This window comes from Mycobacterium sp. IS-1556 (assembly GCF_001499985.1).
Classification (GTDB): Bacteria; Actinomycetota; Actinomycetes; order Mycobacteriales; family Mycobacteriaceae; genus Mycobacterium.
The window spans coordinates 111,534-342,219 of sequence record NZ_LQIM01000001.1 but is presented as its reverse complement, the minus strand read 5'-3'; the positions used below and the strand labels follow the sequence as shown (position 1 = coordinate 342,219).

The 230,686-nt window shown below is 67.7% G+C and carries 216 protein-coding genes, 2 tRNA genes and 1 pseudogene (1 of these 219 running past the window's edge); 123 read left to right on the top strand and 96 right to left on the bottom strand.

Going from position 1 to position 230,686, the window contains the following annotated elements:
• Positions 1-106: 106 nt before the first annotated feature.
• Positions 107-370 (bottom strand): cell division protein CrgA, encoded by a 264-nt coding sequence (gene crgA / locus AU187_RS01665; RefSeq protein ID WP_059100533.1) that lies wholly within the window; start codon positions 368-370, stop codon positions 107-109.
• 89 nt (positions 371-459) lie between these two features.
• Here crgA and AU187_RS01660 point away from each other — a divergent pair, with 89 nt between their 5' ends.
• Complete coding sequence (locus AU187_RS01660) at positions 460-1,242, top strand: DUF881 domain-containing protein (RefSeq protein ID WP_082683682.1); 783 nt, start codon at positions 460-462, stop codon at positions 1,240-1,242.
• Positions 1,243-1,309: 67 nt separating this feature from the next.
• The gene (locus AU187_RS01655) at positions 1,310-1,990 is read left to right on the top strand and encodes an aminodeoxychorismate/anthranilate synthase component II (protein ID WP_059100535.1); all 681 of its coding nucleotides are present in this window, start codon (positions 1,310-1,312) and stop codon (positions 1,988-1,990) included.
• Here AU187_RS01655 and pknB read toward each other — a convergent pair.
• The 7 genes from pknB to AU187_RS01620 all read right to left on the bottom strand — a co-directional run bounded on the left by pknB (position 1,968) and on the right by AU187_RS01620 (position 11,754).
• The gene (gene pknB, locus AU187_RS01650; protein WP_059100536.1) at positions 1,968-3,845 is read right to left on the bottom strand and encodes a Stk1 family PASTA domain-containing Ser/Thr kinase; all 1,878 of its coding nucleotides are present in this window, start codon (positions 3,843-3,845) and stop codon (positions 1,968-1,970) included. The two genes, AU187_RS01655 and pknB, sit on opposite strands and share 23 nt — an antisense overlap.
• A complete protein-coding gene (locus AU187_RS01645; RefSeq protein ID WP_059100537.1) occupies positions 3,842-5,185 on the bottom strand; it encodes a protein kinase domain-containing protein in 1,344 nt (447 codons plus the stop codon). Before AU187_RS01645 ends, pknB begins: the two co-directional genes overlap by 4 nt.
• Before the next feature lie 61 nt (positions 5,186-5,246).
• Entirely contained in the window at positions 5,247-6,722 is a 1,476-nt protein-coding gene (gene pbpA / locus AU187_RS01640) for a D,D-transpeptidase PbpA (protein ID WP_059100538.1), read from the bottom strand.
• Positions 6,719-8,131 carry an FtsW/RodA/SpoVE family cell cycle protein gene (locus tag AU187_RS01635; protein WP_059100539.1) on the bottom strand — a complete coding sequence of 471 codons (1,413 nt, stop codon included), beginning with the start codon at positions 8,129-8,131 and terminating at the stop codon, positions 6,719-6,721. Before AU187_RS01635 ends, pbpA begins: the two co-directional genes overlap by 4 nt.
• On the bottom strand, positions 8,128-9,693 hold the full coding sequence (locus AU187_RS01630) for a PP2C family protein-serine/threonine phosphatase (RefSeq protein ID WP_059100540.1): 1,566 nt from the start codon (positions 9,691-9,693) through the stop codon (positions 8,128-8,130). Before AU187_RS01630 ends, AU187_RS01635 begins: the two co-directional genes overlap by 4 nt.
• Positions 9,690-10,157, bottom strand: a complete 468-nt coding sequence (locus AU187_RS01625; RefSeq protein WP_059100541.1) for an FHA domain-containing protein FhaB/FipA — start codon at positions 10,155-10,157, stop codon at positions 9,690-9,692. The genes AU187_RS01630 and AU187_RS01625 overlap by 4 nt, the downstream gene beginning before the upstream one ends.
• 142 nt (positions 10,158-10,299) lie before the next feature.
• Complete coding sequence (locus tag AU187_RS01620; RefSeq protein WP_059100542.1) at positions 10,300-11,754, bottom strand: FhaA domain-containing protein; 1,455 nt, start codon at positions 11,752-11,754, stop codon at positions 10,300-10,302.
• A gap of 259 nt (positions 11,755-12,013) precedes the next feature.
• Between AU187_RS01620 and AU187_RS01615 the strand changes: the two genes are divergently transcribed.
• The 5 genes from AU187_RS01615 (at position 12,014) to AU187_RS01595 (ending at position 15,544) form a co-directional block, all read left to right on the top strand.
• A tRNA-Leu gene (locus AU187_RS01615) sits at positions 12,014-12,096 on the top strand.
• Positions 12,097-12,236: 140 nt separating this feature from the next.
• Positions 12,237-13,424 carry a DUF7373 family lipoprotein gene (locus AU187_RS01610; protein ID WP_059100558.1) on the top strand — a complete coding sequence of 396 codons (1,188 nt, stop codon included), beginning with the start codon at positions 12,237-12,239 and terminating at the stop codon, positions 13,422-13,424.
• A 52-nt stretch (positions 13,425-13,476) separates the two neighbouring features.
• Positions 13,477-13,977 carry a pyridoxamine 5'-phosphate oxidase family protein gene (locus tag AU187_RS01605; protein ID WP_059100559.1) on the top strand — a complete coding sequence of 167 codons (501 nt, stop codon included), beginning with the start codon at positions 13,477-13,479 and terminating at the stop codon, positions 13,975-13,977.
• A gap of 4 nt (positions 13,978-13,981) precedes the next feature.
• A complete protein-coding gene (locus AU187_RS01600) occupies positions 13,982-14,461 on the top strand; it encodes a nitroreductase family deazaflavin-dependent oxidoreductase (RefSeq protein ID WP_059100560.1) in 480 nt (159 codons plus the stop codon).
• A 120-nt stretch (positions 14,462-14,581) separates the two neighbouring features.
• On the top strand, positions 14,582-15,544 hold the full coding sequence (locus tag AU187_RS01595; protein WP_059100561.1) for a hypothetical protein: 963 nt from the start codon (positions 14,582-14,584) through the stop codon (positions 15,542-15,544).
• An 88-nt stretch (positions 15,545-15,632) separates the two neighbouring features.
• Here AU187_RS01595 and AU187_RS01590 read toward each other — a convergent pair whose 3' ends face one another.
• From AU187_RS01590 to AU187_RS01580, 3 genes are read right to left on the bottom strand one after another with little or no spacing between them, the layout of a single operon-like run.
• A complete protein-coding gene (locus AU187_RS01590) occupies positions 15,633-15,965 on the bottom strand; it encodes a GNAT family N-acetyltransferase (RefSeq protein WP_059100562.1) in 333 nt (110 codons plus the stop codon).
• Positions 15,966-15,972: 7 nt separating this feature from the next.
• Positions 15,973-16,950, bottom strand: coding sequence for a pirin family protein (locus AU187_RS01585; RefSeq protein WP_059100563.1), 978 nt, complete (start codon positions 16,948-16,950; stop codon positions 15,973-15,975).
• A 16-nt stretch (positions 16,951-16,966) separates the two neighbouring features.
• Positions 16,967-17,386, bottom strand: a complete 420-nt coding sequence (locus tag AU187_RS01580) for an EVE domain-containing protein (protein WP_059100564.1) — start codon at positions 17,384-17,386, stop codon at positions 16,967-16,969.
• A 93-nt stretch (positions 17,387-17,479) separates the two neighbouring features.
• Here AU187_RS01580 and AU187_RS01575 point away from each other — a divergent pair, with 93 nt between their 5' ends.
• On the top strand, positions 17,480-19,048 hold the full coding sequence (locus AU187_RS01575) for an acyl-CoA carboxylase subunit beta (protein ID WP_059100565.1): 1,569 nt from the start codon (positions 17,480-17,482) through the stop codon (positions 19,046-19,048).
• A gap of 210 nt (positions 19,049-19,258) precedes the next feature.
• Here AU187_RS01575 and AU187_RS01570 read toward each other — a convergent pair whose 3' ends face one another.
• Positions 19,259-19,549 (bottom strand): WhiB family transcriptional regulator, encoded by a 291-nt coding sequence (locus tag AU187_RS01570; protein ID WP_059100566.1) that lies wholly within the window; start codon positions 19,547-19,549, stop codon positions 19,259-19,261.
• 312 nt (positions 19,550-19,861) lie between these two features.
• Between AU187_RS01570 and AU187_RS01565 the strand changes: the two genes are divergently transcribed.
• On the top strand, positions 19,862-20,593 hold the full coding sequence (locus tag AU187_RS01565; protein ID WP_059100567.1) for a hypothetical protein: 732 nt from the start codon (positions 19,862-19,864) through the stop codon (positions 20,591-20,593).
• A gap of 10 nt (positions 20,594-20,603) precedes the next feature.
• Here the strand turns inward: AU187_RS01565 and AU187_RS01560 are convergent, their stop codons facing one another.
• On the bottom strand, positions 20,604-22,040 hold the full coding sequence (locus AU187_RS01560) for a MinD/ParA family ATP-binding protein (protein ID WP_059100568.1): 1,437 nt from the start codon (positions 22,038-22,040) through the stop codon (positions 20,604-20,606).
• Between the two features lie 737 nt (positions 22,041-22,777).
• Between AU187_RS01560 and AU187_RS01555 the strand changes: the two genes are divergently transcribed.
• From AU187_RS01555 to AU187_RS01495, 13 genes are all read left to right on the top strand, one after another.
• Entirely contained in the window at positions 22,778-23,554 is a 777-nt protein-coding gene (locus tag AU187_RS01555) for an ESX secretion-associated protein EspG (RefSeq protein WP_172800139.1), read from the top strand.
• On the top strand, positions 23,544-23,999 hold the full coding sequence (locus AU187_RS01550; protein WP_082683686.1) for a secretion protein EspD: 456 nt from the start codon (positions 23,544-23,546) through the stop codon (positions 23,997-23,999). Before AU187_RS01555 ends, AU187_RS01550 begins: the two co-directional genes overlap by 11 nt.
• On the top strand, positions 23,992-25,713 hold the full coding sequence (eccA, locus tag AU187_RS01545) for a type VII secretion AAA-ATPase EccA (RefSeq protein WP_059100778.1): 1,722 nt from the start codon (positions 23,992-23,994) through the stop codon (positions 25,711-25,713). The genes AU187_RS01550 and eccA overlap by 8 nt, the downstream gene beginning before the upstream one ends.
• Positions 25,714-25,715: 2 nt before the next feature.
• Positions 25,716-27,197 carry a type VII secretion protein EccB gene (eccB, locus tag AU187_RS01540; RefSeq protein WP_059100570.1) on the top strand — a complete coding sequence of 494 codons (1,482 nt, stop codon included), beginning with the start codon at positions 25,716-25,718 and terminating at the stop codon, positions 27,195-27,197.
• On the top strand, positions 27,194-29,428 hold the full coding sequence (eccCa, locus tag AU187_RS01535; RefSeq protein ID WP_059100571.1) for a type VII secretion protein EccCa: 2,235 nt from the start codon (positions 27,194-27,196) through the stop codon (positions 29,426-29,428). The genes eccB and eccCa overlap by 4 nt, the downstream gene beginning before the upstream one ends.
• Positions 29,425-31,206: a type VII secretion protein EccCb gene (gene eccCb / locus AU187_RS01530; protein WP_059100572.1), complete on the top strand. Its 1,782-nt coding sequence runs from the start codon at positions 29,425-29,427 to the stop codon at positions 31,204-31,206. The genes eccCa and eccCb overlap by 4 nt, the downstream gene beginning before the upstream one ends.
• Before the next feature lie 145 nt (positions 31,207-31,351).
• The gene (locus AU187_RS01525) at positions 31,352-31,645 is read left to right on the top strand and encodes a PE family protein (protein ID WP_059100573.1); all 294 of its coding nucleotides are present in this window, start codon (positions 31,352-31,354) and stop codon (positions 31,643-31,645) included.
• A 41-nt stretch (positions 31,646-31,686) separates the two neighbouring features.
• A complete protein-coding gene (locus AU187_RS01520; RefSeq protein ID WP_286131838.1) occupies positions 31,687-32,988 on the top strand; it encodes a PPE family protein in 1,302 nt (433 codons plus the stop codon).
• A gap of 85 nt (positions 32,989-33,073) precedes the next feature.
• On the top strand, positions 33,074-33,403 hold the full coding sequence (locus AU187_RS01515) for a WXG100 family type VII secretion target (protein WP_231740367.1): 330 nt from the start codon (positions 33,074-33,076) through the stop codon (positions 33,401-33,403).
• A gap of 39 nt (positions 33,404-33,442) precedes the next feature.
• A complete protein-coding gene (locus AU187_RS01510) occupies positions 33,443-33,736 on the top strand; it encodes a WXG100 family type VII secretion target (protein ID WP_059100576.1) in 294 nt (97 codons plus the stop codon).
• 102 nt (positions 33,737-33,838) lie between these two features.
• The gene (locus tag AU187_RS01505; RefSeq protein ID WP_059100577.1) at positions 33,839-35,266 is read left to right on the top strand and encodes a MinD/ParA family ATP-binding protein; all 1,428 of its coding nucleotides are present in this window, start codon (positions 33,839-33,841) and stop codon (positions 35,264-35,266) included.
• The gene (eccD, locus tag AU187_RS01500; protein WP_059100578.1) at positions 35,263-36,789 is read left to right on the top strand and encodes a type VII secretion integral membrane protein EccD; all 1,527 of its coding nucleotides are present in this window, start codon (positions 35,263-35,265) and stop codon (positions 36,787-36,789) included. Before AU187_RS01505 ends, eccD begins: the two co-directional genes overlap by 4 nt.
• A gap of 7 nt (positions 36,790-36,796) precedes the next feature.
• Entirely contained in the window at positions 36,797-37,507 is a 711-nt protein-coding gene (locus AU187_RS01495; RefSeq protein WP_059100579.1) for a sensor domain-containing protein, read from the top strand.
• A gap of 44 nt (positions 37,508-37,551) precedes the next feature.
• On the opposite strand, the gene AU187_RS01490 is transcribed toward AU187_RS01495, so the two are convergent.
• The 5 genes from AU187_RS01490 to AU187_RS25320 form a co-directional block, all read right to left on the bottom strand.
• Positions 37,552-39,579, bottom strand: a complete 2,028-nt coding sequence (locus tag AU187_RS01490) for a serine/threonine-protein kinase (RefSeq protein ID WP_059166188.1) — start codon at positions 39,577-39,579, stop codon at positions 37,552-37,554.
• A gap of 78 nt (positions 39,580-39,657) precedes the next feature.
• The gene (locus tag AU187_RS01485) at positions 39,658-40,875 is read right to left on the bottom strand and encodes a DUF7373 family lipoprotein (protein WP_059100581.1); all 1,218 of its coding nucleotides are present in this window, start codon (positions 40,873-40,875) and stop codon (positions 39,658-39,660) included.
• Positions 40,876-40,988: 113 nt separating this feature from the next.
• Positions 40,989-41,732, bottom strand: a complete 744-nt coding sequence (locus AU187_RS24805) for a sensor domain-containing protein (RefSeq protein ID WP_172800124.1) — start codon at positions 41,730-41,732, stop codon at positions 40,989-40,991.
• A 94-nt stretch (positions 41,733-41,826) separates the two neighbouring features.
• Positions 41,827-42,396 carry a sensor domain-containing protein gene (locus AU187_RS01475; RefSeq protein ID WP_059166187.1) on the bottom strand — a complete coding sequence of 190 codons (570 nt, stop codon included), beginning with the start codon at positions 42,394-42,396 and terminating at the stop codon, positions 41,827-41,829.
• 27 nt (positions 42,397-42,423) lie between these two features.
• Positions 42,424-42,981, bottom strand: coding sequence for a hypothetical protein (locus AU187_RS25320; protein WP_156442309.1), 558 nt, complete (start codon positions 42,979-42,981; stop codon positions 42,424-42,426).
• Between the two features lie 199 nt (positions 42,982-43,180).
• Between AU187_RS25320 and AU187_RS01470 the strand changes: the two genes are divergently transcribed.
• Together AU187_RS01470 and AU187_RS01465 are read left to right on the top strand one after the other, a co-directional pair.
• Positions 43,181-44,098 carry an FHA domain-containing protein gene (locus AU187_RS01470; RefSeq protein ID WP_059100584.1) on the top strand — a complete coding sequence of 306 codons (918 nt, stop codon included), beginning with the start codon at positions 43,181-43,183 and terminating at the stop codon, positions 44,096-44,098.
• A gap of 86 nt (positions 44,099-44,184) precedes the next feature.
• Entirely contained in the window at positions 44,185-45,669 is a 1,485-nt protein-coding gene (locus AU187_RS01465; protein ID WP_059166186.1) for a neutral zinc metallopeptidase, read from the top strand.
• A gap of 15 nt (positions 45,670-45,684) precedes the next feature.
• Here AU187_RS01465 and AU187_RS01460 read toward each other — a convergent pair whose 3' ends face one another.
• The 3 genes from AU187_RS01460 to AU187_RS01450 all read right to left on the bottom strand — a co-directional run bounded on the left by AU187_RS01460 (position 45,685) and on the right by AU187_RS01450 (position 48,304).
• On the bottom strand, positions 45,685-46,497 hold the full coding sequence (locus AU187_RS01460; protein ID WP_059166185.1) for a DUF427 domain-containing protein: 813 nt from the start codon (positions 46,495-46,497) through the stop codon (positions 45,685-45,687).
• Between the two features lie 22 nt (positions 46,498-46,519).
• Positions 46,520-47,902, bottom strand: a complete 1,383-nt coding sequence (locus AU187_RS01455) for an acyl-CoA dehydrogenase family protein (RefSeq protein ID WP_059166184.1) — start codon at positions 47,900-47,902, stop codon at positions 46,520-46,522.
• Between the two features lie 102 nt (positions 47,903-48,004).
• Entirely contained in the window at positions 48,005-48,304 is a 300-nt protein-coding gene (locus AU187_RS01450; protein ID WP_059100588.1) for a hypothetical protein, read from the bottom strand.
• Positions 48,305-48,530: 226 nt separating this feature from the next.
• On the opposite strand from AU187_RS01450, the gene AU187_RS01445 reads away from it, so the two are divergent.
• The gene (locus AU187_RS01445) at positions 48,531-48,839 is read left to right on the top strand and encodes a hypothetical protein (RefSeq protein WP_059166183.1); all 309 of its coding nucleotides are present in this window, start codon (positions 48,531-48,533) and stop codon (positions 48,837-48,839) included.
• Between the two features lie 3 nt (positions 48,840-48,842).
• Here the strand turns inward: AU187_RS01445 and AU187_RS01440 are convergent, their stop codons facing one another.
• The gene (locus AU187_RS01440) at positions 48,843-49,112 is read right to left on the bottom strand and encodes a hypothetical protein (RefSeq protein WP_059166182.1); all 270 of its coding nucleotides are present in this window, start codon (positions 49,110-49,112) and stop codon (positions 48,843-48,845) included.
• Positions 49,113-49,204: 92 nt separating this feature from the next.
• Between AU187_RS01440 and AU187_RS01435 the strand changes: the two genes are divergently transcribed.
• Complete coding sequence (locus AU187_RS01435; protein WP_059166181.1) at positions 49,205-50,173, top strand: pirin family protein; 969 nt, start codon at positions 49,205-49,207, stop codon at positions 50,171-50,173.
• Here AU187_RS01435 and AU187_RS01430 read toward each other — a convergent pair.
• Complete coding sequence (locus AU187_RS01430; RefSeq protein ID WP_059166180.1) at positions 50,154-52,322, bottom strand: FUSC family protein; 2,169 nt, start codon at positions 52,320-52,322, stop codon at positions 50,154-50,156. The two genes, AU187_RS01435 and AU187_RS01430, sit on opposite strands and share 20 nt — an antisense overlap.
• A 15-nt stretch (positions 52,323-52,337) precedes the next feature.
• Complete coding sequence (locus AU187_RS01425) at positions 52,338-52,904, bottom strand: TetR/AcrR family transcriptional regulator (RefSeq protein ID WP_059166179.1); 567 nt, start codon at positions 52,902-52,904, stop codon at positions 52,338-52,340.
• Between the two features lie 131 nt (positions 52,905-53,035).
• On the opposite strand from AU187_RS01425, the gene AU187_RS01420 reads away from it, so the two are divergent.
• From AU187_RS01420 to AU187_RS01380, 9 genes are all read left to right on the top strand, one after another.
• Positions 53,036-53,671 (top strand): TetR/AcrR family transcriptional regulator, encoded by a 636-nt coding sequence (locus AU187_RS01420; protein ID WP_082691742.1) that lies wholly within the window; start codon positions 53,036-53,038, stop codon positions 53,669-53,671.
• Positions 53,672-53,737: 66 nt separating this feature from the next.
• Entirely contained in the window at positions 53,738-54,673 is a 936-nt protein-coding gene (locus AU187_RS01415) for a class I SAM-dependent methyltransferase (protein WP_059166178.1), read from the top strand.
• A 113-nt stretch (positions 54,674-54,786) separates the two neighbouring features.
• A complete protein-coding gene (locus tag AU187_RS01410; RefSeq protein ID WP_059166177.1) occupies positions 54,787-56,187 on the top strand; it encodes an aldehyde dehydrogenase family protein in 1,401 nt (466 codons plus the stop codon).
• A gap of 72 nt (positions 56,188-56,259) precedes the next feature.
• Positions 56,260-57,123: an SDR family oxidoreductase gene (locus AU187_RS01405; protein WP_059100596.1), complete on the top strand. Its 864-nt coding sequence runs from the start codon at positions 56,260-56,262 to the stop codon at positions 57,121-57,123.
• Positions 57,124-57,133: 10 nt separating this feature from the next.
• On the top strand, positions 57,134-58,099 hold the full coding sequence (locus tag AU187_RS01400) for an NADPH:quinone oxidoreductase family protein (RefSeq protein ID WP_059166176.1): 966 nt from the start codon (positions 57,134-57,136) through the stop codon (positions 58,097-58,099).
• Entirely contained in the window at positions 58,100-58,804 is a 705-nt protein-coding gene (locus AU187_RS01395; RefSeq protein ID WP_059166175.1) for a haloacid dehalogenase type II, read from the top strand.
• Positions 58,805-58,829: 25 nt separating this feature from the next.
• Positions 58,830-59,579 carry a methyltransferase domain-containing protein gene (locus tag AU187_RS01390; RefSeq protein ID WP_059166174.1) on the top strand — a complete coding sequence of 250 codons (750 nt, stop codon included), beginning with the start codon at positions 58,830-58,832 and terminating at the stop codon, positions 59,577-59,579.
• 10 nt (positions 59,580-59,589) lie between these two features.
• Positions 59,590-60,075 (top strand): DUF456 domain-containing protein, encoded by a 486-nt coding sequence (locus tag AU187_RS01385; RefSeq protein ID WP_059166173.1) that lies wholly within the window; start codon positions 59,590-59,592, stop codon positions 60,073-60,075.
• Positions 60,076-60,084: 9 nt separating this feature from the next.
• On the top strand, positions 60,085-61,248 hold the full coding sequence (locus tag AU187_RS01380; protein WP_059166172.1) for an LLM class flavin-dependent oxidoreductase: 1,164 nt from the start codon (positions 60,085-60,087) through the stop codon (positions 61,246-61,248).
• Between the two features lie 83 nt (positions 61,249-61,331).
• On the opposite strand, the gene AU187_RS01375 is transcribed toward AU187_RS01380, so the two are convergent.
• The 3 genes from AU187_RS01375 to AU187_RS01365 are packed head-to-tail and all read right to left on the bottom strand — an operon-like array spanning position 61,332 to position 63,705.
• Positions 61,332-62,129, bottom strand: coding sequence for a tyrosine-protein phosphatase (locus tag AU187_RS01375; RefSeq protein WP_059166171.1), 798 nt, complete (start codon positions 62,127-62,129; stop codon positions 61,332-61,334).
• Positions 62,126-63,415 (bottom strand): acyl-CoA dehydrogenase family protein, encoded by a 1,290-nt coding sequence (locus tag AU187_RS01370; protein ID WP_286131852.1) that lies wholly within the window; start codon positions 63,413-63,415, stop codon positions 62,126-62,128. The genes AU187_RS01375 and AU187_RS01370 overlap by 4 nt, the downstream gene beginning before the upstream one ends.
• Positions 63,416-63,450: 35 nt before the next feature.
• Positions 63,451-63,705: a hypothetical protein gene (locus AU187_RS01365; RefSeq protein WP_059100604.1), complete on the bottom strand. Its 255-nt coding sequence runs from the start codon at positions 63,703-63,705 to the stop codon at positions 63,451-63,453.
• 224 nt (positions 63,706-63,929) lie between these two features.
• On the opposite strand from AU187_RS01365, the gene AU187_RS01360 reads away from it, so the two are divergent.
• Together AU187_RS01360 and ahpD are read left to right on the top strand one after the other, a co-directional pair.
• Entirely contained in the window at positions 63,930-64,517 is a 588-nt protein-coding gene (locus AU187_RS01360; RefSeq protein WP_059100605.1) for a peroxiredoxin, read from the top strand.
• A gap of 2 nt (positions 64,518-64,519) precedes the next feature.
• Positions 64,520-65,050, top strand: coding sequence for an alkyl hydroperoxide reductase AhpD (ahpD, locus tag AU187_RS01355; RefSeq protein ID WP_059100780.1), 531 nt, complete (start codon positions 64,520-64,522; stop codon positions 65,048-65,050).
• 55 nt (positions 65,051-65,105) lie between these two features.
• On the opposite strand, the gene AU187_RS01350 is transcribed toward ahpD, so the two are convergent.
• Positions 65,106-65,348: a hypothetical protein gene (locus AU187_RS01350; protein WP_059166169.1), complete on the bottom strand. Its 243-nt coding sequence runs from the start codon at positions 65,346-65,348 to the stop codon at positions 65,106-65,108.
• Positions 65,349-65,525: 177 nt separating this feature from the next.
• Between AU187_RS01350 and AU187_RS01345 the strand changes: the two genes are divergently transcribed.
• The gene (locus tag AU187_RS01345; RefSeq protein ID WP_286131837.1) at positions 65,526-66,176 is read left to right on the top strand and encodes a response regulator; all 651 of its coding nucleotides are present in this window, start codon (positions 65,526-65,528) and stop codon (positions 66,174-66,176) included.
• Between the two features lie 6 nt (positions 66,177-66,182).
• Positions 66,183-67,361, top strand: coding sequence for a sensor histidine kinase (locus AU187_RS01340; RefSeq protein ID WP_059166168.1), 1,179 nt, complete (start codon positions 66,183-66,185; stop codon positions 67,359-67,361).
• Here the strand turns inward: AU187_RS01340 and AU187_RS01335 are convergent.
• The 3 genes from AU187_RS01335 to AU187_RS01325 all read right to left on the bottom strand — a co-directional run bounded on the left by AU187_RS01335 (position 67,358) and on the right by AU187_RS01325 (position 70,858).
• Positions 67,358-68,707: a cytochrome P450 gene (locus tag AU187_RS01335; protein ID WP_082691732.1), complete on the bottom strand. Its 1,350-nt coding sequence runs from the start codon at positions 68,705-68,707 to the stop codon at positions 67,358-67,360. The two genes, AU187_RS01340 and AU187_RS01335, sit on opposite strands and share 4 nt — an antisense overlap.
• 63 nt (positions 68,708-68,770) lie before the next feature.
• Positions 68,771-69,913, bottom strand: a complete 1,143-nt coding sequence (locus AU187_RS01330; protein WP_059166167.1) for an acyl-CoA dehydrogenase family protein — start codon at positions 69,911-69,913, stop codon at positions 68,771-68,773.
• Between the two features lie 48 nt (positions 69,914-69,961).
• A complete protein-coding gene (locus AU187_RS01325) occupies positions 69,962-70,858 on the bottom strand; it encodes a DUF4436 domain-containing protein (RefSeq protein ID WP_172800123.1) in 897 nt (298 codons plus the stop codon).
• Between the two features lie 113 nt (positions 70,859-70,971).
• Between AU187_RS01325 and AU187_RS01320 the strand changes: the two genes are divergently transcribed.
• From AU187_RS01320 to AU187_RS01310, 3 genes are read left to right on the top strand one after another with little or no spacing between them, the layout of a single operon-like run.
• Positions 70,972-72,099: a Re/Si-specific NAD(P)(+) transhydrogenase subunit alpha gene (locus tag AU187_RS01320; RefSeq protein ID WP_059166165.1), complete on the top strand. Its 1,128-nt coding sequence runs from the start codon at positions 70,972-70,974 to the stop codon at positions 72,097-72,099.
• Between the two features lie 9 nt (positions 72,100-72,108).
• Positions 72,109-72,435 carry an NAD(P) transhydrogenase subunit alpha part 2 gene (locus AU187_RS01315; protein ID WP_059100611.1) on the top strand — a complete coding sequence of 109 codons (327 nt, stop codon included), beginning with the start codon at positions 72,109-72,111 and terminating at the stop codon, positions 72,433-72,435.
• The gene (locus AU187_RS01310) at positions 72,432-73,865 is read left to right on the top strand and encodes an NAD(P)(+) transhydrogenase (Re/Si-specific) subunit beta (RefSeq protein ID WP_059166164.1); all 1,434 of its coding nucleotides are present in this window, start codon (positions 72,432-72,434) and stop codon (positions 73,863-73,865) included. Before AU187_RS01315 ends, AU187_RS01310 begins: the two co-directional genes overlap by 4 nt.
• An 8-nt stretch (positions 73,866-73,873) precedes the next feature.
• Here the strand turns inward: AU187_RS01310 and AU187_RS25815 are convergent.
• Positions 73,874-73,984, bottom strand: a pseudogene (locus AU187_RS25815) (CAP domain-containing protein); the annotation flags it as partial.
• A gap of 137 nt (positions 73,985-74,121) precedes the next feature.
• Here AU187_RS25815 and AU187_RS01305 point away from each other — a divergent pair.
• Genes AU187_RS01305 through AU187_RS01295 form a run of 3 tightly spaced genes read left to right on the top strand, consistent with a single transcriptional unit; the run spans position 74,122 to position 77,549 of the window.
• Positions 74,122-74,805, top strand: a complete 684-nt coding sequence (locus AU187_RS01305) for a TetR/AcrR family transcriptional regulator (protein ID WP_059100613.1) — start codon at positions 74,122-74,124, stop codon at positions 74,803-74,805.
• Complete coding sequence (locus AU187_RS01300; RefSeq protein ID WP_059166163.1) at positions 74,802-76,610, top strand: acyl-CoA dehydrogenase; 1,809 nt, start codon at positions 74,802-74,804, stop codon at positions 76,608-76,610. Before AU187_RS01305 ends, AU187_RS01300 begins: the two co-directional genes overlap by 4 nt.
• A gap of 48 nt (positions 76,611-76,658) precedes the next feature.
• A complete protein-coding gene (locus tag AU187_RS01295; RefSeq protein ID WP_059100615.1) occupies positions 76,659-77,549 on the top strand; it encodes a mechanosensitive ion channel family protein in 891 nt (296 codons plus the stop codon).
• On the opposite strand, the gene AU187_RS01290 is transcribed toward AU187_RS01295, so the two are convergent.
• Positions 77,533-78,639: an alcohol dehydrogenase catalytic domain-containing protein gene (locus AU187_RS01290; protein WP_059100616.1), complete on the bottom strand. Its 1,107-nt coding sequence runs from the start codon at positions 78,637-78,639 to the stop codon at positions 77,533-77,535. The two genes, AU187_RS01295 and AU187_RS01290, sit on opposite strands and share 17 nt — an antisense overlap.
• 30 nt (positions 78,640-78,669) lie before the next feature.
• On the opposite strand from AU187_RS01290, the gene AU187_RS01285 reads away from it, so the two are divergent.
• Positions 78,670-79,107: an acyl-CoA thioesterase gene (locus AU187_RS01285; protein ID WP_059100617.1), complete on the top strand. Its 438-nt coding sequence runs from the start codon at positions 78,670-78,672 to the stop codon at positions 79,105-79,107.
• Positions 79,108-79,123: 16 nt separating this feature from the next.
• Entirely contained in the window at positions 79,124-79,564 is a 441-nt protein-coding gene (locus AU187_RS01280; protein WP_059100618.1) for an SRPBCC family protein, read from the top strand.
• A gap of 79 nt (positions 79,565-79,643) precedes the next feature.
• Here the strand turns inward: AU187_RS01280 and AU187_RS01275 are convergent, their stop codons facing one another.
• Positions 79,644-80,336, bottom strand: a complete 693-nt coding sequence (locus tag AU187_RS01275) for a GntR family transcriptional regulator (RefSeq protein WP_231740369.1) — start codon at positions 80,334-80,336, stop codon at positions 79,644-79,646.
• Between the two features lie 134 nt (positions 80,337-80,470).
• Here AU187_RS01275 and fadD5 point away from each other — a divergent pair, with 134 nt between their 5' ends.
• From fadD5 to AU187_RS01205, 14 genes are all read left to right on the top strand, one after another.
• Entirely contained in the window at positions 80,471-82,144 is a 1,674-nt protein-coding gene (gene fadD5 / locus AU187_RS01270; RefSeq protein WP_059100620.1) for a fatty-acid--CoA ligase FadD5, read from the top strand.
• Positions 82,145-82,355: 211 nt separating this feature from the next.
• The gene (locus tag AU187_RS01265) at positions 82,356-83,150 is read left to right on the top strand and encodes an MlaE family ABC transporter permease (RefSeq protein WP_059100621.1); all 795 of its coding nucleotides are present in this window, start codon (positions 82,356-82,358) and stop codon (positions 83,148-83,150) included.
• 1 nt (position 83,151) lies between these two features.
• Positions 83,152-84,021: an MlaE family ABC transporter permease gene (locus AU187_RS01260; RefSeq protein WP_059100622.1), complete on the top strand. Its 870-nt coding sequence runs from the start codon at positions 83,152-83,154 to the stop codon at positions 84,019-84,021.
• A gap of 4 nt (positions 84,022-84,025) precedes the next feature.
• Positions 84,026-85,237: an MCE family protein gene (locus tag AU187_RS01255; protein WP_059100623.1), complete on the top strand. Its 1,212-nt coding sequence runs from the start codon at positions 84,026-84,028 to the stop codon at positions 85,235-85,237.
• On the top strand, positions 85,234-86,265 hold the full coding sequence (locus tag AU187_RS01250; RefSeq protein WP_059100624.1) for a virulence factor Mce family protein: 1,032 nt from the start codon (positions 85,234-85,236) through the stop codon (positions 86,263-86,265). Before AU187_RS01255 ends, AU187_RS01250 begins: the two co-directional genes overlap by 4 nt.
• Positions 86,262-87,836, top strand: coding sequence for an MCE family protein (locus tag AU187_RS01245; RefSeq protein WP_059100625.1), 1,575 nt, complete (start codon positions 86,262-86,264; stop codon positions 87,834-87,836). Before AU187_RS01250 ends, AU187_RS01245 begins: the two co-directional genes overlap by 4 nt.
• Before the next feature lie 3 nt (positions 87,837-87,839).
• Complete coding sequence (locus AU187_RS01240; protein WP_059100626.1) at positions 87,840-89,492, top strand: virulence factor Mce family protein; 1,653 nt, start codon at positions 87,840-87,842, stop codon at positions 89,490-89,492.
• 62 nt (positions 89,493-89,554) lie between these two features.
• The gene (locus AU187_RS01235) at positions 89,555-90,709 is read left to right on the top strand and encodes an MCE family protein (protein ID WP_059100627.1); all 1,155 of its coding nucleotides are present in this window, start codon (positions 89,555-89,557) and stop codon (positions 90,707-90,709) included.
• Positions 90,710-90,712: 3 nt separating this feature from the next.
• Positions 90,713-92,278: an MCE family protein gene (locus tag AU187_RS01230; protein ID WP_059100628.1), complete on the top strand. Its 1,566-nt coding sequence runs from the start codon at positions 90,713-90,715 to the stop codon at positions 92,276-92,278.
• Entirely contained in the window at positions 92,248-92,892 is a 645-nt protein-coding gene (locus AU187_RS01225; RefSeq protein WP_059100629.1) for an Rv1363c family protein, read from the top strand. Before AU187_RS01230 ends, AU187_RS01225 begins: the two co-directional genes overlap by 31 nt.
• Complete coding sequence (locus AU187_RS01220) at positions 92,889-93,872, top strand: RDD family protein (RefSeq protein WP_082683693.1); 984 nt, start codon at positions 92,889-92,891, stop codon at positions 93,870-93,872. The genes AU187_RS01225 and AU187_RS01220 overlap by 4 nt, the downstream gene beginning before the upstream one ends.
• Positions 93,869-94,420, top strand: a complete 552-nt coding sequence (locus AU187_RS01215; RefSeq protein WP_059100630.1) for an Rv1363c family protein — start codon at positions 93,869-93,871, stop codon at positions 94,418-94,420. The genes AU187_RS01220 and AU187_RS01215 overlap by 4 nt, the downstream gene beginning before the upstream one ends.
• A complete protein-coding gene (locus AU187_RS01210) occupies positions 94,387-95,349 on the top strand; it encodes a prolipoprotein diacylglyceryl transferase (RefSeq protein WP_059100631.1) in 963 nt (320 codons plus the stop codon). The genes AU187_RS01215 and AU187_RS01210 overlap by 34 nt, the downstream gene beginning before the upstream one ends.
• Before the next feature lie 7 nt (positions 95,350-95,356).
• On the top strand, positions 95,357-96,046 hold the full coding sequence (locus tag AU187_RS01205) for a YoaK family protein (protein ID WP_059100632.1): 690 nt from the start codon (positions 95,357-95,359) through the stop codon (positions 96,044-96,046).
• Here AU187_RS01205 and AU187_RS01200 read toward each other — a convergent pair.
• The gene (locus AU187_RS01200) at positions 96,043-97,149 is read right to left on the bottom strand and encodes a phosphodiester glycosidase family protein (RefSeq protein ID WP_059100633.1); all 1,107 of its coding nucleotides are present in this window, start codon (positions 97,147-97,149) and stop codon (positions 96,043-96,045) included. The genes AU187_RS01205 and AU187_RS01200 overlap by 4 nt on opposite strands.
• 162 nt (positions 97,150-97,311) lie before the next feature.
• On the opposite strand from AU187_RS01200, the gene AU187_RS01195 reads away from it, so the two are divergent.
• Entirely contained in the window at positions 97,312-97,599 is a 288-nt protein-coding gene (locus AU187_RS01195) for a GlsB/YeaQ/YmgE family stress response membrane protein (RefSeq protein ID WP_059100634.1), read from the top strand.
• Here AU187_RS01195 and AU187_RS01190 read toward each other — a convergent pair.
• The 4 genes from AU187_RS01190 to AU187_RS01175 form a co-directional block, all read right to left on the bottom strand.
• Positions 97,596-98,900, bottom strand: coding sequence for a PQQ-dependent sugar dehydrogenase (locus AU187_RS01190; protein WP_059166162.1), 1,305 nt, complete (start codon positions 98,898-98,900; stop codon positions 97,596-97,598). The genes AU187_RS01195 and AU187_RS01190 overlap by 4 nt on opposite strands.
• Positions 98,878-99,642, bottom strand: coding sequence for a pirin family protein (locus AU187_RS01185; protein WP_059166161.1), 765 nt, complete (start codon positions 99,640-99,642; stop codon positions 98,878-98,880). The genes AU187_RS01190 and AU187_RS01185 overlap by 23 nt, the downstream gene beginning before the upstream one ends.
• Positions 99,643-99,660: 18 nt before the next feature.
• The gene (locus tag AU187_RS01180; protein ID WP_059166160.1) at positions 99,661-100,785 is read right to left on the bottom strand and encodes an NDMA-dependent alcohol dehydrogenase; all 1,125 of its coding nucleotides are present in this window, start codon (positions 100,783-100,785) and stop codon (positions 99,661-99,663) included.
• Between the two features lie 141 nt (positions 100,786-100,926).
• Positions 100,927-101,910, bottom strand: a complete 984-nt coding sequence (locus AU187_RS01175; protein ID WP_502687722.1) for a sigma-70 family RNA polymerase sigma factor — start codon at positions 101,908-101,910, stop codon at positions 100,927-100,929.
• A 47-nt stretch (positions 101,911-101,957) separates the two neighbouring features.
• On the opposite strand from AU187_RS01175, the gene AU187_RS01170 reads away from it, so the two are divergent.
• The 4 genes from AU187_RS01170 to AU187_RS01155 all read left to right on the top strand — a co-directional run bounded on the left by AU187_RS01170 (position 101,958) and on the right by AU187_RS01155 (position 105,167).
• The gene (locus AU187_RS01170; protein WP_059166158.1) at positions 101,958-102,797 is read left to right on the top strand and encodes an alpha/beta hydrolase; all 840 of its coding nucleotides are present in this window, start codon (positions 101,958-101,960) and stop codon (positions 102,795-102,797) included.
• On the top strand, positions 102,794-103,780 hold the full coding sequence (locus tag AU187_RS01165; protein WP_059100640.1) for an alpha/beta hydrolase family protein: 987 nt from the start codon (positions 102,794-102,796) through the stop codon (positions 103,778-103,780). Before AU187_RS01170 ends, AU187_RS01165 begins: the two co-directional genes overlap by 4 nt.
• Before the next feature lie 116 nt (positions 103,781-103,896).
• Positions 103,897-104,676 (top strand): DUF2786 domain-containing protein, encoded by a 780-nt coding sequence (locus tag AU187_RS01160; RefSeq protein ID WP_059100641.1) that lies wholly within the window; start codon positions 103,897-103,899, stop codon positions 104,674-104,676.
• Positions 104,673-105,167: a TIGR04338 family metallohydrolase gene (locus AU187_RS01155; protein WP_059100642.1), complete on the top strand. Its 495-nt coding sequence runs from the start codon at positions 104,673-104,675 to the stop codon at positions 105,165-105,167. The genes AU187_RS01160 and AU187_RS01155 overlap by 4 nt, the downstream gene beginning before the upstream one ends.
• Here AU187_RS01155 and AU187_RS01150 read toward each other — a convergent pair.
• The 5 genes from AU187_RS01150 to AU187_RS01130 all read right to left on the bottom strand — a co-directional run bounded on the left by AU187_RS01150 (position 105,164) and on the right by AU187_RS01130 (position 110,450).
• Positions 105,164-105,505, bottom strand: coding sequence for a YbaB/EbfC family nucleoid-associated protein (locus AU187_RS01150; protein ID WP_059100643.1), 342 nt, complete (start codon positions 105,503-105,505; stop codon positions 105,164-105,166). The genes AU187_RS01155 and AU187_RS01150 overlap by 4 nt on opposite strands.
• Entirely contained in the window at positions 105,502-107,046 is a 1,545-nt protein-coding gene (locus AU187_RS01145) for a PPE domain-containing protein (protein WP_059100644.1), read from the bottom strand. Before AU187_RS01145 ends, AU187_RS01150 begins: the two co-directional genes overlap by 4 nt.
• Positions 107,047-107,073: 27 nt before the next feature.
• On the bottom strand, positions 107,074-108,471 hold the full coding sequence (gene eccE, locus AU187_RS01140) for a type VII secretion protein EccE (RefSeq protein WP_059100645.1): 1,398 nt from the start codon (positions 108,469-108,471) through the stop codon (positions 107,074-107,076).
• Positions 108,468-109,826 carry a type VII secretion-associated serine protease mycosin gene (gene mycP / locus AU187_RS01135; protein ID WP_502687721.1) on the bottom strand — a complete coding sequence of 453 codons (1,359 nt, stop codon included), beginning with the start codon at positions 109,824-109,826 and terminating at the stop codon, positions 108,468-108,470. Before mycP ends, eccE begins: the two co-directional genes overlap by 4 nt.
• 222 nt (positions 109,827-110,048) lie before the next feature.
• Positions 110,049-110,450 (bottom strand): DUF3224 domain-containing protein, encoded by a 402-nt coding sequence (locus tag AU187_RS01130; RefSeq protein ID WP_059100646.1) that lies wholly within the window; start codon positions 110,448-110,450, stop codon positions 110,049-110,051.
• Between the two features lie 223 nt (positions 110,451-110,673).
• Between AU187_RS01130 and manT the strand changes: the two genes are divergently transcribed.
• From manT to mmpH, 3 genes are read left to right on the top strand one after another with little or no spacing between them, the layout of a single operon-like run.
• Positions 110,674-111,909: an MMP alpha-(1->4)-mannosyltransferase gene (gene manT / locus AU187_RS01125; protein ID WP_059100784.1), complete on the top strand. Its 1,236-nt coding sequence runs from the start codon at positions 110,674-110,676 to the stop codon at positions 111,907-111,909.
• Positions 111,903-112,634 (top strand): class I SAM-dependent methyltransferase, encoded by a 732-nt coding sequence (locus AU187_RS01120; RefSeq protein ID WP_059100785.1) that lies wholly within the window; start codon positions 111,903-111,905, stop codon positions 112,632-112,634. The genes manT and AU187_RS01120 overlap by 7 nt, the downstream gene beginning before the upstream one ends.
• Entirely contained in the window at positions 112,621-113,700 is a 1,080-nt protein-coding gene (mmpH, locus tag AU187_RS01115) for an MMP endo-(1,4)-3-O-methyl-alpha-D-mannosidase (RefSeq protein WP_059100647.1), read from the top strand. Before AU187_RS01120 ends, mmpH begins: the two co-directional genes overlap by 14 nt.
• On the opposite strand, the gene AU187_RS01110 is transcribed toward mmpH, so the two are convergent.
• On the bottom strand, positions 113,701-114,348 hold the full coding sequence (locus tag AU187_RS01110; RefSeq protein WP_082683694.1) for a class I SAM-dependent methyltransferase: 648 nt from the start codon (positions 114,346-114,348) through the stop codon (positions 113,701-113,703).
• 73 nt (positions 114,349-114,421) lie between these two features.
• On the opposite strand from AU187_RS01110, the gene AU187_RS01105 reads away from it, so the two are divergent.
• Complete coding sequence (locus AU187_RS01105; protein ID WP_059100649.1) at positions 114,422-114,991, top strand: TetR/AcrR family transcriptional regulator; 570 nt, start codon at positions 114,422-114,424, stop codon at positions 114,989-114,991.
• Positions 114,992-114,994: 3 nt separating this feature from the next.
• Here the strand turns inward: AU187_RS01105 and AU187_RS01100 are convergent, their stop codons facing one another.
• Positions 114,995-115,597, bottom strand: coding sequence for a TetR/AcrR family transcriptional regulator (locus AU187_RS01100; protein ID WP_059100786.1), 603 nt, complete (start codon positions 115,595-115,597; stop codon positions 114,995-114,997).
• A 95-nt stretch (positions 115,598-115,692) separates the two neighbouring features.
• Between AU187_RS01100 and AU187_RS01095 the strand changes: the two genes are divergently transcribed.
• Positions 115,693-117,057, top strand: coding sequence for a cytochrome P450 (locus AU187_RS01095; protein WP_059100650.1), 1,365 nt, complete (start codon positions 115,693-115,695; stop codon positions 117,055-117,057).
• A 9-nt stretch (positions 117,058-117,066) separates the two neighbouring features.
• Positions 117,067-118,398 (top strand): cytochrome P450, encoded by a 1,332-nt coding sequence (locus tag AU187_RS01090; protein ID WP_059100651.1) that lies wholly within the window; start codon positions 117,067-117,069, stop codon positions 118,396-118,398.
• A 30-nt stretch (positions 118,399-118,428) separates the two neighbouring features.
• Here AU187_RS01090 and msrA read toward each other — a convergent pair whose 3' ends face one another.
• Positions 118,429-118,944, bottom strand: a complete 516-nt coding sequence (gene msrA / locus AU187_RS01085) for a peptide-methionine (S)-S-oxide reductase MsrA (RefSeq protein WP_059100652.1) — start codon at positions 118,942-118,944, stop codon at positions 118,429-118,431.
• Positions 118,945-119,024: 80 nt separating this feature from the next.
• Here msrA and AU187_RS01080 point away from each other — a divergent pair, with 80 nt between their 5' ends.
• The 4 genes from AU187_RS01080 to AU187_RS01065 all read left to right on the top strand — a co-directional run bounded on the left by AU187_RS01080 (position 119,025) and on the right by AU187_RS01065 (position 121,857).
• Positions 119,025-119,426, top strand: coding sequence for a hypothetical protein (locus AU187_RS01080; RefSeq protein WP_059100787.1), 402 nt, complete (start codon positions 119,025-119,027; stop codon positions 119,424-119,426).
• 40 nt (positions 119,427-119,466) lie between these two features.
• Complete coding sequence (locus tag AU187_RS01075) at positions 119,467-119,973, top strand: nuclear transport factor 2 family protein (RefSeq protein WP_059100653.1); 507 nt, start codon at positions 119,467-119,469, stop codon at positions 119,971-119,973.
• Positions 119,970-120,974, top strand: a complete 1,005-nt coding sequence (locus tag AU187_RS01070) for an NAD-dependent epimerase/dehydratase family protein (protein ID WP_059100654.1) — start codon at positions 119,970-119,972, stop codon at positions 120,972-120,974. The genes AU187_RS01075 and AU187_RS01070 overlap by 4 nt, the downstream gene beginning before the upstream one ends.
• Before the next feature lie 64 nt (positions 120,975-121,038).
• Positions 121,039-121,857 (top strand): class I SAM-dependent methyltransferase, encoded by an 819-nt coding sequence (locus AU187_RS01065; protein WP_059100655.1) that lies wholly within the window; start codon positions 121,039-121,041, stop codon positions 121,855-121,857.
• 55 nt (positions 121,858-121,912) lie between these two features.
• Here AU187_RS01065 and AU187_RS01060 read toward each other — a convergent pair whose 3' ends face one another.
• Positions 121,913-122,569 (bottom strand): enoyl-CoA hydratase-related protein, encoded by a 657-nt coding sequence (locus tag AU187_RS01060; protein WP_059166157.1) that lies wholly within the window; start codon positions 122,567-122,569, stop codon positions 121,913-121,915.
• Positions 122,570-122,572: 3 nt separating this feature from the next.
• Positions 122,573-123,046 (bottom strand): SRPBCC family protein, encoded by a 474-nt coding sequence (locus AU187_RS01055; protein ID WP_059100657.1) that lies wholly within the window; start codon positions 123,044-123,046, stop codon positions 122,573-122,575.
• Positions 123,047-123,128: 82 nt separating this feature from the next.
• On the opposite strand from AU187_RS01055, the gene AU187_RS01050 reads away from it, so the two are divergent.
• The 3 genes from AU187_RS01050 to AU187_RS01040 all read left to right on the top strand — a co-directional run bounded on the left by AU187_RS01050 (position 123,129) and on the right by AU187_RS01040 (position 125,056).
• Positions 123,129-123,497 (top strand): DUF427 domain-containing protein, encoded by a 369-nt coding sequence (locus AU187_RS01050; RefSeq protein WP_059100658.1) that lies wholly within the window; start codon positions 123,129-123,131, stop codon positions 123,495-123,497.
• 9 nt (positions 123,498-123,506) lie between these two features.
• Positions 123,507-124,418: a DNA-3-methyladenine glycosylase family protein gene (locus tag AU187_RS01045; RefSeq protein ID WP_059100659.1), complete on the top strand. Its 912-nt coding sequence runs from the start codon at positions 123,507-123,509 to the stop codon at positions 124,416-124,418.
• A gap of 80 nt (positions 124,419-124,498) precedes the next feature.
• Positions 124,499-125,056: a Dps family protein gene (locus AU187_RS01040; RefSeq protein WP_059100788.1), complete on the top strand. Its 558-nt coding sequence runs from the start codon at positions 124,499-124,501 to the stop codon at positions 125,054-125,056.
• Here the strand turns inward: AU187_RS01040 and aqpZ are convergent.
• The 3 genes from aqpZ to AU187_RS01025 all read right to left on the bottom strand — a co-directional run bounded on the left by aqpZ (position 125,049) and on the right by AU187_RS01025 (position 128,160).
• Positions 125,049-125,837: an aquaporin Z gene (gene aqpZ / locus AU187_RS01035; RefSeq protein ID WP_059100660.1), complete on the bottom strand. Its 789-nt coding sequence runs from the start codon at positions 125,835-125,837 to the stop codon at positions 125,049-125,051. The two genes, AU187_RS01040 and aqpZ, sit on opposite strands and share 8 nt — an antisense overlap.
• Before the next feature lie 103 nt (positions 125,838-125,940).
• Positions 125,941-127,332 carry a chloride channel protein gene (locus AU187_RS01030; RefSeq protein ID WP_059100661.1) on the bottom strand — a complete coding sequence of 464 codons (1,392 nt, stop codon included), beginning with the start codon at positions 127,330-127,332 and terminating at the stop codon, positions 125,941-125,943.
• Positions 127,333-127,344: 12 nt separating this feature from the next.
• Entirely contained in the window at positions 127,345-128,160 is an 816-nt protein-coding gene (locus AU187_RS01025; protein ID WP_059100662.1) for a PaaI family thioesterase, read from the bottom strand.
• Positions 128,161-128,221: 61 nt separating this feature from the next.
• On the opposite strand from AU187_RS01025, the gene AU187_RS01020 reads away from it, so the two are divergent.
• The 4 genes from AU187_RS01020 (at position 128,222) to AU187_RS01005 (ending at position 137,644) form a co-directional block, all read left to right on the top strand.
• Positions 128,222-130,300 carry a heavy metal translocating P-type ATPase gene (locus tag AU187_RS01020; RefSeq protein ID WP_059100663.1) on the top strand — a complete coding sequence of 693 codons (2,079 nt, stop codon included), beginning with the start codon at positions 128,222-128,224 and terminating at the stop codon, positions 130,298-130,300.
• 412 nt (positions 130,301-130,712) lie between these two features.
• Positions 130,713-135,296 (top strand): glutamate synthase large subunit, encoded by a 4,584-nt coding sequence (gene gltB, locus AU187_RS01015; RefSeq protein ID WP_059156938.1) that lies wholly within the window; start codon positions 130,713-130,715, stop codon positions 135,294-135,296.
• Positions 135,289-136,755 (top strand): glutamate synthase subunit beta, encoded by a 1,467-nt coding sequence (locus AU187_RS01010; RefSeq protein WP_059100665.1) that lies wholly within the window; start codon positions 135,289-135,291, stop codon positions 136,753-136,755. Before gltB ends, AU187_RS01010 begins: the two co-directional genes overlap by 8 nt.
• A gap of 64 nt (positions 136,756-136,819) precedes the next feature.
• Positions 136,820-137,644, top strand: a complete 825-nt coding sequence (locus AU187_RS01005) for a polysaccharide deacetylase family protein (RefSeq protein WP_082683695.1) — start codon at positions 136,820-136,822, stop codon at positions 137,642-137,644.
• A gap of 555 nt (positions 137,645-138,199) precedes the next feature.
• Here AU187_RS01005 and AU187_RS01000 read toward each other — a convergent pair.
• Positions 138,200-139,048 (bottom strand): LLM class F420-dependent oxidoreductase, encoded by an 849-nt coding sequence (locus AU187_RS01000; protein WP_059100666.1) that lies wholly within the window; start codon positions 139,046-139,048, stop codon positions 138,200-138,202.
• Between the two features lie 25 nt (positions 139,049-139,073).
• On the bottom strand, positions 139,074-140,570 hold the full coding sequence (locus AU187_RS00995; protein WP_059100667.1) for a potassium/proton antiporter: 1,497 nt from the start codon (positions 140,568-140,570) through the stop codon (positions 139,074-139,076).
• Between the two features lie 182 nt (positions 140,571-140,752).
• Between AU187_RS00995 and AU187_RS00990 the strand changes: the two genes are divergently transcribed.
• The 6 genes from AU187_RS00990 to AU187_RS00965 all read left to right on the top strand — a co-directional run bounded on the left by AU187_RS00990 (position 140,753) and on the right by AU187_RS00965 (position 146,513).
• Positions 140,753-141,433, top strand: coding sequence for a potassium channel family protein (locus AU187_RS00990; RefSeq protein ID WP_059100790.1), 681 nt, complete (start codon positions 140,753-140,755; stop codon positions 141,431-141,433).
• 30 nt (positions 141,434-141,463) lie between these two features.
• The gene (locus tag AU187_RS00985) at positions 141,464-142,042 is read left to right on the top strand and encodes a TIGR03086 family metal-binding protein (RefSeq protein WP_059100791.1); all 579 of its coding nucleotides are present in this window, start codon (positions 141,464-141,466) and stop codon (positions 142,040-142,042) included.
• A gap of 109 nt (positions 142,043-142,151) precedes the next feature.
• Entirely contained in the window at positions 142,152-142,790 is a 639-nt protein-coding gene (locus AU187_RS00980) for a sensor domain-containing protein (RefSeq protein WP_156425360.1), read from the top strand.
• Between the two features lie 19 nt (positions 142,791-142,809).
• Positions 142,810-143,814: a PHP domain-containing protein gene (locus tag AU187_RS00975; protein ID WP_059100669.1), complete on the top strand. Its 1,005-nt coding sequence runs from the start codon at positions 142,810-142,812 to the stop codon at positions 143,812-143,814.
• Between the two features lie 102 nt (positions 143,815-143,916).
• Positions 143,917-145,245: an L-fucose:H+ symporter permease gene (fucP, locus tag AU187_RS00970; RefSeq protein WP_059100670.1), complete on the top strand. Its 1,329-nt coding sequence runs from the start codon at positions 143,917-143,919 to the stop codon at positions 145,243-145,245.
• Complete coding sequence (locus tag AU187_RS00965) at positions 145,242-146,513, top strand: ABC transporter substrate-binding protein (protein ID WP_059100671.1); 1,272 nt, start codon at positions 145,242-145,244, stop codon at positions 146,511-146,513. Before fucP ends, AU187_RS00965 begins: the two co-directional genes overlap by 4 nt.
• Before the next feature lie 19 nt (positions 146,514-146,532).
• Here the strand turns inward: AU187_RS00965 and dinB are convergent, their stop codons facing one another.
• Positions 146,533-147,756, bottom strand: coding sequence for a DNA polymerase IV (gene dinB / locus AU187_RS00960; protein ID WP_059100672.1), 1,224 nt, complete (start codon positions 147,754-147,756; stop codon positions 146,533-146,535).
• A gap of 20 nt (positions 147,757-147,776) precedes the next feature.
• A complete protein-coding gene (locus AU187_RS00955; RefSeq protein WP_059100673.1) occupies positions 147,777-148,424 on the bottom strand; it encodes a TetR/AcrR family transcriptional regulator in 648 nt (215 codons plus the stop codon).
• Positions 148,425-148,503: 79 nt separating this feature from the next.
• Here AU187_RS00955 and AU187_RS00950 point away from each other — a divergent pair, with 79 nt between their 5' ends.
• Positions 148,504-149,979, top strand: a complete 1,476-nt coding sequence (locus tag AU187_RS00950; RefSeq protein ID WP_059100674.1) for a flavin-containing monooxygenase — start codon at positions 148,504-148,506, stop codon at positions 149,977-149,979.
• Between the two features lie 7 nt (positions 149,980-149,986).
• On the opposite strand, the gene AU187_RS00945 is transcribed toward AU187_RS00950, so the two are convergent.
• The 7 genes from AU187_RS00945 to AU187_RS00915 form a co-directional block, all read right to left on the bottom strand.
• Positions 149,987-151,366, bottom strand: coding sequence for a 13E12 repeat family protein (locus tag AU187_RS00945; RefSeq protein WP_059100675.1), 1,380 nt, complete (start codon positions 151,364-151,366; stop codon positions 149,987-149,989).
• A 281-nt stretch (positions 151,367-151,647) separates the two neighbouring features.
• Entirely contained in the window at positions 151,648-152,127 is a 480-nt protein-coding gene (gene rraA / locus AU187_RS00940) for a ribonuclease E activity regulator RraA (RefSeq protein ID WP_059100676.1), read from the bottom strand.
• Between the two features lie 9 nt (positions 152,128-152,136).
• Positions 152,137-152,889 carry a MerR family transcriptional regulator gene (locus tag AU187_RS00935; protein ID WP_059100677.1) on the bottom strand — a complete coding sequence of 251 codons (753 nt, stop codon included), beginning with the start codon at positions 152,887-152,889 and terminating at the stop codon, positions 152,137-152,139.
• A gap of 45 nt (positions 152,890-152,934) precedes the next feature.
• A complete protein-coding gene (locus AU187_RS00930; RefSeq protein WP_059100792.1) occupies positions 152,935-153,435 on the bottom strand; it encodes a hypothetical protein in 501 nt (166 codons plus the stop codon).
• A 95-nt stretch (positions 153,436-153,530) separates the two neighbouring features.
• Positions 153,531-154,454: a CopD family protein gene (locus tag AU187_RS00925; RefSeq protein ID WP_059100793.1), complete on the bottom strand. Its 924-nt coding sequence runs from the start codon at positions 154,452-154,454 to the stop codon at positions 153,531-153,533.
• Positions 154,451-154,996 (bottom strand): copper resistance CopC family protein, encoded by a 546-nt coding sequence (locus AU187_RS00920; protein ID WP_059100794.1) that lies wholly within the window; start codon positions 154,994-154,996, stop codon positions 154,451-154,453. Before AU187_RS00920 ends, AU187_RS00925 begins: the two co-directional genes overlap by 4 nt.
• Positions 154,997-155,012: 16 nt before the next feature.
• Positions 155,013-155,669, bottom strand: a complete 657-nt coding sequence (locus AU187_RS00915; protein WP_059100678.1) for a DUF6474 family protein — start codon at positions 155,667-155,669, stop codon at positions 155,013-155,015.
• 184 nt (positions 155,670-155,853) lie between these two features.
• Between AU187_RS00915 and AU187_RS00910 the strand changes: the two genes are divergently transcribed.
• Both AU187_RS00910 and AU187_RS00905 read left to right on the top strand, forming a co-directional pair.
• Positions 155,854-156,345 (top strand): hypothetical protein, encoded by a 492-nt coding sequence (locus AU187_RS00910; RefSeq protein ID WP_059100679.1) that lies wholly within the window; start codon positions 155,854-155,856, stop codon positions 156,343-156,345.
• The gene (locus AU187_RS00905) at positions 156,342-157,505 is read left to right on the top strand and encodes a hypothetical protein (RefSeq protein WP_059100680.1); all 1,164 of its coding nucleotides are present in this window, start codon (positions 156,342-156,344) and stop codon (positions 157,503-157,505) included. The genes AU187_RS00910 and AU187_RS00905 overlap by 4 nt, the downstream gene beginning before the upstream one ends.
• 51 nt (positions 157,506-157,556) lie before the next feature.
• On the opposite strand, the gene AU187_RS00900 is transcribed toward AU187_RS00905, so the two are convergent.
• From AU187_RS00900 to AU187_RS00885, 4 genes are all read right to left on the bottom strand, one after another.
• Positions 157,557-157,952: a helix-turn-helix domain-containing protein gene (locus tag AU187_RS00900; protein WP_059100681.1), complete on the bottom strand. Its 396-nt coding sequence runs from the start codon at positions 157,950-157,952 to the stop codon at positions 157,557-157,559.
• 362 nt (positions 157,953-158,314) lie between these two features.
• Positions 158,315-159,004, bottom strand: coding sequence for a TMEM165/GDT1 family protein (locus AU187_RS00895; RefSeq protein ID WP_059100682.1), 690 nt, complete (start codon positions 159,002-159,004; stop codon positions 158,315-158,317).
• A 263-nt stretch (positions 159,005-159,267) separates the two neighbouring features.
• On the bottom strand, positions 159,268-159,801 hold the full coding sequence (locus AU187_RS00890) for a hypothetical protein (protein ID WP_059100683.1): 534 nt from the start codon (positions 159,799-159,801) through the stop codon (positions 159,268-159,270).
• An 82-nt stretch (positions 159,802-159,883) separates the two neighbouring features.
• Positions 159,884-160,162, bottom strand: a complete 279-nt coding sequence (locus AU187_RS00885) for a S24/S26 family peptidase (protein ID WP_231740382.1) — start codon at positions 160,160-160,162, stop codon at positions 159,884-159,886.
• Positions 160,163-160,248: 86 nt separating this feature from the next.
• On the opposite strand from AU187_RS00885, the gene sodN reads away from it, so the two are divergent.
• Complete coding sequence (gene sodN, locus AU187_RS00880; RefSeq protein WP_059100684.1) at positions 160,249-160,671, top strand: superoxide dismutase, Ni; 423 nt, start codon at positions 160,249-160,251, stop codon at positions 160,669-160,671.
• A 78-nt stretch (positions 160,672-160,749) separates the two neighbouring features.
• Here the strand turns inward: sodN and AU187_RS25305 are convergent, their stop codons facing one another.
• Complete coding sequence (locus AU187_RS25305) at positions 160,750-160,905, bottom strand: hypothetical protein (RefSeq protein ID WP_156425361.1); 156 nt, start codon at positions 160,903-160,905, stop codon at positions 160,750-160,752.
• Positions 160,906-161,344: 439 nt separating this feature from the next.
• On the opposite strand from AU187_RS25305, the gene AU187_RS00875 reads away from it, so the two are divergent.
• Together AU187_RS00875 and AU187_RS00870 are read left to right on the top strand one after the other, a co-directional pair.
• Entirely contained in the window at positions 161,345-162,343 is a 999-nt protein-coding gene (locus tag AU187_RS00875; protein ID WP_059100685.1) for a DUF4328 domain-containing protein, read from the top strand.
• A gap of 5 nt (positions 162,344-162,348) precedes the next feature.
• Positions 162,349-163,200 carry a glycerophosphodiester phosphodiesterase gene (locus AU187_RS00870; protein ID WP_059100686.1) on the top strand — a complete coding sequence of 284 codons (852 nt, stop codon included), beginning with the start codon at positions 162,349-162,351 and terminating at the stop codon, positions 163,198-163,200.
• An 18-nt stretch (positions 163,201-163,218) separates the two neighbouring features.
• Here the strand turns inward: AU187_RS00870 and AU187_RS00865 are convergent, their stop codons facing one another.
• From AU187_RS00865 to AU187_RS00850, 3 genes are read right to left on the bottom strand one after another with little or no spacing between them, the layout of a single operon-like run.
• Positions 163,219-164,493, bottom strand: a complete 1,275-nt coding sequence (locus tag AU187_RS00865; protein WP_082683697.1) for an LCP family protein — start codon at positions 164,491-164,493, stop codon at positions 163,219-163,221.
• A 30-nt stretch (positions 164,494-164,523) separates the two neighbouring features.
• Positions 164,524-165,291: a CPBP family intramembrane glutamic endopeptidase gene (locus AU187_RS00855; RefSeq protein WP_059100688.1), complete on the bottom strand. Its 768-nt coding sequence runs from the start codon at positions 165,289-165,291 to the stop codon at positions 164,524-164,526.
• Positions 165,292-165,310: 19 nt separating this feature from the next.
• Positions 165,311-166,099 (bottom strand): DUF2470 domain-containing protein, encoded by a 789-nt coding sequence (locus tag AU187_RS00850; RefSeq protein WP_059100689.1) that lies wholly within the window; start codon positions 166,097-166,099, stop codon positions 165,311-165,313.
• Between the two features lie 108 nt (positions 166,100-166,207).
• Here AU187_RS00850 and pheA point away from each other — a divergent pair, with 108 nt between their 5' ends.
• A complete protein-coding gene (gene pheA, locus AU187_RS00845) occupies positions 166,208-167,134 on the top strand; it encodes a prephenate dehydratase (protein ID WP_059100690.1) in 927 nt (308 codons plus the stop codon).
• On the top strand, positions 167,131-167,817 hold the full coding sequence (locus AU187_RS00840) for a histidine phosphatase family protein (protein ID WP_059100691.1): 687 nt from the start codon (positions 167,131-167,133) through the stop codon (positions 167,815-167,817). The genes pheA and AU187_RS00840 overlap by 4 nt, the downstream gene beginning before the upstream one ends.
• Here the strand turns inward: AU187_RS00840 and AU187_RS00835 are convergent.
• The 3 genes from AU187_RS00835 to AU187_RS00825 form a co-directional block, all read right to left on the bottom strand.
• Positions 167,797-167,988 (bottom strand): hypothetical protein, encoded by a 192-nt coding sequence (locus AU187_RS00835; RefSeq protein ID WP_059100692.1) that lies wholly within the window; start codon positions 167,986-167,988, stop codon positions 167,797-167,799. The genes AU187_RS00840 and AU187_RS00835 overlap by 21 nt on opposite strands.
• Before the next feature lie 87 nt (positions 167,989-168,075).
• Positions 168,076-168,426 (bottom strand): metallopeptidase family protein, encoded by a 351-nt coding sequence (locus AU187_RS00830; protein ID WP_059100693.1) that lies wholly within the window; start codon positions 168,424-168,426, stop codon positions 168,076-168,078.
• 4 nt (positions 168,427-168,430) lie between these two features.
• Positions 168,431-169,906 carry a septum formation family protein gene (locus AU187_RS00825; RefSeq protein WP_059100694.1) on the bottom strand — a complete coding sequence of 492 codons (1,476 nt, stop codon included), beginning with the start codon at positions 169,904-169,906 and terminating at the stop codon, positions 168,431-168,433.
• Between the two features lie 93 nt (positions 169,907-169,999).
• Here AU187_RS00825 and serS point away from each other — a divergent pair, with 93 nt between their 5' ends.
• A complete protein-coding gene (serS, locus tag AU187_RS00820; protein WP_059100695.1) occupies positions 170,000-171,259 on the top strand; it encodes a serine--tRNA ligase in 1,260 nt (419 codons plus the stop codon).
• Between the two features lie 25 nt (positions 171,260-171,284).
• On the opposite strand, the gene AU187_RS00815 is transcribed toward serS, so the two are convergent.
• From AU187_RS00815 to AU187_RS00805, 3 genes are read right to left on the bottom strand one after another with little or no spacing between them, the layout of a single operon-like run.
• Entirely contained in the window at positions 171,285-171,620 is a 336-nt protein-coding gene (locus tag AU187_RS00815; RefSeq protein ID WP_059100696.1) for a hypothetical protein, read from the bottom strand.
• Positions 171,621-171,627: 7 nt separating this feature from the next.
• Positions 171,628-173,178, bottom strand: coding sequence for an MBL fold metallo-hydrolase (locus tag AU187_RS00810; protein WP_059100697.1), 1,551 nt, complete (start codon positions 173,176-173,178; stop codon positions 171,628-171,630).
• Between the two features lie 38 nt (positions 173,179-173,216).
• Positions 173,217-173,927, bottom strand: coding sequence for an aminoglycoside 3'-phosphotransferase (locus tag AU187_RS00805; RefSeq protein WP_059100698.1), 711 nt, complete (start codon positions 173,925-173,927; stop codon positions 173,217-173,219).
• 18 nt (positions 173,928-173,945) lie between these two features.
• Between AU187_RS00805 and AU187_RS00800 the strand changes: the two genes are divergently transcribed.
• The 3 genes from AU187_RS00800 to AU187_RS00790 are packed head-to-tail and all read left to right on the top strand — an operon-like array spanning position 173,946 to position 176,348.
• A complete protein-coding gene (locus AU187_RS00800; protein WP_059100699.1) occupies positions 173,946-174,722 on the top strand; it encodes a lysophospholipid acyltransferase family protein in 777 nt (258 codons plus the stop codon).
• Positions 174,723-174,727: 5 nt separating this feature from the next.
• A complete protein-coding gene (locus AU187_RS00795) occupies positions 174,728-175,501 on the top strand; it encodes a lysophospholipid acyltransferase family protein (protein ID WP_059100700.1) in 774 nt (257 codons plus the stop codon).
• 31 nt (positions 175,502-175,532) lie between these two features.
• Complete coding sequence (locus tag AU187_RS00790; RefSeq protein WP_059100701.1) at positions 175,533-176,348, top strand: Cof-type HAD-IIB family hydrolase; 816 nt, start codon at positions 175,533-175,535, stop codon at positions 176,346-176,348.
• A gap of 8 nt (positions 176,349-176,356) precedes the next feature.
• Here AU187_RS00790 and AU187_RS00785 read toward each other — a convergent pair whose 3' ends face one another.
• Together AU187_RS00785 and AU187_RS00780 are read right to left on the bottom strand one after the other, a co-directional pair.
• Entirely contained in the window at positions 176,357-177,979 is a 1,623-nt protein-coding gene (locus AU187_RS00785) for an N-acetylmuramoyl-L-alanine amidase (RefSeq protein WP_059100702.1), read from the bottom strand.
• Positions 177,980-178,109: 130 nt separating this feature from the next.
• Positions 178,110-179,039: a hypothetical protein gene (locus tag AU187_RS00780; RefSeq protein WP_059100703.1), complete on the bottom strand. Its 930-nt coding sequence runs from the start codon at positions 179,037-179,039 to the stop codon at positions 178,110-178,112.
• Between the two features lie 232 nt (positions 179,040-179,271).
• On the opposite strand from AU187_RS00780, the gene glf reads away from it, so the two are divergent.
• From glf to AU187_RS00720, 12 genes are all read left to right on the top strand, one after another.
• Complete coding sequence (glf, locus tag AU187_RS00775; protein ID WP_059100797.1) at positions 179,272-180,480, top strand: UDP-galactopyranose mutase; 1,209 nt, start codon at positions 179,272-179,274, stop codon at positions 180,478-180,480.
• Positions 180,477-182,414, top strand: coding sequence for a glycosyltransferase (locus tag AU187_RS00770; RefSeq protein ID WP_059166156.1), 1,938 nt, complete (start codon positions 180,477-180,479; stop codon positions 182,412-182,414). The genes glf and AU187_RS00770 overlap by 4 nt, the downstream gene beginning before the upstream one ends.
• Positions 182,407-182,955, top strand: coding sequence for a phosphatase PAP2 family protein (locus AU187_RS00765; RefSeq protein ID WP_059100705.1), 549 nt, complete (start codon positions 182,407-182,409; stop codon positions 182,953-182,955). Before AU187_RS00770 ends, AU187_RS00765 begins: the two co-directional genes overlap by 8 nt.
• 41 nt (positions 182,956-182,996) lie before the next feature.
• Positions 182,997-183,911: a decaprenyl-phosphate phosphoribosyltransferase gene (locus tag AU187_RS00760; RefSeq protein WP_059100706.1), complete on the top strand. Its 915-nt coding sequence runs from the start codon at positions 182,997-182,999 to the stop codon at positions 183,909-183,911.
• The gene (gene aftB / locus AU187_RS00755) at positions 183,889-185,976 is read left to right on the top strand and encodes a terminal beta-(1->2)-arabinofuranosyltransferase (protein WP_059100707.1); all 2,088 of its coding nucleotides are present in this window, start codon (positions 183,889-183,891) and stop codon (positions 185,974-185,976) included. The genes AU187_RS00760 and aftB overlap by 23 nt, the downstream gene beginning before the upstream one ends.
• 173 nt (positions 185,977-186,149) lie before the next feature.
• Positions 186,150-187,199 (top strand): esterase family protein, encoded by a 1,050-nt coding sequence (locus AU187_RS00750; protein WP_059100708.1) that lies wholly within the window; start codon positions 186,150-186,152, stop codon positions 187,197-187,199.
• Between the two features lie 141 nt (positions 187,200-187,340).
• Positions 187,341-188,228 carry an alpha/beta hydrolase-fold protein gene (locus tag AU187_RS00745; protein WP_059100798.1) on the top strand — a complete coding sequence of 296 codons (888 nt, stop codon included), beginning with the start codon at positions 187,341-187,343 and terminating at the stop codon, positions 188,226-188,228.
• Positions 188,229-188,285: 57 nt separating this feature from the next.
• Positions 188,286-188,753 carry a hypothetical protein gene (locus tag AU187_RS00740; protein ID WP_059100709.1) on the top strand — a complete coding sequence of 156 codons (468 nt, stop codon included), beginning with the start codon at positions 188,286-188,288 and terminating at the stop codon, positions 188,751-188,753.
• 18 nt (positions 188,754-188,771) lie between these two features.
• A complete protein-coding gene (gene culp6 / locus AU187_RS00735; protein WP_059100710.1) occupies positions 188,772-189,779 on the top strand; it encodes a carboxylesterase Culp6 in 1,008 nt (335 codons plus the stop codon).
• Positions 189,780-189,955: 176 nt separating this feature from the next.
• Complete coding sequence (gene fadD32 / locus AU187_RS00730) at positions 189,956-191,845, top strand: long-chain-fatty-acid--AMP ligase FadD32 (protein ID WP_059100711.1); 1,890 nt, start codon at positions 189,956-189,958, stop codon at positions 191,843-191,845.
• Positions 191,846-191,979: 134 nt separating this feature from the next.
• Complete coding sequence (gene pks13, locus AU187_RS00725; RefSeq protein WP_231740383.1) at positions 191,980-197,319, top strand: polyketide synthase Pks13; 5,340 nt, start codon at positions 191,980-191,982, stop codon at positions 197,317-197,319.
• Positions 197,316-198,866, top strand: a complete 1,551-nt coding sequence (locus AU187_RS00720; protein ID WP_059100713.1) for an acyl-CoA carboxylase subunit beta — start codon at positions 197,316-197,318, stop codon at positions 198,864-198,866. Before pks13 ends, AU187_RS00720 begins: the two co-directional genes overlap by 4 nt.
• A 93-nt stretch (positions 198,867-198,959) precedes the next feature.
• Here AU187_RS00720 and AU187_RS00715 read toward each other — a convergent pair whose 3' ends face one another.
• The 8 genes from AU187_RS00715 to dprE1 all read right to left on the bottom strand — a co-directional run bounded on the left by AU187_RS00715 (position 198,960) and on the right by dprE1 (position 215,282).
• A complete protein-coding gene (locus tag AU187_RS00715; protein WP_286131835.1) occupies positions 198,960-199,985 on the bottom strand; it encodes a transporter substrate-binding domain-containing protein in 1,026 nt (341 codons plus the stop codon).
• A gap of 217 nt (positions 199,986-200,202) precedes the next feature.
• Positions 200,203-201,111: an MBL fold metallo-hydrolase gene (locus AU187_RS00710; protein WP_059100715.1), complete on the bottom strand. Its 909-nt coding sequence runs from the start codon at positions 201,109-201,111 to the stop codon at positions 200,203-200,205.
• Between the two features lie 107 nt (positions 201,112-201,218).
• Complete coding sequence (locus AU187_RS00705; RefSeq protein ID WP_059100799.1) at positions 201,219-204,413, bottom strand: arabinosyltransferase domain-containing protein; 3,195 nt, start codon at positions 204,411-204,413, stop codon at positions 201,219-201,221.
• 86 nt (positions 204,414-204,499) lie between these two features.
• Positions 204,500-207,805 carry an arabinosyltransferase domain-containing protein gene (locus AU187_RS00700; RefSeq protein WP_059100716.1) on the bottom strand — a complete coding sequence of 1,102 codons (3,306 nt, stop codon included), beginning with the start codon at positions 207,803-207,805 and terminating at the stop codon, positions 204,500-204,502.
• Positions 207,806-207,953: 148 nt separating this feature from the next.
• Positions 207,954-211,178 (bottom strand): arabinosyltransferase domain-containing protein, encoded by a 3,225-nt coding sequence (locus AU187_RS00695; protein ID WP_059100717.1) that lies wholly within the window; start codon positions 211,176-211,178, stop codon positions 207,954-207,956.
• Positions 211,179-211,189: 11 nt separating this feature from the next.
• Entirely contained in the window at positions 211,190-213,100 is a 1,911-nt protein-coding gene (locus AU187_RS00690) for a galactan 5-O-arabinofuranosyltransferase (RefSeq protein ID WP_059100718.1), read from the bottom strand.
• Complete coding sequence (dprE2, locus tag AU187_RS00685) at positions 213,100-213,882, bottom strand: decaprenylphospho-beta-D-erythro-pentofuranosid-2-ulose 2-reductase (RefSeq protein WP_059100719.1); 783 nt, start codon at positions 213,880-213,882, stop codon at positions 213,100-213,102. Before dprE2 ends, AU187_RS00690 begins: the two co-directional genes overlap by 1 nt.
• Positions 213,882-215,282, bottom strand: coding sequence for a decaprenylphosphoryl-beta-D-ribose oxidase (gene dprE1, locus AU187_RS00680; RefSeq protein WP_059100720.1), 1,401 nt, complete (start codon positions 215,280-215,282; stop codon positions 213,882-213,884). Before dprE1 ends, dprE2 begins: the two co-directional genes overlap by 1 nt.
• Positions 215,283-215,394: 112 nt before the next feature.
• Between dprE1 and AU187_RS00675 the strand changes: the two genes are divergently transcribed.
• The 3 genes from AU187_RS00675 to AU187_RS00665 are packed head-to-tail and all read left to right on the top strand — an operon-like array spanning position 215,395 to position 218,098.
• Positions 215,395-217,224, top strand: coding sequence for an alpha/beta hydrolase (locus AU187_RS00675; RefSeq protein WP_059100721.1), 1,830 nt, complete (start codon positions 215,395-215,397; stop codon positions 217,222-217,224).
• Positions 217,221-217,790 (top strand): LppA family lipoprotein, encoded by a 570-nt coding sequence (locus AU187_RS00670; protein ID WP_059100722.1) that lies wholly within the window; start codon positions 217,221-217,223, stop codon positions 217,788-217,790. The genes AU187_RS00675 and AU187_RS00670 overlap by 4 nt, the downstream gene beginning before the upstream one ends.
• The gene (locus AU187_RS00665; protein WP_059100723.1) at positions 217,787-218,098 is read left to right on the top strand and encodes an ESX-1 secretion-associated protein; all 312 of its coding nucleotides are present in this window, start codon (positions 217,787-217,789) and stop codon (positions 218,096-218,098) included. Before AU187_RS00670 ends, AU187_RS00665 begins: the two co-directional genes overlap by 4 nt.
• Positions 218,099-218,107: 9 nt before the next feature.
• On the opposite strand, the gene AU187_RS00660 is transcribed toward AU187_RS00665, so the two are convergent.
• Entirely contained in the window at positions 218,108-218,506 is a 399-nt protein-coding gene (locus AU187_RS00660; RefSeq protein ID WP_059100800.1) for a GtrA family protein, read from the bottom strand.
• Between the two features lie 50 nt (positions 218,507-218,556).
• Positions 218,557-219,978, bottom strand: a complete 1,422-nt coding sequence (pdxR, locus tag AU187_RS00655) for a MocR-like pyridoxine biosynthesis transcription factor PdxR (protein WP_059100724.1) — start codon at positions 219,976-219,978, stop codon at positions 218,557-218,559.
• A gap of 49 nt (positions 219,979-220,027) precedes the next feature.
• On the opposite strand from pdxR (AU187_RS00655), the gene AU187_RS00650 reads away from it, so the two are divergent.
• Both AU187_RS00650 and AU187_RS00645 read left to right on the top strand, forming a co-directional pair.
• The gene (locus AU187_RS00650) at positions 220,028-220,510 is read left to right on the top strand and encodes a carboxymuconolactone decarboxylase family protein (RefSeq protein WP_059100725.1); all 483 of its coding nucleotides are present in this window, start codon (positions 220,028-220,030) and stop codon (positions 220,508-220,510) included.
• Between the two features lie 27 nt (positions 220,511-220,537).
• Complete coding sequence (locus AU187_RS00645; RefSeq protein ID WP_059100726.1) at positions 220,538-221,296, top strand: phosphotransferase family protein; 759 nt, start codon at positions 220,538-220,540, stop codon at positions 221,294-221,296.
• Positions 221,297-221,301: 5 nt separating this feature from the next.
• Here AU187_RS00645 and AU187_RS00640 read toward each other — a convergent pair whose 3' ends face one another.
• The 5 genes from AU187_RS00640 to AU187_RS00620 are packed head-to-tail and all read right to left on the bottom strand — an operon-like array spanning position 221,302 to position 224,879.
• A complete protein-coding gene (locus AU187_RS00640) occupies positions 221,302-221,619 on the bottom strand; it encodes a TFIIB-type zinc ribbon-containing protein (protein WP_059100727.1) in 318 nt (105 codons plus the stop codon).
• 58 nt (positions 221,620-221,677) lie between these two features.
• Positions 221,678-222,508, bottom strand: coding sequence for a galactan export ABC transporter permease subunit Wzm/RfbD (gene wzm / locus AU187_RS00635; protein ID WP_059100728.1), 831 nt, complete (start codon positions 222,506-222,508; stop codon positions 221,678-221,680).
• Entirely contained in the window at positions 222,505-223,539 is a 1,035-nt protein-coding gene (glfT1, locus tag AU187_RS00630; protein WP_082683699.1) for a galactofuranosyltransferase GlfT1, read from the bottom strand. Before glfT1 ends, wzm begins: the two co-directional genes overlap by 4 nt.
• A complete protein-coding gene (wzt, locus tag AU187_RS00625) occupies positions 223,536-224,330 on the bottom strand; it encodes a galactan export ABC transporter ATP-binding subunit Wzt/RfbE (RefSeq protein WP_059100729.1) in 795 nt (264 codons plus the stop codon). The genes glfT1 and wzt overlap by 4 nt, the downstream gene beginning before the upstream one ends.
• Before the next feature lie 18 nt (positions 224,331-224,348).
• A complete protein-coding gene (locus tag AU187_RS00620; RefSeq protein WP_172800121.1) occupies positions 224,349-224,879 on the bottom strand; it encodes a bacterial proteasome activator family protein in 531 nt (176 codons plus the stop codon).
• A gap of 293 nt (positions 224,880-225,172) precedes the next feature.
• On the opposite strand from AU187_RS00620, the gene AU187_RS00615 reads away from it, so the two are divergent.
• The gene (locus AU187_RS00615) at positions 225,173-226,369 is read left to right on the top strand and encodes a cysteine desulfurase-like protein (RefSeq protein WP_059100731.1); all 1,197 of its coding nucleotides are present in this window, start codon (positions 225,173-225,175) and stop codon (positions 226,367-226,369) included.
• Positions 226,370-226,376: 7 nt separating this feature from the next.
• Here the strand turns inward: AU187_RS00615 and AU187_RS00610 are convergent, their stop codons facing one another.
• Positions 226,377-227,351 carry an NAD(P)H-quinone oxidoreductase gene (locus AU187_RS00610; RefSeq protein WP_059100732.1) on the bottom strand — a complete coding sequence of 325 codons (975 nt, stop codon included), beginning with the start codon at positions 227,349-227,351 and terminating at the stop codon, positions 226,377-226,379.
• A 77-nt stretch (positions 227,352-227,428) separates the two neighbouring features.
• On the opposite strand from AU187_RS00610, the gene AU187_RS00605 reads away from it, so the two are divergent.
• Both AU187_RS00605 and AU187_RS00600 read left to right on the top strand, forming a co-directional pair.
• The gene (locus AU187_RS00605; RefSeq protein WP_059100733.1) at positions 227,429-227,941 is read left to right on the top strand and encodes a MarR family winged helix-turn-helix transcriptional regulator; all 513 of its coding nucleotides are present in this window, start codon (positions 227,429-227,431) and stop codon (positions 227,939-227,941) included.
• A 48-nt stretch (positions 227,942-227,989) separates the two neighbouring features.
• Positions 227,990-228,076: transfer RNA gene (locus tag AU187_RS00600), tRNA-Ser, on the top strand.
• Here the strand turns inward: AU187_RS00600 and pdxR (AU187_RS00595) are convergent.
• Complete coding sequence (gene pdxR / locus AU187_RS00595; protein ID WP_059100802.1) at positions 228,058-229,464, bottom strand: MocR-like pyridoxine biosynthesis transcription factor PdxR; 1,407 nt, start codon at positions 229,462-229,464, stop codon at positions 228,058-228,060. The genes AU187_RS00600 and pdxR (AU187_RS00595) overlap by 19 nt on opposite strands.
• Before the next feature lie 46 nt (positions 229,465-229,510).
• On the opposite strand from pdxR (AU187_RS00595), the gene AU187_RS00590 reads away from it, so the two are divergent.
• Entirely contained in the window at positions 229,511-229,924 is a 414-nt protein-coding gene (locus AU187_RS00590; protein WP_059100734.1) for a hypothetical protein, read from the top strand.
• Positions 229,924-230,686, top strand: the 5' portion of a protein-coding gene (locus AU187_RS00585) for an NAD-dependent epimerase/dehydratase family protein (RefSeq protein WP_059100735.1). 149 nt of this gene lie beyond the right edge of the window; 763 of the gene's 912 nt are visible here — the first part of the coding sequence; the start codon lies at positions 229,924-229,926; the stop codon falls past the right edge of the window. The genes AU187_RS00590 and AU187_RS00585 overlap by 1 nt, the downstream gene beginning before the upstream one ends.

Here is a 230,686-nt window from a genome sequence, read left to right as displayed (position 1 = left end):
TATCCCCAATGGGGATGAATCACATCGGTGTGATCCGATTACTCGGAGGTTGCTGGAAGGATAACGATCAGCGACCAGAATGAATTCATGCCGTCGGATCGATGGTTCAGCGCCACCGCATGGTGAGCAACAGCCCGGTAATCATGAAAGCAAACGCGATCGCGTAGTTCCACGGACCCAGTTCGGCAAGGAACGGGATCGCCGACGACGCCAACTGGAACACCAGAAGCCAGACCAGACCGATCAGCATCAAGCCGACGAACAACACCACGAACCAGGTACTGGACGGCCCGGCTTTGACCTTGACGGGCGTCCGGCTCACCGGGTTGCTGGTGAAGTCGTTCTTCTTGCGGACCTTGGACTTGGGCATGGGTACCTTCGGGACAACTGGTGCGACGATGTAGATACGAGCCTAACGTAGGTCCGCCACAGCAGAGTCAGGGAAGCCGGGTAGCGGGGATGCAACGGTCGGTGCGTGGTCGCGGGACGCGAGGGCCCACGCCTCGCGCGGGCCTGTGGCGGTACGGCGTGCCGGTGATCTGTCTGCTGGCGGGACTTCTGCTCGCAACCACCCACGGAGTCTCCGGTGGCGACGACATTCGGCGCAGTGACGCCCCGCGGCTGGTCGACCTCGTCCGGGAGACCCAGCAGTCGGTGGACCGACTCGGCGCCGAACGGGACTCCCTCGCGACGGCGATGGAGAGCCACCACGGAGGCAGCCCCCGCGCCGACGCGGCCCTGACCGCCATCACCGCGCGCGCTTCGCGGTTGGCGACCGTCGCCGGGCTGGACCCGATGCGCGGGCCCGGCCTCGTCGTCACCCTCAACGACGCCCAGCGCGACGCCGAGGGCCGGTTCCCCCGCGACGCCTCCCCCGACGACCTGGTGGTGCACCAGCAGGACATCGACGCGGTACTCAACGCGCTGTGGAGCGCCGGCGCGGAGGGCATCCAGATGCAGGACCAGCGGATCATCGGCACGTCCGCGCCACGGTGCGTCGGTAACACCCTGCTGCTCAACGGGCGCACCTACAGCCCGCCCTACGTGATCACCGCGATCGGCGATGCGGCTGCCATGCAGGCGGCGTTGGCGGCCGCTCCCCTGGTCAAGCTCTATCGGCAGTACGTGGTGCGCTTCGGGTTGGGGTACTCCGAAGAGCCGCGCGCCGAGGTCGAACTCGTCGGGTACACCGAACCCGTCCGGATGAAGTTCGCGAAGCCGGCGGGGCCGATCGGATGGTGACTTCGGTGTCGTAGGTGGCGCGAGCCGCGACGAAGTACACCGAAATCGCACCCAGTAACCTGGGCTGATGCAGGTCCTGGTGGTCGACAACTACGACAGCTTCGTGTTCAACCTGGTGCAGTACCTGGGTCAGCTCGGAGTGCACGCGCAGGTCTGGCGCAACGACGACGACCGCCTGGGCACCGGCGCCGACATCGCGACGGCCGCCGACGAGTTCGACGGGGTGCTGCTCAGCCCCGGTCCGGGTACGCCGGAGCGGGCCGGCGCGTCCATCCCCCTCGTCAAGGCGTGCGCGGCGGCCGAGACCCCGCTGCTGGGCGTGTGCCTCGGCCACCAGGCGATCGGGGTGGCCTTCGGCGGCACGGTCGACCGCGCTCCCGAACTGCTACACGGTAAGACCAGCGTCGTTCATCACACCAATTCCGGTGTGCTGCAAGGACTTCCGGATCCGTTCACCGCGACCAGGTACCACTCGCTGACGATTCTGCCCGACACGGTGCCCGCCGAATTGGAGGTGACCGCTCGCACCGAAGGGGGCGTCATCATGGGCGTGCGGCACGTCGCGTTGCCGATCCACGGTGTGCAGTTCCATCCCGAGTCGATCCTCACCGAGGGTGGGCACCGCATGCTGGCCAACTGGCTCGGCTACTGCGGCGCGGCGCCCGCCGAGTCGCTGGTCCGGCGGTTGGAGGACGAGGTCTCGAGCGCCGTGCAGCGCGCGGCCGCTACGACGCGAAACTCAGCGTGATCGTCGCGCCGAAGTCCACGCTGGCGCCCGGCGCCGGACTCTGAGTGACGACCGCGTTGGCCCGCTGGCCGCTGTTCGGCACGTCGGCGCCCTTGTCCAAGGAACCCGTCCACCCCAGCGCCCGCAGCCGCGGTTCGGCATCCACCCAGAACATTCCGCGCAGGTCGGGCATCAGGAACTGATTGCAGGCGGACTGCTGCAACTGAACCGGGGCGTCCACCGGGGAATCCTGTCCGGCGGGCGGCAGGGTGCCGATGACCTGTCCGCAGGGTTCGGGGCTGTCGACCTGGACCGGCACCACGTTGGTGAACCCGGCTGCGGTCAGAATCTGCCGCGCGGAGGCCTCTGACTGGTTCGCGACGTTGGGCACCGTGCGGCTTTCGGGTCCCGAGCCCACGATGATGGTGATCTCGTTGGTGATCGCCGAGGTCTGATTCGCGGGCGGATTCGTGCCGAGGACCCGGTCCTTGAGCTCCGGCGTCGACGGCGACGACGACGGCTTGAACTTCTCGAAACCCGCCTCGGTCAGCTTCTGCGCCGCCTCGGCGTACGTCAGGTTCTTGACGTCGGGTATCTCCCGCTGCTGCGGACCGGTGGAGACGTTGATGGTGATTTCTTCACCGGCCTCGACCGACGTGTCGGCGCTGGGATCGGTGCTGATGACGTGGTCGGGCGGCACCGTGGAGTCGGGCCGCTGCTGGGTGCGCGTCTTGAAGCCACGGTTCTGCAGTTCGGCGATCGCATCCGCCGACGGCTGGCCGCTCACGTCGGGCACTTCGACGGCGCGGGTGTCGCCGCCGAACATGTTGATCGCGACCGTCACCACCACGGTGAGCACGGCCAGTACCGCGACCGCGGCCAGCCACCGCCCGACGGAGCCGCGCCGCTCCCGCTCGGCGTACTCGCGCGGCTGCGGCATCGGGGCCGGCTCGATCGGCTCGGTGCGCTCATGACTGGGCGGCGCCGACAACAGCGAGTTGCGGTCGGCGTCGGTGAACACCTTCGGGGCGTCCGGTTGCTCGCCGCTATGCACCCGGACCAGATCGGCGCGCATCTCCGCGGCTGTCTGGTACCGGTTGTCGGGGTTCTTCGCCAGCGACTTGAGCACCACGGCGTCCAGTTCCGGGGTGATGTCATTGTGCCGTTGCGACGGCGGAATGGGGTCCTCGCGGACGTGTTGGTAGGCCACCGCGACGGGGGAGTCACCGATGAAAGGTGGCTCCCCGGTGAGGATTTCGTAGAGCACACAGCCCAGCGAGTAGACGTCGGAACGCGCGTCGACCTTTTCGCCGCGGGCCTGCTCGGGCGACAGGTACTGCGCGGTGCCGATCACCGCGGCGGTCTGCGTGACGCTGTTGGCGTCGGCCAGTGCGCGGGCGATCCCGAAGTCCATCACCTTCACCGCGCCGGTCTTGCTGATCATGATGTTGGCCGGCTTGACGTCGCGGTGGATGATCCCGTGCTGGTGGCTGAAGTTCAGCGCCTGGCAGGCGTCGGCGATCACCTCGATGGCCCGCCGCGGTTCCATCGGACCGTCGCTGTGCACGATGTCGCGCAGCGTCACCCCGTCGACGTACTCCATCACGATGTAGGGCAGCGGACCGCTCGGCGTCTCGGCCTCGCCGGTGTCGTAGACCGCGACGATCGCAGGGTGGTTCAAGGCGGCCGCGTTCTGCGCTTCGCGGCGGAAACGCAGATAGAAGCTCGGATCGCGGGCGAGGTCGGCGCGCAGCACCTTGATTGCGACGTCGCGATGCAGGCGCGTGTCGCGTGCGAGATGGACTTCGGACATGCCACCGAAGCCGAGGATCTCGCCGAGCTCGTAGCGGTCGGACAGGTGTTGCGGGGTCGTCATTGCGATGTCTGTTCTGGAGCCGAAAGTCGCAGGTCCAGCTCCTGTGCCGGGGTCGACGGCAGCACCAGCGCCCGTGCCGGTGGCGCCATCGCCTGCGGTGTGGTTACCCCTGATTCTTCCTCACCATCAACTTCGCCCCCGCGCCCGGTCCGATCCGGTAGCGCCGCCGGCGACTCGTACGGGGTGGTCTCGGTGATGGTGTTGGTGATCGTCGGTGGCGGCGTCTGCTTGTCCTGGCGGTCCTGAGCGTTGAGCACGATGAGGATCGCGATGATGATCGCGAGCGCCCCCAGCACCCCCGCGGCCCACAACAGCGCGCGCTGGCCCGACGAGAACGTGCGCCGCGGCGGCGGCGGGCGGTGGCTACCGGTTGCCGGGCGTGGGCGCGCGGCGGTGGCCGGGGCGCGACCGGTCATGTCGGCGGCGGCGCGGGCCTGAGTGGCCGACGGCACGGCGGTGGGCGCGGCCCGGCCGATCGACGGCGCGGCGTTCGGTCGCGGTGGGCGCCGTCCGGACCGCACCGCGGCGACCGCGTCGGCGAATGCCCCGCCGGAGCGATACCGCATACCGGGGTTCTTGACCAGGGTGATCTCGATCAGTTCGCGCACATTGGGCGGCAGATCGGCGGGCAGCGGCGGCGGCGTCTCCTTGATGTGCTTCATCGCCACCGTCAGCGCACCGTCGCCGGTGAACGGACGCTTGCCCGAAACCGACTCGTAGCCAACAACTCCCAGCGCATACACGTCGCTGGCGGCGGTGGCGTCATGACCCAGCGCCTGCTCGGGCGCGATGTACTGCGCGGTGCCCATCACCATGCCGGTCTGCGTCACCGGCGCGGCGTCGACGGCCTTGGCGATGCCGAAGTCGGTGAGCTTGACCTGACCGGTCGGGGTGATCAGGATGTTGCCCGGCTTCACGTCGCGGTGCACCAGGCCCGCGGTGTGGGCGACCTGCAGCGCGCGTCCCGTCTGCTCGAGCATGTCGAGCGCATGGCGCAGCGACAGCCGGCCGGTCCGTTTGAGCACCGAGTTCAGCGGTTCGCCGTTGACCAGTTCCATCACCAGGTAGGCGGTGCGACCCTCGCCGTCCATGTCGGTCTCGCCGTAGTCGTACACGCTGGCGATGCCGGGATGGTTGAGCATGGCGACCGTGCGGGCCTCCGCGCGGAACCGCTCGACGAACTCGGGGTCGGTGGAGTACTCGGCCTTGAGCACCTTCACCGCGACCCGCCGGCCCAGCCGGGAGTCCACCGCCTCCCACACCTGGCCCATGCCGCCGGTGGCGATCAACCGCTGCAACCGGTAGCGCCCGGACAACGTCACTCCGACGCGGGGGCTCATGCGACCCCCTCGCTGGCTCGGTCGCCGCATGCTGCGCCCATGATTGGCTCGCGAGCGTCGCTCATGAGCCCTCCCGCAGGGCGGCGGCTATCGTGGCCCGGCCGATCGGCGCGGCGAGCGCCCCGCCCGTCGCCGACAGCCGGTTACCGCCGTTTTCGACCAGCACCGCGACCGCGACCTTGGGGGCCTGTGCCGGGGCGAAGGCGATGTACCAGGCATGCGGAGGGGTGTTACGCGGGTCGGTGCCGTGCTCCGCTGTGCCGGTCTTGGATGCGATCTGCACGCCGGCGATGGCTCCCTTCTGCTGCGTCACCTGCTCGGCGGCGACCATCAAGTCCGTAAGTGTATCGGCGACCTGCTGCGACACCGCCCGGCGCTCTTCCTGCGGAGCCGTCGTAGCGATGTTCGAGAGGTCGGGTCCCTTCAGGCTATCCACGAGATAGGGCCGCATCGCCACCCCACCGTTGGCGATGGTCGCGGCGACCTGGGCGTTCTGCAGCGGAGTGAGCGCGACGTCTTTCTGGCCGATACTCGACATGCCGAGCGCGGCGGCGTCGGCGATCGGGCCGACGCTCGACTCGACCACCTGAAGCGGGATCATCGGCGCGGGCGCGTCGAGGCCGAACCCGCGGGCCGTCGACCGCAGCGCGTCGGCGCCGGTGTCGATGCCCAACTGGACGAACGCGGTGTTGCACGACCTGGCGAAGGCCTCCCGAAGCGACGCGGTGGGGCCCCCGCCGCAGGACGCGCCGCCGAAGTTCTCCAACGTTGCGGTGCTGTCCGGCAACGGGATTCGCGGTTCGGCGGTGAGCTGGGTGTCCACCGTGGCGCCCCGCTGCAGGGCCGCCGCGGTGGTGATCACCTTGAAGGTCGACCCCGGCGGGTACGTCTCGGAGATCGCGCGGTTCAGCAGCGGAGACTCGGGGTCGTCGCGCAGCCGCTGCCAGGCTTCCGTCTGGGCGGCCATGTTGTGGGTGGCCAGCAGGTTCGGGTCGTAGGACGGCGCCGAGACCATCGCCAGGATCTTGCCCGTCGAGGGCTCGATGGCCACCACCGAACCATGGCACCCCCCGTCGCAACCGTCCTCCATCGCCTCCCAGGCCGCGCGCTGCACCTGCGGATTGATCGTGGTGTCGACGTTTCCGCCGCGCGGGTCGCGGCCGGTGAAGAAGTCGGCGAGCCGCCGGCCGAACAACCGTTCGTCGGAGCCGTTGAGGATGGAGTCCTCGGCGCGCTCCAGGCCGGTGCTCGAGTACTGCAGCGAGTAGAAGCCCGTCACCGGCGCGTAGGCCTGGGGATTGGGATACACCCGCAGGAACCGGAACCGACCGTTGGTCGACACCGAGTAGGCCAGCAACTGGCCACCCGCGGAGATCTGCCCGCGCTGCCGGGAGTACTCGTCGAGCAGCACGCGCTGGTTGCGCGGATCGGAGCGCAACCCGTCAGCGGTGAACACCTGCGTGAGGGTGGCGTTGGCGAGCAGCAGCACGATCAGGGCCATAACCGAGACGGCGATGCGGCGCAGCGAGGTGTTCATACCTTCTCGATCACCTCGGTGCCGGCCGCCGCGATCGGGGTCGGGGTCTGCGGTGCGGTGACAATGGGGCGCCGGGCCGAATGCGAGATGCGCACCAGGATGGCGAGCAGCAGGTAGTTCGCCAGCAGCGAAGACCCTCCGTAGGACATCCAGGGCGTCGTCAGGCCGGTCAGCGGAATCAGGTTGGTGACACCGCCGCCGACGATGAACAACTGCAGCGCCAGCGTCGAGGCCAGGCCCGCGGCGAGCAACTTCCCGAAGCTGTCACGCACGGCGATCGCGGTGCGCAGGCCCCGGATGATGACGATCGTGTAGAGCATCAGCACCGCGGCCAGGCCCACCAGGCCGAGTTCCTCGCCGATGGCCGCGATGATGAAATCGGTTGATGCGGCGGGCACAGTGGCGGGTTGACCATTGCCAAGACCGGTGCCGAAGATCCCTCCGGTCGCAAAACTGAACAGCGACTGCACCATCTGGTAACCCGCGCCGTCGGGGTCGGCGAACGGGTCCAGCCAGGTCTGCACGCGGACCTGGACGTGATCGAAAAGGTGGTATGCGGCAATGCTTCCCGCTGCGAACAGGGCGAGGCCGATGACGACCCAGCTGAGCCGGTCAGTGGCGGCGTAGACCAGCACCAGAAACGACGCGTACAGCAGCAGCGAGGTGCCGAGGTCCTTCTCGAAGATCATCACCCCGACCGAGGCGATCCAGGCGGCGAGAAGCGGCGCGAGGTCGCGGGGCCGGGGGAGATCCATGCCGAGAACGTGCTTGCCCGCACTGGTGAAGACGTTGCGCTTGGACACCAGCACCGCAGCGAAGAAGATCAGCAGCAGGATCTTCGAGAACTCGGCGGGCTGAATCGAGAAGCCCGGGAACTCAATCCAGATCTTGGCACCGTTCTGCTCCGACACCGAGCGGGGCAGCACTGCCGGAATGGCCAACAGAATCAGGCCGCTTAGCCCACACAGATAGCCGTAGCGGGACAGCAGCCGGTGGTCGCGCAGGAAGATCACGATCAGCGAGAACCCGATGACCCCGAGCAGGGTCCACAGCATCTGTTGGTTGGCGGTGCCGCCCAAGCCGTCCTGCCTCAGCTCGCCGGATCCGAGGTCGAGGCGGTGAATCATCACCAGTCCCAACCCGTTCAGCAGCGCGACCACCGGCAAAAGAAGGGGATCGGCGTACGGGGCGAAACGTCGCACCGCGAGGTGCGCACCGCTGAACAACGCCAGATACGCGACGGTGTACTGCGCGAGATCCCAGTGCAGCCCCTTCTCCTGGTTGGCCTCGACGAGCAGCAGCGCGAGAGTGGTGATGACGGCCGCGAAGCCGAGCAGGAGCAGTTCGGCGTTGCGCCGGTTGGGAAGTGGCGGCGTAACGGCGACGGCGGACTGCGGCTGGGTGGTCATGCCACTTCCCGGCAGTTGGTGCCCGGTTCCGGCGGCGGCGGGGGCAACGCGGTGACCGTCGGTGCCGGTGGCGGCTTGGGCGACGACGCGGGCGGTGACGGGTCGCCCGGCTGTGACGGTGCACCTGGTTCCGGTTGCGGAGCAGGCGACCTCGGTTCCGGCGGGGGTGGCGTCACCGTTCGCGGCGTCTCGGGCGCCGGGGCGCCGGTTTCACCGCGGGTCGGCGGATTGTTCGGTACGCCAGGCGAATTCGTCGGTGCTGGGCTGTGCGGCGTCTCACTGGTGCGAGGCGGCGGCGGAGGCGGCGCGCAGATCGGAAGCAGCGAATCGCGTGCCAGCTGGTTGATCTGGCTGATGGCCTGGTCTTCGGATCCGGTCGGCAGCCCGGCGATGACCTGCCGTTGTTCGGACTGCTTCAGATCGCTGACCCGAAAGATCTGGCAGTCGCGCGGCTGCTGTCCGGGGCTGATGAGGTTCAGGCCGTTGCGTTCGGTCAAGCAGCCCTGTCGGTACGGCTCCTGCAACGAATAGCCGAGGATCGATCCGGGCACCCCTCGCATGATCGACACGGTGCCGTTGTGGGCGGCGACGTAGAAGTTGTTGCGGATGATCTCCCGGCCGACAGCCAACCCGGCCAGTACCGCCAACACCAGCAGAACGGCGGCGATGAACATTCGCCGCCGCGACTTGGGCGGCCGCGGCGGTTCCTCCGGTTCCGGTTGAACGCGTTTGGCTTCGTTGCGGCGCGGGTTGAACGCCGACGCTCGACCAGCTGCGGTATTGGGCGGGGGCTGGTCGTCGTCGCCGGACACCGCACCGGCCAGGATCGGCTGGGTCTGCCCGTAGTCGTAGTCGACGACGTCGGCCACCACGACGGTGACGTTGTCGGGTCCGCCGCCGCGCAGCGCCAATTCGATGAGCCGGTCGGCGCTTTCGGCCACATCGGGAATCTGCAGTGCCTCGAGGATGGTGTCGTGGCTGACCGGATCGGAGAGCCCGTCGGAGCACAGCAGATAGCGGTCGCCGGCGCGCGCCTCACGCATGATCAGCGTGGGCTCCACCTCATGACCGGTCAGCGCGCGCATGATCAGCGACCGCTGCGGATGGCTGTGCGCCTCTTCCGCGGTGATGCGGCCCTCGTCGACGAGAGTCTGGACGAAAGTGTCGTCCTTGGTGATCTGGGTCAGCTCACCGTCGCGCAGGAGATAGCCCCGGGAGTCGCCGATGTGCACCAACCCAAGCCGGTTGCCCGCGAACAGGATTGCGGTCAACGTGGTGCCCATGCCCTCGAGCTCGGGGTCGGCCTCGACGTGCGCGGCGATCGCCGAATTGCCTTCGCGGACCGCGGCGTCGAGCTTGGACAACAGGTCGCCGCCGGGCTCGTCGTCATCGAGGTGGGCCAGCGCGGCGATCACCAACTGGGAGGCGACCTCGCCGGCGGCGTGGCCGCCCATCCCGTCGGCAAGTGCGAGCAGTCGCGCACCGGCGTAGACGGAGTCCTCGTTGTTCGCCCGGACCAGGCCGCGGTCGCTGCGCGCGGCATAGCGAAGCACCAGTGTCACGGGCGCAGCTCGATTACCGTCTTGCCGATCCGAACCGGCGTGCCCATCGGAACGCGTACCGCCGTCGTCACCTTCGCCCTGTCGAGGTATGTGCCGTTGGTCGATCCTAGGTCCTCGACGTACCACTCCGAACCTCGAGGCGACAGGCGGGCGTGCCGGGTCGAGGCGTAGTCGTCGGTGAGTACCAGGGTCGAATCGTCGGCGCGCCCGATCAACACCGGCTGGCTGCCCAGCGTGATGCGGGTCCCGGCCAGCGCGCCCTCGGTGACCACCAGATGCCGCGCCACGTTACGACGGCCCCGGTTGGGCAGCAGCGAGGCCCGCAGCGGCAGCCCACGGCGCACCATGACGGCACCGGTGGGCGCGTAGAGATCTGTGCGCAGAATTCTGAGCACTGACCAGATGAACAGCCATAGCAGCAACAGGAATCCGACGCGCGTCAGTTGCAGTACCAACCCCTGCATCTGACGTCCTCTCCGTCCCCGTCCCGTTCTCGTTGCGTCGGCACCGCGCAGCCGGCCTCGGCACCGTCACGATACTTGGACGGTCACCGACATGAGCGGGAAGCGACGAGCTTCGCGCCCCGGCCGCGGCCGGCCTCGGTGCTCAGTGCACGCGGACGATGATCTCGGAGTGGCCCAGCCGGATCACGTCGCCGTCTGCGAGCTGCCACTCCTGCACCGGCGCGTTGTTCACGGTGGTGCCGTTCGTGGAGTTCAGATCGGACAGCAGCGCGACCTGTCCGTCCCAGCGGATCTCCAGGTGGCGTCGCGACACCCCGGTGTCGGGCAGCCGGAACTGGGCGTCCTGGCCGCGGCCGATCACGTTCGTGCCCTCGCGTAGCTGGTAGGTCCGGCCGCTGCCGTCGTCGAGCTGCAGCGTGACGGTGGCGCCGCCGGCGGCGTAGTCGGACTGGCCGTAGCCGGCGCCGTAGCCGCCCTGCTGGCCGTAGTCGTAGCCACCCGCGGGCTCGTAGCCACCCGCGGGCTCGGCGTAACCGGCGGCCGGCGCGTCGCCGTAGCGGCCGTAGTCCGGCGGGGCGCCGTAACCCTGGTCTTGGCGGCCGTACGGCTGACCGCCGTAGCCGCCCTGGTCGGGATAGCCGCCTTGGTCGGGATAGCCACCCTGGTCGGGGTAGCCGCCCTGATCCGGATACGTGGGCCGTGGCTCGGGCCGGCCATAACCACCCTCTTCGTGACGGCCCGGCGCCGGCGAGCGGCCGTAGTCGTAGTCACCGGCGGGAGGACCGCCATAGCCCGGCTGCCCACCTTGTGGCGGACCGTAGCCGCCGGGTGCCTGGCGATAGCCCTGATCCGGGTAACCGCCCTGCGGCGGGCCGTACCCGCCGCCGGGAGGCCGTTGTTCGTACGACGGCGGTGGATAGCCTTGGTCGGAATAGCCGCCCTGTTCCGGGTAGCCGCCCTGCTGCTCTGGATAGCCGCCCTGGTCGGGGTAGCCGCCCTGACGCGGCGGGTAGGGGTCACCCTGGGGCGGGTAGCCGCCTTGCTCCTGCGGGGGATACTGACCGCGGTCGTCCGGACGGCCGTACCGCTCGTCGTAATACTCGTCGGCTGGCCGGCCCGGCCCCTGGCCGCCGCGGTAGGTCGGATTGTCGCTCATCGGTGGTACTCCTGATTCTGCGCTGGACACACGTACTCGAGGTGGTGGGGCGGGTTCGCCAGTGGTCGAGTCGGGATTGACCGCTCCACGCGCGCGAAACTGTCCGGTGTGCAGGGTGGATGATTCTTCGAACCTGACGACAACATCACCATACGTTTGCCATCCCTGCTCACGGATGTATCCCTCCAAGTGCTTGGCAAAAGTCGCTGATGTGAGGTCTGGGTCGGCGCTCACCTTCTGATAGTCAGGCACACTGAGGGTAATGACGTAGGCGTTCGGGGCCAAAACCTGGCCGCCGAGCACTTCCCGCGCACCGGTGTCGGCTTCCCGGCGGAGCATCGCCTCGACTTCCTGCGGAACTATCGAACCGCCGAACACCCGGGCGAAAGCGTCACCGACCGTCGACTCGAGCTTGCGCTCGATGCGGTCGACTAGACCCATGTCACCGCCCGCCTCACTCGGTCGTTTCGTTCGTCCTGCTCATCGGCACGGATGCCCAGCGTGTCGCCTGGCCACAATGCTCATGTGCATGGTATCGGCCCAGCGCCGCGCTGCGGGACCAACAGAATTCTGAGAATCGGATCAATCCAGCTCAGACCGTATGAATCACGATCGGTCCAGGCGCGTGACCAAGCTCTGCGGTGCCGCCGGTACGGTTGGGGAGCGGGGCGCCGTGCGTGATAGGCTCCCCCGGTTGTTGGGGCGAGTGGCGGAATGGCAGACGCGCTGGCTTCAGGTGCCAGTGTCCTTCGGGACGTGGGGGTTCAAGTCCCCCTTCGCCCACAAAACGAACTGCAGGGGCTGAAGGTCGCGAACTCGAAAGAGGTCGTGGCCTTTGGTGTTTGGGCGCCGAACGCAAGTACCTCGACACCCACCGGCATGCCTGAACCGCGGTTTCTGCCGGGGCGGGTAATTTCGCCTGAATGCGGCACGCAATTCTCGCCCTTGTTTTCGTAGTCGCGCTGCTCGCAACGGCGTGTACGTCCACCGTCGAGGGGGCGGCGATCAAAGCCACCGGCGGACCGTCGGGGCCCACGCTGGATTTCGATCGGCTGGACCCGGGTCGGTTCCCGACGACACCGAGGCAACCGCTGGGCGTCGCCGGTGACCCGATGCTGGGTGCGGTGCTCGAGGGCCAGCGGCTCGCCGATTATGTCGTCGGACCGTGGGAAGTCGATTCCGCATTGAAGGACGGATTCGGCTTCGGCGCGGTGGTGCTGCCGCGCGCGGAGGCTCTCGCGCTGATCGGCCCGATGAACCTCGCCGGGGCGGCGGCCCGGCACGACTTCGTCACCGGCTTCGCCACGGTGCGCACCGAGAAGAAGCGCCGGGTGTTGCTCAATGCGGTGCTGCGCTTCGCCGACGACGACGCTGCGGCAGCCGCGGCCACCGACCTGGGCGAGGCGGCGGCGCAGCAGCAAGGTGCCGACGGACCGGCGACACTGGAGATCCCGGGACATCCGGAGGCGCGGGCGACCAGTTACACCGCGAGTGATCGGACGATCGGGTCGTTCGGCGCGGTGCGCTCGTTCACCGCGCACGGCCCGTACGTCTTGATGCAGCAGGCGCAGGCAACCGCCGGCGTCGACGCCGCGGCCAAGCTGGTGGCGAAAAGCATCGAGCTGCAAACGCCGGCGATCGACGACTTCCGCGCCACGGACTTGAGCGAGCTCGCCGACATCTCGATCGATCCCACCGGGCTGCTGGCCCGGACGATCCCGCTCGACGGCCGGGATCTGACGTTCACCAAGAACACGACTTACGAACGGCGCGGCGCCCTGCACTTCCAATCCGACCCCGTGCGCTCGGCGAAGCTGTTCTCCGACACCGGAGTTGACCTCGTCGCGATGGCCGGCTCCAGCGTCTACCGGGCCGAGGACGCCGACGGCGCCGAGGGCGTCGTCGATGAGTTCTTCGCTGAGGTGTCACCGATCGCACAGCCCGCCAACCCGGTGCCGAACATGCCCGGCAGCCGCTGCCTGCGGATGACCGACGAGACCTTCTACTGCCTGGCGACGGCCGACCGGTACGCGATCGAGACGAGCGCTCCGACCCTGCTGGCCACGCAGCAGATGACCGCCGCGCAGTACATCATGTTGATGAGTAGCTGATACGGCATCCCCGTGACGGTGGCCGCTCCCGCGACCTGACAGTATTTCGATCGTGGGCAAGAACGAGCGCGCGAAGATCGTCATGTCCGACGACGAGATCGGCGAATTCATCGAACGCAGCCGCACCGCCACGATGGCGACCGTGCTGCCCGACGGGCGGCCGCACCTGGTCGCGATGTGGTACGCCGTGCTCGACGGCGAGATCTGGTTCGAGACGAAGGCCAAGTCGCAGAAGGCGGTGAACCTGCGTCGCAACCCGACGGTGACCGTGATGATCGAGGACGGCCACACCTACGACACCCTGCGCGGCGTCTCGATCGACGGCCGGGCCGAGATCGTCGATGACCCGGAAACCGCACTGCGCGTTGGCATCAGCGTCTGGGAGCGCTACACCGGACCGTACTCCGATGAGATGCGCCCGTTCGTCGACCAGATGATGAACAACCGGATCTGTGTACGGGTGGCACCGATCCGGACCCGCAGCTGGGACCATCGCAAGCTCGGGATGCCGGCCATGCCGCTGGGCGGCAGCACGGCGCAGTATCTAGGTTGAGCGCATGGACCCGAACAACAAGCCCAAGCAGCTGAACTCGCCCGTCGTCTCCAAGATCATGAAGTACGCGGGCAAGGCGCATGTTTGGGTGTATCGCCGCTCCGGAGGAAAGATCGGCGCGAACTGGCGCGTGGGGGCCGGGTTCAAGAAGCCGGTGCCGACCCTGCTGCTCGAGCACATCGGCCGTAAGTCCGGCAAGCGGCTGGTGTCCCCGCTGGTGTACATCCACGATGGAGATGACGTGATCGTCGTCGCCTCGCAGGGTGGCCGCGACACGGACCCGCAGTGGTACCGCAACCTCGTGGCCAACCCGGAGGCCCACATCGAGATCGGCTCGGAGCGGCGACCGGTGCGCGCGCTGACCGCCACCCCTGAGCAGCGGGCCCGGCTGTGGCCGAAGCTGGTCGAGGCGTACGCCGATTTCGACACCTACCAGTCCTGGGCCGCTCGCGAGATCCCGGTGATCATCCTGCAGCCGCGCTGACGCGATTGCGATCCATCTCACATCGGAGACGTGTTCGTCTGCCCCCACACGCCGGGTAGCCAACGGACCAGGTGCAGCCCAGCGCCGACCCAATCCGTCAACGCTTGAGGGGCTATATCAATGACCACCACCACTGAAACCACACTGCTGACGCAGTTGCGCACGATTCTCGACCTCACCCACACCGAGATCCAGGTCGCCGAAACCCGGATCGCGCAGGCCAGGACTGAGGCGGTCCGGCGCGAGCTGACCGAGAACGCCGAGAACGGACGCATCCGCGCCGAGGCGATCGAGAAGGCGATCCGCGATCTCGGCGGCTTTCCCGACACGATCGGCCCGTTCCTGGGCCGCGCCGCCGCGGCCGTGAAGGCGCTGACCGAGCAGGCGCAACCGTTCGACGAGGCACTGCTGGGGGATCTGGCGCTGGAGGATCAGCTGCTGGACCGCGCCCGCTACATCAAGGCCCTGGCCGTCGCGGCCAAGAAGCCGGATGTTCAAGAGCTGGCCGACCGGCTGATCACCGCGCACTCGGCGACGGTCAACTGGCTGACCACCGTGCTGGCCGAGGACGCGCTCGGTGGTCCGGCGGCGCTGCAGCGCACCCCGCTGCAGGCCGCCGCGGGCACCGCGGTGAGGATCGTCAACCTGCCCGGGCAGTGGTCGGCGCAGTCGGTCGAGCGCATCGCCGAGCTGCTGCGCTCGGCGGGTCCGGCCGTCGACGACCTCCGTCAACGTGCCCAGCGCGCCAGCGAGATCACGCTCAAGGCGCTCGGCGCCTCGCGTGACGGGGCACTGAAGCGAGCCGAGGAGGTCGTCCGCCGTGAGGGCGCCAATGAGGCGGCCGACGCGCTGCACAAGGCACGCGCGGAAGGCGGCGTCGTCGACGCCGAAGAGCTTCCGATCGCCGGGTATGAGGACCTCAACCTCAACGATGCCGTGGCCGCGGTCAAGGACCTCGACGATCCGAGCGACATCCGCACGATCATCGCCTATGAGGAGATGCACAAGAACCGGCAGCGGCTGGTGTCGGCGGCGCAGACGCGCCTGGCCGACATTGCCCAGGAGGTCGTCGGCCTCAGCTGACCGTTGAACCGCACGGAAACACCCCGCGAAGGTCTCGCGGGGTGTTTTCTTGTCTCGCTTGAGTTTTGGCGCTTCGCGGCTGGCGGCTTCAGCGATTCGCCAGCCAGCGCTTGACGTCCCGCGTCACCGGATCGACGATGTCGGCGAACTCCTGGTGCTTGTCGAGGTAGGCGGCCACCATCGGGCACACCGCGACGATGCGTTGCCCGGCGTCGCGGGTGTCTTGCAGCGCCTCGCCGATCAGGATGGTGGCCAAGCCGCGTCCCTCGAACTCGCCGTCCACCTCGGTGTGGGGGAAGATGCGCTGGCCATCGTGGTCGATGAACTCGGTCAGACCCACCCTCTTGCCCTCGACGGAGATGGTGTATCGGTCGGATTCGGCGGTGACTGCGGTGGGCGCGCCGGTCTTGTCGGTCGTCATGGTTCTTCTATACCCCCGGGTTGGGCCGCGGACGCAACGTCACGTTGGGCAGGGGAGGAGCGGGTAGGCGCGCGACCGTCCCGCGGTAACCGTGCACCGCGCCGAACCGGTCATCGCCCGCCTCCCATTGCCTGCGGTATGTCGCGATGTCGTCGTGGTTGCGACCGACGAAGTTCCACCACATCACCAGCTCTTCGGGAAACGGTGGACCACCCAGCAGCAGGAACCGGGCCGGACCCGATCCGGCATTGGCCACGCTCAACCGGTCGTTGCCGGCGCCCTGGAAAGCGAGGTCGGCGACGTTGAGCGCCGCACCGGCGACCGATATCGCGCCGTGGTCGAGCAGCACACCGTGTTCGAAGTCCGGGTTCACCGCCAGCGTCAGGTTCGCGCCGGGGTCCAGGTCGACCTGCGCACCGAGCAGCGGCGTGAATGTGTGCACGGGCGAGTGCTGGCCCGCGAGCTCGCCGAGGAAGACCCGCAGCGTTGCACCGCCGAGCGTGTGGGGCGTCGGCACGAAGTGCGCGAAATCGCGAGCGGTGTCGCGCGCCTCGTCGGGCAGCGCCACCCACAACTGCACACCGTGCAACAGCGTGGCGGCCGACCGGGTGGAGGAGACCGACACCTCGGAGTGAGCGATGCCGGCGCCGGCCGTCATCAGGTTGAGCTCACCGGGCCGCACCATCGCGTGCACGCCCGCGCTGTCGCGATGCTCGACCTCCCCGCTGAACAACCAGCTGACTGTTTGCAGTCCGGTGTGCGGGTGCGGTGGAACGTCCATCCCTCCGCCGGTGCGCACATCGTGCGGACCGTAATGGTCGACGAAGCACCACGCCCCGATCAGCGATCGCTCCCGCTGCGGCAGCGTCCGTCGCACCCTGATGGCCCGCGGCCCGCCCAACGGCACTTCCCGCGGATGCAGGACGCCGGCGAACGGCGATGCCGCGCAGGCGACTTCGGCCGGTGCAGGCTCGGTGTTGCTCACCTGGACACAGTAGGCCTCAACCCCGGCCGATCATCGCCGAACGGATTACCTCCAGGTCATCGTCGTCGATCCTGAACACCCCGAACCGAAACTTGTATCCCCAGTGGGTCTTGTCCTCGATGAACTTCAGCTGCTCGATGAGCGGGCGGATCGGCGTTTCGGCGCAGTCGAGGAAATCGACGTTGCGCCGCCACGGTTCGAAGTCGGGCGACACCCGATCCTGGTAGGGCTCGTCGTCGGCGATCTGTCCGATTGCGGTGAACGCCTGCAGTGGCGGACCGTCGGGATACACCGTGCGCGGGGAATAGAAGACGATCCAGTCCCCGCGCGTCATCTTTCGCAACATGGTCGGCTTGCCGTGGTTTGCCTGCGTGAAGCGGCCACGGACGCCGAGTTCGACGTGGTCGCGGCTCACTGTGTTTATCCAGTTCGTCATGCCCGCACGCTAAGCGCGGCGGCCGACAGTCCGGGCGTGCGAGCGCACGGCCTGTGGATAACTCCCGGGTGGTGGTGATTAGCATCGGACGCCGTGAGTGACGACTCGCTGCGCGACGACCACGCCGAACTGTTGCGGCGCCGCGAGCTCACCGAGGACACGGCCCGGCCCGAGGCCGTCGAGCGCAGGCATGCGGCGAACGCCCGCACCGCGCGGGAGAACATCGCCGACCTCGTCGACGAAGGGTCGTTCGTCGAATACGGCCGCTTCACCATCGCTGCGCAGCGGCATCGCCGCGACCTCGACGACCTGATCGCGCGCACGCCGGCCGACGGCCTGGTCGCAGGCACCGCACGAATCAACGGGCACCTCTTCGGAAATGACCGCAGCGCCTGCGCGGTGCTGTCCTACGACTACACCGTGCTGGCCGGGACGCAGGGCGCGCTGGGCCATCGCAAGAAGGACCGGCTCTTCGAGCTGATCGAGCGGATGCGCCTGCCGACGGTGTTCTTCGCCGAGGGCGGCGGCGGGCGCCCGGGCGACACCGACATCCCGGTCGTCTCGGCGCTCGACGCGCGCGCGTTCAAGCTGTGGGCGGCACTGTCGGGTGTGGTGCCGCGGATCGCTGTCGTCAACGGCCGCTGCTTCGCGGGCAACGCCGTCATCGCCGGGTGCTCGGACCTGATCGTGGCGACGGAGGGCACGTCGATCGGCATGGGCGGTCCGGCGATGATCGCCGGCGGGGGACTCGGCGACGTGCCGCCCGACGAAGTCGGACCGATCAGCATGCAGGCGCCCAACGGCGTGGTCGACGTCGTCGTCGCGGACGAGGCCGAGGCGGTCGCGGTGACCAAACGGTTGCTCGGATATTTCCAGGGCACCACCGGGCCCGCCCAGGCCGCCGACCAAAGTCGTTTGCGCTCAATGGTTCCCGAGCGTGCCCGCCGGGCATATCAGGTAGCGCCGGTGATCGAGACGCTGGCCGACCAGGGGTCGGTGACGTTCCTGCGCACCCGATTCGCTCCGGAAATGGTGACGGCGTTGGCGCGTCTCGACGGTCGCGCGGTCGGCATCATCGCCAACAACACCATCGTGATGGCCGGTGCGATCACCGCCGCGGCGGCCGACAAGGCGGCCCGCTTCCTGCAACTGTGCGACGCGTTCGGGCTGCCGGTCGTCTCGCTGGTCGACTGTCCGGGGTACATGGTGGGACCGGCGGCCGAATCCGAGGCGCTGGTGCGCCGCGCGTCCCGGATGCTCGTGGCGGGCGCCGCGCTGGAGGTTCCGCTGATAGCGGTGATACTGCGCCGCGGATATGGCCTGGGTGCCCAGGCGATGACCGGTGGGAGCCTGCACGAGCCCGTCCTCACGGTGGCCTGGCCGGGTGCTCATCTGGGACCGATGGGGCTGGAGGGCGCGGTCCGGTTGGGCATGCGCAAGGAGCTCGACGCGATCGCCGACGACGCCGAACGCGAGGAACGCGTCCGCCAGGCGACGGCGGTAGCGCAGGAGAATGCCAAGGCGCTCAACGCCGCTCAGCTGTTCGAGATCGACGATGTGATCGATCCGGCGGAAACGCGCGACGTCATCATCAACACGCTGACCGCGGCCACCGCGCACGCACATCGTCGCGCCGGCCGACGGTTTGTCGACACCTGGTAGCCAGACCTGACGGCTGGCGAAGTAGGGGGACGGTGCCGCCTGCGCCTCTCGGCGAGTGGTCGCTCGCAGCGACAGATGTGATTGGGGCCCGGGGCATGCCCGGCACCGTCGCATGAGTCAACCACCCGCTGCGGCGCCTTATTCCGGTACGACAGCGGGTGTCGGCCGCCCGCCGCCGAGCCCCCGATCCGGCGGCGGACGAGCCGACGGTCAGGCAGACTCTGCGTACGCTCGACGCTCACGCACCGGATAACCGTTGCGTTCCGCCAACGACTTCAGCTGCCGTAGAGCAAACGTCCGGCCGCGTCCGGCCTCGGGCACGAAGATTCCCGCCCAGAGGCCCTCGGCGCGCGGCAGTTCGCAGGCTTCGCGGGCGCAGAGCCAACGCCGCGGGCAAGCGCGGCAGATCGCCTTGGCCTCCTCGTCGGCCGACGTGGTCCACCGCTCCGGATCCCGGGTGCAAGCCCCGACGGGGATTTCGTCCCATTCCGAAGTGTTCATCAGTCTCGCTCCTTGTGCGGTGTCGGCGGCGAACCTGCCGCGGTGGTGAAAACGTAGCGCACAAACCGTAGCGATGCAACAGTTCATCCCAATCCAACGGCACTTGTGATGCGCCTAGCAATCGTTAACGCAGGTAGAGTGGAATTCGCTTTGATCGAAAACGTAGCGTTGATGAGGTTTCTGCGACTGCAGAACCACAGCGTCGAGACGTCTTTGCTTCGCCACGCCAAGCCCAAGCCGTAGCACCGGGTGTAACGATGGCTACGATTACGGGGCCGTTCCGCCCCGCCCGCCCATGAGGATCGCCGCGCCATGACCCACCCGGAGTCGATCGACCAATCGATCGAGGCGCCCGATCCCGGCATGGCCCGGGCAGGTGCGGCGGCCGCGGCGCGGCGTCGCGAACTCAACATCAGCCAGCGCAGCCTCGCCGCCGACGGCATCATCAACGCCGGCGCGCTGATCGCGTTCGAGAAGGGCAGGAGTTGGCCGCGGGAGCGCACCCGAGCAAAGCTCGAGGAGGTGCTTCAGTGGCCGCCGGGCGCGATCGCGCGAATCCGCCAAGGCGAACCGGTCGACGGCGACGACCGTACGCCGCCGCCCCCGCCCGCCGACGAGGTGCCGCTGATAGCGCAAGCGGTGATCACGGCCGTGAGCACCTTCGACTCGGCGATCGCGGCGCTGCCCGCGCAGGACGATTTGGAGTTCGGACCGAAGGTGACGAAGATCCTGGCCGACCTGCGCCAGCTGGAGGCCGTCGCCGCACGGGCGACACGAATCAGCAAGGTCACCCCGCCGCTGATCAAGGCGTTGAGCGCGGTCCGGACGCGGTACGACACGCTGATGTTGCGGGCGGCGCGGGGTCCGCAACCGACGCTCGGCCAGCGGCTCTACGCCGCCCGTCGCGGTGCGAACCTGACGATCTCCGAAACCGCGCAAGCCGCTGGGGTGTCCGACGACGACGTGATCCACGTCGAAGCCGAACAGGCGGTGTCCGCGGCGGCCGCCGAGGCGATCGAGGTGCTCGTCCGCGAACTCGCCTGAGAGGGCGACGTCAGTACCGCTCCCGACTGCGGTCGTCGCTGGCCGGAAAGTGCTCGGCCAGCGCGGCGGCGATCTCGAGGAACCGACGCCGCGTCGCCGCGGTCATCTCTGATGTCCCGTTGATGACGCCACCGGGTCGCAGGTGCCCGTCGAACGGCACCTCGATCACCTTCTGGCCCTGCCCCGAAAACTGTTGCGCCAGAATCGAACGCGTTCGCTTGTCGGCGTGCCCGTCCGAGTCGTTGAGGACGATGACCGTGCGCTCGAGCAGCCGCGTCAGCCCCCGCGCGGCCAACCAGTCCAACGTCTGGCCCGCCGCCGCGGCGCCGTCAACCCACGGCGAAGACACCACGATCAATGCGTCCAGGTCGCGGAGGGCCTCCTGGGTGACCGGCGCGTCCATCGTCGAACTGCAGTCGATGATCGAGATCGTGAAGTGGCGGTCCAACCGGGAGGTGGCTTCCCGGTAGATGGCCGGATCGAGCACGCGGCGGCGGGCGGGGGTGGCCTCTCCGGCGAGTACGAACAAGCCGGCGGCGTTGTTGCCCACCCGGCTGCGGACGTCGGCGAAGGTCTCCAGATGCTGGTCGGACGCGAGCTCCCAGTACGAGCCCTGCGCCTTGGGATCGACTCGGCTGCCGAGCTTGCCGAATGCGGTGTCGGCGTCGATGGCGACCACCCGGTCGTCCTGGCGCAGTTCGGCGAACACCGAGCCGATGCTGGCCGAGACCGTCGTCTTGCCGACCCCACCCTTGCCCATCACACCGATCTTGAAGTGGCCCCGCAGCGGCCCCCGGATCGTGGCTTCCATCTCGGCCTGCCGGATCTCGTCCGGACCCGGCCCGAGGTTCACCAGTCCGAAAGTGGCCCGGTACAGAACGAACCGCCAACCCCGGCTGGGCGGAACCCGGCGCGGGGGAACCAGTTCGTCGGCCCTGATCCGCTCGGCATACGAGCCGGTCGTCGGCGGAGTCGTCGGCCGACCGTCCGGACCGTATCCGCCACCCGGCCACTGGCCGGATAACGGCGCCTGCTGCTGCGGCGGCGGGGGAGCCGGCCGCTGAGGTGGGCGAGGCGGCGTCGGCCTGGTGGCCGGCGGCTGACCCCAGGCGGCTGGATCGGGACGGCCGCCGGTGGGCACGGGCCCGGTGTCGCGCGGAGACCCTGGCGGCGGCCCGAACCGGGAGGGCGACTGACGGAAGCTGACACCAGACCGTTCCGGCGCTTGGAATCCCGGTGGAGGTTCCGGCGACGGCGCAGCGCGGGGGAGATCGTCGTCACGGGTTTCATGCGGCTCGGGAGCGGGATAGTCGACGGGCGGCCGCGGCGCCACCGGCGAATGCGGGGGAGTCACCGGATCGGGGTCGGGGTCCGAGGGCTCGTAGTCGGTCTTTTCGGGGCCCGTCCAGCCGAGTTCTTTCCGCAATGCGTCATCGCGGTCGGTCACTGCGATCTCCTCCGGATGTCGGTGCGTCGGCCCCCTCCACAAGTATCAACTACCCAGCCAGGCGGCCTCTCGAGCGTGCCGCATGCTGCCGTGGCCAGGTAACAGCAAACACAGTCGCGGTGGTTGCGGCGACGGTCGAAGCGCTCTTCGAGCCACGGCACCAACAGCGAGAAAGCTCGGAAGCGGCCCCCGGAGAGCCCCACAGCCGCACGTGATGTCGTTGCACGGCCAACGTCGGCCAGACCGACGACAATTTTTGCTGTATCCGGTGTCTATCCTCTCTGACGATGATTTGACGTTCGCCATCAGCGCATCATGGCGGACCTCGGTGCCCTCCGGCGGAGGGCAAAATTGGTGACATGGGCGGCCCTGAAGCGCTGGTACGCTGACGTGCGGCAAAGGGGTTTGCGGACACGAATCACTGCGATGCGGGCGTGAACCGCGGCAAAGAAGCGGCGGACAACGCGTGGTGGATCCGGCCGACGAGCCTCGCGGCGATGGGTTCGCGCACCGAAATCGGTGAAGCGCGGCCCTCCGTTGGCGGTTAGGTTGGTGCGGGTATTCACCCGGGCCGCCGGCCGGGCTGCCAACGACGAGAAGTAAAGGAGCGATGGATCCATGTCCGGCGAAGACCTGTGCGCCACCACCGCCCACCTTTGCGTTCTGGCGGATCGGCCGTGAGCCCCGACGCTACGCACATCGACGACGTCGTCGGCGTCGAGGTCACGATCGACGGCATGCTGGTGATCGCAGACCGGCTCGGGCTGACGGAGTTTCCGACCGCGCTGGGAATCCGGCTCAACATTCCGCAGCCCGATCTGCGTGACCGGGTGTGGGAGCAGGTGGCCCGGGACCTGACCGAGCAGGCTGTGCTCGACGTTTTCGGCCAACCGCACCCCGAGGTGGCGGCCATGGTCGACACCCTGAGTAGGGCCGACCGGACGCTGGAAGCCCGATGGTGGCGGCGCGACGTGGGCGGGAAGATGGTGCGTTTCGTCGTCTGCCGCAAGGGCGATCGGCATGTCGTCGCGGCTCGTGACGGTGACATGTTGGTGCTGCAGCGGATCGCCCCGCAGGTCGGGCTCGCGGGCATGGTGACGACGGTGCTGGGCCCTGCGACGGCGGCCGACGTGGAACCCCTGACGGGCGTCGCCAGCAAATTGGCCGAATGCCGGGAAGCAAACCAGCTCGCGGCCTATGGGCTCGCGCCGACCTCCGCGCGCGCGTATGCCGACATCATCGCCGAGCCCGAGAGCTGGGTGGAGATCACCGCGATCGAACGCCATCCCGGCGGCACCTTCACCCAGGCCGATGTCGCGGCCGGGGTGCTCGATTCGAAGCACGGGCGGATCGTGTCGATTCCGCGACGGGTCAGTGGCGAACTGTACGGAAGCTTCCTGCCGGGGACTACCGAGAATCTGCAGCGGGCGCTCGACGGGCTGATCGAATTCCTGCCCTCGGGCACCTGGTTCGAGCAGACCGCGGACAGTGAGGAAGGCGTCCATGGCGAGTGAGACGCCTCCGGAAGGGTTCGACTCCTTCATTCGCGGCGAGGATCCGACGGACTCGGTCCTTGACGCATTGGCGATCTACTCGCCGGGCGAACCCGTCGAAACCGAAACCACGGACCCCGTCTTCACCGTGACCAACCCGCCGGGCACGGTCGCCGTCAGCACGTTCCTCGACGGCCGGGTCAGCCAGATCGAACTGTCGCCGAAGGCCGCCGAGCTGACTGAAGCCGACCTCGCTGCCGAAGTCGTGGTCATCGCCGGCCTGGCGACCCGAGAGGCGAAGTCGGCCCAGCACGCGATGATGCTCGAGGGAATGCGGGAACAGGGCCACGACGACGCGGCGACCCGCGACTTCCTGACCCGCGATCTTGATCTGCCCAGCCCGGAACAGGCCCGGGCCGAACGCGCACGGGTGTTCGCGACAAGATATGCGGGTGACGATGACTGAGCACCTCGCCAGCCTGTTCGGAAGCGCGGTCGGCATGCTGCCCAGCGCGCCCGCGCGCTCGTTCGAGATCTTCACCGAGATCACCACTCTGGACGAATCCGCCTGCGACGCCTGGGTGGGTCGCATCCGCTGCGGAGACACCGACCGGGTCACCCTTTTTCGGGCCTGGTATTCCCGCGCCAACTTCGGCCAACTCGCCGGCTCCGCCGAAATCTCGATGAACAGCGTGAACGCGCGGGTCCCGATCGGGGGGCAGTTCGGGGACATCACCTACCCGGTCAACTCCCCGTTGGCCATCGCGATGGGTTTCGCGGTGAACGAGGCGTCGGTCGGCAATTACGCCGACGCGATGGAGGCACTCGAGGACCTGCCGTCCGCCGGAGCCGAGCACCTGGTCGCCTGGGTCAAGGCCGTTGTCTACGGTGCGGCCGGGCGCTGGACCGATGTGATCGAGCAGGTTCGCGGGGCAGCGGGCTGGCCCGACAAGTTCCTCGCGGCCGCGGCAGGTGTGGCGCACGGCGTCGCCGCGGCCAACCTCGGGCTGTTCACGGAGGCCGAGCGGCGCCTGACCGAGTCGAACTCCTCGCCCGCAGGAGAAGCATGCGCACCCGCGATCGCGTGGTTTCTGGCGATGACCCGGCGCAGCCAGGGCAACGAAGAGGCCGCGGTGGCGCTGCTGGAATGGCTGCAGGCCACCCATCCGGAGCCGAAAGTCACTGAAGCGCTACGTGATCCGTCGTACCGGCTGACCACGACCACCGCGGAGAAGATCGCCGCTCGCAAAGACCCTTGGGACCCGACGAGCGTGGAGGCCGACACCGCCGGTCGTGACCGGCTACTGGCCGAGGCGCAGGCCGAATTGGAGCGCCAGATCGGGCTGACCCGGGTCAAGGAGCAGATCGAGGCGTACCGCGCCGCAACACAGATGGCCAAGATCCGCGCGGCGCGAGGCATGAAGGTTGCGCAGGCGTCGAAGCACATGATCTTCGCCGGACCGCCCGGCACCGGGAAGACGACGATCGCCCGCGTGGTGGCCAGCATCCTCGCCGGCCTCGGGGTGATCAGCGAGCCGAAACTCGTCGAGTCCTCGCGCAAAGACTTTGTCGCGGAGTACGAAGGGCAGTCGGCGGTCAAGACGAGCCGGACCATCGACCGCGCGATCGGCGGCGTGCTGTTCATCGACGAGGCCTACACCTTGGTGCAGGAACGCGACGGCCGCGCCGACCCGTTCGGCACCGAGGCGCTGGACACGCTGCTGGCCCGGATGGAGAACGACCGCGACCGCCTGGTGGTCATCATCGCCGGCTACAGCGCCGACATCGACCGCCTACTGGAGTCCAACGACGGCCTTCGGTCGCGTTTCGCGACCCGCATCGAGTTCGACTCCTACACCCCCGACGAGATCGTCGAAATCGGCAAAGTCATTGCAAAGGCGAATGATTCGGCGCTGGACGAGGAGGCGGCGAAGCGGGTCCTGGAAGCCGCCACGCTGCTGAGCCAGCGGACGCTGAACGGCAAACCCGCCCTCGACATCGCCGGCAACGGCCGTTACGCCCGCCAGCTCGTCGAGGCGGGTGAACAGAACCGGGACATGCGGCTGGCCCGTTCGCTCGACGTCGACAGCCTCGACGTCGAACAGCTCAGCGAGATCAACGGTGAGGACATGGCCGCCGCCATCGCCGCGGTCCACGGACGTCTGAGCATCGGCGAGTAGGCATGGCGGGTTTCCGGCTCACCACCAAGGTGCAGGTCAGCGGGTGGCGCTTCCTGCTGCGGCGCGTGGAGCACGCGATCGTGCGACGGGACACCCGGATGTTCGACGACCCGCTGCAGTTCTACAGCCGCGCCGTGTCCGCCGGCGTCGTCATCGCGGTACTGATCTGTCTGGGCGCCGCGCTGTTGGCGTACTTCAAGCCGCTCGGAAAGCGCAGCGGCGACACCCTTCTCGTCGACCGCAGCACCAACCAGCTCTATGTCGTGCTCCCGGACAGCGGCCAGTTGCGCCCGGTGTACAACCTGACTTCCGCGCGGCTCGTTCTCGGGAACTCGGGAACACCGTCGGCGGTGAAATCCGATGAGCTCAACCGGATGCCGAAGGGTCAGCCCGTCGGAATACCCGGAGCCCCTTACGCAACACCGGTCGGCAGCGCGAGCTCGATGTGGACGCTGTGTGACACGGTGACCAAACCGGAGAGCGTGGCCCCGATCGTAGAGACCTCGGCCATCGTGCGACCCCTGGTGACCGACGCCTCGGTGGGGCCGATGCGTGCCATGGAGGGCATCTTGGTGACCTACGAGAACGAAAGCTGGTTGGTCACCGAAAGCGGCAGGCACGACATCGATCTCGCCGATCGCGCGATAACGTCGGCGGTCGGGATTCCGGTCACCGCCAAGGCGACGCCGATCTCCGAGGGACTGTTCAACGCGTTGCCCAACGCAGGTCCGTGGCGGCTGCCCGTGATCCCCTCCTCGGGCGCGCCGAATTCGCTTGGCTTACCGCCGAATCTCGTGATCGGCTCGGTGTTCAAGGCGCTCACAGAGGATGGCAACCAACATTTCGTGGTACTCCCCGACGGCGTCGCCCGGATCAACGACACCACCGCCGCGGCTATCCGTGCCACCAACTCGTTCGGTCTCGTCACACCGCCTGCGGTGGAGGCGAGCGTGGTCGCGAGAATCCCCGAGCACGTGTTCGCCTCACCGTTGCCCGCCGAGCCGCTGAACATTCTGTTGCGTGGGGACGCCCCCACGCTGTGCTGGTCCTGGCGGCGCGAACCGGGTGATCAGGCGCCGAAGACGACGGTGATCGCCGGCCGCCACCTGCCGATCCCGGCGTCGGCGATGAACACCGGGATCAAGCAGATCGGCGGCGACGCAACGGTTTACATCGAGGGTGGGCAGTACATCCGGTTGCAGTCGCCCGATCCGCGGTACGGCGAGAGCCTGTATTACGTCGACCCGCAGGGCGTGCGCTACGGGCTACCCAACGAGGACACCGGGAACGTGCTCGGGCTCAGCGGGCCGGTGACCGCACCGTGGCAGGTGGTCGGCCTTCTCGTTGACGGACCGGTGCTGTCGAGGGAGGCGGCCCTCGTCGAACACGACACCCTGCCGCCAGACCCCAACCCGCGCAAGGTCGGCGACGGCACCGCAGGTGCGGCGCAGCCGGCCACGTCCCAGACCGGAGGCGGCGGATGACGACAAAGAAATTCACCCCGATCATCAAGCGGGGACCGCGGCTGACGCCGGGTGAAGTCAACGTCGCGCCGCCCGACGACCTCGGTGTCGAGATCCCGCCGTCGGGCATTCAGAAGGCGCTGCCCTGGGTGATGGGCGGCGGCATGCTCGGAATGATCGCGATCATGATCTTCACCGGCATTCGGCAGCTTTCGCCATACATGCTGATGATGCCGCTGATGATGATCATGGCCACGGTCGGGTTCATGGCGGGTGGTGGGCCCGGCGGCAAGCGGGTGCCCGAAATCAACGCCGACCGTAAGGAGTACCTGCGCTATCTGTCCGGGCTGCGTACCCGGGTCACGTCGTCGGCAGCGGCGCAGGTGACGTTCTTCAACTATCACGCGCCACACCCGGCGGACCTGTTGTCGATCATCGGCACGAACCGGCAGTGGTCCCGGCAGACCAACGCCGACTTCTACACCGCCACCCGGGTGGGGCTGGGCGCCGAACCCGCGGTCGACCGGCTGCTCAAGCCGGCCGTCGGTGGCGAGCTGGCGGGCCCGCAGGGAGCGCCGCAGCCGCACCTGGAGCCGGTGAGTCACATGTGGGTGACGAAGTTCCTTCGCACGCACGGACTGATCCACGATTGCCCGAAGCTGTTGCAGCTACGGACTTTTCCCACCATTGCCGTCGGCGGCGATCCCGCGGGCGCCGCGGGCTTGCTGACCGCCATGATCTGCCACCTCGCGGTCTTCCATCCGCCAGACCTGCTGCAGATGCGGGTGCTCACCGACAACCCCGAGGACCCGAACTGGGCGTGGCTCAAGTGGTTGCCGCATGTGCAGCATCAGACCGACACCGACGCGGCGGGTCCGACCCGGATGATCTTCACCCGTCCCGACGGTCTGAGCGACCTCACCGCCCGCGGTCCCCACACCGCGGACGCGGCGCCGAGCGGACCCTACGTCGTCGTCTTCGACCTCACCGGCGGCAAGGCCGGTTTCCCGGTCGACGGTCGGGCCGGCGTCACGGTGATCACGCTCGGCAACCATCGCGGCTCGGCGTACCGGATCCGGGTCGCCACTGACGGCACCGCCGACGATCGGCTGCCCAACCAGACGTTCAGGCTGATCACCTCCGCGGTCGACCACATGACACCCGGACAGGCCGGTCGCGTCGCGCGGAAACTGGCCGGCTGGTCGATCACCGGCACGATCATCGACAAGAGCGTGCGGGTGCAGAAGAAGGTCGCCACCGAATGGCATCAACTGGTCGGGGCGCAGACGATCGAGGAAGTCACCCCGGCGCGGTGGCGGATGTTCAGCGACACCGACCGCGACCGGTTGCGGATCCCGTTCGGTCACGAGCTCAAGACCGGCGACATCATGCACCTGGACATCAAGGAGGGCGCGGAGTTCGGTGCCGGTCCGCACGGGATGTTGATCGGCACAACGGGTTCCGGTAAATCCGAGTTTCTCCGGACGTTGATCCTGTCGCTGGCCGCCACGCACCATCCGGATCAGGTCAACCTCCTGCTCACCGACTTCAAGGGCGGCTCGACGTTCCTCGGCATGGAGAAACTGCCGCACACCGCGGCGGTGGTCACCAACATGGAGGAGGAGGCAGAACTGGTCAGCCGCATGGGCGAGGTGCTGTCCGGCGAACTGGACCGACGGCAGTCGATCCTGCGGCAGGCGGGAATGCAGGTCGGCGCGGCCGGTGCGCTGTCCGGTGTGGCCGAGTACGAGAAGCACCGGGAACGCGGGGCCGACCTCCCGCCGCTGCCAACACTTTTCGTGGTGGTCGACGAATTCGCCGAGCTGTTGCAGAACCACCCGGACTTCATCGGTTTGTTCGACCGCATCTGCCGCGTCGGCCGGTCGCTGCGCGTACACCTGCTGCTCGCGACGCAGTCGCTGAACACCGGCGGGGTGCGTATCGACAAGCTCGAGCCCAACCTCACCTACCGGATCGCATTGCGCACCACCAGTTCCGCCGAATCCAAGGCGGTGATCGGAACACCGGAGGCGCAGTACATCACCAACAAGGAAAGCGGCGTCGGGTTCCTGCGCGTCGGCATGGAGGACCCGGTCAAGTTCCAGGCCGTCTACACCGGTGTGCCCTATGCGCCGACGGCTGCACAACACGACGACGGCGAATCCAAGCCGCGGACCAACGGTCAGAGGCGCCCGCAGATCCGTCCGTTCACCGCGGCGCCGATCCTCGACGCGACGGCGGTGACATCGTGAGCGTCCAATCCGAGCAGCGCGTGCTACGCGAGGTGGTCCTCGACCAGCTGACCACCGGCGAGACCCGGGCCTATCGAATGTGGTTGCCGCCGTTGGCCGATCCCACTCCGGTCAACGAGTTGATCGCGAACGACCACCAGCGCCAGCCGCTGCGCTTCGGGCTCGGCATCATGGACGAGCCGCGCCGGCACCGCCAGGAGGTGTGGGGCATCGACGTGTCGGCGGCCGGCGGCAACATCGCCGTCGGCGGGGCGCCGCAGACCGGTAAGTCCACCTTCCTACAGACGCTCGTGCTTTCGGCTTCCGCATCGCACACCCCGCGACAGGTCCAGTTCTACTGCATCGACCTCGGCGGCGGCGGCCTGTTGTACCTAGAGGACCTGCCGCACGTCGGTGGCGTCGCGACCCGGTCGGAGCCCGACCGCGTCAACCGCGTCGTCGCCGAGATGAAAGCCGTTCTGCGCCAGCGGGAAGCGCTGTTCAAGCAGTACCGTGTCGGCTCGATGGCCGCGTACCGCGAGCTGCGTGAGGACGTCAATCATCCGCTGGCGGCCGATCCATTCGGCGACGTGTTTCTCGTGATCGACGGCTGGCCGGCCTTCGTGGCGGAATTTCCCGATCTCGAGTCGGTCGTGCAGGACCTCGCCGGGCAGGGCCTGCAATTCGGTGTGCACACCGTGATCTCGACGCCGCGGTGGACCGAGCTCAAGTCACGCGTGCGCGACTACCTCGGCACCAAGGTCGAGTTCCGGCTCGGCGACGTGAACGAGACCCAGATCGACCGCATCACAAGGGAGATCCCGGCCAACCGGCCCGGTCGGGCGGTCTCGATGGAGAAACATCATCTGATGATGGGCGTACCACGGCTCGACGGCGTGCACAGCGCGGACAACCTTGTCGCCGCGATGTCGGAGGCGGTCGCGGCGATCACCGCCCGTCACACCGATCAGGCGCCGAAGGTTCGTGTCCTGCCCGACCGCATCTACCTGCACGACCTTGATCCGAACCCGCCCGGCCCGGACGCCGACTACCGGACCCGGTGGACGATCCCGCTCGGCCTTCGCGAATCCGACATGGGCGTCGCCTACAACCACATGTACCTGACCCCGCACCAGTTGATCTTCGGGGCGCCCAAGTCGGGCAAGACGCGCATCGCGCACGCGGTGGCGCAGGCCATCTGTGCGCGCAACAGCCCGGATCAGGTGCGGTTCATGCTTGCCGACTACCGATCCGGTCTGCTCGACGCGGTGCCGCAAAGCCATCTGCTCAAGGCGGGCGCGGTCAACCGGAACCAGTCGACGCTGGAGGTATCGATCCAGGCGTTGGCCGGCAACCTGCGGAAGCGGCTGCCGCCGCCGGACCTCACCACCGCGCAATTACGGTCCCGGTCTTGGTGGAGTGGGCCCGACATCGTGCTGTTGGTGGACGACTGGCACATGATCGTCGCCGCGGCAGGCTTGGCGCCGCCGATGGCCCCGTTGTTCCCGCTGTTGCCTGCGGCCGCCGACATCGGTCTGCACCTCATCGTGACGTGTCAGATAAGTCAGGCGCACCGCGCCACCATGGACAAGTTTGTCGGTGCCGCATACGGGGCGGGGACGCCCACCATGTTCTTGTCCGGTGAGAAGAACGATTTTCCGTCACGGGAGATCATCGTTAAGAAGCGGCCTCCTGGCCAGGCGTTTCTCGTCACTCCCGACGGCAAAGAGGTGATCCAGGCGGCCTACGTGGATCAACCGGAAGAAGAAGTGTCGGCAGCACCCCTCAGACCCGGTTAGGATATACCGAGACGCCACAGCAAACATCGAGGTTAGGCGCCAGCAAACGGGACCGGGGGAAGATTCCTCAGCCGTCGGCAATCGCTGTTTGCTCTTGTACAAATCAATATCTAGTGCATTCAAAACACACCAGGAGATACCGCAAATGCAACCCATGACGCATAACCCCGCGGCCGTCGCAATCGGTGCCCAGGTAGTTGCAAATGGCACCCGCGGTTTGGCCGCCGGCACGACGGCTTCGGCAGCGGTGACCGCCCTAGTTCCCGCGGGAGCCGAGGAAGTCTCCGCCCTGGCAGCGGCGGCGTTCGCCAGCGAAGGTGTCGAAACGCTGTTGCAGAACACGTTCGCCCAGGAAGAGTTGGCCCGGGCTGGCGCTGCGTACATCGAGGCCGCGGGCACATATGCCGCGGTCGACGGCGCCAACGCTGCCACCTTCTGACCAAATCGTCCGTTCAAGGACAGGTCGAGGAAGCCAAGAAGATGTACTCGTGGCATGGAATGCCGCCAGAGATCAACACCGCGCGGCTGATGGCGGGCGCCGGTCCGGCGCCGATGCTGCAGGCTGCCGCTGGGTGGGAGGCTTTCGCGATTTCGCTGGAAACACAGGCCGACGAATTGGCTGCAAGCCTGGCCAACCTGGCGTCAATGTGGACGGGTGCAGCAAGCGAGCGTGCCGTTGCTGCAACCATGCCGATGATTGTCTGGCTAAGGACAGTGAGTGCTCAGGCGCAAAAGCGGGCGTTGCAGGCGACGGCACAGGCGAACTCTTACAGCCTCGCGATGGCCACCACGCCTCCTCTCATGGAGATCGTGGCGAACCACGTCACCCGCGCCGTCCTGCATGCCACGAACTTCCTGGGAGTCAATACCGTCCCGATCGGAATCAACGAGTTCGACTACTTCGTCCGGATGTGGAATCAGGCGGCCGGGGCAATGGACGTCTACCAGGCAGAGACGGCGCTGAACATCATGTTCGAGCCGATCATGCCGATGAAACCGATCGTCATCCCGGGCGTAGGTGAGGCGGGCGCCGCCAGCGCGATCGGGCAGGTGGCAGGCAGGGCCGTCGCGGGTGCTGCACGCAACGCGGTGATCGCCAAGGTCAGCGCGTGGGGCAAGGTCGAGACGGCGCGCCTGTCGGCCGGGAGCGCGGTTGCAAACGCCGACTCGGCCGCTCAGCGTGCGCAGGGTCAGGTCCAGAAGACGGAGAACGCCGCCCAACAGGCGGGCCGGCAACAGACGATGCAGCAGGGCATGCAACAAGGCATGCAGATGGGCATGCAGATGGCGTCGCAATTGGGCTCGACCCTTGGTCAGCTCCCGCAGCAGGGCATGCAGATGGTCAGTCAGCCCATGCAGCAGCTGACGCAGCCGTTGCAGCAGGTGACTTCAATGTTCAGTCAGCTGGGCAGCGTAGGAAGCGACAAGGCACAGATCGGCCTGATCGGAGCCAGCCCCTTCTCCAACCACCCGTTGGCGGGCGGATCCGGCGCGGCCTCGGGGGCGGGCCTGGTGCGCGCGGCTTCTCTCCCCGGCGCGGGCGGCATCGGAGCCCAGACACCACTGATGGCGAATCTGATCGGCGAGACGAAGCCTGTCGCGGTGGCACCGGGCGCTGCAGCGGGCGGAAGCGCAGCGGGGTTGGCACCCGTCGGCGCGGGCGGCATGGGCCCGATGGGAGCGATGGGCCAGCGCGGCACCAGTGGCGGTAGCAAGCAGGGTCTCAACGCGCCGCGCGTGTTGCCGCAAGACCTCGGTGAAGACGAGGGCGACGACTGGTAACCAAAAGACTTCCTGGCCACTCGGTCAGGAGCGACACTCGCCATTCTCGTGGTGAGGACACAAGAAGAAGAGAAGGAAGCAAATCATGTCAAATCCAGCAGGAATGGAAACAGACGCTGCTGTCCTCGCCCAAGAGGCCGGCAACTTTGAGCGAATCGCGGCTGAGCTCAAGACCGTGATGGGCCAGGTCGAAGCCACCGCGGGTGCCCTCAAAGCGAACCTCGACTCACCGGAGGCAGGTGTTGCCGCCCAGGCCGCGCTGACGCGGTACCACGAGGCGCAGAACCAGCAAACGACTCTGTTGGACGAGATCAGCATAAACATCCACCAGTCAGGCGTCGAGTACACCTCGACTGACTCGGACCAGGCCGCCAACCTCCAGAGCACCATGGCCAACATGGACATCAACCACTAGGCCCCTCAACCACAGCAACTACCAGGAAAGGAAATAACGATGAGCGGACCAATGAGATACAACTTCGGTGGAATCGAAGGCGACGCAGGCGAACTCGCGGGGGCTGTCGCTCAGGTGCAAGGACTGCTCGCTGAGGGCAAGGGGTCGCTCACGGCGCTTCAGTCCGTGTGGGGCGGCAGCGGTTCCGACGCTTACCAGCAGTTGCAGATGCGCTGGGACGCCTCTTCTGAGGAGTTGAATGACGCGCTCAAGAATCTGGGCCTGGCTGTTAGTGAGGCCGGACATACGATGGCTCACGCGGACTCCACCATCGCTGGCCGTTTCGGCGGCTAGCAGGGCGACCACGTAGACGGGCGAATGGGCCCTCAGCTAGGCGATCGGCCTATTCGCCCGTCTCGTGCACAATTACCCAAATCGATTGTTCGAGAGGTACCCATGTCGGCCGACTATGACCGGCTCTTCCATTCCGCGGATGCCGCGACCACGACCGAAGAGGACACCGTGACGGTGGACCGCGAGATCGTCGCGGCCGCCGACGGCAAGCCCACGCCCAGCGGGCCGGCGCACGCCGAGGCGCTACCGCCCATGCCCACCGGCCAGGGCCACAGCGAGCTGACATCGCCCACGATGCCTGTCGGCCAAACCAAGGCTGCGCCGGCGCCCCCGCCCGGGCAGACCGAGGTCACCACGCAGATGCCGCCCGCGCGTTCAACAGCGCCGCCGCTTCCGGCGAACGGGATGATGCGCACGCCGCAGGCCCACAACATGCCCGCCGGTGCTCGATACGAACAGCCCCGGCCGTCGCCGGCGCCGGCACCGCGGCACGCGCCTTCCCCCGCCCCGAGCCAGCACTTCGCCGAAGTGCAGGCCGACAAGAACGGCGCCTTCGGCAGCGCCGCGCCGGCACAGACATCGGCGGCCACGATCGGCAATCACCGCGCGATCGACGCCCTGTCCCACGTCGGGGTCAAGTCCGCGGTGAAGATGCCGTCGCAGCGGGGCTGGCGGCATCTGCTGTACGTGCTGACCCGGATCAACCTCGGGCTGTCGCCCGATGAGCTCTACGAGATGGAGCTGCACACCCGGATCCGCCGCAACGCCCGCGACTCCTACCAGATCGGCATCTTCGGCCTCAAGGGCGGCGTCGGCAAGACCGCCGTCACCGTGGCACTCGGATCAGCGCTGAGCAAGGTGCGCGGCGATCGGATCCTGGCCATCGACGCCGATCCCGACGGCGGCAATCTCGGCGACCGGGCGGGACGCCAGTCCGCCGCCACCGTCGCCGATCTGCTTGCCGACAAGGAACTGGCCCGCTACAACGACATTCGCGCATACACGAGCATGAACGCCGCCAACCTCGAAGTGCTCTCGAGCGAGGACTACAGCGGGGCACGCCGCGAATTCAACGACGAGGACTGGAAGGGCGTGACGGGCATCGTGTCGCGCTACTACAACCTCGTGCTCGCCGACTGCGGGGCCGGACTGTTCCAGCCCGCGGCCCGTGGTGTCCTGTCCACGGTGTCGGGTCTGGTCATTGTCGCCAGTGCGTCAATCGACGGTGCACGACAAGCGGCGATGACCATGGATTGGTTGCGCCAGAACGGATATCAGGATCTGCTCGGCCGTTCGTGCGTGGTGATCAACCACGTCGTCCCGGGCAAGCCGAACATCGACGTCGAAGATCTGGTCGCGCAGTTCGAGCGCCATGTCCCGCCGGGCCGGGTCATCGTCCTGCCGTTCGACAAGCACATCGCTGCGGGCACCGAGATCCAACTCGACCTGTTGGGCAAGACGTTCCGGCGCCGGGTCGTCGAGTTGGCTGCCGCGCTGTCCGACGACTTCGACAGGCTCGAACGGCGTTGACCTCCACCGCCGCAGCAGCATCCACGTCGAGCGTCACGCCCGGCCGGCCGTCGACCACGCGGGTCACGATCCTCACCGGCAGGCGGATGACCGATTTGGTGCTGCCCGCGGCGGCGCCGATCGAGACCTACATCGATGAGACGGTCTCGGTGCTGGCCGAACTTCTCGAAGACACACCGAAAGACGTACTGGCCGGGTTTGATTTCTCGGCGCAGGGCGTGTGGGCGTTCGCCAGGCCCGGTGCCCCGCCGCTGAAATTCAACGAGTCCTTGGACGACGCAGGGGTCGTCGACGGGTCGCTGCTGACCCTGGTCTCGGTGAGCCGCACCGAGCGGTACCGCCCCCTTGTCGAGGATGTCATCGACGCCATCGCAGTGCTCGACGAGTCGCCGGAGTTCGACCGGACCGCGCTGAATCGCTTTGTCGGCGTTGCTATCCCGCTGGTGGCGCTCGTCGTGACGGTGATGGCGCTGGTGGCGTGGACGCGGGCAGGCCACGACTGGTGGTGGTCCGCGGCCCTTGGCGTGCTGGGTTTGGGTCTGCTCGTCGGCAGCGCGCTGGCTACCAACCGCTACCAGAACCTCGACATGTCGGAATGCCTGCTGGCGGCGTCGATACCGACGCTCGCCGGTGCGGTTGCGCTGGCCGTACCGTTACCCCGCGGGGTCGATTCGCTTGGGGCACCGCAGATCGCGGGAGCGGCCGCCGTTGTGCTGCTGTTGACGTTGGCAACGCGCGGCGGACCTCGCCGGCGAGCGGAGTTCGCCTCCTTCACTGCGGTCACAGCGGTCGCGGCGACGGCCGCGGCGATCGCCTACGGCTACGGATGGCAGTACTGGGTGCCGACGGGTGCGATCGCGTTCGGCCTCATCGTCGTCACCAACGCGGCGAAGCTCACGGTCGCTGTGGCCCGGATCGCGCTGCCGCCCATTCCGGCGCCGGGCGAGACGGTTTCCAACGACGAACTGCTGGATCCGGTGACAACCTCTGGGACGGATGAGGAGTCACCGACCTGGCAAGCCATCATCGCCTCCGTACCGGATTCCGCGGCGCGCCTGCACGAGCGCAGCCAGTTGGCCAAGCGCCTGCTGATCGGGTTCGTCACGGCCGGAGTGCTAGTGTTGTCCGTCGGCGCCATCGCCGTTGTGGTGCAGGGACATTTCTTCGTGCACAGCATGATCGTGGCGGGTCTCGTCACCGCGATCTGCGCCTTCCGTTCTCGGCTTTACGCCGAGCGTTGGTGTGCGTGGGCGCTCCTGGGCTCGGTCGTCCTCATTCCGACCGGCGTGATGATCCGGCTCTGTCTCTGGTACCCGGACTCGGCGTGGCTGGTGCTGGCGGGCTACGTCGCCGCCGCGATCATCGCGCTGATCGTCGTCGGGGCAACCGCGGGGGTGCGCCGGGTCTCACCGGTGACCAAGCGCATCCTCGAACTGCTCGACGGTGCCGCCATCGCCGCCGTGATCCCGATGCTGCTGTGGATCGCCAGCGTCTACGACCTCTTGCGCAACTTGCGCTTCTAGGTTTCTCGTGCGTCTCGTGTTCGGTTGCCTGGTCGCATGTTTGGTGTGCTCGGCGTGCGGAAATGTCGTCGACGGCAGTGCCCATCCGGCCGCCGACCTGGGCACCTCAACAGCGACCACCACGTCAGCTGGGCCTGTGGTGATACCTGCGACGGGGGTTGAAGCCAATCTGCTCAAGCGCAGCGAGCTGGAAGCCATCGTGGGCGACACCGACATGACTGAGGTCGAGTCCTACACCGGTCCCGACACCACGACCCAAGGGTTCGAGCCTCGCGAATGTCTGAACCGCGCGGGGGTCGCCACCGCCCTGGGATACGTCGGCGAAGAGGACCAGGCGATTGTCGGCAACACGAACCAGGGCGCCAACGGGCGAATCGCCGCACAGGTCATCAGTGTGTGGGAGAACCACCACGAGCCTCGCAACCTCCTCGCCTCGACTGCACGGGGATGGGCACTTTGCCGCGACGGTCAGCCATTCACCGTTGTGGCCCCATACGGCGAGCGCGGCCAGTACTGGGTGGCCGGACAGATCAGCACCATGGGTGAATCCCGGGTCAGCACAGTCATTGAGCGTCAGGAGCCACCAGGTTGGACTTGTCACCACCTCGTCGCGATTCAGGCCAACATCGCAGTGGAGACTGCGGCCTGCGGTGAGGGTGATACCGCGGCACAGGCCAGTGAGATCGCCGACCGCATCCTGGCGCGGTTTCCGCGCTGATCGAGTCGTACCCCGAGTCGCCAAGAACCTCGACCGGACGGGGCCTATCGCACCTCGCGGGCCAGCTTCGGCGCGAAATTGGCGTCGAGATACCGGCTTGCGAGATAACCCCCCGGGCCAGTCAATGCGGCGATAGTGTCCGCATCGTCCACGATGACCATCGTTCCTTGATAGCCGATAAAAGGCCTTGGCAGGCCGTCGAACCCGCCGCCGCCGGCGTTGCTGTCGGTGCGGACGACGACGAGAACGTCGGTTTCAATGCGGTAGACAGCGCTCGCGTCGGGCATGGGACGGATGTCACCTGTGTCGGTAGCAGCACGGGCGAGATCTTGGCTGTAGCGCAGTCCAAGCGCTTCGAGGTAGTTGGCGGCTGTGGACGGTGTGAGTATCTCCGACACACCCGTATCTGCATTGATCAGAGCCTCAACGGATTTCCCGACCCACGAAGCATTCTGGTTCTTCAGATCGTCCTGCTGCGAACGCACTTCGCTGATGAGGTCCTTGGCCTTTGCTTCGTAGCCGAGGATCTCGCCGATCCAGGTCAGCCGGTTCTGCCATGTCCATTGTTCCGCGGCTTGGTCACTGGGCCTTGTCAGCGTCGGTGCAATGGCGGCGAGTTTGTCATAGGTGGCTTGGTCGATCGGGCCGGTGGCGATGATGACGTCGGGGCGGGCGTCGGCGACCGCGGCGGTGTTGGTGAATCCGCTCAGTACGGTCGGATCGCCGGTGACGGCAGACTGTTCCCAGCTGGGCAGCGCACTGCTGGATGAGCCGATCACGACAGGTTGGACACCCAGGGACAGCACGGCATCGCCGTCACCGGGACCGATCGCTGCCACCCGTTGGGGCCGGGCGGTGAGCTCGGTGGCGCCGTATTCGTGGGTGAACGTCTGCGCCTGGTAGGCCGGTTCGTCCGGCCCTCGATTCCACAGCATCACTGCGCCGGCAACGACCGCGACAACGACGACAGCGATACCGGCAGCGATGAGTGTGCGCCTACGGCGGCGGTTGAGTCCGCCGACTCCGGCCGGGCCTGGCTGTGCAGCCTGCGTCGGGGACTGGTGCTGAGCGGCGCCCCACCCACTCGGATAAGTGATGGCGTCCGCGGCGTGCAGGGGTCCGGGGGGCCCCAGGTACGCCGGCGGCGGACCGCTGGGCTGGCCCCCGGTAGGTACCGATGGCGTCCACTCGGTGGGCAGGCGCGGCGCAGTGGGTGTGGTCCTCAATTGCACCGTGGTGTCATCGAGAGCCGCGGCCGCTGCTGCGGCAAGGTCACTGGCGGTTTGGAAGCGATGGTTCGGGTCCTTGGCCATCGCTTTGGCGATGACGGCGTCGATTGCCGTGGGCGCGTGGGGTATCCGCTCGGTGACCTTTGGCGGTGGCGACGACAAATGACCGGCTATCGTCGCCCCCACATCGGCGCCGGGGCGTGCGAACGGGGTCTGACCGGTGAGCATCGTGTACAGGCTGCACCCCAGAGCGTAGATATCAGCGCGGTGGTCGGCGGGTTCGCCGGTGAGTGTTTCGGGTGCGGCGTAGGCGATAGAGGCCATCACCATTCCGGTCTGCGTCAGCCCGGCTGCATCGTCGCTTCGCTTGGCGATTCCGAAGTCCGCCAGGAAAATCCGCTGATCGTTGGCCGCCAGCAGGAAGTTAGCGGGCTTGACGTCGCGGTGAAGTAGACCGCGCTGATGGGCGTAGTCGAGGGCATCGGCGACCGCTGCGGTGATGCGCAGCGCGCGCACCGGGGTCATGCGTCCTGCCTTCAGCTCGCGGTGCGCGTCGCTACCAGCGACATACTGCATGGCGATCCAGAGGTGTCCATCGGGGGTTTCACCCCGGTTGTAGACCGACACGATATGGGGGTGATCCAGCGTTGCGGCCAAGTCGGCCTCGCGAAGGAACCGGTCACGGAAATGCTTGTCGAGAGACAAGTCTGATGACAACACCTTGAGGGCGTCCGAGCGTGGCAACGTCGGATGGGCGGCGCGGTAGACGGTGCCCATGCCACCCCTGCCAAGCACCGCTTCTATGCGGTAGCCGGCCACCACCGATCCCACGTCGAGCGCCATCTGTGTTTGAACCTCGCTATGTTCCGTTCAGCGTGACTGCGGTCGGGCAGACGAATCCCGGCCAGGAGGCGGGCCGGTTCATGGCGCCATCAGCATGGTGTATTGCGCGGCGGTCAGCTGGTGGACATCGGTCAGCTGTGCCGAGGTCGATTCGATGAAGTACCGGTCGGCGACGGCGAGGCACGTGAGGTAGGAACCTGACGGCTCATCGCGTTGGATACAGCGCGAACCGGGCATGTTCGGCACCGCCGCGGCCGGACGGCCCTCAGCGCCTGTCAACTCGGCCGCGAACTGCTCGAGCAACTTCGCTGCGGCCCCTTCATCCCGAACCCGATACACCGAGGCTTTCCCCCTGGACCACACATCCATGCCCGTCTCGGCGAACAGCTTCGTCGAATCCAGCGGCAGCGACTGGAAGTGCAGAGCGGCGTGCGGCCCGTATACCTGGTTCAGACCGACAGGCGAATTGTCGGCGGTCTCGGGGACAGTGCGGGCCAGGAGCCCGCTCTCGTCGACAGCAAGATTGGCAAGCTCCGGTACTGCGGTGGGCACGAACGAGTCGATCGCCGGGATCTGTTGATCCAGCGTCCTGGCGACCATGTCGGCGGTCGGGCCGACCCCGTCAAAGGTGTCCGCGGACTGGACGAGCACGAACGGTCCGCGCGCCGTGTAGGCATTGACGCTGGTTTCCGGGGTGCTCGAGCCTGGCGGAGTTGTTGCGTACGTGGAGGCGCGGGTCTGGGGATGATTGCGGACAGCTACCGGCTGCGCTTGAGGCAGGTACTCCGCGAGGCCGGGCTGCAGTGCGAGGTCGCCGAATTCAGCCGCCGCTGCGGCCGCTGACTCGGGATTCGGGAAGCGCAGTACTGCGTTGACCAGACTCACACGATCGGGCTCGGTGCGCCGGGCTGAGGAGAATCCGGTGACGAAGTTGTGCTTGCCTGCGGCTGCGGCGAACTGCTTGAGCAGAAGCATCTGAAGCGCCGCGGCGTCCTTGAAGATGACGGTCGGCATGACCCAGTGCGTGAGTGAGGGGTCGACCTCCCACGGCCCGACGACGTGCTCGGCCATCCGCGCAGCCTCGATCAGCCCACCCTGGTATTGGGTACCAGCGGTGCCGGTGGCAGGCGCGGGCTTGGTGGGGTAATTGCCGGTGTCGAGAAGCGCCACGTCAACTCCCGTCGGCGGGGGCTCGCCGTGTGGCCGCTGCGCCGTTCCATCCACCACCGAGGTGCACGCCGTGGCGGTCAGGATCGCGACTGCGCCTGCCAACATGCCGCGCGGGAAGAACCTCATATGCCCGTACATTAGCGGTACGCGGGCCGGACGATGCGCCCGATCGGGTCGCCGAAACCCCAAGCCGCGGTACTCCCTTGTGAGGAGCCGCACCGAGAGACTGGTAACGGCGGCTATCCGGGCAGTTTGGCCAGAATGCGATCGGTGAGCGTGTTGGCGGGGGCCTTGCTGTCCCCATCGGTGCAGACCACGACGTCGACCAGCACGTTGGCCCGGTGCGCGACCACGTGGTGGCAGTTGCGGGGCAGCCCGTCGCGCTGGAAGGTCGTGCCTATCCGGTCAGGCCCCTTGGTGATCGGATAGGGCACCCACCGCTGATTGTTGGTGGGATCGAGCTCGATGAAAAAGATGTCGCCGTCAGGGCAGTTGCCCCACTCGTGCTCGATCGTCCACATCGCCCCGCCCTGACCGGCGATACCGGTGATATCGGCAGGATCCTCAAAGACGGCGACCATCTGGGTGACAGCCTGTCCGTGGGCACCGCGATTGGCATTGCCCACCAAGGCCGGCTTCTTCGCCCACACTCCGGTTTCGCCGGCCAACGCACGGGATCTGCACGCCCACGGCTCGATCGTCACGTTCGACCGCTGCGGTCGGTTGTAGGCCTGCGTTTCGACGAGATCGGTGTCACCGATGATGTCGCCGAGTTCGCTGCGTTTGAGCAGCAAGTCGGCGCCCGCGGTCGTCGGCACCAGTGTCGGCGCCGGCCCTCCGGCGGTCGAGGTGACTGGAGGCGGCGCTGATGAAGTTGTCGTCCCGGAACCTTCGTCCGGGCCGGCATCACCCTCGACGGTCGACGAGCACCCGGCCAGCGCCACCAAAGCACACACCGTCACGCCCACTTGGATTGACCGCATTGCGGTGATCTCCTTCCAATGACTCGGGCCTCTATCCGGGTGCCGACCTCCGCTCACCGGATCGGAACGCCGGGATCCGGACAACGCTGCCCGGCTACGGTGCCGGCGCGATCTTGTCGGCGATGGCGGTCGCAATCGACAACCCCGCGCTGCCCACGGTCGGCGAGCAAGCGCGCACATCGACAATCACGTTGCCGCGCACTGTCATATCGCGTTCACACTGCTGACCGGCGGTTGGCGAGTTCGTGGGGAAGAGCATTACGGTCATCACTCCCGCGGTGGTCGCGGGCACGCCGACGTCGAGTTCGGTGGAATTGCCGCCGAACTCCCACCTGACGTGGCTGGATTTGCAGGCATTCCAATCGGCGACCTGCTTGTCGTAGAACGCCTTCGCCCGCCCGGCGTCGGGGAATGAGATGACGGCCTGGGCCACCTTGTGCGACGGCTCCCGGTGGACGCCTTGAATGGCCAGCCCGGTATAGCCCGAGCCGTCGTAGGTCGCCTGGTACGCCGGAGCCCACACACCGGTGCAGTGGGGCGGAGTGACGGTTCCGGCCAGCGGCGCATGCTCCGTCGGCAACGCAGTCATCCCGGTCGTGTTCAGGCGCTGGTTTATCTGCTCGGCCGGCAGCAGCAGGCCGGGCAGGGCATCGGGCGCGACCATCGGTGCCGGGGGCGGGGGTGGCGGCTGTCACGGCGGCGGGGCCGTCGGGGAGGCGGGCAGGCTCGTCGTGGGACGGGCGGGCACCTGCGCCGGGCTGGTCGGCGGCCCGGCTTCGGAGGAGCCGTCGTCGCCGCTGCTGATCACGATCAGCGCAATGACCAGGACGACAGCGAGGGCCGCGGCGGCGCCGATCACCCACTTGCGGTGTTCGGCGAGCCGGCTCGCCAGGCTGGGCTGTGGGCGCGGGACGACGTTTGACGGCTGCTGATACCCAGGGGGCCAGGAACCGGGCTGTTGGTACGGCGGCGGATTACCGCCCGGCCCGGGCTGAGATGGCTGCTGAGGCCCTGCGGGCTGACCTGGCCACCCCTGGGACGGTGGTGGTGATGCCGGCGGAGGCTGCTGTGAGCGAAGAAATTGTCCGGCGTCGAGAGTGTTTTCCTCGTGGAGGCTGCGCGGGGTGGCGGGCGCCGGAACGGTGGTCTCCGGGTCTTGGGGCTGCGCGCCCGTCGGTGGCTGTTGACCGGCTGGCCAGTCCGCCGTCTCCTCGCCGCGAGGACCTTCTGCCGGGTCGTTCGGGTTCACGCTCAGTCCCCTCACCACTGTTGTCTCATGCGTCGAGTACGCCGGCCGTGCGGCCACGCAAATCATCGCACGAACGAGCGCACCCTCAGTGCAGGAATTTTGGCACGGCGACGGTTGGGGCGAAACGGTAGCGGGCCAGCGGAATTGCTAGCATGAGCGCTCGCCGTTGGTCAGCGTCGCGGGCGCACCGGGAGGTCTCATGCACGAGGGACGGTCCGCCGGAGCCGAAGCGCGACAAGGCGAGGTGGCGACGCTGACGGTGCACGTCGCCGGCGTCGACTACACCGCACATCCCGACGGGGGCGCTGTCACGATCGGCCGCGAGTTGCCTGCGCAGATCCGCATCGACGAGCCACGCATCTCACGCATGCATGTCCGCCTCGAACCGGCCGGTGACCACTGGGTCTTGACCGATACCGGAAGCCGGAACGGCACCTACTTCGACAGGCGGCGCGTCGATTCCCTTGCGATCGACCGCGAACTCGACGTCTATTTGGGCAACCCTGACGGCGTTTGTCTGCGGCTGCGTCCCTCGGTCGGTGCAGACACCGACGCCGTGGCGGCGCCCGCGTCAACGGACACGTTCTCCCCGGATGTGACGGCGACGGACACCGACGACGCCGAGCCCGAGCCCGAGGAAGAGTCCACCGAGGCGATCACGCCGACCGTGCAGGTGGCGGTCGCCATCGACGCGGCCGACATCGCGCTGCGCGGTCTCTACGCGCGCGTGGCCATGCTGCCCATGAGCGACGACCCGCAGTTCGCCCCCGAAGCCGCCGCGTTGCTGTCCGAGCTGCGCCGCCTCAAGACGTCGCTCACCAACGCCGCGCGCAGCGCTACCGGGCGGCCCGAACTGGCGATCGCCCTCGGCGAGGTCCGGCAGGCATACACCGATCTGATGCGCCGCGCCGCACGCGCCCCCGCAGCGACCCTGGGTCAGCGTCTCTACGAAGCGCGCCACCGCTGCCAATTGACGGTGCAGGAAACCGCCAACGCCGCCGGCGTCACCGTCGATGACGTCATCAACACTGAATCCGACCTCGCGGTGCCGGGCCCCGCCGCGGCCACCCTGCAGCGGTTCGTCGACATCCTCGAGCACGGCTGGGAACGGCGATGAAGCTCCGGCGGGCCAAATTGGTGTCGGGGTAGGGGTCGTGGCGCCGTTAGCATCAGAGCGCAACGCCAGAGCGGAAAGTAGGGGCCATGAGGCTTATCGGGCAGGTGTCGCGCCGTAGCGGTGGGTGGCTGTCGCCGGCCTTGGTGTCGGCTGCGGTCAGCGCCGTCGTGCTCACCGGCTGCTCCACCGTCGAAGGCCAGGCGGTGTCCAGTCTGTACAACCCCAACAGCGTGGGCGGTCTGCCGGTTGTCGACGGCCCGAGCGGCCTTCGCCCCGATGCTGCCGAACCCACCGGAGAAGTCCGCTTCACCGACGACGGGCCCGTCGACCGGATGGCGCTGTCGGCGGTCAACGATCTCGTGCAGTACTGGGAGGAGCACTACAGCGAGGCGCTGGACGGAAGGTTCGAGCCGGTTGAGAACCTTGCGTCCTACGATTCCGAAGACCCGCTCGGCCCGCCGTTGTGCGGCCAGATTCTCTACCAGGAACCCAATGCCTTCTTTTGTCCCAGAAGCGACCTGATCGCCTGGGACAGAGGCGTTCTGGTACCCACCGGTCAGAAGTTCTTCGGTGACATGTCGGTCGCGGCGCTGATCGCACATGAGTACGGCCACGCGGTGCAGAACATGGCCGATCTGGTCGACCGGACCACCCCGACGATCGTGCGCGAGCAGCAAGCCGACTGCTTCGCGGGCAGCTACACCCGCTGGGTCGCCGAGGGGTCGTCACCGCGCTTCGAGATGAGCACCGGCGATGGGCTGAACAAGGTGCTCGCCGGGGTCATCACCATCCGGGACCCGATCCTCACACCCGAGGACGCCGAGATGGTCGAGGGTGGCCACGGCACCGCGCTGGATCGCGTCAGCGCGTTCCAATCAGGATTCACGGACGGGCTTTCAGCTTGCGCGGCAATCGATCTCGACTCTGTCGAGCAGAGTCGAGCGGATCTGCCGATCATGCTCGACGTCGATGACAGCGGCGCCTTGCAGACCGGCGAGACGGCGCTCGATGAGGCACTGGTCAAGACCGTGATCGAGGCCCTCAATTTGCAGTTCAAGCCCGCGCAGCCGCCGACGCTGTCGATGCAGCCCGGACAGTCATGCGGCGATGCCAAGGTGACCGAGCCGACGTCGTACTGCCCTGAGAACAACACGATTTCGGTCGATCTGCCGGGGCTGCAGGCTCTGGGCACCCAGGCGGGAACCGAGGAGGGTGTGCTCGTGCAGGGGGACAACACCGCGATCTCGGTGCTCACGTCGCGTTACATGCTTGCGCTGCAACATCAACGGCAAGCAGAGCTCGATTCGGCTGCGGCGGCACTGCGCACCGCCTGCCTGACTGGGGTCGGTCAACGCGGCATGGTCTCGGAGGTGAAGTTGCCGTCGGGCAACTCCATCGTGTTGACCGCCGGTGACCTCGATGAGGCCGTTGCCGGCCTGCTCAACAACGGCCTGGCGGCCAGTGACGTCAACGGCAACACCGTCGCGGCCGGCTTCACCCGCATCATGGCGTTTCGTTCGGGTTTGGTGAATCCCGACACCGACGCGTGCTTCACTCGCTTCCCTGAGTAGACCGCGTCTGCGGCGCTAACTCCACTGCGTCTTCGGGCGTTCGCGGCGGACGCCGTCGACGGTGACGTCGACTCGTTCGTCGAAGAAGCAGATCCGGTCACGCACCCGCGCACCGTCCGGCAGCGGATCGGGGTAGGTCCACGCCACATCGCGAGGCCCGTCGGGCACCGAAAAGTAGGACGCCCGACCCTTATACGCGCAGTAGCTGACCGTGTCGCTGTCGGTGAGGTCGGCGAGTACGTCATCGCGCGGCAGGTAGAACCGCACCGGGAGGTGGGTTTCGAACAGCAGCAGCGGGCGGTTCGACTCGGCAAGCAGGTGTCCATCGGATTCGATGCGGACGTGCCGTCCGCTGGCCAGCACGTCGATGCGGTGGAACGGATCATGCGGATGGCCGACGATCGGCTCATCCTCTTCCAGCCATTCGAAGGCGCCGAACTCCAGAACCACATAGTCGGCCAGGTCGGCGTCGTCAGGCTGGAACGCCGCCGCCGGCGCCGTCTCCTCGCCGGCGATCACATCGAACTCGGCGCCGGGACACGTGTGTGCGCCGAACGGCACTGTCGGATCCAGCACCGCGCGGTCGGACCCGGGGCGATCCGCGTCGTCGTCGCCGGACTCGGCACCCGCGGGCGCCAGTCGCTCGATCAGGTCGGACACCGGAACCGCGTAGGTCGGCACGATTCGGCGCGGCTCCCACACGAGCAGGGCGGAACCGGTGTCGACGAGCGGTTCACCGGCCAGGCTGACGCGGATCCGCTTGGGTGTCGGTTCGTATCGCAGGGTGTCGAGGCTCCCGTGCAGCAGTTCGGCCATACTGACGCCCATTTCGGGACACCCCCTGTCCGAATCACTTTCGAGGCGGGCGCAACACGTTCATCGCCAACCGCATTATCGGCGCAGGCACCCGATCCTTGGCGGCGAGTGCGGCGTCGGCGGCGCGTCCGCGTAGCGGCGTGCCACGGCCGAAGACGCGATTGATCGGCCCGCCGGTGGGTTCGAGGTCGAAATGCAGCGGCGGCTTGCCGTCGGCGGCACCGAGCGCATTGGATATCACGATGCGTTGAATCTCGCTGGTGCCCTCGAAGATGGTGTACAACTTGGCGTCTCGATACCACTTCTCGACGGGATGGTCAGTGATGTACCCCCAGCCGCCCATCGTCTGGATGGCGCGTTCGGTGGCGCGGACCGCGACCTCGCTGGCGGCCAGCTTGCACATCGACCCCTCGCCGCGTTCGAACGGCACGCCGCTCGCGGCCATCCACGATGCGCGCCAGGTCAGCAGGCGGGCGGCGTCGAGCCCCGTCGCCAGTTCGGCGAGCGGAAACGCGATGCCCTGGTTGTCGATGATGGGCGCACCGAACGCTTCCCGCCGGTTTGCATACTCCGTCGCGTATTCCAGTGCAGCCCTGGCAATCCCGAGCGCTTGCGCGGCGACCATCGGACGCGTCTGCTCGAAGGTGCCCAGCGTCGCCGAACCGGAGTGCTGCCCACCTTCGACGGCCTCGCGCGCCTTGGCGAGTTTGTGGTCGAGCTTCTCCTGACCGCCGAGCAGGTTGGCGGCCGGCACCCGGACGCCGTTGAACTTCAACTCCGCGGTATGCGACGCGCGGCAGCCGAGCTTGTCGAGCTTGCGGACCAGCTCCAGACCGGGCGTTCCGCCGGGCACGATGAACAGCGCCTGTCCCTTGTGCCCGAGTTCTTCGTCGACGACTGCGTTGACCACGTGCACGTCGGCGATGCCGCCGTTGCCGATCCACATCTTGTGGCCGTCGATGATCCAATCGTCACCGTCGCGGTGCGCGCGGGTCCGCAGGTTGCGAACGTCGCTGCCGCCCTCGGGTTCGGATATCGCCAACGCGGCCAGCTTCAGGTCCCCTGGTGTGCCGAAGCATTCGGGCGCCCACTCCAGCATCTGTTCCGGAGACGCGGCCTGCCCGATCGCGGACAGCGCGAGCGCGGGCATCACCACCGCCAGCCCGATCCCGGCGCATCCCCAGAACAGCTCCTCCATGAACATCGGCAGCGACAGCCCGGTCGGATCCCCGATGAGGTCCCGATAGAACAGCGGGCTGTAGAACCCCCGGACAGCCGCTTCTTCCAAGACCGGCCACGGGAACTCCTGACGCTGGTCGTACTCGAGGGCAACCGGACGGATGCACTGCTCGGCGAACTCGTGTGTCCGTTGCGCGAGGTCGTGCTGGGCGGCGGTGGGCGTGAGGTCGAAGGCCACGTCAGTCTGTTAGCCAGCCGAGGGCGTTGCGAAACACTTGTTCGCCAACATGACAAAGCCCCCGGATGCGGTGGCATCACGGGGGCCTGTCTGGCGGGCGAGCTACTTGATGTCTACATAGACGGTCTTGGTGGTCACCCGGGTGGTGCGGTCACCACCGACGCCGAGGCTGTTTGTCTCGGTGTAGGTCTGACCGGGGCGCACCGCCACGACGGACGCCTTGTCCAGCGGGGCGTTGCCGATCCGGTTCACGATCACGTTGTAGCCCTGCGATTGGAGCTCGCTGATGGTCTGCTGCGCGTTTCCCGGTCCGGACGGAGCAGCCTGGACAGGCGCTGCCAGTCCGATCAGAGCGGCGGCCAAGGCGCTGGCGGCGACGGTGGCGATCCCAAACTTCTTCATTTCGGACCCTTCTTCCCTCGTGCGTTTGGTATCCGAGCCGTGGCGTGTGTCGCGGTTCGTAGCTGCAGCTGATCTTGGAAACCACGAGGTCAACGGTTTTAATTCCGATGGCAGAAATTGGTTGCCGGATGGCAGCAATTCGCCTGCGGGACAGCCGATCGCCGATGTTCGGACGGCCGAATACGGTCATGGCCCGCGGTCGGCTGGTCGAACGTATGATCGAACCGTGGGTGGGTTGAAGGGCATCGGGTACAACGGCCAGCCCGTTGCGCACGCCTTCCGCCGCGTCGACCCGCCGGTCACCGTCCTCATAGATCTTGCCGCGGTGTTCCCGCGCGAACCGCATGCAGTCGGCGGTTACAACCCGGCGGGGCTGCAGATGCACGCCGTCGTCGACGGGCGACTCACGTGCTGGGGCTTGTGCGAGCAGGGCCACTGGTGGGGCCTGGTCACCTACGAGATCGCCTACGGCACGCGCCGTAAGGCGGTGACGCACTGGATCCCCGCATGGACCCTCAAGCCCAAAACCGAGTGATGGCTAGCAGGCCGCCTGGCCCAGGCGCCGCTGCGCCTCTCCCTGGGAAATCCGCAGTCGTCTGGCGACATCCTTGGCCGACGAACCGCCGACGGCGAGGAGCCGTCCCAACAGCCGCCGGTCGAGTGCCGCGCGTTGGTGGTCCAGTCGGTCCAGTCGCTCGATCAGCGCGTAGAGATCGGTGCGCGACAAATCGTCCAACCGCAGGGCCGCTACCTGCTTGTAGGCGGACTCGAGCGCGGTGAGCACGTCGGTAACCTGTTTCGAACGCATGTACGAATGGTAACTCCGCGCGGTGACGCCGGCAGAAAGTCGGCTACGGGCCCCGCGGGAATGTATCGGACCGCAGTCCGGTTATCTCAGGCATGCCTGCAATCACAGCCGATACCCTCACCCTTTCGCGCATCACCGCCGCCGCCCCGGCCGACACCGAACGCCCCGTGCGCTCGATCACCACCGGGCCGCGGGGCTTTGAAGGCGAAGGTTTCCCGGTGGTGCGCGCCTTCGCCGGCGTTGCCGCTGCCGATCTCGACCCGTTCGTGCATATGGACCAGATGGGCGAAGTCGAGTACGAACCCGGAGAACCGCGCGGCACCGACTGGCATCCGCACCGCGGGTTCGAGACCGTCACCTACATGATCGACGGTCGCTTCGCTCACCAGGACTCCCACGGCGGCGGCGGCCTGATCACCGACGGCGCCACCCAGTGGATGACCGCCGGTTCGGGCATCCTGCACATCGAAACTCCGCCCGCCGAGCTCGTCGAGCGTGGCGGCGTATTCCACGGCATCCAGCTGTGGGTGAACTTGCCCCGCACCGACAAGTTCGCCACCCCGAGGTACCAGGCCATCGAGGGTAACGAGGTGCAGCTGTTGTCATCGGACGACGGCGGGGCGCTGCTTCGCATCATCGCCGGCGACGTCGACGGTCACGTCGGCCCCGGAGCCACGCATACCCCGATCACGTTGGCGCATGCGACTATTCAGCCCGGCGCGCGACTCGATATGCCCTGGAACCGCGAATTCAACGCGCTCGTATACATCCTGTCCGGGCAGGGGTCGTTGGGGCCGGTGGCCCATCCCATCCGTCAGGGACAGCTCGCAGTGCTCGGTCCCGGCGACCGGATCACCGTTGCGGCACAGCCGAAACAGGACGCCCACCGGCCCGCGCTCGAGGCGCTGATCCTCGGCGGCAGGCCGATTCGCGAACCGGTGTACCAATACGGACCGTTCGTGATGAACAGCAAGGCCGAGCTTGTCCAGGCGCTGGAGGACTACCAGGCCGGCAAGTTCGGCACGATACCGCCGAACGCCCTTATGCCGCACCGCCCTTAGTCGCATCGGCCGAGGCGGCCTTCGGGTACAGCAACTCCAATTCGCCGAGATGAGCCGCTACGGTCACCAGCGGCAGCGCCGCAGCGACCGCGAGGTCGTCACCGGTCGCCTCGGCGCGCAGCGTCCTCACGAAGTCGTCGCTGATCGCTGGTGGTGAATCGGCTTTGCCGCCGGTGACTCTCGCGCAGATCGCCTCCGCGTGTGCCTCCAGCACCGTGCGGGTACCGGAGTAGACGCCGTACGGCGGAGGCGCGACGTCGGCGATCTGTTCCGCGGCGGCCCGCAGTCTGATCGCGCGGTTGGCCGACCGGACCGCCGGCCCGCGGATGTCGGTGGGGCCGCTGCTCTCCGAAAGGAACTGCCGAACCGCATCGTCCACGGTCCGCGACGCCTCGAGGGCATCGTGGCTCAGCGTGATCACCCGGTTGGCGGCATCTTCGGATGCACCGCGCGTCACCCGCAGCACCGCGGCATTGAGGAACGTCGCGCCGACGGCGAACGCGTCGTCGATGGCCCGCGACAGCCGCGCACGTGTGCCGCGCGGCCACAACAGAATCGACACCATCACGCCCACGGCGGCGCCGACCGCGACATCCTCAACGCGGACCAACCCGACGCTCCAACCCGTCGGTGCGATGAGGTTGAAGATGATCAGCACCATCATCGTGAACGCGGCCTGACCGGCGATGAACGACGCCACCTCCGGCACGAACGCCGAACCGAACGCGACCACCGGCAGAAGCCCCCACATGACCACCGGGTCGACGCCGACCAGTTCGATGAGCCCGACACCCAACAAGAATCCGATCGCGGTGCCGGCCACCGCGCGCACCACCCGGGTGCCGGTGGTCAGCGCGCTGCTGCGTAACACCGACATCGCGCCCAGCACCACCCAGAAGCCATGCTCGAGGGGAAACAGGTGGGTGACGGCGACCGCCATCGCCAAGCCGAGACCGGTGCGAAGGCTGTTGCGTAACACCACAGCTCGAGTGGCGAGAAACCCGCGAGTGATTGCGGCGACGGCCGTCGTCTCGGGCATCACCCAGTCCGCGGTGCCCGTCTTCGGAAGCCGACGACCCAGGACCCGCGCCCACACCGGACGTGCGTCGGCCTCGGCCGCGTTGCGAATGACGCGTCCGGTCACCCCGACTGTGGCCGAGAACGTGCGACGCCCCAACAACTCTCGGCCGACGGCGACGGCGGCTGCGTCGTCCGGGGAAGCGAGGATCTCGAGGATGTCCTCACGGTAGCGGCCCTGCGCGATGGTGCGCAGTGCGGCCAGCGCCTCGTTGAGATCGGCGCTCCGGGCGCTGCGTCCGGCGGCGTCGGAAATCCGCAGCACCGCAGCGCAATCCCGCAGCACCCGGACCAGTGGGTCTTTCATGTCGCCGAGCAGCCGACCGGTGTCGTCGGTGATCCGGTCGGCGAGCCAGCCGAGGTCGTCGACCACCCGAACGAGTGCACGGCTGCCTGCTGTCAGGGCGACCGGACGAAAGTCGGCGCTGAGGAACGTTTCCCACAGCTGGTTCATCGCACGGGTCGCCTCCCTGGCCGGCACGGCGCCCGCCAGAGAGTCGGCCAGCCGGTTGCACACCCTGGCCGCGTCACCACGCAACTCGTCGTGGTGGCGTGGCGGCAGCAGGAACAGCGCAGCCGGCACGCAGACCGCCAGCGCGATGAGCCAGCCCAGCAGCCGGTCCGGAATGGGCCCAACGGGCGTACAGGCGGGCAGCACGAAGGTCAGCAGCGTCGCACGCTGCCCGGCGGCGATGATCTCGCTGAGCACACCGGAGAACGTCACCACCACCCCCAGAACGAACATCGCCGCGACGCTCAGCCACGGATACGGGGAGACCAACGTGCCCAGCGTGATCAGGATCGCGCCGTTGAAGGCCAGCCCGCAGTACGCCAGTGCGCGGGCCGGTCGGTTGCCGGGAAAGTCCACCAGGATCAGCAGCGCGACCGAACCGAAGATGGTGAACATCGGGGTCTGCGAGCCGCCGCCGACCGCGAAGCTCACCGCCGCGGCGATCGGCAACACGATGGCCGCCCGCGTCGCGCGCCGCAGCGCGTCGAATTCGGGGTCGCGCCGTCGGATCCGGTTCACCACACGGCGTCGCACGGGGGCGACGACGTCGGTGAGCGACACCCCGTTACCCCCGCGCTACTCGGCGCCGGGAACCGACTCGAAGCGCCCCGAGTCGAGGGCATCGATCAGCTGATCGGCGATCCATCGCAGCACCGAGGCGTCGCGCGGCAGTGTCGCCTGCTCATAGCCGACCAACAGGTACACCGCCCAGGCCGCGAACGCCTGCGCCTGCCGCTTGTGCTGCAGAACCTCGAACGCCGCCTCGTACAGGACGTCGAAGCGTTGTTGATCGACTGCGACCTGCACCGCATACACATGCGGATCCAGCGCACTCCACACCCGGATGGCGGCCTCTGCGCCGTGGGGCAATTCGCGGCCGGTCTGGATCAGCGCGTCGATGCGGCGTCGCGGATCTGGTTCGGCACGCACTGCTTCGATCACCTGCACGGTGCGGACCTGCATCCAGTGCGAGAGCAGTTCCTTGGTGTAGGCGGGCCAGTTCGGGAAGTAGTGGTAGAACGACCCGGTGGTGACGCCCAGGCGCTGACAGACCTCGGCCAGCTTCAAGCCGCCGTACCCGAGATTGGAGAGGATGTCGAGGCCGGTCTCGAAGTAGCCCTCCCGCGATACCACGCCCGCCATGGGACGCGACACTAGTTCTTCGCCAGCCGAATTCTCTACGGCCGACTCTGCGGTGGATCGCTGGCATGCCCGCCGGCAACCCCCGACAGGCAGTGTCGGAGGACGCAAGTGACGTGTGGCACAATTTGACCGTGCCGCATACGGCGAGTAGAGGTCCGGGCCGCCCCCCCGCAGCGAAGGCGGCCGAGACGCGGGAGCGCATCATACAAGCCGCTCGCGAGGTCTTCAGCGAACTCGGATACGACGCTGCGACGTTTCAGGCGATCGCCGTCCGCGCGGATTTGACGCGTCCCGCGATCAATCACTACTTCGCGAGCAAGCAGGTGTTGTGGCGCCAAGTCGTCGAGCAGACCAACGCCGTGATCGTCAACGCCGGCAGGGCTCGTGCCGAAGGTGAGACGAACCTGCTCAACCGATTGTCCGCATACTTCACCGCAGCGATGCAGACCGACTCCGAAGATCGTTCAGCGGCAGCGTTTTTGGTGACTTCGGTGCTGGAAGCTCAGCGCCATCCCGAACTCAGCGACGACGAGCACGACTCGCTCAAGCACTCGCGCGAGTTCGTGGCGTGGGCGGTCAACGATGCGATCAAGCGCGGCGAGCTCACCACCGACACCGAAGTCGACTCGCTCGTCGAGATGCTGGTCGCGGTGATGTGGGGGATGGGTTTCTACGCGGGCTTCGTCGGCACCCACGACGAGCTCAAGGCGGTGGTGCAGCAGTTCGAGCTGCTGATGGCAAACAACCTCTGGCGGCTCAAGGGCTGAGCGGCGCGTGTGACCGGCGGAACCTTCGTATAGCTGTCCTAAGTTGTTGCGGTACGATGGCGGCCGATGAGTTCGTTGCGCACTGAAGACGACACCTGGGACATCGCGACCAGCGTGGGTTCGACGGCCGTGATGGTGGCCGCCGCCCGCGCCGCCGAGACCGCGCGGGACGACGCGCTGATCCGCGACCCGTTCGCCGAAGTGCTGGTCGCGAAGGCCGGCGGCGGGGTGTGGGACATCATGCTCGACCCCGAGGTCGGCGCGAAGGTAGCCGAGACGGACCCCGAGGTCGGTGCGATCTTCGAGCACATGGGCAATTACCAGGCCGTGCGCACGCACTTTTTCGACGAGTACTTCACCGAAGCCGCCGCGGCGGGCATCCGGCAGGTCGTCATTCTCGCGTCTGGTCTCGACTCGCGCGCGTATCGCCTGGAGTGGCCCACGGGCACGGTGGTGTACGAAATCGATCAGCCCAAGGTGCTCGAGTTCAAGGCCGCCCGGTTGGCCGAGCACGGTGCGCTGCCGACCGCCCAACGCGTCGCGGTGGCCGTCGACCTGCGCCATCATTGGCCGAAAGCGTTGCAGGAGGCCGGTTTCGACCCCAACTCGCCGACGGCGTGGCTGGCCGAAGGGCTGCTGATGTATCTCCCCGCCGATGCCCAGGACCGGCTCTTCGAGCAGATCACCGCGCTCAGTGCTGCGGGCAGCCGCGTGTCCGTAGAGACCGTCGGGGTGCAGGCCGATGAGCGGCGCGAGCAGATGCGGGAGCGTTTCGCGCGGATCCGCGCGCAGTTCGGGATGGAGGATTCCGTCGACGTCGCGGAGTTGATGTACAACGACCCGGACCGTGCCGACGTCGCCGAGTGGCTCGACGCGCACGGGTGGCGGTCGAGCGCGGTCACCTCGCAGCAGGAGATGCGCCGATTGGGGCGCTGGGTGCTGCCCGCCGAGTTGTCGGAGGACGACGGGTTCTCGGAGTTCGTCATCGCCGCGAAGGGCTGAATTCTCGCTGGGGTGGACCGTCGCGGGGGTGTCACCTGCCCAACCAGTTGGTTAGGATCGGGTGCGCGTGAGGAGCGGAGATCCTCGTGCTCGGGTCGGGAAGGACACCCATCATGACCACTGAAATCGCTGCGTCGGCGCAAGCCACTGAGGACATTCCGAACGTCGTCCGTCGGCTGCGCGACACCTTCAAGACCGGACGCACGAAGAGCATCGATTGGCGCAGAGAGCAGCTCAAAGCGATGGAGCGGCTCGTCCTCGAAAACGAGCAGGCGATCGCGGCCGCGCTCGAACAGGACCTCGGCCGCAAACCGTTCGAGGCGTGGCTCGCCGACATCGCCAGCGTCGCCGGCGAAGCCAAGGACGCCGCGAAGAACGTCCGCAAATGGGCCAAGCGCAAGTACCGGATACTGGAGATGAACCAGCTGCCCGGCCGCGGCTGGGTCGAGTACGAGCCGTTCGGCACGGTGCTGATCATCGGCGCGTGGAACTTCCCGTTCGCGTTGACGCTGGGACCCGCGGTCGGTGCGATCGCTGCGGGCAACACCGTCGTGCTCAAGCCGTCCGAGGTGGCGCCGGCGTCGTCGGCGCTGATGGCCGAGCTGGTGCCCAAGTACCTCGACAATGACGCGATCGCGGTGATCGAGGGCGACGGCCGGGTCAGCCAGGAACTCATCGCGCAGGGCTTCGACTACCTGCTCTACACCGGCGGCACCGAGATCGGCCGCAAGGTCTACGAGGGTGCGGCGCCGCACCTGACTCCTGTCACCCTCGAACTCGGCGGCAAGAGCCCGGTGATCGTGTCCGCCGACGCCGACCTCGACGTCGCGGCCAAGCGCATCGCGTGGACCAAGCTGATCAACTCCGGCCAGATCTGCATCGCGCCCGACTACGTCTTGGCCGACGCCAAGATCCGCGACCCGCTGGTCGACAAGATCAAGGCCGCGGTGCAGACCTTCGAGTCCGAGAACCCCGAAGGCAAGCGCATCGTCAACGAGCGCCACTTCGACCGGCTGACCGCCGCGCTGGCCGCCACCAAGGGCGACGTCGTGATCGGCGGCGGATCGGACGCCGCGAAGGTCAGCATCCAGCCCACCGTCGTCGTCGACCCCGACCCGGCGGAGCCGCTGATGACCGACGAGATCTTCGGCCCGATCCTGCCGATCATGACGGTCCAATCACTCGACGATGCAATCACTTTCGTGAACTCCCGGCCCAAGCCGCTGGCGGCCTACCTGTTCACCAAGACCAAGAGCATCCGCGAACGCGTGGTCAAGGAAATCTCCGCGGGCGGCATGGTGGTCAACCATCTGCTGTTCCACTTCGCCACCCACAAGCTGCCGTTCGGTGGCGTCGGACCGTCGGGCATGGGCGCCTACCACGGCAAGTTCGGCTTCGAGACGTTCAGCCACAAGAAGACCGTGATGACCAAGCCGACCCGACCCGACGTCGGCGCCTTCATCTACCCCCCGTATACAGAAAAGGCTTGGAAGCTCGCCAGACGGCTGTTTTAGCGATTTCGGTGTGATCGGACGCGCTCAGCGCCACCAACGACACCGAAATCGCAGACTCTAGAAAGGAACCCCATGCCAGGAGTGCAGGATCGCGTCATCGTCGTCACCGGGGCCGGAGGCGGACTCGGGCGCGAGTACGCGCTGACCCTCGCCCGGGAGGGCGCCAGCGTCGTCGTCAACGACCTCGGCGGTTCACGCGACGGCACCGGTGCCGGACACAACATGGCCGACCAGGTCGTCAAGGAGATCAAGGACGCGGGCGGACGCGCCGTCGCAAACTACGACAGTGTCGCCGAGCCCGAGGGCGCCGAGAACATCATCAAGACCGCGCTCGACGAGTTCGGCAAGGTCGACGGCGTCGTCTCCAACGCGGGCATCCTGCGCGACGGCACTTTCCACAAGATGGAGTTCGCCAACTGGGACGCGGTGCTCAAGGTTCACCTGTACGGCGGTTACAACGTGATCCGCGCGGCGTGGCCGCACTTCCGGGAGAACAGCTTCGGCCGCGTGGTCGTCGCCACCTCCACCAGTGGGCTGTTCGGCAACTTCGGCCAGGCCAACTACGGGGCCGCCAAACTCGGTCTGGTCGGCCTGATCAACACGCTGGCGCAGGAAGGCGCGAAGTACAACATCAAGGCCAACGCGGTCGCCCCGATCGCAGCGACCCGGATGACGCAGGACATCCTGCCGCCGGAGGTCTTCGAGAAGCTGACGCCCGAGTACGTGGCCCCAGTCGTGGCCTACCTGATGACCGAGGAGTTGCCCGAGACCGCATCGGTGTTCATCGTCGGCGGCGGCAAGGTTCAGCGCACCGCGCTGTTCCAGAACGAGGGCATCACGTTCTCCGAGGTTCCCTCGGTCGACGACATCGCCGCGAAGTGGGGCGAGATCACCGACCTGTCGGCGGCGCAGCGGGCCACCTTCAGCCTCGGCTGAGCCTCCCTGCATGAAAGCGCTTGTCGCGCAGGAGCTCACCGGACCCAGCGGGCTTTGCCTAACCGATGTCGACGACGTTGCCGGCGGCGACGACGTGGTGGTCGTCGACGTCGGTGCGGCCGGGGTAAGCTTTCCCGACCTGCTGCTGTTGCGCGGCGAATACCAGCTGCGGCTGGAGCCGCCGTTCATTCCCGGTATGGAGGTCGCCGGGGTGGTGCGGTCGGCACCGTACGAGTCGGAGTTCAAACCGGGTCAGCGGGTGACCGCGCTCTCGATGCTCGGGGCGTGGGCTGAGCAGGTGGCGGTGCAGTCCGCCAACCTCATGCGCACCCCGGACGACCTGGACGACGCAGAATCCGTTGCGCTGCTGGGCAATTACCAGACGATGTACTTCGCACTGGCCAAACGGGGAGCGCTGCGGCCGGGCGAGACCGTGCTGGTGCTGGGATCGGCGGGCGGCGTCGGCACTGCAGCCGTGCAGATTGCAAAGGCGTTGGGCGCCACGGTGATCGCGATGGTGCACCGACCGCACGCGGCCGATTTCGTCGAATCGCTGGGAGCCGATGTGGTGTTGCCGCTCGCGGAGGGTTGGCTGGAGGCGGTCAAAGATGCGACCGACGGCCGAGGCGTCGACCTGGTGGTGGACCCGATCGGCGGCGACGCCTTCGACGACGCGATCCGCGCGCTCGCTGTCGAGGGCCGACTGCTGGTGATCGGCTTTGCGGCAGGCGGAATTCCGACGGTGAAGGTGAACCGGTTGCTGCTGCGCAATGTCGCGGTGATCGGTGTCGGCTACGGCGAGTACGTCAACCGCAAGCCGGGCTCGCAGTCCGTGTTCGAGTTCGGGGTGGCGGAGTTGGTCAAAGCCGGGCTGCGGCCGCCGCCGCCGGTGCGCTTCCCGCTGTCCAAGGGCGCCGAAGCGCTGCAGGCGCTGGCCGACGGCGGGGTGCTGGGTAAGCTCGTGCTGGAGCCCTAGATGGCGCCGCGGGCGTTGGCGTTCGACGTGTTCGGCACGGTTGTCGACTGGCGCTCGAGCATCATCCGCGAGCTCGAGGACTTCGGCAAAGCCCAAGGTGTGCAACGGGATTGGGCTGCCTTCGCCGACGATTGGCGAGCCGGCTACCCGCCGGCGATGGACCGGGTGCGCCGCGGCGAGCTGCCGTGGACCAAGATCGACGGCCTGCACCGAATGATCCTCGTCGACCTGCTAGCCAAGGCCGACATCACCGCCGACGGCGATGCTGTCGACCACCTCAATCGCGGCTGGCATCGCCTCGACCCGTGGCCCGACACGGTCGCTGGGCTCACGCGACTCAAGCGCAAGTTCGTGATCACGACGCTGTCGAACGGCAACGTCTCGCTGCTGACCAACATGGCCAAGCGCGCCGCGCTGCCGTGGGACTGCGTGATCTCGGCCGAATTGTTCCGCCACTACAAGCCCGACCCCGAGGCCTACCTCGGCTGCGCCGAACTGCTCGACGTGGCACCCGGTGAGCTGATGCTGGTGGCCGCGCACGCCAGCGATCTGCGCGGGGCGAAACGCGCAGGGCTGATGACGGCATGGGTGGACAGGCCGCTGGAATACGGTGCGGGAAGGCGCCGCCCGTCGAGAATCGGCGATGGTGAATTCGACGTGATGGCAACGGATTTCCTTGACCTCGCGACGAAGCTGGGCGCGTGACATCGCGAACGGCTAGCGTGGAGGAGTGACCGATCAGTCGACAACCACGCTCCCGCCCGCGTTGCGCAGGGCGGTCGAACTCTTCACCGACCCGCCATCGTCTGTTGACGTCAGCAAGGGCTACCTGGACCTGCTCAGCGATCGGACGTCGACCGACCATGCACCGCCGAAGAACACCGGCTTCATCCAGGCCGCCTGGGCATCGGGCCTTGGCTCCATGCTCTACGACAACGCGCAGGCGTTCGCGCGCAGATTCGTCGGCGCGTGGCAGCTGCCCATCGACTCGCTGAACATCCCCCGGGGCGGCATCGCACTCGACGTCGGAAGCGGCCCCGGCAACGTGACCGCATCGCTGGCGCGTGTCGCCGGTCCGGACGGTCTGGCCCTCGGCGTCGACATCTCCGAACCGATGCTGGCTCGGGCGGTGCGCGCACAGGCCGGCTCGAACGTCGGGTTCCTGCGCGCCGACGCCCAGCGGTTGCCGTTTCGGGAAGCGAGCATCGACGCGGTGAGCTCCCTCGCGGTGCTGCAGCTGATTCCCGAGCCCTCGGCGGCAGTCGCGGAGATGTACCGGGTGCTGCGGCCCGGCGGCCGGATCGCGATCATGGTCCCCACGGTGGGCCACGTGCCTGCGCCGCTTCGGCTGTTGTCGAGCGGCGGGGCGCACTTCTTCGGCGAGGACGAACTCGGCGACCTGTTCGAGCAACAGGGGTTCATCAGCGTGCGGACCAAATCCCTCGCCAACATCCAATGGGTGCGGGCGCACCGTCCGTGAGGCGCGAGCCATGAGCGCCGGCGGCATCGTGCTTGTGGCGCTGGCCATCGCGGTCGGCATCGTCGGCATCGTGGTTCCGCTGCTGCCCGGAACGCTGTTGGTGTTCGGCGCGATCGCGGTGTGGGCCGTCGTCGAGAATGAACCCACCGCATGGGTGACGTTCGGCGCGGCGACGGTGCTCCTCGGCGCAGCCATGCTGATCAAGTACACCTGGCCGATGCGGCGGATGCGCGACGCCGATGTGCGGACTTGGAGCCTGGTCGCCGGCGGCACGCTCGGCATCATCGGCTTCTTCGTGATCCCGGTTCTCGGCCTGCCGATCGGCTTCGTGCTGGGCATCTACCTCGCTGAACTGGCCAATCGGCACGACCAACGCGTCGCCTGGACATCGACAAAGCATGCGCTGAAAGGCGTCGCCCTGTCGGTCGGGGTGGAACTGGCCGGCGCGCTACTCGCCACCGTCATTTGGGTCATCGGGGTGTACTTGACGCAGTAGCTTGCTGAAATGGCCAAGCTGCGCTTCGGATACTTCATCGCACCGTTTCACCGCGCCGGGACGAATCCGACGCTTGCCCTGCAACGCGACCTCGAACTCGTCGAGCACCTCGACGCGGTCGGATACGACGAGGCGTGGATCGGCGAGCACCACTCGGCGGGCAGCGAGATCATCAGCTCGCCCGAGGTGTTCATCGCCGCGGCGGCCCAGCGCGCCAAACGCATCCGGTTCGGCACGGGCGTGATCTCGCTGGCGTACCACAACCCGCTGTGGACGGCCGACCGGCTGATGCTGCTCGACCACCTCACCCACGGCCGCATCATCGGCGGTATGGGACCGGGTTCGCTGCCCACCGACGCCGCGATGATCGGCCTGACGCCCACCGACACCCGCGAGCTGCTGGAGACCAACCTCGACATCGTGGTCCGGCTACTCAACGGCGAGACCGTCTCGGCGAAGACCCCGACGCACGAACTGTTCGACGCGCGACTGCAACTGGCGCCCTACTCGGAGGACGGCATCCCGCTGGCCGTTGCCGCGGTGGCGTCCCCGACCGGCGCGCGGCTGGCGGGCAAGCACGGCATCGGCCTGCTGTCGATCGGCGCGACGCTGGTCGTGGAGGGGTTCGACGCACTCGCCCATCACTGGGGCATCGTCGAGGAGCGCGCCGCCGCGTTCGGCACCACAGTCGACCGCCGCAACTGGTCGCTGGTCGGGCCGTTCCACATCGCCGAGACCGATGAGCAGGCCCGTGCCGACGTCCGGTTCGGTATCGAGCCATGGTTCAACTACTTCCAGAAAATCGCGGCGTTCCCGCAGATGACGATTCCGGGCGACCGCATCGACGACATGATCGACATCATCAACGAGGCCGGCGCCGGGGTGATCGGCACGCCGGAGCGGGCCCGGGCTCAGGTGCAGCGGTTGTGGGATCAGTCCGGTGGGTTCGGGTGCCTGCTGCAGATGGGCCACGAGTGGGCCAACCCGGCGGCCACCAAACGTTCGGCGGAATTGTTCGCCGCCGAGGTGTTCCCGCAATTCCAGGGTCAGGCGCAGCCGACGCTGGACGCCGCGGCGCGGGCTGGCCAAGTACGCGAGGAATTCGCCCAGTCGCAGCTCAGCGCGATCGACCACATGACCAAGAAGTACGAGGCGGAAAAGGGCGGCAAGTAGCCGCTAGCAGCCGGCCGAGCGTGGGCTCATGTCACACCAAAACCGCAAACAGCGTGCGGGTAACCCACGTTCTTGGGCGAAGATCAGCCCAGCAGCGCGGCGCGTAGCCGGGTGACCTTTTCGTCTGGCACGCCCGCCGCCTCGAGATAGCCGCGCAACGAACCGTAGTTCTGGTCGATCGAACGGCGCGCGGCGGCGAGATACTCCTCGCGCACGCCGAGCACCGCGTCGGTCAGTCGCGCCTCTACGAACGTGACTTCCTCGTCGGTCTCGGTCCGCTCGCGCACCGACCTCATGATCTGCTCCCGAAGTTGCGGCACCGCGTCGTTGCTGCGCAGAAAATCCGCCATGATCACGTCGCGGTCGACGCCCACCGCGCCGAGGGCGGTGGCCACCGCGAAGCCGGTGCGGTCCTTGCCGGCGAAGCAGTGCGCGATGACGGGACGGCCCGCCGCCAGTAGTGAAATGACCTGCCGCACAGCGCGTTGCGCGCCGGGCAACGTCGGGAACCGCTGGTACTCCTCGGTCATGAACCGCAGGGCGGCCACGCTGACGTCCTCGTCGTCGGGCTTGTCGGTCATCATCTTCTGGAAGGCCGACTCGTGCGGTGCCTCGGCGGACACCGCGGTGACCTCGTGGAAGTGGAGGTGGTGCACTTCCACGCCCGAGGGCACCGCCCCCGTGCCGTGACGCTCCACCTCGCGCGCCGAGCGCAGATCGGCCACATCGGTGATGCCCAATTCGACGAGGCGGCGACGGCCGGTGTCGTCCAGACCACTCAGCTCGCTGGACCGGAAGAACCGGCCCGGGCGCACGCCCGTCTCGGCCGCGACGTCACGGAAGTTCCATGCGCCCGAGAGCTCGCCGAGTCCGATCGTCACCGGCCGGTCACCGCCGTGTTGGATTGATGGCTCGCCGCCGGGTTGGATTGGCGGCTCGCCGCCGTGTCCGATTGGCGGCTCGCCGCCGATACGAAAGCGCTTTTCTCCCTACCGAGTTCAGCCCGGGCGATGGTGCGCATGTGCACCTCATCGGGCCCGTCGAACAGTCGCATCGCGCGGTGCCAGCTGTACAGCCGGGCCAGCGGGAAGTCGTCGCTGACCCCGGCGGCGCCGTGCACCTGGATGGCGCGGTCGATCACGTCGCATGCCACTTGGGGCGCGACCGACTTGATCTGGCTCACCAACACGTGAGCTTCCTTGTTGCCGCGCTGGTCGATGGTCCACGCGGCCTTCTCGCACAACAGCCGCGCCTGATCGATTTCGTTGCGCGACTTGGCGATCGCCTCACGCACCACGCCTTGCTCGGACAGCGGCTTGCCGAAGGCGACCCGCTTCTGCACCCGGTCGACCATCAACGCCAAAGCCCGCTCGGCCGCGCCCAGCGCCCGCATGCAGTGGTGGATACGGCCGGGACCCAGCCGGGCCTGGGCGATCGCGAACCCGCTGCCCTCCTCGTGCAGCAGGTTCTCGACCGGCACCCGGACGTTGTCGAAGACGATCTCGCAGTGTCCGTGCTGGTCCTGCCAGCCGAATACCGGAAGCGAGCGCTGGATGTCGACGCCGGGTGTGTCGACCGGAACCAGGATCATCGACTGTTGCTGATGGCTGGCCGCGTCGGGGTTGGTGCGGCCCATCACGATCAGGATCTTGCAGCGCGGATCGGCGGCCCCGGTGATCCACCACTTGCGGCCGTTGATGACGTAGTCGTCCCCGTCGCGCAGCATCGTCGTCTCGATGTTGCGGGCATCGCTGGAGGCCACCGCCGGTTCCGTCATCGCGAAGGCGCTGCGGATCTCGCCACCCAGCAGCGGATCAAGCCATTGCCGGCGCTGCTCCTCGGTGGCGAACAGGTGCAGCGTCTCCATGTTGCCGGTGTCCGGCGCGGCGCAGTTGAGCACCTCGGGCGCGATCTCCAGGCTCCACCCCGAAAGCTCGGCCAGCGGCGCGTACTCCAGGTTGGTCAGCCCCGAGACCGACGGCAGGAAGAGATTCCACAGCCCGCGCTCCCTGGCGAGGACTTTCAACTCCTCGACGATCGGCGGAACGGTGTGGTCCTTGGGTCCCGCCTCTTCGCGGTAGCGGTGGTATTCGGCCTCGGCGGGGAAGACGAATTCCGTCATGAACTCGGTCAGGCGTTTGTGGTAGTCCTGTGCCTTGGCCGACATCGCGAAGTCCATGCCAGCCACGATATGACACCCGGTCAGAGCGGCTTGTGCTGCGTCGGGCTTTGTTCGGACTCCCATTTCGCCTCGAGCGAGCGGGTGACGCGCGTCCCGGCGGCGTACTCCACTTGGAACGTTCCACCGTCGTCGACCTCGTAGGTGACCACGCACGTGCCGTCGGTTTCGTCCTTGTGGACCACTTTGCACGGGACGGGGCCGGCGCCGCGGTCGACGAGCACCAGGTCGCCCGGCGTGACGTCCTCGATGCGGTCGTTTTCAGAGATGTTCGACATCCCCCCGACGGTAGCAACGACGGCCTGTCTGCGGTCTCGCGCGGCCGGCGAGGCGGCGCGGCCGCTCTCAGTCCCCCGAAATCTGCTGAAACGGAACCAATTTCATGGCGCCGGTGTGGCCACAATCACGTCCGGCGACCTTGTCTTTGTAGTGCCGACCACGCAGAATCGGATAGGTAATCTGGACTGAATCCAAACTAAGCAATAAGGATGGTGTGCGAGCGATGGCATTGTTGACGATCGGTGACCAGTTTCCCCGCTACGACATGGCGGCGGTGGTCGGCGGTGACCTCTCCGAGGTCGATGCCAAGCAGCCCGACGACTATTTCATCCGCGTGACCAGCGACGACCACGAGGGCAAGTGGCGGATCGTCTTCTTCTGGCCGAAGGACTTCACCTTCGTGTGCCCGACGGAGATCGCCGCGTTCGGCAAGCTCAACGACGATTTCGAGGACCGCGACGCGAAGGTCATCGGAGTGTCCGTCGACAACGAGTTCGTCCACTTCCAGTGGCGGGCCCAGCACGAGGACCTCAAGAAGCTGCCGTTCCCGATGGCTTCCGACCTCAAGCGGGAACTGGCGCTGGCCACCGGAGTGCTCAACGCCGACGGTGTCGCCGACCGGGCGACGTTCATCATCGACCCGAACAATGAGATCCAGTTCGTGTCGGTCACGGCCGGCTCCGTGGGCCGCAACGTCGACGAGGTGCTGCGGGTTCTCGACGCCCTGCAGTCCGACGAGCTGTGCGCCTGCAACTGGAAGAAGGGCGATCCCACGATCAAGCCGGCCGAGCTGTTGGCAGAGGCGGTGTGACCGTGAGCATCGACAACATCAAGGACGCGCTGCCCGAGTACGCCAAGGACCTGAAGCTCAACCTCGGCAGCATCGTCAAGACCACCGAGCTGTCCGAACAGCAGCTGTGGGGCGCGTTGGTGGCGACCGCCGCCGCGACCAAGTCGGAGCGGCTGCTGCGCGAGATCGCCGAGGACGCACTGGACGTCCTCAGCCAGGAGGCCTACAACGCCGCGCTGGGCGCGGCCGCGATCATGGGCATGAACAACGTGTTCTACCGGACGAGGGGCCAGCTCGAGGGCTACGACGAGCTGCGGGCCGGCCTGCGGATGAACATCATCGGCAATCCCGGTGTCCCGAAAGAGGATTTCGAGCTGTGGTCGCTGGCGGTCTCGGCGATCAACGGGTGCCCACACTGCGTGACCGCGCACGAGAAGACCCTCCGTGACGCGGATGTGGCGCGGCCGGTGATCTTCGAGGCGATCAGGCTGGCGTCGATCGTCTCTGGCGTCGCCCAGGCGCTGCAGACGGCCGACGTACTCGCCGGCGTCTAGTCCTGAACCGCGAAGGCGGGGACATCCGATGGTGTCCCCGCCTTTTGCGTGCGTCTCAGCGGTGGTAGTCGGGCTGAACGTACGTCAGATGCGGGATGCCGTGGTGCGGATGGGCGCCCGGCGCCGGGTGCGCGGTGACGGGCGCAGGAGCGGTCGTGGTGGGGTGCGGCGTCATGTCCTGCGAGTAGGCGCCCGCGCCGGCCGCACCGGCGAGGGCCACTGCGCCCGCGACGATTCCGGCGAAGACGGCTGACAGCGCGAAGAGCCGGGCGAAGCGGCGAGTTGCGGTGGTGTCCATCGTAATCCTCTGTGTGCGTGTGATTTTCGGGCCTGCCACCGGGTTGTTCCGGCGATGGCTCAAGGATGCTGCAACGCGCAGCCGCGGTCTGTCGGCCGACCGGAGGACGGTGCGGATGAATCGTGTGTCCGCCAATCGGAGGAAGCGGGCGCGCTGCTGTGCCAAGCTGACTGCGTGGTGAGCGGCACGACCGGTGAGAAGGTCCGGGTGGTGGTGGGCGATGACCACCCGATGTTCCGCGACGGCGTGGTCCGCGCGCTGATCTCCAGCGGTCAGATCGAGGTGGTGGCCGAGGCCGACGACGGAACAGCCGCCCTCGAGGCGATTCGATCGCATACGCCGCAGGTGGCGCTGCTGGACTACCGAATGCCCGGTATGGACGGCGCCGAGGTGGCCGCCGCCGTCCTGCGCGACGAACTGCCCACCCGGGTGCTGCTGATCTCCGCGCACGACGAGTCCGCGATCGTCTACCAGGCGCTGCAGAACGGCGCGGCGGGATTCTTGCCCAAGGAGTCCACCCGTTCGGAACTCGTCGCCGCGGTGCTCGACTGCGCCAAGGGCAGAGACGTCGTCGCACCGAGTCTGGCCGGGGGATTGGCCGGCGAGATCCGCAAGCGCGCCGAGCCCGAAGGCCCGGTGCTCAGCCCGCGCGAACGCGAGGTGCTCCGCCTGATCGCGTCGGGCACCAGCATCCCCGCGATGGCCAAGCAGCTGTTCCTCGCGCCGTCGACGGTGAAGACCCATGTGCAGCGGCTCTACGAGAAGCTCGGGGTCAACGACCGCGGTGCCGCGGTCGCCGAGGCGATGCGCCGCAAGCTGCTGGACTGACGCGTCGTGCTGGACCGGATCGCGAACTTCTTCACCGCCGAACCCGTGCGCGTCACCGCGGTTCTGCGGCTGCCACTGATCGCGCTGGTCGCGGTGCTGGTGTGGATCTGGGAGGTCGACCACTGGCTGCCCGGTGTCTACGCCGTGGTCCTCGGGGTGTGGGCGGCCGCGGCCGTGCTGTGGCTGGTCGTGATCCTGCGCGGCCCGGTGCCCCGGTGGGCGAACTGGGCGTCCACCGGTGTCGACGTGCTCGTCGTCGTGGTGTTGTGCCTGGTGTCCGGAGGGGCCACCGCGGCGCTGCTTCCGGTGTTCTTCCTGCTACCGATCGCGGTCGCGTTCCAGGACCGCCCGACACTGACCGCGCTGCTCGGAATCGGCACCGCGCTGGGCTATCTGGCGGTGTGGATCGTGTATTCCAGGCGCGACGACTCGGTCGGCCTGCCGGATGTCGTCTACACGCAGTTCGGTTTCCTGCTGTGGTCCGCAGCGGCGACGACCGCGCTGTGCGTGGTGCTGGTGCGCCGCCAGGCCCGCGTGATCAACCTGCAGGATGTGCGGCGCCAACTGGTGTCCGAGGCGATGCAGGCCGACGAGCGGCACAACCGGGAGGTCGCCGAGCACCTGCACGACGGACCGCTGCAGACGCTGCTCGCCGCTCGCCTCGACCTCGACGAGGTCCGGGAACGCGCCGGCGACCCCGCGCTCGACACGGTGCACAGCGCACTGCAGCAGACCGCCGCGGCGCTGCGCTCGACCGTGACCGAACTGCACCCGCAGGTGCTCGCCCAGCTCGGTCTGACGCCCGCGATACGGGACCTGTTGCGCCAGTTCGAGTCTCGTGGCGACTACGTGGTCGAGGCGGATCTCGATGATGTCGGCAAGCCGGAGTCGCAGCAGTTGCTGTACCGGGCGGCGCGGGAACTGCTCGCCAACATCCACAAGCACGCCGGCGCGACTCTGGTGCGGGTCGGGCTGTTGCGCGAAGGCGACCGGATCGTGTTGACCGTCGCCGATGACGGCAAGGGGTTCGACCCTGCGAGCGTCGAGCAGTACGTGGCCGACGGCCATATCGGCTTGGGTTCGCTGCTGGCGCGGTTCGACGCGATGGGCGGGTCGATGCGGATCAATTCCGTGCCCGGCCATGGCACTCAGGTCACGGTCACCTCGCCGCCCGAGACTCTTTAACCGGCCGCGACGCGCACCCGCGCTCCCCGGGACGGCACCAAGGTGATGTGGTGCATGCGGCGCGATTCATCTCGCGGCCGGTCGGCGCGTAAATCAATGCGCCGCAGCACGGTTCGCAGTACAGCGTCTATTTCGGTAAGGGCGAACGTCGCGCCCAGACAGCGTCGGGCGCCGCCGCCGAACGGAATCCACGCATAGGTGGGGGGATCGTCGGCCAGCCAGCGCTCGGGCCGGAACTCGGCGGCGTTCGGGCCCCAGATCTTCGGATCGGTGTGAATCCCGATGATCGACGGGATCAGCAAGGTGCCGGCGGGCATGACGCAGCCGGCCAGTTCGACCGGTCGGGTGAGCCGGCGCGCGTTGTTCAAGATCACCGGACGTAGGCGCAACGCTTCCTTGGCCACCGCGGCCCGGTACGGATCGCGGGGATCGTCCAGTCCGGCGCGTACCTTGGCCAGCGCGCCGGGGTGGCGAAGCAGTCGTTCGAAGGTCCACGACAAGGCCACCGCCGTCGTCTCATGCCCGGCGACCAGCAGGGTGACCAGTTCGTCCCGCACCAACTCGGGATCGGGGTCACCGTCCAGCAGCATCGACAGCACGTCGGGGCGGCCAGCGCGGCCGGGATCCGCGCGGCGACGCTCGATCTCGGCGTAGAGGAGTTCGTCTGCGCGGTCCATGTCGCGCACGACCTTCGTCCATGGCCGCAGGCGTTGCAGTCCGGGCCAAAGCCACAGCAGCATGTTGCGTAGGCGGATCGTCAGCACGCGGCGCAGTGCCGCACCGACGGCCTGCGCGCGGTCGTCCTCGTCCACACCCAGGACCACTCGCACGATGATGTTCAGCGTGAGTTCCTGCATGCGTGGCAAGAGCTCGAAGTCACGATCGACTGGCCATCGTGCGACCTCACGCTCCGTCTCTTCCACCATGAGTTCGATGGCTTGGGCGATGCGTTCGCCGTGAAACGGCGGCAGCATGCGCCTGCGTTCGACGACGTGTTCCGGGGCGTCCATCGTCAGCACGGAGCGTCTGCCGACAATCGGCGCCAGTAGTGCGTTGCCTTCGCCGGCGTGGAAGACGTCCGGATCACCACGAAATATCGTCCGCAGATCGGCTGGATCACGCAGTACGACACCGTATCCGGTTGGCTCGGCGTTGATGGTGAAGGTGTCGCCGTAACGGCGGTGCATCGCGGGGACGAACCACTGGCGTTGCGTCCAGATCAGCACCGATTGGAGTGCGCGGGGCATCCGTGGGCCGGGTGGAAGTCCTTCGGCGGACGTCACCTTCGCCGCTGTGGCGGTGCGCTGCCACGACGAAATCCGATTGCCGGTCGTCTCGATCGCCATGACCTGGTTATACGCCCGTCTAATACGGCTGTCTACGGCGTGAACCGCTGGTGAGCAACGCGCTCAGGAAGTGAGGCCGCGGGCGATGACCATGCGCTGAATCTGGTTGGTGCCTTCGAAGATCTGGGTGATCTTGGCTTCGCGCATGTACCGCTCGACGCGGTAGTCGCGGGTGTAGCCCGCACCGCCGAACACCTGGACCGCGTCGGTGGTGACCTTCATCGCGGCGTCGGTCGCGACCAGCTTGGCCACGCTGGCCTCTTGCGAGTAGGCCCGCCCGGCATCGCGCCGACGGGCGGCGCCCAGGTACGTCGCGCGCGCACTGGCCACCGCGGCGGCCATGTCGGCCAGCAGAAAACCAAGCCCCTGATGGTCGATGATCTTGCGGCCGAACGTGGTTCGTTCGTTGGCGTAGGCGACGGCCTCGTCCAGCGCGGCCTGCGCCAGGCCGGTGGCGACCGCGGCGATGCCCAACCGCCCCGAATCCAGTGCGGAGAAAGCGATCTGCAGACCCTGGCCCTCGGCGCCGATCAGCCGTTGCACCTCCAGGTGGGCATCCTCGTAGAACGCCGACGTGGTCGGGATCGCGTGCAGGCCCATCTTCTCCTCGGGCTTGCCGAAACTCAGCCCCCGAAGATCGCCGGGCACCAGGAAGCACGAAATCCCGCGGGAGCCTTCGCCCGTCCGCGCGAACAGCGTGTAGAAGTCGGCGCGCCCGCCATGGGTGATCCAGGACTTGGAGCCGTTGAGCACATAACCGCCGCCCTCGGCCTTGGTCGCCGCGCACCGCAGCGCCGCGGCGTCCGACCCCGCCTGCGGTTCGGACAGGCTGTAGGCACCGATCTGCTCGCCCGACAGCATTCCCGGCAGCCACCGCTGCTTCTGCTCGTCAGTGCCGAACACCAGCAGCGGATGCGACGACAGGCTGTGCACGCTGACCGCGACCGCGACCGCCGCCCAGCGCGCGGCCAGTTCCTCGAGCACCTGCAGATAAACCTCGAACGGTTGGCCGCCGCCGCCCCACTCCTCGGGGTGCGGCAGGCTCAGCAATCCGGCCGCGCCCAACTGCGCCATCACACCTTCGGGATAACGCTCGGCCTTCTCGTGGTCGTCGACGATCGGGTCGAGCACCTTGTCGGCGACGTCTCGGGTGAGCGCGATCAGGTCTTCGGCGTCCCGGGTGGGCATCAGCCGGTCGACAGCCATCCGATGGCCTCCCGTGTTGTGCTGGTCAACTAACCATCAAAGTAATGGTCAGTCGCTGCGCCTCCACCAGGCGGTGAAGTACAAGACCATCGCCCCGGTCAACGCGAGCAGCACCCACAACACGAGTATCTGGTCGATCCATGCGCCGGGCGGCGGTGCGCCGGGCATGAAGTTCCGGATCGGGATGATCGCGAACAAACTCGCGGCATACCAGGTACCGAACGGCGGAAGGAAGTTCTTGCGGCCGCGCAGCATCTCGATCGAGACGAACAGCGCCAGCGCGGGCAGGGTGATGAGCACCAGGCACAGGCCGACATCGAAAGCGAGCGGGCCCCGCGCCCGAGTCAACGTCACCGTCTCGTAGTCGCCGTCGCCGGCCGACTGGGTGGCCGGGCCGCTGCGCGTGCTGGTGATGTCCCAGCCGTCGAGGCCGCCCGTCACCACCACCCGGGCGGGTTCGAACTGGCGGTCGTCACCGGTCCCGACGATCAGGTCGGCGCCGAGCGCCCCGACCGTGTACGAGTCGAACGGCCACTTGTCCGGGTCACCGGTGGCGGTGATCGTCGTGCTGACCTGGGCAGGCAACTGACCCTTCGGCGTCTTCAGGTCATCGATGCCGAGATTGACCTCGTTCATGAACAGCCGCACCGCGATATCGGTGTTGACCACATTGAGGTCGGTGTTCATGTGGTCCTCGGAGGGGAAGACGACGACTTTGACGTCCAACTCGTTACCGACGGTGCGTAGCGCCCCCAGGGTCACCTGCACGATCGTGTCGCTGTCCTCGCCGAGGTCCGGTGACCCCAACGACCGGGCCGAACCTGAGACGTAGTGATAACCGACCAGCGACCCGGCGTAGACGACGAGGATGATCAGCACTGTGCCGATACTGGCCAGCCGGCCACGCGTGCTACCGCGAGTTTTCGGCGGCTCGTCTTGTGGCACGGACCGGATGCTAGTTCGACCAGGGGTTCAACCGCCGCGGCTTGCCGATAGAAATCCGCGACGGTCCGTACCGATTTAGCTGTGACCAGCGGTTGCGGTTAAGGTGTTCCGTCATGACGCAGACGACGGATGCGGACGTCGCCGGTCGGGCGGCTCCGACGGTCGGGGTGGTGCGCGAATCCGGCTCCGACGAGCGCCGCGTCGCGCTGGTGCCGAAGGCGGTCGCGTCGCTGGTGAACAGCGGTGTGGCCGTCGTCGTGGAATCCGGCGCGGGCGAGCGGGCCCTTCTCCCCGACGACCTCTACACCGACGCGGGCGCGACGATCGGCGACGCCTGGGCGGCGGACGTGGTGGTGAAGGTGGCGCCTCCGACCGCCGACGAGGTCGGCAAGCTCAACTCCGGCCAGACGCTGATCGGGTTCTTGGCGCCGCGCAACGCCGACAACCAGATCGCCGCGCTGAAGACCGCCGGCGTGCAGGCGTTCGCCGTCGAGGCGATTCCGCGCATCTCCCGCGCCCAGGTGATGGATGCGCTGTCCTCGCAAGCCAACGTCGCCGGCTACAAGGCGGTGCTGCTTGCGGCGTCGGAGTCGACGCGCTTCTTCCCGATGCTGACCACGGCCGCGGGCACGGTGAAGCCGGCGACCGTGCTGGTGCTGGGCGTCGGGGTGGCGGGGCTGCAGGCGTTGGCCACCGCCAAGCGACTCGGGGCGCGCACCACCGGCTACGACGTGCGCCCGGAGGTGGCCGATCAGGTCCGTTCGGTCGGCGCGCAGTGGCTCGAGCTGGGCATCGAGGCCGCCGGCGAGGGTGGCTACGCCCGGGAGTTGTCCGAGGAGGAACGCGCCCAGCAGCAGAAGGAGCTGGAGCGGGCGATCACCGGGTTCGACGTCGTGATCACCACCGCGCTGGTGCCCGGACGCCCCGCGCCGCGGTTGGTGACGGCCGCCGCGGTCGAGGGCATGAAGCCGGGCAGCGTGGTCGTCGACCTCGCGGGGGAGACCGGCGGCAACTGTGAGCTCACCGAGCCCGGTCAGACGGTCGTCCGCCACGGCGTCACCATCGCCTCGCCGCTGAACCTGCCGGCGACCATGCCCGAGCACGCCAGCGAGCTGTACTCGAAGAACTTGACCTCGCTGCTGGAACTGTTGATCACCGATGGTGCGTTGGCACCCGATTTCGATGACGAGGTCGTGGCGGCCTCCTGCGTCACCCGCACCGCGAGCGGTGCAGAGAGCTAGAGGGCATAGATGTACGACCACTTGCTGGCCAACCTCGCGATCCTGGTGCTCGCCGGGTTCGTCGGGTTCGCCGTGATCTCCAAGGTGCCCAACACCTTGCACACCCCGCTGATGTCGGGCACCAACGCCATCCACGGCATCGTGGTGCTCGGCGCGCTGATCGTGCTGGGCGACCTGCCCGCCGACGCCCACTGGGGGGTGCGGATCATCGCGTTCGTCGCGCTGATCTTCGGCACCCTCAACGTCATCGGCGGCTTCCTGGTGACGGACCGGATGCTCGGGATGTTCAAGTCCCGCAGGCCGGAACCCAAAGCTGTTGAGGCGGCAGACAAGTGAACTACCTCGTCACCGTCCTCTACATCCTGGCGTTCTCGCTGTTCATCCTCGGGTTGTCCGGGCTGACCGGACCGAAGACCGCGGTGCGCGGCAACTGGATCGCGGCCACCGGTATGGCCATCGCCGTGGTCGCGACGCTGATCAAGGTGCGCGACACCGCGTCGATCAACTGGATCCTCATCGTCGCCGGACTGGCGCTGGGCGTGATTCTCGGTGCGCCGCCGGCCAAGAAGACCAAGATGACCGCGATGCCGCAGTTGGTCGCGCTGTTCAACGGTGTCGGCGGCGGCACCGTCGCTTTGATCGCGTGGTCGGAGTTCATCGAGACAGACGGCTTCGCACACTTCACGCCCGATCAGCACCCGACGGTCGCGTTGGTGGCCGGTTCACTGTTCGCCGCGATCATCGGTTCGGTGTCGTTCTGGGGCTCGCTGGTGGCGTTCCTCAAACTGCAGGAGTCGATTCCGAAGAACGTCGAGAAGCGACTTGTCGCCTCCGCCAAGCTGTTCCAGGCCGCCAACGTGCTGCTGCTGCTCGGCGCGACCGCCGCCGCCGTCTACATCGGGCTCAACGCCGGTGCCGGCAGCCCGGGTTGGACGATCATGGCGGTGCTCGCGCTGGCCGGCCTGATGGGCCTGTTCGTGGTGTTCCCGATCGGTGGCGCCGACATGCCGGTGGTCATCTCACTGCTCAACGCGTTGACCGGATTGTCGGCCGCGGCAGCGGGTTTGGCGTTGAACAACACCGCGATGATCGTCGCGGGCATGATCGTCGGCGCGTCCGGTTCGATCCTGACCAACCTGATGGCCGTGGCGATGAACCGCTCCATCCCGGCGATCGTGTTCGGCTCCTTCGGCGGTGGCAGCGCCGCAGTGGCCGGCCCGGACGGCGACCAGGGGACCGTCAAATCCACCTCCGCCGCGGACGCCGCGATTCAGATGGCCTACGCCAACCAGGTGATCGTGGTCCCCGGCTACGGGCTGGCCGTCGCGCAGGCCCAGCACACCGTCAAGGAGATGGCCGACCTGCTGGAATCCAAAGGCGTGGAAGTGAAGTACGCCATCCATCCGGTCGCGGGCCGCATGCCGGGGCACATGAACGTGCTACTGGCCGAGGCCGACGTCGAGTACGACGCGATGAAGGAGATGGACGATGTCAACGGCGAGTTCGGCCGCACCGACGTCACGCTCGTCATCGGCGCCAACGACGTCACCAACCCGGCGGCGCGCAACGACCCGAGCTCCCCGATTCACGGCATGCCGATCCTCAACGTCGACGAGTCGCGGTCTGTCATCGTCCTCAAGCGGTCGATGAACGCCGGTTATGCGGGCATCGAGAATCCGCTGTTCTTCCTCGACCAGACCTCGATGCTGTTCGGCGACGCCAAGAAGTCCGTCACCTCGGTGATCGAGGAACTCAAAGCGCTGTAGTCGGCGGTTCAGACCGGCGGGTAGGCGGGTGGCGGATAGACGCCGCGGAGTATCCAGGCGAACCAGTTGACCCCGTATTCCAGCTCGTCGCTCGCGTCATAGTCCGGGTTCGGATCCATGTGGTCACCTCTCGAGTGCGGCTGGTTATGCCCGAAGTCTAGACCCGGCATGCGGGCTGCGACACCCCCAACACCTACACTTCCAACCAGTTGATTGACGCCCGGCTGACGTTCGGCCCTGCATATAGTGAGTCGCCATGCCCTCTCCGGAAGCCGCCCCCCCGAACGGGAGGACCCGTCGCGATGAGTTGTTGGCCGTCGCCACCAAGCTCTTCGCCGCGCGCGGCTACCACGGCACCCGGATGGACGACGTCGCCGACGCCGTCGGCCTGAACAAGGCGACCGTCTACCACTACTACGCGAGCAAGTCGCTGATCCTCTACGACATCTACAAGGGCGCCGCCGACTCCACGGTCGACGCGCTGCACGACGACCCGTCGGCGTCGGCTCGAGAGACGATCTACCACTTCACCCGGCGGCTGCTGGTCGGCATCGCCAGCGACATCGAGCGCGCGGCGGTGTACTTCCAGGAGGGCCCATACATCGGCGAGTGGTTCACCGAAGACCAGGTGGCCTACATCCGCGAGAAGGAAACCCAGGTCTACGAGCATGTTCGCGACGTCATCGACCGCGGCATCGCCAGCGGAGAGTTCCACGACTGCGACTCCCACGTGCTGGCGTTGGGCTACATCGGGATGACGCTGGGGGCCTATCGCTGGCTGCGGCCGCACGGCAGGCGCACGGCGCAGGAGATAGCCGTCGAGTTCAGCACGGCGCTGTTGCGCGGCTTGATCCGCGACGAGTCGGTGCGCACGGAGTCACCGTTGGGCATCGAGGTCGACGCGCTGCCCGGCGAACCGGACACGGCCACCGCACCGTGAAGTCCCTGCTGCTCTCGCGCCGCGACCTCGATTTCCTGCTCTATGAGTGGCTGCGGGTCGATGAGCTGACCAGCCGTGAGCGGTTCGCCGAACATTCGCGCGAGACCTTCGACGCGGTGCTGGAGCTGTGCGAGCAGTTGGCGACGCGGTACTTCGCGACGCACAACAAGAAGAGCGACGCCAACGAGCCGTGCTTCGACGGCGAGAAGGTCACCGTCATCCCCGAGGTCAAGGAAGCGTGGGACGCGTTCGCGCAAGCCGACCTGATCGCGATGTCGATGGATCATCGGCTCGGCGGCGCGCAGTTGCCCGCGACGCTGGCGCAGGCGGCATTCGCCTGGTTCTCGGCGGCCAACATCAGCACGACGGGCTACCTCATGCTCACGATGGCCAACGCCAACCTGCTGGCCCGGTTCGGCACGCAGCAGCAGATCGAGGAGTTCGTCAAACCGATGTTGGCCGGACGGTTCTCCGGCACCATGGCGCTCTCGGAAGCGCAGGCGGGTTCGTCGCTGGCCGACATCCTCACCCGCGCCGAACCGCAGCGCGATTCCGCTCAGCCCGGTACGTACCGGCTGTTCGGGTCGAAGATGTGGATCTCCGGCGCCGAACACGAGCTGACCGACAACATCGTCAACCTGGTACTCGCGAAGATTCCGGGCGGGCCGCCGGGGACCAAGGGCATCTCGCTGTTCATCGTGCCGAAGTACCTGCTGGACGAAAGCGGTGCGATCGGCGAGCGCAACGACGTGGTGCTGGCGGGCTTGAACCACAAGATGGGCCAACGCGGCATCACCAACACCGTGCTCAACCTCGGTGAGGGCGCCTACACGCCGGGTGGGCAACCCGGCGCGGTCGGTTACCTCGTCGGCGAAGCGCACCGCGGTATCGCCTACATGTTCACGATGATGAACGAGGCCCGGCTGGGCGTCGGGATGGGCGCGGTGGCGCTGGGCTACACCGGCTACCTCAAATCGGTGGAGTACGCACGCGAGCGTCCGCAGGGCCGGCCGGTCGGCGCCAAGGACCCCTCGACACCGCAGGTGCCCATCATCGAGCATGCAGATGTGAAGCGAATGTTGTTGGCGCAGAAGGCGTATGCGGAAGGCGGCCTGGCGCTGCTGCTGTACTGCGCCAAGCTCGTCGACCTTGTGCACAGCGCTTCGTCCGGTGAAGAGCGGGAAAGCGCCACGCTGCAGCTCGAGATGCTGACGCCGGTCGGCAAGAGTTGGCCCTCGCAGTGGTGCCTGGCCGCCAACGATCTGGCCATCCAAGTGCACGGCGGGTACGGCTACACCCGCGAGTACGACGTCGAACAGCATTACCGCGACAATCGGCTCAACCCGATCCACGAAGGCACGCACGGCATCCAGAGCCTGGACCTGTTGGGTCGCAAGGTGCCATCGCATGGCGGCGCCGGCCTGGCCGCGGTGGGCGACGCGATCGGCCGGACGGTGGCGGAGGCCGGCGCACTCGGCGCTCAGCCCGCCGAGCATGCGAGGCTCCTCGACGCCGCATGGCAACGCCTCGCCGCTGTCACCGCCGAGATGTTCGGCTCCGGTGACATCGAGGCCGCGATGGCCAACAGCGTGGTCTACCTCGAGGCGTTCGGACACATCGTCGTCGCCTGGATCTGGTTGCAGCAGGAACTCGCCGCGCACGGTCACAGCGGTGACTTCTACGACGGCAAACGCCAGGCCGCCCGCTACTTCTTCCGCTACGAACTACCCAGGACCGCACCGCAACTGGATCTGCTCGCGAGCCTGGACCGCACCACCGTGGACATGCGCGCCGACTGGTTCTGACCGGCACGTCGTTTGGCTTCCCCGCGGTAGTGGGAAGCCGCGTGTGCGATGACTTCCAACTTGGCGTTCAACGACACCTGGAATCAGTTCTGGACCGGACACGTCGGGAACTGGCTGGCGACGAAGGGGTTGCACATCGCGCTGGTGGTGCTGTTCGCGCTCGTCGCCACCCGGGTGATCCGCTGGGGGGCCGGGCGCATCAGCAGGCGACTGGATCGCGGTGGCGACGGCGATGCGGCGCTGCAGCCCGAACGCGTCAAGCATCGGCGGGCCGTCGCATCGGTGATCTCGTCGGTTGCTATCGCGGTGCTCTACATCGTGGTGGCCGTCGACATCGCCAACCAACTGGGCTTGCCGATCGGCTCGCTGGTGGCGCCCGCCGCGGTGTTGGGCGCGGCGTTCGGCTTCGGTGCGCAGCGGATCGTGCAGGACCTGCTGAGCGGGTTCTTCATCATCACCGAAAAGCAGTACGGCTTCGGCGATCTGGTGCAGCTCAGCGTGACCAGTGGCGGCGACGCCCGCGGCACGGTCGAGGACGTCACGCTGCGTGTCACCAAGGTGCGCACCAGCGACGGCGAGGTCTACACCGTGCCGAACGGTCAGATCGTGAAATCGCTGAACCTGTCGAAAGACTGGGCCCGCGCCGTGGTCGACGTGCCGGTGCCGGCCAGTGCGGACATCAACCACGTCACCGATCTGCTCCGGGACGTCTCGAAGACGGCCATGGATGACGACGGCCTGCCAGATCTGCTGCTGGACGAGCCTGCGCTGATGGGCGTCGAGAGCATCGAGAAGGACACAGTGAACCTACAGGTGGTCGCTCGCACGTTGCCCGGTAAGCAGTTCGAGGTCGGCCGCAGGCTGCGCGCGCTGATCGTCTCGACGCTGCGGCGCGAAGGCGTCGCCGACGCCGAACTGGCGTCTAGTCGAAGCGGATGACCTGCCGTACGGCTTTGCCGTCGGCGAGTTCATCCATGCCCGAATTGATTTCGTCGAGGGTGATCGTCGAGGACACGAGCGACTCGACGGGCAGCCGGCCCGCACGCCACAGCCCGACGAAGTACGGGATCTCACGCGAGGGCACCGCCGATCCGAGATAGCTCCCGATCAGTGACCGGCCCTCGGCCACAAAGCCCAACGGGGACAGTGAAACTCGCGCGTCGGGGTGGGGCAAGCCGACCGACACGGTCCGGCCGCCCGCAGCAGTGAGATCGACCGCGGTCTCCAGCGCACTCGGATGGCCGACCGCCTCGACCACGACGGTCGCCTTGAGGCCCCGATCACGCGCCTCGTCGGGCGGGTAAGCCTCGTGCGCGCCCATACGGCGCACCCTTTCCAGCTTGTCGGGCAGCGGGTCGACGCCCACCACGTGAACGTCGTCCTGAGCCAAGGCGGTGAGCACCGCTGCCATGCCGACGCCGCCGAGGCCGACGACGGCCACGGTGTCGCCCCGGCGGGGGCGGCCGGCGTTGATCATCGCGCCGCCGCCGGTCAGCACCGCGCAACCGAGCAGCGATGCCACGGCCGCGGGCACGTCGTCGGGCACCGGCACCACCGAGCGCCGGTCGACCACCGCATGGGTGGCGAAACCGGAGACGCCGAGATGGTGGTGCACGGGCCGGCCGTCGCGCGACAGCCGGCGCGCCCCGGTCATCAACGTGCCTGCCGCGTTGGCCGCGCTGCCGGGCTCGCAGGGGGTGAGGCCGTCGGTGGCGCACGCCGGGCATTGGCCGCAGCGCGGCAGGAAGGTCATCACGACGCGGTCGCCGACGCTCACGTCGGAGACGCCTGCGCCGAGCGCCTCGACGACCCCGGCCGCCTCGTGGCCGAGCAGCATCGGCACCGGTCGCACCCGGTTGCCGTCGACCACCGACAGGTCGGAGTGGCACAACCCGGCGGCCTCGACGCGCACCAGCAGTTCGCCGCTGCCCGGCGGGTCGAGGTCCAGCTCACCGACCGACAGTGGCCTGGTCTCGGCGTACGGCCGCGCGCGGCCGATCTCTTCCAACACGGCACCGCGGATCCTCATGGCCACCAGCCTGCCTGCGACACTGCTGCCATGACCAGAAGCGAGGAGTCGCCGTCGTCGGGCGATTTTCCGGTGCACTGGCCGGTGACGACCAGGTGGGCCGACAACGACATGTTCGGTCACCTCAACAACGCGGTGTACTACGCACTCTTCGACACGGCGATCAACGGCTGGATCAACACCAGCGTCGGGATCGACCCGCTGGCCGTGCCCTGGCTGGGCGTGGTGGCCGAATCGGGCTGCCGGTATCTCGCCGAGTTGCGGTTCCCGGAGCCGCTGTCGGTCGGCCTGGCGGTGACGCGGTTGGGCAACAGTAGCGTCACCTACCGGCTGGGGCTGTGGCAGCACGACCGCCCGGTCGCCGCGGTGGGGCACTGGGTGCACGTCTACGTCGACCGGGCCACCCGCAGACCGGTGCCGATCCCGGAGCAGATCCGCGCACTGCTGGAAAAGGCGCGGGCCGACTAGTCGATATGCTCGTCGGATGCCGCTCGTGAGCAAGACCGTCGAGGTGGCGGCCTCCGCCGAGGCGATCATGGGGATCGTCGCCGACTTCGAGGCCTACCCCCAGTGGAACGAAGAGATCAAAGGGTGCTGGGTGTTGGCGCGCTACGACGACGGCCGGCCCAGCCAGCTGCGTCTCGACGTCGTCGTACAGGGCCAGGCGGGCACCTTCATCACCGCGGTGTACTACCCGGGCGAGAACCAGATCTTCACCGTCCTGCAGCAGGGTGACCATTTCGACAAGCAGGAACAGAAATTCTCGGTGGTGTCGATGGGGCCGACGTCACTGCTGACCGTCGACCTCGACGTCGAGACCAAGCTGCCGATTCCCAAGCAGATGGTGAAAAAGGCGATCGGCGACACTCTCGATTATCTGGCTGGCAACCTGAAGGCGCGCGCCGAGCAGCTCGCCGCGACCTGACATCCGGCGAGTGTGGGCTCGCTGCACGCGAATCCACGCGGACGTGTGCGGGTAACCCACGTTCGGCGTGCGATGGAAGTCAGCTCCACAGTCCCGTTTCGTCGAGCCGCGCGATCAGACGCTGCGCGCCGTCGGTGAACTCGCCGCCGGTCAGCGCGACAACGGTGGCAACGTCGCGCCGACGAAGCGCCGCGATGAGTTCGCGGTGGCCGGCGACCGCCGACACTCCCCACTGCGGATCGCCGGCGTAGATCTGGCCGGGCAGATAGCGGGCGACATGAAGAAGGAACCAGGCCAGCTTGATCCGGCCGGTGGACCGGTTGAGCGCCCGGTGGAAGGCGAATTCCGCGGCGGCGATCTCGTCGACGTCGTGCCGTTCGATGGCGGCGGCCAACTCGTCGTTGAGCCCCTCCAACTCGTCGATCTCAGCGTCGTTGATGCGGTCGGCCGCCGTGGCCGCCAGCTCCTTGGCGATCGTGGCCTGTAGCCAGAAGATGTCCTCGACATCGGTGCGCGTCAGCGGTACCACCACGTGGCCGCGGTGCGGCTCGAGTTGCACCATGCCCTCGCCGCGAAGCGTGCGCAGCGCCTCGCGCACGGGCGTGATACTCACCCCGAGCGCCGCGGCGGTTTCGTCCAGCCGGATGAAGGTGCCCGGCCGCAGCGTGCCGGTCATGATGTCGGCGCGCAAAAGCGCCGCGACCTCGTCGGACAGCTGTTCGCGCCGCACCGCCCGCGGCGGTCGCCGCCGAGCTGCGGTGGGTGCGTTCACTGCGGTCTCCAGTCGTTCCTCGCCAGCGCTGAGGCGGGCTTGTCCCAAAGCGGCCGAGGCCATAGTGTGACCGGGGCAACACCCAGTGTAATCAAATATCTTTGATCAAATCATCCAGGCGCAACCCGGATCAGATGGAGCATCAGCAGTTGATCGAGCCGGATCCCACCGCACAGCCCTATCTCGCCCGCAGGCAGAACTGGACGAACCAGCTTGCTCGCCACGCGTTGATGCAGCCCGAAGCCACCGCGCTGCGGTTCCTCGGCCGGACGACGACCTGGCGGGAACTCGATCAGCGAGTGGGCGCCCTCGCCGGCGCGTTGAGCAGGCGCGGGGTGAAGTTCGGCGATCGGGTGCTGATCCTGATGCTGAACCGCACCGAGTTCATCGAGTCGTTCCTCGCAATCAACAAGCTCGGCGCGATCGCCGTGCCGGTCAACTTCCGCATGACTCCGCCGGAGATCGCGTTCCTGGTCAGCGACTGCCAGGCGGAGGTGGTAATCACCGAGGCGGTGTTGGCCAACGTGGCGACCGCGGTGCGTGACTTCGGAGACGCCGGAGCGACGCTGACCACCGTGATCGTCGCCGGGGGTGCGACCGACCAGCAGGTGATCGGCTACGACGACCTGGTCGCCGAGGCCGGCGAAGATGCGGCGCCCCCCGAGATTGCAGACATCCCGAACGACTCCCCGGCGCTGATCATGTACACCTCGGGCACCACCGGCCGGCCCAAGGGCGCGGTGCTCACCCACACCAACCTCGCCGGCCAGGCGTTGACGTTCCTGTTCACCAACGGCGCCGACATCAACAACGATGTCGGCTTCATCGGCGTGCCGCTGTTCCACATCGCGGGCATCGGCAACATGATCCCCGGCCTGCTGTTGGGCCGCCCGACCGTGATCTACCCGCTGGGGGCGTTCGACCCCGACGAGTTGCTCGACGTGCTGGAAGCCGAGCAGGTCACGGGCATCTTCCTGGTGCCCGCGCAGTGGCAGGCGGTGTGCGCCGCACAGCAGGCCCGGCCGCGCGAGCTGCGCCTGCGGGTGCTGTCCTGGGGCGCCGCACCGGCGTCGGACACCCTGCTGCGCCAGATGGCCGAGACGTTCCCGGGCACCCAGATCCTCGCCGCTTTCGGCCAGACCGAGATGTCGCCGGTGACTTGCATGCTGTTGGGCGAGGACGCGATCCGCAAGCTCGGCTCGGTCGGCAAGGTGATCCCCACCGTGGCCGCCCGCGTCGTCGACGAGGACATGAACGACGTCCCGGTCGGACAGGTCGGCGAGATCGTCTACCGCGCACCGACGCTGATGGCCGGCTACTGGAACAACCCCGCGGCCACCGCGGAAGCGTTCGCGGGCGGCTGGTTCCATTCCGGCGACCTCGTCCGCCAGGACGAGGAGGGCTACGTCTGGGTCGTGGACCGCAAGAAGGACATGATCATCTCCGGCGGCGAGAACATCTACTGCGCCGAGGTCGAGAACGCGCTCGCCGCCCACCCGGCCATCGCCGAGGTCGCCGTGATCGGTCGACCGGACGACAGGTGGGGCGAGGTGCCCGTGGCGGTCGTCGCGCTCGGCACAGGAGATCAGACCGATCTTGACCTGCGTGATCTTGACGCGTTCCTCACCGAGCGGCTCGCCCGGTACAAGCACCCGAAGGCGCTCGAGGTCGTAGACGCGTTGCCGCGCAACCCCGCCGGCAAAGTTCTGAAAACCGAACTGCGCGCACGTTTTGGGACCGTAGGTCTGATTGACGCTGATGAAAGTATCGGTGCGCCAACGAATTCTGCTCCGGCGCCGACCGACTGAGGGCCGAATTGGGTTTGCTAACGGTTATGGGCTCAATCCGCCGGATGCACTGCACGGCGCGAAAGGCATCGGGTACATTCCTGTGGTCCGTCTTACTACCGACGGGTAGGGAGACCGGGATTACAGCCGTGAGGTCGGGGCAAGGAGGGGACGTGCGACAGGGGCTGCCGGTGCACCGCGACAGTCGCCGTTGCGCCGCGGGAGCACACTGGTGACGGCGTCGACCGGCGTAGTCGGTTACGTCCGCGATCAGACCAGACCCGCGCTGGAGGCCGTGGGCGGTTTCGTGCGCATGTGCGTGCTCACCGGCAAAGCCCTGTTCAAACCGTTTCAGTGGCGCGAGTTCATCCTGCAGAGCTGGTTCTTGTTCCGGGTGTCGTTCCTGCCGACCCTCGCCGTGTCAGCGCCGTTGACGGTCCTCTTGATCTTCCTGCTGAACATCCTGCTCGCGGAGTTCGGCGCTGCCGACGTCTCCGGTGCCGGGGCGGCGATCGGTGCGGTCACCCAGCTCGGTCCGCTGGTGACCGTGCTCGTCGTCGCCGGGGCTGGCTCCACAGCCATCTGCGCCGACCTCGGCGCGCGCACCATCCGCGAGGAGATCGACGCGCTCGAGGTGCTCGGCATCGACCCGATCCACCGACTGGTGGTGCCCCGCGTCGTCGCCTCCACCTTTGTCGCCCTGTTGCTCAACGGCGCGGTGATCACCATCGGCCTGGTCGGTGGATTCGTGTTCGGCGTCTACCTCCAGAACGTCTCCGCGGGCGCATATGTATCCACGCTCACGCTGATCACCGGTCTACCGGAAGTGGTCATCTCGATCGTCAAGGCCGGTACGTTCGGCTTGATCGCCGGACTGGTCGGCTGTTACCGCGGACTCACGGTGTCGGGCGGCGCCAAGGGCGTCGGGACCGCGGTCAACGAGACGCTGGTGCTCTGCGTGATCGCCCTGTTCGCCGTCAACGTGGTGCTGACCACGATCGGTGTCCGATTCGGTACAGGGAGCTGACGTGTCGACGACAACGGTCCTGCGCTCTCGGTTTCCGCGGGCATACGAGCGCACCAAGAGTGTGGCCGGCGCCCCCACCCGTTTCCTCGACAGCGTCGGACACGTCGCGTGGTTCGTCGTCACCACGATCGGCTCGATTCCGCACGCGCTGCGCTACTACCGCAAGGAAACCCTGCGACTGATCGCCGAAATCGGCCTGGGCACCGGCGCGATGGCGGTCGTCGGCGGCACCTCCGCGATTGTCGGATTCGTCAGCCTGTCCGGTTCATCGCTCGTCGCGATCCAGGGTTTCGCCTCCCTGGGCAACATCGGTGTGGAGGCATTCACCGGTTTCTTCGCCGCGATGATCAACGTGAGATCCGCCGCGCCCTTGGTCGCTGGGGTCGCGTTGGCCGCGACGGTCGGTGCCGGCGCCACCGCCGAACTCGGCGCCATGCGGATCAGCGAGGAGATCGATGCGCTCGAAGTGATGGGCATCAAGTCGATCTCATACCTGGTCTCCACCCGAATCATGGCCGGGTTCGTCGTGATCATCCCGCTGTATGCGATCGCGATGATCCTGTCGTTCCTCTCCGGTCAGGTCACCACCACACTTTTCTACGGCCAGTCGACGGGCACGTACGAGCACTACTTCCGCACGTTCCTCCGTCCCGAGGACGTTTTCTGGTCATTCATGGATGTACTCATCATCTCGGTCATCGTGATGGTGAACCACTGCTACTACGGCTATTTCGCCAGCGGCGGTCCGGTGGGCGTCGGTGAGGCCGTCGGCCGAGCCATGCGGGCGTCACTGGTGGCGGTGGCAGTGGTGGTTCTGCTGGTTGCGTTGGCGCTCTACGGCGTCGACCCGAACTTCAACCTGACGGTGTAGCGCCATGACCGCACCGCTGAACAATCCGCGCACCCCGCCGTACAAGCTCGCGGGCCTGGTGTTGACGCTGTTGACGATCGTCGCTCTGGTGCTGGTGTACATGCAGTTTCGCGGCGACTTCCTCAACCGTGAGCAGCTGACCTTGATGGCCGCGCGGTCCGGCCTGTCCATGGACCCCGGCGCCAAGGTGACCTACAACGGCGTCGAGATCGGCCGGGTGGCCAACGTCGAGGCAGTCACCGTCGGTGACGAGCCGAGAGCCAAGATCACGCTCAACGTCGATCCCAAGTACCTCAAACTGATTCCGAAGAACGTCGATGCCAGCATCGACGCGACCACGGTGTTCGGCAACAAGTACGTCAACTTCTCGTCGCCGGAAAACCCGACACCGCAACGGATCACGCCGGCCGATGTGATCGACGTGACGAACGTCACGACGGAGTTCAACACGTTGTTCGAGACCATCGTGTCGCTTTCCGAGCAGGTCGACCCGATCAAGCTGAACCAGACACTGGCCGCGACCGCCGAGGCGCTCGACGGGCTGGGCGACCGGTTCGGACAGTCGATCATCAACGGCAACGAGATCCTCACCGACGTCAATGCCCGGATGCCCGAACTCCGCCGGGACAACCGGCTGCTGGCCGACCTCGGCGAGGTGTACGCGAACGCGGCGCCCGATCTGTTCGCGGGCCTGGAGAACGCGGTCACCACCGCCCGCACGCTCAACCAGCAGCAGGGCAACATCGATCAGGCGCTGATGGCGGCCGTCGGGTTCGGCAACATCGGCGGGGAGGTCTTCGAGCGCAGCGGGCCGTATCTGGTGCGTGGCGCGGAGGACCTCATCATCACCTCGGAACTCCTCGACGAATACAGCCCGGCGCTGTTCTGCACGATCCGCAACTTCCACGATGTGCAGCCCAAGGTGGCGGCGTCACTCGGCGGCAACGGCTACTCCCTGCGCACGCTGTCGGAGCTGATGGGCGCGGCGAACCCCTACGTCTATCCGGACAACCTGCCACGGGTGAATGCGCGCGGCGGCCCTGAAGGACGTCCCGGTTGTTGGCAGCCGGTCACCCGCGACCTGTGGCCCGCCCCGTACCTCGTCATGGACACGGGAGCCTCGATCGCGCCGTACAACCACTTCGAGTTGGGCCAGCCGATCCTGATCGAGTACGTCTGGGGCCGCCAGGTCGGGGAGAACACGATCAACCCATGAAAATCACCGGTACCGCCATCAAGCTCGGCGCCTTCTCAGTGGTGCTGCTGCTGTTCACCGCGATCATCGTGGTGGTGTTCGGTCAGATGCGTTTCGACAGCACCACCAGTTATTCGGCGATCTTCTCCAACGCCAGCGGACTGCGCGCCGGCCAGTTCGTCCGTGCCTCGGGCGTCGAGGTCGGCAAGGTCGACAGCGTCGAGTTGGTCAACGGTGGATCGCACGCGAAGGTCAAGTTCAATGTCGACCGATCGCTGCCGTTGTTCGAGGGCACCACCGCCTCCGTGCGCTACCTGAACCTGATCGGCGACCGCTACCTGGAACTCAAGCGCGGCGACAGCGACAAGCGGCTGCCGAGCGGCGCCACGATCCCGCTCGAGCAGACCCAGCCCGCGCTGGACCTCGACGCGCTGATCGGCGGCTTCCGGCCGGTGTTCCGGGCGCTCGACCCGGAGAAGGTCAACACCATCGCCCAGTCGATCATCACGGTCTTCCAGGGCCAGGGCGGCACGATCAACGACATCCTCGATCAGACCGCCTCGCTCACCTCGGCGCTGGCCGACCGCGACCAGGCGATCGGCGAGGTGATCCGCAACCTCAACACCGTGCTGGACACCACGGTCAAGCACCAGGCCGAATTCGACCAAACGGTGCAGGATTTCGAGAAGCTGATCACCGGCTTGAAGAACCGCGCGGATCCGATCGCCAGCTCCGTCGCCGACATCAGCGACGCGGCGGGCACGGTCGCCGACCTGCTCGCCGACAACCGGCCGCTGCTGCAGAGCACCGTCGGCCATCTCGAGGTCATCCAGCAACCGCTGATCGATCAGAAGGACCAGCTCAACGACATCCTGACGAGGCTGCCGACCGCGTTCAAGATCATCGGCCGGGCCGGCGGTATCTACGGCGACTTCTTCAACTTCTACGCCTGCGATATCTCGCTGCGCCTCAACGGCCTTCAGCCGGGCGGGCCGGTACGGACCGTCAAACTCTTCAGCCAGCCGTCGGGTAGGTGCACGCCGCAATGAGGACGCTCGAGGGGTCGAACCGGGTTCGAAACGGGTTGATGGGCATCGTCATCCTGGTCATCGTCATCGGCGTGGGACAGAGCTTCGCCAGCGTCCCGATGCTGTTCGCGTCACCCACCTACTACGCGTACTTCTCCGACACCGGGGGCATCGGCACGGGCGACAAAGTGCGCATCGCCGGCGTGGACGTCGGCACCGTGCGCAGCATGGAGATCGAGGGCGACAAGGTCAAGATCGGCTACGGGCTCGGCGGCACCCAGATCGGCACCGACAGCCGCGCGGCCATCCGCACCGACACCATTCTCGGCCGCCGCACCATGGAGATCGAGCCACGCGGTTCGGAACCGTTGCGCGCGAACGGTGTTCTGCCACTTGGCCAGACCACCACGCCGTACCAGATCTACGACGCGTTCTTCGACGTGACGAAGGCCGCCTCGGACTGGGACACCCAAACCGTGAAGCGTTCGCTGAACGTGCTCTCGGAGACCATCGACCAGACCTATCCGCACCTGAGCGCCGCGCTCGACGGGGTGGCCCGGTTCTCCGACACCATCGGCAAGCGCGACGAGGACATCAAGAAGCTGCTGGCCAACGCCAACAAGATTGCGGGCATCCTCGGCAACCGCAGCCAGCAGATCAACAACTTGCTGGTGAACGCCCAGACGCTGCTCGGCGCGATCACCGAGCGCCAGTACGCGGTGAGCATGCTGCTCGAACGCGTCGGCTCCTTCTCCGAACAGGTCAAGGGTTTGATCGACGACAACCCGAACCTCAACCGGGTGCTCGAACAACTGCGCGAGGTCAGCGGCGTGCTGGTCGACCGCAAGTACGACCTGATGGACACCCTGACCACGGTCGCAAGCTTCGTGGCGTCGCTCGGTGAAGCGGTGGCCTCGGGCCCCTACTTCAAGGTCATGCTGGTCAACTTGCTGCCGGGCCAGATCCTGCAGCCGTTCGTGGACGCCGCCTTCAAGAAGCGCGGTATCGACCCGCAGAAGTTCTGGCGCGACGCCGGCCTGCCCGCCTGGCGGTTCCCGGACCCGAACGCGCAGGGCTTCGAGAACGGCGCCCCGCCGCCGGGACCCGCCGTGCTCGAAGGCACTCCCGAGAACCCGGGACCCGGTGTGCTGAAGGGGTCGCCGTGCTCGTACACGCCGCCGGCCGACGGTCTGCCGACACCCGCCGACCCGTTGCCATGCGCGGATCTGTCCGTCGGACCGTTCGGCGGTCCCGCGTACCCGCCGCCCAATGTGGCGACCTCCGACCCGAACGCGCACGGCCCACAACCGTCGCCGGGCGTGCCGGCCGCGGCGATCCCGGGTCAGATCTCGCCGCCGGTGCCGGGTGCGGACATGCCGCTGCAGCCGGCCCCGCCCGGTGCGCGCACCGTGCCGGTCGGGCCGCAACCGCCGCTGCCTCCGGATTTCACGCCCGGCATCGCGCCGCTGCCACCGGCGTTGCCTGCGCCGGCGGTTCCGGGGCCCGGTCAGCAGCTGCCGCCCGCCAACACGCCACCGCTGCCGGGGAACCCGCCGTTCCTGCCGCCGCTCTCTCAGGGACAGGGGGGCTGATCGATGACGACGATCTTCAACATCCGAAATCTGAAGTTGCCCAAGGTTTCCCGGGTGACCGTCATCATCGGCGCGCTCGTCGTGGTGCTGGCGCTCGTGGCCGCCTTCGTCGGCTACAACCTGTACAAGAAGCTGACCACCAACACCGTCGTCGCCTATTTCACCGACACGCTGGCGCTGTATCCCGGCGACAAGGTGCAGATCATGGGCGTGAAGGTCGGCGCGATCGACAAGATCGAACCGGCCGGCGACAAGATGAAGGTCACCCTGCACTACGAGAACAAGTACAAGGTGCCCGCGAACGCCACCGCGTCGATCCTGAACCCGAGCCTGGTGGCGTCGCGCACCATCCAGCTGGCGCCCCCGTACACCGGCGGGCCGGTGATGGAGGACGGCGCGGTCATCCCGCTGGACCGTACGCAGGTGCCGGTCGAGTACGACGAGTTGCGTGACTCGATCAACCGCATCCTGACCGATCTTGGGCCGACGCCGGACCAGCCCAAGGGCCCGTTCGGCGACATCATCGAATCCGCCGCCGACGGCTTCGCGGGCAAGGGCAAGCAGCTCAACGAGACGTTGAACAATCTGTCCGAGGCGCTGTTCGCGCTCAACGAGGGCCGCGACGACTTCTTCAGCGTGGTGAAAAGCCTGGCGCTGTTCGTCAACGCGTTGCACCAGAGCGATCAGCAGTTCGTCGCGCTGAACAACGACCTCGCCGAGTTCACCAACGCGTTCACCAACACCGACCGTGAGGTCGCAAACGCGCTGCAGGACCTCAACCAGCTGTTGACGACGACCCGCGGATTCCTCGACGAGAACGCCGAGGTGCTCACCACCGACGTCAACAACCTGGCCGAGGCGACCACCGCGATCCTGCAGCCGGAGCCGCGCAACGGTCTGGAGACCGCCCTGCACGTGTTCCCCACGCTGGCCGCGAACCTGATGAACATCATCTCGCCGGTGACCGGTGGCGTGATGGGCATCCCGGTGATCAACAACTTCGCCAACCCGCTTCAGTTCATCTGCAGCTCGATCCAGGCGGGCAGCAGGCTCGGCTACCAGGAATCAGCGGAGATGTGTGCGCAGTACCTTGCACCGATCCTGGACGCGATCAAGTTCAACTTCCCGCCGTTCGGTATGAACATGTTCACCTCGGCGCTGACGTTGCCCAAGCACATCGCGTATTCCGAGCCGCGGCTGCAACCGCCGCCGGGATACAAGGACACCACGGTCCCCGGCATCTGGTCGCGCGACACCTTGTTCTCGCACGGCAACCACGAACCGGGCTGGGTCGCCGCACCGGGTATGCAGGGCGTCGACGTGCAGCCGTTCACGGCGAACATGATGACGCCGGAGTGCCTCGCGGAACTGCTCGGTGGACCCAACTGCGTGATCCCCGCGGCGCCACCGGCATTCGGCACGACGCGCAACGGCAACCTGCCCGGCCCGCCGAACGCGTTCGATCAGAACAACCCCCTACCGCCGCCGTGGTACCCGCAGCCGGGGCCGCCGCCACCGCCGGCGCCGGGCGTGGTCCCCGGTGATCCGGGCGGAGCGGCGATGGCCGGGCCGCTACCGGCTCCCGGTGTGGGGCCTGCGCCGGCCGCGCCGCCGGCGCCGGCAGGACCGCCGCTACCAGCAGAGGCAGGCCGGTGATGAGCGCTCGCGGGAAGAACAGACAGCCGGTGATGAGCGCTCGCGCGAAGAACAGACGGCCGATGATGAGCGTGCGCAAGTGGCGCAGGATCGCTCAGCGCGTAGTCGCGCTGAGCGCGCTGGTCCTCGTGGTGAGTTCCTGCGGTAACTGGAAGGGCATCGCGAACGTACCGCTGCCGGGAGGGCCGGGCACCGGGCCGGACGCGATGACGATCTACGTCCAGATGCCGGATACGTTGGCGCTCAACGTCAACAGCCGCGTCCGCGTCGCCGACGTCTACGTCGGCCGGGTGCGCGCGATCGAACTGAAGAACTGGGTGGCGACGCTGACGCTGGACGTGCAGCCCGACATCGAATTGCCCAAGAACGCCCTGGCCCGCATCGGTCAGACCAGCCTGTTGGGCTCGCAGCATGTCGAGCTGGAGCCGCCACCAAACCCGTCGCCGGAGCCGCTGCAAAGCGGTGACACGATCCCGCTCGCGAACTCGTCGGCCTACCCGAGCACCGAGCGGGTGCTGGCGAGCATCGCCACCATCCTGCAGGGCGGGGGGGTGCAGAACCTCGAGGTGATCCAGACCGAGATCTTCAACGTGCTCAATGGCCGGGCCGATGAGATCCGCGAGTTCTTCAACAAGCTGGACACCTTCACCGCCGAGCTAAACCAGCAGCGCCAGGACATCACCCGCGCAATCGATTCCACCGACCGGTTGCTGACAATCGTCGCTGAGCGCAACGACACCCTGGACCGGGTGCTGACCGAGTTCCCGCCGCTGATCAAGCATTTCGCCGAGACGCGTGATCTGTTCGCCGACGCGGTGGAGGCCGTCGGCCGGATCAGCCGGGCCGCCGACAACGCGTTGGCACCTGCCAGCGACAACCTGCACACCAACCTGCAGAACCTGCAACGCCCCCTCAAGCAGCTGGGACGCGCGTCGCCGTACCTGATCGGCGCGCTCAAGATCATGCTGACCGCGCCGTTCTCGATCGAGAACGTGCCGAAGGTGGTACGCGGTGACTACCTCAACGTGTCGCTGATGGTGGACCTGACGCTGTCCGCGGTCGACAACGGCATCCTGTCGGGTACCGGTGTCTCGGGCATGCTGCGCGCGCTCGAGCAGGCGTGGGGTCGCGACCCGGCCACGATGATTCCGGACGTGCGGTTCACGCCGAACGCGCACAACGCGCCGAACGGCCCGCTGGTGGAAAGGGGTGAGTGAGCTGTGCTGACCAGGTTCATCAGAATCCAGCTTGTGCTGTTCACCATCCTGACGATCATCGCGGTGGTGGTGCTGGGGTGGTACTACCTGCGCATCCCCAGCCTTGTCGGAATCGGCCAGTACGAGTTGAAGGCCGAGCTCCCACGCTCGGGCGGCCTGTACGCGACGGCCAACGTCACCTACCGCGGCACGCAGATCGGCAAGGTGACCTCGGTCGAGCCGACCGAGCGGGGAGCGCTGGCGGTGATGAGCATCGATGACCGCTACAAGATCCCCGCCGACGCGACCGCGAACGTGCACTCGGTATCGGCGATCGGCGAGCAGTACCTGGATCTGGTCTCGACGGGCGACCCGGGCCAGTACCTGGCGCCGGGCTCGACGATCACCGAGAGCACCGTGCCCAGCGAGGTCGGCCCGGCGCTGGATGCCGCGAACAAGGGTCTGGCCGTACTGCCCAAGGAGAAGATCGACGCGCTACTGACCGAGACGTCACAGGCGGTCGGCGGGCTCGGCCCGGCGCTGCAGCGGCTGGTGGATTCCACGACCAACATCGCGCAGGGATTCCGCGACAACCTGCCGCAGGTCAACGACATCATCACCAACGCAGGACCGATCCTGGACAGCCAGGTGCAGTCCGGCGACAACATCGAGCAGTGGTCGCGCAACCTCAACGTGATCGCCGCGCAGGCGGCCGAGCAGGATGCGGCGCTGCGAAGCGGCCTGCAGCAGGCCCCACCCACGCTCGACCAGCTGTCGGCGGTGTTCAGCGGTGTGCGCGAGTCGTTGCCGCAGACGCTGGCGAACCTCACCGTCGTCATCGACATGCTCAAGCGGTACAACAAGGGCCTGGAGCAGACGCTGGTGGTCCTGCCCCAGGGCTCGGTGGCCGCGCAGGCGGGCACGTTGTTCGAGGACCTGGGTCAGCTCCCGCTGGCGCTGGGGATCAACCAGCCGCCGCCATGCCTGACCGGCTTCCTGCCCGCGTCGGAATGGCGCTCGCCGGCCGACACCAGCATGGCGCCGCTGCCGCGCGGTACCTACTGCAAGATCCCGAAGGACTACCAGGGCAACGTCGTACGCGGCGCGCGCAACTATCCGTGCGTCGACGTTCCGGGTAAGCGGGCCGCGACCCCGATGGAGTGCCGCAGCGACGAACCGTACGTTCCGCTGGGCACCAACCCGTGGTACGGCGACCCGAACCAGGTCCTGTCCTGCCCGGCCCCTGGCGCGCGCTGCGACCAGGGCGTGAACCCGGGCCGCGGCGTCATGCAGGCGCCGTCGGTCAACAACGGACTGAACCCGGCACCCGCCAGCGACCTGCCGCCGCCGAACTCAACGGCGCCGGTCAGTGATCCCCTGAGCCCGCCCGGACAGGGCAGCGTGACCTGCAGTGGACAACAACCCAATCCCTGCATCTACACTCCGGCACCAGGGCCACCCGGCTCTACGGCGGTGTACAGCCCGACCAGCGGCCAGGTGGTCGGACCCGACGGCGTGAAGTACAACGTCAGCAACTCGAGTAACCCAGGAGACGACGGATGGAAGGAGATGCTGGCACCCGCCAGCTGAACCCCACCGATGCTGATGAGACGCCCGACGAGTCGTTAGCAGTATCCCCAGATCCAGAGCCCGCCGAGGAACCGGACACCACCGAAGAACAGACTTCGACCGATCCACGCCGACCATCGCGGATCGGCCGCGGCATGGCCGGCTGCATCTGCGCAGCGCTGCTCGCGCTCGCTGTCGCCGGGGGCGTCGCGGGTTTCCTGTTGTTCAAGAATGACCAACGGGTCGCGGCCAGCGAGCGCGCCGAAGCGGCCGCACTGCAGGCGGCCAAGGATTGTGTGGCGGCGACACATGCGCCCGACACCGCCGCAATGACCGCGGCGCAGACCAAGATCATCGACTGCTCGACCGGCGACTTCGCCGTGCAGTCCTCGCTGTACGCGGGAGTCCTTGTCGACGCGTACCAGGCCGCCGACGTGCGGGTGCAGGTCTCGGATATGCGCGCAGCGGTGGAGAAGCACAACGACGACGGATCGTTCGACATCCTGGTCGCGGTGCGGGTCAAGGTCACCAACTCCGACACCGCCGATCAGGAGCAGGGCTACCGGCTGCGTGTGCGGATGGCGCCGGAAGACGGGACCTACAAGATCGCCGAATTGGATCAGGTCACATCGTGACGTCGTCGACCCTGACACTCGACACCACCCCGGACTCGCCGACCGCCGAGGAGGTCGCCGTGGAGCCGGTGGCGTCGTGGGCGGCCAGGGCCGGCGCGTTCGCCATCGATGTCCTGATCGGTGTCGCCGTGCTGGTGACGCTGGCATTGGTTTCGCTGACCGCGCCGCTGCGCAGTCCGCTGTGGTGGGGATACATCGCCGCCGTGGTCGTCGTGGTGTTGTTGATCGCGGTCAATCGCCTTGTGCTGCCTGGCATCGCCGGCTTCTCGCTGGGCCGCGCGGTGTTCGGCATCGCGGTCGTGAAGCGGGACGGCTCACCGGTCGGAGTGTGGCGGCTGCTGATTCGTGACGTCGCGCACCTGCTCGACACCGCGGCGCTGTTCATCGGCTGGTTGTGGCCGCTATGGGATCGCCGCCGCCGGACCTTCGCCGACCTTCTGCTGCGGACCGAAGTTCGGCCGACGGCGCGGCCGGCGCGAAATGTGCGCAAGCTGACCGCAATTGCGCTGATCGTCGCGACGATCGGCTGCGCGGCCGCGATCGGAATCAACTACTGGGTGGTGTACCGGCACGAGCGCGCGGTGGAGGAGACCAGGCAGCAGATCACTGAGCAGGGACCACGGATCGTCGAGCAGATGCTCAGCTACAAGCGCGACACCATGCAGGAGGACTTCGCACGCGCCCAGGCCCTGACCACCGACGGTTACCGGGATCAGTTGGTCGCCCAGCAGCGGTCCGCGCAGGACGCGGGCATCACCTCCAACTCGTACTGGGCAGTGAGCAGCGCGGTGCTTTCAGCGTCGCCCGACGAGGCCGAGATGCTGCTGGCGATGCAGGGCCAGCGCGGCGACGATCCGAAGAACCTGAAGTTCATCACCGCAACCGTGCGAGCGGATTTCGAGAAGTCGGACGACGGCCAGTGGCAGGTCGCGAATCTCACGGTGTTGAAGAGACCGCACATGAACGCGCAGGGCCGATGAGCCCGCGGCGCAAGGTCGGATCCGACGAGCGGGATTTCTTCGAAGTGGCGCCGAGGCCGCCGCGGCGCTGGGCGCTACCGGTCATCGCCGTGGTCGCGTCGCTGTTGATGGCCGCCTCGATCACGGCCGGCGCGCTGATGTTGGTCAGCCACGAATCCGATCGGCGCGCCGCGGTGAAGGACGCCGCCGCACTCGGTTACGTCAGCCAGTTCATGACCGATTACACGACGCTGGATCCGTTCCACGCCAACGCGTATGTGGAACGGATCCTGGCGGAGGGCACCGGCGACTTCGCGAAGATGTTCAAGGAGAAGCAGAACGAGATCCTGATCCAGGTGGCGCGGGCCGAGCCCACCACCGGCACCGTGCTCGCCGCGGGGGTGCAGCGGTGGAACGACAACGGCAGCGCCGACGTCCTGGTCGCGACCAAGGTCACCACCAAAGCGGCGGACGGCAAGTCGACGGTCGAAAGCGGAAATCGTTGGATAGCAACGGCTATCAAGGAAGGACAGCAGTGGAAGATCAGCCAGCTGATCCAGGTGATCTGACCACTGGGGAAGCCGCCGCCACGCCGCGTCGTCGCCGGCGGTGGTTCTCCCTCCGCCGGCGGCCGGAAGAGTCGGCGTCCGAGCCGGATTCGGCCGTCGCCGAGGAGACGGAGGACGTGGCTCGCGACGAAGCGAAGCCCGCGCCGCGGCCGGTGGGCAAGGCGAACCGCAGGGCCCGAACCCAAGTGTCTGAACCGGAGGCGGCCGAGCAACCCGACGCCGAATCCGAAGTCGACGAACCGCAAGCTGAGCCCGCCCAACCCGACGCCGAATCCGATGTCGACGAGCCGCAACCTGACGCCGAACCCGACGTCGAATCCGCCGCCGGCGAACCGCAAGCGGAGGCGGCCGACGAGTCCGACACCGCCGAATCCGACGCGGAGCCACAGGAAGTGAGGTTCGTGCCGCATCGGCCCGCGGGCAGGCGGCTCATCGCCGCTGCGGTGGCGGCGGCGGTGTTGTTCGTCGGCGCCGCGGCGTTCGCCGGGGCGACCCTACAGCCGTACCTCGCCGAACGTGCCGAGGTCAACACCAAGCTCGAGGTGGCGAGCACGGCCGCGAGGGCGATCTCCACGCTGTGGACGTACACGCCGGACAACATGGAAACACTGCCGGACAGAGCGGCGGCGTTCCTCGGCGGTGACTTCGCCTACGAGTACCGCAAGTACATCGACGCGATCGTCGCGACGAACAAGCAGGCGAAGGTCACCAACACCACCCAGGTGCTCGGCGCTGCGGTGGAAACCCTGACCCCGACGGAAGCCACCGCGATCGTCTACACCAATTCGGTGGCCACCAGCCCGATGACCAAGAACATCCCGTCGCTGCGCTACCTGTCCTACCGGTTGACGATGGAACGCCGAGATGCGAAGTGGCTGATCACCCGCATGTCGACCATCACGTCGCTGGATCTGACGCCGCAGTTGTAACCCGGTCGTGGCCGTCGAATCCCCTGTCTCACAGCGGTTGACGATCACCTGCCTGCTGCTGCTGACGTTTGCGACCGGCCTGGTCGACGCGGTCAGCGTGCTGAAGCTCGGGCATGTCTTCGTCGCGAACATGACGGGCAACGTGATCTTTCTGGGCTTCTGGTTCGTTCCGCACTCGAGCGTCGACGTCACCGCCGCCCTCGTCGCATTCGTCAGCTTCGTGACGGGTGCGGTGGTGAGTGGCCGCTTCGCCCGCCACCTCGGGACCGACATCCGGCGATGGCTGGCGATCACGTTGGCCTTCGAAGTCCTGATGTTGGCGGCACTTTCGGTGCTCGCCGGTGCCGGCGTGCTCGACTACCAGGACGACAGAAAGCTGCTTCTCATCGCCGGACTTGCCGTCACCTTCGGCGTGCAGAATTCCACTGCCCAGCAGTTCGGCATCCAGGAGCTGTCCACCACGGTGTTGACGACGACGATCGTGCGGATCGGGTTCGACAGCAGGCTGGCCGGCGGCACCGGGGACCGCGAAAAGCTGCGCTACAGCGTGGTGCTCACCATGTGCGGCGGCGCGATCGTCGGCGCGACGATGACGCGCTTCACGGTCGCGCCGATCATCGCGTTGGCCGCGGTGATGGTCGCGATCAGCGGGGCGCTGTTCTGGTTCGGCGGCCGGAGATCCGGGGCCGACTCTTAGTTGAACGCCAGCCAGCTGGGCAAGGCGCGTTCGCGCGAGTCGCACAGCACCTGACGGGTGTCGCACGAGCCGCGGGGCACGCCCGCGCCGGCCCACATCCCGCCGGTGTCACGGCGCAACACGATGGACGACGATCCGCCGCCGTCGAGCAGCACCGCCGCGTCACTGCCCAAGCCGCGGAACAGATCCTGGATCTGGTCGGGCGTGTAACTGCCGCCCTGGAAGACGTACATCTCGTCCTTGTCCTTGGCATACCCGATCGCGGTGCGGGCCGCGCTCGGCCCACCGTCGTTGAGTTGGCCGGTGTCGCCGGGCGCGAGCAGTCCGATGCCTGCCACCGCGACGAACCGCGCGCCCTCGTCGACCAGCGCCTGAATAACGGGCGACGCCGCGTCGTAGTCGTCGGGACTCTTGGGCGGCACCACATACGGCGCCCCGCCCACCGGAAGGACCATCGTCGACAACGCTTTCCAGTGCTCGTTGCCGCCGGAGAGCCCTTGCTTGCCCGCGTACGCGATCGTGCCGGTCACCGCGGCGTTGGCCCGGCCCTGCCCGCGGGTATTGTCGACATATGCACCCAACGGCGAACTGCAGCCGGTCGACTTCCAGGAACCGCCCTTCTGGCCGCGCACGTCGAAGAAGTTGGCGTTGATCGCGATCGTCGGTTGGCCGAGGGCCTGCCAGGCTTGCAGCGGGGTGAAGATCTCCGACGCCTGCAACAGGCCCTCCCCGGTGCGGGCCCGCGGATCGCGTTCGCAGCGCGCTTGGAAGCCCCGGTGCGAGTCGACGAGAAGGCGTGGCGCGAGACGAGTGGACGCGGCCTTGATGATCATCAAGTGCCCGCCGCTGGTCATCTCGTACCAACCGCCGCCCGCATTGAGCATCGGCGCCGGGTGCCCGCCGCCGAAGTTGTACACAAGGTACGAACCGCGCGTCGTGGCAATGGCATTGGCGAGTAGTTCGCGTGCGCTCGCGGCCTTCGCGGCCGGGACCCCCGTTGTCGCCGACAGCACCGCGCAGAGCATCAACGATGCGGCCGACGCCGCGAATCGCCGGATGTTTGCCGCAGCCGTCGGCACCGTCGCCCCTTTCCGGAAGCCCATAAACTCCAGCCAACCGTAACCACAGGAGAAACGCTGTCAACTTTCGTCACATCTGCATCACAGTTGTGCATCGTCCTGCCAGAACCCTGAGTTTCGAGCCCGAGAAGTGGGTAAGGAGAGGTGGTAAGCCGTGTACGGCGGACTACGTGGTGAGGAGCGGCAATGATCTGGACCATTATCAGCGCGATAATCGTCGGCGCGATCATCGGTGCGTTGGCCCGACTGGTGATGCCCGGTAAGCAGAACATCGGTGTGCTCATGACGATTCTGTTGGGCATCGTGGGGTCATTCCTCGGGTCGTGGCTGACCGGCCTGTTCGGTTACAGCAACGAGAACGGCGGTTGGGCGGTCATCCCGTTCATCGTCGGTGTCATCGTCGCGGTCGTGTTGATCGCGATCTACGTTGCAGTCACCGGTCGCAAAGGCACCGGAGCACCGACGGCCCGCTAGCGTTGCGGCGGCGCCAATCGGTAGATGGCGTCCGCGTAGTCGTCGGTGATGTAGACCGCCCCGTCGGGTCCCGTCACGGCGGCCACCGGGCGTCCCCACCGGGAACCGTCGGCTGCCTGAAAGCCGGTGACCAGGGTCTGCTGGTTGCCCAAAGTACCGCCTTGCCAAGGAAAGAACGCCACCTCGGGCGTACGCGGCGGCTCTCTGTTCCACGACCCGTGCACACCGACCAGCGCCCCGCTGGCATACGGCTCCGGCAGCACGCCGGTAGTGAAGGTCATGCCCAGCGGCGCCGCGTGTGCACCGAGACTCTGCTCGACCGGCGGCAGCGAAGCGCAGTCGAGACGGCTTCCGTCGGCATTGGTCTGAACGTCGCGGATGAACGGTAGGTTCGCCGGGCCACCATCGGGATTGCAGTACGGCCAGCCCAATTCGCGTCCTTGCCAGAGTCGGGCGACCGATTCGGGAGGATGGTCGTCGACATAGTCGGGAACGACCTCCCCGCTCCGCGGGTCCGCCACATTGTCACGGTTGTTGACCGCGGTCCACACCGACCCATCCGGGGCGATGGCCAGGCCGGTGCCGTTGCGCACGCCCGTGGCGAACGGCTGCGCCTCACCGCCGCTGGGCGGAACGCGCATGATCGTCGCCCGGGGCGGATCGGCGTCGCGGTCCTCGGCGGAGATGTTGCCGGTCGAGCCGATCGAGAAGTAGACGCTGCCGTCGGGGCCGACCGCAACGGATTTGAGCGCATGCGCGTAAGCCCCCTTCAGGTCAGGACTCTTGGCGTCGGGCAGGTTCGCGACGACGGTGCGTCGGTTCGTCGCAGCGCCGTCGGCGTAGTCGTACACGTCGATCTGGTCGCTTTCCGCGATGTAGAGCGCGTCACCGGCGAACGCCATTCCGTGTGGCTGGTCGAGGTTCTCGAGCAGCGTCGACTGACGCGGTTCGGCGCCGGTGGGCTCGAGCCGCAACACCTGGCCGGTGCTCGGCTGGGACACCAGCAGCGTGCCGTCGGGCGCCCACACCGCCAGCCTGGCCTTCGGTACCCGGGCCCACACCGACATCGACCATCCCGGCGGCACCATCGCTTGCCGAGGCTCGTCGAACGGCGATTGCGCGAGCGGCGACGCGACCGCCACGTTGACGGGCGCCAGGTCCGCGGAGGCGGCCACCGTCGGAGCCGCCGGAGTCGACGACGGGCTCGGCGCACGGCTCGGCTCGGAGCTCGTGGAGCAGGACGCCACCAGCGCCGCGCCGGCCAGACACGCAATTGCGTTACGCCGCAGCCAAACTCGCATGCATCTCCCAAACCAGGATTTCGGCGGGCGTGGTGGCCGTGACGCGCTGCCCGCCCGACCCGGTGAAGCGCACCGCGTCGCCCTCGTGCAGCGCACCCGCGCCCTCGAGCGTCACCTCACCGCGGGGGACGAACAGATGCAGATACCGCGCCTGCGGCAACTCGACGGTGTCGCCGGGTCGCATGCGGGCGCCGTGCAGGGCGGTGTGCCTGTTGCGGATGGCGATCGCGGTCTGACCGCGGTGCTCGGGCATACCGGAGGCGATGGTCACCAACCCGCCGCGCAGCAGTTCGTCGTCGATCTCGAGCTGCTGATAACCCGGGTCGATCCCGGACTCGTCCGGCACGACCCACATCTGGACGAAATGCACCGGCTCACTATGCGTCTCGGCGCCGGTCAGCGTCCACGAGTCGTTCTTCTCGGAGTGCAGAATGCCGCGACCGGCCGACATCCGCTGTGCCAGACCGGGATAGATGACTCCAGAGTGACCGGTGGAGTCCTGGTGCACCAGCGATCCGCGTAACACCCAGGTGACGATCTCCATGTCGCGGTGCGGATGGGTGTCGAACCCGGTACCCGGTGCCACGATGTCGTCGTTGTTGACCAGCAGCAAACCGTGGTGGGTGTTCTCGGGCTCGTAGTGGCTGCCGAAGGAGAACGAGTGCTTGGAGTCCAGCCAGGAGATCTTGGTCTTCGCGCGGTCGTCGGCACGCCGGATGTCGACGGTTTCCGCTGCGGCCATGCCTCCAGGGTAGCGGCGCTACCAGTCCGCCTCGTCGTAGGTGACGACGCCGCGGATGTTCTTCCCGTCGAGCATGTCCTGGTAGCCGGAGTTGATGTCCTCGAGCCGGTAGGTCTTGCTGACCATGTCGTCGATGTTGAGCAGGCCGGACCTGTACAGCCCGACAAGCTTGGGCGTCTCGATGTGGCTGCTGCCGCCGCCGAAGATGTTGCCCTTCAGCGTCTTCTGCAACATCGTGAACAGGAACAGGTTGAGCTTGACGTCGACGTCCATCATCGACCCCATGCCCGTCACCACGCAGGTGCCGGTCTTGGTGGTCAGGGTCAGCGCCTCTTCGATGTACTCGCCCTTCATGTCGCCTACGGCGATGATGGTCTTGTCGGCCATGATGCCGTGGGTGAGGTCGATGACGGGTGCGATCGCCTCGGCCATTGACGGGTAGACATGGGTGGCGCCGAACTTGATGGCCTGGTCGCGTTTCCATTCGTTCGGGTCGATCGCGATGACGTTGCGGGCGCCGGCGATCACCGCGCCCTGCAGCGCACTCATGCCGATGCCGCCGACGCCGACGATCACGACGGTCTCGCCGGGTTTCACTTCGGCGACGTTGGTGGCCGACCCGAAGCCCGTCGGCACCGCGCAGCCCAGCAGGGCCGCCGACTCGAACGGAATGTCCTTGTCGATCTTGACGACCGAGTCCTTGTGCACGGTCATGTACGGCGCGAAGGTGCCGAGCAGGTTCATCGGCGACACCTCGGTGGTACCGGCGTGCACCCGCGAAGTTCCGTCGGCGATGGCCTTGCCGCCGAGCAGCACCGCGCCGCGGTCGCACAGCGAGCGGTAACCCTTGAGGCACGGCGGGCATTCGCCGCACGCGGGGATGAACGCGAGGATGACGTGATCGCCCTCCGCCAGCCCGGTCACGTTGCGGCCGACCTTGGTGATGACGCCCGCGCCCTCGTGGCCGCCGAGCGCCGGCAGCGCGATCGGGGTGGCGCCGGTGGTCAGGTGGTAGTCGGAGTGGCACATGCCCGCGGCGTGCAGGCGGATCTGGACCTCATCGGCGACGGGGTCACCGATCTCGATCTCGTCGATGCGGAACGGCGAGTTGAGCTCCCAGAGAAGCGCGCCTTTGGTTCTCATGGAGGCTGACTATAGAACACGTTGCAGAACAGGTGTCAAAGAGCCCGCTGACCTGCGGGTTAAGGCGCTTACCCGCGTTGTCGAGCGGCCCTTATCGTGCGGATTCTTGTCGATTGCGTGGCATAACTGGCCACTCGGCGATCAGAGCGAAGCGGGGAGGCCGAACTTCTCGAACGACGTCATGTGGAACGCCACCACGTGCGTGATGCCGTCACGCCCGACGTCGAGAACATGCATCTGAAACGGCTCGTGGACGCCGGTCTCCCGATTGATCATGTACAGCGCGCCGGCCGGCTGACCGTTCGCGGTGGTCTGCACGAACCGCATGTCCCCGGGGCCCTCCGCCGGGCAGTGCGTCTTCGACAACTGCACGATGTCCTGCGGGCCTTGGTACCAGCCGTCGAACGGCGGCATCTCCCACACGGCGTCCGCGGTGAACAACTCGACCAGCTTGTCGATGTCGTAGCTCTCGAACGCAGCGATGTAGCGCGTCAGCAGATCCTGCGCCTCCGGCGTCTCCGGCGGCTGCAGCTGGTCGTCCTCACTCGGGCCGACGGCCTCCAGTTGCGCACGCGCCCGCTGCAGAAGGCTGTTGACCGCCGCGGTGGAAGCGCCGATCGCATCCGCGACCTCGGCGGCCTTCCACTGCAGTACCTCACGCAGCACCAGCACCGCGCGCTGCCGCGGCGACAGATGCTGCAGCGCCGCGACGAACGCCAACCGCACGGATTCACGCGAGCCCACGATGTTCGACGGGTCGGTCGAATCGTCGGGAAGCGGCTCCAGCCAGGGCACCTCGTCGCGCGCGACGATGTCGTCGACCGGATCCGAACTCGGCGCGCCGAGCCCGGTCGGCAGCGGCCGCCGCTGTCGGCCTTCGAGCGCCGTCAGGCTGGTGTTGGTGGCGATCCGGTACAGCCACGTCCGCACCGACGATTTGCCCTGGAATCCGTCGTACGACTTCCACGCGCGCAGATAGGTTTCCTGCACCAGGTCCTCGGCATCATGCAGGGAGCCGGTCATCCGGTAACAGTGCGCGAGCAACTCGCGGCGGTACCGCTGCGCGTCGGCCAGGAAGGCATCCTGGGCGCTTCTGTCGTCGACATCGTGGGCCAGCACCGTCACGTCGCCGAGCTTAATCAGTGGGTATGACAAACGGATAGTCTCGGCGGGTGGCCACTACCCGCAGCGAACACACTTTCGCCGGTGTCGGCGGCGTGCGCATCGTCTATGACGTCTGGACCCCCGAGGATGACCCCCGCGGCGTGGTCGTGCTCTGTCACGGATACGCCGAGCACGCCCGCCGCTACGACCACGTCGCGACCCGGTTCGGCGAGGCCGGACTGGTCACCTATGCCCTCGACCTGCGCGGCCACGGCCGGTCCGGTGGCAAGCGGGTGTATCTGCGCAACATCGGCGAATACACCGAGGACTTCCGCAGCCTGGTCGGCCTCGCCGCCGCCGAGCACCCACAACTGCCGCGGATAGTCGTCGGCCACAGCATGGGCGGCGGGGTCGTGTTCGCCTACGGCGTCGAGCACCCCGGCGACTACACCGCGATGGTCTTGTCCGGGCCTGCCGTCTACGCGCAGGACGCGGTGTCGTCGTTCATGATCGCCGTCGCCAAGGTCGTCGGCAGCATCCTGCCGGGCCTGCCCGTCGAACAGCTGCCGACCGAAGCGGTGTCCCGCGACCCCGAGGTCGTGGCCGCCTACATGGCCGACCCGATGGTGCATCACGGCAAGCTGCCCGCGGGCATCGCCAAGGCGCTGATCAAGGTGGGCGAATCCATGCCGCAGCGGGCCTCTGCGCTCACCGCGCCGCTGTTGGTTGTGCATGGCGAGCAGGACAAGCTGATCCCCGTCGCCGGCAGCCGCCACCTGTTGGAATGCGTCGGCTCCAGCGACGCGCACCTGAAGGTCTATCCCGAGCTGTACCACGAGGTGTTCAACGAGCCCGAGCGCGACCTGGTGCTCGACGACGTCACCTCGTGGATCGAGGCCAAGCTTTGAAAGGCGTTGCCGCCGGCCTTCTTTCACTCGCCCTTACGCTGGCCGCGTGCTCGTCGTCGGGTCAGACCCAATGGGTCGACGAGGAGGTCACCTTCACCGCCGACGGCCTGACGGTCCACGGCACCTACCGGCATCCGTCCGGCGAGACGCCGGGTCCCGCCGCGCTGCTGATCTCCGAAAGCGGCGCCACCGACCGCAACGGCGACAACCAGGTCGCCGGCCCGGTCGGCAACATGCGCCAACTCGCCGAACTGCTGTCCGACCGCGACGTCGCAAGCCTGCGTTACGACAAGATCGGCACCGGCAAGACCGGTCTGGGTCCCTACGCGCAGCGGCCCACCGAGGTGGTCAGCGCCGTGTACACCTCCGGCGCGAAGGCCGCCGTTCGCTATTTGGCCGGTCAGCCCCGCACCGACGGCGACCGCATCTCGGTCTACGCGCTGGGAGAGGGCGCCATCCACGCGATGCAGTTGGCCGGCGACACCGGTCCCGATGCGCCGAAGATCCACTCGCTGGGCCTCTTTCAGCCCCTGCCCGGCCGCTACCTGGACATCATCACCAACCGCGTGCGCGCCAACGCCAGCCCCGCGGCCCTGTCGACGTGGCTTAAGGCCGTCGACGAGGTCCGGACGAAGGGGACTGTGCCCCCGAACCTCCCCGAGGGTCTCGGCGCGCTGCTCAACCCCGGCAACGTCAACGCCGTCATCCAGGCCGACAAGATCGACCCGCTGACGCTGGCGGCCGACATTCCGGCGGGCACGCCGGTCCTGCTCACCTGCTCGGACTCCGACGGTCAGGCCGACTGCACCGCGATCAAGCCACTCGCCGATGCGCTGCGCCACACCGCGCTGACGCTGGTGGAACTCGAGGGCGTCAACCACGTGCTGCGCGACGACCCGAGCGACAACGTCGCCAATTACGCCTCACAAGATCCGCTTTCTCCACAGGTGGTCGAAGCGCTGAACGGGTTTGTCGCCGAATAGCCCTAATCTGGCGCCATGAGGATCCGAAGACGACCGCGAGCGAGGATCGCTGGGCCCACGCCCGAAGGGCAGGGGATGAGGAACGAGCGAGGAGCGGGACGAGCGGGAGTCGAGGCATGACCGACGACAAGATGCTGGCCCGCATCGCCGCCCTGCTGCGTCAGGCCGAGGGCACCGACAACCCGCACGAGGCCGATGCGTTCATGGCCGCCGCGCAGCGGTTGGCGACGGCGACCTCGATCGACCTCGCCGTCGCCCGGTCGCATTCCGAGTTGCGCACCAAGGCGCAGATGCCGGTGCAGCGGACCATCACGATCGGCAACGCGGGCACCAGAGGCCTGCGCACCTTTGCGCAGTTGTTCACGGTGATCGCGCTTGCCAACGACGTGAAGTGCGACGTCGCGTCGAATTCGACGTTCGTCTACGCCTACGGCTTTCCCGAGGACATCGACGCCAGCCACGCGCTCTATGCCAGCCTGGTGATGCAGATGGTCCGCGCTTCGCAGGGCTACATCGCCTCCGGTGCGCATCGGCCGACGCCGACGATCACCGCGCGGATCAACTTCCAGTTGGCGTTCGGCGCGCGCATCGGGCAGCGGCTGGCGCAGGCCCGCGAACAGGCCCGCGACGAGGCCACCAGCAGCCGCGACAGTCGGCCGGGAACCGCGATCGCGTTGCGCGACAAGGATCTCGAGTTACGCGACTTCTACCGCAAATCCTCGGAGGCGCGGGGAACCTGGCGGGCCACCAGCGCGACCGCCGGCTACTCCTCGGCCGCCCGGCGCGCGGGTGACCGGGCCGGGCGCAACGCCAGGCTCGGACCCAGCACCGAACTCGCGGGGGCGCGCTCGGCGCTGGACGGAAGTCGGCGCCGCAGCGCCTCCGGGGAGAAGTGACCGGCCGCGACATCCAACGCGCGAAGGTCTACGCCGCCGAGGAGTTCGTGCGCACACTGTTCGACCGGGCGGCCGAGCACGGCAACCGCGCCGTGCAATTCTTCGGCACCTCGCTCACGCTGCCACCGGAGGCGCGGTTTGCGTCGGTGGAATCGGTGCAGCGCTATGTCGACGACGTGCTGACGTTGGCGGCGGTGCGGCGACGGTGGCCGCACGCGGCGCCGCTGGCCGTGCGGGCCAGACGCGGAGCCGCCGCCGCGCACTACGAAGGCGGCGAGGACGGCGCCGTCATCGCGGTGCCCGAAGTCGGGACCCGCTGGGCGCTGCGTGAGCTGGTCGTTCTGCACGAGGTCGCACATCACCTCTGTACGGTTCCGCCCCCGCACGGGCCCGAATTCGCCGCGACCTTCTGCGACCTCGCCGACGCGGTGATGGGTCCAGAGGTCGCCCACGTGTTGCGCGTGGTATACGCGAAAGAAGGTGTGCGCTAACGGTTTTCGCCGCTGGGGTCGCCGGCGATATCAGCGACGGCGGCGTCGATGCGCTCACGGTCCGCCTCGATTGAGGCGCTGGCCGCGGCGTTGACGTTCTGCAGCGCCTCGTTGAGACGCCGCTGCACGGTCTCGACACCGAGGCGCAGCAGGCCATCCTCGATGAACACGCCCGTCAGGTGGTGGTGACCGTTCAACGTCACCTCGACGGTCCCCGTTTCGTCTGCGGCCGTGAAGGTTTGAGTGCTCATCCGGTGCAGCTGATCGTCCATGATCGACTGCAGCCGCTGCGCTTGCTGCAGCACGGCGGCGACTTCGGGGTGCATCTCATCGGTCACGTGGCGTCCTTGACCCCGCCGCCCCCGCCGCCGTCGCCGACGTCCCTGCGCCGGCGGTTGCCGATGACGGCCTCGGTCCAAGGCCGGTCCTCGGTGTACAGGTCCTCGTCGGGGGCCAACCGCGGATCGCGCCGCTTCTCCTGGCCCTGCTGCGCGCCCGCACCGTGGCCCATCGGCGCCATGCCGCCGCCCATGACCCCGGCGGTGCGGTCCGCCGAGGGGCCCGCCGTCGCGCTGGCCGTGGCCGGCGTCGTCGGCGCGGGCGCCACCGTCTCGGCCGTCACCGGCGCCGACATCGGTGTCGCCGGCATGTCGCCACCGCCACCGCCGGAGCCGCCGCCGGACCCACCGCCACCGGAGGCCGCAGCGGGCCGCAGGCTCGGATCGGTCGGCAGTTTCGGAGTCGACGGTGCGCCACCGGACGGCCCGCTCGGCGTGCCCGCGCCGGCACCACTGCCTCCGGTCGGCGCGCCACCGCCCGAGGGCGCGCCGCCACCGGTGGGGGCACCGCCGCGCGCCCCGCCGCCGGGTTGGCGTTCCGCCGCGGCCGTTCGCGGCTGCCCCTGGGGCGCGGCCGTCGTCTCGGCCATACCCGCGGGATCTCCGCCGGGCCGCCCACCGCCACCGCCGCCGCCGCCGGCCATGGCCGCACCCTCGGCGTCGCCGCGCGACGGCATGGCCGGGCGGACGGGTGAGAACGTCGCATCGCCGGCATATTGCCGGCGCACTTCGTCGGAGCGCTGCTGCAGCTCCTGCATCCGCTTCTGGACCTTCGCCATCTCGTTCTGCGTCGCGACGGAGTTGCTCGGGGTCATCTGCGCGGCGAGCTGGCGCAGCTGCGTTTCCAGCGTGACGTACTCGCTGTGGATACCCGTGTGCTCGCTCTTCGCGTTGTCGTGCGCCTCAAGGACTTTGGCGGCCGATTCGGCCAGCTCCCGCCAGCCTTCGGCGAGCTGCTGAAGCCAGCCGCCGAACTCCGCCATCCGGGCGTAGGCCGCGTCGGCCGCGGCGCCCTCCCAGTCGCCGGCCGGCGGACGCGGCGCGTTGCCTCTGATCCGGGTGGCCGCCACGCTCCACTGCAGCATCGCCGTCTTCAACGACGCGCCGTTGTCCCCGGCGCTCAGGTCGACCTGCGTCTTGTGCACATCGCTGTAGCCGTCGGCGTCGAGGCTCCGCGGCGCTCCGACGGGTGTCGGGAGAGGGGGCGGCGGCGTCGACGGGGCGGGCACCGTGATCGCTTCCACCGCGGCCCGGCGCTCGGGGTCCTCGATCACCCTGCCGTAGGTCTCGTCGACTTTGGTGTAGGCGTCGGCCGCGATCTGCAGCATCTCGGCGATGCGTTGGTTCTCCGCTTCGGCCCACCGCTGGAAGCCGAGCAGCGACTGGGCGTTGTCGTTGAGGTTGGCGACCGCGGCGGCCGACGAGGGCAGCGCGTCGGGCGGCACCACCGCTTCGGCGGCGGGGTTGTGCCAGTTCTGGCTCTGCATCTCGGCGGACTGCCTGGTGAGTTCCACCGGGTCGACCCGCTGTACCTCGCCCATGGCTATCCCTTTGTCCGCATGGCGATCTCAGCCCTCGAGGACCATCTGGTAGCGGCTTTCCTCCCGCGGGTTGATCAGCCGGATCGGGAGCTGGCGGTGACGTGGAGTGTCGATGAAGTTGTCGCGCAAGATGACTCGGCCGACGCCGGCATGCGGGCCGAGGTAGGTCGTCGCGTTGGGCCAGACAACTTTGGCCTCTTCACCGATCCGCGCATTGACGAACCCGGCGAACTCGGTGAACTGCGGCAGCAGGGTGATGACGGCGCCCGCCGCCGCCGAGCGCACGATGAACTGGGTGAACAGTCGCGCATCGCCGAGGTTGATGCTCACGTCGACATCATCGAACGGCATGTAGACCGGGTAGCGGTCGGCGGTCTCGCCGACCAGCACCCCGGCCGATCCGATCGGGAGTTCGTAGTGGCGGTCATTGACCGGGCTGATGCCGTACAGCGCCGCCCGCTGACCACCGAACAGGCACGAAAAGCCCCGCGGCGTCGTGGGGTTGGCCAACGTCGTCAACAGCACCGTCGACGTGGGGGCTTCTCCGGGCCGGATCCGGACCCTGGTGATCGTGTGGTCGGCGCGTGCCGACCACCACACATCTGGACCGCCGGGTGCGCTGTAGGCGGCGGTGAACGTGCTGCGCCCCTTGATCGCCGACCACATCTCGCGCTCGAAGCTGATCTCGGTGGCCCGGTCGAGGTCGTCGAAGCTGCGCGCCGGGCGAGCGTCGATTCCGTTGCCGGCCAACTGGTCTGCGATTCGCGTCGCCGAAGCCACCAGGTAGCGGGCCAGTCCCGCGACGCCGGAGTCGCGGCGCTGCGACGACTTGCGGGTGGTCTCCGGGTCGGCCCGCAACACGATCCATGTCCGCCGATTGGCCGGTGCCGGATAGGGGCCGACCACCTGCTCGTACAGCGAAACCAGCGTCGCCGGAGCGGTTTTGCCTACCCGGTAGCCCGAGGACACCACGTCGGCTTGGAGATCCGGGCAGTGCGCCGCGACGAGTTGCTCGACCAGCCGGGTGTCGAGAACGTCGTCGGTGAACGCCGCCCCGTTGACGATCACCGTCGGGGTGAAAGGGCGGGGCACCAACTCGATGGCCGACACCAGGTACTCGTCCTGCCACCGCACCGCGACGTGGTCACCCGGCATCACCGTGGCGCCCACCGCGGGCTCCGACGGCCGCGTCGGCACATTGCGGTGCCGCCGGCGCCAGGCGAACACCGCCGCGACCCATCCGGTGACCCGTCGACCGCGGATCGTCACCACGGAACCGAGCGCGATCAGCACCGCGAGCGTGATCCCGAGCCAGAGCAGGTCCAGGCTGGCGAACAAGAGAATGCCGGCCGGGATCAGCGCCGCCGCCCAGATCATGTGGCCCGTCGTGAACCGCAGCCCGAAGATGCCGAGGATCTTGTTCATCGGCGCCTCAGTGCGCGACGAGCCAGGGCGCCGAGACCCAGGACCGCCGCGAGCACGGCCCCCGCAATGACGACCGCGGTGATCGGGCCGCGATCCGGCGGAGGGGTGAACACCGGCGGCGGGATCTCCTTGACCTTGTACGGCGCACGTTCCGGGCCCGCGGGCACGTCCCACGTCAGTGCCGCGACCGGGTCGATGGGCCCGGCGCCGACGTAGTTGTCGGCGCCCCCACCGGGGTGGCGCGCCGTGGCGGTGATGCGGTTGATGATCTGGGCCGGCGTCAGTGCCGGGAAGCGTTGTTTGAGCAGCGCGGCCAATCCGGAGACGTAAGCCGCCGCGAACGATGTCCCGCTGATGGGGATCGGACCGTCCTGGCCGTGCAACGCGTTGACCGGATTGCCGTCATAGCCGAGCGCGATCAAATTCTCGGCCGGGGCGGCGGCGCCCACCCAGGGACCCGACATCGAGAACGAGCTCGGCTGGCCGGTCGGACCGATGCCGCCGACGGTCAGCACGAGCGGCGAGTACCACGCCGGGCTGACGATCGTCTGCACCTGCTTCCAGCCGCGCGGATCCGCCGGGACCGCCGGGTCCGGCGGCGGGTTCTGTGCGCAATCCTGACCGGTGTTGCCCGCGGCGACGATGACGACCGCACCCTTGACGTTGACCGCGTAGTTGATCGCGGCGCCGAGGCCGGTCTCGTTGATCGGGCGGGTGACCTTGTAGCACGCGGCTTCGCTGATGTTGATGACCTGCGCGCCGAGGTTCGCCGCGTGCACCACCGCCCGGGCCAGGCTGCGCAGCGACCCGGCGGTCTGCGTGGTGTTGGGATCGTTGGGGTCCTGGCGCGAGCCGACCGGTTGGAACGCCTCGGAGGTCTGCCGCAGCGACAGGATGCGGGCATCGGGTGCGACGCCGACGAATCCGTCCGTCGGCCCGGCCCGTCCCGCGATGATCGACGCGGTCAGCGTGCCGTGGGCGTCACAGTCCGACATCCCGTTGCCGGCCTGGTCGACGAAGTCTCCGCCGGGTTCGGCAGGCACCCGCGGTGAGCCGATGACACCGGTGTCGATCACCGCGACGGTGACGCCCGCACCGGTCGCGAACTTCCGCGCCTCCGACAGCCGCAGATAGTCATTTGCCCACGGCCGGTCGACGAAATTCGAGTTGGGAAACGTCGTCGGCGCCGAGCAGACGCGACGCTGTTCCATCGGCTGGTCGGGCCCGGTCTGATCGGGTGGCACGGCCGCGGGATCGATAGCCGGTGGCTCGATCGCGGTGGCCGCGGGGGCGCTGAACAAGGCCAGCAGCAGCGCCGCCATCAGCGCGACGACGCGCGCGAAGATGCGCTGCACGCGCTACGCACCTCCCTGGCACGAGGACCGCCGGGCAGTGTGCTGGAAGTTGCGGAGCAAACTGCGCACCGCCCACTGAGCGGCGCAAACTCTCACGTCACGCCAATCGGCCGATTGCACGCAGCCAATCTTAAGGGGCGGTCGGGGTGGGTCATTGCGCTATCTGTCCCCGGTGGCCGGCCCGCGCCGGCGCCGAGGGGACCTGTCGTGCTGCGACCCTCGTCAGGGGACGGCGGTGTCCAAGCCGTCGATGTCGAGGGTGATCGCGCCGGCCGGATCGGCGCGGAACTTTCCGCTGCCGGCCGCGTTGGCCAACCCGCCGGTGCCGGATGCGATCCGCACGTCGGCGCTGGCGACACCATCGCTATAGGAGCCGTCGTGCAACAACACGAGGCTGCCCGGGTTGCCGCCGATGGTGCCCGTGATGTGCTCGATGCCCACGAACAGCGCGCTCTTGTCTGGCGCGTAGGCCAACAGCCACTTCGTCGTCGACGTGCCCTTGATGTCGCCGTTGTAGCGTTTGGCGACCAGGGCCTCGGTCAGTTTGGTGGCGTCGTCGCCGTCCTCGAATGGCGTCTCATCCCAGCTGCCGATCTCGAAAGTCGCCTCGATATGTCTACTCATGGGGGGCGGATACCCGATCGGCGGGCCGGGTGAACCGAGAGGCCGACAGGCGGGGCCGCCAGCCACTGTGATAGTCAAGGCATCACGGTCGCGTTGCGTCCGATAGCAGGTCAAACTATAGTCTGGACACATGTCCAGAAGGTTCGGAGTTGTTGCGTGACACGATTCGTCCAGCTCACCGGCCCTGGATATATCCGCTTTAGTGCATCGGCGTGAGTTGAAGATGCGCATCGCCCTGTTGTCGTACCGGAGCAAGACCCACTGTGGTGGGCAAGGCGTGTACGTCCGCTACCTCAGCCGCGGTCTCGCCGACCTGGGCCACGACGTCGAGGTGTTCTCCGGTCAGCCCTATCCGGAAGACCTCGACCCCCGGGTCCGGCTGACCGAGGTGCCGAGCCTGGATCTGTACCGCGAACCCGATCCGTTCCGCATTCCGTGGCCGACCGAGATCAAGACCTCCATCGACCTACTCGAGCTGTTGACCACCTGGACGGCGGGCTTCCCGGAGCCGCGCACGTTCAGCCTGCGCGCCGCTCGCGTGCTGGCCGAGCGCCGCGACGAGTTCGATGTGGTGCACGACAACCAGTGCCTCGGCACCGGCTTACGCAAAATCGCTGCCCTCGGGCTTCCGGTGGTGGCCACGGTGCATCATCCGATCACCCGCGACAAGGTGGTCGACATCGCCGCCGCCAAGTGGTGGCGCAAGCCGCTGGTGCGACGGTGGTACGGCTTCGCCGAGATGCAGAAGCAGGTCGCCTGCGAGATCCCCGAACTGCTCACGGTGTCATCGACCTCGGCGGCCGACATCTCCGAGGACTTCGGTGTTGCGCCGGATCAGTTGCACGTCGTGCCGCTGGGGGTGGACACGGCGATGTTCAAACCGGCCGAACAGCGCGTGCGCAACCGGATCATCGCGATCGCCAGCGCCGATGTGCCGCTCAAGGGGGTCCGGCACCTGCTGCACGCGGTCGCGCGGTTACGCGTCGAGCGCGACCTCGAACTGCAGCTGGTCGCCAAGCTCGAACCGAACGGCCCGACCGAGAAGCTCATCGCCGAACTCGGCATCTCCGACATCGTGCACAGCTCGAGCGGGCTGTCCGACCGGGAGTTGGCCGACCTGCTCGCCTCGGCCGAAGTGGCCTGCATCCCTTCGCTTTACGAAGGCTTCTCGCTACCTGCCGTGGAAGCGATGGCCAGCGGTACACCGATCGTCGCCAGCCGTGCCGGTGCGTTGCCGGAGGTGGTCGGCGCCGACGGCGAATGCGCCCGGCTGGTGCGGCCCGCAGACGTCGAGGAGCTGACCGCGGTGCTCGGCGACCTGCTCGATTCCCCGCGCGAACTGGCCCGCCTCGGCGCCAACGGACGCAAGCGCGCGCTCGAGGTGTTCAGTTGGCAATCCGTTGCGGCGCAGACGGTTGCGGTGTACGAGCAGGCTCGGAACCGGGTCGGCGCATGCTGACGGTGGACTTCGACCGCCTCGGGGTGGGCGCGGGCACGAAGGTGATCGACGTGGGCTGCGGCGCCGGCCGGCACAGCTTCGAGGCGTACCGGCGCGGCGCGGACGTCGTGGCCTTCGACCAGAACGCGGCCGACCTCAACGACGTCGACGAGATCCTGACCGCAATGCGCGAGCAGGGCGAGGCGCCGCCGACGGCGAAGGCCGAGGCGGTCAAGGGCGATGCGCTCGATCTGCCCTATACCGACGGCACTTTCGACTGCGTGATCGCCTCGGAAATTCTCGAGCACGTGCCCGAGGACGAGAAGGTGATCGCCGAACTGGTCCGGGTGCTCAAGCCGGGCGGAACGCTGGCGATCACGGTGCCCCGCTGGCTTCCGGAGAAGCTCTGCTGGGTGCTCTCCGACGAATACCACGCCAACGAGGGCGGGCATGTGCGCATCTATCACGCCGACCGCCTACGCGACAAGGTGCTCGCCCACGGCCTGCGACTCGAGCACACCCACCACGCGCACGCCCTGCACGCCCCGTATTGGTGGCTGAAATGTGCAGTGGGAACCGATAATTCGGATCACGTCGCGGTCAAGGCGTACCACCGCATGCTGGTGTGGGACATGATGAGCCGGCCGTGGCTGACCCGGACGGCCGAGTCGCTGTTGAACCCGCTGATCGGCAAGAGTGTCGCGCTGTACTTCGACAAACCGGCGGTCGTCGGTGCTGATACCTAAACTCGACGGCGTTCCCGGCGTCCCGGGTGTCTTGACGCCCGAGCAGTGCCGGCAGACCGCGAAGTCGATTGCGGCGACACAGGAATCCTCGGGCGCGCTTCCGTGGTTCGACGGTGGCCACACCGATCCCTGGGACCACATCGAGAACGCGATGGCGCTGACCGCCGCCGGTCTGCTGGAACCGGCGCGCGCTGCATTCGAGTGGTCGCGCACGACCCAGCGGCCCGACGGATCCTGGCCCATCCAGTTGCGCAACGGCGTCATCGAAGATGCCAACAGCGACAGCAACTTCTGCGCCTACATCGCGACAGGCGTCTGGCACCACGTGCTGACCACCGGCGACCGCCGATTTGCCGAGACGATGTGGCCGGTGGTCGCCAAGGCCATCGACTTCGTCCTCGGCATGCAGCTCGAAGGTGGTGAGATCGCCTGGGCGAGAAGCCCTTCGGCGATCGAGCCCGACGCGTTGTTGACCGGGTGCGCGAGCATCTACCACAGCATCCGGTGCGCGTTGGCGCTCGCGGACTACTTCGACGACCCGCAGCCCGAATGGGAGGTGGCCGTCGGCCGGCTCGGCCATGCGATAGCCCACCACCCCGAGGCGTTCACGGTGAAGGACCGCTGGTCGATGGAGTGGTACTACCCGGTGCTCGGCGGCGCCGTGCGCGGTGCGGCGGCGACGGCTCGCATCGACGAACGGTGGCACGACTTCGTGGTACCCGGCCTCGGGATCCGCTGTGTCGACGACCGGCCGTGGGTGACCGGCGCCGAAACCTGCGAGCTCGTCCTGGCTTTGGATGCGATGGGGGACACGGTCCGCGCTCGTGAACAGTTCGCCGCAATGCACCATCTACGCGAGGACGACGGTTCCTACTGGACGGGCCTGGTGTTCGCCGACGGCAAGCGCTGGCCGGAGGAACGCACGACGTGGACCGGTGCTGCGATGATCCTCGCCGCCGATGCGCTGTCCTGCACCACGGCGGCCAGCGGCCTTTTCCGGGGCGACGACCTACCCCGCGGCCTCGAGGGCGAATACGACTGCGAGTGCGCGACGAGCGACCGCTGACTACAGCGGCTCGCCGACCACGCCTTGTGTCCGCTCCAGCACCCGCATGGATCCGGTTGCCGAGACTTCGCGGAAGTTGTTGCCGTCCAAGGCCCGCCGGTAGATGTGGAATGGCGCCTGCCCGCCTTCCTCGGGGCCGGGGAAGACGTCGTGGATGACGAGCGCGCCGCCCACCTCCACCCACTTCGCCCAGCCGGCGAAGTCGCGCTGCGCGGCCTCCTCGGTGTGGCCGCCGTCGATGAACAACAGGCGCAACGGCGTTCGCCAACCGCGCGCGACGACCGGTGACCTGCCGACCACCGCGACGACGTGGTCGTCCAGGCCTGCGGCGTCCAGCGTGTGCCGCGCCGTCGGCAACGTGTCGAACAGGCCGGTGACCGCATCGACCATCGAGGCGTCGTGATACTCCCAACCGGGCTGGTGTTCCTCGGAACCGTGGTGGTGGTCGACGGTGTAGAGCACGCCGCCGGTCTGCTGTGCGGCCGCGCCGAGTAGCACGGTCGACTTGCCGCAGTAGGTTCCGATCTCGACGCCGATGCCGTCGCCGAGATACTTCACGGCCGCATCGAACAGGGCGCGGCCCTCGTCGGCGGGCATGAAACCGGTCACCTGCTCGGCCAGGGCGAAGAGTTCATCGGTGGTACGCATCGTTGTCAATCTATCCGGCGCCGGCACGACGATTCATTGCTGGTGCCGGTTCGTTGTAGTAGCGTCCGGACATGTGTCCGACACGGCCCTGGAGTCGACCCGGCGCCGTCTGACCGCCAAGCAGGCGGACACCGTGGACCGCCTCGGCCGGGCCGCGGTCGAACTCCTCGGCCGCGAGGGCTTCGCTGGTCTCACCGTGCGCCGGGTGGCCGCCGACGCGGGCGTCGGGGCGGCCACCGCCTACACCTACTTCTCCTCCAAGGAGCACCTCGTCGCCGAGGTGTTCTGGCGACGGCTTTCGGCGTCGCCGCCGGCCGCGCACGAGTCGGACGATCCCGCCGCCCGCGTCATCGAGGTGCTGCGGCACATCTCGCTGCTGGTCGCCGATGAACCCGAGTTCGCCGGCGCGGTGACGACCGCGCTGTTGGGCCGCGACCCCGACGTCGAGGTGCTGCGGCTGCGCATCGGCCGCGAGATCCGCGCCCGACTGGCCGCGGCGCTGGGCTCCGACGTCGATGCCGACGTCATCGACTCGCTCGAGATGCTGTACTCCGGCGCGCTGGTCCGCGCAGGCATGGGCTACGCGTCGTACACCGAGATCGCGGAGCGGCTGGAGAAATCCGCGCGGTTGATCCTGAGCTGACCGTCAGCGCGAGCCGAGAATCGCCTCGGACGCGGTGATCGCGGGCTCGACGATCCCCCGCAGGTCGCGGCCGTCCTCGACGAACAACGCGGTCAGCTCGCGCAGGCCGCCCAGCAGGATTAGCGCCAGCGGCCGCGAGATCGCGGGCAGTTGCGCACGCAGAAACCCGGGGCTGCCGCTGAGATCGACGAGCATGTCGGTCAGGTGCTCCATGGCCAGCCGATGCAACGGCTGGGCGGCGATGCCCAGCGCGGGCGCCTCGCGGATCCAGGTCAGCGTGATCGCCGGACGCGCCGCGATGTGGTCGACGTACGCGGTCACCGCCTGCCGAATCTGGTCATGCCAGTCATCTTCCGGCCGTGTCGCCGCCCGGATGCTCGCGATCAGATCCTCGTTGTTGCGGCGCAGCAACTCGATCAGGCATTCGGCCTTGCTCGGAAACTGCTCGTAGAAGGTCCGCTTGGAGGTGCGGGCGTGCCGCACGATGTCGGCCACCGTGGTGTCGCGGTAGCCGCGCTCGTTGATGGAGGCGGCCAGGCCGTCGAGAACGCGATCGCGGAACGGGTCGGCGACGGTGGTAGCGCCGTTGTCGAGCGCTGACGTCATCTCGCCTCCAGACCCTTGCGACAACTGGTACCAACCGGTACCGTACATCACACACCCGCGGTACATCGTAGTACCGAGATATGGCTGGGAGCGTCATGAGCGAAGTCACGGTCATCAAGGGCACAGCAACGCCCGCCGAAGCCACGCCGTCCCGCGCGGTCAGGCTGCCGCCGCAGGCAAAGATCCCCAAGCCCGTACTGGGCGCCGCATTCTCCATCTCACGGCGGTGGACCGTCGCCCAGATCGCCCGCCGCTACGGGCCCGTGTTCACGCTGAACCTTCCGGTGTTCGGGCGCACGGTCGTCATCGGCGACCCACAGCTGGCCAAGCAGCTGTGCATGGCCAACACCGACGACGTCGGCAACATCCAGCCGAATCTGTCCCGGGTGCTCGGGCCCGGCTCGGTGTTCGCGCTCGACGGAGCTGAGCACCGCCGTCGCCGCCGGCTGCTGACCCCGCCGTTCCACGGCAAGAGCATCAAGAACTACGAGCGCATCTTCGAAGAGGAGACACTGCGGGAATCGGCGAACTGGCCGACGGGGCAAGCGTTTCCGAGCCTCGAGCCGATGATGCGGATCACGCTCAATGCGATTCTGCGCGCCGTGTTCGGTGCCGACGGTGAACACCTCGACGAACTGCGCCGCATCATCCCGCCCTGGGTGACGCTCGGTTCCCGGGTGTCGACGCTGCCCACCCCGTCGCGAACCTACGGCCGGTTCAGCCCGTGGGGCCGGCTGGCCGAATATCGCAGACAGTACGACGCGGTCATCGACAAGCTGATCGACTGGGTCACCGCCGACCCGAACTTCGAGAGCCGCGACGATGTGCTGGCACTGCTGCTGCGCAGCACGTACGAAGACGGTACGGCGATGTCGCGCAACGATATCGGCGACGAGTTGCTGACCCTGCTGGCTGCGGGGCACGAGACCACCGCGTCAACCCTGGCATGGGCCTTCGAGCGGATCACCCGGCATCCGGAGGTACTGACGAAGCTGGTCGACGAAGCCGGCACCGGCGACAACGAGTACCGGCAGGCCACCATCCTGGAGGTGCAGCGGGCCCGGACGGTCATCGACTTCGCGGGCAGGCACGTCTACTCGCCGACATTCGAAATCGGTGATTGGGTTGTACCGCAGGGGTATTCGATGCTGGCCAGCATTTCGCTGATGCACGACCGTGGCGAGGAATTCCCCGGCCCCGATCGCTTCGATCCGCAGCGCTTCCTCGATGGCCGGCCCCCGACGTTCGCGTTCATCCCGTTCGGCGGGGGCACCAGGCGCTGCGTCGGCGCCGTGTTCGCCAATGTCGAGATGGACGTGGTGCTACGGACGGTGCTGCGCCACTTCGTGATCGACACCACCACGGCTCCCGCGGAGAAGGTGCACTCCCGCGGTGTGGCCTACACCCCGAAGGACGGCGGCCGCATCGTGGTGCACCGCCGAGAGACGCCGCTCGCCTAGGAGGAACCGATGACGAACGCCGCCGTAGCCAAGCAGGACGCAGCGGTCGCACCCGGCAGGACGCCCCCGGCGGTGCCGCTACCCAAGCCCGTTCAGCTGGTGCTCATGGCGGCGTTCCGCCGCTGGTATCTGGCCAAGGCCATCAAGCGGTACGGGCAGGTGTTCGCGATCAATGTGCCGTTCTTCGGTCGCAGCGTGGTGGTCGCCGATCCCGCGCTGCTGCGGCAGGTCTACCTCGCGAGCACCGACGACCTGATCAACGTGCAACCGAACCTCAGCCGGATCTTCGGTCCCGGTTCGGTTTTCGCCCTCGACGGTGTCGAGCACCGTAAGCGCCGCAAGCTGCTCGCCCCACCGTTTCACGGTCAGAGCATCAAGAACTACGAGAAGATCATCGAGGAGGAGACACTCCGCGAGACGGCGACCTGGCCCGAAGGCGTCGAGTTCCCCACCCTCGAGCCGATGAACAGGATCACGCTGAACGTCATCCTGCGCACGGTGTTCGGGGCCGACGGAGCCGAACTCGACTTTCTGCGAGAGATCATCCCGCCGTGGGCCAAGCTGGGCTCCCGCATGGCGACCCTGCCCGAACCGCCGTTCAGCACCGGACGGTTCAGTCCGTGGGGACGGCTGGCGACCTTCCGCCGCCACTTCGACCGCACCGTCTTCGCGTTGATCGACAAGGCCGAAGCCGATCCCGCGCGTGATGAGCGCACCGACATCCTGGCGCTGTTGCTGCGCAGCACCTACGAGGACGGCACGCCGATGTCGCGCCAGGACGTCTCCGACGAACTGCTCACGCTGTTGGGGGCCGGCCACGAAACGACCGCATCGACGCTGGGCTGGGCCTTCGAGCGGCTGCGCCGTCATCCCGAGGTGCTCGCCGAGCTGGTCAGGGAGAACGACGAGGGTGGCAACGAGTACCGCCAGGCGTTCATCAACGAACTGCAACGCAACCGCACCGTCATCGACTTCTCCGGACGCCACGTCGCCGCACCGCATTTCGACCTCGGCGAATGGCGGATTCCGCACGGCTACACCGTGATGGTGGCGCTGGCGAACATCCACGCCAACGCCGAGGTCTTCCCCGACCCCGAGCGCTTCGACCCGAACCGCTTCCTGGGGAAGCGACCACCGACGGCGTGGGTGCCTTTCGGTGGCGGCACCCGCCGGTGCATCGGGGCGGCGTTCGCCAACGTCGAAATGGACGTCGTGCTACGAACGGTGCTGCGACACTTCGTGATCGAGACCGACCGCGCCCCCGATGAGAAGGTGCACTTCCGCGGGATCGCGTTCACGCCGAAGGACGGCGGCCGGGTCGTGGTGCGACACCGGACTTAGCGCGAGCTGGGGCCACGGCTGCTCGGCGGGTTACTGGCTGGCCGTTTCGCGCTTGGGCAGCTTCCAGCCCGGACGCGGGAAGTGGCAGGTGTAGCCGTTCGGGAACCGCTCCAGGTAGTCCTGGTGTTCGGGCTCGGCCTCCCAGAAGTCGCTCGCCGGTGTCACCTCGGTGACGACCTTGCCGGGCCACAGGCCGGAGGCGTCGACGTCGGCGATGGTGTCGAGCGCGATGCGCTTCTGCTCGTCGTCGAGGTAGAAGATCGCCGACCGGTAGCTGGTGCCGACGTCGTTGCCCTGCCGGTTCTTGGTGGTCGGATCGTGGATCTGGAAGAAGAACTCCAGCAGCGCCCGGTAGTCGGTCTGCGCCGGGTCGTAGACGATCTCGATCGCCTCGGCATGGCCGGGATGGTTGCGGTAGGTGGCGTTGGCGTTCTCGCCGCCGGTGTAGCCGACGCGCGTCGACACCACTCCGGGCTGCTTGCGGATCAGATCCTGCATGCCCCAGAAGCAACCGCCCGCCAGGATGGCCGTCTTGGTGGTGCTCATGCCGCTCCTTCACTGTCGAACACTGTCGAGACAATTTCTGTATACAACCCATAGTGCCTGTCGACGATTACGGTTGGGTGATGCGCACAGTCGCGGCCGCTATCGGGGTCGCCGTGCTGGCCGGGTGGGCCGCACCGGCGGCATCTGCGGAGACCGCGGTGCTCCCCGAACGGCCCGGCTACCAGGGTGTCGTCTTCGCCGACAACCCGGCGATCGTCGACGCCCATCCCATGCGCGCTGAGTCGTTCAGCCGATCCGAAGACGACCGCGTGATCGCGGTGCATTTCACCACGGGCACGCCGCAGTGCTACGGCGTGCACGCGACGGTCCAGGAGACTCCCGACGTCGTGACCGTCGCGCTGCGCGGCGGCACGCTTCCCGAAGCCGTTGGCCGCGCGTGCATCATGATCGCCGTGTCGGGTACCCTCGACATCGCACTGCAGCATCCGCTGGGCGCCCGGCAGGTGCTGACCGCGTTCTGACACTCGACAAACGTCAGTAGAACGTGTTCTAGTTCTGGTTGTGACGAGCAGCACCTTCAGCCGTGACGAACTCGCCGCGGCGTTCGAGAAGTTCGAGGCCACGGTCGACCGCGCCGCCCAGACGAGAGACTGGGATCCCTGGGTTGAGCAGTACACCCCCGACGTCGTCTACGTCGAGCACGCGGCGGGCACCATGCGCGGCCGCGAGGAGGTTCGGGCCTGGATCTGGAAGACCATGGAGACGTTCCCCGGCAGCTACATGACGTCGTTCCCGTCACTGTGGGCGGTCTTCGACGAGCCGACCGGCCGAGTCATCTGCGAGCTCGACAACCCGATGCGCGATCCCGGCGACGGCACCATCATCAGCGCCACCAACCTCTCGATCCTCACCTACGCAGGCGACGGGCTGTGGCGTCGGCAGGAGGACGTCTACAACCCCCTGCGGTTCGTCAAGGCGACGGTCAAATGGTGTAACAAGGCCGCCGAACTGGGCACGCTGCCCGACGAGGCGGCGAGTTGGATGCGCCAGTACGGAGGCGGCCGGTGAGCAAGCTGGTCATCGGGGCCAACGGTTTCCTCGGCTCGCACGTCACCAGGCAGTTGGTCGGCGACGGGCACGACGTCCGCGTCATGGTCCGGCCGAACGCGAACACGACGGGCATCGACGATTTGTCCGTGGCACGGTTCCACGGCGACATCTGGGACGACGACACGTTGCGCGCCGCCATGACCGGAGTCGACGACGTGTACTACTGCGTCGTCGACACCCGCGGCTGGCTCACGGACCCCGCCCCGCTGTTTCACACCAACGTCGACGGCACCCGCAATGTGCTCGAGATCGCGAAGGACATGAACCTGCACCGGTTCGTCTACACGAGCAGCTACGTGACGGTCGGACGCCGGCGCGGGCATGTGGCCACTGAGGACGACACGATCGTCGACAAGGGGCTGACACCGTACGTGCGGTCGCGCGTCCAGGCCGAGACGCTGGTGTTGCGGTACGCGCGTGAACACGGCCTGCCCGCTGTGGCGATGTGCGTATCGACGACCTACGGCAGCGGCGACTGGGGCCGTACCCCGCACGGCGCGATCATCGCCGGAGCGGCGTTCGGCAAGCTGCCGTTCGTGATGGGCGGCATCGAGCTCGAGGCCGTCGGCGTCGACGACGCCGCGCGCGCCATGATCCTGGCCGCCGAACGCGGCCGTGTCGGCGAGCGTTACCTGATCTCGGAGAAGATGATCACCAATGCCGAGGTCGTCCGCATCGCGGCCGAGGCGGCGGGGATGCCGGCGCCGACGAAGTCGATCCCGCTGCCGGTCTCGTACGCGATGGCCACGATGGGCACCGTGAAGTCGCGGCTGACCGGCACCGACGAGAAGCTGTCGCTGGAGTCGCTGCGGCTGATGCGTGCCGAGGCGCCGGTGGACTGCAGCAAGGCCAGACGCGAACTCGGCTGGGAGCCAAGGCCGGTCGAAGAGTCGATCCGGGAGGCGGCACGGTTCTGGGCCACCCTGCGGGACGCGCGACGCAAGAGCAAGGCCGGCTGAACGGCGCGCCGACGCGTGTTCAACTGCTGGCGTTGTCGATTCGATCGCGACTAGCGTCGCAGAGATGCCCGACAAACTGCATGTCGATCTGTCCGGTGCGCCGCAGACCATGCTGGCGACCTTCTACGCCAAGGCGCTCGATGCCGATCTACCCGCGCCCATCCTCGGTGACCGGTTCGCCAAGGACATCGTGGACCGGATCGACTACGACTGGTCGAAGACATCGATCACCGCGGCCAATTCAGCGTCGGTGACCACTCGCAGCGCCCACTTCGACACGTGGGCGCGCCAATTCCTGGCGGTGCATCCCGAAGCCGTCGTGCTGCATCTGGGATGTGGGCTGGATGCGCGCGCGTTCCGAGTGGATCCCGGGCCGGGCGTCGACTGGTTTGACATCGACTATCCCGACGTCGCCGATCTGCGTAAGCAGCTCTACCCCGAGCGTGAGCACTACCGCGTCATCGCCGCATCGGTCACCGATCCGGCGTGGCTGACCGAAATACCCTCCGACCGACCGGCTTTGATGATCGGCGAGGGCCTGACCATGTACCTGACCGAGGCGGACGGCGTTGCGCTGCTGCGGCGCATCGTCGACGGTTTCCCGTCCGGCGAACTGCATTTCGACGCATTCAACCGACTCGGCATCCGGTCGCAGTGGATGAACGCGGTGGTGCGGCGCGCAGGCGCGACGCTGTACTGGGGTATCGACGGTCCCGACGACATCATCGAGGCGGTGCCCGGCGTCCGGTTGCTGGCCTGGATGTCGCCGTTCGACCCGCCGTCGTTCCGTGCAGTCGCGTGGTATTACCGGGCGTTGGGTCGGGCGATGTCGTTGCTGCCGTCGCTGCGTTACATGGCGCAGTATCACCGCTACGCGTTCTGAGCGTTGCGGTCGAAACTGAAGATCGGATTCGCGAGCACAAGCTCAGTCTCGGCGGCTAGCGAACGTTGAGTTCGGCGATCACCTCGGCGTACAGCCGCGCCTTGATCGTGCCGAACACCGCGCCGGCCTTCGCGGCCAATGCCTGCGCCCGGTCGACCGCCGCGTCGACCACGTCCGCCTCACCCGCGGTCTGCGCGACGATCCCCGCCGCGAGCGCGTCATCACCGCCGTAGCGTCGCGCGGTCGTCATCGCCTCGTGCGCGGTGGCGATCGGCAGCCGGGACCGGATGAGCGCGTTCATCCCCGCGGTGAACGGGATGCCGAGGTCGACCTCCGGTAGGCAGAAGTAGCCGCGGTCGGCGCGCATGACGATCAGGTCGTGAGCCAGCGCCAGCATCGCTCCCGCGGCGAACGCGTGGCCCTGCACCGCTGCGACGATCGGTGCCGGGAAGGCCAGCACGCGGGCGAACAGGGCATGCACGTCGGCCAGATTCGCTTCTGCGGCATCCGGATTGGCCGCCATGAAGTCCAGGTCGAGCCCGTTGGAGTAGAACTTGCCCTCGCCCGTCGTGACCACGGCCTTCGGTCCGTCGGTGGCCTCCACCTCGTCGAGAGCCGAATTGATCGCCGCCAACCTGTCCGGGTGGAAGCGGTTCTCGTCGGCACCGAGGGTCAGTACGAACACCGCGCCGCGTTTGTGCAGATCGGCCATCGGCTACCGCGATCCCTCGGCTTTTTCCTTCAACCGCTGCAGCGTCCGGCGGATGTGCTCGGCGTTGGCGGCTTCGCGGTCTTTCACGCCGGTGGCCCAACCGGCCGGCACCCGAAACCAGCCGGGCCGCCGATCCCACGTCCGCTCGGTCACCGCGCATCCGCCGTCGGTCGCGGTGATGTCATAGCGCCAGTGTGCGACCGGAATCACCGCACTGCGCACATCGAACGCGAAGGCCCTGCCGGGTTCGGCGGCGGTGACGGTGCAGGTGGTGGTCCAGGTGCGTGACCCGTTGCGGTTATGGCCCCGAAACACCGCACCCGGCCGCGCCGCATCGCCCTTGCGCCACTCCATCGCATGCGCCTCCTCGGCCAGCGATGCCAGCGTCGGTAGGTCGGTGATCAACCGGTACACCGTGTCGGGGTCGGCGTCGATGGTGACTTCTGCCTGTGCGGTGGCCGGACCTGTTTCGCTCATGCGCCGATCCTAGGGCGGACCGGTCAGAACGTAGTACGACAAATCAGGAATCCTCAGCGGTGGTTCGCGCGTTGGCAATCACATGAGACCTGTCCTCAAGCCCAGCGCCTCGCACCCGATCACCGTCGAGCCGACCGGCAGACACGTCACCGTGCGGGTGGCCGGCGAGGTCGTCGCCGAAACCGATCGCGCCGTGAAGCTGCAGGAGTCCACCTACCCGGCGGTCTACTACATTCCGCGCGACGACGTCGTCGCCGACCGGCTCCGGCCCAGCGACACCGAAACCTACTGTCCCTTCAAGGGCGACGCCGGCTACTACCACGTCGTCACCGAAGGCGGCGCGACCGTCGAAGACGCCGTGTGGACCTACGAGAAGCCGTATCCCGCCGTCGCACCGATCGCCGGCCACGTCGCGTTCTATCCGGACAAGGCCGACGTCGTCGTCACATAGCCTTGGTCGGTGCACACCTCGGCCAGCGTCGTCTTCGACGGACCGGCCAGCCCCGGATTGACGCTGGCGCCGCTGCGTCGCGGCCGTAAGGACCCCTGCTACTTCGACGCACCCGACGGCGCGATCTGGCGGACCAGCCTCATGCGCAGCGGCCCGGTGACAGCGCGCATCACGAAATCGGCACCCGGCGCCGTCGACTGCGAAGCCTGGGGCGCCGGCGCCGCCGAATTCGTCGAGGCACTGCCGGCTCAACTCGGCGGGTACGACGACAGCCTCGGCTTCCGACCCGGCGACCCGACGATCGCCGCGGCCCAGCGTCGAGTGCGCCATCTGCGGCTGGGCCGGACCGACCGGGTCCTCGAAGCGCTCATTCCCGCCGTGCTCGAACAGCGGGTCTACGGCAAAGACGCTCGCCGCGCCTGGCGCCTTCTGGTGACGAAGTACGGCGCGCCGGCGCCCGGCCCGGCGCCCGCACACATGCGCGTTCCGCCGCCCGGCGAGATCTGGCGCCGGATCCCGTCGTGGGAGTTCCACCGGGCCAACGTCGACCCGCGCCGCGCCCGCACGGTCGTCGGATGCGCGCAGCGCGCGGACTCGCTGGAACGACTCGGCGCCCGCTCACCCGCGCGGGCCCGAGCCGCGATGGCGTCGCTGCCCGGGGTCGGTGAGTGGACCGCGGCGGAGACGGCGCAGCGTGCATTCGGTGACGCCGATGCGCTGTCGGTCGGCGACTACCACCTGGCGAAGATGGTCGGCTGGACCCTGCTGGGTCACCCCATCGACGACGCCGCGATGGTCGAGCTGCTCGAGCCGCTTCGACCGCACCGCCACCGCGCGGTGCGGCTGTTGGAAGTCAGCGGGCTGGCGGTCCTGCCGCGGTTCGGGCCACGCATGGCGATACCGAACCTCGTCGATATGTGACGTGCGCAGCGGCGTGATTACCGCCCAGCGGCAGCGGGTAGACCGACGGTCGACACCTTATGCGTGCGAAGGAGCTTTTGATGTCTGAGTACACCGTCCCCGGCATGACCGACAAGCAGGCCACCCAGGTCGCCGAACTCCTGCAGAAGCAGTTGAGCCGATACAACGACCTGCATTTGACCCTCAAGCACATTCACTGGAATGTGGTGGGGCCGAACTTCATCGGCGTGCACGAGATGATCGACCCGCAGGTGGACCTGGTGCGCGGCTACGCCGACGAGGTCGCCGAGCGCATTGCCACCCTCGGTTTCGCGCCGAAGGGCACCCCGGGCGCGATCATCGAGGACCGGTCCTGGGACGACTACTCCATCGAGCGCGACACTGTGCAGGCCCACCTCGCGGCGCTCGATCTGGTCTACGACGGCGTCATCGAGGACACCCGCCGAAACATCGAGGAGACCGACGAGCCGGACCCGGTCACCCAGGACATGCTGATCGGCCACGCCGCCGAGCTGGAGAAGTTCCAGTGGTTCGTGCGAGCGCATCTGGAGAGCTCCGGCGGTCAGCTGGCCAACAAGGGCGCTTCGACGGAGAAGGGCGCCGCCAGCCAGGCCAAGAAGAAGTCGCCGGTCAAGTAGCCGGCGAATCCCCGAGGGCATCCCCGAGGGCATCGTCTCGCACCGGCCGGTCGGCCAGCTCCTCTCTACGGCCGAACAGGTACGGGTAGGCGACGCCCGCGAGTGCTGCGCCGACCAACGGTGCGAGCCAGAACGCCCACAACTGCGCGGGTGCGCCGTCGCCGTTGAAGAACGCGACCCCGGTCGAGCGTGCCGGGTTGACCGACGTGTTGGAGATCGGGATCGAGATGAGGTGGATCAGCGTCAGGGTCAACCCGATCGACAAGCCGGCGAAGCCCTTCGGCGCGCGGTCGTCGGTCGAGCCGAGGATCACCAACATGAACAGACCGGTCAGCACCACCTCGGTGATCAGCACCGCCCACAGCGAATAACCGCCGGGCGAGTGGGCGCCGTAGCCGTTGGCCGCCATGTTTCCCGTTGCGGTCCAACCTGGCTGGCCCTTGGCGATGACATAGATGATCAAGCCCGCAGCGACCCCGCCGATCACCTGGGTGATCCAGTAGGGCGCCAGCGCTTTCCACTCGACCCGCCGGGCCAGTGCCGCGCCGAGGGTGACGGCGGGATTGAAGTGGCCGCCGGAGATGGTGCCGAACGCGTACACGCCGGTGAGCACCGTGAGGCCGAATGCCAATGCGACACCGAGGAATCCGATGCCCAGCGAGGTTCCATCAGCGTCGACGAACTTCGCGGCGAACACCGCACTGCCGCAACCGCCGAGGACCAACCAGAACGTTCCGATGAATTCCGCTGCCAATCGGTGCAGCATCGTGGGGGCGTCCATACGGTGAGGGTCACATGTGTGGCAACCGTTGCGAACGTTCGTGGCCGAATCGTGGCGCGACAGAGACGGTCACCATCCGATCGCGACCCTGCCGTGACCGGTGTCAGTCGGCGCGTTGCTGCGCCTGCTCGGTTTCGCGGTCGAGGCGCTGCGCCTGGTAGATCGACACGTCGGTGCGCGATATCAGCAGATAGGCGATTCCGACCGCCGCCATCGCGCACGGGATCACCGAGAAGGACCCGGTCATCTCCGCCACCATGATCATCACGGCCAGGGGCGCATGGGCGACGCTGCCGAAGCAGGCCATCATGCCGACGACGACGAAGACGGCTGGAGTGTCGGGAATGCCTGGTGCCTGCACGAGGTCGCCGAGGCGCCACACCGCAGCACCGACGAACGCGCCGATCACGACACCCGGTCCGAAGATGCCGCCGGACCCGCCCGTGCCGATCGACAGCGATGTCGCGACGATCTTCGCCAGCGGCAGAACCAGAACGATCCACAGCGGGATGGCCATCAAAGTATCAGTGGCGGTGGCCTTTTGCGCCCAGCCGTAGCCGCTGGCCAGGATCTGCGGGATGACGAGCGCCAGCAGTCCGACGGCCAGCCCGCCCAGCGCGGGTTTGAGCACCGTGTGGCCGGGCAGGCGCTTCGTCAGCGCGACCGTGCCGTAAAAGATGCGGGCGTAGAGGTATCCGACGCCGGCGGCGACGATGCCGAGCACGACGAACCAGCTCAGGTCCAGCGGGTGGTCGAACCTGTAGTCGGCGGCGACGAACCCGAACAGCGGGTCGAACCCCAGGATCGATCCGAGCACGGCGTAGGCGGTGGCCGAGGTGATGAAGCCGGGGATGAGCGCCTTGTAGTCGAAGTCCCGCCGGTACACGATCGAGGCGGCCAGGACTGCGCCGCCCAGCGGCGCCCCGAAAATGGCCCCGATACCCGAGCCGATGCCGAGCGACACCGCGATGCGCCCGTCCTCGTCGGAGAGGTCCAGCGAGCGCGTGAGCATGGACCCGAAGCCCGCCGAGATCTGCGCCGCGGGACCCTCGCGACCGCCCGAGCCGCCCGAACCGATGGTCAACGCGCTGGCGATGGTCTTGACCACGATGGCCCGACCGCGGATGGCGCGGGGATCGGTGTGCACCGCCTCGATCGCGCTGTCGGTGCCGTGCCCCTCGGCCTCCGGGGCGAATTTCGATACCAGCCACGCCGATACGAGCGCGCCGCCGCACGCCACCAGCGGGATCGCCCACGGTCGGTCGAAGTCGGCCGAGCCCGGATCGCCGCCGTCGCCGACTGGTTCGGGAATGCGATAGCCGGCGAGTTCACCGAGCAGCAAGCGGCCCGCATAGTCCAGCGCCAGATAGAACACCACCGCGCCGAGCCCGGCGATGACGCCGATCGCGATCCCGAGGATCACCCACTTCCGGATGTACCCGGAGCGACGAATGAATCCGCCCAGACCGCCGCCGGATTCGCGGGTCTCGGGCATGGTCTCCAGATGCTAGTGCGATCCTGCGCGGTACGCGGTCAGTCTCGCGATGATCGCCGCTTCGCCACCCGGCTCGACGGCTTTCGCCTCGCTCACGCCCATACTGCGTCCGATACGCAAAGCCGTTCCGACATAACGGGATTCGGTACCACTATGGAACGGCCGCAAAAAATTGACGTGCAGCGACGACGTCCGTAGCGGCCGGTCGAGGCGGTCGGTGTTGAGTGCCGCCGATGCCACCAGTTCCAGCGCCATGGCCGACACGCCGCCGTGCACGACGCCGATCGAGTTGTTCAGCACGGGGTCTTCGTCCTGCAGCAGAACCGGACCCGCCCCGCCGCTCTCGGCGACCCGCACCGCCATCCGGTCGGCCAGCGTGCCCGCCGGCAGTGGTCCGGTCGGCCCGTCGGGAAACGGTGCGAGGTTGTCGGGCGAGCGGATGTAGAACGAACGAACCGTGGCGGTGGCCAGCACGGTGTCGCGGTGCGCGAGCGCGCATGTCGCCAACACCACGTTGCTCTTCCTGCCGAACGGCTGCGCCGTCGCCATCACCGGAATTTCCGGTGCGGTCGCGACGATGTCAGCGGCGTCGGGGTCGGCCTCCAGCGAGAGCTCGCTGGATACCGTCCACTCGTCGGCGGCGCGTCGCCGGTGGTTGACGAGGCCGCAGGCGTGATCGACCAGCATCGCCAGCGGTGCGATGGTCGGGGCGCCGTTCAGTGGGTTCACCATCGCGCCGACCGGAATCGAGGCCACACACTCGTGGGCCGCGTCGCGCGACGTCACGATGCCGAACCGGCCCAGGGGAGTGTTCAGAGGGTGTGACATCGGGATCCAGCGTCGCCGATCGGCGGTGGCTTTATACCCCTAGGGGGTATACGATGGCGGCATGACGCACGTCGATCACGGCCAACACCAGCCAGATACTGCGACGGCCGGGCACACCGAACACGGCCACGGCCACCACGCCGGTCACGGCGACCACGCCGGGCACGCTGGGCACGTCGCAGTGTTCCGGCGATTGTTCTGGAGCATGCTGGTGCTCGCGGTTCCGACCGTCGCGCTGTCCGGCATGTTCGCGATGATCGTCGGCTACTCCATCCCCGACATTCCCGGAATCACGTGGGTGTCGCCGGTGCTGGGCACCGTGATGTACGTCTGGGGAGGACGCCCCTTCCTGTCCGGTGCGATCAGTGAGATCCGTTCCCGCGCACCGGGGATGATGCTGCTGATCGGTTTGGCGATCACCGTGGCGTTCCTGTCGTCGTGGGGTGCGAGCCTCGGCGTGCTGCACCACCAGCTCGATTTCTGGTGGGAGCTGGCCCTGCTGATCGTGATCATGTTGCTCGGTCACTGGATCGAGATGCGCTCGCTCGCGCAGACCACCTCCGCGCTGGATTCCCTGGCCGCGCTGCTGCCCGACGAGGCCGAACGGATCGTCGACGGCGGCACGGAGACGGTCACGCCGGCCGAGCTGAAACTCGGCGACGTCGTGCTGGTCCGGCCGGGCGGCAACGTGCCGGCCGACGGCGACATCGTCGACGGTGCCGCGGACGTCGACGAGTCGATGGTCACCGGCGAATCGCGCCCGGTCCGGCGGGCCGTGGGCGACCACGTCGTCGCCGGCACCGTCGCCACCGATTCGGCGTTGCGGGTGAAGGTCAGCGCGGTCGGCGACGACACCACGCTCGCCGGTATCCAGCGGTTGGTCGCCGAGGCGCAGAACTCGTCGTCCCGGGCGCAGCGGCTGGCGGACAAGGCGGCCGGCTGGCTGTTCTGGTTCGCGCTGTCCGCGGCGGTCGTCACCGCGGTGGTGTGGTCGTTCCTCGGAATGCCCGACGAAGCGGTCGTGCGGACCATCACCGTGCTCGTGATCGCCTGCCCGCACGCGCTTGGCCTGGCGATCCCGCTGGTGGTGTCCATCGCCACCGAACGCGCCGCGCGTGGGGGCGTGCTGGTCAAGGACCGGCTCGCGCTGGAGAGCATGCGGACCGTCGACGCCGTACTCTTCGACAAGACCGGCACGCTGACCAGGGGAGAACCGACGGTCACCGCGGTCGCAACGGTGCATGCCGATGCCGCCGACGATGTGCTGGGGCTGGCCGCGGCCGCCGAAGCGGACTCCGAGCATCCGCTGGCGCGCGCGATCGTCGCGGCCGCGCGTCACCGCAATCTCACGCTGGCGTCGGCGACAGAGTTCAGCTCCTCACCCGCGGTCGGCGTCACGGCCACGGTCGACGGGCGAACCGTGCAGGTCGGTGGACCGCGAATGCTGGCGGAGGCGGGTCTGGCCGAGCTGCCCGAAACATCGCAGTGGCGCGACGAGGGCGCGATCGTCCTGCATGTCGTGGCCGACGGCGAGGTCGTCGGCGCGGTGAAGCTCGCCGACGAGGTGCGGCCGGAGTCCCGGCAGACGGTCACGGCGCTGCGCAAACTGGGTGTCGAAGTGGTGATGATCACCGGCGACGCGGAGCCGGTCGCGCGAGCGGTAGCCGCTGAACTGGGCATCGAGCGGGTGTTTGCCGGTGTCCGCCCCGAGGACAAGGCGGCGAAGGTCGCCGAACTGCAGGACGAAGGCCGAAAGGTGGCGATGGTTGGAGACGGCGTCAACGACGCCCCCGCCCTCGCGCAGGCCGACGTCGGCATTGCGATCGGTGCGGGTACCGACGTGGCGATCGCCTCGGCCGGCGTGATCCTGGCCGGCTCGGATCCGCGCTCGGTGTTGTCGGTCATCCTGTTGTCGCGGGCGTCGTATCGAAAGATGAAGCAAAACCTTTGGTGGGCAGCGGGTTACAACATTGTGTCGGTGCCGCTTGCCGCGGGCGTGCTGGCGCCGGTCGGCTTCGTGCTGCCGATGTCGGTCGGTGCGATCTTGATGTCGGCTTCGACCGTGGTGGTGGCGCTGAACGCGCAATTGCTACGTCGGCTCGACCTCGACCCCGAAGCCAGCCTGAAAGCGGTTTCTTAAGAATCTGACTAGGCTTTCAGCAAATACCAATGAGGTCATCACACCAGGCCAACCGCCCGTTACTCGCAGCACAGCAAATCGTGTGCGGCGGCGGAAGCCTGATGTGATGTATACCGCACCTGGCTGGTGCTCGCCGGTAACCCACGAAAACACCATCGGGACACGGGATTTCGCTGGTCGGCGGGCTGGGCACCGAACGTCGCCTGCACCGTCGGCCAGCCATGGTTAGGGGCCGCTAAGTTGGCATGTCACCCGGTGTTTGTCATATCGTTTTCTTCACTTGAGGCAAGTGGGAAAAGGCCGGCGTTCGATGCTGCACGAAGGCACTCCATAGCCGGGGCCGGCGAAACGCCATGGTCTACGGCTGCCAGGCAGAAGCTTCGTGAGACGTGCGGAAAAAGGGTAGGTGGGAATGGCGCCCAACAGCCAGGGGCTCTACGACCCCGCGTTCGAGCATGACGCATGCGGCGTGGCCATGGTCGCCGACATGCACGGGCGCCGCAGCCGCGACATCGTCGACAAGGCCATCACCGCCCTGGTGAACCTGGAGCACCGTGGTGCCCAGGGTGCCGAACCGAACACCGGCGACGGCGCGGGCATCATGCTGCAGGTCCCGGACGACTTCCTGCGCGCGGTGGTCGACTTCGACCTGCCCGAACCGGGCAGCTACGCCACCGGTATCGCGTTCCTCCCGCAGTCGTCGAAGGATGCGTCGACCGCCTGCGAGGCCGTCGAGAAGATCGCCGAGGCCGAGGGGCTCGAGGTGCTCGGCTGGCGCGAGGTGCCCATCGACGATTCACCGCTGGGCGCGTTGGCCCGCGACGCGATGCCGACGTTCCGGCAGCTGTTCCTGGCGGGCGCCTCGGGCATGGAACTGGAACGCCGCGCCTACGTGGTGCGCAAGCGGGCCGAACACGAGCTCGGCACCAAGGGGCCGGGACAGGACGGCCCGGGACGCGAAACCGTCTACTTCCCAAGCCTTTCCGGCCAGACGTTCGTCTACAAGGGCATGCTGACCACCCCGCAGCTCAAGGCGTTCTACCTCGACCTGCAGGACGATCGGCTCACCAGCGCGCTGGGCATCGTGCACTCGCGCTTCTCGACCAACACGTTCCCGTCGTGGCCGCTGGCCCATCCGTTCCGGCGCATCGCCCACAACGGCGAGATCAACACCGTCACCGGCAACGAGAACTGGATGCGCGCGCGCGAGGCGCTGATCAAGACGGACGTGTTCGGCCCGAATCAGGATCTCGACAAGATCACCCCGGTGTGTACCCCCGGAGCGTCGGACACCGCGCGGTTCGACGAGGTGCTGGAGCTGCTGCATCTCGGTGGCCGCAGCCTTCCGCACGCCGTGCTGATGATGATCCCGGAGGCCTGGGAGCGGCACGAGACGATGGATCCCGCCCGGCGGGCCTTCTACCGGTACCACGCGTCGTTGATGGAGCCCTGGGACGGCCCGGCGTCGATGACGTTCACCGACGGCACGGTGATCGGCGCCGTCCTGGACCGTAACGGCCTTCGGCCGTCGCGCATCTGGGTCACCAGGGACGGCCTGGTCGTGATGGCGTCCGAGGCCGGAGTGCTCGACCTCGACCCGTCGACCGTCGTGAAGAAGATGCGCCTGCAGCCCGGCCGCATGTTCCTGGTCGACACCTCCAAGGGCCGCATCGTCGACGACGAGGAGATCAAGGCCGAACTGGCCGCCGAGCAGCCGTACGGGGAGTGGCTCGACGCCGGTCTGTTCCACCTCGACGAGCTGCCGCCCGGCGACTACGTGCGGATGCCGCATCACCGAGTGGTGTTGCGCCAGCAGATCTTCGGCTACACCTACGAGGAGCTCAACCTGTTGGTGGCGCCGATGGCGCGCACCGGCGCCGAGCCGATCGGTTCGATGGGCACCGACACCCCGATCGCGGTGCTCTCGACGCGGCCGCGGATGCTCTACGACTACTTCCAGCAGCTGTTCGCTCAGGTGACCAACCCGCCGCTGGACGCCATCCGCGAAGAGGTGGTGACCAGCCTGCAAGGCACGCTCGGTCCCGAGGGCGATCTGCTCAACCCGAACGCCGAGTCGTGCCGCCAGATCGTGCTGCCGCAGCCGATCCTGCGCAACGCCGAACTGTCGAAGCTGATCTGCGTCGACCCCGACCACGAGATCCGCGGCCACAAGCACGGTATGCGCGCGGCGGTGATTCGATGTCTGTATCCGGTCAACCGCGGCGGGCAGGGCCTCAAGGAGGCGCTGGACAACGTGCGGGCCAAGGTGTCGACCGCGATCCGCGAGGGTGCCCGCATCATCGTGCTCTCCGACCGCGAATCCAACGAGCAGATGGCGCCGATTCCGTCGCTGTTGTCGGTCTCGGCCGTCCATCACCACCTGGTGCGGGAACGCACCCGCACGAAGGTGGGCCTGGTCGTCGAGGCCGGCGATGCCCGCGAGGTGCACCACATGGCCTGCCTCGTCGGTTTCGGCGCGGCGGCGATCAACCCCTACATGGCGTTCGAGTCGATCGAGGACATGGTCGACCGCGGCGTGATCACCGGAATCAGCAGCGATGCGGCCAAGTCCAACTACGTCAAGGCCGCCGGCAAGGGCGTGCTGAAGGTGATGTCGAAGATGGGCATCTCGACGCTGGCCTCCTACACCGGCGCACAGCTGTTCCAGGCCATCGGCATCAGCCAGCAGGTGCTCGCCGAGTACTTCACGGGGCTGACGTGCCCGGTCGGCGGCATCGAGCTCGACGACATCGCCGACGACGTCGCGTCCCGGCACTCCCTGGCATATCTCGATCGCCCCGACGAGTGGGCGCACCGCGAACTCGAGGTCGGCGGCGAGTACCAGTGGCGCCGCGAGGGTGAATACCACCTGTTCAACCCGGACACGGTGTTCAAGCTGCAGCACTCCACCCGGACCGGCCAGTACTCGATCTTCAAGGAGTACACCAAGCTTGTCGATGACCAGAGCGAGCGGATGGCCTCGCTGCGTGGGCTTCTCAAGTTCCGCGACGGCGTCCGTTCGCCGGTTCCGCTCGACGAGGTGGAACCGGCCAGCGAGATCGTCAAGCGGTTCTCCACCGGGGCGATGAGCTACGGCTCGATCTCCGCCGAGGCCCACGAGACACTGGCCATCGCAATGAACCGCCTTGGCGGGCGGTCGAATTCGGGTGAGGGCGGCGAAGACGTCAAACGCTTCGACCGCGACGAGAACGGTGACTGGCGCCGCAGCGCCATCAAGCAGGTCGCGTCCGGCCGGTTCGGCGTGACGAGCCACTATCTGAGCAACTGCACCGACATCCAGATCAAGATGGCCCAGGGCGCGAAACCCGGTGAGGGCGGCCAGCTTCCGGGCGCCAAGGTGTACCCGTGGGTGGCCGAGGTGCGGCACTCGACGCCCGGCGTCGGGCTGATCTCGCCCCCGCCGCACCACGACATCTACTCGATCGAGGACCTGGCGCAGCTGATCCACGACCTCAAGAACGCGAATCCGCAGGCGCGGGTACACGTCAAGCTGGTCTCCGAAAATGGAGTGGGAACCGTGGCCGCAGGCGTCTCGAAAGCACATGCGGATGTCGTGCTGATCTCCGGTCACGACGGCGGCACCGGCGCGACGCCGCTGACGTCGATGAAGCACGCCGGCGCGCCGTGGGAGCTCGGCTTGGCCGAGACCCAGCAGACGTTGCTGCTCAACGGTCTTCGGGACCGCATCGTCGTGCAGGTCGACGGTCAGCTCAAGACCGGCCGCGACGTCGTGGTCGCCGCGCTGCTGGGTGCGGAGGAGTTCGGCTTCGCCACCGCACCGCTGGTGGTGTCGGGCTGCATCATGATGCGCGTCTGCCACCTCGACACCTGCCCCGTGGGGGTGGCGACCCAGAACCCGGTGCTGCGCGAGCGGTTCACCGGCAAGCCGGAGTTCGTCGAGAACTTCTTCATGTTCATCGCCGAAGAAGTGCGTGAGATGATGGCGCAGTTGGGCTTCCGCACGGTCAACGAGATGGTCGGCCAGGTCGGTGCGCTGGACACCACGAAGGCCGCCGAGCACTGGAAGGCCTACAAGCTCGACTTGGCGCCGGTGTTGCACGAGCCCGAGTCGGCGTTCATGAACCAGGATCTGTACTGCAGTTCGCGCCAGGACCATGGCCTCGACAAGGCGCTCGACCAGCAGCTGATCGTGATGTGCCGCGAAGCGCTGGATTCCGGTTCGCCGGTGCGATTCTCGACCACCATCGCCAACGTCAATCGCACGGTCGGCACCATGCTCGGTCACGAAGTGACGAAAGCTTATGGCGGGCAGGGGCTCCCGGACGGCACCATCGACATCACGTTCGACGGCTCGGCGGGTAACAGCTTCGGCGCCTTCGTGCCGAAGGGCATCACCCTGCGGGTGTACGGCGACGCCAACGACTACGTCGGCAAGGGCCTGTCGGGCGGGCGGATCGTCGTGCGTCCGTCGGACAATGCGCCGGCCGACTACGTCGCCGAGGACAACATCATCGCCGGCAACGTGATTCTGTTCGGCGCCACCAGCGGGCAGGCGTTCATCCGCGGCCAGGTCGGTGAGCGGTTCGCGGTGCGCAACTCCGGCGCGCACGCCGTTGTCGAAGGCGTGGGTGACCACGGTTGCGAGTACATGACCGGCGGCAAGATCGCGATCCTCGGACCGACGGGCCGCAACTTCGCCGCGGGCATGTCGGGTGGCGTGGCCTACGTCTACGATCCCGACGGCACACTGCCGGGCAATCTCAACGCCGAGATGGTGGAACTCGAAGACCTCGACGAGGAGGATCTCGAGTGGTTGGGCACCATGATCCAGGCCCACGTGGACGCCACCGATTCCGCTGTGGGAACACGCATTCTGAACGACTGGAACAACAACGTGAAGCACTTCACCAAGGTGATGCCCCGCGACTTCAAGCGGGTGCTCGAGGCGATCGCCGAAGCCGAACAGCGCGGCGGCGACGTCGATGAGGCGATCATGGCGGCCGCCAGTGGCTGACCCGCGCGGTTTCCTCAAGTACACCCAGCGCGAGACGCCGCAGCGGCGGCCCGTGCCGATTCGCCTGCGCGACTGGAAAGAGGTCTACGAGGACTTCTCCCACGACACGCTGCGCGAACAGGCGACCCGCTGCATGGACTGCGGTATCCCGTTCTGCCACAACGGCTGTCCCCTCGGTAACCTGATCCCCGAGTGGAACGACCTGGTCCGCAACGACCGCTGGCGCGACGCGATCGAGCGGCTGCACGCGACGAATAACTTCCCCGAGTTCACCGGCCGGCTCTGCCCCGCCCCGTGCGAGGGCTCGTGCGTGCTCGGCATCAACCAGGATCCGGTCACGATCAAGCAGATCGAGGTCGAGATCATCGACAAGGCGTTCGACGAGGGATGGGTGACACCTCGGCCGCCGGAGGTCAAGACGGGCAAGAAGGTCGCCGTCGTCGGCTCCGGCCCTGCGGGATTGGCTGCGGCCCAGCAGCTCACCCGCGCCGGGCACAGCGTGACGCTGTTCGAGCGCGACGACCGGATCGGCGGCCTGCTGCGCTACGGCATCCCCGAATTCAAGATGGAAAAGCGCCACATCGACCGTCGTCTGGAGCAGATGGCGGCCGAGGGCACCGAGTTTCGCACCGGCGTCAACGTCGGGGTCGACATCACCGCCCAGCAGCTGCGCAAGGACTTCGACGCGGTGGTGCTCGCCGGTGGCGCGACGGCGCGTCGCGACCTGCCGATTCCCGGCCGTGAACTGGACGGCATCCACCAGGCGATGGAGTACCTGCCGTGGGCCAACCGCGTGCAGTTCGGCGATCCGGTGACCGATGAGCACGGCCTGCCGCCCATCCACGCCAAGGGCAAGAAGGTCATCATCATCGGCGGTGGCGACACCGGCGCAGACTGCCTCGGCACCGCGCACCGACAGGGCGCGGCCAGCGTGCATCAGTTCGAGATCATGCCGCGCCCGCCGGAGACGCGCGCCGACTCGACGCCGTGGCCCGTCTACCCGCTGATGTTCCGGGTGTCCTCCGCTCACGAGGAAGGTGGCGAGCGGGTCTACTCGGTCAACACCGAGGAGTTCGTGGGCAAGGACGGCCGGGTGACTGGCCTGCGCGGTCACGAGGTCAAGATGAACGCCGGCAAGTTCGAGAAGGTCGACGGCACCGAATTCGAGATGGAAGTCGACCTCGTGCTGCTCGCGATGGGATTCACCGGACCCGAACGCGAAGGTCTGCTCACCGACCTGAATGTGGAGATCAACGAGCGCGGCAACGTCGCACGCGACGCCGACTTCTGCTCGTCGGTGCCCGGCGTCTTCGTGGCCGGCGACATTGGCCGGGGTCAGTCGCTGATCGTGTGGGCGATCGCCGAGGGCCGCGCCGCCGCTGCCGGTGCCGACCGCTACCTGATGGGGCACTCCGCTCTTCCTGCGCCGATCACGCCGACCGCCGTCCCGCAGCGTTAGCTCCTGCCCGCGACACGCGGGGCAATGACCGGCTTTTCGGTGTGCTCGCGGGACAGTAGGGGCGGTGATCGGCCGCTACGGATCTGCCCGCGCCGGGTTGCAGCTCAACCGGCGCAACTTCATCGCGGCGTTGTCCATCGCCACGGTCGGCGCCGTCGGTCTGAGCCGCTGTGCCACCGGCGAACCACCGCGCGTGGCGGGTGCGGCCGCGTCGCAGCCACCGCCGGCCGGCCTGTTGCCGCCGCCACCGAAGTCGTCGCGGATCGCCCTGCCGGGCGGCGGGGTGCTGAGCAGCCTGCCCGGAGACGGCGATCTGTTGGCGCTGACCGTCGACGATGGTGTCGACAGCGACGTCGTCCGGGCCTACACCCAGTTCGCCAAGGACACCGGGGTCCGGCTGACGTACTTCGTCAACGGCGTCTATCGGTCCTGGACCGATCACCTCGATCTGCTGCGGCCGATGGTCGACAACGGCCGGATCCAGTTGGCCAACCACACCTGGTCGCATCCTGACCTCACCAAGCTGCCGCTGGCCGACGTTGCGGAGCAGTTCCGACGCAACCATGAGTTCCTTTGGAAGACATACGGAGTCGATGCGCGGCCCTACTTCCGGCCGCCCTATGGAGCACACAACCCGCACGTCGACAAGGTCTCGGCCGAACTCGGCTACACCGTCGACACGTCGTGGTCGGGCTCGTTGGAGGACCACGTGTGGATCCCTGCCGACGAAGTCGTCAAGATGGCTGACCGGCATTTCACCGCGCAGGCGATCGTGATCGGCCACCTCAACCACGCGCCCGTCACCGAGGTGTATGGCCGCCTGGTCGAGATCATCCGCGCCCGACGGCTACGCACAGTCACGCTGGACGACGTGTTCCTCAAGCCGTGAACCCGTGGCGCGGCGCAGCGGCAGCGTCCGCGGCGTGCAGCAGCGTGCAGCAGCGCGCAGCCTCGTCCAGCAGCGTCCAGCAGGCGCGATTGTGAACATGGCGACGCTTTGCCGGCGTGTCGCGTCGGAAACCGCACAAACGGGCGCGAGTAGCGGAAGTCCTGGAGCTCCTTATTCACTTCTGTCACTCTAAAAACATCCGATTATTTATCGGCGCGCCTTGCATAGTTTGCCGGTGCACGGGGGTCTAATGACTTCATGAGGGCACTGCGGTAATGTGAGCCCCCGGTCAGCTATCGGTTTCGACACAGGAGTCAGTTCCGTGTATGTCAACCCGCTATCCCGGTCACGGGTGAGCCGAATCGCCTGGTCACTGCTACGTCATCCCCTGAAGAGCCGCGAATTCCCGGCCAAGGCAGAACGTCTGATCACCGCTGACGAACTTCGTCTCTACGGCGTCTAGCGAACGCGTCCGCCCGACTTCCCCGCGCCGGGTACGGCAAGTACTCCGCGTTTGCCAAATCGTTATATCTTCGTGACCGTAAGGAAAGCGTGCTATCCGCGTAAGCCCGATGCGGTGATCGCGTCGGCGAGCGGTTCGAGCACCGCGGGGTCATACGGCGGCGGCAGATAGATGATCGCCAGGTCCAGTCCTTCCTGACCCAGGGCCGCGGCCTCCTCGAGAACCTTGCCGTAGTTGCGGTCGGCGTCCAGCCGAACATGCGCCGACAGCATGATCTCCTGGGGATCCCGGCCGATGTCGGCGCAGTGGGAGGCCAGAACATCGCGTTTGCGGGCGAACTCCTCGGGCGGTCCGCCGACGAAGTTCCAATGCTGGGCGTACTTGGCGGTGATCCTCAGCGTGCGCTTCTCGCCGCTGCCACCGATGCAGATCGGCGGATGGGGACGCTGCGGGCCCTTCGGCTCGTTGCGGGCGTCCTTGAGTTGATAGAACTTGCCGTCGAACGACGTCGTCTCCTCGCTGAGCAGGTTCGTGAGGATTTCGCAGGCCTCCTCGAAGCGGTCGAACCGTTCCTTGATGGACCCCAGCTCGATGCCGTATGCGCCCGACTCCTCCTCGTTCCAGCCCGCGCCGATGCCAAGCTCGAGGCGGCCGTCGGACACGATGTCCAACGCCGAAGCCATGTTCGCGAGCACGGCCGGATGGCGGTAGTGAATGCCGGTGACCAGCACGCCAACTCGGAGCCGCTCGGTCGCCTGCGCCAGCGCGGTCAGCGTGATCCAACCCTCCAGGCAGGGCCCTGTGGAGTCGGAGAAGATCGGATAGAAGTGGTCGAACGTCCATCCGGACTCGAAAACCTCGATGTCGTCGGCCGTCCGCCAGACGGCCAGCATGTCGGCCCAGGTGGTGTTCTGCGGGGACGTCTTGAAAGCGAATCTCACCGAGCCGAGCCTAGTGGCGAGCGGCTCAGTCCGCTTCGCCGTACTCGTCGAACCAGAACGCGAGCTTGCCTCGCCGACTCACCGCCCGCAGCCGGCGTTCGGCCACCGCGCGGGTCTTGGTGGTGGTGACGATGAGCAGTTCGTCACCGATCGCGATGCGGGTGTCGGGCTGCGGAACGAAGGTGCGCCCGTTGCGGATGATCAGGGTGATGACGCTCGGGTCGGGCAGTCGCAGTTCCAACACGGTGACGTTGTGCAGCCGCGACGGCGCCTGAACCGTCATCGTCAGCAGTTCGGCGTCCAGGACGTCGAGGGGAGCCGACTCCACCTGAATCTCGCGGGTCGCGTCCTTCGGGATCAGGCCCAATCTGCTTGCCAGCGGGCGCAAACTCGGGCCCTGCACCAAGGTGAACACCACCACGAGGATGAACACGATGTTGAGCACGCGCACGCTGTCGGGCACGCCGCCCACGATCGGAAACGTCGCCAGCACGATCGGGACCGCACCGCGCAATCCCGCCCAGGATACGAAAATCTGTTCACGCCAAGGGATGCGAAACCAGATCAGCGAGACGACGACCGACAGCGGTCTGGCGACGAGCAGCAACACCAAGCCGGTCACGATGCCGGGTATCACCTCCACCGTCAGGTCGCTGGGGTCGACGAGCAGCCCGAGGAGGACGAACAGGCCGATCTGGGCGAGCCAGCCGAGGCCTTCGGCGAACGACCGGGTCGCCGAGCGGTGCGGCAGGCCGGAATTGGCGAGCACAACGGCGGACAGGTAGGCGGCGAGGAATCCGCTGGCGTGCGCGGAGCCTCCGGCAGCGAACGCGACCATGCCGAGCCCGAATGTGGCGAGCGGATACAGGCCGGAGGCCGGAAGAGCGATGCGGCGCAGCGCGATCGACCCCAGATACCCGACGCCCAATCCGATGGCCGCGCCGACGACCAACTCGTAGACCAGTTCGACGAGCGCATGCACGGGCGACAACTCCAGCGGCGCCACGCTGAACATCAGCACGAGGATGACGGCGGGGGCATCGTTGAATCCCGACTCGGCTTCGAGCAGTCCCGCGACCCGGCGCGGCAGGGGCACCACGCGCAGCACGGAGAACACGGCAGCCGCGTCGGTGACGGAGACGACGGCTCCGAGCAGCAGCGCCAACTGCCAGTCGATGCCCAGTAGCAGGTGAGCGCCGGCCGCAGTCACCAGCATGCTGACCGCGACGCCGACGGTGGCGAGTATCCCCGCAGGTGCCAGCACCCGCCGGACGTCGGAGAAGCGTGTCGTCAGACCACCCTCGATGAGGATGACGGCCAGGGCCACCGTGCCGAGGTGGTCGGCGAGCAGATAGTTGTCGAAGTCCAGGCCCAACCCGTCCTCGCCCACGATGACGCCTACGCCGAGGAACAGCAGCAGGCTGGGCAAGCCGACACGGGTGGCCGCTCGGGTGGCGATGATGCTCGCCAGCAGCACCACCCCAGCGAGCAGCAGCATCAGATACAGCTGCTCCAGGGTCATTTCATCCCCGTCCGGGAAAGGCGTGGGTGGTGGGTGCAGTAAAACACCTACCACGGTCGGTGGCGCGGCGGTCCTACCCGGTAGCTGCGCGGAAAGCCCACATCATGGGTCAATATGGGGTGATGTTGCGGCTTCGCAGGCAGTCCCCCGACGCTTCGCGTCGTGCCGAACAGCGGCCGATGATGCGCGTCGGCATCGCCGGCGCCGGGGCCGTCGGCCGCTCCGTCGCCCAGGAACTGCTCGACTACGGCCACAAGGTTCTGCTCATCGAGCACGACGTACGCCATTACGAACCGCAGACGGTTCCCGACGCCGAATGGCTACTGGCCGATGCCTGCGAGTTGACCTCGCTCGAGGAATCCGGACTGCAGATCTGCGACGTGGTAATTGCAGCCACCGGCGACGACAAAGTGAACCTCGCGGCGTCGCTGTTGGCCAAGACGGAATTCGGCGTCGCCCGCGTGGTGGCCAGGGTCAACGACCTGCGCAACGAGTGGCTGTTCACCGAGGCGTGGGGCGTCGACGTCGCGGTCTCCGCGCCGAGCGCGCTGGTCGCGGCGATCGAGGGCGCCATCGACATCGGCCACGTCGTGCGCTTGATGCAGCTGCGCCACGGCCAGGTGAGTTTGGCCAAACTGACGCTCCCCGAGGGCGATTCGCTGGTCGGGAGCCGGATGCGCGACCTGCCGTTGCTGGAGAACACTGCGCTGGCGATCATCATCCGCGACAGCGGGATCGTGTTGCCTCAGCCCGACGACGTGCTGGAGGCCGGCGACGAAATGCTGTTCCTGACGGGTGGGGCCGCCCACGGCGAAGTCCGGGGCCTGGTGCACGGGGCGATCCATCCGGTGACCGACCGATGAGTTGCGGCGGCCTCGCGGGTCGGTATGGGCATGATTGACCTGACCGCAGCCTGTCGACGCACAGCCGACGTCCTTCGAAACGTGGCCGACGACCAACTGACGGCTCCCACGCCGTGCCAGAAGATGCGGCTGGACGCGCTGATCGCCCACGTTGGTGGGCTTTCGCTGGCGTTCACCGCGGCGGCCCGCAAGGAGTTCGGGCCGCTGACGGACACGTCGCCCACCGAAGCCGCACAGCCGCTGGATGGCGACTGGCGTGCGTCTTATCCGGATCGGCTCGCCGAACTCGCGCGGGCATTTTCAGAGCCGGCGGCCTGGGAGGGTATGACGCGCGCGGGCGGCTTCGACTTTCCCGGTGAGGCGGCCGGCATCGTCGCACTGACCGAAGTGGTGATCCACGGCTGGGATGTCGCGCGGGCCAGCGGGCAGCCGTATGACGTCGATGAGGAAACCGCCGCCGCCGTGCTGCCGCACGTCACCCAGATCGCCGCCGATGACCCGGTGGAGGGCCTGTTCGGCCCGGCGGTGCCGGTCGCCGACGATGCGCCGGTTGTCGACCGTATCGTCGCGCTGACGGGACGCGACCCGCGATGGGTGCAACCGTCCTGAGGTGCGACGGCGGACGACTGGCGCAGGTTCCTCAGGGGACGGCGGTACCGAGTGGTCTCATTTCCGCCAAACCCACTATCGGGAAGGCTATGCCGGCTTGATTCCAAGAGTGATCGTCCTGGGATGCCTTGTCATGCTGTCCGGACTCGCTTGTCAAAGTCACACCGAACCCGATGGTGAGGCCATTGTCGAGCGTCTGCCGCTGAGTCTGGAACAGGTAAAGGAGATCAGCGGGCTCGATAAGTTCTCACGCGAGGTAGACACCGACCAACCAGTCGCGGATGACTACACGCCGGAGGGTCCGTGTCGCGAAATGGCGGATCAGCGCACTGCTTTCGGCGCGAACTGGACCAGCTTCCGGTCCGTCGCGGACTCTGCGGATCTGCCTACCGGTGGTCGCCGACCAAGAAACCCCGGCGCGACTGGGGACGGTGCCACTCCCTTGATCGTGCCCGTGATGGCCACTGTCGTGCAGAACGTGGTCGTCTACCCGGACGACTCCGCCGCGCGAGAAACGTTCGATCGTCGTGTCGCGGCGATGAAGAAATGTGTCGAGCTGAACCTTCCTCACCTCGGCGGGATGATTTCGCAGCCAAGTCGCGACAAAGTGGTCCTGGTCAACGATGGTTTCGTGACGGTCTCCCTCGTCAAGTCGGCGGTCGTGGTCGACGTATCGGTGGTGGCCTTACCCGACGCCGAACGAGTCGCGTCCGAGATCTCCCAGGCGATCGTCGAACGCGTCAACTAGGCCTGTGCACACTGGAGTCATGGATCCCGTCGTCGCCCTCCGGCAGATCGCCTACTACAAGGACCGCGCGCGCGAAGACCCGCGCCGGGTGATGGCCTACCGCAACGCCGCCGACGTCGTCGAAGCGCTCTCCGACACCGAACGCGACCGCCACGGCACCGCGAACAGCTGGCAGTCGCTGCCCGGCATCGGCCCCAAGACAGCGAAGGTGATCGCACAGGCGTGGGCCGGACGCGAGCCGGATGTGTTGACCGAACTCCGCTCCAGCGCCGCCGATCTGGGCGGCGGCGATGTCCGCGCCGCGCTGCGCGGTGATCTGCACGTGCACTCCAACTGGTCCGACGGGTCCGCCCCGATCGAGGAGATGATGCTCGCAGCAAGGGATCTGGGACACGAGTACTGTGCGCTGACCGATCATTCGCCACGCCTGCGGATCGCCAACGGTCTGTCACCTGAGCGGCTGCGCCGGCAACTCGACGTCATCGACCAGTTGCGTGAAACGGTGGCGCCCATGCGGATCCTCACCGGCATCGAGGTCGACATACTCGAGGACGGCTCACTCGATCAGGAGGACGAACTGCTCGAACGCCTCGACGTCGTGGTGGCCAGCGTGCACTCGAAGTTGTCGATGGACGCTCCGTCGATGACGCGGCGCATGCTCAAGGCGGTCGCCAATCCGCACACGGACGTGCTGGGCCATTGCACCGGCCGGCTGGTCACCGGCGGCCGCGGCATGCGGCCCGAGTCGAAATTCGACGCCGAGAAGGTGTTCACCGCCTGTCGGGACAACGGCACCGCCGTCGAGATCAACTCGCGGCCCGAACGCCGCGATCCGCCGACGCGGCTGCTCAACCTCGCCCTGGACATCGGCTGCCTGTTCTCGATCGACACCGATTCGCATGCCCCCGGGCAGCTGGAGTTCCTCGCCTACGGAGCCCAGCGTGCGCTCGATGCCGAAATACCCGTCGAACGGATAGTCAACACTTGGCCGGCCGACGATCTGTTGGCGTGGACCGAATCCTGAGCGCGATTCGGTCCTGCCACAACGGGATACCGGAAATCATCCCGTCGGGGGCAGGAGCCAGCTAGCGTTCGGATGACATCCTCATTGGCGAGAGGTGTCGAGATGGCGACCACTGAGCATGCCGACCAACCGGCTGACGCGCCAGCGGCCACGACGAAGCCCGCCTTGGTCTATCCGAAGATGTGGTTGCTGTTCGGCGTACTCATCTGTTGTTTCACCGCATGGGGCGTGGCCGCCGACCTGACCACACCGATGGTGGCGGGTTTCAAGCGGATTTTCGATATGAGCACCTTCCAGGCCTCCCTGGTGCAGTTGGCCTACTTCGGCGCGTACTTTCTGCTGGCGATCCCGGCGGCGTTGATCAATCGGCGGTTCGGCTACAAAACCGGTCTGCTCACTGGTGTGCTGCTGGCCGCGGCGGGATCGATTGCGTTCTATCCGGCGAGCAAGATCATGACCTACGAAGCGTTTTTGATCGCCCTGTTCGCAATCGCCGCGGGCTGTTCGATCCTGGAAACCTCGGCCAATCCGTACGTCATGTCGCTGGGACCCGAAGAAACCGCGACCCGGCGCCTCAACTTCGCTCAGGCGTTCAATCCGTTGGGCACCAATATCGGTGTGCTGCTGGCCGCGGTGTTCATTCTCCCCCACTTGGACGAACCGGTGAATATGGCCACCCTGACGCCTGCCGAAGAACGCGCCGTCCGCGCCGGTCAGCTCGGCGCAGTGATGGGACCCTACCTGGGTCTGGGATTCGTGTTGATCGCCATCGGATTGGTGATCGCGATCAAGAAGTCCCCGCCGATCGTCGAAGAATACGAATCGGGTGACCTCGCGGGCCAATCGCCCTTGCGCATCCTGCTGTCCAACCGGCGCTACGTATTCGGCGTGGTGGCACAGTTTTTCAATGTTGCGGCCCAGGTCTGCACATGGACATACATCATCCAGTATTCGCAACAGGCGTTGAGCGGGTCGCTGCAGTTGGGTGGCTACCTGCTGCAGGCGAGCCTGATCGTGTTCCTGATCTCCCGGTTCGTGATGACGTGGGTGATCGGACGGATCCGCGCGACGAAAGTCCTCTCCGTGCTGGCGGTATTGGCAGTCCTGCTGTGTGTTTTCGCGATGTTCTCGCCGAATGTGGCCGGCGTTGCCGCCGTCGTCGCGTTGTCGTTCTGTCTGTCGCTGATGTTTCCGACGATCTACGGGGTGGCCCTGCAGGGGCTCGGTCCGGCAACGAAGTTCGGTGCCGCCGGATTGGTCATGGCCATCGTCGGCGGGGCGATCATGCCGCTGGTTCAGGGGTACCTGCTGGATCAGACGAGCCCGGCGATCTCGTTCGTGGTGCCGGCGGTCTGCTTCGCCGTGGTGGCGAGCTTCGCCGTCTTCGATCTCAGGGCGGCACCGCACCCGGTGAGAGAGCGAGCAGCATGAAGCGATACTGGATCCTGGCGCTGGCAGTGCTTCTCGCGGCGTGCGCCGGTGGCGGCAGCGGGGGCAACTTCACCGAGCCGACCGATCGGCTCGAAATCATGTCGTGGTGGGTGTCGCCATCGGAGCGACCCGCATTGGAGGTGTTGGTCAACGCCTTCAAGGCCGACAATCCGGACGTCGAGGTCCTCGGCGGCGCCATCGCCGGTGGCGGCGGCAGCAACGTCCAGATAGCGCTGGCCGAGCGGCTCCGCGCCGGCGACCCTCCCGATGTATGGCAGACATTCATCGGCCGCTCCATGCGCGCCTGGGCCGACGCCGGTCGCATCGCCGACGTGTCCGACGTGTACGAGCGCACCGGCCTGGATGCCACCATGGCGCCGGCCCTGCTCGATGCGGCGACCCATCGCGTCAAAGCATGGGGTGTGCCCACTGGGGCGCATCGCGGAAATGTGTTGTGGTTCAACCGCAATGTGCTGCGCGAGGCCGGTGTCGCGATGCCTGGCCCCGGCTATACGCCGGAGGCGTTCAGCAGCGATCTGGCCAAGGTGGCGGCCAGCGGGACAACGGCGTTGTGTCTGGGCGGCAAGGATCGGTTCGCCGCAACCGAGCTGTTCGAGAACACCCTGCTCGCGGTCGTCGGCACCGACGGCTGGTCCCGGATCAGCGATGATTCCTTTGACTGGCGCGGACCCCAACTGCGACAGGCGCTTACGCGGTTCGGGCAGATCGTCTCCCGAGCCGATCCCGCCGCCGGCGCGCTGACCTGGGATGAGGCGGCGCGGAAACTGGCGGCCGGGCAGTGCGGGTACTTGTCGATGAATGATTCCGTCTACGGGGAGTTGGTGGCCGCCAAGGTCGTCGAAGGCACCGACTTCGGCTATGTGCCGTATCCAGGAACAGCGGGGGCGTATCTGGCGATCGTCGACACGTTCGTGGTGTCGGCGCAGGCGAGTGACGGGGTGAATGCGCTGAAGTTCCTCGAGACGGTGGCTGATCCGCAGGTCTCGTTGGAGTTCAACAAGGTGAAGGGGTCGATCCCGATACGCAACGACGTCGACGTGGCATCGCTGCCGGCCTACCAGCGGCAGGCGTCGGAATCGTTGTGGCACGACAAGATTCTGTTGTCGATCACCCACGGCGAGCTGATGAGCTCCGAGTTCCAGGAAGCGCTCTACGACGCGGTCGCCGGCTTTGTCGGGAGCAAGAACTCGGACGCATTCATCGACACACTTCAGAATTCCGTCCGGGTGCCCGTCCAAGGACGCTGAGCCCCACACGGGCCCCGGCTCAGTCCGGTAGCAGGGGCATCTCGAGGTCGGGGTCACGGCCCAGCAACACGCCTCTTGTGACGGCGGCGTTGCCGTACCGCCGGCGCACCTGGTCGACCGCCTCGTCCACGGCGGTGGTGTCCTGGACCTCCTCGAACGGCAACTCGAGTTGCTGCGCGCCGTCCCGGTCGATGTTGGACACCGCAAAACCGACCAGCGTGAGACCCCGCGCGGCGATCAGCGGAGCCGCCGCGGTGACGAGGCTGCGCGCCGCCTGAAGGATCACCTCCGTCGACGCCGTCGCCCGGGGCATCGTGTGTGAGCGGGTGGCGCGACTGAAGTCGTCGAACCGCAACCGCAACACCACCGTGCGTCCGGTCCGACCGGCCTTGCGCATCCGGCGGGTGATGCGGTCGATCAGGTTGACGACCACGGCGTCGACCTCCGCGGTCGACATCGTGTTCCCGCGCCGGCCAAGCGCCCGTTGCGCGCCGACCGAGCGTCGGCGCACCCCGGTGACGACCCGGCGCCGGTCGATGTTGCGGGACAAGGCGAACAGCCGGCTGCCCATCGCGCCGCCGACCAACGATCCGAGCGTGGATTCGCTCAACTCGGCGACGTCGGCCACCGTCTCGATCCCGTGGGCGCGGAGTTTCTCGGCCGTCTTCGCGCCGACGCCCCACAGCCGCCGCACCGGCAACGGGTGCAGGAAGGCCAGTTCCCGGTCGGGCGGCACGAGAAGCAGGCCGTCGGGCTTGGCCTCCTGGCTGGCGACCTTGGCCAGGAACTTGGTGCGCGCGATGCCGACCGTGATGGGAAGACCCACCTGGTCGCGCACCTGCGCACGCAACCGGGCGCCGATCTCGACCGGCGTGCCCGACACCCGCCACAGGCCGGAGACGTCGAGGAACGCCTCGTCGACCGACAGCGGTTCGACGACGGGCGTGGTGTCGTGGAAGACCTCGAAGACCGCGTGGCTGGCCTCCGAATACGCCGACATGCGCGGTGGCACGACGATCGCGTGGGGGCAGAGGCGACGCGCTTCCCGACCACCCATCGCGGTACGCACGCCGTATGCCTTGGCCTCATAGCTGGCCGCCAGCACGACACCGCCGCCGACGATCACCGGCCGTCCACGCAGCGCGGGTTCGTCGCGCTGCTCGACCGACGCATAGAACGAATCCAGGTCGGCGTGCAGGATCGACGCTTCAGACCGCGTCAACCGACCTTTGGACACGAACATATGTTCGCATCGCGGTGTGACTACTGCGGCGTCTTGCCGTAGATGCTGGTGACCCAGATGTGGGCCAGCGTGTCGACCAGTTGTGCCGCGTCGACGGCGGGCTGCTCAGCGGCGAAGGCCGCGAGCATCGTGCGCTCGTTCATCAAGTTCAGCGACGTGGCGAGGTCATGCGCGGGGATGGTCTCCGGCGCTGCGCCGCGGGCACGCTCGCTTGCGATCGACGCGGTGGTGTGATCGATCCACTTCTGCATGAACCGCGACCACAGCGTGCGCACCTGGGCGTTCGTCGGCCGCGCCGTCGCACCCGCGAGCGTCACCGCGCGATGGGAGCCGAAAGTGCTGAACAAGGCGTTGATGGCTTTCCACACGCCGGCCGGGTCGACGGCGGTGTCCAAACCGCCCATCGCGGCGTCGGCGTTGCGGTCGGCCTCGTTGATCACCTGCTCGACGAGCGCGAGCAGTACGGCGTCCTTGGACGGGAAGTAGAAGTAGAAGGTCGGACGTGAGATTCCGGCACCCTTGGCGAGATCGTCGACCGAGATGTCGGCCAGCGACCGGACCTCGAGCAGCTCCTCGAGCGTCGAGAGAATTGCCTGTTCACGATCGTCGCCCGACGGCCGTGAGGTGCGCCGGGCCCGTGAACCGCGCGGCTGGCTGACAGTGGTCACGTGCGCCTACTTTACACGGTGTTGAGTTTCTCAACACACTGTTGACTGACTCGACGCACCGTTGATACGCTGCCGTACCATGAGCGAACACCTCGACGTCGTCATCGTCGGAGCCGGCATCTCCGGCATCAGCGCCGCCTGGCATCTGCAAGATCGCTGCCCGGGCAAGAGCTACGCGATCCTGGAGCGCCGCGACAACCTCGGCGGCACCTGGGACCTGTTCAAGTACCCCGGTATCCGGTCGGACTCCGACATGTTCACGCTCGGCTTCCGGTTCAAGCCGTGGACGTCGGAGAAGGCGATCGCCGACGGGCCGTCGATCATGGCCTACCTCAAGGAGACGGTGGCCGAGTCCGGCATCGACAAGCGAATTCGATACGGCCACAAGGTGGTCAGCGCGGACTGGTCCGACGCTGACAACCGGTGGACGGTGCGCGTCGAACGTGACGGCGCGGAAGCCGAGATCACGGCTTCGTTCCTGTTCGCCGCGAGCGGCTACTACAACTACGACGAGGGCTACACGCCGGAGTTCGTCGGCCGCGACGACTTCGAGGGCACGATCATCCACCCTCAGCACTGGCCCGAGGACCTGGACTACGAGGGCAAGAAGATCGTCGTGATCGGCAGCGGCGCGACCGCGGTCACGCTGATTCCCGCGCTGGCGAATTCGGGTGCCGGCCATGTGACGATGTTGCAGCGTTCGCCGACCTACATCGGCGCGCTGCCCGACGTGGATCCGTTCACCGTCCGGACCAACAAGACGCTGCCCGAGAAGCCCGCCTATGTGTTGAACCGCTGGAAGAGCATCCTGTTCCAGTCGGCGCAGTACAACATCTCGCGGCGGTTCCCGAACTTCATGCGCAAGACGCTGATGACCATGGCGCAGCGACGGCTGCCCGAAGGCTACGACGTGCAGAAGCACTTCGGCCCCAAGTACAACCCGTGGGACGAGCGGCTGTGCCTGGCGCCCAACGGTGACCTGTTCAAGACAATCCGCCATGGCAAGGCCGACGTCGTCACCGACACCATCGAGCGGTTCACCAAGACGGGTATCAAGCTCGCCTCCGGCGAGGAGCTGAGCGCCGACATCGTCATCACCGCAACGGGTTTGAACCTGCAGCTGTTCGGCGGCGCCACGATCATGCGCAACGGTGAGCCGATCGATCTGCACGACACGATGGCCTACAAGGGCATGATGCTCACCCACATGCCGAACATGGCGTTCACCATCGGCTACACCAACGCGTCGTGGACGTTGAAGGCCGATCTGGTGTCCGAGTTCTTCTGCCGGGTGCTGAACTACATGGACGCCAAGGGCTTTGACACCGTCGAGCCGCAGCATCCGGGCAACAGTGTCGACGAGCGCCCGCTGATGGATTTCACCCCGGGCTATGTGCTGCGTGCACTGGACTATCTGCCCAAGGCCGGACACGTCGCGCCGTGGCGCTTGAAGCAGAACTACCTGCTGGATCTGCGGTTGATCCGGCGCGGCCGGGTCGACGACGAGGCGCTGAAGTTCAGCAAGCACCTCGCTCCGGTGACGGCTTCGGCCTAGTCGCCCGCTACCCGAAGTTCGGCGGGTCCGGGTCGCTGCGGAGGAGTTCCTCCGGATCATGAATGCGGTTGACCTGTGGCGGTGAGGCGCCGTTGGTCCAGGCCAGCCGTCCAGTCTCGGTGATCGTCGTCGCGTAGTGGCCGTCGGTCACGAGTTTGTGGTCGGGCCCGCAGGCGAAGAACAGGTGATCGGCGTCGGTTGGCCCACCCATGGCCCAGCCGGGGCTGTGGTGCACCTCGCTGTGATAGCCCGGTGCGGTGCAGTTGGGCCGGGTGCAGCCGCCGTCGCGGGCGTAGCAGATGATGCGCTGATCTGCGGTGGCCACCCGCTTCTGGCGGCCGAGGTAGAGCGGGCGGTCGCTGTGATCGTCGAACACCGCCAGATAGTGGATGGCATCGCCGGCCATGCGGATCAAGTCACGCATCGGCAAGGCGGTGTTACCGCCGGTGTGCGCCGGCGCGGGCATCGGGACAGCGGGGTCGATCACCGCGTGAGCGGCCCGGTTGAGTTCGGCGAGGGTCGTGCGTGCGATCACCGTCACCGCGTGCCCGCGATGCTGACCCAGCTCACCTGAGGCGATTCCGGCCTTGAGGCCCAGTTTGAGGCCGTCGTGGCAGCGCTGGGCCATGCTGCGGTCGTCCTTGGCGTCAGCCGTCGTGCCGTCGGGCAGGTGGCGGCCCGGCCGCGTCGCAGAGGTGGCGGCCTCCACATAGCAGCGGGTCTCCGGGTCGATCCAGCCGTGAAGCCGCGACATGCCGTCGCGCCCTTGAGGACCCAGCGTGACGCCGCGGCGGCGCTCGCGATCCTTCTCGTCGTAGTCGCCATCGGGGTTGAAGATCGCATCGATCATCTTGGCTGCCGCCGTGACGATCTCGGCGTCACTCTTGATCGCCTCACGCACCAGGCTTGCTTCGACCTCGTCGCGCTCCGCGGCCGACACGCATGAGGGCAGCTTGGCCATCGCTTTGGTGATCGCCTTGAGATGGTCTTCGCCGATCGCCCCGTCAGACACTGCTGCGGTCACCTGTGCCAGTTCAGCCGGCAGTGGCGGGCCACTGATCTGGCGGCGCGGGGTTAGCCGCGCGGCGACCTTCATCCGGCGCTTGATCTCGTTAGGTGGGATGCGCAGCCGCGCCCACAGACGATCCACCGCCGTGAGCGCCATCGCGGGCTCGTCGGGCGGGTCGGCGATCTGACCGAACACCCGATACATCAACCCCCGGTTGCTGCGCTCCTGCGACTCGAGGCGTTCGGCCATCTCGATCCGAAACTCGGTGCCCACTTCATCGGAGGACAGTTCACGCATCCGGGCGTGGGCGTCATCGACCTGGTCCAGCAGCGCGGAAAACTGTTTCCGCGCCGCCGCCCCGGTGATGAATTCGCCCATACCGCAACGCTATCGAACACACACACCAAACCGGATGCCTCGAAGAACCCCGGGAGCGATCTGTGGATCGATCGCCGCTTGGGGATAATCCAGGGCGTCGGCGGCATACAGCGACCAAGATGTCGGAGCCATGTGATAGCGCGCTGCAACAATCCCTAAGTAGCGAGACCCGGCGAGCCCTAAGTAGCGAGTCCCGGCGAGCGCGAGTGGGATACCGCCTCTGTCACGAGCGACGACTGCATCATCTTCTACGTACCGTTGGGGCCCGCGCTGGCAGCCGGTCAGGGAGCGACCACGACGATGCCGTCGTCGTCGCTGTAGAGGATGTGGCCGGGCTCGAACACCACACCGCCGAACTCGACGGGCTGATCCCGTTCGCCCGCACCGGTTTTGCTGCTCTTGCGCGGGTTCGTCCCGAGCGCCTTGATACCGATGTCGAGGGTGCGCAGGGTCGCCGAGTCGCGGACCGCGCCGTTGATGACGAGGCCGGCCCACCCGTTGTCGACGCCGAGGCCGGCGATGACGTCGCCGACGAGCGCCGAGTGCAGCGACCCGTCGCCGTCGATCACCAGCACGCCGCCGTTGCCGGGCTCCGACAACACCGATTTCAGCAGCGCGTTGTCCTGGAAGCACTTGATCGTGGTGACGGGTCCGGCGAACTCCGACCGCCCGCCGAACTGCCGCAGCTGCAGATCGCAGCTGCGGACGTCGGGGCCGATGTCGTCGACAAGGTCAGCGGTGGGGCGGGGGTCGATGCTCACCGCTCGATGCTAGCGATCGGACCTCGCCACGATGATGTCGTGCAGGAACTGCGACAGGCCGGGTTCGACGTCGTCGTAATACCGGGTGAACCGTTCGTCGGCCACATACATCTGCGCCAGGCAGACCTGCATCTCGTGGTCGCAGTCGTAGAACCGTTCGATCGACAACCGGTGCCGCTCGGCGAGCGCATCGGCCTGCGCCGTACCCGGCGTCACGCCGCTGCGCTTGGCCTCGGCCAGCGCCTGCAGCAGCGCGTCGCCTTCGGCCTTGATGTCGATCCAGTCCTGCTTGGTGAACTGCGAAGCTCGCTGCTGCGACTGCTTCCACGCGTCGGTGTCGCCCCAGCGCTCTTCGGCTTCGGCCGCGTACTCCTGGCTATGCGCCGTGGTGCCGAAGATCTCCACCTGTTCCTCGGCGGTCAGTTGAATTCCGCTGCGGTGTGCGCTCATCAGTTCCTCCACTGCCTTGATCGTGTGTTGCAGACGGTCGGCCTGCTCCAGTAACAGTCGGTGTTGTCGCTGGAGGTGGTCGAGCACATCCGCGTCCCCGTCGAGCAGGGCGCGGATCTCCTCGAGGGGCAGTCCGACCGATCGGTACACCAGCACCACGTGCAGCCGTTCGATGTCGGCGTCGGTGTAGCCGCGGTAGCCCGCCGACGTGCGCACGCTCGGCACCACCAGGCCGATGTGGTCGTAGTGGTGCAGGGTGCGCACCGAGACTCCGGTGAGGGCGGCTACCGCGCCGACCGTTTTGGCGTCCATAGCGCCACTATCGACCCTGACGCCGCGTGAGGGTCAAGTCCTCGGTCAGTCGTCGCCGCTACCGCGGCGGATCAGCAGCACGACCAGGATCGCCAGCACACCCGCCGCGATCGCCGCGGCAACCGGCAGCCGCGACGGTTCGGGGCCGATCAACGGCACCGGCGCCGGTCCGGACACCGGGTTACTGGCGCTGGCTACCGTCGACTTCGCTTGGGCGGCAGTAACTTTCGCGGCCGATTCCAGGTTGGTTGCGGTGCCGGCCGGCTCGGGCGCGGGTGCTTTCTTCGCCGGCGCCTTCTTGGCCGGTGCTTTCTTCACGGCTTTCTTCGCCGGTGCCGCTTTCTTCGCGGCCTTCTTGGCCGGTGTCTTCTTGGCGGCCTTCTTCGCCGGGGCTTTCTTGGCAGGCGTCTTCTGCGCCGGCGCCGGAGGGATGAGTGGGTCCGCGGAGGTGCCCGCCGACTCCGCGGCAGCGGGCTGCGGGGTCGACTCATCCGCCGGTGGTGAGCCTTGCGGCTGTTCGTCGGGTCGGCCCTGCTGGTCTGCCATCGGGCTGCTCCTTTGCAGTGTCGTGTCTCCGCCAGGCCGGCCGAGCATGGGAACCGGCAGTGGGTCGATCCCATCATGCCAGGTCGGGTGTGGCGCTAACCCGCGACGGCCAGTCCGGCGGCCAGCGCCAGGGCGATGATCATCAGCGTGGTCTCGACCCGCGCCCGGGTTCGTGACACCACCGCGGAGGCTCGATGGGTCCGCGCGGCGGGCAACCACATCGTGCGGTTGCGCCAGCCGAGGACGACGAGTACGACGGTCGTCGCGATCTTGGCCGACAACAGCCGTCCGTACCCGGTGGCGTACAGCTCGACCGGTGAGGCCATCCGAACCGCGGCCCCCACTGTCCCGCCGATCAGCAGCACCAGCACGCATACCAACGACAACTGCGAGAAGCGCGGCAGCATCCGGGCCCACTGCCCGCGGTGCTCGACGGTGAGCAGCAGCGCCGCCAGCGCGCCGCACCACAGCGCGGCGGCCAGCGTGTGCACCGTCACCGCAACACCACCCAGCGGGCTCTCGGCGAAGTGTCCGGTGAGTTGGCGTGCGGCGATCCCGACCGCCGCGACGCCGGTCATCACGACGTTCGACGACGCGGATCGCCGCACGACCAGGGCCGTGCCACATACGACCGCCGCGGCCGCTGCGGCCAGCACGCCCGTTCGCCCGGCAGCCGTCGCGGTCAGGAAGTCGACCGTTGTCTGCACCCCCAGCCTGCTGACCGGAATCGCGGCGGCCTGCGCGGCCGCCCCGAGCATCCGGGTCAGCTCGGCAAGTAGCCACACCGCCGAGGCGACGGCGAGCGGGCGCGTCGCCTTGGCCAGCAGCTCGCCGCGGTGGCGCTCGCCGTCGAGCATCGGCAACACGGTCAAACCCAGCGTGACGACTCCGGCGCAGTCGGCGAGAACGCGCACCGCGGTCGCACTCAGCGACGCCTGCGGATAAGCCAGCGCCCAGGCCAGGACCGCCGCGGCAACGGCGACCAGCGTTCCGGCGGCCACCGCGCTTCGACGCGTCACGTGCGCCGCCGCACCGCCCACACGATGCCTGCACCGACGATGACGACGGCGCCCACATAGAACGGCCACACGGGAATCGCTTCGTCGGGGGAGTCGGCCGGAGTGGCCGCCGATGGGCCCGGCGCCCCTGGTCCCGCTACCGTCAACCGGAACGACCACGACCCGTTGATCACGTGCCCATCGGCAGACGTCACGCGGTAGTTCACCGTGTAGTTACCGGACGGCCCGAGCGGGCGCACTCCCACGCTGAGAACGGCCCCGTCGACCTGCGGTTCGCCGGTCGACCACAGGTTGCCGTCCGGGCCCACGACGGTCATCGCCGCGAACTGAGCCTGCAGCGCTTCACTGAATGTCGCGGACACCCTCGCCGGGCCCTGGGCCAGTTCGGCGTTCTCCGCCGGGTCCGTGGCGATGCGGGTGGCGTGCGCGGACGCGGTGCCGGCCCCCGCCAGCGCAGCTGCGGCCAGCCAGAGCGTCAGGACCAGGCAAGCCGCGGCGGGTTTCGCCCGGGCGCGAAGGATGGCCCGGGTGATCGATGACATCGACGACATCACGGCCTCAGCTCACGCCGAGCCGGGCCATCAGGTCTGCGTCGATCCCGTCGAGCTGACGTTCGATGGCAGCGTGGGCCGACCGGCGGCGCGGCGTCGGCATGTGTTCGGCGGCGGCGACCGCTGCCGACAGCTCACCGAGGCGCTCGGTGATCGCGGCGACGAACCGCTTGGTCTCGGCGTCCTTCGGCTTCTTCTCGGCGACCAGACGCAACGACTGCTCGGCGCCGGCGATGCGAGCCGACAGCTGGGCGCCGTGGCCGTTGAATTGGCCGATCTGGCTGAGCGGAACGCCGAGGCGGTCGGCGCGGCGTTGATCGACGTAGCCGCGTGCGGTGATGGCGGCGCGGTACGCGAGCGGAACCACGATGGGGGCGAGCAGTCGGGTCACGGTGAGCATCCGGCGAATCCGCGTGGGGGAGAACAACTTGCCTTCACGTGCGGCCTTCAACTGCGTCTCGGCGACCTTGAGTGCGGCCCTGTCGCTGTCGCGCTGCGCTTTCAGCTGAGCCTTCAGGGCTCTGGTCTCGGCGCGGTGCGCGGCCTTGATGCGGCGGGCCTCGTTCTTGGCGTCCAGGCGGGCCTCCAGCTTCGCCTTCGCCTTGATCGCGCGGGCCTCGGCCTTGCGGGTGGCGCGGGTTTTGCGTCGCTTGAACGGGCTCATCCCGGCTGCCTCCCGGTGGTGTTCTCGGTTGTTGACGTCGTGCGGTGCGGGTGTCGGTGCAGCCCAACCCTATCGTTCGACTTTGTTTGGGCAGCCAACGGTCAGTCGCACTTGTGCGAGAATCGACGGGTCGTCGACCGGTTGTCATCAGGCCGAGCCAGGCCGCGGTCGAAAGGGGGGCCTCATGCCAGCCAGCCGCCGTGTCACCCGTGCGGTCGGTGCCGTCCTCGAACTGGCGCCGCGGCAGGGGGAAGTATCGCTGCCCCGGCTCGTCGAGGCCGTCAGCGCGGACCGCGATCGGCCCATCGAGCTCAAGACGGCGGACCTGCCGCCCGGCGTTTGTGGGCAGTGGCGGCAGTACGCCGACCGTGACGTTTTCCTGATCCAGAAGGGGCTGCCGGCGTGGGACCGCACGCTTGCTCACGAACTGGGACACCTGGTACTCGGTCATGACGGCATCCCGGTCGCCCAGGCGGCGCGAGAGACCACGGAGATCGCCAGCTCCGAGCTGATCGGCTACATGCTGAACCAGCGGACCGGATGTATGGGGCCCGCCGGTGAGGAGGCCGAACAGGAGGCCGAGGACTTCGCAGCGCTGCTGCTGTACCGGCTGGGCCGGCTGCCGTCGGACCGCTCGTCCATCGTCCAGGTCCGGCTCGGAGAGGCGTTTGGTTGATCATCTGGGTGATCGCCGGTCTGCTCGGACTGGCCACCGGCCTACGCATCGGCTGGGCGCTGGTCAACAAGCAGAGCCTGGTGAGCACCGCGATGATCCTCGCGTTGGGCAGTCTCGGCGTGATCGCCGCCCTCAACTGGCAGCCGCTGACGCTGCTGATCGACACCTTGCTGCGGTGGCCCAACATCTCCATGGGGCTATCCCAGGTGGCCCTTGTCGCTTGCGCGGCGGGCAGCTGCGTGATGATCACGACCGTCTCCTCGGCACGTAGACCCGCAACGATCCGTAAGGTCGCGATCGCTCAGTACAGCGTGGCCGCGGTGATCGCGGTGGTGAGCCTGGTGAGCTTCTTCGCCGCCGGCCGTCAACCCGAGATGTCGCCGCAGGAGTACCTGCGGCGCAACCTGGACAACGGTGGCTACCCGCTGCCGTGGCTGCTGCCGCTGCTCTACGTGCTGCTGGCGCTGTCGCTGGTGGCATGGGCCGGCCTTCGCCACTCGAACCGCACGCGGCGGGGTCGGGCGTTGTTCGTGTTCACGATCGGCATCGTGCTGATCGTGGCGGCCGCCGGCTTCTTCCTCCTGCGCGCGGCCGGCAGGGGCGGACCGGTGGGCGTGGGAGCAGCGGCGACGCTGTTGGGCTGTGCGATGTTGGTCGTCGCCGCGGGGGCGCTGCTGCCCAGCGTCGAGGACTGGTTCGGCGCCCGGCGCGAGCTGCGGGTGATCCAGCCGATCCTCACCGAACTCGGGCGCCGCCATCCCGACATCGGTATCGGCGTGCGGCCCCGCGGACCGCTCGTGTTCCGGGTGGCGGAGCGGATGTCGCTGATTTCTGACGCGCTGTTCCTGGAAGCCACCGCGGCCGACTACACGCGCAAGCTGCGAGTCGATTCGGCCGGCGCGCCCTCCGGCGACGACGCCGACTCGCAGGAGGCCGAACTCGAGTCGCCGTCGGTGTCGCCGAAGGAGCAGGCCCAAGCGATCGCGGAGTGGATATACGCCGGCAGAGAAGCCGCATCGGAGGTCGAGCAGGCGGGCTTTCCGGGCCTCGGCTGGCTGCGCCAACCCAGCGATTATTCAGACCGCGAGTGGATCCTCGAGATCGCCGAGCAGTACCGCGCGCTCACCCGCCGCGGTGGCGCGGTGACTCGGCCGGCGTAGCTGTTTCCGCTTGACGGATTCGCCGGCTTCGGCGCTCACCGCCCGGTCGGGCTAATCGAGATGCTCGCGGCGGCGCAGCTCATCGACCTTCTGGACGATGTCTTGCTGGGCCTCCGGCGACAGCCCGACAGTGCGTGCGGCAATACGCCGAACACCCTCGTCGCGCATGCTCGCGAGCCAGGTCAGCTCCTTGTCCAGCTTCTCGTAGTACTCGTCGTCGGTGAAGTAGGCCGGCTTGATCCGGAAGAAGTTGGCAAGAGCGGCCATCGTGGCCGCCGAGGGGTTGGTGCGGTTGCCCGAGCGCAGCTGAGAGAGGTATGGCGCAGACATGGTGACGCCCTCGGCCTTGAGCGCCGCGATCACCTCAGCGGAGGTATGTGGGCCGCGTCCCGGCGGGTAGACCGTGTCGAACAGCCGGTTCAGGCGAGCGGCAAACGTCGTGCTCATCGATATGACCTCCACATGGAATAAACGAGCGGTGTATTAGCGGCGTATTTGCTGATCATCGTAGCGAGTGTAGTGGTGTCAACCAAGTGCAAACCAAGGAAAAGTTAACCCGCCCATTCCGTCGGCGCCCCCTTCGGTGGCCGCTCGGACGTGCTCAGAGCGCGCCGGCGCCGCTACCTCACGGTGCGGCGAAGCAAATATTGACGGTAGGGTCGAGCTAGCTTTGCCGACGGAGTGCTCACCGCCGCGACCGAATAGTCGCTGTGCGCCCTCGGCAACGCTGATCTTGAGTGACGAAGCAGAATTCCGAGTTTGCCGATTGTCGAACTCGGCGTCGCGGAAGGATCCGAGAGTGGTTGCCGTCAGGACCGCCGCGACGACGGTTCGAGCGTGTTCGTATCCGCGCGCGCGGCGCGGCTGCGCACCACCCACATCACGACGGCCACAACGGTGACCGAGCTGACGACCGTGGCGGCGACCCACCGCAGACCGAGGGCGCTGTCGAACAGCAGCCACAGACCGAACAGCAGGAACAGCACGCTGGCCAGGCCGTGCAGGAAGCGTTCGGGCAACCGCTTGTGCATCAACCTGCCGGCGGCGATCGCCGCTCCGTCGGCCAGCACCATGCCGGCCGTCGCGCCTATCCAGACGCCGGCCCAGTGGTGGTCGCTGGCCAGGGCGACCGTGGCGAGCATTGTCTTGTCGCCGAGTTCGGCGAGCACGAATGAGGAGACGATCGCAGGCACGACGAAGCGCGGCTCGGCGATCCGCACCTCTTCGCCGTCGTCGCTGCGTTCTCGCCACGTCCACAGCGCGAACAGCAGGAATGCGATGGAAGCGACGAACGCGATCGGGCGCTCGGGAAGGGTCAATCCCAGGAAATGTCCGATCGCCACTGACAGGCCGTGCACCAGCATCGCGGCGATGCCGACGCCCGAGAGCACCACCCACCAACGGTGGCGCAGTGCGTAGGTCATGGTGATCAGCTGCGACTTGTCGCCGAGTTCGGCGACGAAAATGACTGCGAGACTGACCAGGATTGCGGTGAGCATTCGGACGACCCTTTCGACGCGTCGCCGACGGATCGCTTCTCACGCCCATCGGCTTCGGTCGAAGGTCTCGCCCACCACGCCTTCTCGAGGTGCGGTTCGCCGGCCGGGCTTGCGCCAGTATGTCGACACGACGATTGGGGGCTACTCCCCTTCGCTTACTTCACCGACCATAGCTGCAGTCGAGCCGGCGCGCCACCGTCCGCCGAGGTTTCGGGTATCCGAATCCGTCGTTCAGTTGCCCGAATCAAATGCTTCGAAACACCTTATGCCGCAAGGAGCATCGCGAGGATCGCGGTGTCGGGATGGCTGATCGGGTCGACGCCGACTCTGCTCACCATGGACGTCACGGTGCCGTCCGCTTCGGCCTCGACCCAGGCCGCCCGATGTTCGAGACCGAGGTGGGGAAGGCCGGGCAGCAGCACACAACCGGACGCCGCTCCGGTGCACTCCGGCAGGGAGGGAGTGGTCTCCGACGGCGGGTGCAGCATCAACAGCGCCGGTGGTTGGTGCTCGGCGAAATGCCCTGGCGGTACCGCTGATTCGCCGACGACGGTGCCCTCGGCGACGACCAGGCCGACGGTGTTGGGTTCGGGCTCGTCGGGCAACTCCTCGCGCGCACCGAATATCGTTGTGGTGGACAGTAACCCGGGAAGCGACGCCACCCGCACCGCGACCATCAACAACTGGGCCCACTCTTTGGTGGAGTCCGGCCAGCGGCCCGAGATCACGAACCCCTTGAGTGAACCGCGTGAATGGAACGGGGCGACCTCGATCGCCCGGCCGGATCCTCTCTCCATATCGCCTCCGCGCCATCGGTGTTCGCACGCCGATGCGCTCAGGATGCGGCAGAGTCGGCTGGCACGCAAGGGGACACGACTGCTAACGGCTGGAATCGGCGCGCGCGGTCCACACCACCCGGTAGGACGCGGCCGCCGAAATCCAGCCGAACTCATGGGAGTCGGCGGCGCCGGGGGCACGGGGATTGTCCGAGCGGGCTTCGAAGATCGCGTCGCGTCCAGCGCCGTAGATGTCGCCGACCCGCTTCACGAGCCACCGCGTCGAACGCCGCGGATCCTGGAAGACCCGTAGCTGTCCGCGACGAATGCTCTGGCAGCGCATGGCCAGAAGTCCGTCGCCGGGACCGAGCGTCGGGCGCATCGAGTCATCGACGACGCGGAACAGCCGCAGCGGCCAGCGTCGCGGTGTCTGGTTGCGGCGCACCCCCAAAGGGTAAGTTAGGACACATGCTGCATCGAATGTTCACCAACGCCACCCCCGCCCATGCCCATTGCGATCTGTACTGCGGCGTCTACGACCCCGCGCAGGCCAAGATCGACGCGCTTTCCTGCTTGAAAACGATCCAGAAGTATCACGACTCCGACGACGAGCACTTCCGCCAGCGGTGCATCATCATCAAGGAAGAGCGCGCCGAAGAGGTCAAGCATCACTTGATGGTGCTGTGGGCCGACTTCTTCGCGAAGGACCACTTCGAGCAATTCCCCAACCTGCATCAGTTGTTCTGGGACGGTGTGCACGGCGCCGGCGAGGTCAAGAAGTCACTCGACGCCTCCGTCGCCGAGAAGCTGCTCAAGACGATCGATGAGATCGCCGACATCTTCTGGCAGACCGACAAGGGCAAGCAGATGGGCGTCTACCCGCCCGCCTGAGCAACCCGATTCCGTACGTCAAAGAGCCGCCGAGTCACTGACCGGCGGCTCTTTTCGTGTTCGTCGAGCGGCGTCCCGTCAGAACAACACGATGACGGCCAGCACCCCCAACAGCACCAGCGCGATCACGCTGGCCCGCAGAAACGCCATCCACTGAGTGCGGGTGTAGTCATGTGCCGACGACGGCCATTCCGAAGGCGGCATTGCCGAACCCGAACCCATCGAAGACGTCATCAACCCCTCCTGACCTGCATGTTCTGGCGCCTCTCCCCCAGTGAGATCCGTCACAACGTGGAACTGTGACGCCGATCATAACGCCTGTTGTCCCGACGGAAAAATCGGCGGGCCCGCTGACATGGCCCGGTCGGATGGGAGGCGACCGCGCCCTGTCGCGCCATTAGGTTGACTAGGCATTTCGCTCGTCGCAGGGCGGCCTGTTGATGAGGGCATCAGACCCGGGGACGTCTATCCACTGCAATCGGTGCAGGAAACCCAGATTCAGCGGCTCACGCCTGGTTCGTGGCGTCGCCTGCCTGTGGATGAACCTGTGGAATCTGTGGATAGGCCGGAATTGCTGTGACTCCCCGACGGCCTGCGTCCCACCGGGATCGGCGCGGAGGTCGGGCGGGTCGTCGCTACGCTGTCGGGTGGTGAGTGCCAGGCAAGGAGCGACATGATTCAGGTGTGTTCCCAATGCGGAACCCGGTGGAACGTGCGCGACCGGCGCAGGGTCTGGTGCCCACGCTGCAACGGGCCCCTGCTTCCGCCCTCCAGCCCCGGACCGGGCGCCTCCTTCAACACCACGACGACGCCCGCCGCCCCGCCGTCCCGGCCACCCGGCTATCGCTGGATCGCGGTACGCCCGGGCGCACCGCCCGCGCCTCGGCGCCGGAGGCTGGCACTCGGCCCGACGCCGCGCTACGCGACGATCCCGCGGTGGGGTCTGCTGGATCAGGTCGAGCTGGTCGACCATCAGCAGGAGGCGCCGCGCACAGGACCGTCGGCCGCGATGCTCCGTGGCACCCTGCTGGCGACGATGGCGGCCCTGGGCGCCGCGGCGCTGCTCCACCTGTTGCGCTACGTGCTGCTGATTGTCAATCGCTCAGTGCTGTTGCATCCGTGGATCGCCGCGGGTGCGACGTGGCTCGGCGTCGCGGCGAGCGTCATCGCCATGTTCATGGTGGTCGCCAGCCTCATCGTGCTGACCAATTGGCTCGTGGCGCGGCGGGCCGCCGCGTACGCCCACCGGGGGACGACAGACCCCCGGCCGGGGTGGCACCTGCAGGCCGGGTGCCTGCTTCCCTTCGTCAACCTGTTCTGGGCGCCGGTGTTCGTCCTCGAGTTGGCCGGAGTCGAGGAGCGGCTGAGCTGGCTGCGTCGACCGATCGTGGCCTGGTGGCTGGTGTGGCTGGCCAGCTACGTGGTGTCGATCTGGTCGATCGCGACAAGCTTCACCCAGGATGCGCAGGGAATCGCCGACAACACCATGACCACGACGGTGGCTTACCTGCTGGCACTGGCGGCCCTGCTACTCGCCGCGAAGGTCGTCCTCGGTTTCGAGCGGCAACCGGTCGAGCGGCCGACCAAGCGCTGGGTGGTCCTGCCGGAGGATCAGCCGCGGGTGGAAAGTGACGTTCCGGTTGAGTCCCACGGGCAGAACCCGGCAGCATAGGTCGCATGACTGGCGACGCCAAGGCCGCCGACGAAGCGACGCCCGGGCCGACGCTCGGCGGGCATCCGTTCGTCGTGGCGCACCGCGGCGCTTCGGCCGACCGTCCGGAGCACACGCTCGCGGCGTACGAGTTGGCATTGCAGGAGGGTGCCGACGGCGTCGAGTGTGACGTGCGGCTGACCCGCGACGGCCACTTGGTGTGTGTGCACGACCGCAAGGTCGACCGGACGTCGAACGGGACCGGGCTCGTCAGCGACATGACGCTCGCGCAGTTGCGTGAATTCGATTACGGCGCATGGCATCCCAGCCATCACGGCGACGGTACGCACGCGGATACGGGCTTGCTGACGCTCGACGAGCTGGTTTCGCTGGTGCTGGATTGCAACCGGCCGGTCAAGCTGTTCATCGAGACCAAGCACCCGGTCCGTTTCGGCGCGCTGGTGGAGAGCAAGGTGCTGGCGCTGCTGCACCGGTTCGGGATCGCCTCTCCCGCGTCGGCGGATCTGTCGCGCGCGGTCGTGATGTCGTTCTCGGCGGCCGCGGTCTGGCGGATCCGGCGGGCGGCACCGATGCTTCCGACGGTGTTGCTCGGCGAGACGTCGCGGTATCTGGGCGGCAGCGCAGCCACCACCGTGGGCGCCACCGCGGTGGGGCCCTCGATCGCGACCCTTCGCGAACATCCCGAGTTGGTGGACCGGGCGGCCGCGCAGGGCCGCGCGCTGTACTGCTGGACGGTCGACCATTTCGAGGACGTGCAGTACTGCCGCGAGCTCGGCGTGGCGTGGGTCGCGACCAACCACCCGGGTCGTACCAAGGACTGGCTGCAGAACGGGCTGGCCGGGGCCGGCCGGGACTAGACCGCGGTCAGTTCCGGTTCACGGCTGGGCGTCGAGGACGTCCTGCGGCACCGGTGCGTCGGTTCGCAGCGCCTCGAACAACCGGCCCGCGACCTCCTCGTCCCACAGCACGGCCGAGCCCGAGTCGCCGGCGGAGAACTCCCCGATCGGCACCGTGGTCGTCAGCACATCGCCGCGCAGTGACCACGCGAGCCGCGCGAGGTCCCAGATGTGGTCGTCCTCGTTGACCGCGACGGCGCCCGTGGCGGCGCGGGCCATGGGGTACCAGCGCAGCGGGTTGAGCAGCACTGCGGGGCTCGCGGCGCGGTGCAGCAGCGCGGACATGAACTCGCGTTGATGAAGCATGCGATCCAGGTCGGCGCGCGGCGTGGCCCTGGTGCGAACGAATCCCAGCGCACTGCGGCCGTCGAGTTTCTGGCATCCGGCGGGCAGGTCGATGCCGGCCAGCGGGTCGCTGATGGGCTCGGTCGGACACATGGTGACCCCACCGACGGCGTCGACCATCGTGGCGAACCCGTCGAACCCGATCTCGGCGTAGTGGTCCATCCGCAGCCCGGTGGCCTGCTCGACGGTCTGGGCGAGCAGCGGGGCGCCACCGACCGTGAACGCGGCGTTGATCTTGTCGCTGCCGTAGCCGGGGATCGACACGTAGGAGTCGCGCGGAATCGAGACCATCGTTGTGCGCGTCCCCGATCCGATGCCGGGAATGTGCACCAGCAGGATCGTGTCGGTGCGACCGTCGCCGAGGTCGCCGCCGGTGGCCAGCTGCGCTTGCTGTTCGGGGGTCAGGTTCTGGCGGCTGTCGGATCCGACGAGCAGCCACGTCGTACCCGACGCCGACGCGGGGCGGTCGGGGTAGTCGGTCAGCGCGGGGATGCGCCGAAGCGACGAGTCGAGCCATAGCCCGCCGGCCACCACGAAGACCAGCAGGGCCACCACGAACACCAGCAGAACCGCAACGACGAGGCGTCCCCAATGACGTTTGCGCCGTCGCGGTTTCGGTTTCGTCGGCGCCGGCGGTCGCGGAGGTGGCGGCGGCTGCCGCGGCGGTGCCGGTTTACGGGCAGCCGGCGGCCGGGCGCGCGGCGGTGGTGGCGGCTGTCGCGGTGGTGGCGGCTGTCGCCGTGGTGGCGCCGTGCGCGGTGCTGGCATCCGCGGCGGTGGCGGGGCCGGGTTCGGCGGCCATGGAGGCGGCGGCCGGTAGGCGGGGTCCCGGCGGATGACCTGTGACGGCTCCCGGCGTGCCCGCGGCGGGGGCTCGAACCCGCGGGGCGGCTGCCGGTTGTCGGTCATCTGACGAATCTACGTCGCATTCCGCCGTGTTCACCGCAACCAGCCCAGGTGGCCGGCGGCCAGCGTGTAGCCCACGAACGCCACGGCGTCGATCAGCGCATGGGCGATGATCAGCGGCCAGAGCCGACCGGTGCGCAGATAGACATAGCCGAACACCAGGCCCATCGCCATGTTCCCCAGGCCCGCCCCGAAGCCCTGATAGAGGTGGTACAGGCCGCGCAGCACGCTGGAGACGATGACGGCGGTCGCCGGGCTCACCCGCAGTTGACGCAGCCGGGTGACCAGGAAGCCGACAACCACCACCTCCTCGGCCCAGCCGTTCGCGAGCGACGTCAACAACAGGACGGGGATCCGCCACCAGGTGTCGTAGAGTTCGGCGGGTTCGACGTCGGCGTTCATGCCGAGGATGCGGGCGATCTGATACAACGCGAGGCCGGGCACCCCGATGAGCGCGGCCAAACCCAGCCCGCCGAGTAGGTCCGGTCGCCACCGCGGTCGACCCAGTCCGATCGACTCGAGGACGAACCCGCTGCGCCACAACAGATAAACGGCCAGCCCGCCCCACGCCGACAGTTGAAAGACCCAGACGAGGTTGAGGCCGAGGTCGATCAGGTCGAATGGGGAGCGGCGCGGATTGAGTGCCACGACCTGGCCGGAGAGGCCGAGCAGGACCGACTCGGTCAAGTTCAGCAGTGCGCTGTAGGCGGACAGGCCGAACGTCACCGCCAGTACGACGGCGACTTCGATGCGAAGCGCCCGGCGCTCGGGGTTGCTCAGCTCGTCGGGGGCGCCGGTCACCGCAGCTACGGTAGTGGCGTCACAGCTTGCGTGCGCGCAGCCCGTTGAGGAACGGGCAGCCCATCAGCACGCGGATCGCCTGGCTGAGCCCGGTGACGTCGTCCACCGGCTTGGTGAACGGCAGCCGCACGTCGTGATCACCGTCGTCGGTTTCCACCCGGAGCCGCACGCCGTAGCGGTCCAGTCCCAGTGGCCGAACGCGGCCGCGGCGCAACGACATCGGCAGCCGACTGGCCAGCCGCTCGACCACGTCGCGGTGTGCCGACTCCATGTGCTGCAGCCAGCACGACTCCATTGCGCAGAACGGATCCGGCCGGGCGTCGAGCAGTGTGCTCACCCCGACCGATTCGGCGCCGGTGGAGTCCGCCACGACCACCGAGTCGATCTCGAGGCGTAGAAGTGCATAGCCGCGATCGCCGTCGGACGGTCCGGAGTTCACCTGCAGCAGGGCCGGGTTGGGATCCTCGGAGGCGACCAGATCGAGCAGGGTCGGCACCTCGCCTGCCGGCACGTCGTGCAGGCGCCCGCGGATCCACACCAGGGACCGCACTGGCTCGCGCAGCGGCAGCGGCGCGTAGTCGGTCATCTCCAGCACCGCCTGCACCCCGGCGGTGCCGGCGGAAACGGCCTTGGCCGCCACCGGGCTGTCGAGCGGGACGGTGATCGCGAACGAGCCGTCGTCGAGCAGATGGTGGACCGGGGTCTCGGTGGGCTCGATACCTTCGACCGCGAGCATCGCGCCGCCGGCCCGGACGCACGCGCTGCGGATCCGCTCGGCCGTCGTCGGTGCCGTGGTCGTTGTCGTCATCCCGCCTCCTCAGATAAGGTGAGCCTAACTTAACTAGGTTCTAGCGGATCCCGCAAGGCTTTCGTGCAGCGGAACGGCATTACCGCAGCGACCCGATAGTGTTGAGCCGTGCCGCGCATCGCTTATCTGGGACCTCAGGGGACCTTCACCGAGGTGGCGCTTCTCACGATGTCCGCCGAGGGCATGCTGCCCGGCGGGCCGGGTGCCGACGAGGTGACCGCAGTCCCGACCGACAGCACCACCGGCGCACTGGCCGTGGTCCGCAGCGGAGACGCGGACTACGCCTGCGTGCCGATCGAGAACTCGATCGAGGGATCGGTGCTACCGACGCTGGACGGCCTGGCCACTGGTACGCCCGTGCAGATTTTCGCCGAACTGACGCTCGACGTGTCGTTCACGATCGTGGTGCGCGACGGTACGCGGGCAGGCGATGTGACCACGGTCGCCGCCTTTCCCGTCGCGGCCGCCCAGGTGCGCAACTGGCTGGCCGAGCAGCTGCCGTCAGCGCAGTTGGTGCCGGCCAACTCGAACGCCGCGGCCGCCAACGACGTGGCCGAGGGCCGCGCCGACGCGGGGGTGAGCACCGCGCTGGCCGCGGAACGTTACGGCCTGACGGCGCTGGCGTCCGACATCGTCGACGAACCCAATGCACGCACCAGGTTCGTGCTGGTCGGACCACCCGCTCCGCCGCCGGACCGCACGGGCGCCGACCGCACCTCGGTGGTACTGCGACTGGCCAACGTGCCCGGCGCGCTGGTGTCGGCGCTGACGGAGTTCGCGGTCCGCGACATCGACCTGACGCGAATCGAATCACGGCCCACCCGAACGGGTTTGGGTACCTACATGTTCTTCCTGGACTGCGTCGGCCACATCGACGACGATGCGGTCGCCGAGGCACTCAAGGCGCTGCACCGTCGTTGTTCGGATGTGCGATTCCTGGGTTCCTGGCCGACCGGAGCCGCCGCAGGGGCGGCGCCGCCCGCGCTGGACGAGGCCTCTCGCTGGCTGGCGCGGCTGAAGGAGGGAAAGCCGTGACTGGGCGCCTGGTGCTGGTGCGCCATGGCCAGTCACTGGCGAACGTGCAGCGTCGTCTCGACACCAGGCCGCCCGGGGCCGAGCTGACCGATCTCGGTCGCAACCAGGCGCGCTCCTACGCAAATGGCCTGCCGCTGCCACCGGCGATCCTTGCGCATTCGGTGGCGCACCGGGCCCGCCAGACCGCCGAGGAGATCGCGGGAGCACTGCGGGTACCGCCGATGGAACTCGAGGGCATCCACGAGGTGCAGGTGGGTGACCTGGAGGACCGCAACGACGACGAGGCGATCGCCACGTTCGAGACCGTCTACCAGCAGTGGCACGAAGGCAACCTCGACGCGCCGATGCCCAACGGCGAGACCGGTAACGACGTGCTGGACCGGTACGTGCCGGCCATCACGCAGCTGCGGATGCGGCACCTCGACGACGACGCCTGGCACGGCGACATCGTGGTGGTCAGCCACGGCGCGGCGATCCGGCTGGTGTCGTCGGTGTTGGCGGGCGTCGAGCGCAGCTTCGTGCTCGACCATCACCTCGGCAACACCGAGGCCGTCGTGCTCGCCCCGATCACCGACGGCCGGTGGAGTTGCGTGCGGTGGGGGTCGATGACGCCGCCGTTCTACCCGGAGCCCGACGTACACCCGGTCGAGGACGCGCTGCAGTCAGCCGACCCGATGGGCTGACAGCGAGACGGCGCACACGCAGCCGATCGCCTCGCAGTCGATCACGAACGTGTGCACCACCTCCGGGGTCACGCAGCCCGGTTCGGTGCACTCCGCCCGGCGTGACACGTGATGGATGACGGTGCCATGGCAGTGCTCGAGGCCGGCCATGCAGTCTCGGCACTCGGTCATGGCCCCTTGATAGCACCAGCGGGGGACAAACCGTGGTTGCCGCGCGGTGTCTTTCGGCGGTCTTCGCGGTCTCGCGGTGTTATCCCGTTATCCCCAACCGAGTTCGTGCAGGCGCTCGTCGTCGATACCGAAATGGTGCGCAATCTCGTGGATCACGGTGATTGCCACCTCGTCGACGACCTCGTCCTCGGTGTCGCAGTGCTGCAGCAACGCGTCGCGGTAGATCGTGATCGTGTCCGGCAACGAGCCCGCGTACCACGAATCGCGTTCGGTCAGCGCGACGCCCTGGTAGAGACCCAGCAGGTCGGGTTCCTCGTCATTGCGGGCCTCGACCAGCACGACGACGTTGTCGAGCGCGTCGGCGAGCTTCGGCGGTATCAGGTCGAGCGCCTCGGAGACCAGTTCGTCGAACCGTTGCGGGTCCATCCGCACGGTCACGTGGCTACGGTCCCGGCGGCGGAGGTGCAGGCGCAGGCGCCGGTGGCGGTGGCGGTGGCGGTGCGGGGGCCGGCGCGGGCGCAGGTGCAGGCGCCGGCGGCGGAGGAGCGGCCGCGGGCGGCGGCGGAGGCAGCGGGGCGCCCGGCGGAGGCGGCGGGGGAACCGGCGCACCCGGAGGCGGCGCCGCTCCCGGCGGTGGCGGCCCGCCGTTGAACGTGTTGCCCGGCGCGTGCCCCTGGTCGCCCGAGGGCTCGGGAGCGTCCGTCACCTGGGCCGGCCCGTGGGTCGACTGGTCGCTGCTGCCGCTGTCACTGCTGCTGCCGCTGCTGCTGCTGTCGGAGGACTGGTCGCTGGTGACCTGCGAGGTGCTGCCCGAGTCGTCGTCGGGGATCGGGATCGGCGGGAAGTTCAGCCGCTCCTCGGGAATGTCGGGCGGCGGGACCGGCGGCTGACCGTTGATCAGCAGCGGACCCTTGGCGCTGTTGAGCAGAGTCGACCAGCCCCCGTTTCCGAGGGTCGCACCGATGCTGCACGACACCTGACGGCTGCCCGCTGACCAACTCGGCAGCGAGATGGTGCTGTAGATCAGTGTCAGCGTGGTGCTGCGCAGCTCGATCGGAGCCAGATAGGCGTCCGTCATCCGGGTGCACGCGTCCTTGATGAAGGCGTCCTGTTCGGGCTCCGGCGGCAGGCCGCCGGGAAACTTCTCGGCGAGGTTCACCGCGCCGGTGACCTCCATCGCATGCGGGGCGGCGCAGTCGACGGGAATGTCGGTGGGCTGGTTGGTGGTCGGGTCGATGCCCAGGCAGGTCCCTGCGGGCCACACCTTGGACTGGTCGATCTCGGCGACCTTGCCCGTGAACGGCAACTGCTGATTGTTGGGGCCTGGCAACTGCAGGCCGCACAGCATGCGTCGCTCACCGGACTGGCGCCAGGCCTTGTCGCCCGACCACAGCATGCTCACCGTGAAGCGGCTGTTCGGATCGAAGCGCGGACCCAGGTAACGCTTCACGGCCGTCGAGCACTGCTCCTGGCTGATCTGCTGGATGCGCGCGCTCGACGGCGGCGCCGCGTCCGGCCCGTACTCGCTGCCCGGGAAGGTCCGCATGTCGACCGACTCGGCGACCTCGAATCGGTGCTCCTTGTTGCAGTCGACGATCTCGGCGGCGTCGGGCGTGCGGTCGGGCCAGTTGAGGCAGTCGCCGGCCTTGGCGTGTTCGAACGTCGCATTGCCGCGCGGGCCGAGGGAGATCGTGCTGGCGGTCAGGCCATTGGCACCCTCGCTCTGCGGCAGGGCGGTGATGAAGCCGGCGATGAGCAGCCCGCCGAGAGCCGTCAGCAACAGGGCGCGACGCGTCGACGTGGCGTGCAAACTCTGCCACCACGCCGCTCGCTGCGACGGTTCGGTGTCGTCTTGCTGCAGATCGGCGCGCTCTTGCGCGTCGCCCGGACGACCTGGTGCCTCCAACATCTGCTCCATTGTGACAGGCGTGTCAGGGGCTGTGACAACTGTTGCAGTTGTAAAGTTATGCGGTTGTGCTGGCTCGACCCGTCGACCAGTAGGGTTGCGGCCGTGATCGACCTCAAGTTGCTGCGCGAAAACCCGGATGCGGTCCGTGCCTCGCAACGCGCCCGCGGCGAAGATCCGAATCTCGTCGACGCGCTGCTGCAGTCCGATGTCGCCCGCCGGGCCGCGGTGTCGGCGGCCGACAATCTGCGCGCCGAACAGAAGGCCGCGAGCAAGAAGGTCGGCAAGGCGTCACCCGAGGAGCGGCCCGCTCTGCTCGAGCAGGCCAAGCAGCTCGCCGAGAAGGTCAAGGCCGCCGAGGCCGATCAAGCCGAGGCCGAGCGGGCGTTCACTGCGGCGCACATGGCGTTGTCGAACGTGATCATCGACGGAGTGCCGGTCGGCGGCGAGGACGACTCCGTGGTGCTCGAGACCGTCGGCGAGCCCCCGCGCATCGACGAACCCAAGGATCACGTCGAGCTCGGCGAGGCGCTGGGGCTGATCGACCTCGAACGCGGCGCCAAGGTGGCCGGATCACGGTTCTACTTCCTCACCGGCGCCGGTGCGCTGTTGCAGCTGGGCCTGCTGCAGCTGGCGGTCAGGCTGGCCACCGAGAACGGCTTCACGTTAATGATCCCCCCGGTGCTGGTGCGCCCGGAGATCATGGCGGGCACCGGCTTTCTCGGCGCCCACAGCGAGGAGGTGTACCGCATCGAGGCCGACGACCTCTACCTCGTGGGGACCTCCGAGGTGCCGCTGGCGGGATACCACGCCGACGAGATCCTCGACCTGTCCCGCGGACCGTTGCGGTACGCGGGCTGGTCGTCGTGCTTCCGCCGGGAGGCGGGCAGCCACGGCAAGGACACCCGCGGCATCATCCGGGTGCACCAGTTCGACAAGGTCGAGGGATTCGTCTACTGCAAGCCCGAGGACGCCGAGGCCGAACACGACCGGCTGCTGGGCTGGCAGCGCGAGATGCTGGCCAAGATCGAGGTGCCCTACCGCATCGTCGACATCGCCGCGGGTGACCTCGGATCGTCGGCGGCACGCAAATTCGATTGCGAGGCTTGGTTTCCCACGCAGCGCACCTACCGCGAGCTGACCTCGACGTCGAATTGCACGACGTTCCAGGCGCGCCGGTTGGCGGTGCGGTACCGCGACGAGAACGGACGGCCGCAGACGGCGGCCACGCTCAACGGTACGTTCGCGACGACGCGGTGGCTGGTGGCGATTCTGGAGAACCATCAGCAGCCCGACGGCAGCGTCCGCGTCCCAGAAGCGTTGGTGCCCTTCGTCGGAACCGAACTGCTGACGCCGGCCAAGTGAGCGTCGCTTGTGGCGTCGTTCGCGCCTAGCCGTTCAGCAGTTTGTCGAGGCTCGCGAGGAACTCGGTGGGCCGCTGGGGCGTGAACGCGGGTTTGGGTCGCGCGCCCGGAACGTCGAGCGTCACCAAAGTCGACTTGATCGGTCGCCACACGTCGAGCGGCAGCCAGCGCCGCAGGTCCGAGCTGCCCCAGATGCGGAACCGCTGGGTGAACATGCCCAGCGGCTCGGCCTTGTATCCGCGGATCGACCGCAGCGGAATGATCTTCGAGGTGCCCGACGGAAAGTGATAGCGGCGCAGCGTGATCGCCTCACGGTCGAGCTGGATCATCCCATCGTCGTAAAACTGTTGCGGGGCCGTCATTTCCGTGTCATTTCCGGGTGCACCTCAACTCGTGACCCTTGGTGGTCAGGCAGCGGCCGTTCTGCAGGTTCCACTGCCAGCCGTGCAGGTTGCAGGTCAGTGTCGACCCCTCGACCACACCGAATTTCGACAGGTCTGCCTTCAAGTGCGGGCACCGTCGTTGAATCTCCCAGCCGTCCAGCGTGATCGTGGACGAGTCGTCATGGGCCTCGGCGAACCACCCGTCGGCGTAAGCGATCCGCTCGTCGGTCAGGCACTTGAAGAATGTGTACAGGTACTCGTTGTAGCCGCCGACCCGCCAGGCCCGAAACCGGGTCGACAGGAAGATGGTGTTGACCCAGTCGGGTTCGTTGTCCCGCAGCACGGTGCGCACCAGCTCCGGCGCAATCGCGAAGCCGTAGCGAAACTTCTCGTCGGGAATCGGTTCGCGCACAACCCGTTTCGGGAAATCGAGGATCACCGTCTCGGGACCCAGCCGCAACTCCACCGGGTAGCCGATACCGTCGCAGATCTGATCGGTCTGGATCATGATCGGCTCGAAGACCGTGCGCAGCGGTTCCAGCAGCGGCTCGCCCGCCGCGGGCGCCCAATTAGCCTTCTCCGCGGCCAGCACCGGCGCCATCCGCTCGGCGTAGTCGGCGATGTAGTCGGCCTTGCCGGTCGTGAAGATCGCCTGCACCTGGTCGTCGGGCAGCGGATGGGTCAGCGAATCCAGTTGCGAGCCGGTGAAAGTCGCCGTCGACCCCGGGATCATCAGCAGGCCACCCTGATGGCCGTGCGCGCGCAGCTGATCCAGGAACACCGCCTGGTCGGGAAAGATGTTGGCCGGATCGCCATGGTCGTCGTTCAGCTGGCGCAGGTCCGGATCGAGGAAGCACGGCGGGCCCGCCGACGGGACGACCCAGGTGGCGCCGACCTGCGCGATGTACTGGCGGCACCGGTCCATCTGGCGCTGCCGCTTCTGGATGCCGAACGCCTCCTTGGCGCGGGCGGGCATGTCGTAGACCATCGGGTACCAGATGGCGCCGGAGTACTGCAGCATGTGCACGTCGACGTGGCCGAAGTCGGCGTGCACCACGTCGAGGTCGACGGGCCGCGCGTCGTTCATATTGAAAGCGGTGGTCACGCCATCCGATACCACGAGTCCGGAGTCACCGATCGGACCGTCGGCCGGGGCACGCAGCGCGATGATCATCACCTTGAGATCGCCGCGCGGGCCGGTGACGGTGTGCGTGACCGAATCCGTCGTCTCGAAGAACCGGTGGAAGCCGAGCTTTTCGAGTTCGCGTCGCAGATCGGGCACCGGATAGTCCGGCAGCAACACGACCGCGTCCTTGTTGACGTGTCTGCGCAGTAGCCGCGGATCGAAGTGGTCGCGGTGCAGGTGTGAGACGTACAGGTAGTCGCAGTCGCCGAGCGCGTCCCAGTCCAACGCGCTGTTGTCGGGGAACGGGAACCACGACGCGAAGTAGGCGGGGTTGACCCAGGGGTCGCACAAGATGCTTCCGGCCTGGGTATCGATGCGAAAACCCGCGTGCCCGACGCTCGTGACCTGCACAAATACCCTTTCTGTGGGATGTGGCGCTCGCGAAGAGTCTAGCCCGCCGGCAGGTCCTGATCGTCGTCGTAGGCGTCCCACGCGCGCCTGTAGTAGCCGATGCGCTCGTCGTCGGCCGCGACGCCGTACGCCTCGAGCAGTAGTTCCTGGAAACCGCCGGGGCCCTCGGTGGGGAAGTTCCAGTCCAGCGACATCGTCGCGATGGCCAGGTCGGCCCAGCGGTCGGCGACTCCGAGGTCGCCGAGGTCGACGTGCCCGCTGAACGCGCCGTCGTCGGCCATCAGAGTGTTCGGGGAGCAGGCGTCGCCGTGGCACACCACGAGCCGGTCGGCCGGTGGCGCGTCGACCGGCACCCAGGACGGCCTGCCGAACGGGCAGTCCCCGACCGGCAGCGCGTCGTGCAAGCGCCGCAGCCCTTGCCCGATTGCGCGGGCGGCGGTTTCAGGTTCGTCGGCCCAGCGGGGATCCACTGCGGAGCGACCCGTCAGGCGCGCGGTGTGCAGCCAGCCCGGCCCGGACGCCAACACTTCGGGTACCGGCGTGTAGCGCCCCGCCCAGCGCAACCGCGGCACCTCTGCGGCCAATAGGTGCGCGTAGGCGTCGGGGTACACCTTGACGAACTCCGCGCCGCCGTCGATCTCGAAAGTGACGCCCCCGAGCTCGTTGATCCAGACGGCACGCACCGGGCGGTCCGCCGAGATCGAGGCGACGAGGGCGGGAACTGGCACGGGTTCGCCGGGTCGGGTCACGCGACTAGGCTGCCTGATGTGGAACCGGTATACGGCACCGTCATCCAGCTGGCGCGGCTGCTGTGGCGCGTGCAGGGGCTGAAGTTCACGGTCACCGGCGTGGAGAACCTGCCGGCCACCGGCGGCGCGGTGATCGCGATCAACCACACCAGCTACTTCGACTTCACATTCGCGGGGTTGCCCGCCTACCGGCAGGGGCAGGGCCGCAAGGTCCGCTTCATGGCCAAGAAAGAGGTCTTCGACCACAAGATCACCGGACCGCTCATGCGCAGCCTGCGCCACATCGAGGTGGACCGCGACAGCGGCGCGGGGTCCTTCGACGAGGCCTGCCGCAAACTCAAGGAGGGTGAGTGGGTCGGCGTCTACCCCGAGGCCACCATCAGCCGCAGCTTCGAGATCAAGGCGTTCAAGTCCGGTGCCGCCCGCATGGCGATCGCCGCCGACGTGCCGATCGTTCCGCATGTCGTCTGGGGTGCGCAGCGCATCTGGACCAAGGGCCATCCGAAGAAGATGTGGCGGCCCAAGGTGCCGATCTCGGTCGCGGTCGGTGAACCGATCGAGCCGACGCTGCCCGCAGCCGAGCTGACCGCGCTGCTGCACTCGCGGATGCAGCACTTGTTGGAGCGGGTGCAGGACGCCTACGGTCCGCACCCGCCCGGCGAGTTCTGGGTGCCGCACCGGCTGGGCGGGGGAGCCCCGACGCTGGCCGAGGCCAACCGGATGGACGCCGAGGAGGCGCTCGAGAAGGCCGCCAGGCGCGCGCAGCGTCCCGACGCCAGCGGAGCACCGGGGTAACCGACATGGAGCCCGTCTTCTACACGCTCGAGGTACTGGTCAAGGCGGCGGTCAGGATCAACGGGATCCAAATCAGCTACCACGGTCTGGACAACATCCCCGCCAGCGGCGGTGCGGTGATCGCGATCAACCACACCAGCTATGTCGACTGGTTGCCGGCCGCGCTGGCAGCGCATTACCGCAAGCGGCGGCTGCGTTTCATGATCAAAGAAGAGATGCAGCAGGTGAAGGTCGTCAACTACCTCATCAGCCGCACGGGCACGATCCCGGTGGATCGCACTGCCGGGGCCGGCTCCTACGCCGTCGCCGTGGAGCGGCTGCGGGCGGGCGAACTCGTCGGCGTCTATCCGGAGGCCACGATCAGTCGCAGCTTCGAGCTCAAGGACTTCAAGACCGGTGCGGCCCGCATGGCGCGGGAGGCCGATGTGCCGATCGTTCCGCTCATCGTGTGGGGCGCCCAACGGCTCTGGACCAAGGACCATCCGCGGCGCCTTTGGGGTCGGCGGGGCGGCGGCAAGATTCCGATCACCGTCGAGGTGGGTAAACCCGTGCGGGCCGACGAGACGATGGAGCGGACGTTGCAGAACCTGCGCACGGCGATGACCGAGCTGCTGCACGAGGCGCAGCGCGACTATCCACTCCCGGAGGGCGCGTTCTGGGTGCCGCGCCGGCTCGGCGGCGGCGCACCGACACTCGACGAGGCCAAAGCGCTCGACGAGGCGGAACTGGCCGAGCGGGCCCGCAAGCGCGCAGAGCGGGAAGCCAAGAGTCGCCGGTGACACCGGTGAGGAGCGAAGGCGGATCGCCGCGATGACTTTGCCATTGCTGATTGCGTCCGACGTCGATGGCACGTTGCTGGACGACGACGAGAAGGTCTCCCCGCGCACCCGAGCGGCGGTCAGCGCCGCGGTCGCGGCGGGTACGAGGTTCGTGCTGGCCACCGGGCGCCCGCCGCGGTGGGTGCAGCCCGTCGTCGACGAGCTGGGCTTCGCGCCGATGGCGGTGTGCGCCAACGGTGCGGTGATCTACGACCCGGCCACCGACCGGATCGTGTCCGCCCGCACATTGACCACCGACGTGCTCGGCGAACTCGCCGACATCGCGACACGGGCGATCCCGGGCGCGGGCCTGGCCGTCGAGCGGGTGGGCCGCAGCGCCCATGACGCCGCCACCCCGCAGTTCGTCAGCTCACCCGGCTACGAACACGCGTGGCTCAATCCGGACAACACCGAGGTGTCCCTCGAGGATCTGCTCAGCGCACCCGCGGTCAAGCTACTCATCCGCAAGGCGGGCGCACGCAGCGCCGACATGGCCGCCGAGCTCGCCAAACACGTTGGGCCACAGGGCGACATCACCTACTCCACCAACAACGGCCTGGTCGAGATCATGCCGGTCGGCATCAGCAAGGCCACCGGCGTGGAGGAGCTGGCCCGCCCGCTCGGCATCACCGCCGGGGAGATCGTGACGTTCGGCGATATGCCCAACGACGTGCCGATGCTGCAATGGGCCGGGCTGGGTGTCGCCATGGGACATGCTCATCCGGACGCGTTGGCCGCAGCCGACGAGATCACCTCGACCAACAACGACGACGGTGTCGCGCGGGTGCTCGAGCGGTGGTGGATGTAGCGGCGCAATCAACTGCTGATCGGCGGTGTGAACCGTTCGAGCTGCACGGGCGCCGTGTCGGCCGTCGGCTGCGGTAGCTCCACCGGGATGCCGTCGAACACCCGTGTGACGGTGCCGTTCTCGCGGTCGAGGTTCAGTGTGCCGTGCTGGAAGTTCTGCACAATCCATTGCGGCTCTTGGATTTCCGCGCTCGTCGGCAATCCGAGCGCGCCACGCTCGAAACCCAGTGCGCCCCAGGCTTTGTAGATTTCGCCGGTGACCGGTTGGGCGCCGCTCTGTGGTGACCAGTACACCGCGCCGTGTTCGAACGTGACGTAGCGGGCGCCGCCCTCGCCGGCGGCTTCCAAGGACGTCGGTCTGCCCAGTGGGCTCTTCATTGCACCCATCGCCTCCCACCGCGCGAAAATGGCGCCCCCACGCAGTGATTCGGACAGGTCGTCGGGGCCGGGCGGGTGGTTGAACCGGGCGGCGATGTCGCGGATGTGGTCCATCAGGGCATACGCCGCATTGCCGGGGCACTCCGTGGCGCCGACGTCGCGGTGGGTGAAGATCGCGGGCAGCTTCGGTGTCGCACCCGTCGGGAACGCCGAAAACGACCCACCCGAGGAGGCCAGCACCACAGTGCCGCGCGGATCGACGTGATCCAGTCCGAGTCGCCACCCGAGCAATCGAGCGGTGGTGCGCAACTGGATCGGTGTCGGCGGGACCACCTCGAAGTTGCCCATCATCGCCACACCCCAGGTGTCGCGGTTGAAGCCGCCGGTGTGCGCGCCCTCGACCGGTTTGGTGATGCCGCCCGCGCGCCCCTCGAAGACCTGTCCGTACTTGTCGACCAGCGCGTTGTATGCGATGTCGCACCAGCCCAGCGTTCTGGTGTGGTACTCGTAGACCGATCGGACGATGCCCGCGGAATCCTGGGGCGCGTATTCGTTGCTCCCGGCCGTGTGGTGCACGATTCCGGCTCGAATTCCCAAGTCGTAGCGCGGCTCTCCGCACCGCATCGATTCGTCGGCGCCCCACTGCGATCGGTTGATGATGTTCGGCGGCACGCCCGGCGCGTTGACCGCCGACGGCGGCGGCAGCGTGTCGACCGGCGGCGCCTGCGGCGGGCTGATCAACACGGCGTTCAGGTTCTGCCCGATGGACTGCTCCACGCTGGCCGGCAGGTAACCGAGGCCGGGCCCCTGCGCGGGCGCCGGCTCCGGGGTCGTGGCCGCATCGGGCGGCCGGGTCACGGCGATCTGCACGGTGGTGGTGCGCCCGACGAACACCGGCTCGGTGCCGACCGGGCCGGCAGCGGGGGCGTCCGGGCCGACGCCCTCGAGGGGCTCGGCCTCGTACCACGGCCCCCACGTTCCGTCGGCCTTCTTGGCCCGCACCCGGGCGGTGGTGCCGGCGAAGTCGTCTGCGGTCAGCGCGACCAATGAGAACGGCGTGTCCTGATGGATCTCGCGGATCGTCTCTCCGCCCGCGAGGCCGGTCAGCGGTTGCTGCGCGAGCCGGGGCGCCTCCGGGGCCGTCGCCCGGTCCGGTCCGTCACCCGGTAGGCCGTAGAGCGCCATCGGCAGCATCACGACCGTCGCCGCCAGGGCGGTGAAGATCAGCGACGGCGTGGGACGGCGAGTCGGCACGGACCGATGTTACGTATGTGTCAGTTGTTGCTTGTGGTACGACACGGCCCGGAGCCGCACCAAAATCAACGGCGACCTGCACCGGCACCGCAGAGCCGCCGGCTTCTGCGGTGCCGTCTGGTGGCAGGTCTCAGGCGCCGGGTGCGGGCGGCGCGGGTACCGGCGGTGCGGGCACGGCGGCCGGGGCGCCCGGCGGTTTCACCGCCGACATGATCGCCGGCATCACCATGCCTTTGAGCAGGTCGATCGCCTGTCCCGCGCCGAGTTGTTCGGCCATGCTCGACAGCTCGCCGACGATCCCGCCACTGCCTCCGCTGGTCGCCGCGGGCATCGTCGCCAGCGACGGGTCGCCGAGGATCGGGTACGTGCCGGCGGCCGGATCCAGCCCGATGGGCGCCGCAATGGGCACCTCACCAGGGGCCGGCAGGCCCGTGGTCGACGAGATCGGCGTGGTGCCCAGTGCCGGGTCGGTCAGCGCTGGCGGCGTGGACAGGCCCGGAGTCGTCAGGCTGCCGGTGTCTCCGGTCGGGCTGGTCAGCCCGGGGCTGGTCAGCGAGGGGCTGGTCAGCGCCGGATTGGTCAAGGCCGGGTCGGTGAGGGACGGGCCGGTGGCGGTGGCCGGCGGGACCGTGGCGCTCGGGGCGGTCAGTCCCGGAGTCGTCAGCTCGGGTGTGGTGAGCCCGGGCGCGGTCAGGCTCGGAGACGTCAGCTCCGGCGTGGTGAGACCCGGCGTCGTCAGCCCCGGCGAGGTGAGACCGGGCGTCGTCAGCCCCGGGGAGGTGAGCGTGGTCGGCGCGCTCGCCCCTGTGCCTGTCAACATTCCGGTCGGCATCGGAGGCAGATTGATGCCGAACTGCGAGAGGCCCTGAGACAGGGCGGACATCAACTCGTTGGGCAGATCGGTGATCATCGCTGCCTGCACGAACTCGCGGTGCTGGGACGCCGGCTCGGTGCTCTCCGACAACTCGGTCACGGCGACTACTGCGGCGGGACTCGCGACTGCCAAGGCCAGCACTGCGCTCGTGGCTGTCGACAGCCTGCGTCGACGTCGGTTCGGCACGGAAGTCTCCTCAATACATGGGCTACATCTGTTAGGCGGTCTGCTGGGTCGCGCTAGGCGATTCAGGTGAACCACCCAGGTCGTGCGCTGCCGGCACGGGATGCCGACGTGAACGACGGTACTGGTGTGACTGGTGGGACGAAAGTGACGATATGGAATCGTGAGCCGATCGCAATCTTCGGCTCCTGTCGAATTCGGGTGGGGCGGTCGCGGTCGGATACCCTTGCTGCCGATGACAGCTCGTTTCGACCTCCTTGTCGTCGGCTCCGGATTCTTCGGCCTGACGATTGCCGAGCGCGCGGCAACCCAGCTGGACAAGCGTGTCCTCGTCATAGAGCGACGTCCGCACATCGGTGGCAATGCGTACTCCGAACCCGAGCCGCAGACCGGCATCGAGGTGCACAAGTACGGCGCCCACCTGTTCCACACCTCCAACAAGCGGGTGTGGGACTACGTGCGGCAGTTCACCGAGTTCACCGGCTACCAGCATCGCGTCTACGCCATGCACAACGGGCAGGCGTACCAGTTCCCGATGGGGCTGGGCCTGGTCTCGCAGTTCTTCGGTAAGTACTTCACGCCCGACGAGGCCCGCCAACTGATCAAGGAGCAGGCCGCCGAGATCAAGACCGAAGACGCCCAGAACTTCGAGGAAAAGGCGATCAGCCTGGTCGGGCGGCCCCTGTACGAGGCCTTCCTCAAGAACTACACCGCCAAGCAGTGGCAGACCGACCCGAAGGAACTGCCGGCCAGCAACATCACCCGGCTGCCGGTGCGATACACCTTCGACAACCGCTACTTCAACGACACCTATGAAGGGCTGCCCGCCGAGGGCTACACCGCGTGGCTGCAGAACATGGCCGCCGATGACCGCATCGAGGTGCGGCTCGACACCGACTGGTTCGACGTGCGGGATCAACTCCGTGCCGAGAACCCCGACGCTCCAGTGGTCTACACCGGGCCGCTGGACCGCTATTTCGACTACGCCGAGGGGCGGCTGGGTTGGCGCACCCTCGATTTCGACGTGGAGGTGTTGAGCGGCTGCGGTGATTTTCAAGGCACACCCGTCATGAATTACAACGACGCCGACGTGCCCTTCACCCGCATCCACGAGTTCCGGCACTTCCATCCCGAACGCGCATACCCGACCGACAAGACGGTCATCATGCGCGAGTTCTCCAGGTTCGCCGATGACGACGACGAGCCCTACTATCCGATCAACACCGAAGCCGACCGCGCGTTGCTGGCCGCATACCGGGCCCGGGCGAAGGCCGAAACCGCTTCTGCGAAGGTGTTGTTCGGTGGCCGACTGGGCACCTACCAGTACCTGGACATGCACATGGCGATCGCCAGCGCGCTGAGCATGTACGACAACACGCTGGCCCCGCACCTGCGCGACGGTGCTCCACTGACCGAACCGGACCCAGAAAGCAGTAGCGCATGAGCGAGATCCCGTCCGGCGCGCTCGACGCCGCCGAATCGAAGGCGGTCAGCCTGCTGGCCCGCGTCATCCTGCCGCGTCCCGGCGAACCGCATGACGTCCGCAAGCTCTATATCGAGGAAGCGGACACCAACGCCAAACGCGCGCACGCGCCGACCCGCACGGCGCTCGAGATCGGCACCGAATCCCAGGTGTCGTTCGCGACCTACTTCAACGCCTTCCCCGCCAGCTACTGGCGGCGCTGGTCGACACTGCAGTCGGTGGTGCTGCGGGTCGAGCTGACCGGCAGCGCGCGCGTCGACGTCTACCGATCCAAGGCCACCGGGGCCCGCATCACCGTCGGGGGCGCTCCGGTCGCCAGCGAACGCGACGGCGACCGCGCCGCGGTCGAGTTCGAAATCGATCTCGGCCCGTTCGAGGACGGCGGCTGGATCTGGTTCGACATCGCCACCGACGCCGCGTCGACGTTGCATCACGCGGGTTGGTACGCGCCGGTGCCCGCACCGGGCCGGGCCAACATCGCGGTCGGCATCCCGACCTTCAACCGCCCGGCCGACTGTGTCAACGCGCTGGCCGCGCTGACTTCGGATCCGTTGGTGGACGAGGTGATCAGCGCCGTGATCGTGACCGATCAGGGTGCGAACAAGGCGAAGGATCATCCCGGTTTCGACGAGGCCGCCGGCGCACTGGGCAACCGGCTGTCCGTGCACAACCAGCCCAACCTCGGCGGTTCCGGCGGCTACAGCCGGGTGATGTACGAGGCGCTGAAAAACACCGACTGCGAACAGATCCTGTTCATGGACGACGACATCCGCATCGAGCCGGATTCGATCCTGCGCGCGCTGGCGATGAACCGGTTCGCCAAGTCGCCGACGCTGGTCGGCGGCCAGATGCTCAACCTGCAGGAACCCTCGCACCTGCACGTGATGGGCGAGATGGTCGATTCCGAGAACTTCATGTGGACCAACGCGGTCAACACCGAGTACGACCACAACTTCGCCAAATTCCGGCTCAGCGACGAGGATTCGCCGCGCAGCCGGCTGCTGCACCGCCGCATCGACGTGGATTACAACGGCTGGTGGATGTGCATGATCCCGCGTCAGGTCGCAGAGGAACTCGGTCAGCCGCTGCCGCTGTTCATCAAGTGGGATGACGCCGACTACGGCCTGCGTGCCGGCGAGCACGGCTACCCGACCGTCACGCTGCCCGGGGCCGCCATCTGGCACATGGCGTGGAGCGACAAGGACGACGCGATCGACTGGCAGGCGTACTTCCACCTGCGCAACCGGCTGGTGGTGGCGGCGCTGCACTGGGACGGCAACATCAGCGGGCTGATCGCGAGCCATCTGAAGGCGACGCTGAAACACCTTCTCTGCCTGGAGTATTCGACGGTCGCCATTCAGAACAGGGCGATGGACGACTTCCTGGCCGGGCCCGAGCACATCTTCTCGATCCTGGAGTCCGCGCTGCCCGAGGTGCGCAAGATGCGCCAGGAGTACCCCGACGCGGTGGTGCTGTCCAGCGCCGCCGAGCTGCCGACGCCGTCGGACAAGCGGTGGCGCAAGAAGGTGAACATCCCCACGAACGCGCTGGCGATCTCGTGGCGACTGTCCCGCGGCGTCATCCACCAACTGAGGGCACACGACCCCGAGCATCACCGCCGCCCGCAGATCAACGTCGCCACCCAGGACGCCCGCTGGTTCTCGCTGTGCAGGGTCGACGGTGTCACGGTGACGACCGCCGACGGTCGCGGCGTGGTGTACCGCCAGCGCGACCGCGAGAAGATGTTCGAGCTGCTGCGGGAGTCGCTGAAGCGTCAGGCCCGCCTCGCGCGCAAGTTCAACCGGATGCGCAAGGTCTACCGCGAGGCGCTGCCGACGTTGTCGAGCAAGCAGAAGTGGGAGACGGTCCTACTGGAGTCGTCTGCACATGGCTGAGACTCCGCGCGGCGAAGAGGCCGCGCTGGTCGCTGTGCAGTCCGCGCTCGCGGGCCGGCCGGGGATCCTCTCGGGTGCGCGCGCGTTGTCGCATTTCGGTGAGCACAGCCTCGGCTGGTTGACAATAGCCTTGCTAGGAGCGGTCTTTCAGGCCGACCGCCGGCGCGCCTGGCTGGCCGCGGGGGTGGGCGCATTCGTCGCGCACGCCGCGGCGGTCGTGATCAAGCGGGTGGTGCGCCGCGAGCGCCCGCACCACCCGGCGGTCACGGTCAACGTCGGAACCCCGAGTCGGCTGAGCTTTCCGTCGGCCCACGCCACGTCCACCACCGCAGCGTCGCTGTTGATGGCCAGGACGACCGGGTTGCCGCTGCCGGCACTGCTGGTGCCGCCGATGGCGTTGTCGCGCTTGGTGCTCGGCGTGCACTACCCGAGCGATGTGCTGACCGGTGTTGCGGTCGGGGCGGCCGTCGCCAAGGTGGTCGGCACCGTCGCCGATCGCGCCGAGGGGAGCTTCGCGCACGCGAGGAGCACAAGACACTGATGAGCATCTCGAGTGACAGCAGCGCAGAGAGCGTACGGCCAATGAGTCAACAACCGGCACCGGTCAGCGGGCCACCGCGGAACGCCGCGACGGGTCTGATCAAGGCGATCCGGCCGCGGCAGTGGGTGAAGAACCTGCTCGTCCTCGCCGCGCCCATCGCCGCGCTCGGCGGGGACGTGGAATACGACTATCGCGAGGTCGCGGTCAAGATCCTGATCGCCTTCGTGGCGTTCTCGCTGGCCGCCTCGTCGATCTATCTGGTCAACGACGCGCGCGACGTCGAGGCCGACCGTCAGCATCCCACGAAGCGGTTCCGGCCGATCGCGGCGGGTGTCGTCCCGGAATGGCTGGCCTACTGCGCCGCTGTCGTGTTGGCCGCTGCGGCACTGGGCATTTCGGTGCTCGCCACCACGAACCTTGCCGTGGTGATCGCGGTCTACATCGCGATGCAGCTGGCCTACTGCTTCGGGCTCAAACACCAGGCGGTGCTCGACATCTGCATCGTCTCCTCGGCGTACCTGATCCGCGCCATCGCGGGCGGCGCGGCGGCGAGCATCCCGCTGTCACAATGGTTCCTGTTGGTGATGACCTTCGGCTCGCTGTTCATGGTGGCCGGAAAGCGTTACGCCGAACTACAACTCGCCGAACGCACCGGGGCCAAGATCCGCAAGTCGCTGGAGAGCTACACGGCGTCCTACCTGCGCTTCGTGTGGACGTTGTCGGCCACCGCGATGGTTCTCTGTTACGGGCTGTGGGCGTTCGAACGTGACGGCGCCACCGCCTCCTGGTACGCAATCACGATCATCCCGATCACCATTGCGATCCTGCGGTACGCGGTCGACGTCGACGGCGGGTTGGCCGGGGAGCCCGAGGAGATCGCGTTGAAGGACCGGGTACTGCAGCTGTTGCTGCTGGCGTGGATCGGGACCATCGGTGCCGCCGTCTTCCTCAGCTGAGAAGGTGGCCCCGCCCGCCGCGGGCCGATGGGCCGACGTACTCGCGCGCAACGTGGCCCGCTGGCCCGCCTTCCGGTACGACACCACGGTACGGGTGAGCCTGTGGCTCAGCGTGCTGGTGGTCGCGGCGTTGTTCGGCTGGGGCGCCTGGCAGCGGCGCTGGATCGCCGACGACGGCCTGATCGTGTTGCGGACAGTCCGAAACCTGTTGGCGGGCAACGGCCCGGTGTTCAACGCGGGTGAGCGGGTGGAGGCCAACACCTCCACGGTGTGGACCTATCTGGTCTACCTCGGCGCGCTGGTGGGCGGCTCGGTACGGCTGGAGTACGTGGTGCTGGTGCTGGCGTTGGTGCTCAGCCTGCTGGGCGTGGCTTTCGCGATGCTGGGCACCGGCCGCCTGTATGCGCCGAGCCTGCAGGGCCGGCGCGCGCTGATGTTGCCCGCGGGCGCGCTGGTGTACATCGCCGTACCGCCCGCCCGCGACTTCGCCACCTCGGGGCTCGAAAACGGTTTGGTGCTGGCCTATCTCGGCCTGCTGTGGTGGATGATGGTGTGCTGGTCACAAGAACCGCGCGTCCGCCGCGCCGCCCCGGCGCCGAGCACCCGAGGCGGCGCACCGGTGATCCGTCGGCACCCCGTGGGTTCGCAGACACCGTCGTCACCACCCCGACCGGCGAGCGGAACATTCGACGGCGCACTGGCTTTCGTCGCGGGCCTGAGCGTGCTGGTGCGGCCCGAGTTGGCGTTGATCGGAGGGCTCGCCCTGGTGATGATGCTGATCGCGGCACGCGATTGGCGGCGCCGCACCATCATCCTCGTCGCGGGTGGGCTGCTTCCGGTGGCTTACCAGATCTTCCGAATGGGCTACTACGGGTTGCTGTTTCCCGGCACCGCGCTGGCCAAGGACGCCACCGGATCGAAGTGGTCGCACGGTTTCGTGTACCTCGCCAACTTCAACCAGCCGTACCTGCTGTGGGCGCCGGCGATCCTGCTGGCCGGGCTGGCGGGGGTGGTGTGGGTGACCCGCGGGCGCCGCCGACCGGGCCGCGGCACCGCGGCGCCCGGCTACGGATGGTTCGCGCGGATGGTGCAGAGTCCCGCCGCGGTGGTGATCTTCTTCCTCGTCAGCGGCCTGCTGCAGGCGCTGTACTGGATCCGCCAGGGCGGCGACTTCATGCACGGCAGGGTGCTGCTGACCCCGCTGTTCTGCCTGTTGATGCCGATCGCGGTGATTCCCGTCGTGCTGCCCGACGTAACCCGAATGGCCCGTGGCGCAGGCTATTTGTTCGTCGGCGCGACCAGTGTGCTGTGGTTGGCCGTCGCGGGATGGTCGCTGTGGGCGGCCAATTCGAGCGGGATGGGTAGTGACGCCACCCGCGTCACCTACTCCGGCATCGTCGACGAGCGACGGTTCTACGCTCAGGCCACCGGCCATGCGCACCCGTTGACCGCCGCGGACTACCTGGACTATCCGCGGATGCGGGCGGTGCTCGAGGCGTTGGACAACACGCCGGACGGTGCGCTGCTGCTGCCGTCGGGCAATTACGACCAATGGGATGTGGTGCCCGCCCTACCGCCGCCGCCGGACGCGCCGAAGGACTACCAAGGGCCGCACACAGTCTTCTTCACCAACCTCGGCATGCTGGGAATGAACGTCGGATTGGATGTGCGGGTCATCGATCAGATCGGCCTCGCCAACCCGTTGGCCGCGCACACCGCGCGCCTCGAGGACGGCCGAATCGGCCACGACAAGAACCTGTTTCCCGACTGGGCGATCGCCGAGGGGCCGTTCCTCAAAGAGCCACCGTTCATTCCGGGCTACATCGACGAGGACTGGGTCAAACAGGCCGAGGCGGCGCTGGAGTGCCCGGCCACCGACGCGATGTTGACGTCGGTACGCGGCCCGATGGGTCCGCGGCGGTTCCTGTCGAACCTCGTGCACGCATACCAGTTCACGCAGTACCGGATCAACCGCGTGCCACTGTATGAACTCATCCGCTGCGGGCTGCCTGTGCCGGAGTCCACGGTCGACCCGTATCAAGGCATGCCGGCGACGGGTCCGTAACGCGGAAGCCCTTGCAGCCGATAGATCAGTGGCTCAACGGCTTAGCGTCGTGACCAGGAACGACACGCTCTGAATGGGAAGATTGCGACGACGTGTGGTTGACTGCACGGGTTACGCGGCATGCCCGAGGGGCTTTTCCGCGTGCGGCATACGACAGATGGGATAGATGAAGCATGAAGTTCGTTGGCAAGATCCGGGGTGCCTGGGTCCGCCGGCTGGCAACAGCGGCGATGGCCGCCGCGGTGCTGCCCGGTTTGATCAGCGCCATCGGAGGCTCGGCGACTGCGGGGGCTTTCTCTCGTCCGGGTCTGCCGGTCGAGTACCTCATGGTTCCGTCCGCCGGGATGGGCCGTGACATCAAAGTTCAGTTCCAGAACGGCGGCCCGAACGCACCGGGCGTGTATCTGCTCGACGGTCTTCGTGCACGCGACGACTTCAACGGCTGGGACATCGAGACCGCGGCATTCGAGTGGTACCTCGACTCCGGGCTCGCGGTGATCATGCCGGTCGGTGGCCAGTCCAGCTTCTACAGCGACTGGTACAAGCCGGCGTGCGGCAAGGCCGGTTGCCAGACGTACAAATGGGAGACGTTCCTGACCCAGGAACTGCCCGCGTACCTGGCGGCCAACAAGGGTGTGAACCCGAACCGCAACGCGGCCGTCGGCCTGTCGATGGCCGGATCCGCCGCGCTCACGCTCGCGATCTACTACCCGCAGCAGTTCCAGTACGCTGCTTCGCTTTCGGGCTTCCTGAACCTCTCCGAGGGTTGGTGGCCGATGCTGGTCGGGATGTCGATGGGCGACGCGGGCGGCTACGAGTCCGAGGACATGTGGGGCCCGTCGAGCGATCCGGCGTGGAAGCGCAACGACCCGATGGTGAACATCGACAAGCTGGTCGCCAACGGCACCCGGATCTGGGTGTTCTGCGGTAACGGCAAGCCTGCCGAGATCAACGGCCGCATCGCCGGCGACAACTTCAACGCGGAGTTCCTCGAGAAGTTCACGCTGCGGACCAACGAGACGTTCCAGGAGCAGTACCTCGCCGCGGGCGGCAAGAACGGTGTGTTCAACTTCCCGCAGTCCGGTACCCACAGCTGGGAGTACTGGGGTCAGCAGCTGCAGCAGATGAAGCCGGACATCCAGCGCGTGCTGGGCGCCACGCCTCAGCCGACGACTCCGATCGCCACGGAGGCCTCGGCGCAGACGCCCGACGCCGGGAACTGACCGGTACGGCAATAACTACACAGTTGGCGGCGGCGATCCCGAGGGGTCGCCGCCGTCAGCCGTTTCCAGCCCGATCCGGCGGGCGGGTGTGATTGACTACCTCGCGCGGGGACAGCAGGCGAACACGAGGTGGGTCAATTGATGCGTGGGATCTTCCGGACGATCATGACCGTGGCGCTGGCCGCCGGTCTGTGGACCGCTGGCACCTCCATGGCGCCGTCGGCGAACGCACAAGTCGAGATGCTCATGGTGCCGTCGGCCGCGATGGGACGCGACATCCCCGTCGCCTTCCAGGGCGGCGGCCCGCACGCGGTCGTGCTGCTCGACGCGTTCAACGCGGCCCCCGACGTGAGCAACTGGGTGACCGCGGGCAACGCGATGAACACCCTCGCCGGGCAGGGCATCTCGGTGGCCGCGCCCGCGGGCGGCGCGTGGAGCATGTACACCAACTGGGAGTTGGACGGCAGCCGGCAGTGGGAGACGTTCCTCGCCGACGAACTGCCGAACTGGCTGGTCGCCAACAAGGGGCTGGCCCCGTCGGGCCACGGCATCGTCGGTGCGGCGCAGGGCGGCTACGGCGCGATGGCGATGGCCACCTTCCACCCCGACCGCTACCGCTACGCGGGGTCTCTGTCGGGCTTCCTGACCCCTGAGCGCACCGGCGTCGACGGCGCCATCACTGCCGGGCTCGCCCAGTACGGCGGCGTCGAGACCCGCAACATGTGGGGCCTGCCACAGCTGGGCCGGTGGAAATGGCATTCGCCCAACGTCCATGTGCAGTTGCTGGCCGACAACAACACCCGGCTGTGGGTGTGGAGCGCACCGGCCGGCGGCTGCACCGATCCGCCCGCGATGATCGGCTACTGCGACATCGCCCAGGGCACCAACCGCGAGTTCTACCAGCACTACCGCTCCGTCGGCGGCCACAACGGGCATTTCGACTTCCCGCCCAGCGGCACCCACGACTGGGGTTCCTGGAGCGCACAGCTCGCGGCCATGAGCGGGGAATTGGTCGCGACTATCAAGTAGCCGGCGAGCCGTCCTCGACGACCGGGTCCGCGCCCGGGCTGCCGGTACCTTGGAGGAGTGCAACGCTCGGTACGGACATCGGCGGCAGGGTCGCTGCTGATCGCTTCGGCGACCGCGATGCTGACCGGATGCTCGGGTGATGCGGTCATGGCGACCATGGGCATGCCGACGACTGAGTCGGCGCCGGCCCACGGGACAGCCCACGCGCAGCCGGGGCCGCCGCCCGCAGCCGGTCAGTCCAACGCCCTGGTCGTCACCGACCGGCAGCGCGCCTACCTCGACGCGTTGGCCGCCGAGCGCGTCGAACCGTCCAGTGACCTGCTGGCGCTGAGCATCGGCTCGTACGTGTGTCAGGCCCGCGCCGCCAAGCACACCGACCAGGAAGTGTGGGACGCCGTGTTGCCGATGGTGCGCAGCGATATGGACGAGCGGGTGGAACGGACCGCGGGTGTGGCGTCCTCGTCCGTCGACGTTCACGCCGCCACTTCCGACTACATTCGCATCGCAACCGACCGACTCTGCTAGCAGGAGCCCAACCGACACATGGCCAAGACCAACCGGCGGAAACGCCATCGCATCCTCGCGCTCGTCGCAGCCGGCGCGATGGCGCTCGTGGTGGTGCTGCTCGTCGTCATCGTCGTGGTGATCCTGCGCAAACCCGAGGGGCCGCCGACCGCCGGGCCGCCGTCGGCGGTGCCCCCGACCGGTGTGAGCCCGACCAAGAAGCCGCGGCCGGAGTTCCAGGACGCCAGCTGCCCGGATGTGCAGATGATCTCGGTGCCGGGCACGTGGGAGTCCTCGCCGCACCTCGATCCGTTCAACCCGACACAGTTCCCGATCGCGCTGCTGCTCGGTGTCACCAACCCGATCCGCGAGCAGTTCGACGACAGCCGGCTCGAGGTATTCACCGTCCCCTACACGGCGCAGTTCCACAATCCGTTCTCCCAGGACGGCCAGATGTCCTACAACGACAGCCGCGCCGAGGGCTTCGACGCGACGGTCAAGGCGATGACGGAGATGAACAACCGGTGCCCGCTGACGAGCTACGTCATCGTCGGGTTCTCCCAGGGCGCGGTGATCGCAGGAGATATCGCCAGCGACATCGGTAACGGGCGCGGGCCGGTCGACGAGGACCTCGTGCGCGGCGTGACGTTGATCGCCGACGGCCGTCGTCAGGTCGGCGTCGGCCGCGACGTCGGGCCGAACCCGCCCGGGCAGGGCGCGGAGATCACGCTTCGCGACGTGCCGTTGCTCGAGGGGATGGGGCTGGCGATGACGGGGCCCCGGCCCGGCGGGTTCGGTGCGTTGAACGATCGCGTCAACGAGATCTGCGCTCCGGGCGACCTGATCTGCTCGGCGCCGCCGGAGGCATTCAACATCATGAACCTGCCCAAGACCATCGACATCTTGCTCGGCGGTGCGGGACAACCGATCCACGCGATGTACGCGACGACGCAGTTCTGGAATCTCGACGGGGCCTCGGCCACACAGTGGACACTGAATTGGGCGAAGGGGTTGATCGATAACGCCCCGCACCCGAAACATGGCTGACCTGTAACCAGACTGATTTGGACTGCGACAACCGGTCACCTAACATTAAGAAAAAACTAAGAGCAGTAAGCGGATAGCCGACCGGTACGATTTTCCGGGGTCCGGGGCTTGACGGCGGCTCGGAAATTATTTGCGAATCGGCATCGAGAAGCGTGTGCCGTTGACAGGAGAGTGCGATGGGGTTCCATAACCCGTTCATCAAGGACGGACTGATCAAGTTTCCCGACAACGGAAGCCTGGTCAAACACGTCGAACGATGGGCGAAGGTGCGTGGAGACAAGCTCGCCTACCGGTTCATCGACTTCTCCACCGAGCGTGACGGTGTCGCGCGCGACTTGCACTGGGCCGACTTCGGCGCCCGAAATCGAGCCGTCGGCGCCCGCCTGCAGCAGGTCACCCAGCCCGGCGACCGCGTCGCGATCCTGTGCCCGCAGAACCTCGAATACCTCGTCGCGTTCTTCGGCACCCTCTACTCGGGCCGCATCGCCGTGCCGCTGTTCGACCCGAACGAGCCCGGCCACGTGGGCCGGCTGCACGCCGTGCTCGACGACTGCCACCCGTCGGCGATCCTGACCACCACCGAGGCGGCGGAGGGCGTTCGCAAGTTCTTCCGCAGCCGCCCGGCCAACCAGCGCCCCCGCGTCATCGCCGTCGACGCGGTGCCCGACGAGGTCGGCGCCACCTGGGAGCCCGTCGACGTCGATGAGCACACCATCGCCTACCTGCAGTACACGTCGGGGTCGACGCGCATCCCGACCGGCGTGCAGATCACGCACCTCAACCTGGCCACCAACGTGGTGCAGGTGATCGAGGCTCTCGACGGCGAGGAAGGCGACCGGGGCGTGTCCTGGCTGCCGTTCTTCCACGACATGGGCCTGATCACCGTGCTGCTGTCGCCGATGATCGGTCACTACGTGACGTTCATGACCCCGGCCGCGTTCGTCCGTCGGCCCGGTCGCTGGATCCGCGAACTCGCGCGCAAGGAAGGCGACACCGGCGGCACCATCTCGGTGGCACCGAACTTCGCGTTCGACCATGCGGCGGCCCGCGGTGTGCCCAAGGACGGGGAACCGCCGCTGGACCTGTCCAACGTCAAGTGCATCCTCAACGGCAGTGAGCCGATCTCGGCGGCCACCGTGCGCCGGTTCAACGAGGCGTTCGGGCCGTTCGGATTCAAGCCGCAGGCCATCAAGCCGTCCTACGGCCTGGCCGAGGCGACGCTGTTCGTGTCCACCACGCCGATGGACGCCGAGCCGGTGATCATCTCGGTGGACCGCGACGAGTTGAACACCGGACGTTTCGTCCCGGTGCCCGACGACTCGCCGAAGGCCGTCGCGCAGGCCGGCGCCGGCAAGATTGGCTTGGCCGAATGGGCGGTCATCGTCGACAACGACACCGCCACCGAGTTGCCCGACGGGCAGATCGGTGAGATCTGGATCAGCGGCCAGAACATGGGCACCGGCTACTGGGGCAAGCCCGAAGAGACCGTGGCCACCTTCCAGAACATCCTCAAGTCACGGACCAACCCGTCGCACGCCGAAGGGGCCGCCGACGACGCCACCTGGGTGCGCACCGGCGACCTCGGCACCTACCACGACGGTGAGCTCTACATCACCGGTCGCGTCAAGGACCTGGTGATCATCGACGGCCGCAACCACTACCCGCAGGACCTCGAGTACTCCGCGCAGGAGGCCACCAAGGCGCTGCGCACCGGGTTCGTCGCGGCGTTCTCGGTGCCCGCCAACCAGCTGCCGGACGAGGTGTTCGAGAACGCGCACTCCGGTCTGAAGCGTGACCCCGACGACACCTCCGAGCAGCTGGTGATCGTCGGCGAGCGCGCACCGGGCGCACACAAGCTCGACATGGGGCCCATCGCCGACGACATCCGCGCTGCGATCGCGGTGCGCCACGGCGTCACCGTGCGCGACGTGCTACTCACCCCCGCTGGCGCGATCCCCCGCACCTCGAGCGGCAAGATCGGCCGGCGGGCGTGCCGCTCGGCATACCTGGACGGCAGTCTGCGGAGCGGGAAGATCGCCAACGCGTTCCCTGACGAGACAGACTGAGAACTCACTCGAAAATGGCTGATACACAAGACGATTCGCAGCAACCCGCCGGCGACGAGATCCAGCTGGCACCCGAGAAGCCGGAGCCTGATGTCGCCGCCGAAACGGCTCCGAAGACCGCCCCCAGGACCGATATGTCGGTCAACGAGATGCGTGAGTGGCTGCGCAACTGGATCGGCAACGCCACCGGCCAGGCGCCCGACTCGATCAGCGAGTCCGCGCCGATGGTCGAACTCGGCCTCTCGTCGCGCGACGCCGTCGCGATGGCCAGCGACATCGAGGACCTCACCGGTGTCACGCTGACCGCCACCGTGGCCTTCCGCCATCCCACGATCGAGTCGCTGGCGACGGTGATCATCGAGGGCGAGCCCGAACTCGAGCAGGGCGACGACGACGAGGACTGGACCCGCGAGGACACGGCCTCCCGGGACATCGCCATCGTCGGTCTGGCCACCCGCTTCCCCGGCGACATGAACACACCCGACGAGACGTGGCAGGCGCTGCTCGAGGGCCGCGACGCGATCAGCGACCTGCCGGAGGGCCGCTGGGAGGAGTTCCTCGGCGAGCCGCGCATCTCCGAGCGGGTCGCCAAGGCCCGCACCCGCGGCGGCTACCTGTCCGACATCAAGGGCTTCGACGCCGAGTTCTTCGCGCTCTCGAAGATGGAGGCCGACAACATCGATCCGCAGCAGCGGATGGCGCTCGAGCTGACCTGGGAGGCGCTGGAGAACGCCCGCATCCCGGCGTCGAGCCTGCGCGGCAGCAACGTCGGCGTCTACATCGGCAGCTCGTTGAACGACTACAGCTTCCTGGCGATGTCGGATCCCTCGATCGCGCATCCGTACGCGATCACCGGCACGGCGAGCTCGATCATCGCCAACCGGGTGTCGTACTTCTACGACTTCCGCGGCCCGTCGGTGGCCGTCGACACCGCGTGCTCGTCCTCGTTGGTCGCCGCGCACCAGGGGGTGCAGGCGCTGCGGTCCGGGGAGGCCGACGTGGCGGTCGTCGGCGGCGTCAACGCGTTGATCACCCCGCTGGTGACGGTCGGCTTCGACGAGGTCGGCGGCGTGCTCGCGCCCGACGGCCGGATCAAGTCGTTCTCGCAGGACGCCGACGGCTACGCCCGCTCCGAGGGCGGCGGCATGCTGGTGCTCAAGCGGGTGGCCGACGCCCGGCGCGACGGCGACGAGATCCTCGCCGTCATCGCCGGAAGCGCGGTCAACCACGACGGCCGGTCCAACGGCCTGCTGGCGCCGAATCCGGATGCTCAGGCCGAGGTGCTGCGCAAGGCCTACAAGGACGCCGGGATCAACCCGCGCCTCGTCGACTACATCGAGGCGCACGGCACCGGCACCATCCTCGGTGACCCGATCGAGGCCGACGCGCTCGGCCGGGTCGTCGGCAGGGGCCGCGCGCCCGACAAGCCCGCGCTGCTGGGCGCCATCAAATCCAATGTGGGACACCTGGAGTCGGCAGCCGGCGCGGCGAGCCTGGCGAAGATGACGCTGGCGCTGCGCAACGACAAGATCCCGCCCTCGATCAACTACACCGGCCCCAACCCCTACATCGACTTCGACGGTGTGCACCTGAAGGTCGCCGACACCGTCACCGACTGGCCGCGCTACAGCGGGCACGCGATCACCGGGGTGTCCGGGTTCGGTTTCGGCGGTGCCAACGCCCACCTCGTGCTGCGCGAGGTGCTGCCGTCCGATCTCGTCGAGCCCGAACCCGAAGAGCCGGTGGAAGAGGAGAGCCCAGCTGGATCTTCCGCAGCCACCGCTACCTACGTCGGCGGCGTCCGGATGGACGAGTACGGCGAGTTCATCGACGATGACGACGACTCAGGAGAGGATGGACTGGACCGGCCCGCCGCCGCGGTCGAGGACGAACCCGAGCTTCCCGGCCTGACCGACGAGGCGCTGCGACTCCTGGAGGTCGCGCGTGAAGAGCTGGAGTCCGCAGAACAACCCACTCCCGTTGTGCCGCTGGTTGTTTCGGGCTTTCTGACATCGCGCAAGAAGGCCACCGCGGCCGAGCTGGCCGACTGGATCGACAGTCCGGAGGGGCGCGCTTCGTCGCTGGAGTCGATCGGCCGCGCGCTGTCTCGGCGCAACCACGGCCGCTCCCGCGCCGTGGTGCTGGCGCACGACCACGACGAGGCGGTCAAGGGCATGCGCGCGGTCGCCGAGGGCAAACAGCATCCGAGCGTGTTCAGCGCGGACGGCCCGGTCACCAACGGTCCGGTGTGGGTGCTGGCGGGATTCGGTGCGCAGCACCGCAAGATGGGCAAGAACCTGTACCTGCGCAACGAGGTCTTCGCGGAGTGGATCAACAAGGTCGACGCCCTCATCCAGGATGAGCGGGGCTATTCGATCGTCGAGATGATCCTCGATGACGCGGTCGACTACACCAATGAGACCTGCGAGTACCCCATCGAGGTAGTCCAGACGGTGATCTTCGCCCTGCAGATCGCACTCGGTGAGCTGCTCAAGCACCACGGCGCGAAACCCGCTGCGGTGGTGGGCCAGTCGCTCGGCGAGGCTGCCGCCGCCTACTTCGCCGGCGGCCTGTCGCTCGAGGACGCCACCCGGGCCATCTGTTCGCGCGCGCACCTCATGGGTGAGGGCGAAGCGATGCTGTTCGGTGAATGGATCCGGTTGATGGCGCTGGTCGAGTACTCGGCCGAGGAGATCGAGACCGTTTTCGCTGATTTCAAGGACCTCGAGGTGTGCGTGTACGCCGCGCCCACCCAGACCGTCATCGGTGGTCCGCCCGACCAGGTCGACGCGATCATCGAGCGTTGCGAGCAAGAGGGCAAATTCGCGCGCAAGATGCAGACCAAGGGCGCGAGCCACACCTCACAGATGGACCCGCTGCTGGGCGAGCTGGCCGCTGAACTCGTCGGCATCCAACCGCATCCCACGAAGATCGGGTACTTCTCGACGGTGCACGAGGGCCGCTACATCCGGCCCGGCGAGACGATCCACGACGTCGACTACTGGAAGAAGGGCCTGCGCCACAGCGTCTACTTCACCCACGGCATCCGCAATGCGGTCGACAACGGCCACACCACGTACATGGAGTTGGCGCCCAATCCCGTTGCGCTCATGCAGGTCGGCCTGACGACCGCGGCGGCCGGCCTTCACGACGCACAGCTGATCGCGACGCTGGCGCGCAAGCAGGACGAGGTCGACTCGATGACCGTGGCGATGGCGCAGCTGTTCGTCCACGGCCACGACTTGGACATCCGCACGCTGTTCCCACGCCGGTCCAAGGGGCTGGCCGGAGCACTGGACTTCGCGAACATCCCGCCGACCCGGTTCCGGCGCAAGCCGCACTGGCTCGACGCGCGGTTCACCGGGGACAGCTCGGTGATGATGCCGGGCAACCACGTCGCGACCCCGGACGGCCGGCATGTCTGGGAGTTCGCGCCGAAGGGTCAGCCGGATCTCGCCGCGCTGGTGAAAGCGGCTGCGGCGCAGGTGCTTCCCGACGCCAAGCTGGTCGCCTCCGAGCAGCGCGCGGTTCCCGGCGAGGGGGCGCGGCTGGTGACGACGCTGACCCGGCATCCCGGCGGCGCCAGCGTGCAGGTGCACGCGCGCATCGACGAGTCGTTCACGCTGGTGTACGACGCGGTGGTGAGCCGGGACGGCGCCGTCGGTGCGCTACCGGTCGCCGTGGGTGCCGGCACTGGTGTGGCTCAGCAGCTTTCGACGGCGCCCGTCGATGACGAGCCTGAGGATGATGCCGAAATCCTGCAGGACAACCTCACCGCGGGCGCTGGTCTGGCGGCGGGCTTCGCCAAGTGGTCACCGGACTCCGGGGAGACCATCCACGACCGGTTGGGCGCGATCGTCGGCGGCGCAATGGGCTACGAGCCCGAGGACCTGCCGTGGGAGGTGCCGCTGATCGAGCTCGGCCTCGATTCGCTGATGGCCGTGCGGATCAAGAACCGCGTCGAATACGACTTCGACCTGCCACCGATTCAGCTGACCGCCGTACGCGACGCCAACCTGTACGCCGTCGAGAAGCTGATCGAGTACGCGATCGAGCACCGCGACGAGGTCGACCAGCTCGCCGAGCACCAGAAGTCGAAGACCGCCGAGGAGATCGCTGCCGAGCAGGCCGAGCTGATGGGCGGCGCGACGACCGTCGCAGAACTCGAGCAGAAGCTCGCCGAACGCGGCGGGGAATCGCCGCTCACGAGTGCCGGTACGGCGACCGCCACCGACATCCCGCCGCCGCCCACGAACCCGAGCGGTCCCGACATCCCGCCACCACCGACCGACCCGAGCGGACCCACCGGTCCGTCGGAGTCGACAGGTCCGTCGGAGTCGACCGTCGCGGCGGCCGCCAAAGTGCTCAGCCAGGACGCGGTCACCGAGGCGCTGGGCGCCGACGTGCCGCCGCGTGACGCCGCCGAACGCGTCACGTTCGCGACGTGGGCGATCGTCACCGGCAAGTCGCCGGGCGGAATCTTCAACGAACTGCCCGCACTCGACGAGGCGACCGCGACCAAGATCGCCGAGCGGCTGACCGAACGCGTCGACGAGGGCACGATCACGGCCGACGACGTCACCGGTGCGCGGACCATCGAGGAGCTGGCCACCACGGTCCGCGAGTACCTCGAGGGCGGCAAGGTCGACGGCTTCGTGCGGACGTTGCGCGCCCCGCAGGAGGGCTCGAACCGCATTCCGGTGTTTGTCTTCCACGCCGCGGGTGGGTCCACGGTGGTCTACGAGCCGCTGCTCAAACGGCTGCCGGCCGACACCCCGATGTACGGCATCGAACGGGTGGAGGGCTCGATCGAGGAACGCGCCCGCGAGTACGTGCCGAAGCTGTTGGAGCTCAACGGCGATCGCCCGTTCATCCTGACGGGCTGGTCGCTCGGCGGTGTGCTGGCCTACGCATGCGCGATCGGGCTGAAGCAGGCCGGCGCCGACGTGCGGTTCGTCGGTCTCATCGACGCGGTGCGTCCGGGAGAGGAGATACCGCAGACGCGGGAGGAGACCCGCGCCCGCTGGGATCGCTACGCCCGGTTCGCCGAGCGCACGTTCAACGTCGAGGTGCCCGAGATCCCTTACGAGGAACTCGAAAAGCTCGACGACGAGGGTCAGGTGAAGTTCGTCCTCGACGTGGTCAGCCAGAGCGGGGTACAGATCCCGGGCGGCATCATCGAACACCAGCGCACGTCGTACCTGGACCAGCGGGCCATCGACACCGCCGAGATCAAGCCGTACGACGGCAAGGTCACGCTGTACATGGCCGACCGCTACCACGACGACGCGATCTACTTCGAGCCGCGCTACGCCACCCGCAAGCCCGACGGCGGCTGGGGCGAGTTCGTCTCCGAGCTCGAGGTCGTCCCGGTCGGGGGTGAGCACATCCAGGTGATCGACGAGCCGTACATTGCGAAGGTCGGTGCGCATATGAGCGAGGCGATCAGCCGGATCGAGAGCGAGAACGAGTGACCACCAAGACGACCGCAGAACTGCTGGCCGAACTCCGCGAGAAGCTGGAGCTGGCCAAGGAACCCGGTGGCGAGAAGGCGGTGGCCAAACGGGAGAAGAAGGGGATCCCGAGCGCCCGCGCCCGAATTCACGCGCTGGTCGACCCGGGCAGCTTCCTTGAGATCGGCGCGTTGGCGAAGACGCCCGGCGATCCCAACGCGTTGTTCGGCGATGGGGTCGTGACCGGCCACGCGACGATCAACGGCAGGCCGGTCGGCGTGTTCAGCCACGACCAGACGGTGTTCCAGGGCTCTGTCGGCGAGATGTTCGGCCGCAAGGTAGCCAAGCTGATGGAGTGGGTCGCGATGGTCGGCTGCCCGATCATCGGCATCAACGACTCGGCGGGCGCCCGGATCCAGGACGCCGTGACGTCGCTGGCGTGGTACGCCGAGCTCGGCCGCCGCCATGAGTTGCTACGCGGGTTGGTGCCCGAGATCTCCATCATCCTCGGCAAATGCGCCGGCGGAGCGGTGTATTCGCCGATCCAGACCGATCTCGTCGTCGCGGTGCGCGATCAGGGCTACATGTTCGTCACCGGTCCCGACGTGATCAAGGACGTCACCGGCGAGGACGTCACGCTCGACGAACTCGGCGGCGCCGACGCGCAGGCCCGCTACGGCAACATCCACCAGGTGGTGGAGAGCGAGGCCGCCGCGTTCCAGTACGTTCGCGACTACCTGGAGTTCCTGCCCCCCAACACCTTCGACGACCCGCCGATCGTCAACCCGGGCCTGGAACCCGAGATCACGCCGCACGACTACGAACTCGACACGATCGTGCCGGACAGCGACAACATGGCCTACGACATGCACGAGATCCTGCTGCGGATCTTCGACGACGGCGACGTTTTCGACGTGGCCGAGCAGCAGGGCCCTGCGATCATCACGGCGTTCGCCCGCGTCGACGGCCGCCCGGTCGGGGTGGTCGCGAACCAGCCGATGCACTTGTCCGGCGCGATCGACAACGAGGCTTCCGACAAGGCGGCGCGCTTCATCAGGTTCTGCGACTCCTACAACCTGCCACTGGTTTTCGTGGTCGATACGCCCGGGTTCATGCCGGGCGTCGAGCAGGAGAAGGGCGGCATCATCAAGCGCGGCGGCCGGTTCCTCAACGCCGTCGTCGAGGCCGACGTACCGAAGGTGACGATCACGATCCGTAAGTCCTACGGCGGCGCGTATGCGGTGATGGGTTCCAAGCAGCTCTCCGCCGATTTGAACTTCGCGTGGCCGACCGCTCGGATCGCGGTGATCGGCGCCGAGGGTGCGGCACAGCTGCTGGTGAAGCGGTTCCCCGACCCGACCGCGCCGGAAGTGCAGAAAATTCGTGCCGACTTCATCGAGGGCTACAACCTCAACATGGCCACGCCGTGGATCGCCGCCGAGCGCGGGTTCATCGACGCGGTGATCCAGCCGCACGAGACCCGCCTGCTGCTGCGAAAGTCGCTGAACTTGTTGCGCGACAAGCAGATCGACCGCGTGCAACGCAAACACGGCCTCACCCCGATTTAATTTCGGCGAGCGCGGGTGTTTGCGCACGACACGCCGCAGACTTCCGCCGCGTTGCGCTCGCTCGTCGTGCGGGTGCGCACAACGGTGCGTCGCCTAGTTCATGTCTCCAGCCGTGGTCGCGATGTCGTCGCCGAACCACTTCTCTTTGATGAGGTTGTAAGTGCCGTCTTCACGCATCCGGAACAGCGTTTGATTGATCGGTCTGCGCAGCGGACTGCCGATCTCGGTGACGAAGCCTTGGTCCTCTTCATGGAAAACCGGTCCCGCCATCACCGCCACGCCCTCGCCACGGTGGGCCACGTAGTACCGCAGGACAGGGGCGTCGAAAACGACCGCGTCGTAGCCCTCTTCACGCAATAGGTGGTAGGAGTCCTCGACTGTGGAGGTTTCGGTGGCCTCAATGCCCATACCCCGAAGAAACGTCGCGGCGGTGGTGCCCGCGACGGTGGCAACCGATTTGTCGTACAGGTCTGCCGGTCCGGTGATCTTGGCGTCCAGTTTAGCGACGGTCAACGTGGCACTGAGGTTGGCCGAGTAGTAGGCGATGAAGACGATGCCCGCGAAACCCCACAGGATCGCCAATGCTTTGGTGACCGTCTTCGTCGCGGAGGCGCTGTTCTTGCCCACCAATGAACCGATGCCCCACGCGAACGATTGGACGATCCCGGGAAAGTAGGCGCGCGAAACGACTGGCTTGTCGCTACGGCGTTCGATGAGCCAAAAGACGTGTGCGGGAAGCACGCTGACGACCACGGCAGCACTCAGCCAGATCAGCATCGTCCTGGACAGCAGTAGGTCGAGGTAGCCGCCGAAGCCGGGCACCGACGGGCGGGTGTCGTGGACGGGCACGATGATCTGCAAGCCGGCATCGAGCGTCGGGTGGGTGAAGTCGAACGACTGCTCCCGCTCCGCCGTCAACGAAATGCCTCCGACGGCCACCTTGGCCCGTCCGTCGGCGACCGCAGCCAATTGACCCCGCACATCACCGGTTTCGATGTATTGGGTGGACCAGTCGAGGCGTTTGGTGATCTCCTCCCACAACTCGACGCTGAACCCTGTCAGCGCGCCGCTGCCGGTCGGCATGACGAATGGCTCCAGCGTGTGAACCGCGGCGGTCACCGTCCGCGTTCCCGGTGCGGGTGCGGGTGCGGGGTCAGGTTCGGCGGAAGCCCGCGGGGCTGCGCCCGGTACTGCTGCGAACAGACACACCCAGAGAACGGTCACGGCCAGCGCATACCACCGCAAACCCATGAGACGGTCGACCTCTTTCCACCTTGGCGGCTCTATGCACCATACAAGTCGCCTGATCCGCGGCCGCGGGCCACCGCAACGGGTCCTAGATCGGTGGAAGGGCGAGCCAGTCGTCGACCATGAACGTGTCCCCGCGAGCGACGACGGTCGCGCCGCCATGGCCCGGATAGTGCGCCGGCACCACCGCGGCCCGCTGCCGCGACGCCTCGGTCAGTACGCGTTTACGCGTTGCCGCCGCCGCTTCGAAGTCTTCGTCCCAGCCGCACGGATCGTCCGGTCTGACAATCTGGATCGGGCAGTGCGTCAGGTCGCCGACGAATACCGCGGGTTCACCGGCGTCAAGCCACACCACCGACGACCCGGGGGTATGGCCCGGCGCGGGGCGAAGCCACAGCGACTGGCTGAGCCGATGGTCGCCGGACCACAACTCGGTCTGGGGCTCGACGGGCGTGACACTGTCGGCGAAGACCGTTCGCACATGCCGTTGCACCGATTCCTCTTCCTCGGTCCGCGGCGTCGACGACTGCGCGGGTCCGTCGGGACCGAAGTGCCGGTAGTCGGCCTCGGGTACCAGATAGCGGGCGTTGGGGAACGTCGGAACCCAGGAGTCGTTGAGCCACAGCGTGTTCCAGCCGACATGGTCGAAGTGCAGGTGTGTGTTGACGACGACGTCCACCTCGGCCGGGTCGAATCCCGCGGCGCGGAACGAAGCCAGGAATTCTGTCTGCAACCCCGACAGCACCGCCATCCGCGGCCGGGGCTTGTCGTTGCCCGCGCCGGTGTCGACCAGCACGGTCAGCCCGTCGACCTCGATCACCCAGATCTGCAGCGCGATACGCCATCCGGCATCGGTCCAGTATGTCGGCGAGAACTCGTCGGCGTACGTGGACCATGCTTCGGCGGGGGTGTGCGGGAACACCGCTTTCGGTAGGTCGTCGACCTGCCACTCGATGACGCGGGTGAGCGTCGCAGCGCCGAGCCGAATCCGGTCCACGCGTCAAGGTTAGAGGACTGTGACGCTGCGCGAGTGACCCCAGAATGCTCGCAGACCCGCGGCGTGTCGTGTGCAAACACGGTCAGTCACGCAGGGAGAGTGGACGTCTACGGCTTGATGCGGATGTGGCCCGGGCTGTACAACCCGTTGTGCGTGGCCGTGCCGAAGTCCAGCGTCGCCGGCGTCGCCCCTTGCGCTTCCGGAGTCATGACGAACCTGCGCAGCGAGCCCCAGTCGCGGCCCCAGTCCTTGGAAAGATACGTCGCCATCACGTGTGCGCGCAGCAACAGGTCCGTGATGCCGAGCAGCCCGCCGTTGAGACCGTCCTGCCAGGTGTCGGTGTCTTTGCGCTTGGCGTTGTAGTCCGGTGTGATGCGGAACTTCGGAATCTCCGTGACGCCGTTGGCGTGCAGCATCGGCTGCTGGCACGGGAACGCCAGGCCGACCGCCCAGTCCAACAGCACCGGTTGCTCCGACCCGACGTACTCCTGCACCGAACGCACTTCGGGCACCCGCGGCGGCGTGACGGCCAGCCAGTCGCCCCGCGTCAACGAACGGTCCTCGGCGACAACACGAACCGCGACCGCATCGGACGGAATGTCGGCCCGCGGGAACCGCAAGTTCCGCCACGACGGGATAGGACCGAGGTCGTACGGCACCAGCCGGCCGGCGGGTAGCGGCGCGCCATTCGGACCGCGGCGCGCGTACTCCAGTTCGACGGTCTCACCCTCGGTGCGCCCGTTGAACACGCTGTCGCCGGTGATGGTGCCCGCCGCGGTGATGACCACGAGCGGATGCGCGTCGTCGGGCGGCGGCAGTTCATACCACGCCGACGTCAGCGTGCTCTGCTGTTGCGGCCCCTCGACGTAGCTGCCCGCCAGCGGCACCCGCTTCGGATCGAGTCCGTACGGCAGCGGGACCGTGGACCCGTTGACGCCGGGGGTCTTGAGCTTGGTCGGCTGGTCCCAATCGTAATCGGTGCCCGGCATCGGCAGGTTGACCCGGATCGCCTCGGCGACAATCTTTTCCGGCACACCGCTGGCCGTGAACCCGACCGGCCCGACGCCGCCGAGCGGTCCCAGCGGCCCGTAATCGCCCGGCAACGGCTCGAGGAACCCGTCGTTGGTGTCGGGTTCGACGAGCACGTCGTCGGCCAGGCCGCAGCCGCCGACGAAGGCTCGCAGGTTGGCCCACCCGTTCGAGTACGTCGGATATTGGCGGACCACGCCGATGAGCATCGACCCGACGAACACCACCACCATGAACCCCGCGGTGACCGGAATGGGTGCAGCGGTCAGCGCCCGCGCGATCCGGCCTTCACCGCGGGTCCGCGACGAGAAGTGCAGCCAGGCCGCCCATAGGGCCGCGATCGCGAACAACGCGAAAAACACCGTGCTGACGGTGAGTCCGCCGAGCGCGGGCATGTCGTTGTTGAACGGAACGCCGTAACTGGAGACGTACCACCAGCCATTGGTGGTCGCGAAACACAGCGCCAGCACGAACAACACCGCGGCCAGGAACGCCATCCGGTTGCGCGACCATTTCAGCACAGCAGGCGATGCCAGCACGGTGGCCAGGGCCGCCATCGCCGCGCCCACGGCGGCGAACAGGCCGAAGTGGTGCACCCACTTGGTCGGGGTGAACATCAGGAAGAACATCGTGCCGAGGATGATGCCCATCAGCCGCCACGCCGGACCGCGCGCCACCCCGGGAATCCGTTTGCGCCGCAACACGATGAACATCGACGCGAACAGCGACAAAGCGGTGATGAAGAATCCGAAGCGCCGCGACAGCGACCCATCGACGGTCGGCAGGAAGAGATAGTAGTAGCGCAGGTTCTCGGTGTACCACTCCTGGTTCGGGCCGATCGCGGTGCGAATCCTGGTGGCTTCCAACACCGTCGCGAACGTCTGGTCGAAGAAGACCACCGTCAGGATCACCGTGCCGGCCGCGAGCAGCGGCAGCACCAGCGGCCAGGTTCCCACGATGCGGCGCCGCCGCACCAGAATCCGCAGCAGCGGGCGGCCGCCGGCGAGCAGCGCGGCCACCGCGATCAGGCCCGTCGGCTGGATGCCCAGCGTGAACGAGGCCGTGACGATCGCGAACGCGGCCGGAGTGAGCCGGCCCGAGCTGATGGCCCGCTCGATCAGCACGTAGGTGATCAGGGCGCCGGTGGCGATCTGTCCTTCCGGGCGCAACCCGTTGTTGAACGGCATCCACGCCGCCAGCAGCACCAGGCCCGCCGCCCACAGCGCGGGCTTGCTCGCCGCCACGGCCGGCCCCAACCGAGGCAGTACTTCGCGGGACAGCAAGAGCCAGCACACGATTCCGCAGACCAGGTCGGGCAGCCGCATCCAGATGCTCGCGTCGCTGACGCTGGTCATCATCGCCAGGAGGTTGTAGTACCAGCCGAACGGATCCTCCGGGCTGCCGAACCAACGGAAGTAGTTCGACATGTAGCCGGCGTGCCCGGCCACTCGTGCCATGCCGAGGATGTAACCGTCGTCGGAGGAGTTGGCCCCGATCACGTGCCAGACCATGAAGCCGCCGACCACCACGACGTCGGTGGCGGTGAACGTGCGCCAGCGCTGGGGGACCAGCCGCCGCATCCGACGGCCGTCCATGCGGTCCAGTCGCCACAGCGCCAGTAGCGCGATCGCGGTCGACGCGATGGCCAGCACCATCGCCGTCAACTTCAACGGCGTCGGCGTGGTGGTGAATCGGGTGTCGATCTCCGCCGACAGGCTCAATCCCGGTGGCGCCGGGCCCGTCAGATCGGTGAACACCCCGACGATCGCGGGCCGCAGATTCGGATCCGGGAAACCGCTGTACTGCGGCGAGCCATCCCGTTTCGTCAGCCCGACGAATGTCGCGAACGTGCCCTCCTCGGAGGACGTGATCTCGATCCGCTGGCACTCGGGTCCGACGACGCGTGCCCGAGGCACGCTGGCCACCACGACGTTTCGGTCGGTGATGTCGACGCGCTGGGTGTTGACCGTGACGAACAGGCTCTGCAGGGCGGCCTGCTTGCCGTCCTTGGGCGCGGTGCCCAACACCACCCCGCCGCGGGCGGGCATATCCCGGATCACCTCGCACGGCACCGTCACCGACATCCTGACCGGGGTCTGCGTGATCAACGGCGCGGTGACGCTGTTCAGCTGACCCTGCTGCGGCCAGTTCAGGGTGGCGGTGGTCTGCTCGACCGGCAGCAGGGGCGTGGCCACCGACAGCACGAACCCGATCAGCCCGGCAATGGCCGCGACCCAGCGGGCGATCCTCACATCGCTTATGTCTCGACTCAGGCTCGCTCCGGTCCTCGTCCCCTGCCCTGCGGGCGTGGGCCCTCGTCCCTCGCTGCGATCCTCACTCGCCTTCGTCTCGCGTCGCGTCATGGCAGCGCCCTGATCGGTCCGTTGCGGCTCCAGCCGAACACTCGCGTCGTGCCCTGTTGGACAACCGCGTCCGGCGCCTGCGACTCGGGCACCACACGGTCGTAGCGCTCGATCGAGCCCCAGTCCCGGTACCAGTCGTCACGCAGGTACGTGGGCACGGTCGACGTGCGCAGCAGCGCTTGGATGAACAGGAACGGACCGCCGTCCTCGGCGGACTGCCACTGATTCGAGGACACGACCACCTGCTTGAGGTTCGGAAGGATCCGGTACTCCGGCAGTTCGGCGATGCCGAGATGTTCGGAGAACGGGCGCTGGCACGGGAAATTCGCCGCCGTGGCGATGTCCATCAGCACGGGGGTCTGCGCACCGAGGAACTGCTGAGCGGTCTGCAACACCGGTACCCGCGGCGGGGTGAACGCGAACCACTGATCGGTGGACAGGTTCGGGTCGTCGGCCACGATGCGCGCGACGTTGGCCTCCGGCGGCGCCCAGGCAAGCGGGAATCGCAGGTTGCGCCAAGCCTTCTGGGGACCGGGCCCGATGTCGATCGGCTGCACCTCGGCCAGCGGGAGGTAGCTGCCGTCGGGGCGGTGCACACCCCACTGCAACTTCAGGGACTGCCCGTAATTGAACGAGCCGTCCTCCTCGTAGAACCAGATGGCGCCCGCGGCCGCGACGGTGACCAACGGCCGATCGGGGGTTCGGGGTGGCAGTTGGTACCAGGCCGAAGTGACTTTGGCCGCAACGTTATTCTCGTCGTAACTGCCCATCACCGGCGTGCGTTCGGGGTCGAGACCGAATGGCAGGAAGACGTTCGAACCGTTCACCCCCACCGGGCCGTAGCCGCCGCCGGTCCCTGCCGCGAAACCGATGCCGATGTTCGGCTCGTTCGGCGAGCCGTCGGAGTTCACCGTGCCGGGGTTCGCGGTGATCGGCTCGGGCGGGTCCAGCGTGTCACTGACGCCGTTGGGCGTGAAACCGACCGGGTCCTCACCGCCGAGCGGACCGTACTCGCCGAAGCGCTGTCCCGGAACCGGTTGCAGCATACCGGCGTTCGTGTCCGCCTCGACGAGTACGTCGTCGGCCATCGCGCAGCTGGTGTCCGAGAGCCCCGACTTCAGGGCGGAGAGATTCGCCTTGGCGGTGGTGTAGACGGGATAGCGCTGTACGGCGCCCTTGGCCATCGAACCCACTTCGAGCACCACCATGATGGTCGCCACCACCAGCAGCGGCGTCGACGCGAGTACCCGGTTACGCCGGGTGTCGGCGACCTGCGTGTGCCCCGCGTAGTCCATCCGGAAGTGCAGCCATCCTGCGAGCAGGCCCGTCAGGATCGCCAGCGCGAGGAAGATGCCGGTCACCGGGACACCGGCGATCACCGGCTGCTTGTCGAACCACGGCACACCGTAGTTGCCGACGTAGAACCAACCGTTGATACCCGATGTGGCCCAAGCCAATACGAACAGCAGCGCGGTGACGTACAGCGCGAGGTTACGTCGGCTGTGCAGACCGACCCGGGCGAACGCGAACGCGGTCACCGCGCCGAGCGCACCCGCCAGCCCGGCGAACACGCCGAACTGCACGGCCCACTTCGTCGGCGTGAACGTCAACAGGAGCAGGCCGATCGCCGTCGACCCGATCAACCGCCAGACCGGGCCGCGGGCCATGCCCGGGACGCCACCGCGCCGCAGCAACACCGCCAGCATCCCGAACAGGCAGAGCATCAGCACCAGCACCGCGAAGCGCCGGGTCAGCGACGAGTCGACGCTGTCCTCGACGGTGAGGAAGTAGTAGCGCAGGAACTCCTGGTACCAGGCGATGGTCGGGCCGACCACATATTTGATGCGCGCCGACTCGGCGACCGTCGCCAGGGTCTGGTCCCGGAACACCACCACGAAGATCAGGGCAAGCGCCGCCAGCAGCGCGGCCCATGCGGGCGCCTGGGGGTACCGCCCGCTTGCGGGGGATACGCCGTCGACCGGGCGCCGGGCGCGAACGGTGCGCACGATCGCGCGGGCCCCGACGACCAGCGGCGCGATCGCGATCAACCCCTGCGGGGCCAGCGTCACGCTGAACACGGCGACCACGATCGCCAGCGCGGCGGGCCACGTCCGCCGGGACGCGACCGCGTTCTCGACCAGCACCCACACCGCGACGGTGCCGAACGCGATCAGCGGTTCGGGCCGCAGGCCGTTGTTGAACGGCAACCAGGCCGCGAGGAACACCGCCCCCGCAGTCCACACGGCGACCTTGTTCACCGCCAGCCGGCGGCCGAGTCGGGGCAGCACGCACCGGCTGACGATCAGCCAGGCGCCGATCGCGGCCAGCGTCGCGGGCAGCCGCATCCACACGCTCGCGGTGCTGATCGTCGCGAAGGCTGCGAGCACCGACTGGTACCAGTCGAACGGCGCCTCGGTGGCGCCGAAGAAGCGGTAGTAGTTCGCGGTGTAACCGGCCTCGGCGGAGACGCGCGCAATTGTCAGGTTGTAGCCGTCGTCGGAGGACAAGGCGCCGATGACGTGCCACAGCAGCAGCGTGCCGACGACGCCGGCGTCGGCCAGCCAGTGCCCGAGGCCGACCCGCCAGAACCGCCGCCAGGCCCCCCGCACGCGGCCGCGATGCCGACGGTCGAGCACCGCCAACGCCACGATCGACGTGATGACGCTCGCCACCCCGAGCACCATCGCCGCGAGCTTGAGCGCGGTCGGCGAGCTGATGAACCGGGTGTCGACGTCGATGCGCGCCGACAGCCCATCCTGCGCCGCCACCTTCAGATCCGTGAAGACGCCGGCGACCTGCGGCTTCTCCTCGGGAGGCAGCGTTCCGGCGGCGCCTGGCAGCCCGACGAAGTCGGCGCCGACCTGCCCCGGATTCGCCCAGATGTGCAGCGTGCTGCACGCCCCGGATTCGACCGCAGGCCGCGGCGCGACCGCGGCGACGGAGTCACGGAAGGCCACCACCACGACGTCGGAGGTGGCACGCACGAACAACCCGTTGCGGCTGGCGTCGATACCTGCCGGCGGGACGGTCGACAACACCAGGCCGCCGGCCTCGGGCAGGGTGGCGACGGTCTGGCAGGGGATCGAGATGTCGAGGGCCTGCGGCGCGCCGGAGACCAGCGGCGCGGTGATGTCGGTGACGAAACCGTCGGGACCGGGCGCTTGTGGCCACAGGATCGTCGCGGTGGTTTGCTTCACCGGCAGCAGTGGGACCAGCCCGCACAGCAACACACCGGCGATGCCTGCGACGACGGCGATCAGTCGCGCGAACCGGTGGGTCCGCTGATCTTCGTCGCTTGGCACGAGGGTCGATGGTAGGCGACGACGATGTGTGCGCCGGTGACGCGGGGCCGACACTATGAAATCGCGGCGGCCGCCCAGCCTCCTTGCGCCTTAATCGGTTGATCCCACGCACCAGGGGCATGCAATCAACCCGTCAGTGCCAAAGACCTCAGGAAAGACGCAGCGGGGCCGGGCTCCACAGCCCGCTGCGCGTCGCGGTGCCCAGGTCCAGCCGGGCCGGTTCGGCGTCCGGGTACCACGGGGTGAGCTGCTGCAGCGAGCCCCAGTCCCGGAACCAGTCGTCCTCGAGGTAGGTCGGCACCGTCGTGGCGCGCACGAGTAGCTCGGTGATGCCGAGCGGCCCGCCGCCGAGATAGTCCATCACCGGGGAGTTGGCCTCGGCGCCGAACCGGTCGGGCAGGATCCGCCACTTGGGCACCTCGATGACGCCGTTCTCATGCCCGAACGGCCGCTGGCAGGGGAAGGCCAAACCGACCAGCCAGTCGAGCAGCACGGGGTCCTCGGACCCGACGACGTCCTGCAGCGTGCGCAGCGTCGGGATCCGCGGCGGCGTCAACGCGATCCAGTGCTGCGGGTCGAGGTCGTCGTCGGTGGCCACCAGCCGGATCTGGGTGGCCTGCTGCGGAATCGCGGCCATCGGCGCCCGCAGGTTGCGCCACGCGGGTGCGGCGCCGACGTCGGCGAACCCGAGCGCGCCACCGGGCTCATCGTCGCGGGCCTGGGCGTCGGTGGCCCACTGCACGACGACCTCGCCCGGGTCGAAGCGGCCCGCCGCCGCGACGACCAGCAGCGGCCCGGCCTCGTCCCGCGACGGCAGGCGGTACCACGCCGAGCGCAACTGCGCCGGCTGCTGTGTGCCCGGCCGCCAGCTGCCCATCACCGGTGTGCGGGCGGGGTCGAGGTCGTAGGGCAGCCGGGCCCGCGAGCCGTTGACGCCCGCCGCGGCGGTGGTGCCGCCTTCGGTGCCGCCGTTGCCGGCCTGGTCCTCGTCGGCGTCGGTGTCGGCGAAGTTGGTGGAGGTGCCTTCTCCGCTCATCGCTTCGTCGGCGGAGACGTCGGTGGGAATTCCGTTGGGGCCGAAGCCCTGTGCAGTCACGGCTCCGAGCGCCTCGCCGACCGGTGTGCCGACGGGGTTCAGCATGCCGGCGTTCGGGTTCTCCTCGACGAGCACGTCCTCGGCCATCCCGCACGTCTTACCGGTGAGGGCTTCGAGGTTGGAGCGCCCGACGCTCCATGCCGGGTACTGGTCGACCATCGCCAACGTCAGCGAGACCACCTCGAACACCACCACCAGCCAGGTGGCAACGGCCAGGGGCGAGCGCACGATCCGCTGCCATCGACGCGGTGGTCCCGGCGGCGACACGTCTCGCCCGGAGAAGTGGAACCACGCCGCGGCCAGCAGCGCCAGCACGGACAGCCCGAGCAGGATGGTGCTGAAGCCGAACTTCCACTCCGGCATCTGGTTCGACCACGGCACCCCGAAATTGGAGACGTACCACCAGCCGTTGACGGTGGCGAACGACAGCGCCATCGCGAACAGCACCGCCGCGGCGAACACCGATCGGTTGCGCCGCGAGCGCATCGCGGTCACGGTGACGGCGACCGCGGCCAACGCGCCCAGTGAACCGGCCAGCCCGGCGAACACGCCGAAGTGATGCGTCCACTTGGTGGGGGTGAACATCATCGCCAGGAACGAGATCACCGTGATGCCAATGATGCGGCGGCTCGGTCCCAGCGCAGTACCGGGAATCCTGAACTTGCGCAACGACATCGCCACTGATACCGCCAGCGCCAGCAGCAGCATGAGCACCGCGAACCGTCGCGCGACCGAACCGTCCGGGCTCAGCGTGAACAGCCGCTCGTAGCGGATGTGCTCGTCGAACCAGCTCAAGCTCGGCCCGACCGCGGACTTGAACGTGCTGGCCTGCAGTTCGGCGGCCAGCGTCTGGTCCCGGAAGATCAAGATGATCGTGACGGTGGCCGCGGCGAGAATCGGCGCCAGCAGGGCGAGATATCCGAATCGCGAGACATGCGCCGCGACAATGGTTTTCAGCGGTCCGACGGCTACCAGCAGCGCGCCGACCGCCGCGATGCCGGTGGGGCCGGAGAACAGCGTGAGCGCGCCGATGATGACCGCGATCGCGACCGGCAGCAGCCGGCTCGTGGCGACTCCGCGCTCGACCGAGCACCAGGTGAGCAGGATGCCGAGCGCGATGATCGGTTCGGGGCGCAGGCCGTTGTTCAGCGGCAGCCAGAACGCCAGGAACAGGCCCGCCGCCGTCCACGCCGCCGCGGGGGTGGACTTGACCGCGTGCCCCAGGCGCGGGATCACCTCGCGGCTGATCACCCACCAGCACGCCAGCGCCATCACCAGAGTCGGCAGCCGCATCCACACGCTGTGCGTGCTGACGTGCGCCCACAGCGCCAGCAGGTCGTAGTACCACCCGAACGGCGCTTCGGGAGTGCCGAACCAGCGGTAGTAGTTGGCCATGTAGCCGGCCTGCTCGGACACCCGGGCCATGGTCAGGATGTAGCCGTCGTCGGCGGTGTTCGCGCCGACGAAGTGCCACCACACCAGCACCGCGGCGACGAGCCCGTCCAGTGGCCGCAGTGTCCACCATCGGGGCGGCAGGAACCGCTTGGCCCGACGGCCGTCTGCGGTGTCCAGCATGTGCAGCGCGGCCAACGCAATTACGGTCATCGCCACCCCTACGACCATCGCGAGCGTTTTGAGCAGGGTGGGTGATGTGCTGTACCGGGAGTCGAGGGTCGCGGAGAACTCCAGTCCCGGCGGCGCCGGACCACTCAGGTCGGTGAAGACCCCGACGATCTGCGGCCGGAAGTCGTAGCCGCCGCGCTCGCCGCGCAGCGGTTCCCCGGGATCCCGATCGTCGGCACCTTGTACGAGGCCGACGAACTCGCCGGTCACCTTGTCGGCATGCGCAGTGAAGGTCAGCCGCTCGCACTGCGGGCTGAGCACCTGATCCAGCGGGGCGCTGACCACCGGGGTGTTGCGCACGATCACCAGCAGGTCGTTGTTGACCCGCTCGATGAGCAGTCCGCGGTCGACGGCCTTGGGCGCCTGTTTGGGCACCGTCGACAGCAGCACCGTGCGACCGCGGTTCTCCGGCCGGGCCAGAGGAGCCGCCGCGCGGCACGGCACGCTGATCTGCAGGTCGGTCGCGACGTAGCCGATGAGCGGGGCGTTCACACTCTGCAGCACGCCGTTCTGCGGCCAGTTCAGCTCAGCGGTCGTCTGTGTGACCGGCAACAACGGGGTCGCGATCGCGAGCAGGGCGCCGAGCAACCCGGCGACGATGGCAATCAGCCGCACGGTCCGATGGTTGGACCCGACCCCGGCTTCACCGACCACGGGGTTCGATCCTAATTGGGCTGCCGAATCGCCAGCACGAACGGGCCGATGGTGGACACCTCGAAGCGCGGGTCGTCGAACAGGGCCTCGTCGAGTGCGACGTGATAGCGGCGCACGTTCGGCTGGTTGGGATAGACGTCCGACGCCAGCCGCAGCGTGTAGGTGTCGTCGGCGCCGCGGCGCATCAGAAACACCGTCGGCGGCTGCCACGGCAGCGTGTCGAGCGCCTCGATGAACTGGTCGGCGTCGGTCAGCGTCGCCCAGCCCTCGATGGCTTCGGCCCGCTTTTCGAACTGCGCCAGCGGGTTCGCGTAGTGCGACGTCAGCCCCTGGAAGCCGTAGTAGGGGTAGTACGACAGAAAGCTGTAGTCCGCGGTCAGCACGACGGTCTCGTCGCGCGGCCGGCCGGTCACCTCGGCGATCTTGGCGTCGATCTCGCGGTAGTAGCGCTCGGCGCCGGGCGGTCGCCGGTCGGCGCGCTGACCGTAGCCGTCGGTGTCGGTGTAGGCGACGATGATGTCGGAGCGCAGCACGTCGGGGATGTCCTGGCTGAACGTGACCGCGCCGAGTGCGCCCAGCGTGGCCGCCACCGCGATGACCCGCTTCGCGTTCTCTCGCCGCACCCGCGCCGCGACCGCGCGCGTGACATCGATGAAGCCGAACGCGCCGGCCGCGGTCAGCAGCACGGTCAGCGTCGGGTTCAGCCGGAACGACAACAACGTCGTGCCCGCCAGCGTGGTCAGCATCGACAGCAGTGACCAGGCGTAGACGGCCAGCACCGCGATCGCGAGCGCGCCGGCCCGCGTCGATGACCGGGCGCGCCACACCAACCACAGCGTGCCGAGCATGCACAGCGCCCCGAGCAGCGTGAAGTGCAGCATCGGAAACTCGAGTTGCGCACCGTCGGTCGGCAGGTAGTGCTGTGCGGTGCCGGAATCGGCGGGCTCACCGGTGATCGCGGCCAGCAGCCACGGGCCCAGGCCGATCAGCCACATGGCACCGGAGATGACCGCGATGACCGCCAGCCGCAGCAGCGGGTCGACGCGCCTCACCCTGATGTCGCCGCCGGCGCGGCTCCAGCGAGCGACGGTCACCACCACTGCCATGATCGCCAACGTGAACGCGGCATAGGCGAACAGCAGCGTGTACGACAGTGCCGCCGCGCCGAGGAACAATCCGGTGCCGATGACCGCGGCCCATCCGGCTCGCGTCCTCCCGCCCGCCACCCCGTGCGGCCCGCCTCCGCGCAGTCCCGACCAGGCCAGCACGAACACCGGCGGCAACAGCACGGTGATGATCGCGGCGTACGGCTCGGCCGGCGAGTACGCGAGCGTGGCGGCGGCGGTGGCGGTCGTGACGACGAGTGCGTACTCGAACCGGATCATGGCCGCCCACAACACGAACGCCGCCACGACCGCGACGGTGATCGAGATGATCGCCCACGGTTTGAACATCTCCCATGCGGGCGTTCCGGTCAGCGCGGCGAGGCGCCCGCCGATCCAGAACCAGCCCGGCGGATAGAACGGCGGCAGCCCGATGTAGGTCATATCGCGCAGCGCGGCGGTGTCGGTCAGCCGGGTCAGATACTCGGTGCGGAACGCCTGGTCGACGGAGATGCCGTGCAGATAGAGCCGGGTGGCTCCCAGCGGCATCGCCAGCGTCACAACGGAGAACGCGGACAGGAACAGCGTCGCGGCGCCCTTGGCGAGCAGGCGACGCCCGCGCCGCCACCCCCAGCCGCACGCCAACAGCCCAGCCAGGCAGGCGAATTGGCCGACGGTTGTCAGCGCGTGCAGCTGATTCGACGAGTTGTAGGCGGGCCACTCCACCCGCGCGATCGCGGCAAGGGAGACCACCGCCACGACGACCGCAACCGCAGCCGCCGCCGCCATCTGGCCCAGGACGGCCAGCGTGCCGCGCATCAGATGGGAAGCTTGCGGAAGATCGGCCGTGGGATGTGTCGCAACACCATCATCACGTACCTGAACGCTCCCGGCGCCCATACCAGTTCCTTGCCCTTGGCTGCTGCCGTGACCGCCAGCTCGGCGACGTCCTCCTTGTCGACGGTGAACGGCGCCTCCTTCGTGCCGGTCGCCTTCCAGTGCTCGACGGTGGTCGTGGTGCGGACCTGCCCGGGCCTGATGACCAGCACTCGAACGCCGTGCTCCCGCAACGCTTCTCCCAGCCCGAGGTAGAAGCCGTCCAGGCCGGCCTTGGTGGAGCCGTACACGAAGTTGGACCGCCGCACCCGCTCACCGGCCGCCGAGCTCATCGCGATGATCTGGCCGAAGCCCTGGTCGCGCATCTTCTCGCCGAGCAGCACGCCGACCGAAACCGCTGCGGTGTAATTGATCTCGGCGATCTGCACGGCCTTGCGCTGGTCCTGCCACAACTCCTCGGCATTGCCGAGCAGGCCGAACGCCACGATCGCCACATCGACATCACCGTCGGCGAACGCCGCATCGATAACGGCCGGGTGGCCGGCGGTGTCGGTGCCGTCGAAGTCGATCCACTCGACCGATTTCGCGCCTGCCGCCTTCATCGCCGCGATGGCGTTGTCCTTGCGCGGGTGGTCGGGCAGGTCCGCCAAGACGATCCGGGCGTGGGCGTTGCGCAAGTAGCGCTCGCAGATCGCCAGCCCGATCTCGGACGTACCGCCGAGCAGCAGGATCGTTTGGGGGTTACCAACGGCATCAAGAACCATTACAAGAGCTCCAAGCGTCGGGCCATATCGGATGCGAAGACGCCGTTCGGGTCGGCCTTGCGGCGCACGGCGATCCACTCATCGATACGGGGATACATCTTGTGGAACCGTTCGGCGCTGACGCGGGAATCCTTCGCCGTGTACACCCGGCCACCGAACTCCATGACCCGTTCGTCGAGTTCGTTGAGGAATTCGTTGACGCCGGCCTTGTTCGGGAAGTCCATCGCGACGTTCCAGCCGGCCATCGGAAAGCTCAGTGGCGCGCGGTTCCCGGGACCGAACAGCTTGAACACGTTCAGTGCAGAGTAGTGGCCGCGGGTCTGGATCCAGCGGATGATGGCCTTGAACTCCTCGAGCGCGTCGGGCGGCACCAGGAACTGGTGCTGTGCGAAACCCGCTGGGCCGTAAGCGTTGTTCCACCCGCTGACCAGGTCGAGCATGTGGTAGAACTGCGACAGATTCATGATCTTGCCGCTGTAGGTACCGCCGAGCCGGTAGTACACCTCGCCGATCGCCATGAACGACAGCTTGTTCATCGCGCTGACCGGAAACACGTCGGGCACCGTCAGCAGTTGCGGCGCATCGAATTTCAGCGGGTTCTTGGCCAGTTTCGGTGGCAGCTGGTCCAGCGTCGCGAGGCTGCCGCGGCTGATCGACGCGCGGCCGAGCTTCGGCGGCGGGCTGATGAGATCGAACCAGGCGCTGGAGTAGGTGTAGCGGTCTTCGCTGCCGTCCAGGTGCACGGCGATGGTCTCGTCGAGGTCCTTGGTGGCCACCCCGTCGGCGATGAAGTATGCGGTCTCGGTGCGGGTCATCGCGATACGGGCGCGCACCACGATGCCGGTGAGGCCGTTGCCGCCGACGGTGGCCCAGAACAGCTCGCTGTCCGGCCCGTCGGGCGTCACGGCGCGCACCTCGCCGTCGGCCATCAGCAGGTCCATCGACAACACGTGGTTGCCGAAGCTGCCCGCGCTGTGGTGGTTCTTACCGTGGATGTCGGAGGCGATGGCTCCGCCGACGGTGACCTGGCGGGTGCCCGGCAGCACCGGAACCCACAACCCGAACGGCAGCGCGGCCTTCATCAGCTGATCCAGGCTGACGCCCGCGTCCACGTCGGCGACGGCGGTGTCGGCGCTCATCGAGTGGATCTTGTTCAGCGCGGTCATGTCGACGACGAGCCCACCGCCGTTGCACGCCTGGTCGCCATAAGACCGGCCGAGCCCACGGGCGAGCACACCACGACGCAGGAACGACGGACTCGTCGCGGCGGGGTCGGCGGCTTCGCGCACGGCGCGGGCGATCACCTCGACGTCGGGGGTGCGCAGCACCTGGGCGACCGACGGTGCAGTGCGCCCGAAGCCGGTCAGGGCACGCGAAGTCGTCGGCAGGTTCTCGGACATCGTGACGAGGGTACCGTGCGGCGCGTCGCGTCCCGGAGAGCCGGAAATTGGTGCGCGGACCAGGTGTGGCGGTGAGTTAGCGTGGTCAGGCGACTGTTAGGGGTCACCGCCGATGCTGCTCAGCGACATCGACACCTGGAATGTGGGTGCGTTGCGGTCCATCGCGTTCGAGCTCGGCGGCGAGCTGACGACCATCGAGGGGGTCACCTCCGACCTCGAGCTCATCTCCCGGCTGCCGGGGTGGGAATCGCCTGCCGCGGACGCCGCGCGCGGCAAGATCGACGAGACGACCGGCCGGGTGCTCGACGACGTCGCGGTGATCGGCGCCGTACAGCAACTCGCGTCGGAGACCGCCGCGGCGGTCGAGAAGCTGCAGATCGAACTCGACGCCATCCGCGCCGACATCGCCGCGCAGGGCGGCCTGCTCACCCTGTCCGACAACGGAGACGTCACCATCAACGCGCCGCCGGACATGCGTGACGAGTTGCGCCCGATCGCCGACAACATCGAGGCGCGGGCCAAGGCGCTCATCCGCCAAGCCGAGGACGTCGACGCCGACTGTGCCGAAGTCTTCGGTCACCTCGAGGACGGCGACATCACCTCGAAGGGCGCCACCGACTTCGCCGGCGCCCAGCAGATGGGGCGTGACCAGTCGGGGCTGTCTGCGCCGTATCCGCCCGAGGGCGAGGGCGCCACACCCGAAGACGTCAACGCGTGGTGGAACGCGCTGTCGCAGGAGGAGCAGGACAAGGTCAAGGCCGAACATCCCGACTGGATCGCGAACCGCGACGGGGTGCCGACCCCGGTGCGCAGTGAGCTCAACAAGGCGGCGCTGGACCGCGAACTGGCCGACGCGCAGCGGGCCGTCGACGAGTTGCCGACGCTCGAGGAGTACCTGGGTGGCGCCGGGGCCGGCCCCGGATCGGCCATCAAGCGGTCGGAGTACAACCGGATGGTGGCCGAACGGCAGGATCGGTTGAACGATGCGAGGGCCATGAGGGCCGCGATGTCGGTGGACGGCAAGACCGAGAGCGCGTACGACCCGAACAAGTACCTGATGCTGTTGGAGTTCCCGGAAGACAGGGAAGCCCGGGCCGCCATCGCGGTCGGCAATCCCGACACCGCCGAACACGTCAGCGTGACGACGCCGGGCGTCGACACCCGACCGACCAGCCTGCCGGGCATGGTCAACGAGGCCACCGCGCTGCGCAACGAGACCGTCAACCAGCTCGAGCTCGCCAAGCGCCCCGGGGAGGAGGTGTCGACGATCGCATGGCTCGGCTATGAACCACCGGGCAAGGACATCTCGGTGCTGGAGGCCGGTTTCGAGAACCGGGCCAACGACGCCGCGCCGGATCTCGCCGACTTCTACCGCGGCATCAACGCCACCAACGAACACGGATCGGATGTGCACTTGTCGGCGCTCGGGCATTCCTACGGTTCGCTCACCACCGCGCAGGCGCTCTACGAGCTCGGCCAGACCGGGGTGGTCGACGACGCGGCGTTCTACGGTTCGCCGGGCCTGGGGCACACCGACGAAGTCGGGTCGGTCACCGGCGTCCATGGCGTCCCGCTGGAGTTGATGCGTCCCATCGGCGACGAATCCGACATGTTCTTGCAGGACGGCCACGCATACGTCATGAGCGCGCCGGGCGACTGGATCTCCGGAGACCCCAAGCTCGGGCCGATCCCGATGCCGTCGGCTGGTGATCTCGGGCAGTTCGGGCCGAACCCGACGACGCTGCCGCTGGAGCAACTGTCCTCGGAGGCGGCGAGAAGCCCCACTGACAATGTGTCGCGCGCGGGCGCGGAGAGCCACGCCGACTACCCCCGATCCGACGACGGCGGTGTGCTGCGCACCACCGGCTACAACTTGGCGATCATCACCGGTGGGCTGGCGGAAGTACCTTTGGATAACGGCGACGAAAGGTTGATTCGATGACGACGACGCGCGCGTTGGCGGCCTTGTTGGCGACCGCGGCGCTGGTCATCGCGGGATGCAATGGCGGTGGCGGTGCGGACGGCGCCTCGGGCGCCGGCCAGGACAAACCCGAATCCCCGATCACGAACGAGGACGTACCGGCAATGGACATCGCAGACCTGCCCGATATCGAGGCCACGCGAGCCCAGATGATCGACCTGATCGAGCGCGTACGCGGTGAGGTCAGCCGGCTGGTGCCGGCCAGTGCACCGTGGGAGTGGCGCAGAGAGGAGTCGCGCGCCGGCTGCGAGCGGAACGGCCGGCAGGGCGTGGCGCTGTACTTCGCCAAGCTGACTTCTCCGCACTCGTTCACCGACCAGGAGTGGAACCTCGCCCTGCCCGCGGTGCAGCGGCTGGCCGCCGAGGCCGGCTTGACCTCCGACACCGCGATGCAGAACTCGGCGGGAGCCCACGATGTGCGGTTCACCAGTGACGACGGGCGCGAGTTGATGTTCGGCTCGATCGAAGCGTCGCTGATCACCGGAACGATCGCGTGCCGACTCTCGCCTGGAGACAAAACGCCATGACCTACGGCAATCTCAATGTAGTGACCGCCGAGGTTCGGCGGTCCGCCGACCAGATGCAGGTGGTGGCCAACGAGGCGGCGTCGAGTCGCGCCGCGGTGGCCGACAGCATCTCGACCCAAGGTGCGGCGTGGAAGCAGGCGGGCACGCCCGGATTCGGGAAGTTCATCGACATCCTCGAGACGCAGGCGCAGCGTCTGCGCACCGACCTGACCGACCTCAGTGACAAGTTGCGCGCCGCTGCCGATGTCTACGACCGGCAGGACCACGAAGCCGGCGCAGCGCTCGACGGTGCTGTCCGTCGCGAGTGAAGCCGTCCGTCACGTCTGAAGGCGGAAGATCACCGCGCGCTGGACCACGAAATTGATTACGGTCGCCGTGCCCTGGGCGATGACGAACGCGACCGGGACCCGCCACGGCTTCTCGTCCCACGCCACATAGAACACGTAGTTGATGCCGACCTGAACGGCATAGGTGACGGCGTAGAGGACGCAGACGGCGATGAACCGCGCAGCGCTCGGCGGCGCCTGAAAGGTCCACCGGCGGTTGATGAGATACGCGGTCGTGGTGCCCGCGATGAAGCTGACCGTCTTGGCGACATTGACGTGCAGCCCGGCGGCGAGCAACGCGACATACAACCCGAAGTCGACGACCGCCGACACCCCGCCGGTGACGATGAACCGCCCCATCTGGGTGCCCAGGCTGAGGTTCGGCTGCATCGGCGGCTCGGCCACCCGGGCAGCTTACGGTGCGATCGGCGGCGATGCGGTCAGCGGGCCAGCCCGCTCGACTCGAGCACATCACACAATGCGTCGACGGCCGCGGCGAAAGCATTCCTGGCCGGTGTGCCGAAGCCGATGATGATGCCGTCGGGATCGGGCACGTCGGCACTTGCCTGCGGATGCCGCATGATCGAAAGCCCCTGCAGCGCAACGCCGGCCTCACCGGCCCGTTGCAGCACCTCGGGTTCGGCGCCGTCGGGCAGCGTCAGCAGCAGATTGAGCCCCGCGTTGAGGCCGCCGATCCCGATGTGGAAGCTTCCCAACGCCTCGACGAGGGTGTCCCGGCGGCGCCGGTACCGCATCCGCATGCGTCGGATGTGCTTGTCGTAGGCGCCGCCGGCAATGAAATCGGCCATCGTCAGCTGCGCAATTCCGTTGACGTAGAACTGATCTCCGCCACTGGCCGCCAGCACCGACTCGACGAGTTGGCCCGGCAGCACCATCCAGCCCAGTCGCAGCACGGGCGACAGGCTCTTGCTGGCCGAACCGAGGTAGGCGACGCGGTCCGGGCACAGCGCCTGCAGGGCGCCAACGGGTTGGCGGTCATAGCGGAACTCGCCGTCGTAGTCGTCGTCGATCACGTAACCGTTCGCGCGTCGGGCCCACTCGACCACCGCGGCGCGCCGCTCCGGGTGAAGCGACATACCGAGCGGGCTGTGATGGGCCGGGGTCAGAAGCGCAGCGGGTACGTCGAGGGCATCCAGATCGGCCACCACCGCGCCGTGATCGTCGACGCCGATCGGCACCGTGTGCCCGCCGAGTGCGGCGATCGCATCGCGAAAGATGAAGAGCCCGTACGCTTCCACAGCGATGGGCCGGCTGGTGCCGAACACCCGCGTCAGCATCTCGACGCCGTGCCGGGTGCCCGCGCAGATGACAATCGACTCCGGGGTGGTGCGCACCCCGCGCACACGCGCGAGGTAGCCGGCGATCGCCTCGCGCAGTTCCAGGCGCCCGCGTGGATCACCCATGCGTAGCGCCTCGGTGGGCGCGTTGGCCAGCGCCCGGCGGGTGGACGCGACCCACTCGGCGCGGGGGAATTCCGAAACGTCTGGTGATCCGGGCATGAAGTTGTGCCGCGGTGCGGTGCGTATCCCGCGGCGGGGGCGCGCCGGGGCTGCTGCGCCGGCGGCGTTGAGGACCCACGTGCCTGCGCCCTGCCGCGAGGCGAGCCATCCTTCCGCGACCAGCTCGGCATAAGCTTCGGCGACCGTGTTGCGGGCCAGCCCGAGGTCGCCGGCCAGACTGCGCGAAGGCGGCAACACGGCGCCGGGGGCGAGCCGCCCCGAGCGCACCGCATCGCGCAGGGCGCCGATCAGCAGGTCACGTGCGCCGCGGGTGCCGGGCACGATGCGGTGGCGCAGATCCAGATGGAGATCGCGCGTCCCCGGATTGGCCCACGAAGTCATGCCTGAATTGAACCATGTCGCTGGGACATTTCGTACTAGCGTCGGAGCCATGACACAGACACTCGAATCCCGCGAAGCCACCAACAGCACCGACCGGCTCAAGATCTACAAGACATCTCCCGAGTTGCTCGACGCGATGATGACGCTGAGCAACGCCGCCGCCAAGGATCTCGATGTCGAACTCGGCGAGCTGATCAAGATTCGCGCGTCGCAGATGAACCACTGCGCGTTCTGCCTCGACATGCACACCCGCGATGCGCGCAAGCACGGCGTCGACGAGCAGAAGATCGATCTGCTGGCCGCATGGCGAGAGGCCGGCGGGCTGTTCTCCGAGCGTGAGCGCGCGGCCCTGGCACTGACCGAGGCGGTCACCGACCTGCGGGACGGCCCCGTGCCTGACGACGTGTACGCACAAGCCGCCGAGGTGTTCTCCGAGCGCGAACTGGGACAGGTCGTCGCGATGGCGGTCACCATCAACGCGTGGAACCGCATCAACGCCGCCATCGTTCAGCAACCGCCACGGCGCAGATGACGGTCAATCCCTAATACCGTTTCAGGCGTGCAGACCCCGTCCGGTGCGCAGATCGTCGTCGATGGCGTCGGTTCCGATGCCGTCGTCTACAAGCTGCACCGGCCGGGTACCGACCCCCGCGCGCTGACAGCCCGGTTGCGGATCGCCGCCCGTTCGGACTGTCTGCTCTCACCGCTGCAGCCGGTCCCCGAGCCGGTGGGCGACCGATGGAGGACCCGGTGGCCGTGGGTGGAAACCGTTGCCCAGCAACCCGATTGCTTACCGTGGGCCGAGGCCGGGCAGCTGCTGGCCCGGTTGCACTCGGAATCGCGCCCGCCGCGGGTGCCGCCGCACGGTTGGCCGCAGCGGATGCGGCGGGCGGTTGAAACGTTGCGCAAGGACGGCGACCCGACGGTGCGCCGGGCGGCGGCCGGCCTGCCAGACGCGGTCTGGCGCGCCGGGTCGCCGAACCGTCCGGTGACGCTGGTGCACGGCGACTTCCATCTGGGCCAGCTCGGTCGTCAGCGCGCGGACGCCCCGTGGATGCTCATCGACATCGACGACCTCGGCTCGGGTGACCCGGCATGGGACCTCGCCCGGCCGGCCGGGTTCTGGGCGGCGGGCCTGATTCCCGACGACGACTGGACCCGCTTCGTCGACGCCTACCGTGGCGCGGGCGGTCCCGCACTGCCCCACGATGACCCGTGGCCGGTGCTCGAACCGTTCGCGCGCGCCGCCGTCGTGCAGGCCGCCGCCCATCATCCCGACGACGACCTGCTGCTGGCCGCCTGCGCGCGGATGGGGTAGCCGGGCTAGCTGGAGAAGAACAGCCGGCCGAACCCCTGCTTGCGGTAGTACTTGTTGCCGCGGTGACCCCAACCGGGCCCGTAGCCGTAGCCCGGCTGAACGGGCGGCGGGGGCGGCGGGGACTGCACGAACCGGTTCTCCATCTGGGTGAGCGACTCGAGTTCGCCGAAGTCGAGGAAGATGCCCCGGCAGGTGTCGCACTGCTCGAGGTGGATGCCGTTGCGTTCGTATGTGCGCATCGAGCCCGCACACTTCGGGCACGTCAACGTGCCGCCGGCGCTCTGCGGTGTGGACGACGGTGGTTGATATGGCGGGATGCTCATATGTCCATAACGGACGCGGCGGCGCCCTAGGTTCCGCAGGGTGCCTCGCGCAGGAGAATCAAACCCAGTACGGGACGCGGGCCCGGTACTGGCGCATCGCAAACGCCGCGAGTATCCAGCCGATCACCGTCAGCACGAGCACCACCACCCAGTGCCGTAATTCCTGGTCGGCGCCGAGCAGCGGCGCACGCACGATGTCGAGATAGTGCAGCAGCGGGTTGAGTTCGACGACCTTCGCGTACTGAGCCGCGCCCTGCTGCTGCAGGGTGGACTCGTTCCAGATGATCGGCGTCATGAAGAACAGCAGTTGCACCAGGCTGTTCAGCAGGGGGCTGATGTCGCGGTAGCGGGTCGCCAGGATGCCGAAGCACAGCGACACCCAGATGCAGTTGAGCACGATCAGCCCCAGCGCCGGAATGACCGCCAGATCGGTCCACTTCCACGGCTTGGGGTAGATCATCGCGATGATCACGAAGATGATCATGTTGTGCGCGAACAGGATCATCTGCCGCCACACCAGCCGATACACGTGCACCGACAGCGGGGTCGGCAGCTGCTTGATCAGCCCCTCGTTGGCGACGAACACGTCGGCGCCCTCCAAGATCGCCGCATTGATCAGGTTCCACACGATCAGCCCGAGGGTGACGTACGGAAGGTGTTCGGCCAGTTCGAGTTTGAACAGCTTCGAGTACAGCAGGCCCATCGCGACGGCCGTCGCGCCGGTGGCGATCGTGATCCAGAACGGGCCGAGCACCGAGCGGCGGTAGCGTTGTTTGATGTCCTGCCAGCCGAGGTGCAGCCACAGTTCGCGCTTGCCGAAGCCGGCGACCAGGTCGCCCCACGCCCGGCCCATCGTCCTCGACTGCGCGGCGGCGTCGGTGAACGTCATCTCTTTTTCCCGTCGTCCCCTGCCCTACGGGCGTGGCCCCATCGCTCGCCCAGGTGTGATGGCTTGCCGAATCTCTCCTTACGGCCCAAGCGCCGCAACCGAATCCACTCCATCAGGCCGGCGGGGTCGCGGCGTGACACCAGGAAGAACCAGCCGAAACGGGCCCATTCCTGAAACTGCAGCCGACGCAGCCCGGGTTGGGACAGCAGATAACCGCGGTTGCGGTAGGTATAGAAACGTTTAACAGCGTTTTCCGGATACTGGGTGTGCATCCGCCCACCGAGGATGGGCTTGAACTCGTCGCCGCCCTGTGGGTGCAGGTACACCGCGGTCAAGCAGGTGCCGAACGGCAACCCGGAGCGAACCAGCCTGCGGTGCAGTTCGGTTTCGTCGCCGCGCACGAACAGCCGCAGATCCGGCACACCAACCGCGTCCAGCGTTCCGGCGGCGAACAACGCCCCGTTGAACAGCGATGCGATGCCCGGCAGCAGATCCACCCCGGCGTCGGTGCGCAACTCCTCGACCCGGCGGCGCCACACGATGCCGCGACGCAGCGGAAACGCCAGCCGCCCAGGGTCGGTCATATCGCACACCATCGGCGACACCTCGGCAAGGCCGTGGCGCGAGGCGCACTCGAGCAGCGTGCCGAGCACCTCGGAGTCGGCGGGGCGGCCGTCGTCGTCGGCCAGCCAGACCCAATCGGCGCCCAGAGCCAGCGCGTGCAGCATGCCCAACGCGAAACCGCCTGCGCCCCCGAGGTTTCGCTGTGATCCCAGATACGTGGTCGGTACCGGCTGCCCGGCCACCAGCTCGGCCACCCGCTGGTCGCCCCCGTCTGAGAAGTCGTTGTCGACGACGATCAGATGGTCCGGCGCGCGGGTCTGGGCCGACACCGCCTCCAGCGATTTGGCCAGGTCGTCGGGCCGCCGGTGGGTGACCACCACCGCGCACACGACGGGGCTGGTTGGCTCCTCGGGCAAGCCCTCGTCGGGGCTGGTTGGCTCCTCGGGCAAGCCCTCGTCGGCGGTCATCCTTGGCGCGTCTCTTCGAGCACTTCCCGGACATGCCGGGCGGCGTCGTCGCCCTCATACGCGCGGACGACGTCCTCGATCCCGCCGGTCATCTTGACCGTGCCGTGGTCGATCCACATCGCGGTGTTGCAGAGCCGGGCCAGGAATTCGTTGGAGTGGCTGGCGAACACCAGGATTCCGGAGCGCTCGACGAGCTCGGCCAACCGGGTCTGCGCCTTCTTCAAGAACTCGGCGTCCACCGCGCCGATACCCTCGTCGAGCAGCAGAATCTCCGGGTCGATGCTCGTCACCACACCCATCGCGAGACGCACCCGCATACCGGTGGAATACGTGCGCAACGGCATCGACAGGTAATCGCCGAGTTCGGTGAACTCCGCGATCTCGTCGACCTTTGCCAGCATCTGCTTGCGGGTCTGTCCGAGGAACAGCCCGCGGATGATGATGTTCTCGAACCCCGAGATCTCCGGGTCCATCCCGACGCCCAGGTCGAACACCGGCGCCACCCGGCCGGTTACCGTCGCCACGCCGCGGGTCGGCTCGTAGATGCCCGACAGCAGTCGCAGCAGCGTCGACTTGCCCGCGCCGTTGTGACCCACCAGGCCCACCCGATCGCCGAGTTCCAGCGACATGGTGATGTCCCGCAGGGCCTCGATGACCACGACGTTGGAGTCGTTGCGTCCGATCGCGCCGCCGGCCTTACCGAGGAACGCCTTCTTCAGCGAGCGCGACTTCGCGTCGAAGATCGGAAACTCCACCCACGCGTTGCGTGTCTCGATGTGCGGGACCACCAACCGGCTCCTACCCGAAAATCAGAGGTACTGTCCGGTCCCCGGATGCGACGGGCCACCGCGGACCGCCACGCCGGGGGGCAGCGCGCCCTGACCGCGCATCTGCTCGAGCTGTTGGCGGGCGGCCATCTGCTGGGCGAACAGCGCGGTCTGGATGCCGTGGAACAACCCCTCCAACCAGCCGACCAGCTGCGCCTGCGCGATGCGCAGCTCGGCGTCGGAGGGCACGCCGTCGTCGGTGAACGGCAGCGTGAGCCGTTCGAGCTCGTCGCGCAGCTCAGGGGCGAGCCCGTCTTCGAGTTCGGTGATGCTGGTGCGGTGGATCTCGCGGAGCCGGTTGCGGCTGGCCTCGTCGAGCGGGGCGGCGCGGACCTCCTCGAGGAGTTGCTTGATCATGGTGCCGATCCGCATGACCTTCGCCGGTTGCTCGACGAGGTCGGTCAGCGACTTGCCGTCGCTGTCCTCGTCGGCGTCGGCCTCGCCGGTCGCGCCGCTGATGATCTCGATGTTGTCGTCGTCGGTCATAACCTCGGTGTTCCCTCTGGGTTCCATCTAATCCACGTCATTCGTAGGCGCGGTCCCCCCGACCGCGAACCACCTAGCGACACTAGTCCCAGGGTCACGGCGAGCCCTCTCACCACTGGTGTCCAGACCGTTCCGTAGCGCCAGTCGAGCGTTGCTGCGGGGCTGACCAGCAACGACAACGCGATTAGCACACCGGTGACGAAGCTCACTGGACTAGTATGGCTGCGCAACAGACCCAGTCCGGCATGGCGGGTCGGGCCGAGCTTCGGCCAGAATCGTGTCGGTTTGTGAAAATCACGGACGCTCGAAGGTGGACTGGCATGGCATACGACGTCGCCCGGGTGCGCGGTTTGCACCCGTCCCTGGGCGATGGGTGGGTGCGTTTCGATGCCCAGCACGGCATGCTGCTGCCCGACAGCGTCGGCCGTGCGGTGTCGACCGCCTTCCGCGGTTCGATGCCGACGCCCGTGGGTCCGCACCCGTCCGCGCAACGCAGCGCCGCCGTCCTGGAAGCCGCCCGCTCGGCGGTGGCCGACCTGGTCAACGCCGATCCGCGCGGGGTAGTGCTGGGCGCCGACCGCGCGATCCTGCTGACCTCGCTGGCGGACGCGTCGTCGTCGCGGGTCGGCCTCGGCTATGAAGTGGTGGTCACCCGGCTCGACGACGAGGCCAACATCGCGCCGTGGCTGCGGGCCGCCAATCGCTATGGGGCGAAGGTGAAGTGGGCCGAGGTCGACATCGAAACCGGCGAACTGCCAAGCTGGCAGTGGGAAAGCCTGGTCACCCGCAACACCCGGTTGGTCGCAATCACTTCTGCCTCTTCGACTTTGGGCACGGTCACCGACCTGCGCGCGGTGACGAAGTTGGCGCACGACCAGGGCGCACTGGTCGTCGTCGACCATTCCGCGGCCGCGCCCTACCAGCTGATCGACATCGACGAGATCGACGCCGACGTGGTGGCGGTCAACGCGTTGGCATGGGGCGGGCCGCCGATCGGCGCGCTGGTGTTCCGCGACCCGTCCCTCATCGACACGTTCAGCTCGGTTTCGTTGAATCCGTATGCGATCGGGGCCTCGCGGCTGGAGGTCGGCGCGCATCAATTCGGCTTGCTCGCCGGGGTGGTGGCGAGCATCGAGTACTTGGCCTTGCTGGACGAGAACGCCCACGGCACGCGTCGCGAACGGCTCGCGGTCTCGATGCAATCGGCGAGCCTGTACATGAACCGGTTGTTCGACTACCTGCTGATCTCGCTGCGGTCGCTGTCCACCGTCATGGTCATCGGCCAGCCCGAATCCAGAATTCCGGTGCTCAGCTTCGCGGTCAGCGATGTACCCGCCGAACGGGTGGTGCAGCGCCTGGCCGACAACGGGATTCTGGCCATATCGAACGCGAACTCGCGGGTGCTGGACGTGATCGGCGTCAATGACGTCGGCGGTGCCGTGACGGTGGGATTGGCGCACTACACCACCACCGCGGAGGTCGACCAGCTGGTTCGCGCGCTCGCCTCGCTGGGCTGACCGTCGGTTAATCGGCCACGCGCAGAAGGACTTTGCCCGAAACCTCACCGGACTGCAGAAGTTCGTGCGCCGCGCCGGCCTCGTGAACCGGGTACTCGGCCCCGATGATCGGCCGCACCTGACCGCTCTCGACCATCGGCCAGACGTTCGCCACCACCTCGGCGACGACGTCGCTCTTACTCCCGCGTCCGTCGACCGGACGGGAGCGCAGCGCAGTGGCGATGACCCCGGCACGCTTGCCGAGCAGCTTGCCGATGTTGAGTTCGGCCTTGACCCCGCCCTGCATCCCGATGACCACCAACCGGCCGTCAGGCCCGAGCGCGTCGATGTTGCGGTCGAGGTAGGCCGCCCCCATGATGTCGAGGATGACGTCGGCGCCACCCTCGGCGCCGATCCGCTCGACGAAGTCCTCGTCGCGGTAGTTGATCGTCACCTCGGCCCCCAACTCGGCGCACAGCTCGAGCTTCTGCGCCGAACCTGCGGTCACGGCCACCCGGCTGCCGATGGCACGGCCCACCTGGATGGCGTGAGTACCGATGCCGCTTGCGCCGCCGTGGATCAGCAGCAGCTGCCCGGCAGACAGGCCCGCGGTCATCACCAGATTCGACCAGACCGTGCAGGCCGCTTCGGGCAGGCCGGCGGCCTCGTGCAGGCTCACCGACGCGGGCAGCGGCATCACCTGTCCGGCGGGGACCGCCACGTACTCGGCGTATCCGCCGCCGGCCAGCAGTGCGCAGACCTGTTGTCCGACCGACCATCCGGCGGTGCTGTCGCCGGTCGCGACGACGGTTCCGGAGACCTCGAGCCCGAGGATCTCACTCGCGCCTGGCGGCGGCGGATACTTCCCAGCGGCTTGCAACAGGTCCGCCCGGTTGATCCCGGCGCTGGCCACCTTGATGAGTAGCTCGTCGCCGGTGGGCCCGATATCGGGAACTTCCTGCCAGGTCAGTCGGCCTTCCGCCTCGGCCACGATCGCGTGCATCCAGCTAACGCTATAGCCTGCCGAAACAGTCTGACAAATCCCCGACCAGCAATGCCCTCGGGATTTACTATGGCCGCATGGAGGGGATTATCGCGGGACGTACCGCGGGGGATATGCCGGGCCTGGACATCGCTGAGCAACGGTCCTGGCAAAACTTTTTGGACTCGGCGTTGCGTCTGTATGCGACGCTGAACCGCTCGCTCGTGGACACGCACCACCTCACGCTGAACGACGTGCGGTTGCTGGACATGCTGGACAAGTCCGCGACCGGGTCGGCCCGCATGGGGGACCTCGCGGACGGGTTGATGTCGCTACCGAGCCGGGTCACCCGGCAGATTCGCCGGCTGGAACTGCAGGGGCTGGTGCGCCGTGGCGCGAGTCCCGACGACGGCCGTGGCGTACTGGCCAGCATCACCGAGGACGGCCAGGCCGCAGTGCGACAGGCCATGACCACTTACGGCGAGGGCGTCCGCGCACATTTTCTCGACCGGCTGTCGCGGCCCCAGGTCGCGGCGATGGGCGAGAACTGCAGGCGGATCAGCGTTGGGCTCAAGAGCGGGACTTCGAACGCCAAGCTCGGCCGGGTCTGAGCGGTCTCCCCGTCGCTCCCGAGCCGGGACCCCCGTACTCTTGTCGGCGGTGGCGTGGCAGAGCGGCCTAATGCACTCGCCTTGAAAGCGAGAGACGGCTAACACCGTCCGGGGGTTCAAATCCCTCCGCCACCGCCCATGCGGCTGCATCGCGCCAACGTCTGCACGCCCGAATCAATCTGTGTCTCAGTGAGGTTGGCATAGCCGAGGAGCAGTCCCGGTGGTGCCGACGCCGGATCGGCGTAGCACGGCGCGAGGGGTTCGACGCGCACACGTTGAGCCGCGGCCCGCTGCACCAACTGTTCGACCGGGAAACCGTCGGGAAAGTGCACGGTCAGGTGGACACCGGCCGCCGCACCGAGCACCCTCGCCCGCGGCAGGTATCGGCGCACCGCCCCCAGCAGCGCGTTGCGGCGCATCAGGTAGCGACGCCGCATCTGGCGTAGGTGCCGGTCGTATCCGCCCGAGGTCAGCAGTTGCGCGAACGCCAACTGGTCCATCACCGAACTTCCGGTGTCGGCAAGGCCTTTCGCCATTGTCACGGGTCCGACGAGGTGTGCGGGAAGGACCATCCAGCCGATGCGAAGGCCTGGGGCCAGGGTTTTGCTGGTCGAGCCGACATAGACGACGCGGTCGGGCGCGATTCCCTGTAGCGCGCCGACGGGCGCGCGGTCGTAGCGGTACTCGGCGTCGTAGTCGTCCTCGACGATCAGGTGGCCGGCGCGCGCCCAGTCCATCAGCTCGGTCCGTCGCGCGGCCGAGAGCACGACTCCGGTCGGGGACTGGTGCGCCGGGGTGGCGAGCACGGCGTCGGCGCCGCTGTCGGCCAGGGCGCCGACGTCGAGCCCATCGTCGTCTACGGGAACGGGTATCGGCTCGATCCCGTTGTTGCGCAGCACCATTCGATGCAACCAGAAGCCAGGGTCCTCCATCGCCAGCGAGGTCGCCGGCAGCGACTGGGCCAGCAGTGCCACGGCCTGGGTGGCCCCTGAGCACAGCACGATGTGGTGCGGGTCGGCGTGTACGGCTCGGACGCGACGTAGGTAGTCGGCGACAGCAACCCTCGCCGCGAACAGCCCCTGCGGCGCCACGTAGCCGAATGCGTCCGAGCCGATCTCAGCGAGGCCCTGCCGCAGGGCCCGCAGCCAGGCTTCCCGCGGGAAACTCCGCAGATCCGGCGATCCCGGCAGGAAGTCGACGTCGTAGCGCGTCGTCGGCCCCCGCGCATCACCGATGGGCATGTTCACGGTGTCGACCGTGGCGACCACGGTGCCCGACCCGTGCCTGCCGAGCAGAAAGCCCTCGGCGACGAGTTGGCTGTAGGCGTCGACCACCAGTCGACGGGAGACGCCGAGGTCGACGGCCAGCACCCGACTCGAGGGCAGCCGTGTCCCCGGTGCAAGGCGGCCCGTCCGGATGGCCGCCCGCAGCCCGTCGGTGAGTTGGCGGTGCAGCGGATCGCTGGCGGTGCGGTCCAGTTCCAGCAACAGCTCGGGTCCGGAAGTGGTACCCGATTTCGCCATGGAAGTGGTGCCTATCTTGAGGCCAGTAACGAACTAGCGTGACGGTATGACAACGACACCGACGCGCACAAGGGCCGGGTTCGTTGAGGTGACTCTCATCGTCTTCGGGCTGTACGCCCTGGCGCTGGGGCTGTTCATGATGTTCGCGCCGGGCGTCTTCTTCGATACGCTCGGCAACTTCGGCTCGCGCAACGATCACTACATCTTCGACAACGCCACCTTCGAGGTGCCGCAGGGGCTCATGCTGCTCGCCGCGGTGCGGTGGCCGACCTGGCGCACGCCCGCGCTGGCATTCGCGACACTGCACTGGGCGCTGCACGCGCTCAGCCACCTCATCGACCCACACCACGGCGCGGGCGACTGGATCGGCTGGCTGGAGGCCGGTGGCCTGGTGGCGACCACCGTGATCCTGGCAATCGCATTGCGCGTCAACATAGTTGCTGAAAAAGGAGGGCGCTGATGCGTGTACTGGTTGCCGGCGCGACGAGCGTACCGGGGCTTCCGCTGTTGCGGGAGTTGAACTTCCGCGGCCACGAGGTCGCCGGGCTGACCCGGTCGCAGTCGAAGACTTCACAGATCGCAGCGACGGGCGCCAAACCGGTGGTGGCCGACGTTTTCGATGCCGACGCCGTCGACAAGGTGGTGGCAGACATCGGTCCCGAAGTGGTGGTGTCGCTGCTGACCACACTGCCCAAGCGGGGGCCGATGCGCCTCAGGGACTTCGAGCCCGCGCGAAAGCTGTGGGGAACCGGCGCGCCCAACCTCCTGGCGGCGGCGCAGCGTGCCGGTGTGCGGCGCGTCGTCGCCGAGTCCGTGATCTTCGCCTACGGCTACCCGACCACCGGGCCCGCACTCATGGACGAGAGCGATCCGTATCCCGGCCCGCCTCCACCCGGCGGTGCTGCGATGCTGGCGGCGCTACGCGGGATGGAGCAGAAGGTCCTGGCCTCCGGCGAACACAGCGATACGGAGGGAATCGTGTTGCGCTACGGCGCCTTCTACGGGCCGGCCGTACCGCACGACGAGACCTTCGCGCGGATGGCGAAGTGGCGCGTGGGGTTGGACATGGGCGGCTCGGGGATCGTGTCCTGGGTGCACATCGACGACGTCGCCAAGGCCACCGCGGACGCGCTCGACCGCGGCCGCGGCGGGCAGATCTACAACATCGTCGACGACCGCCCGCAGTCGTTCAACGACTACACCCGGGAACTGGCCGCCAAGT

Coding starts and splice junctions, on each gene's coding strand:
- crgA (WP_059100533.1), bottom strand. CDS start 370: ATGCCCAAGTCCAAGGTCCGCAAGAAGAACGACTTCACCAGCAACCCG.
- AU187_RS01660 (WP_082683682.1), top strand. CDS start 460: ATGCAACGGTCGGTGCGTGGTCGCGGGACGCGAGGGCCCACGCCTCGC.
- AU187_RS01655 (WP_059100535.1), top strand. CDS start 1,310: ATGCAGGTCCTGGTGGTCGACAACTACGACAGCTTCGTGTTCAACCTG.
- pknB (WP_059100536.1), bottom strand. CDS start 3,845: ATGACGACCCCGCAACACCTGTCCGACCGCTACGAGCTCGGCGAGATC.
- AU187_RS01645 (WP_059100537.1), bottom strand. CDS start 5,185: ATGAGCCCCCGCGTCGGAGTGACGTTGTCCGGGCGCTACCGGTTGCAG.
- pbpA (WP_059100538.1), bottom strand. CDS start 6,722: ATGAACACCTCGCTGCGCCGCATCGCCGTCTCGGTTATGGCCCTGATC.
- AU187_RS01635 (WP_059100539.1), bottom strand. CDS start 8,131: ATGACCACCCAGCCGCAGTCCGCCGTCGCCGTTACGCCGCCACTTCCC.
- AU187_RS01625 (WP_059100541.1), bottom strand. CDS start 10,157: ATGCAGGGGTTGGTACTGCAACTGACGCGCGTCGGATTCCTGTTGCTG.
- AU187_RS01620 (WP_059100542.1), bottom strand. CDS start 11,754: ATGGGTCTAGTCGACCGCATCGAGCGCAAGCTCGAGTCGACGGTCGGT.
- AU187_RS01610 (WP_059100558.1), top strand. CDS start 12,237: ATGCGGCACGCAATTCTCGCCCTTGTTTTCGTAGTCGCGCTGCTCGCA.
- AU187_RS01600 (WP_059100560.1), top strand. CDS start 13,982: ATGGACCCGAACAACAAGCCCAAGCAGCTGAACTCGCCCGTCGTCTCC.
- AU187_RS01595 (WP_059100561.1), top strand. CDS start 14,582: ATGACCACCACCACTGAAACCACACTGCTGACGCAGTTGCGCACGATT.
- AU187_RS01590 (WP_059100562.1), bottom strand. CDS start 15,965: ATGACGACCGACAAGACCGGCGCGCCCACCGCAGTCACCGCCGAATCC.
- AU187_RS01580 (WP_059100564.1), bottom strand. CDS start 17,386: ATGACGAACTGGATAAACACAGTGAGCCGCGACCACGTCGAACTCGGC.
- AU187_RS01570 (WP_059100566.1), bottom strand. CDS start 19,549: ATGAACACTTCGGAATGGGACGAAATCCCCGTCGGGGCTTGCACCCGG.
- AU187_RS01565 (WP_059100567.1), top strand. CDS start 19,862: ATGACCCACCCGGAGTCGATCGACCAATCGATCGAGGCGCCCGATCCC.
- AU187_RS01555 (WP_172800139.1), top strand. CDS start 22,778: ATGCTGGTGATCGCAGACCGGCTCGGGCTGACGGAGTTTCCGACCGCG.
- AU187_RS01550 (WP_082683686.1), top strand. CDS start 23,544: ATGGCGAGTGAGACGCCTCCGGAAGGGTTCGACTCCTTCATTCGCGGC.
- eccA (WP_059100778.1), top strand. CDS start 23,992: ATGACTGAGCACCTCGCCAGCCTGTTCGGAAGCGCGGTCGGCATGCTG.
- eccB (WP_059100570.1), top strand. CDS start 25,716: ATGGCGGGTTTCCGGCTCACCACCAAGGTGCAGGTCAGCGGGTGGCGC.
- eccCa (WP_059100571.1), top strand. CDS start 27,194: ATGACGACAAAGAAATTCACCCCGATCATCAAGCGGGGACCGCGGCTG.
- AU187_RS01525 (WP_059100573.1), top strand. CDS start 31,352: ATGCAACCCATGACGCATAACCCCGCGGCCGTCGCAATCGGTGCCCAG.
- AU187_RS01520 (WP_286131838.1), top strand. CDS start 31,687: ATGTACTCGTGGCATGGAATGCCGCCAGAGATCAACACCGCGCGGCTG.
- AU187_RS01515 (WP_231740367.1), top strand. CDS start 33,074: ATGTCAAATCCAGCAGGAATGGAAACAGACGCTGCTGTCCTCGCCCAA.
- AU187_RS01510 (WP_059100576.1), top strand. CDS start 33,443: ATGAGCGGACCAATGAGATACAACTTCGGTGGAATCGAAGGCGACGCA.
- AU187_RS01505 (WP_059100577.1), top strand. CDS start 33,839: ATGTCGGCCGACTATGACCGGCTCTTCCATTCCGCGGATGCCGCGACC.
- AU187_RS01490 (WP_059166188.1), bottom strand. CDS start 39,579: ATGGCGCTCGACGTGGGATCGGTGGTGGCCGGCTACCGCATAGAAGCG.
- AU187_RS01485 (WP_059100581.1), bottom strand. CDS start 40,875: ATGAGGTTCTTCCCGCGCGGCATGTTGGCAGGCGCAGTCGCGATCCTG.
- AU187_RS24805 (WP_172800124.1), bottom strand. CDS start 41,732: ATGCGGTCAATCCAAGTGGGCGTGACGGTGTGTGCTTTGGTGGCGCTG.
- AU187_RS01475 (WP_059166187.1), bottom strand. CDS start 42,396: ATGGTCGCGCCCGATGCCCTGCCCGGCCTGCTGCTGCCGGCCGAGCAG.
- AU187_RS01470 (WP_059100584.1), top strand. CDS start 43,181: ATGCACGAGGGACGGTCCGCCGGAGCCGAAGCGCGACAAGGCGAGGTG.
- AU187_RS01465 (WP_059166186.1), top strand. CDS start 44,185: ATGAGGCTTATCGGGCAGGTGTCGCGCCGTAGCGGTGGGTGGCTGTCG.
- AU187_RS01460 (WP_059166185.1), bottom strand. CDS start 46,497: ATGGGCGTCAGTATGGCCGAACTGCTGCACGGGAGCCTCGACACCCTG.
- AU187_RS01450 (WP_059100588.1), bottom strand. CDS start 48,304: ATGAAGAAGTTTGGGATCGCCACCGTCGCCGCCAGCGCCTTGGCCGCC.
- AU187_RS01440 (WP_059166182.1), bottom strand. CDS start 49,112: ATGCGTTCGAAACAGGTTACCGACGTGCTCACCGCGCTCGAGTCCGCC.
- AU187_RS01435 (WP_059166181.1), top strand. CDS start 49,205: ATGCCTGCAATCACAGCCGATACCCTCACCCTTTCGCGCATCACCGCC.
- AU187_RS01425 (WP_059166179.1), bottom strand. CDS start 52,904: ATGGCGGGCGTGGTATCGCGGGAGGGCTACTTCGAGACCGGCCTCGAC.
- AU187_RS01415 (WP_059166178.1), top strand. CDS start 53,738: ATGAGTTCGTTGCGCACTGAAGACGACACCTGGGACATCGCGACCAGC.
- AU187_RS01410 (WP_059166177.1), top strand. CDS start 54,787: ATGACCACTGAAATCGCTGCGTCGGCGCAAGCCACTGAGGACATTCCG.
- AU187_RS01405 (WP_059100596.1), top strand. CDS start 56,260: ATGCCAGGAGTGCAGGATCGCGTCATCGTCGTCACCGGGGCCGGAGGC.
- AU187_RS01400 (WP_059166176.1), top strand. CDS start 57,134: ATGAAAGCGCTTGTCGCGCAGGAGCTCACCGGACCCAGCGGGCTTTGC.
- AU187_RS01395 (WP_059166175.1), top strand. CDS start 58,100: ATGGCGCCGCGGGCGTTGGCGTTCGACGTGTTCGGCACGGTTGTCGAC.
- AU187_RS01385 (WP_059166173.1), top strand. CDS start 59,590: ATGAGCGCCGGCGGCATCGTGCTTGTGGCGCTGGCCATCGCGGTCGGC.
- AU187_RS01380 (WP_059166172.1), top strand. CDS start 60,085: ATGGCCAAGCTGCGCTTCGGATACTTCATCGCACCGTTTCACCGCGCC.
- AU187_RS01370 (WP_286131852.1), bottom strand. CDS start 63,415: ATGTCGGCCAAGGCACAGGACTACCACAAACGCCTGACCGAGTTCATG.
- AU187_RS01365 (WP_059100604.1), bottom strand. CDS start 63,705: ATGTCGAACATCTCTGAAAACGACCGCATCGAGGACGTCACGCCGGGC.
- AU187_RS01360 (WP_059100605.1), top strand. CDS start 63,930: ATGGCATTGTTGACGATCGGTGACCAGTTTCCCCGCTACGACATGGCG.
- AU187_RS01350 (WP_059166169.1), bottom strand. CDS start 65,348: ATGGACACCACCGCAACTCGCCGCTTCGCCCGGCTCTTCGCGCTGTCA.
- AU187_RS01335 (WP_082691732.1), bottom strand. CDS start 68,707: ATGGCGATCGAGACGACCGGCAATCGGATTTCGTCGTGGCAGCGCACC.
- AU187_RS01330 (WP_059166167.1), bottom strand. CDS start 69,913: ATGGCTGTCGACCGGCTGATGCCCACCCGGGACGCCGAAGACCTGATC.
- AU187_RS01320 (WP_059166165.1), top strand. CDS start 70,972: ATGACGCAGACGACGGATGCGGACGTCGCCGGTCGGGCGGCTCCGACG.
- AU187_RS01315 (WP_059100611.1), top strand. CDS start 72,109: ATGTACGACCACTTGCTGGCCAACCTCGCGATCCTGGTGCTCGCCGGG.
- AU187_RS01305 (WP_059100613.1), top strand. CDS start 74,122: ATGCCCTCTCCGGAAGCCGCCCCCCCGAACGGGAGGACCCGTCGCGAT.
- AU187_RS01295 (WP_059100615.1), top strand. CDS start 76,659: ATGACTTCCAACTTGGCGTTCAACGACACCTGGAATCAGTTCTGGACC.
- AU187_RS01290 (WP_059100616.1), bottom strand. CDS start 78,639: ATGAGGATCCGCGGTGCCGTGTTGGAAGAGATCGGCCGCGCGCGGCCG.
- AU187_RS01285 (WP_059100617.1), top strand. CDS start 78,670: ATGACCAGAAGCGAGGAGTCGCCGTCGTCGGGCGATTTTCCGGTGCAC.
- AU187_RS01280 (WP_059100618.1), top strand. CDS start 79,124: ATGCCGCTCGTGAGCAAGACCGTCGAGGTGGCGGCCTCCGCCGAGGCG.
- fadD5 (WP_059100620.1), top strand. CDS start 80,471: ATGGAGCATCAGCAGTTGATCGAGCCGGATCCCACCGCACAGCCCTAT.
- AU187_RS01255 (WP_059100623.1), top strand. CDS start 84,026: ATGACCGCACCGCTGAACAATCCGCGCACCCCGCCGTACAAGCTCGCG.
- AU187_RS01250 (WP_059100624.1), top strand. CDS start 85,234: ATGAAAATCACCGGTACCGCCATCAAGCTCGGCGCCTTCTCAGTGGTG.
- AU187_RS01245 (WP_059100625.1), top strand. CDS start 86,262: ATGAGGACGCTCGAGGGGTCGAACCGGGTTCGAAACGGGTTGATGGGC.
- AU187_RS01240 (WP_059100626.1), top strand. CDS start 87,840: ATGACGACGATCTTCAACATCCGAAATCTGAAGTTGCCCAAGGTTTCC.
- AU187_RS01235 (WP_059100627.1), top strand. CDS start 89,555: ATGATGAGCGTGCGCAAGTGGCGCAGGATCGCTCAGCGCGTAGTCGCG.
- AU187_RS01225 (WP_059100629.1), top strand. CDS start 92,248: ATGGAAGGAGATGCTGGCACCCGCCAGCTGAACCCCACCGATGCTGAT.
- AU187_RS01215 (WP_059100630.1), top strand. CDS start 93,869: ATGAGCCCGCGGCGCAAGGTCGGATCCGACGAGCGGGATTTCTTCGAA.
- AU187_RS01200 (WP_059100633.1), bottom strand. CDS start 97,149: ATGGGCTTCCGGAAAGGGGCGACGGTGCCGACGGCTGCGGCAAACATC.
- AU187_RS01195 (WP_059100634.1), top strand. CDS start 97,312: ATGATCTGGACCATTATCAGCGCGATAATCGTCGGCGCGATCATCGGT.
- AU187_RS01190 (WP_059166162.1), bottom strand. CDS start 98,900: ATGCGAGTTTGGCTGCGGCGTAACGCAATTGCGTGTCTGGCCGGCGCG.
- AU187_RS01185 (WP_059166161.1), bottom strand. CDS start 99,642: ATGGCCGCAGCGGAAACCGTCGACATCCGGCGTGCCGACGACCGCGCG.
- AU187_RS01180 (WP_059166160.1), bottom strand. CDS start 100,785: ATGAGAACCAAAGGCGCGCTTCTCTGGGAGCTCAACTCGCCGTTCCGC.
- AU187_RS01160 (WP_059100641.1), top strand. CDS start 103,897: ATGACCGACGACAAGATGCTGGCCCGCATCGCCGCCCTGCTGCGTCAG.
- AU187_RS01145 (WP_059100644.1), bottom strand. CDS start 107,046: ATGGGCGAGGTACAGCGGGTCGACCCGGTGGAACTCACCAGGCAGTCC.
- eccE (WP_059100645.1), bottom strand. CDS start 108,471: ATGAACAAGATCCTCGGCATCTTCGGGCTGCGGTTCACGACGGGCCAC.
- AU187_RS01130 (WP_059100646.1), bottom strand. CDS start 110,450: ATGAGTAGACATATCGAGGCGACTTTCGAGATCGGCAGCTGGGATGAG.
- manT (WP_059100784.1), top strand. CDS start 110,674: ATGCGCATCGCCCTGTTGTCGTACCGGAGCAAGACCCACTGTGGTGGG.
- AU187_RS01120 (WP_059100785.1), top strand. CDS start 111,903: ATGCTGACGGTGGACTTCGACCGCCTCGGGGTGGGCGCGGGCACGAAG.
- AU187_RS01110 (WP_082683694.1), bottom strand. CDS start 114,348: ATGCGTACCACCGATGAACTCTTCGCCCTGGCCGAGCAGGTGACCGGT.
- AU187_RS01100 (WP_059100786.1), bottom strand. CDS start 115,597: ATGACGTCAGCGCTCGACAACGGCGCTACCACCGTCGCCGACCCGTTC.
- AU187_RS01095 (WP_059100650.1), top strand. CDS start 115,693: ATGAGCGAAGTCACGGTCATCAAGGGCACAGCAACGCCCGCCGAAGCC.
- AU187_RS01090 (WP_059100651.1), top strand. CDS start 117,067: ATGACGAACGCCGCCGTAGCCAAGCAGGACGCAGCGGTCGCACCCGGC.
- msrA (WP_059100652.1), bottom strand. CDS start 118,944: ATGAGCACCACCAAGACGGCCATCCTGGCGGGCGGTTGCTTCTGGGGC.
- AU187_RS01080 (WP_059100787.1), top strand. CDS start 119,025: ATGCGCACAGTCGCGGCCGCTATCGGGGTCGCCGTGCTGGCCGGGTGG.
- AU187_RS01065 (WP_059100655.1), top strand. CDS start 121,039: ATGCCCGACAAACTGCATGTCGATCTGTCCGGTGCGCCGCAGACCATG.
- AU187_RS01060 (WP_059166157.1), bottom strand. CDS start 122,569: ATGGCCGATCTGCACAAACGCGGCGCGGTGTTCGTACTGACCCTCGGT.
- AU187_RS01055 (WP_059100657.1), bottom strand. CDS start 123,046: ATGAGCGAAACAGGTCCGGCCACCGCACAGGCAGAAGTCACCATCGAC.
- AU187_RS01050 (WP_059100658.1), top strand. CDS start 123,129: ATGAGACCTGTCCTCAAGCCCAGCGCCTCGCACCCGATCACCGTCGAG.
- AU187_RS01040 (WP_059100788.1), top strand. CDS start 124,499: ATGTCTGAGTACACCGTCCCCGGCATGACCGACAAGCAGGCCACCCAG.
- aqpZ (WP_059100660.1), bottom strand. CDS start 125,837: ATGGACGCCCCCACGATGCTGCACCGATTGGCAGCGGAATTCATCGGA.
- AU187_RS01030 (WP_059100661.1), bottom strand. CDS start 127,332: ATGCCCGAGACCCGCGAATCCGGCGGCGGTCTGGGCGGATTCATTCGT.
- AU187_RS01025 (WP_059100662.1), bottom strand. CDS start 128,160: ATGTCACACCCTCTGAACACTCCCCTGGGCCGGTTCGGCATCGTGACG.
- AU187_RS01020 (WP_059100663.1), top strand. CDS start 128,222: ATGACGCACGTCGATCACGGCCAACACCAGCCAGATACTGCGACGGCC.
- gltB (WP_059156938.1), top strand. CDS start 130,713: ATGGCGCCCAACAGCCAGGGGCTCTACGACCCCGCGTTCGAGCATGAC.
- AU187_RS00995 (WP_059100667.1), bottom strand. CDS start 140,570: ATGACCCTGGAGCAGCTGTATCTGATGCTGCTGCTCGCTGGGGTGGTG.
- AU187_RS00990 (WP_059100790.1), top strand. CDS start 140,753: ATGCGCGTCGGCATCGCCGGCGCCGGGGCCGTCGGCCGCTCCGTCGCC.
- AU187_RS00985 (WP_059100791.1), top strand. CDS start 141,464: ATGATTGACCTGACCGCAGCCTGTCGACGCACAGCCGACGTCCTTCGA.
- AU187_RS00975 (WP_059100669.1), top strand. CDS start 142,810: ATGGATCCCGTCGTCGCCCTCCGGCAGATCGCCTACTACAAGGACCGC.
- fucP (WP_059100670.1), top strand. CDS start 143,917: ATGGCGACCACTGAGCATGCCGACCAACCGGCTGACGCGCCAGCGGCC.
- AU187_RS00965 (WP_059100671.1), top strand. CDS start 145,242: ATGAAGCGATACTGGATCCTGGCGCTGGCAGTGCTTCTCGCGGCGTGC.
- dinB (WP_059100672.1), bottom strand. CDS start 147,756: ATGTTCGTGTCCAAAGGTCGGTTGACGCGGTCTGAAGCGTCGATCCTG.
- AU187_RS00950 (WP_059100674.1), top strand. CDS start 148,504: ATGAGCGAACACCTCGACGTCGTCATCGTCGGAGCCGGCATCTCCGGC.
- AU187_RS00945 (WP_059100675.1), bottom strand. CDS start 151,366: ATGGGCGAATTCATCACCGGGGCGGCGGCGCGGAAACAGTTTTCCGCG.
- AU187_RS00935 (WP_059100677.1), bottom strand. CDS start 152,889: ATGGACGCCAAAACGGTCGGCGCGGTAGCCGCCCTCACCGGAGTCTCG.
- AU187_RS00930 (WP_059100792.1), bottom strand. CDS start 153,435: ATGGCAGACCAGCAGGGCCGACCCGACGAACAGCCGCAAGGCTCACCA.
- AU187_RS00920 (WP_059100794.1), bottom strand. CDS start 154,996: ATGTCATCGATCACCCGGGCCATCCTTCGCGCCCGGGCGAAACCCGCC.
- AU187_RS00915 (WP_059100678.1), bottom strand. CDS start 155,669: ATGAGCCCGTTCAAGCGACGCAAAACCCGCGCCACCCGCAAGGCCGAG.
- AU187_RS00910 (WP_059100679.1), top strand. CDS start 155,854: ATGCCAGCCAGCCGCCGTGTCACCCGTGCGGTCGGTGCCGTCCTCGAA.
- AU187_RS00900 (WP_059100681.1), bottom strand. CDS start 157,952: ATGAGCACGACGTTTGCCGCTCGCCTGAACCGGCTGTTCGACACGGTC.
- AU187_RS00895 (WP_059100682.1), bottom strand. CDS start 159,004: ATGCTCACCGCAATCCTGGTCAGTCTCGCAGTCATTTTCGTCGCCGAA.
- AU187_RS00890 (WP_059100683.1), bottom strand. CDS start 159,801: ATGGAGAGAGGATCCGGCCGGGCGATCGAGGTCGCCCCGTTCCATTCA.
- AU187_RS00885 (WP_231740382.1), bottom strand. CDS start 160,162: ATGCGCCCGACGCTCGGTCCCGGCGACGGACTTCTGGCCATGCGCTGC.
- sodN (WP_059100684.1), top strand. CDS start 160,249: ATGCTGCATCGAATGTTCACCAACGCCACCCCCGCCCATGCCCATTGC.
- AU187_RS25305 (WP_156425361.1), bottom strand. CDS start 160,905: ATGACGTCTTCGATGGGTTCGGGTTCGGCAATGCCGCCTTCGGAATGG.
- AU187_RS00875 (WP_059100685.1), top strand. CDS start 161,345: ATGATTCAGGTGTGTTCCCAATGCGGAACCCGGTGGAACGTGCGCGAC.
- AU187_RS00870 (WP_059100686.1), top strand. CDS start 162,349: ATGACTGGCGACGCCAAGGCCGCCGACGAAGCGACGCCCGGGCCGACG.
- AU187_RS00865 (WP_082683697.1), bottom strand. CDS start 164,493: ATGACCGACAACCGGCAGCCGCCCCGCGGGTTCGAGCCCCCGCCGCGG.
- AU187_RS00850 (WP_059100689.1), bottom strand. CDS start 166,099: ATGACGACAACGACCACGGCACCGACGACGGCCGAGCGGATCCGCAGC.
- AU187_RS00835 (WP_059100692.1), bottom strand. CDS start 167,988: ATGACCGAGTGCCGAGACTGCATGGCCGGCCTCGAGCACTGCCATGGC.
- AU187_RS00825 (WP_059100694.1), bottom strand. CDS start 169,906: ATGGAGCAGATGTTGGAGGCACCAGGTCGTCCGGGCGACGCGCAAGAG.
- AU187_RS00815 (WP_059100696.1), bottom strand. CDS start 171,620: ATGACGGCCCCGCAACAGTTTTACGACGATGGGATGATCCAGCTCGAC.
- AU187_RS00795 (WP_059100700.1), top strand. CDS start 174,728: ATGGAGCCCGTCTTCTACACGCTCGAGGTACTGGTCAAGGCGGCGGTC.
- AU187_RS00790 (WP_059100701.1), top strand. CDS start 175,533: ATGACTTTGCCATTGCTGATTGCGTCCGACGTCGATGGCACGTTGCTG.
- glf (WP_059100797.1), top strand. CDS start 179,272: ATGACAGCTCGTTTCGACCTCCTTGTCGTCGGCTCCGGATTCTTCGGC.
- AU187_RS00770 (WP_059166156.1), top strand. CDS start 180,477: ATGAGCGAGATCCCGTCCGGCGCGCTCGACGCCGCCGAATCGAAGGCG.
- AU187_RS00765 (WP_059100705.1), top strand. CDS start 182,407: ATGGCTGAGACTCCGCGCGGCGAAGAGGCCGCGCTGGTCGCTGTGCAG.
- AU187_RS00760 (WP_059100706.1), top strand. CDS start 182,997: ATGAGTCAACAACCGGCACCGGTCAGCGGGCCACCGCGGAACGCCGCG.
- AU187_RS00750 (WP_059100708.1), top strand. CDS start 186,150: ATGAAGTTCGTTGGCAAGATCCGGGGTGCCTGGGTCCGCCGGCTGGCA.
- AU187_RS00745 (WP_059100798.1), top strand. CDS start 187,341: ATGCGTGGGATCTTCCGGACGATCATGACCGTGGCGCTGGCCGCCGGT.
- culp6 (WP_059100710.1), top strand. CDS start 188,772: ATGGCCAAGACCAACCGGCGGAAACGCCATCGCATCCTCGCGCTCGTC.
- fadD32 (WP_059100711.1), top strand. CDS start 189,956: ATGGGGTTCCATAACCCGTTCATCAAGGACGGACTGATCAAGTTTCCC.
- pks13 (WP_231740383.1), top strand. CDS start 191,980: ATGTCGGTCAACGAGATGCGTGAGTGGCTGCGCAACTGGATCGGCAAC.
- AU187_RS00690 (WP_059100718.1), bottom strand. CDS start 213,100: ATGCGCGGCACGCTGGCCGTCCTGGGCCAGATGGCGGCGGCGGCTGCG.
- dprE2 (WP_059100719.1), bottom strand. CDS start 213,882: ATGGTTCTTGATGCCGTTGGTAACCCCCAAACGATCCTGCTGCTCGGC.
- dprE1 (WP_059100720.1), bottom strand. CDS start 215,282: ATGTCCGAGAACCTGCCGACGACTTCGCGTGCCCTGACCGGCTTCGGG.
- AU187_RS00675 (WP_059100721.1), top strand. CDS start 215,395: ATGCTGCTCAGCGACATCGACACCTGGAATGTGGGTGCGTTGCGGTCC.
- AU187_RS00670 (WP_059100722.1), top strand. CDS start 217,221: ATGACGACGACGCGCGCGTTGGCGGCCTTGTTGGCGACCGCGGCGCTG.
- AU187_RS00665 (WP_059100723.1), top strand. CDS start 217,787: ATGACCTACGGCAATCTCAATGTAGTGACCGCCGAGGTTCGGCGGTCC.
- AU187_RS00660 (WP_059100800.1), bottom strand. CDS start 218,506: ATGCAGCCGAACCTCAGCCTGGGCACCCAGATGGGGCGGTTCATCGTC.
- pdxR (WP_059100724.1), bottom strand. CDS start 219,978: ATGACTTCGTGGGCCAATCCGGGGACGCGCGATCTCCATCTGGATCTG.
- AU187_RS00650 (WP_059100725.1), top strand. CDS start 220,028: ATGACACAGACACTCGAATCCCGCGAAGCCACCAACAGCACCGACCGG.
- AU187_RS00640 (WP_059100727.1), bottom strand. CDS start 221,619: ATGAGCATCCCGCCATATCAACCACCGTCGTCCACACCGCAGAGCGCC.
- wzm (WP_059100728.1), bottom strand. CDS start 222,508: ATGACGTTCACCGACGCCGCCGCGCAGTCGAGGACGATGGGCCGGGCG.
- glfT1 (WP_082683699.1), bottom strand. CDS start 223,539: ATGACCGCCGACGAGGGCTTGCCCGAGGAGCCAACCAGCCCCGACGAG.
- AU187_RS00620 (WP_172800121.1), bottom strand. CDS start 224,879: ATGGAACCCAGAGGGAACACCGAGGTTATGACCGACGACGACAACATC.
- AU187_RS00615 (WP_059100731.1), top strand. CDS start 225,173: ATGGCATACGACGTCGCCCGGGTGCGCGGTTTGCACCCGTCCCTGGGC.
- AU187_RS00610 (WP_059100732.1), bottom strand. CDS start 227,351: ATGCACGCGATCGTGGCCGAGGCGGAAGGCCGACTGACCTGGCAGGAA.
- AU187_RS00605 (WP_059100733.1), top strand. CDS start 227,429: ATGGAGGGGATTATCGCGGGACGTACCGCGGGGGATATGCCGGGCCTG.
- pdxR (WP_059100802.1), bottom strand. CDS start 229,464: ATGGCGAAATCGGGTACCACTTCCGGACCCGAGCTGTTGCTGGAACTG.
- AU187_RS00590 (WP_059100734.1), top strand. CDS start 229,511: ATGACAACGACACCGACGCGCACAAGGGCCGGGTTCGTTGAGGTGACT.